This window comes from Candidatus Nitrososphaera evergladensis SR1 (assembly GCF_000730285.1).
GTDB classification, from domain to species: Archaea; Thermoproteota; Nitrososphaeria; order Nitrososphaerales; family Nitrososphaeraceae; genus Nitrososphaera; species Nitrososphaera evergladensis.
In genome coordinates, this window is sequence record NZ_CP007174.1 from 397,905 (window position 1) to 628,590 (window position 230,686).

The window sequence follows — 230,686 nt, forward strand, 5'->3', positions numbered from 1 at the left end:
CTCACTCTTGCAAAAAAATCCCTCCCTTCCTCAAAGGTTGTGTGGCGACTCTTCTATCGCAGGACAGACATGTTGGAGCAAAGAGCGCAATAACAGTGGTCGGAATGCCTGTGCGGCCCTTGTGTGTGTATGTGAGAGTCCATTCTTTGGAAAAATCTTGCCATTGCAATTGAGTGCAGCAGTAATAGCAAATTCCAGCATGGTAATCAAAAACCTCAGCGCGAGCAAGTACATCCATTGTTTCTTCCATTGTTTCTGGCTTTTGCGCCATGTTCTTCTTCTTGTTGCTGCTGCCGCTTGTTTTGGAGTGATGGTGGTCATCGTTGGATCTTTGGCCGTCTATTGCAAACGGCTCTACTCCCGCTATTACTACTACTGCTATTGCCGCAGAAGCGGAGCCGTCTAGATGCCGGTTAAGAGGTTTTTCTCCTGCCGTCGGCTTGATATTGAATATGTGCGTATTTTTTATCACTAAAGCGAAAAAACGTCGACATTGCGGCATCTGGGATAATTGAGCGCCAATTATTTTGTATAGAATGAGATACCCTTGGCATCCAGTCCTGAATTCATTTTACCTCCTCAGATTTGAGGAGGAGGAAAAGGAAGAAGGAAAGCAAGAGAAGAAGAAGGCGGAAGAAAATGAGAGAGGAGATAGCGAGTATCAATGTGCAAAATATACTTGTGACTGCCAATGTTAGTCCTTTCTCGTTCTATCTCTTGTAGTAACGATGCCACGACGAGACTCCTTTTTTTCATGCAAGCAAGAATTTCTTTATCCTTGACGACACAGTATATATCGTACTTTGTAATAATTCCGACAATCTTTTCAAAGGCAATCTTTGGCCGCATCTGCGAGAACTTCTTGCGCTCCTGGTGCACCCTGAATCTTGGCTGCCATGCCGCTAACTCCCGGGTAATTTGCATCAACTACTACATACTGGGCACCTGAAGGCGGAGAAAGAGAAATCCTTTCAGCCGGATTGATGGCCTTGATGGTCTCTCTGTCAATCAGGCGTTCTTTCTCCACGATCTTGTAAAAGAATAGGTCCGGCTCACCATTTCCCCCTCTCTCATCCTCTGGATAAACGAGGCCGATTCCGTCTATCTGGTTCTTATGTTCTTGAATGAAGCTAGAAACCAGCTCGGACCCTCCTTCTTCATCATATCTGATTGCCTTTGTTAAATCTGACCTAAGCGAGTCGGGAACATCATTATCGTCTAACTGAATATGCTGTTCGCATCTTACTGTGCTCATGTATTTGATTTGTACGTCGGCAAGTGGCTTCCTTCCAGAATTTTCCAGTGTTACTTTTGAAGTTATTATTGCACCTTCGTTTACGCCATAGAATCCTTTATCGCTGTCAGAAGTTGACTCCACCTTGATCTCGTAATCCTTCTGAGAATACGATGGTAATGATGATGATGATGGAAGATAGACAACGACAGCAAATGCAATGAAGAATAATACAGCACCAGCCAGAGCCGACAAAAGATGCAATCTTTGCATAACTGAAGTGAATAGGCCAGTGATGATAGGCCTTATTTTAGATTTTGCAAAAGAAAAAAAGTTTCTTTTTTTGTTGCACAAGGAAAAAAGATACGGTTGGAATTTGAAAGCGTTTGAGAAATGGTGGTACAGTGATGATGGTGATGGTGATGACGACGACCGCGTGTCTCAATATTGCGGCCACCCAGTCCCTCTGAGGGATTTCATGCTCTTCGTCAAGGCAAATGCGCTGAAAGTATTTGAAAAGAAGGTTTCGGCCCTTAGCTTGAAACAAGTTAGGGCTTATGACAAAACAACGACGGCAGCAGACATTAAAGAGTGGCTGCTGATTGCCTTCAAACACGACGGGTCCAAGACTGGTAATCAAAAGCCCAGCCTAAACGTTCCTCAAAACTACTTTGCACGGTTTGAGAATCTGGCATGGCATTATGATGGCAAGGAGTCACAAACACAAAACCTGAGGACATTTGAAAAATGGTGGTGCTATACGGCCGCTATCAAAGTTACCAGCACCGGCGAAATTGCACGCGGTCCAGCTGATGCATCGTTCTGTAGAAGCGACTATAGCAACATCAACAACAACAAAAACCATGACCTCGAGGTTCTGATGCGCTTTTACGAGAAAAATCGGGAGAAAATCATTTGGGACTTTGCATACCAGCACTCGTCGCCGATTGGTCACATTGAACATCCTACAGACGCACACCTTTTGAGGGGAGCCTTTTATGGAGCATTCCGCGCTTAGACTGCCTTGTAGGCTGACCCCTCTCGCCCTTGGCTGCAGGAACTCTCCAAAGTATTGATTGACCTTGCCCATCTGCATCCCAAAGTCCAGAAAGATCTTTGTGTCCCTGTCCTCGACCAAGAATTTGTTGCCTCCTATCTCATGGACCCCTCCGTAGAATGTGATGCGGCTTCTAGCACTACTTCTACTGCCGCTACTGGCCGATGACAAGTAGAGAAATGTTATAGAATGTCAGTTATTTATAAGAGCGCGCGGCCGTTCATATTCGCTGTCTGATGTGAATCCTATTTACGGAAATATTGGTATGAATGCCCAATACAGGCAATATAAATACAAGCTTCTGCATTCTATTGGCGAAACTGCTCTTGCCCCAGAGGAGACTTGAATGGCCCAAAGTAATGCCTGTCATTCTACTACTACTAGCGCTGCTAAATCTTGTTGCCTTTCCATTGCTGAATTCGATGACTGGAACAGACCTGCCAATTAGTGCTGATTTGCAGCGTCCCCAGAATGCATACGCGGCAACGGCGGGAACAGGATCATCATCATCGTCGTCAGCATCATCATCAAAATCCGCATCGGCTTCTGCCTCTGCCACCGCTGACGCCAACGGCAGGATTGCTTTTGGTGTGTTCTACGGTGCTGGAAATATCGTTTGCGGTGGCGCCATCTTCATCATGAACCCTGATGGCACCAACCCAAAACGCGTACCGAATGCTGACGGCTGCGGATCCTCACCTTCATTTTCCCCGGATGGCAAAAGGCTTGTTTTTGACAAGTGGAGCACCGGTACATCTGGCTTTTTGGGAGGCTCTGAAATTGATGCTGTAAATCTAGATGGCACCGACCCTGTATGGTTCTCGGTCACAAATAGGACTGTATGGTGGATGTATGACTACTCTCCGTCATTTTCTCCAGACGGCACCAAAATTGTCTTCAGCAGTTGGAAGATTGACGATGACGGTCATAGGCACATCTACGTCATGAATTCTAATGGGACCGTAGAAGGCGCTGTACGCCTGACAAACAATAACACCGCGGACGACGACAGTCCTGTTTATTCTCCTGATGGCAAAAAGATAGTGTTTACCCGCGCTGGCGACATCTATTCCATGAATGCGGATGACGGCGGCGACCTGACCAATCTTACGAATAATGGAGCTGACGCAAATAACATATCTCCGACGTTTTCTCCCAATGGCAAGAAGATTGCTTTTGCAAGTGATAGAGATGATGAACATCGTCATGATCCTTTCGGCAGCGTGACCAATAACTGGAATATCTACGTCATGAACGCTTCCGACGGCAGCAACCAGACAAGGCTCACAAGTAACCCTGCTCGTGACGATGGACCGACATGGTCCCCAGACGGCGCTAAAATTGCCTTTAGCAGTTGGAGAGACCATCATGGTTGGCATTCTGAGATATACGTCATGAATGCCGCCGATGGAAGTGGGCAAAAACGAATAACCAATTTTGATACGCTTCCAGGGGGAGGAGATTCATTTGGTCCTCCGTCGTGGGGACCATCTGCAGGTACGCGCATACTGTCCGATGATCATGATGCTGCTGTTGTGGTCGCTGACAGTTTGTCATGCCTGGCCCTGTCTGCGCAGCAGGAGACGAAAACAACAATGGCGACATCGGCAACAGCAACTAATACTACAGCAGCGCTACCACCACCATCATCAGCAGCGGTAGCTTGGGATCCCGCCACTTCCACTTGCACAATAAATAATGGCGTCACACTGGCAATTTCAAAGTCTGGCTTCCTTGCGATTGCACCAACTGTTACCCTCAAAGTATCTATGCTTGCCGTCTTGCAAAATAATGGCACGATAATCAGCTCTGGCGCAGTCAAGAACGATGGTACAATAGATAACCTTGGTGTAATCAACAGTGCTGGCGCCATAGAGAACTACGGCTTGCTCAAGAATTCTGGTACCCTGAGCAATTCAAACACCATTGACAATTATGGCACAATAGACAACATCAAGGGTAAATCAGGCCGGTTTGTCAACTCTGGCTACATAATCGTACACAGCACGGATGCGGGCGGCAGAATCACAGGCTCAGGTTCAATTGTCAACTCTGGATACATCGCATCGTAATTGTCATAATACCGCTGCGCCCCTTTTTTTGCAGCTGCTGCGAGATTAATGGCTGGAATAGATGAGCATCTTGAAAGTTGCAGTTCTAAAGTATGAAATACAAAAAAGAAGAGTTTGGGCAGCATCGGAGCTCTGCCCGGGCTTCGTGAAGCAAGTCAAATCAGAACCTGCCAAGTATCCGTCGATTGAAATCAAGCACGTATAAGCAAAGATAAAGGACCTGTTCTCGTGCCTAGAAAAATACCAAGATATCTTTCAGTCTGAGAATGAAGAAGACCGCAATCATATCTACATCAATGTCTTTACAGGAAGCAAGGTGCTTGCAATGGCAGGCATGCTATCTTGCATGCTCTGGAAGGGGACCCGTATTATGCCAAGCTCGACTATGAAGACGGAGGGCCTGACAAGGGCGCAGACAAACGCAAGGTGACAGGAACTGACCTTTTGCCGGTATGCCAGATACACATGCCCTCTGCAGAGTCGCTCCTTGTGCTGTCGATAATCAGCAAAGCCGGAGGCAAGATGAGCAAGAAGGACCTCATTGAAAAATTGCAGGAGGTCAAGATGATACCTCACTACCAGCCTTCCCAGCCAAGGAGTGCACCTCACAGCCGCCTTCGAGCCATCCTTGGGCCCATGGAGTCTAACTGGCACTTTGTGGAGGTCAAGTCGAGAGGGCGGAGGAGCGATGTTGTGCTAACCGAGCAGGGCAGAAATGCTCTTAGGATATTTGGTAGCGGCCAAGCTGAACATTGAAGAGAATGGAAGGTTATATCTGCCAAGGGCACGGAGGTCTGAACAGCATGCAAGCTCTCAACTGATCATTCCAGACTTTAGAGCATATTTCATTTTATCCACTACTATGTCGAGATGGTCTCCAGCGTCACCAAGCCAAACACCCGTCAGCATAGGCCTTACCGCAAGTATGGCCAATACTAGTGACGCTATTGCCGCGGCCTTTGATACCGGCTCGCCTTGCTCCGCTCTTACAAGGACGTCATAGCGAAGCAGGCTCTGGTTCTTCTTTATCTTATCTGTTTCTCTTGTGGCTGTATCAGAGAGTCCTTCAATCTTTGTCCCAAACGTCTTGACCTTCTCTTCCATGTCAGTAACTGCCTTCTGTACAGTCTGCGTTGCGCCCGCAGTTGCTGATTCCAAGACCTCCCTGGAAGCCTTGACCGTGCCGGTCATTTCCTCCGTATCCTTCTTGAACGATGCTCGGAACTCTTCACCCGCCTTCTTGAGGGCCTCATTCTCACGCTTCAACAGTTCGTTCCTTTTCTCCAGGGCCAGATTCTCTGTTTGTACTTCCTTGTTGCGTTTTTCGTGCTCCTTGTTGGCGTTTTTGATGGTGCCATACATTGTTATGTCATCTTCAAGCTCGGCTGTTGTCGATGCACCGCTCTTCACTACAATGTTCTTTAGCGCGACGACCTCGTGGTTCTTTACACCCCTTGAATAGAGCACCCGCAATGACTGTATCGCCTGCTTGTCTGCGGCATACTCCATTTTGAGCTGGTCGTGCATTGCCTCGCGCTCTTCGCATAGTTTTTGCAGCCTGTCGGCCTTCACCGCAAATCCCGCCTTCCTGTCATAGTCGGTGCTCTTGAGGTCGTCTATGAATTTCTTTACAGCCGTCGAGCCGTCCATCCCGTTCTTGACGGCAACGTCAGACACTGTCGTAGCAATGACCGTCAGTTCTGGGAGACCGAGCCCTTTGCGCTCCAGCTCATGGAGCTTGCCAAGCACTTCTGCATTTCTGGCCATCTCTGACTTTTGCTGCCCGACCACTTTCGCATTTTCTGCCTTGCGCCTCTCAATCTCTGCATTCTCTGTAGCGAGCGAGGCATTGCCCCTCCTCAGAGACTCGTTCTCTGAAATTCCTGCCACAATCGCTTCCATATCATAATTGGCCTCCTCTGCATTCAAGAGCGCATTCTTTAGCCTCTCGGGGCTGTCAGCCACCAGACCATGAGAGGCGAGGAAATCCCTTGTCTCCTGGCACTTGGCAAGCGACTCGTCTGTCTGCCCGGCCCTCCTCAAGGCTTCTTCTCGGTGCTTCTCGGCCTCTGCAGCAATCCTTTCGCTTTCCTGTATTCTTGCATCCAGCTCTCTTGCCTTGGCGAGCCTGCTCTCTATGTCAACGGGTAGTCCTTCAATACCTATGCCACCTCTTTTGCAAGCCTCGTCAACGCGAGGTAGGCATCCTATAACCTTCTCGTCATCCATTCCCAGACCATTGCAGGCATTTAGGAACCTGATGGCTCTCATGATGTCAACGGGCGTATGCCCTTTCTTGCCAACTTCAATGGCGAGCCGTCTCAAGGTGTCCACGTTGCCCTCCCCCACAAGTCGCTTCTCCTCCGCTACTATGTCGCTGATGTGACCTGCACTTGCATCTGCTTGCCTCTCGATCTCTGGCCTTGGGAGACCCTGGTACCATTGCGATCTGATGAGGTTGTCCTGCTCGGGTGAAAACTTTTTGACCATGCTATATAAAAAAAATCTAGTCGCCTTTTTAATCATTACTGTATATGAAATTGTCCACGAAAGTTATTAGTCATTAATAATTTACTGAGAGTTTTTCATAAGGTTCTGTGGTACAGAATTGTCTATTCCTGTCAGACAGGTCACATGCCTGCCGGCTCTTCGCAAATGGACCTGTAATAATGCTGATAATGCTAGCTGCATTGCATGAGATGAGCTGTGTCTTTTAACATCGATTATCAAAAAATTATTGAATTTATCTGACATGCACGTGACAACCACGCCTGGCCCTGTGGCAGCAAGGTTCCTGATGTGACAAACTTGACATTTTAGGGCTCAATGTGACACAGGCCTTCTGCTTTCCTGCATGTAATGAGGGATCATCACCACTGGACACCCTTCTCGCAGATGCTCCACTCGATTCTAGCCTAGGGGCAGCTATCCGCCCGCACCAAATATCCTCAAGGCATTTCTCCCCTGCTCTGTCAGCGATACCTCGCTTCTCTTGTCCTTTGACCTCGTCTCTACAAAATGCCAGTGAGATTCAAGCGTTCAAGTCCAGCGACAGTTACTTTTCTTGCCGTCTCTTTCAGGTCAGACATTATATCCATTTTGGAGCTGCTACTACCACCATTTCCATCCTGAAGCTCTTACTGCTGCAAAAGGCCTGACTCTACAATTATGACTCCTGCTTTTAGGTGTGAAGCTTGTATCGTCTCTGTCGACTGGTCATTGTCATCCTTATCCTTGTTCTTCTGCACCATTCTAGGGTGTCATTGGTGGCCGCATATGCGAGAGCCGGCGTCTCTGTCAGTGATTTCCTCTCGTGTCTATAGTATTCTAGGGCCGATACAATATAGTCACTTGTCGAAGAGCCTTTGAGGTCAGAAGCAATTCTGGAGCACCACTCTGCCTTTTCGTCCAGCTCTTCCAGCCGGCGTCCTAGGCCAAAGACCTGGTCTATCCCAAGAGCCCTCGGCTGGTTCTCGGATTTGCTTCTCAATGTGCTTCTGGGAAGCAAGTCCTTTCTCTCCATAACCTGAAATTTCCTCTCATATACTTTGGTCTTTTGATGATGGTGTATCCTAGTAGAAGGGCGCGACACGTCATTGTATAGTCCCGCCAGAAGGAAATCACCAGCTGACGCACTTTGTTTTCCTGTTAATCAAAATATACTAATTGAATCTCATGACTTTTTGGCCCACTATTCAGACTGCCGTCTTCATGATGCATTATGGAAAACGTCTGCCTCAAAAAATCAATGTAGTTCTGGTGAAAAGTCGGTTGATGTTGAGGATCTACTTTTCTTCTGAGCTAGGGATCAGTCGTTTTCCACCAGCTCTCGACATTACCATGAAAACGACATACCTGACTAATGCTGAGACAAGTTGAGCACCTAGCCTAGTCGCAGGTTCACTCGCACTAGGCGTTTTTTGGCTGCAGACGCTTGGATGCCCGCAATTAGCTAACGAATAAAGCTCCAACGAACAAATGGGAGAAGCAACATGACCATTAGTCCGAATCAGAGTAGTTTTTTCTCATTTCTTAAATGATCCAAAAGTGCCACTCCATAATACCGCTCCTTCACTATCAAATACCTTAACATACACGCCGGCGAGCTCCTGATAGCCGTATCGTATTCCATTTGGACCTTGAATCAACCTTATGATGTCTTCCTTCTTGACTCCTGGCGTATTTACTTGAACGAAGATCTCGTCAGGTTTTTGTCCTCCTTTCCGCGCTAGACGCCCTCCTAGGTTATCTAATTTTCCTTCAAATGCAGTAACCTCTCGCAACTTTCCATTCACAAGTCTCACATCGGAACTTCTGACTTCAGAAGTGGGTATAGCTTCGGCTGCTCCTTTTGCGGCTTCTGTGGCAGTTCTGGGAGCAAGTTTATGTCCTTGACTCATTAGATCTTGGACAATTTCTTGTTGGAGTTCTGTCAATGAGGGTTCAGGTGCTTTCTTGGTTTCGCTTTTGATGGCTGCTTTGGCAGATGCCTCGGGGTTTCCATATCCTTTTGGCCTTGCAGGTTTCGGTTGAGGGGTAGGTTCTGGGCGTAATGGGTTCTCGACATCCGGCACATACGTACCTTGATTTATGCGAGCCTGAGCAAAGGCGCCGAGCACTCCGGTAGCAGCTGTCCCCAATCCACCTCCCGCAGCGATTTTCTCAGGATCGTCTGTGAACAGATCCGTAATCCCGGCGCCAAGTGCTCCGCCAAGCGAACCTGTCGCATGTGAAATAGTTGTCAGCCACGCTTGAATGACTCTTTGTCTCATTTGCTCCCTCTCCAAAGCTTCTTGGTCTTCCTTGGTGAATTCATTTACAACGGGCGAGCGACCGTACTGAATATAATGCTGGTCAGCAAAGAACCGGTCAAGGGCATCCTCGACTTTGCCCTGGAACTTGGACCTGTTGTACCAGTGCGGCCACTCCAGCCCGTAGCGCCGAAGAACCTGCAAGTCTCGCATCGGTATCCTCTCGCTCATGAACGAAGCGAGTACGTCCCCTGCAAATCCATGTTCATTGAGAACCTTTCGAAACATCTGGAACCGTTCGGGGCGGGTTTCGTCTAGTGCCTCCTCTACTATACGTTTTTTTGTCTTTGCAGCTTTTTCCCTTTCATCAAACTCCTTGAGTGGGGCATAGATCTGCTCGTCAGTCACCATCCGCGCCTGGAATCTGGGATCCGGCTTTATCAGCGAGAGCGTTGTCGGTCGTCGAGGCATCTCTGGCAGTGATTCTTCCTCATCCTCTTTGAGCAGCTGGTCAATCCTAGCCGCACCGGCTTCCGCTTCTGCGATTGCCTTCTTCCTCTCCTCATCCTCGGCGGGCTGCATCGACAAGCCGACGCCGGACGCAGGCAGTTCAGTCCGTACGGATTGCCCGTTTACCACGTTTTGCGCGGCCGTTCGTGCACTCGTCTCGTGAATGCCTTGCGGGTCATTGGATGGCGGCGCATCGGCGCCGCGTTGCTGGATTGTGTGCGCCAGTTCATGCGCAAGCAGTTCTCTTCCTTGACGCGTACCGGGCTGATACTGTCCTTTTCCAAATGTAATGTCGTTTCCTATGGTGTAGGCAAGGGCATTGAGCGATCTAGCTGACCTGGCAGCTTTTTCATCCGTATGTAGTCTAACATTAGAGAAATCATGACCAAACCTTGATTCCATGAATTCTCTGGTGCCTGTGTCAAGTGGAGATCCGCCGCCAGAACGAGCACCGTCAATCTTGCTTTCTGCTTCTTGTTCATGTGCGTCGTGAGGATGATTGACCTTCAATTTTGGTTGAATGGTGATATTTGCAAAATCAAATCCTGCGTCGGAGTACATCAATCGCCGTATTGCTTGGTTCCCAATTGCTTGTCGTAAATGAATAATGGAATTACCGGAATATTCCCCCGAATCATTGCGATAAGAGGGAGCTTTAACGACTCCCAATGATTTGCTGTCAGTCGTGCTGTCCTTTCTTCGGTATGAGGACGCAAATGACATTGGCCTACTACGGTTTATCGTGCTCATGTAGATAACACTGTCGATTTTCTGACAGCTACCTGGCTTTTTCTACTACTTTACGATGAAGTTTGGTACCCTCCTTATTCTTCGTTGATTGCCATTGGATTTCGATTTGCTTGCGCCGCTCCTCTCCGGCAAGAACCTTCCGTTTTCACACTTAATCAGTCTCGGTTGCATGTGAACCGAATATTGTTTTTTGGTACAGGTCATTTTTTCATTCATCGCCAAGGCGAAATAGGCTTGAGAAATCAAGGCACAGGTCGAGCTCTTCAACTCTTCAATGTGATAAAGAGGGCTTGGCATCCGCCAACGTCTTGTCTCCTGCTTTATTTAGATAACCTGGAGCAAAGAATATGACACAATATAGGATGGCAATTAGAAAAACATTCCTTATTCATCTGATCCAAGATCTTAACCCATGTCGATAAACCATAATGTTCCGTCCAACTTCTTTATTGTGTACTTGTCGGACTGATGTTTGCGTACGGCAGATCGATGCTATCGCCAAGCCCCAGTCCAAGTTCGTTCAACTCGAGCTCCATTCGCCATCTCAACACGTTACGAGTGCGTTGAGGCATGTTTGGTATCTGTTCTATTGCATCAAACATCACCTGTCTCATCTCTCCGACAGTGCAGTTCACTCGTCCTGCCCTCCTCTGCCTGATCGCCCAGTTCTTCCAGTGGTCATCAAATGCTCTATGTGTGGCCGGATCCAGAAGCGTCGTAAGAGCTCTCCTCCGGCTGTATGTTGGTACGTCGCGTAGGAACGATGTCGGGCCTACATGAGCTGATTGTTGCTGCTGTCCTGTGACCCCGTAGGCGTTTCGGACCTCTGTAGCGCTCCCATGCGATTGAAAAGCAATATCGACTGTGCCTGGAGCGCCTTGGGCTCCAATGAGTCCTCCGGCTAGGGCATCAGCTGCGGCGGAGCCTGCTCCGCGCTGCGATGCGCCTGGTGGCGTAAGGCCAAGTTCTCTTGAGAGTTCCTCAAAGACCTCTGGACCAGATACTCTGCCCGGAGTCGTCCTAGCTGGCTGACTTGGGCTTGCCGGGCCGACGTCACTGGCAGGCTGGCCTGGAGCGGCCTCTTGAGTTGATGATGGGGTAGTCTCGATGTCGGGAGCCGATGAGTTTCCAGTACGCGCCGCAGGAATTGCCTCGACTGGCTCTGACAAGGCCGGATTTCTCAACGATAATGCTATGTCGTCTCTGCCAATAATCGAAGGTAAAGAGCCAGTAATGCGAGCTGGAGGGAATGCGTCAGCAGTTCCAATCATAGCCGCAGCCAACACGTTACGCGCCCTTCCAACCATGACCCTCGCTTGGCGCCGGACACCTCTTCCAATCTCATACGCTCTTTGCTGACCTGGCGTCATCTCTGCGCTTCCAGCGTGGCTAGACGAAACCCCGGAAACTGTTGCGCCGATTATTGCCGACTGCCACGCTTGGTTTGGGTCATCAGAAAAGATGCTAGCGCCTAGGTAACCAGTGCCCCCGCCGACTGCCATGCCTGCAAGGGTCCGCGCTGTTGGACTAGATATCCTGCTCGTGACAGCGCCAAGAGGGCCTGAAATCAAGCCACTTGCCGCGCCAATACCGCCTGACTTCAGGATGTCCTTCGCGCTCCCGCCCTCGAGAGCAGTCTCTCCCATTCCCACGATAGCATTGCCTCCCATTTCTGCTGCCGTAGAGCGGACAAGGTTGCTGGCGGTACTGAGGCCCGGGGTTCCTGCACCCAATACCGCTCGAAAAGCTTGAGTGGGGCCTGCGCTGACCCCGATAACGGCACCGCGCTTGGCCCACCTTCTTGCTTCACGTCCTCCGCTTGCAAGAACGTCAGATAGCGAACCCCCTGCGGCCGCTTCTTGGGCCATGCCTCCGACCATGCCCAGTCCCGCGCCCTCTAGGCCCACCACGGCGCCCGTGCCAACTGTCGTCACTCCGAACGCGGTGGCTCCGCTAAGGCCAGCGCCGGCTGCTCCTGCGGCAACCACTGGCGCGGCGGCTATTGCGCCGAGGCTCAGGGCAATGGTAAAGGCAACGTCGCGAGTAATCTCTAGTCCTGTTACGATTCTTTCAGCAGATGACTCTGCCCTCTCTATGCCTTGATTAAGCAGCCTGCGCGCACGGTCTGCCTCTTCGATGGCGTACAAGGCGCGCTCTGCCCTGCTTGTGAGCGACACACTGTCGCCCATGCTTCTGTACCCTGTTGCGGCGATATTCGAGTTTTGGATTGGATCCAAAACCCGGTTCCACAGCTCCGCCGGCTCTTCTCCGCTGACCACGCTGACTGCAAAGCCGACATAGGGATGTTCCTCATAGTTTAGCTGAAGGTGTGCCTGGCCTCGGGAGTAGGTGTATTCGTTCATGTCCCGCGCACGGGTTACCGCTCTGTCCAGAGCCTCGACTACACTTGCACGAAGTCTAGTGACCTCTGATTCGTCGAGCACTATCATCTCGCTTCCCTGCATCAGCACAAAACCAGGGCCGTCGGGTCTCCTAGCTATGCCATCGATGCGTCTAACGGACTCCAAAGTCCTGGCGCGTGCGTCTTGCATGTCTGCTGGCGGTGCCAGCGCGCGCTGGATCGTCTCTGCGCGTCGCGCCATTGCGCGTTGAATACGGTCCTGATGCAGCTGCGGGGCTAGGTTGCCAAGCTCTATCTGCAGGATCTGCCTGTCAGACCTGCTCACATCAGAGCGCTGAAGCCACGCCATTATGAGGTCAACTTCGCGCCGCATCTCGTCAGAGTTTTCGTAGGCAAAGCTGCTTCTCTCGGCAAGCACTCTGGGCATCTGCATCGCCTCGTTGGCCGGAGCAGCGGTGCCGGACTTGGCTGCACGTGTCCTGCCGCGCGGCCTGCGCGGCGACCGTCCTCTGGCTGCCGCGTCGCGCCGCGCGACTTCGCCCCTCAGCTGCACCAATACTTCCTCTAGATGGGTCGACTCAAAGGAGGAGGTGGTCTGCCTATCCAGCCACTGCGAGATCTGGTCAATGTCTTCTATTAGCTCGGTGTAGGATCTGGTGCTCACATCTGGCGTACTATTCTGCCAATCCTCCAGCGAAAAGGCCATTCCTGTTCCCGCGGCCACTTTTACAGTAGCGGATTCGGCTTGATCCAATGCTGATATTTCTCGCGCCTCGTCCTCCGCCTGGGGCGTGCTTGCTTGCAAGCCGGTTCCCTTGCCCATATCCTGCTGGACCACATGGGCAAGTTCGTGGGTAAACAACTGGAGTCCCTCGGTTGACTGGTTATTACGTCCCTTATTGAATACGACGTGGTTTCCAAAAGTGTACGCCTTTGCGCCAAATATCGAGGCCGAGTACGAGGCCGCCTCGTCATCGTGCAGCCTGACATTGCGAAAATCGTGGCCAAGGCGGGAGCCAAAGAATTCCAAGGCATGGGGGTCAAGGCTGCGCCCCGGAGAGCGAAGGACTCCCTGCACTATGGGTGGGGCATTTTTAGCTGTGTCAGAATCCAGAATGGAATCTGAAGTCCTTGCAATTGCCTTCTGAGATGAATCTTCCTGAACATTCTCTGGTGACTTGCCGGGTCCATGCAGGTCTGGTTCAAAGATGCCTGTCTTGGCAAAATCAAACCCGTTGACGCTGAATCTCTGAACCATTTTTTTGTGCGTTGATAGAAAAGATTCGCCAGTATCAGCCGAGTTCTTGTGACCTAGCTCATGAGACTTTGATAATACTCCTGAGATACTTGAAATCTCGCTGGCTTTGCTGCTCTTTTCACCCGCACTTTGAAATGCAGAGGACATCCGGCAAGACTGAATTACTTCTCGTGTAGAAAAGGCTTGTCCAACCTATCACTACCGGCAATAATCACCTTCGCATAAATTTTGATCATGCAAGATGAATTCTATACCTGGCGGCGTTTAGATCTAAATCATAATTTCAAATCTATACGGATTCTATATTCTCTAGATCCTATTATTATCTGTGACAGAATATAGAAATAATTCAACTCATGCGATTTGGTTAAATAGTATCACCTATAACGGCAAGAAATTATTATATAGAAGATCAAAAGTGCATTTATAAAAAAATTTCCAATGAATGGCGGAATGGATAATAATTACCAGAAAGTGAATGTGTGCCATGTCCAATTCTTTGGGCCTTCTCTCATCAAGCCGTGGTTTGATTCAGGACATTAACATCTCCCAAGTTAGATATTCCGCGACTCCTATCAGGGTTCAAAAAGAATCAATCGCGGAACTGGCCGATTCGATCCGGGAAAATGGCCTTCTCCAACCTATACTGGTGAGGCCAAAGGATGGCTATTTTGAAATTGTTGCGGGCAACCGAAGGTGCAAGGCCTGCGAGATTCTGAAATGGAGAAAGATAACCTGCCATGTTGTAGAGCTTGACGATAAGGCAGCGTTCGAATGTTCTATAATTGAAAACATACAGAGGGAGACATTATCCGTAATCGAAGAAGCAGAGGCCTTCAAAAGGTACGTGACAGATTTTGGATGGGGAGGAGTCTCTGAGCTTGCCAAAGGAATAGGCAAGAGCCCAAGTTACATCACCAAAAAGATCAAGCTGCTTGACATGCCTTCTGACGTAATCAGCTCCATTATCGACTCGTCCCTTAACTCGAGCGTGGCCGAGGAGCTATGCTCCGTAAAGGACCCTACCAAACAATCCGAGCTAGCGGCTCTGATAAACAAGCGCCATCTTTCTCTGCGCAAGACCCGAGAGCTTGTGAACCAATACAAGGACGAGGAGGGGGGTATAGAGTCAAGAGACGTAGAAAGAAGAAGAAGGGCATTTGACAAGATGATAGTCATACTAAGAGTCGCGCTCAACAACACCGGACAGGTCATAAGCGACAATGATGACGACTGGGTGGTGCGGGAGATGCTCATGCACCACAAGAATGTTCTCCACGAGCAAATCGACATCCTGATAAGGGAAAAAGTCAAACTGGGCCACCACGCGCTTGGAAATTGACTTTTTCGGCGCCGAAAAAATTTGGCCGAGTCGTTGGCAGAATGCCTAAAAACATCCGGGCTGTATGCACAGCGAACCACAGCATGAGGCCTTTCTTTTTTGAAAACGGGAGCAAGGTGTAATGCCTGGATACCTTTTTCACGTCGGCGGAAATGCAATGTGCGCTCACTCGGCTCAAGTCAATCATAGTTCTACCAATACCCGCGTTAAAGTAAGCAGTCAGCAGGTAGCAATTCAGCAAGTACCAATCAAGCCAGGCGAGTATACCGTAACTGGCTGCGGATTTCAAGTTCCGACACCTGCAGGATCAAAGCCCCAGCCGTGCGTTTCAGTCACGTGGACAAATCTGGCAAGCCGAGTCAAAGTGATGGGCCAGCCGGTGGTACTGCAGGACAGTACGGGCCAATGCTGGAGCGGAGAACAAATTCTTCAGGGCGCGCCGACCATAACGACGACGCAGACGAGGGTCAAGGGAATATGACCGTCCCGACCTCCGCCAACCGTGCCTACTATAACCGGTACCCATTTAACGTGGATGGCCGTGGTCGCACTGCGTCTGCGACCAGCACCGACTACATCAAACAGCTGGTGGAACAGGTCCTTTTTACCGCCGTTGGCGAACGAGTGAACAGGCCTACGTTTGGAAGCGGCGTTAACCAGCTAGTATTTTCGCCAAACAGCAATGAGCTAGCGTCGGCAACGCAGCTGTTGGTGCACGGGGCCCTGCAGCAATGGCTTGGAGATCTGATACACGTCGAGTCCGTAGTGGTGAGAAATGAAGACTCCTCCCTCCACGTCGTCGTGCATTATATCATCAAGCGCAGCCAGCAGCGCCAGTCTGCAGAATTTACAAGGGAGTCATGAAAAGATGGCCGAGGCGCTGCAGTTCAAGTGTGGAAGCGACGCAAGGCGCTCCGCAATCCGGGACGACGCCAACCTAAACGGAGTCGACTACCTTGAAGTTCGGACCGTGCATTCTATGGCGGGCACTTTTCCATACCCCCTTGTCATACTGTACTGCTTCAAGGACGTACCACCTGCTGCCCTTGGCGCTGAAAATGTAGTCATCGAAGGGGGAGTCAGGATAAGGGGAGTATCAGCGCAATGGGTGCATACTGCGACAGAGCTTGCCGATAACCCTCCGGGCCCATTTAGACACCTCGTCTCAAATGAGGAGCGAGACAAGGTCATAAACAAGATCGAGGATCCTGCCAGAGCCATTGTCATAAGGCCTTCCAGTTGTGGCGACTTTTCCACGTACGAGCTGACCCTTAAGGATTCGCCAGGCAAGCCGCCGCTAGGATTTGATCCGGTGCTTTCAAGGGTCAGGTTCTCTTTTATGGTAGAATGCAAGGCCGAGTTTGACTGTCTGTGCAAAGAGCCCTCAAATGAGGTTCTTGAGGAGCCGGCCATAGACTACATGGCCAAGGACTATGCCAGTTTTCGTAAGCTGGTGCTTGACAGGCTCACGCTTATCATGCCAAACTGGAAGGACAGAAATCCAGCCGACATTGGCATGATGCTGGCCGAGGTTATCGCCTATGTCGGAGACCACCTCAGCTACTACCAGGACGCCGTGGCGACCGAGGGCTATTTGGGAACGGCAAGAAAAAGGATCTCGGCCGCAAGGCATGCACGCCTTCTCGACTATCCTGTGAACGACGGTCGCAATGCCCGTGCATGGGTCTGCTTTAGCGTCAACTCTCCGATGCAGCTAGAGAAGGGAACAACCCTTCTGACCAAGGTCGAAGGAGAAGCTGCCGCCGGAGCCGGCGTTTTCCGGTCAATAGACGAAGAGGTGGCCAAAGGCGCAGAGGTATTTGAGACAATGTACAAGGCCACACTGTACCCCGGCAAGAACGAGATGAATTTCTACACTTGGGGAGAGACCGACTGCTGGCTACCGGCCGGCGCTATCTCTGCCTCAATCGACGGCGCCGGCCTTGAAAGCGTGGACGTCTTTAACTGGAACGCCGTGCCAGGAGCCGACTCTGAAAAGCTGACCGGCTACCTCGAGAACAACTTTGGCCTTGGGTGGGTCGCCAAGGCCGCGATAACAAAGAATTCTCCTGATACCCTTACTATGCTTAGCGCCGGCGACAAACTCGTGATAAAACTGGACAGCGCTAACGGTAAGGCCGTCCTGTCGGTGAACGAGGAGGGCCTCTATGAATTTGCAGCAGAAAAGGTTGTTGCCGGTAACGACCATGTCATCAAGACCTCGTGCCTTCAAGTGGGAGACGTGCTTGTCTTTGCGCAGCGCGGGTCCCAGTCTGGGATACAAGATGCAGATATCTCGCGCCGTCATGCGGTGCGGCTGACACGCCTCAGCACGGCAGTGGACCCTCTTACAGGAGCCAGCGTGCTTCAGGTGTCCTGGGCCAGAGAAGACGCCCTGCCGTTTTCACTCTGCCTTGCTTCTGGCGGCAAGCCGGCAAGCCTGGTCTATGGCAACACCGTCCTTGCCGACCACGGCCTTACGGTCACAGAAAATCTTGAAAACAGGGTGGCATCGGGCAAGTACTATCCGCGCCTTTCCGAGAGACCGTTGACGATGGCCGGGCCGGGCTTTGACGCATCCTCAAGGGAAGGAGGCTCGGCCGCTTCTGCATTTTCCTATGGCGCCGACCAAGTCCTGCCTGCGATTGAACTGGTTGACAAGAGCAACGACCGGCTGACATGGGAGCCTGACAGAGACCTTCTCTCAAACGACGAGTTTGCCCGGGTGTTTGCCGTCGAGACCGAGGTGGATGGCATCTCATACATCCGGTTCGGGGAAAGTCGCCGAAAGGCGTGGGCTCTTGCCATCCGGCAGGGAAAGCCCGTGCAGTTTGGAGCCACATACAGGATTGGAAACGGGGTAAGGGGCAACGTAGGAGCCGAGTCGATAACCAGAGTCGTCATGCAAAATGGCAAGCTGGCAGAAGAAATTGTCGCATTCAATCCCTTGCCTGCCGCCGGAGGCCAGGACCCGGAGACCCTTGCGAGCATCAGCCTGCACGCCCCTCAGGCCTTCCGCAGGCAAGAGCGCGCCGTAACAGAGGCGGACTATGAAGAGGTGCTCAAGCGCCACCCGCAGGTGCAGCAGGCGGCAGCAGCCAAGAGGTGGACCGGCAGCTGGTACACCATGTTCGTGGCAATAGATAGAAAGGGCGGGCAGCAGGTCGACGGCGCTTTTAGAAACGAGATCCTTGACTTTCTGGAAAAGTACCGGCTGGCTGGCTACGATATCGAGGTGCAGCCGCCGATATACGTGCCCCTTGATATAGCCATCGAGGTGTGCCTGAAGGAAGGACACTTTAAAGGAGAAGTCAAGGAGCGCCTTGTCGACGCATTTAGCAACAGGGTTCTTCCAAACGGCAGCCGAGGCTTCTTTCATCCTGACAACTTTACCTTTGGCCAACCAGTCTACCTCAGCAAGGTATACGAAGCCGCGCTTGCCGTGGACGGCGTCCAGTCTGTGGTCGTCAAGTCTTTCCACCGGTGGGCGAAGAAGCCCAATCACGAGCTTGAGGATGCCGCCATAAGGACAGGGCATATGGAGATAATCCGGCTTGACAACGATCCAAACTTTGCCGAAAACGGCATAATCAGATTCGAATTCTGCGGGAGCGGCGGCGTCTGACATGGAAGGCAATTGTTGCAGCTGCGGCCATTCCACCAACTGCGGGTGCCCTGAAAGGAAAAAGTATACTCCTGCAAGGATATACAATCCTGCCGGCCAGAGCTCCCTTTCTTACAGGGTAGGTACTCACGCCCAGTTCAAGGCCGACATGGTCTCGTCCATCGCCTCACAGACAAGGCTCCAGGCGCTAAAGACGAGGGATGACTCTGACCTTTCGATAGCCATTCTGGACTCGTGGGCCCTTGTCGCCGACGTGCTCTCTTTCTATCAGGAGCGTATAGCAAACGAGGGGTTCTTGCGAACCGCCACGGAGCGCAGGTCGGTTCTGGAGCTTGCCCGTAGCATTGGCTACGAGCTTGGGCCGGGCGTAGCGGCCAGCGCCCATCTAGCTTTTTCGATGGAGACCTCGCCGGGATCGCCCCGGCGTGCCAAGATTCCCTCTGGATCGAAGGTGCAGAGTATTCCTGCGCAGGACGAGCTTCCGCAGACCTTTGAGACGATGGAGGATATCGAGGCAAGGAAGGAGTGGAACGCAATCCTGCCCCGGCAGGTGAAAAAGCAGGATCTCAAAACTGCTCTAAAAGAAGGTAGAGTTGTCCTTGAGGGCACCTCGACTCTTGTCCGTGTAGGGGATGGGCTCTTGTTTGTGATAAGCAAGGCCGGAAAGGCAGAGGCGGCATTTGTCATTGCCCGGGAGGTGTTGGTCGACGCTCCAAAACGCCAGACCGTGGTGTTGTTTGACACCGCAGGCGCCGGCTTTGAGCCCGTCAAGAATCCGCCTCCTGCAAAGGGCGACTCTGCGACAAAACCCGATGACTCTGTGATAGACTCTGAAACCCACTTTACGTACGGCGACCTAAGGTCGTTGATCTCTTTTCAAAGCCTGGAAGAGTCAGAGCTTCAGGCCCTTGCGACTCTCAAGGGCTGGTCAGTGGACAAGGTCGTCGACGCAGTCAATTCCGAGCGAGAGAGCGACACTTCGGCCTCTGGCTCTGTCTACGCTTTCCGGGTAAAGTGCGGCGTTTTTGGCAACAGCGCACCGCTCTGGTCCAGCCTGCCTCCTGAGATGCGCTTTGACTATACTGATCCCACAAAACGGTTCCCAAACAAAATCGAGGCGCCCTATCCACATGACTGGGACACGTACCCAGTCCCGGTGAATCGCAGTTCCAGAAAAAAAATGAAGGCTTCTCGCAGAGATATGTCCGATCTTGCATTCTACAATGAAAACGGCCACCTCATCTACCTGGACAACGTTTATCCAAGCGTCAAAAAGGAAAGTTGGGTTATTCTTGCAAACCCGTCACGCGTGTCAGCCTACTACGTGGCAGAAACGGCCGACGCCAGCCTTGCGGAGTTTGCGCAAAGCGCCAAAGCGACGGGCACCTTGCTGGACGACACCCTGGCAAACCTCAAAGTAACCAAAAAGGATGAAAAGGGCCACAAGACCAAGCACATAGCATCCAAGGATCCTATAGTAGATGACCTGGGTTACTTTTTCTTCCGCGACACCGTGGTATATTGCGCTCCCGAGAAAGTTGAACTTGCCGACGTGGCCGTCACCGGCGACATTCAGGACAGCCAGAACGCAGTAATCCTTGACGGGATGGTTGGAAACCTGGTGGCAGATCGGCCTGTCATAGTGTCGGGCGAGCTTGCGCAGCAGCCAGGAGTCATGGGAAGAGAGGTGGCAACCGTGTCCAAAATAGTCCACTTTGACAGGGTGAGCATGCTGACGACGATGTATCTTTCAAAACTGCAATACTCATACAGGCGTGAGACCGTCACGATAAATGCAAACGTCGCCCTTGCCACACACGGCGAGACCAAGCAGGTGCCGATAGGGAGCGGGGACCCCGCTCAGCGCTTCCAAGCGTTTGAACTCAGCGACAGCCCTCTCACCTTTGTCCCTGCCGCCAATGCTTCAGGCGCAGCAAGCACGTTGAAGGTGGTCATCGACGGCGTCGAATGGGAAGAAAAAGAGTCGTTTGAAAACCTGGACCACCGCGACAAGGCGTTTGTCACTCGCAGGAGCGACGGCGGCAAGACAACGGTAATCTTTGGCGATGGGGTAACGGGGAGGCTGCCGCCTGCCGGCGCGGAAAACATCCAGGCTACCTACCGCGTTGGAATAGGCATGAAAGGCCTACTGAAGGCCGACCAGCTGAGCCAACTTTTGACACGGCCCCTTGGAGTTTCCAAAGTGACGAACCCCCTTGCTACCTCTGGCGCAGGGGATCCAGAGAAACTTGATGACGCCCGCAAGAACGCGCCCAGGACGGTTTTGACCATGGACCGCATCGTCTCGCTTGAGGACTACAAGAATTTCGCCCAGGGCTTTCAGGGGATTGGCAAGGCCGGCTCGTACCCAATAAGAATAGGCAACGACAACGTCGTGCTGGTGGCCGTCGCAACGGCAAGCGGCGCCGAGCTAAAAAAGACCGACAACCTCTATTCCAAGCTCGAACAGGCGATTGAAAACTACAAGGATCCTGCGTCTCGCTTTATCCTTTCCTCGTTCAAGGCACGCTTGTTTGACGTGGACGCAAGGATAAAGGTCTCCTCCGACAGAAAGTTTGAAGACGTGCAGGCCGAGCTCAAGAGCGCGCTCAAAGAAACATTCTCTTTTGAAAAGCGCAATTTCGGCCAAGCAGTTACCCTCTCGGAGGTCGTCTCTGTGATGCAGGGAGTCGAAGGGGTGGTTGCAGTAGAGGTAAAAAGCATTTACGACCACGACATCAAGGAGCCGACCGATGTTGTACGGGCAAGGGATCCCAACGGTGTACAGTCTGACGGCATACCTGTCCCTGTCCTTCTTCTGATAAACGCGGACGGCATTTCCCTAGACAAAATGGAGGCGTCGCCGCAATGAGCGAGTCGGAAGGAAACAAAAAGCCGGTAACCTCGGGCTACACCAAGGAAAAACTGTACGAGCTAATTCCTGCGGTGTACCGCCAGCACGATGCAAAACTGGGCAAGCCCCTTGAGGACCTCGTCGGGATTATCGCCGAGAACGTGGCGATGATGGAAGAGGACATTGGCGGCCTGCACGACAACTGGTTCATTGACACGTGCGACGAATGGGTGACTGCCTATATTGCGGATCTTGTGGGCGCCCGTTCGCTGAGCGCAAGCAAGAGCTCATCCATCTCGACGCTTGAAGAGCTGTCGCAGCGCGCCTATGTCGCAAACACCATCGCCTACCGCAGGCGCAAGGGCACGGCCTTTGTGCTTGAGCAACTTGCCCGCGACGTAACGCAGTGGGGCGCAAGGGCCGTCGAGTTTTTCCAGCTGCTGTGCACTACTCAGAACGTCAACCATGTCAGGCTGGCAAACCACCAAGCTCCAGACCTTAGAAACCAGTCCAGGCTGGAGCTCATCGAAACGCCCTTTGACACCGCTGCTCATACGGTGGAAGTAAGGAGCATTTCCAGCAACAGGGGCAGGTACAACATACCAAACGTCGGACTCTTTCTCTACCGACTCGAGGCTTTTCCGTCGCTTGGCACACCGGCATTCAAAAAAGACGGGAAAAGATTCACGTTTAGCCCTCTTGGGTTTGACGCGCCGATATTCAACTCGCCTGCCGACGAGACGTCGATATCGCACATCGCCGAGGAGATCAACGTGCCAGCACCGATAAGTCCGAGGACGCTGCATGACGCTCCTGAAAAATACTATGGCTATGGAAAAAGCATATTTCTCCAAGTCAAATACGCTGGCAAGGTAGAGCGGCGCAGGATCGAGCTGCGTGATGTCATGGTCTGCAGCCTAAAGGACTGGGATGTAGCTGGTTGGCAATCGCCGGCCGCGGGAGACGTGGTTGCTATAGACCCGGCGCGCGGGCGAATTTCGCTGCCGCAAAATGCCGACGAGGTCGTGGTCTCGTATTACTACGGTTTTTCTGGCAAGGTGGGCGGCGGCCAGTACGGCAGGCAGGACCAGACCGAGTCGATGCCCCAGCCTAGGCGCTTTAGGATAGCCCAGCGCGAAGTGTTTGTCTGGAGTAGCGTCCAAAACCAAGCGACCGCGCACATGATGGACATTTTGCGCAACGACTTTGGGATAGAATGGCTTGACGCCGGGGCAACGTTCGCAAGCACAGGACGCCAGATTACCCTTACAAGTGGCGCCAACAGGCTGACACTGTCGCTTACCGCAGGAAATGTCGGTGCGCTCTTGCAGGTAAACGGAGTCGACAAGTATGAATTTTTTGCAAGGGAAATCAACGGCGCCATCTATGTTTCAAAGCATGAGGATACGTACGGCAGCATTCCGGAGGCCAAGATGTGGTGGGACTTCTCAAATGAAAAACAAGTCGTCTTTGAGGTGGCCGACAGCCTGGAATACCGCGCGGCCGCCGGAGACATAGACCTAGATCTTCCTGCAAACAGCACCGTTGCCATAGTCGCAGCGGCTAACCAGCGGCCCATCCTGCAAAAGATCACTGTGCGGGGAGAAAGAGGTAGCAGGCTGGTCCTTGATGGGCTGTTGATCCGCTCAAACATACGCGTCAAGGCCGGTGACATGTCAGAGCTGGTCGTTAGTCATTGTACTCTGCCTCCTGCCGGACCCTCCGCTTCTCTTACTGTCGAAGAGGAAAAGCCCAAGCTGCTGTGCTCATGGGACGAGGTCGTTTCAGATCAGAACCAGCGCAAAGCTCTGGCAAAATTCCTAAAGACAAACTGCGCCGGATGGATTCCCGACAGCCCACCCTTTTCAAGCGATGATGACGACAGCAACGCCGAAAAGCTATCCGTGACAGCCGGACACAATTCGCTGTACATCATCCTCGCCGATGGCGAAAAAGTGGCTCGCGTTACGCTGTCCGAGGCAGGCGTGCTACAGGAGAATGTTTATGAATTCACCGTCGTCACTGAAAATGGCAAAAAGAACATGTATGTCCAGGAAGGAAATGACGACCTTCATGCTTCATTCATCCGGTCAATAACAGGCAGGATTGACACGCAAAAGACCGATGTGCATCTGTCTGCGACTGACAGCATCATTGACGCAGGCAGCGGAGTTGCAATAAGCGTTCATTCGGCTTCACTACAAAACTCGACCGTGTTTGGCAAGACAGATGTTGACAGGCTGGACCTTGCAAGCAACTCGATATTTACCGGAACCATAACGTCCATGATAACGCAGCAGGGCTGCGTACGTTTTAGCTACATTCCTCTTGAAGGCTCCAAGACCCCTCAGCGCTACATGTGCCTTCCAACGGAGCAAAATCCTAATGTCGTTCCTACGTTTACGTCCGAAAAGTACGGCAATCCGGGATACGCGCAGCTGTACCGCGACGTCTGTGCAGAAATATTTGCCGGGGCAGACAACGGCGCCGAAATGGGCGCATTTAACCATCTGTTCCAGGCCCAGCGCATTGCCGACGTCAAGCAGGTCCTCAACGAGTATCTGAGATTCGGCCTTGAAGCGGGAGTATTTCTGGTGACGTGATGATAGTATGACACAAGATATTACAAGGTCGACGTTTCGAAAGGGAAACCACTATAGCAGCGTCGACATGCAGCAGGGCAGGGTTCAGGTAGACGCCGACTGGAACGAGCAGAACGACATTCGGTCCCATCACGAGCATACTTTCCTGAGTGATTTGATTGGAAAAAGCGGCACCATGCAGCAGGACGATGGGTTCGAGATCTCTACGTTTCTGTTCAAATGGAGCGATATAAAGACAAAGGCCGAAGTAGATGCACTAGACGTCAAAAAACGCATCCAGTACCTGAAGGACACAGAATCGCTAAGGGGCTTTTTGCGAGGAAATTTTGGCCTGCTATGGATCAGCGATTCACTTCCGTTCACGGCAAGCGGCGACACGATAACAATCACAAACGGCGACCACAAGGCAACGCTTGAGCGCGCAAACACCGGCGCCACCAAGGTCTTGCTGAAGGTAGACGGCGGTAGCACTGTACTCTATGAATTTCCAAGCCAGGCCGGCCAGGTATCAGTTCCAAACTACATGATACGCCGGGGCAATTACTACGTCGATGGCATCCTGTGTGAAAACGATTACGACATGGAAGCCTCGAGGCAGCCTGACATCGATGTCTCTGACGCCAAGTTCTACCTCTTTGACTGGCCGGGCGCAAACGGGATACCTGCAGTGAGGGACGCTGTCGCCGGCTTTGTAGCAGGCATGATACCCTCCATGCCGGACACCCGCGCCATGACCGTCGCATTTGACTCCGGCAACGCCAACAAGCTCGTAGTTTCGATGCCAGCTTCCGGCTCGCCCGTCAAGGCAACGCTAGAGAGGGCCGGAGGCAAAGTCACGCTGCAGGGTCCTGCCGGCGCAGTGGCGGCGGAAATCATCGCAGAAAACAACGGAAAGGTGTGGCACGTCCTTGGAAACCCTTCCCTGCCAAAGAAGGACGGCAAGTACCTGGCGTATCTGGACGTCTGGGACCGAAACGTCACATTCCTCGACGATGCCTACATCCGTGAAAAGGCGCTTGGCGGACCAGACACGTCGACTAGGACCCGGACTGCCTGGCAAGTCAAACTTGACCTTCTTACAGAGGGTAATGACGTACCAGACAGGTGCGATGCGCAGAGCCTCGTCAACGGCTTTAGTCCAAGGCCTGGCAAACTGAAGGCAAGGGCTCAGCCCACCGTGCCTCCTGCCAACAGCTGCGACCTGTACGAGACTGCGGGCTACAGGGGCCTTGAAAACCACCTTTATCGCGTGGAAGTACATAATGGCGGCAAGCCCCAAGAAGCCACCTTCAAGTGGTCGAGGGACAACGGCGTCGTGGTATCTACGATCAAGTTCGGCGCGATACAAAACACAATTGAACTTGGAAGCAGGGGAAGAGATGCAAACCTTGACTTTGGACCAAGCGACTGGATAGAGATAATCGACGACGTCCACGAAGAGCTGGGGATTCCCGGCACTCTTGTACAGATAAAGACGGTCAAGGGCCTAATTGTAGAGTACGATTCTGCCACCATCCGAGGCCACGCGATAACCCGCGTCAATTTCCCACAAAACCCAAAGGCAAGGAGATGGGACAGAAGCGGCAACTCGGACATTCTTTTGAGCTCTGCAAGCGACAAGGACGCGGACGGTTATATCCTGCTTGAAGACGGCGTGCAGATCAAAATAATTACAGAGGCCGCAGACGAAGGTCTGCGCACGGGTGACTACTGGCTAATCCCCGCAAGGGCAAACAGCTCCGAGAGCGTAGAGTGGCCAACCATGCCGGGGAACTCTGCGGATCCGCTTGCGCTTCCGCCGGCGGGCGTGGCCCATCACTACGCGCCGCTTGCAATAGTGCAGTATTCCGGGGGCAAGTATTCTACCAAAGATGAATGGGATGTCAGGAGCTTTTTCTCCTCGGTTGCTGACCTTGTTACCCTCCATTATGCCGGAGGCGACGGGCAGGAGGCCCTGCCGGACAACCATCTAGCGGCGCCACTGCGGGTAGTGGCCTTGCTTGGACGGACGCCCCTTGACAAGACTTACCTAGGCTCCAAGGCCACCGTCAAGTTTGCACTAGCCAAATACCCGCAGGTCCCGCCCGGATCCACCGGTGGCCTGTCTCTGACAGAAGACGGGCCTCTGCAGCTTTCGCAGTCCGTACAGGTGGTAAACGGCATTGCCAAGTGCTACTGGACGCTTGGCGAAGGAATGGTTGACCAGCAGGTTGAAGCGACCCTGTCGGACTGCGCTGGCCTTCCAGCCCTGCATTTTAACGCCAAGCAAAGGCTGTCGTTCTACTACATAAGCGGCGACGGAGTGGAGGTGCCGCCTGGTGTCAGCGTCACCTTGGCAGCAGGCGTGGCAATCGGCAATACTTCTGTCAGCTCTACAGACTATGAAGTGCGTTTTGAAAAAGTTCCACCCAACGCAGGCGGGAATCTTTCGTCAGACCGCGACAACCCTGCCAACGGGATTGCAAGTGTTGAACTGAAACTTGACGGCACCTCTGAGATTTGTCAGGTTAAGGCAGAGCTGTGGTACCGGAAAAGCGCCGCGGCCCAGCTGCACAAGGCGTCCATACAGCCCTTGTACTTTAACGTCAGACTGCAGAGCGCCGTGTCCGCGGCCAATACTGGTATACTCGAGCTGACAGTGCCGCAGAAAAGCCTTCCAATGCCTCTTGTGTACGGGCCGTTTGAGCATTACCTGCCCAGGCTGTCTGTTCCTCCTGCGGTGATGTTGGGGCTAGCCATTGAGGAAAAGTACCTTGCTTGGCTCAATGCCGATGAAATCAAGTATCTCATGGACTTTATTATAAAGCACAGCAAACGGCAAACAATCAACAAATGGGAGATAAGGTCCGCGCTTTATGATGTACTGAAAAGACTCACAGAGGAGAAGCAACTGGATAAAAAGGAAGTGGATCTGTTTCTGAGCATCTATGACAGGCTGTTCATGCAAGCGGCGATATCCAAAAAGGAGGCAGACTTCTTTCTCAAGATCGCCCAAAAGGTCGTCACCAACACGTCGCAATTTCTTGAAATCCTAAAGAAGCTCGTCGAGCGAAAGCGTCATCCCTCCAAAGAGTCGCGGGTCGAGTATACTGAGGATTACCCGAGCAAGGACGACCTCCGCTTCAAGCCCGTGATGATAACACCCACATCCTTCAAAGTTCATCTCTGGATTGACCCCAAGGTGGCGCTAAAAAAGGAGATGGTGCTTTTGCGCTGGTGGGCCGTTCCTCCGGAGGAAAAGAGGCCGCAATACGGAGAGCCTATTTCCATCGGCTTTGACAAGGCCGTGTATGATATTCCCCTCACGACCCGCGATCCGGTTGCAGTAGTCGTGTTTGCTATAGATCCTCTTAACACCGAGGATTCGCTGAAAGCAACATTCGCTATTAGCCAGACCGGCACCGTGCCGGTCACCGTTCCACTGGAGCTGAAGAGAAACGACAAACTAGGAAGGTATGGCGCGGTGCTAAAGATTACGACGATGCGCGGAGGAGGCAAGATAACGACAGCGGATGGCAAGACATTCCAGTTCAATGGAAAAACCCAGCAAACGATGACCGCGACCTATGACGAGGAACCGAGCATCTCTGGCAGGGCGTTGTACAAGATCCTATCTGACTAGATTCAGTCTGGGTCAAATCCCCTTCTTTTCAATAATATGCTGCCATTAGAAAAAATTGGCTCTGTTGAGGTACAAATAGCCTTAAATAAATTTGGTCGCATCTCTGGATGACCAATTTTGGGCAAGAGCGTAACGTGGAACATCACGATGTCTATCGAAGGCGCACCAACGGTTGCTTATTCCGAGGGCTCCAACAGTCCGGTAGAAGTTGATGCAGTCGACGTAGTGAGCGTAAAAGCCAAGCCCGCGACGGTTGCCGGGGGCGTGACTACTCCAGTAGTTACTACAGCAAAAATTCAGCCTGGCAACCTAGACCAGATCAAGTTCATGTATATAAGGCTGCAAGAAGCCAACCTGCAGGGCAAGATCACCTACAAATTCAAGGATGGCGCCAGCGAAAGCGCAGAGGTTACACTCGACAAGGACCACTTTCTTACCAGCAACGCGGTCATACAACTATTCGCTCAGGCCCCAAAGGAGATAAGTTTCAAAAATACCGAAGCCGCCGAGGGTAATATCGACGTAGTGGTGGCAAGGATGGCCGCATAAGAAAAAGGAGTGTCATGCAATGCCAACAAATCCAACCTATCCGGGCGTATACATCGAAGAGCTTGAAAATCCCGTCAAGACCATAGTCGGAGTCAGTACATCAGTTACAGCCTTTGTAGGTCGCGCCCTTGCCGGCCCCACCAACAAGCCTGTTCTCATACACAACTTTGGCGAGTTTGAAAGCATCTTTGGAGGGCTGTGGAAGGAAAGCACGATGAGCTACGCCGTCTACCAGTACTTCCTTAACGGGGGAATGGACGCGGTAATTGTCAGGGTCTTCAAGGCCCAGACCGGAAGCGATGAAGACAAGTCCAAGGCAAGGTTTGCCGCAGGCAGCATTACATTTGAGGCGACGAGTCCCGGTGTGTGGGCAAACGACTACAAACTAAAGATAGATGATAAGGTCGACGCCAGCAGGAACGTTCCTAGCCCGCATCTCTTCAATCTACACATCCTGGATGACGCCGGCGTCGAGCAAGAGACATTTCTCAACATCTCTATCAACACCGGTGATCCACGCTTTGTCAAGACGGTGCTCGACGAAGAGTCGGACCTCCTGCGGGTGAGCAAGGATAATCCTCCAATCAACGCTTTGCCGTCGATGAGCGACAACATCGTATCGGACAAGAAGGGAGACGATGGCGTCGCCGTTACCAATGCCGAGCTAAAAGGCGAGAACACCAACGACCACAAGACTGGCATATACGCTCTTGACAAGGCGGACATCTTTAATCTGCTGTGCATACCTCCTCCAAGTCCCGATGGAACTACCGCTCCGGCATTCTATAGCGAGGTTTATGCCACGGCGGCAAAGTACTGCCAAGACAAGCGGGCCGTGCTAATAATGGACCCGCCAAGCAACTGGAATTCAAGAGATGATCCCATCAGCGGCTCCATAGGAATTGACTCTAACACGTCGGGGCTTTTCAGGCACGAAAATGCAGCAATCTATTTCCCGCGGATAAGGGCTCCAGATCCAAATCAGGAGGGCAGGCTGAAAGATTTTGCCCCATGTGGCGCCATCGCTGGCGTGATGGCCCGAACCGATGCCCAGCGGGGCATATGGAAAGCTCCGGCAGGAATAGACGCCGGACTTTTGGGAGTCCCTGACCTGACAGTGAGGCTCACTGACTTGGAGAACGGCTCGATAAACCAGCAAGGCATCAATTGCCTTCGCATTCTGCCTCCGGCTGGGAGGGTGGTGTGGGGCGCAAGAACCACCAAGGGGGCCGACAATCTTGCAAACCAGTGGAAGTACTTGCCTGTCAGAAGGACCGCGCTCTACATAGAAGAGACCTTGTACCGTAACACCAAATGGGCCGTGTTTGAACCAAACGACGAGCCGCTGTGGTCGCAGCTGCGGTTGAGCATCGGGTCGTTCATGCATGACCTTTTCCGCAAGGGGGCGTTTCAGGGAAGCACGCCAAAGGAAGCATATCTTGTCAAATGCGATAGGGAGACGACAACCCAGTACGATATTGACCGGGGCATAGTCAATATCCTTGTAGGCTTTGCGGCTCTCAAGCCAGCGGAATTTGTCATCATCAAGATCCAACAGCTGGCTGGACAGGCGGAGGTGCAGTAGTCAAAATGGCGCAGTTTGAGATAAACGCACAGCGCTTTGACCCGTACAAGAACTTCAAGTTCCGTATCAAGTGGGACGGCAAGTTCGTCGCCGGTCTCAGCATGATGTCTGCCCTCACGCGGACGACAACGTCGATTGAGCATAGGGAAGGTGGAGATCCCAGCATGAGTCGCAAGTCGCCTGGCAGGACATCGTACGGTGCAATAACCCTCTCGCGCGGTGTCACACATGACCTCGAGTTTGAAAAGTGGGCCAACAAAGTGTGGAACTTTGGCGCAGGCCTAGGCTCCGAGGTCTCCCTCAAGGATTTCCGAAAAGATATCATCATTGAGGTGTACAACGAGGCTGGTCAGCTTGCCATTGCATACAAGGTGTATAGGTGCTGGGTTTCAGAATATCAGGCCCTGCCACAACTGGATGCGGGAGGCAACGCGATAGCCATACAGACTCTAAAACTTGAAAATGAGGGATGGGAGAGAGACGAAAGCGTGACAGAGCCAAACGAGCCGAAGCTGTGATGGATGACCAATGTCTCAAGCTATCGCTGCGGCCGTCGTTTCTCTTCCCCGAGGTATACCACGCCCTGACGGTTCGTGGATAGCCGAGGCAACTCTTCGGGAGCCTGTAGGTCACGATGAACAGTTCCTTCTGGACCTGCCTGCAGAGACCCCAATCTATCGCAGAGCCATAGCGCTGCTTGGACGGCTTGCGCACTTTAAGGATGTCCCGCCGGAAAATAGCGAGGAAATCACACGGCAGCTCTGCCTCGGTGATAGGTCCGCACTTCTCCTGAACATTAGACGGTCGATGCTTGGTGATCGGATTTCGCTGGTGCTTCCTTGCACGAACTGCGGCAACAATCTCTCTGCGGACCTCTCTATCACACAGCTACTCGAAGGCGGGGCACGGGAGCGCAGAGAGGTATACGAAGTCCAGGCGGGCAAATACCAACTTGCGATACATCCTGTCACCGGTGCCGATCAGGACGCCCTTTTTGCCAAGGCGCACTCTAGAACAGATTTTCAGGCCACGCTTGTAAGAATGTGTATTAGAAGTTGCGTGCCAAGTCTTCCCGCAACTGACGGGATTCCAGATGAGGTGTACGAGGCCGTCAGTTCTACACTTGAAGAGGTGGATCCGCTCTCGGATACCATCATTAGGGTTTCATGCCCCGAGTGCAATCGGAGCTTCTCGGCTTCGGTACCTATTGAGCGCCTATTCTTTCAGGACACCGGTATTGCAGCCCGCAATCAATTAGAGAAGGATATTCACTGGCTGGCGTTTCACTACCACTGGAGTGAGAAGGACATACTTTCGCTTCCGATAAAGAAGAGAAAGGCGTACATAGACCTTATCAATGCCACCATCTCGGGTGAGATGATTTGACCGCTGGCAGCACTCGCGACGGCTATTTCCGGCGCATCGTGGAAGGAACGATAGGGGCAGGACCGGACAGAGTCCCGGCTGTAAAGCTAGCACTAAAGCCTGAATCTCTTGACTCTATCGGCGCTCCAAGGAATATGGCGTTGCATCCTAAGCCGCTGACAGATGCTTATTCGCGAACACCGCCACTTTCCAATGGAGATTTCCGAGAAGGTAACCGGCAGAGTGCTTCTAAAGACGACCATCAGCCGGCCGATGCCAAATCCGCCAAGGCTGAGCCTCCTCGAAGACAGGTCGTGGCGAGAGATGACAAGTCGACTCTTTCTTCCTTGGATTCCAAATTGCCGGAATCTGACGGCATCCCAGAGAAGGATGTCAATGTCAACTCGGCACATGTAAAACCCCAAGAACGCGGCTTTGCGATTCCCAAGTCCCCGAACAAAACAGGCATCAATTCGCAAAGGGACCAACCCGAAACAAAACACGATCTTGATTCTATCAAAAGCGATTCTCCCAAAGACTCTGCCGGCGTTATGAACGAGGGGGAACGTACTGAATTTGCGCCTCTAGACAAAGGCGATAGGTCAAGAAGGGATGCCTTCGACGGCAGGAAGGATGACAACGATGCCGCTTCTAATTCGCAGGCCGCTGCTCCGGCTTTGGCAGGAGCGCCTCCTTCTGTGCCTAGCAAAGGGGCAGAAGAAACAATCGTACGTGTTGATTCTGACGACAAAATAACAGGCGGCAGGTTGCCGGCTGCACTCCCACCCTCCGCTGTTAGGAACCTCCGCCGGGATGAAGATTCCTTCCTGCAGCAGTCCACGCATGCCCGTCTGGCGCAGCAAGGTGATGGGGAAGCAAAGTCTGCATCAGCTGACTCAATCTCTGCAACATCCGTCCGTCCGACATATGTTGAGTACAAAAAAAGGGATGTCCGCGAAAAGGCCAGCGAAACAATCGTAACGGTGAACATTGGACGAATCGAGATAAGGGCTCCTGCACAGCCAAAGCCGTCTGAACATCCTGTCTCTCCGCCGGCATTTTCGCCTCCACTGTCGCTTGCCGAGTATCTGAGGAGGAGAAACGCCAAGAAATGAGCGTCAACCAGTACGAGATTGTTGCAGTTACCGCGGCTTTCTGGTATATTCTGGAGCTGGACGGGGACCCGAAGCTAAAAGTGACATTAAAGTCTCCAGACGGCAAAGAGGATGGAAACACCAGCCGTAACTGGGTCAACGTGTTTCTCTACCGGGTTTCTGAAAACCCCGGCTATTACGGCTCCGACCTTCCAACGCGCAACGACCGGCGAGAACTTGTGCACCGGCCCGAGCTCTGGCTTGACCTTCACTACCTTGTTACCGCCTACGGGGAGAAAGATGATGATATGCAGGCGCAGATCGCTATGGCAATAGCCGCAAGAAAACTCCACGAAAGGCAGCTTCTACTTCGCCAAGACCTAGAAACCATACTGACAACTTCTGAAGTCAAGGCCAAGTTTCCTGGAATAGACCAGTTCGTGCTTCCTGACCAAGTTAGACACACCACAATAACTCGGGAGAACCTGTCCCTTGAAGACCTAACAAAGCTCTGGTCGTCCTTTTTCAAGACCAGTCCTTACCATCTCTCCGCCGGATACAAGGCCACGACGGTGCTCCTTCAGGGCAGGACTGGCGAGCAGAGGACCCCGTCACCTGTACGCGACCGCAACGTCTACGTCATCGCCGCCAGAAGCCCAGAGATAGCGTACATACAGCCACAGATAGTTGAATATGCGGCAAACGGAATGGAGGTCGACATAATCGGCCAAAACCTGCGGGCGGACGATGTGCGGCTCGACTATGGCCGCGGCGTTACAAAGCAGGAGGAGGAAACTCTGAACCGGGAGAAACTCGAAGACCTGCGGTTTGACCGAATGGAGAAGCTGGATCTTGACCTTGTAAGGGGAGAAAGGATAACACTCCAGATACCGAATCCTTCCCAATCGCCGATCTTTTCCACCGCAGGAGTGAAGAAGTTGAAGGTTGTCCACCCGCTGAACCTGGGAACGCCGAGAAAACCTCACCGGGGGCCAGAGTCCAACACCGCCGTCTTTGCGGTTGCCCCAAAAATAACAGTTGCCAAGCTTGACGCTCCAAATAACCAGAGGCTCGTGGTAGAATTCGAACCCCCTGCAAAGAAGGAGCAAAAGGTCACCGTGATACTGGGCTCGCTGGCTCCAATAGAAGTCAAGCTAAACAATGATGCCAGTAAGGTCGAAGTGGACCTGCCGCCGGCAATAAAGAAGGGGACATATCCTGTGAGGCTGCAAATAGACAGGGCAGAAAGCCAGCCTGGTACGGACCCGCCAAACAACAGCGAATACGGCCGTCCAACGGTGGATATTACATGACCCAAGAGTGGGCAAGCAAGAATCAGAAATACATGGTCAGTTTCATCGACTATGTCAAGGAACTATTGCGCAACAGTACTACCCAGTCTGGAGCCTCGTCGACGCCTCCTCAGGGTCCTGTCTGGGATGCCGAGGCAAATGCCCCCGTTCATACCGCATCGATGCCTGCGATTGAACAACTCTCTGCCGCATTTGGCCTCTCGGAATTTGAAAAGTCTCTCTTGGTGCTCTGCTCGGCCGTGGAACTTGATTCTGAAGTGCCAAAGCTGTGCGCCAAGGTCAATGGAAATCCTGACGCCACTTTTGCTACGTTCTCGCTTGCGCTTTCTGTGCTTCCTGACGCACACTGGAGCGCGCTCGTACCCACCTCGCCTCTGCGCAGGTTCCGGCTCATCGAGCTTTACGGGCAGGGGCCAGTGACAGGCTGTCAGCTGAGAATAGACGAAAGGGTGCTGCACTACCTCGTGGGTATATCGTACCTCGACAAGTCCGTTCACGGGCTTTTCGAGCCGGTAGCTACGGCCGATGCCGCAGGCGAGTCACAAAGAGCCATCGCACTGTCCATAGTCAATGCATGGAAATATGCCGAGATGACCGGCGGACAACCTTTGGGCATCATACAACTCGTGGGGCCAGACGAAGCAAGCAAAAAGCAGGTGGCAGGCCAGGCCTGCGGCCAACTTGGGCTGAACTTGTGGCAAATAGCCGGCGATCTCTTGCCCTCCAAGGCAGACGAACTTGAAGCGCTGACCCAGCTGTGGATACGAGAATCAGTGCTTCTTCGTGCCTCTCTCTACATTTGTGCACATGATGTGGAGCAGTCTGCAGCACAGAAACTGGTGACTAGGTTTGCTGGTCGCTTATCCGGACTGTCGTTTCTTTCGCGCCGTGACGCCTCGCCGGCAGACACCCTGCCAGCACTATCCTTCAATGTCTCCAAGCCCACAAAGGCCGAGCAGCGCGCCATCTGGCAAGGCCTGCTTTTGAAAGATGTGTCTTCAGAGAAAGCAGAGTTGTGCAATCAGGCTATTGTGCGCGCCGTAAATCAGTTCAACCTCAATATCGAGTCGATCCAGTCTGCAGCATACGAAGCCCATCTGTCGATAAGCGGAGGGGAGCAGCCGGCTAGTGCCATCTGGCATGCCTGCCAGAAGGTTGCCCTGCCCAGGCTGCCTGACCTTGCCCAGAGGATAGTGCCGCATGTCACTCTGGAAGACATTGTCCTTCCAGACAGGGAAAAAGACCTCCTTGGCTCTATCGTTGCGACTGTCAGGCAGAGGTACAAGGTGTACGAGGAGTGGGGATTTGGAATGCGAGAGGGGAGGGGACTGGGAATAGCCGCACTCTTTGCCGGCGACAGCGGCACTGGCAAGACCATGTCAGCCGAGGCCATAGCCGGCGAACTTGGCCTTGACCTCTATAGGATCGATCTTTCGATGGTGGTAAGCAAATACATAGGCGAGACCGAAAAGAACCTCCGGCGTGTGTTCGACGCTGCGGAGGACGGGGGCGCAATCCTGTTTTTTGATGAGGCCGACGCGCTGTTTGGAAAGCGAAGCGAGGTCAAGGACAGCCACGATCGCTACGCAAATATCGAAGTGGGATACCTACTGCAGCGAATAGAGACGTACCGCGGCCTTGCCATTCTGACCACGAACATGAAGGGCGCCCTTGACAGCGCCTTTGTGCGGCGCATCAAATTTCTGGTAAACTTTCCTTTTCCTGACGAGCGGAGCAGAAAAGAGATATGGAAAAAAATCATGCCCAAGGCAGCCCTTGGCAATAAGCCACTGGATTACGACCTTCTTGCCCGGCTCGATGTAACCGGCGGCGGCATATACAACATCGCTCTGACTGCGGCGTTTCTGGCCGCAGACGAGGAGACGCAGGTGGAGATGCGACACGTGATGAAGGCGGCAAAGCAAGAGTATGACAAGATGGAAAGGCCGATGCCAGAGATAGGGTGGTCCAAAAGTTGAAGGTGAGGGTGAACGTGAACATTGACCGGCTTGTCATTGAGGGATTGGAGGGAGGCGTCACTGCTGCCGGCTTGGAATCTTCGATTAACGCGGAACTTGCAAGGCTGATTGAGCATGAGTATCATGTTCACCAAGACAGTGGCCAAGAAGAAGCCGGCAATGCCGGTGCCAGCGGATTGTTCAAGAAAAAGATAGCTCGAGGCGGCGACTTTAATGTAACGGATGGTGGCTCGTTTGAGCTTTCATCCAGAACATCCAGATCTCTGGGACCAGACATTGCCCGGTCCATCTACAGTAGCATTCAAAAGGCCGTCTAGCTGCCTGCTCTATGTTACTTCCAGCGCGCCATCGTTGACCGACACGCTGGAGGATGTCATCTTTATTTTTGCCGCATTGTTAGAAAGCTCTATCCATTCAGAGTTCATGACTATCTTGAGGCCCGACGCCGTTTCTATGGTAATGATGTCTTGGCCCTCTCTGTCGTCAATCTTGATGGTGCCAGACTCTGTCTTTATCATCTTTATCTTGTGGGCCTCTTGCGCGCTGGCAAGGCCATTAACAGGAGATTCGTCCGGATTCCAGAAACAGCCCGTCCAAATCGGCTTGTCGGGGTCACCTTCCTCGAATTCTACCCATACGTTGGCGTCTACAGGAGGCACAAAAAAGAAGCCTGCGTCTGGGGCACAGTACGGCAAGCTGGGCTCGGCCCATCCGCTCATCTCGTCTCCGTATATCGACGTGGTTAGCTTGACTCGGATCCTGCCCTTGAGCTTTGGATCGGCATTGTCGGCTACCTTGCCTCTGAACTTGCCATAGACGCGTTTCCTGCCTTCTATCATGTGCTGAGCACCGACGCTGTCGAGCCAAGACCATCGCGCACAAGCTTGAACGACTGCTTGTACTCGCCTTTCTTGATCTCGTGCTTTACCTCCTTGACGTAGTAATAGCCGTCGTGCAAAAAGCCGACGCCTCTTAGGCCGACCAGCTTGCGCGCCTGCAGAACGCCGCCATAAGCAAGCGAGTCAAGTGTACCCGTGGCAATGACAGCGTCTGTGGACTCGTCGGTCTCAGCCTGAGCTTCGCTCATTGCCTGCGCTGCGCTTGCGCTGCTTCTGTTGTATTTCTTCTTTTGTACTCTTGACGCCTGCATAGAAAGAACTGGATAAAGAGAAAGCGGCGGAAGGCTGCTTCCTGTCACCGTAACGGGTACCTCTTTGTTCGTGACGATATCAACTGTCTTGCCTGTAACAATCGTCGGCTCTGTCACATTGTACTGAAAGCTGATTGCCTTGAGATTGCTTTCCGAACCCATGTCTAGAGTCAGGGCCTTTTGCGGCGCGCCAGTGTACTTCCTTGGACCCCAGTACGCTCTGCTCTTGTTAGTAAGAAGGGCCGGCTCTAGGAAGAAAACATAATTGTATTTTCTTGCAAGGTCCTTGATGTGGTCGAGGTCCGTTGACTGCTGGGAAGGGACCTGGTCTGCTTCGGGATGCCGCACTGGCGACTGCACCTCATGGATGTCCGGCTCAATTCCATGCTGCGTGTACTTGGCGATTATTTTTTCCACGATCGATTTATCATCCAGACTCGAGTGAGTCGTTGGGCTCTCGTCTTTGCTCATAAAAAAGCTCAGATCCTCGCCTGTTACGACCATCCTAGTTTGTCCTGGCTGCTGGCTCGGGCTCAGTTGCTTGGTTGTAATTATTCCATTTATGAGGTTCGTCTGGATGCCGCCAAATGTTACAATTATCCTGACTTGGTTGAACGGATTGAGCAACGGATTTGCGATAAGGGCATAGTCTTGAAGATCCTGCCTGCTCCTGCCAACATTAAAGATGATCTCAAAGCCGTCTGGAGCAATGTCTCTATTTGTGACCTCGATTGATTCAACAGCGCTGGCGACAGCCTCTGGAACAGGAGTTGGGATGGTGGGTCCTGCCATCAATATGACGTAAACGTTTGTCAGACCTTCCATGGAGGAACTCGCACCTTTCTTATCTCCACGGCCTTGCTATTCTTAGCATAAAGCCCGGCTCTTCGGTCAAGTCGAGTGGGTGCATTGCATCATTGGCGTCGCAAATCTGCCAGAACTGCTCTGGGTCTCCAAACACCCGCGAAGAAATTCTATCCAGCCTGTCGCCGGCCGAGACCGTCAATGCCTGCAACAAGGGCATTTCTTCGCCCTTTGGAAGAAAGCGCCTCTTCTTGTACGCAACAACGTTTCCGTCCTTTGCAAGGCTTGCATCTTCAATGTTGTAGTATCTGCTGGTGGGCTGGAACAATTCACAGCGCTCCTGATATTGTCCCGGACACGCTTGTGATGGACCCTATTGCGGCCATCGTTTCCTTTAGAATCTGGTGTGACAAGAATACCGAATAGCCCGGATGGGTTACCCTGAAATCGTTGTACGTGAGCACATCGAGTGAAACCGATACTTCGGCCACTATCGGGTTGAGAAGCTGATCATAGTACTGTTCGGTGATGGTAAAGTTCGAGATCTTGACCGGCACTACTCTGCTTGGACCCCAGACAAAAAGCGTAAATGGTCCTTCCGGAGGCGCTATCTCTATGGCACCCGTAGCCGCAAGCGCGTTCTTTTCGATCGCCCAAGAGCTCTTCGGATAGATCATCATCTCTAGGGCAGAAAGCTGAGGGTAGATGCCCATGGCGACCGTAGATGGATTTTGCTCCGGCTTTTCTAGCCGATCCGCCGCGTCAATTTCTATCTTTAGCGTGATTGTTTCCTTTGGCGGTCCCGTGAGTCTCTGAGTCTCCACGGTGCTAATCGTCTGTTGCAGCCTGTTGGACTGAACCTGGCGAGTGAGAGTCTCGGGATTATACTGAAAAATTATGACCTGTGGTACAAAGCCTGCGGGATCGTACGATATGAGAGCACCCTTGATCAGTCTGGGTGAGCGGGGAAAACTCGACAATACCTGATTCGCATTTGTCCTGGAATTATAAAAAGGCTCTTGTACCCTTATAAGGTCAGCCAAATTACTGTAAGAGTCAAAGCTTTGAAATTGTTGTTTGCATTTATCGACCACGTCGTATCATATTAGAAGATTCTCAAAATGGATAACAGGTGTGCTTTATACTGATAGGTATTCTTCTAATCTTATGAATAGAAGATTAGAAGATATTTGATGCAATGTTGGTCTGTCGTCAAATTCGAGTGAATGCCCTTGCAGTAATGTCTGGGCACATTGCGATACAAAGCCGGTTTCTAAATTGCCATTTTGTCCAGCTGGTCACCATGACAAAGTATCTCTGCTGTAACAAATTTCTCCGCTAGTGCAGTTAGCGAAACACGTATATGATGCTACCTAGATTTTTTCTGCGCTCGCAATCGAGAGGGGATAATGTTAAGATACATAGTTCTGTATGAACACGACGTTTTCCTACATGTTTGAGATACTCCTTGCCATCAATGTTTGACCATAGGCCGTCGCTGCTGCTACGACAAAATAATAACATCAAACGCAAAGTACTGTTTGCTTCTGGGTTATTCCTGATTGTCTTGGTGCTCCTATCCACAACTATTCAAGCACCGCCCAATGCGGCAGTGGCAGGTGCATACTACCCATTCAAAATTGATGGGCCAAATTCAGTTGTCGGCTTCAATTACTGGAAAATGATGTGGCACTATGATGATGCCAAGACGGAAAAGCAAAATCTAAAAGCGTTTCAGACCTGGTGGTGCATAGATTCTAAAGGAAGTATGCTAAAGAATTGCAACAACAAAGAAGCAGAGCCTGTCGTCCGCGACATGAAAGGGCTCATGTTATTTGTCAAAGAACACACGCTGCAAATAATCAGCATCAAGGTCACCGAGTTCTAGGCAAGTCATCCCAACGACCCGCATAACTATGAAACCACCCACAAGGACAAGACAACAAAGGAAGACATCAAAAAATGGTTCCTGGCCGCGTACGGTGGTAAAGATGGAAGAACGCAGAGACTCTACGAGAGTTACGAAAAATTGGCATTCCATTCTAACAAGAATCTTTCAGATGAACAGAATCTAGAGGCGTTCAAAGAGTGGTGGTGCAAAGGAGTAGCGGAAGCAGTGGGAGCGAATGGCCGATTGGTAAGAGAAGATCTAATGTGCTCAGGCGGTGAAAATGATCCTTCAAAGTCGATTATAGTATGCAATTCAATGACTATCGCATCGATATGGTCCTCTTTGTCAAAGCAATGCATCCCTTGGATTCAGAACACAGAATAACAAAGAGCGTGATAAAGGACTGGGTGTGGACGGAATACAATCGCTCTCTTTATGTGGGAGGGGCAGGCAAGGCCTTGCAAAGGAATGTGTGTATGTATATGTATGTCTGTTTCCGTATGCATGTGTGTGTGCGCATGCGGGTTGATACAATATCTGAGTGTCTCGAGAATATCCAGATATGACAGCTAATCTTTTCTGCCTTTCGTAAAGCGTTTGCGCCTCCCTCCTTACCCTCTCCTCCCTCAGAAAGTCATAGTTCTTTTGCCATTTCTATAACTGCACTGATCTGCCGGCTTTGTTCCAGTGAAAAAGAAAGAGATCTCGGCACCACTTGCAAAATACAGGATCCGTGCCATTAAATCCACCATTGAAGTCGAGCCTTCCTGTGCTGTCTGGAAAAACCACTCCGGCTAATCTTTCGTTCAAGGCTGTTCCCAGTTTGATGTCTTTAGGATCTTCCATTAGTCGGTACTCAATTCTACCTTTATTGGCTCCTACAGATTTCCGCAAGTTTGCCCAGTCGTCCCTACTGCCATGGGGAACAATTATTTTCCATGTAACAGAGCTACTCTCAAGCTTGCCGCTGTTGATAACGTAGTTCTGGTTACCCAGAAGATGGTCCGCCATTAGCCAGATATATTCCTCCGCATCTTTCACTACCCGTTGTGTATGCGCCAAAACTGCGCCTACTTTATCTACATATCTTGATTGTTGGAGTTCGCCTATTCGCTCTATGAATTCCGCGGGCAGAGACGTTATATCATGCGAAAGAAAGTATTCCCTATTTTGTGTCATGAAGTGGATTGACGGTACAAGCTTCAGAATTGTCTCGCCAAACAAAGTCAGACCAAAAAAGCTATCAGAGTCCTTCTCTATGAGCTTTGCATCTCGAAGGCGCATTAGGTGCTTGGAAGTCTCTTGAGGTGTGGCTGAAATCTTGGCCGTGAGCTGGCTCAATCTAAGTCTTTCATTTCTGATTTCAGAGAGTAAGGTTAACCGGTCTCTGTTGGCAAGAATGAAAAGAAATTCTGCAAGCTCTTCCAAATCCTGTATTTCTTCAACGTGCCGGTTGATATTTAACGCTCTCGTTGAAGAGACCTAATCTAGCCCTGCATCGATATCTGATGCATGGAAACCATTTCCAAAAGTTTACAGGACAAACTGGAATCTAATAAAACTAACATAAGCTCTACTTCCAAGTGGAGGCTTGAAAGAGATGGAGGTGTCGATTTGTGACATATCCCAGCAATGATTCTGCATCCACACAAAAACCCAGTCTGGCATGGTATCTATTGCCAATTTTCCTAAACTGGGTAGGAGGATTGATAATGTACCTTGCAATAAGAAATAGGTCGCAAGAGATGGCAAAAAAAGGTCTTTTTCTGAGCTTGGCACTTACCGCAGCAGCAGTAGCAATTTATCTGGTCATGTCATTCACAGTGCGCGCATTATTTTGAATCCTGCAAGAATCCATAATCAGTAGTAGTCTATCCTAAGACAGTACTGCGTTAATTGGCCGAGAGAAAAAATATGACAGCCAGCCCTAAATAAAGAAGATAGAGTAAATCTGACAGAAGCACTACGGCCACTCCCTATCATCTCTTCTTATCTATGAATATACCATGGCATCTTAATAGATCCTTTGTTCGATAAGATGTAGTCGCCAATAGTAGTGAGGGTCGCGACTGGTCGAATCACAGCATGTTTGACAAGTGGGTTGGAAAACTGATGGAAGGCGGCAGCCGCGTTTACGCTGGCATGTCGTCGAAGCATGAATCAATATCCGAAGAAGAAGAAAAAGAAGAAATAGAAAAGTTCAGGACAGAACTTGCGGAAATGAAGTTAAAAGTGCGAACAAATCCTCAAGAGGTAGAGGAATGGTTTGATAAAGCAAACCGGTTTGTTCACTCGACTCAGGACAAACAACAAGAGTCCTCAACATCTACTACTTCTGATGCGGCGCCGGCAACAGAGGACAATAGTAATTATACCAATAATACCAATACGGCTTATAAGGAAAACAACCACATTTCGGCAAACGTTATCGATGTTATTGTTGATGATAATAATAATGATGATTATTATTCAGAAACAGGAGGACAAGCGCCGCAGAAACAACAGATACAGGAGGAGCAGCAGAATCATCGTCATCAACAAGAACAAGAATTGACGGAATTACTCGAAGAATCCGCAGAAATCGCACTTGACAAAATTTCACAGCTAACGATTACTGCGAAGGACAGGCTCTCACCGATTGCAAGGTCAGGCATCTCTCAACTCAATGTATTCAAGGAGGAGGGAAATGATCTCAAAAAACTACTTTCATCGAAGGAAATCATCATTTACAAGACAGATGCCATCGCTATCATGCTCCGCAAGTATGGAGGAATTATCGAATTTTTAGATGCTTATGACAAGCTAATCCGAGAAGGCTATGTACTAGATCACAGCGAACCAATCGAGAGCTTCTTCTTCGAAATTCCAATTAATGGAATAAAGACAAGGCTGGGCAAGCTGTATTATTTCCATCATCGCAAGTATACTGCCGCAGCTATGCCTCCCTTTGAGCCATCACCATCTTCCTCATCAGCAACGGCAGTGACCGACGGCGGTCGTGATGATAACTCTTGCAAGAAATATGTGGCGGCCGTATTCTTGAAGGGATCTACTGCTACTACTGCTACTAGTAGTACGTCGAATCTGGCTAGAGGGCGCCAAGAACACCAAGAAGGGTAATAGGCAGTACATCGAAGTTATCCCCATCCAGAGGGTCAACGACGCTTATGAGAGAATAATGCTCAAATCCGATGTGAAATACCGGTTCTCCATTGATATAGCCTCTCTTAAATCACAGTAAAACAAGGCATCTCGGGCTTCTATCCCTTCCTGCCGCATCAAGCTAATAATCGTGGTGTGTTTTTACGCAAACGCCAACCTGCCAGCTAAAATCTATAACAGGCGTTAGTGGTAGTGATAGTAGTAGTAGCAGCCATTCATCAACTGCGGCATATATCTGAATGGCGTCAAAGCCACGACTACAATTACCGACCAGAAATATAGTCTGCCACATAGTACCCGCACCTCGCTCTCCTCCCCCTCCCCTTCTCTGTAATTGCTAGGCTTTAGATGCTGTTGATAAAGAAGCTTGCTTAATTATTGCAACAAATGCTATTAATGTGATACTTTTCTCTAGCTATATGCAATATTTGGTCATTATACCCATTATTTTGCATCGGTCTTAAATCAAACTTTGGTTAGACAGCGCTCGATAATAAACAGCAGTCACTTGAAAAGCAAAATGTTGTTGATGAGCATGGTGCTGGGCTTGCTTCGCAATCGCATCATATGCGATATCTTTGCCCGATGCGTTTGCGTCAAGAGGCGGAGGTGATGGTGGCGACGATGGAGACTGAGGCAGCGGAGGCGACCGAGTATTCTGTCCATGCCATGGTAGTGGAGGAAATGGGGGAAACAGTGGATACTACAATGACGATGACGATGACGACCGCAAGCATCCCGGCAAGCCACACAAGCCCCATCCAAAATATCGCTAAGAAAATGTCCGGAGCAAAGAAACACATACACATGCACTTCCTCTTCCTTTATCTTGCAGTGGAGTGAACACAAGAGAACTAGGCAGAAAGTCGAAGGAAGAGAGAGAATGTGTGGTAGAGACTAGGGGCCAAAATATGTGGAGAAAAAGTTGTGAACCTGCAAGAAAAGTGCCGACTCTGTTGCGTGTTATTGCAACAACATACTCTCACACACATATACGCACAATCTCGCTCCTCCGTTTTTATCTCACATCATGTGCATATCGTACGGCACAAGCCCATCAGGGCGCAGCATAAATGCTAGAATCGTAGCTTCGTGTCTATATTCTGCAGAAACGGCTTTTGCTACCCTGAAGAGCTTCACAAAAGATATGGTAGATGAGTTTTCAAGGTAATAACCTTCTGTCTTCTTTAGTGTAGACTATCCTGCTCTTTCTTATTTGAGGGATTATGTCGACTAACTCTTCTTCTATGGGTGCATAAGTAATTTGGCAGACACACCTCATTGGTGCTTTAAAAAAAGCAGTATAGCTGCAACACGTATCTACCTGCGCGCTAGAGACGTGCATATATATACATGTGCAAGCTCCGGGCAGCTTGCAGAGTCTTTGCCGTGTAATACTGGAAATGATGAAAAAGATTTTTGCTGTCGTTTGTATTGGTATACTGGATAGGTTTTTCACTTGAGTGAGGTATAACCCCAGGCTTTGTAACACCTATGAGCCAACAAGTGATATACATTGATCTGCAAATGCTTTGCAGTGGATAGCTAAGAAATGCGAGGAGTTGGCGGCTGCTTTTCAGTTGCTGTTACTGTTACTGTTGCTCTTGCTCTTGCTCTTTTAACAGCACTTGGTGCCACTCATTCTTCGTCAATTCTTGCCAATGCTCAAATTCCTCCGGGTGTCGAGCCTGAACCTGTAAAGGTTCCCAATCCCTTAACGCCGCGTAATCAAACGGGCGAGGTTATAGACATCATTATCGGAAACCTGAACGTAACTTTACCACAACCAAAAGACAATGCAACAACAGTAATACCGCCGCCGGGAGGATGAAATGTGGGATTTCCTAGACTGTCTTTTTAAAACATGATATATAACAATGGCCGACCATCTGTTCAAGTCGTCTCTATGACGAGATACTTGTATGAAAACGCGATCTAGTAGCCCGTTCTCACTTTCTCTCTTTTTACCATCTCTTCAGCGAGAAAAATAAAAAAGAGGTTGTATTTTTTCTCGCAGAGCTGTATCCTGTGAGCTTCAAAAGTCACAGACATCTGTCTCCTCAAATGCCGAGTATTCAAACATAACCCTGAATTTTTTAAATCTAATCTTAAGTATCAGTTTCCTATATATTATATAATATTATTACTTACATAAGCAGCTGTCTTAAGCCTTTAAAGCAACCCTGCCTAGAATTCTATGGCATGGCGAATCATTCAGTTGAGGGAAACAAACTGATATTTTATTCTGCATTTGCTGCTTTAGGCTTGGCACTCGTGCCGTTTGGCTTTACTCTTTCTAACAATTTAGCTTCCTCTCAGGCCGCTGGAATTTCAGACATTTTCACTTGCTATATTAACGACGGCAAGTCCGCGCAGGCAGCTTCTGGCGGACAGCCTGGTCAGCCCGGTGAACCCGGCGCGGGTCCAACCGGTGGTCAAGGTGGCGCAGGCGGAGCTGGAGGTCAGGGTGGAACTGCTGGACTTCACACACTTAATTGCTCGACCTTGACTGGAGAAATCCTCAATTGCTATAATGTTACCTCGATTGCGAATACAAATAGTACACAGAGAGGTCCTAGCGGACAGCCTGGTCAGCCCGGTGAACCCGGCGCGGGTCCAACCGGAGGCGCTGGAGGTGAACCTGGCGAGCCCGGTCAGGGCGGTGAAGGGCCTGGTGGCGGCGCTGGAGGTGATGCCGGCAGCGGAGGTGCAGGCGGAGCTGGCGGCATTCTTGGTAGTGGCGGTGCAGGCGGCCAAGGTGGCGCAGGCGGAGCTGGAGGTCAGGGTGGAACTGCTGGACTTCACACACTTAATTGCTCGACCTTGACTGGAGAAATCCTCAATTGCTATAATGTTACCTCGATTGCGAATACAAATAGTACACAGAGAGGTCCTAGCGGACAGCCTGGTCAGCCCGGTGAACCCGGCGCGGGTCCAACCGGTGGTCAAGGTGGCGCAGGCGGAGCTGGCGGTGCAGGCGGCCAAGGTGGGAGTAGCAGCATTCTTGACACCGCTGGCAATGGAAATCCTCTGATCTGCATCAACAACAGTAGCGGCATTCTTGGTAGTGGCGGTGCAGGCGGCGCTGGCGGACAGCCTGGTCAGCCCGGTGAACCCGGCGCGGGTCCAACCGGTGGTCAAGGTGGCGCAGGCGGCGCTGGCGGTGCAGGCGGCCAAGGTGGCTAAGCTCTAAGAGAAGGTGTTCCCTACTCCTATTCATCCTTACTATTTGATTCTCTAACAGACAGTTATGTTTCACCTGGTATTTGAGCGAAAGTGATCTCTATGAAACAAAATTAGTATATGCTATTTTTACACATCGTCAAGTTGCAGAACTATGTGGGTATATTCGTTGTCTAAATTATTACACCTGCAAGTAAAAACTTCTGGCCAATGAGAATATAGATATATACTATATATTCATGGCCTCCCGTTGTGCTGTTATATCTCCTCTCTCTCTTGTTTTAGACCTGCAATTCGGCATGCCTTTTTCCTAGCTGCTAATTAGGTCATTCTTTTACTCTGTCTCTTCCCAGTATATTTTTTTGTATCCGCTTGTGATCTTGCCAAACTATATATACATTCATGAGATGACAAAAAAGTAATTCTAGTAATGATTAGTCTCCAAACAAACAGACGAAGTTACTTGTACGTAGAATGAAAATCTTTTTGGTTATTACTAATTACAAGAATCTCTTCAATGACAAGTGAAACATGATATGGCCTGAAGTAAGATCTAAGTAACAAACACAGAATTCTATAATTCAAATGTTTTTACCTTCCTATATATTATATAATATTATTACTTACATAAGCAGCTGTCTTAAGCCTTTAAAGCAAGCCTATATGGAATTATAGTCAATGTCAAATCATGCACATGAAAGACGAAATGTGATTTCTTACATCGCCTTTCTCGTACTCGGGTTGGCATTGGCATCATATATGATGCCAATGTCTACTGCGTTTGCAGCAGGGAAAGGCGGAGCAGGCGGTTCCGGCGGCTCTGGCGGCAGCACTGTGGTCGGCGATGCAGGTTCCGGCGGCTCTGGTGGATCCGGAGGCAGCGGCGGCAGCTCTGTAATCGGTGATGCAGGTGAAGGCGGCGAAGGCGGATCCGGTGGATCTGGCGGAAATTCCGTAGTCGGTGATGCAGGTTCCGGCGGCTCTGGTGGATCCGGAGGCAGCGGCGGCAGCACTGTGGTCGGCGAAGGCGGCTCTGGCGGAGGCGGCGGCCAAGGTGGGACTGGCGGCAGCACCGTCATTGGCGAAGGCGGCGAAGGCGGATCCGGTGGATCTGGCGGAGGCGGAGGCGACTCTGTAATTGGAGGCGGCGGTTCCGGCGGCTCTGGCGGCGGAGGCGGCGGCGGAAATTCCGTAGTCGGTGATGCAGGTTCCGGCGGTTCCGGCGGCAGCGGCGGTTCCGGCGGCGACACTGTAGTAGGCTCTGGCGGAGGCGGCGGTTCCGGCGGCAGCGGCGGCTCTGGCGGCGGCACCGTCATTGGTGAAGGCGGTTCCGGCGGCAGCGGCGGCTCTGGCGGCGGAGGCGGAGATACTGTTATCGGAGGCGGCGGAGGTGCAGGCGGCGGAGGCGGCGGCGGAGGCGGCGGCGACACCGTAGTCGGTGAAGGCGGTTCCGGCGGTTCCGGCGGCTCTGGCGGCAAAGGTGGAAATTCCGTAGTTGGTGATGCAGGTTCCGGCGGCTCTGGCGGAGGCGGCGGAGGCGGCGGCAATGCAGTCATCGGTGAAGGCGGCGATGGCGGTTCCGGCGGCAGCGGCGGCTCTGGCGGCAGTACTGTAGTCGGTAAAGGTGGCTCTGGCGGCAGCGGCGGCTCCGGTGGAGAAGGCGGCGACAGTGTAGTCCACAAGCCTCTGGTTAAGCACAAGAAGCCAAAACACAAGTAATGTCGACAAATCTCGGGAGAGGGGACGATAATGTATCGCCTCTCTCCTTCTGTCTCTTTTTATATTTTCCTAACGAGACTTGTTGCTTATGGTTCTCCTTCTTCTACTCTCTAGAGAAGTACTTGTTTGTTCTCAAATATGGGTCGAATTAAGTTCTTTTTGGATTTCCTGCCGATGCTGATGTCATCAACATCATAATATCCACATCACAATACAACTGGGGTCAATCAGTCTGGTGATATGATATGGGATTAGGTATTGGCAGAGGATTCGGAGGGATTATTGGGTTTGCTTTACTACCAATACGCACTTGCGCATTTGCCAGTGGATCCTGAGACAGATTCACGCCACATGCAGTAATCCATACCTGAACAAGAGCAGTTGCTATCATCAGTGTCAAACCTATCAATAAGGTGCTCCCTTTCACATAAGGACGACGATACTCCAAACCTTACATCACATACACACATACATATCCAGTGCGTACTATATTATTCCCTAGGTCACATTTCTAATAACGCTAGATTTGACGCACCAAGAAATATGACTATTTATCCACTCGTGTGAGCAGAGTTCGCCAGAATAGTCGATTCTATATATGGGACAAAACAGCAGAGACGTGATCTTTTTCTTCTGTTCGTGGCGTGTGTCTGTGTGCGTATATATATATATATCCAAGAATGCGCCGACAATGCTTCAAGTTGTCATAATAATAGTAGTAGCCTGTAACTAATGAGACCTGGTTGGCAAACCTACCTGCCTACATATCGTAGCATAAAAAAGATTTGCTATTTGGAGCAAATCATACTATCTGATGTTATAGTTTTGCCTTCGGACCACTTTAAATATTGTATTCAGATGTTGAGCAGTACTGTGAAATTATGATCAAAGCAGAGTTTCGAGGTCGGGTCATAACTGAGACAACTGCAGTGACAGTCTTTTACCTTATGGCCTCCTCCTCTCTTCTCGGTATCGTCATGCTTTCTTCGCTATATCTGGAACATGGGCGGCTGCAGCATGTATATGCCCAGCAAGTGGCATTAAGCGAAAATACTGCGGTGGAACTAGCAAAGCCCGCGGTAGTTAAAATTTATAATTTTGCCTCTATTTCATTATCTGTTCAAGCAGCGGGTGTAAAGGTGCAGAGTCTGCAAGGTGCACTTGACCAGCTTTTAAGCCAAGGTAAGCTTGACATACAAGACAGCCGGGCTGTGCTAGATGCTCTAATTGAGGTGATATATCAAGACCCTGGCAGATATCTTGCTCCATTACCAGATACCTTGAACCTTTCTGCATCGATGAATGCCACCGGCTCTGGTTTTATAGTTACGCCTGACGGCTATATTGTAAGCAATGCACATGTTGTGCGATTTCCTGACTATGACATTGAGCAAACGATTAGAAATGATAGGGATACATTTTTTGCGACATTTTTGCCGCAGGTATTTGCCGACACTAGCGGAACACTGGAAAATATTTTTGTCCCAATGTTTCCGAACGTCGCATCACTTCAGCTTACTCCTGAAGAAGAGAACGGCCTGCTGCTTGCTTTTATCCAGTATTACCATAATGCGCCTTATCATATAACTGGCTTTGAGCCAAATGTATTTGCAGAGATGAGAGTGTCAATACCGGGAGTACTGACAGGGGGAAAATTAGTACCTGCCGAAGTCATTCCGAGTGCTACTGGAAAGGCTGAGGGTAAAGATGTGGCAGTTCTAAAAGTAGAGGGTAACGATAACCTACCCACCGTGGCGCTTGGCGATGAGAATTCTCTAGCATCTTTGGATGACATAATCGCAATAGGATTCCCCGGTTCAGTTTCAATCTTTCCCGACCTTTTGGCGCAAGGCATCCAACCTTCAATAACAAGGGGCCAGTTTAGCGGATTTCAGCCCACCATCTTTGGATTTAGTCTTGTTCAAACATCCACACCAATATCCCACGGCAGTAGCGGTGGTCCTGCCGTGGATTCATCAGGGAGAGTGGTAGGAATTACAACTTCTACCAGCATTAACCCTGTTACCGGGCAAGAAGAAAATTCCGCATTTAATTTCTTGATTCCTGTTAGTATAGTCAAAGATTTCCTGAATAGAATAAACGTTCATGCGCAGGAAAGCCAATTCACAAAAATGTATAGGCAGGCACTACTCGAGTTTGAAGCGCAGAATTACTCGCGGTCTCTGGAAATCTTGGAGCAGCTGAACAGGATTGCGCCTGGTAATCCTGAGGTTCAGAATCTTATTTCATTGGTACAGACTCGGATGCTACTGCTTGAAAATCAAGAACACCAAGCGTAATAACAACAGCCGTAGCAACAAGACAAAACCCTCGCTGTTCTAAAGATGATGGTGCTTCAAAGCTGCCTCCTGCCATATAATTCAACGACCATTGCATCGATATTATCATCTTTGTCAATGGCAGAGACAAGGTCCTTGGCATCATTATTATCCTCGGACGGGATTTCTTTGTCTTCCTCCTCTCTCTTTCGCGATCGCCAGTCCGACGTGCATATGTGACTGTATGAAGCAAATAAGAAGCCACCAAAGCTCCATAGCCTCTATTGCTCAAAAAGCGCACGCATATACTGCATCAATGCCCACAATTGGGAAGAGAAATCAAACAATGGTACCGTTATAACTATTCGTCGGCTGAAAAATTGCCTCAATAACATATGCTAGCCGATGGCAAGTTAGCAGAGCCTGCGGGTGCTTACTACAATATTGAGCATGAATTTCAGTTAGATTACCCGTGAGTCGAACAGCGTACGAATAGTCAACAGCAGTACCTTGTTCAGTATTTTTTAATACGATCTTATGCGAGATAAAAATAAGAAAAGAAGGAGAGGTGCATCATAAAATGGCAAATCATTTCTGGGTTGGTTCGCTTTGCCTACGGGCGCCGCCATCACCCTCCTTCTCCTCCACAACCCTGACCTCGGTGTTCTCGTCAATAGCTGCTCGAATCAAACCACCACCTTCGCCGTCCTACCCATCTAACGTCATTGCAGTTTCTGACACTCTGACTATCTTGGAAGACCTCGGAAACCATATCCCTGACAAGTCCTGGATGCTTTACCTGCTTGAACTATTTGACAAGAATACAGCGGCAGCTGTGGAGCTTGACCTGATATGTCAGTTCAATGATAGGGACAATTTTTGGGCAATCTTTAGGGGGATCAATCGATACAAGTTTACCAAAGTCCTTCCTGCCGTGGGCCACTCTTATCTCCGTGAGATAATAATGAAAAAGGAAAAGAAGTCGATTGAATTTTCATTAACAGACCTCGGTACGAAACAGAATGAAACTTTTTCTTTCGATGTCTCTTCAGAAGATAAGAGATTTTCGTATCAAGGGGGCAATCATTTTACAGGAATAGAATGGTGGAACAAGGCTAGCGGCAGTAATGGCAACACTCCATTCCCAATCAGATACAAAGTGGAAGTCTCGAACCTAAGTTTCGGCCAAGCCACTGATGGGACGCCAACTAGGCCGCCGATCGATTATCGTCCATATAACATGTTGATACCAAATAGGGATGACGTTAGTAGGGTGAAAAATTATCCTGTTTCATTTGAAAACCCGGCTGTCAAGGATGATGGAAAAAGTATTCGATATGCTGTCGCTTCTGGAGAGACGATTGCAGGTATTCGCTTTATCTGTGATCTGCGTGGTATACCTGAAGCCATCTAAAAGGTTCTGTATCATTCGCGTCGGTTGGTTTGACAATGAGAGTGATGAAAAATGCTATCCGATGGTAATGCGACAGGACCGATGAGACGCATGATTTTGGGAGTCAGGCTGTGTTCTTTGGTTAGGCAAGGCTTATCTGCGATGATTACGAGGCTTCATCATGGGTAAAGTCTGATGCAGGAGCAAGAAGCGGCCGAAGTCACTGATTTGCGTTCACTTGGGATTAATCCGAAAAGAAAGAAGGAACTTAATGACAAAAAAGAACTTGAGGAGCTGGCCGATAACATCAAACAATCAATGTTCCAAGATTACAAGACTGCTTGTAGCAGAAAAGGCCGCAAATACGAAAAGGAAGCGAAATCGACTCTAATTGCTAGTGTTCTTTTTTAGAATTTATTTAATGCGCGAAAATATTTTTAGAGCTAGAGAAATCTAGCTGATGCCATGTTCAAGTTCATAGCGACCATTTGACACACTTTTCTAGAAAACGCCTCCCATACGTGCGGCTTGTGAAATCTTTTACTCTGTTCATGATGGGGAACCCCTCAGTCACACTGGCTCCGTATCTAGAATGTTTCTCTGGTTTGTGGCGTTGCCGCTCTCCCTGTACAACACGTATAGAATTGTTGCCGCCAGGCACATCGAGGCTTTGCTGCCCCGGATTCTGATCCACGCAATGGTGCGCACGATAGACACATCGCCTGCCTGCAAACATGATGCGCACCGAGAAAAACAAGGGAAATATTATTACAAAAATGAATCTCCTTTTTGCACATCTTGCTTTCAAAGGCTACTCCTTCACATTCTCTAAATACATATTAGATTACAACAAACTATTCTATTAGATCCAGGGCAAATTTCAGGTCGTCAATCTCCCTCTGGATAATCCGACTTTCTGGCTCATCAGCATATTTCAAAAGACGTTCGCATGCTTGAAGCTCTGCAACTATGATCTCCTTCCTGTCAAGACAGAGCGCATGGTATGTATCGACAAAGGAATATGCCACCCTGCCAGAAGATGTGCAACCGCATGTTTTTGCGATAAGAATATGGTTTACTTCAGAATTCCCTATGTTCATCTGAAGAGCAGTGGTCTCATGGTATATACGACGTTCTGGATTAAAGTTAAGCGGCACTAACTTATTTTACATTAATTGCTCACAAGAAATTTTCATGCCGCATTGTTACTAGGATTGTTTATATAGTCGAATCACGTATGTAAAACACTAATACGTAACATGTTCTGAGAAGTTAATTCTTCTCCTCACCCGTCATTGTAATGGAAACTTCAGCAATCCTATGTTGTATGTGTAACAGTCGACGCATGGTCACAGATCCAGAGTCTGGCGAGATCATATGTAGCAGGTGCGGCCTTGTATCGCAAGATATGTTGACAGATGGCCGTGCGGAATGGCGAGTCTTTGGCTTGGATGACAATAATAATAATAAAAATAACAATCGGCAAAGGGTCGGCTCACCAAATTCCCTTGCGTTTCATGATATGGGACTGTCTACCATCATCGGAACGGATAGCAGAGACTCCACTGGACACAAATTAGATGCATCTATGAATTCTGCGATGCAAAGGTTAAGGACGTGGGATTTCAGAAGCCTGTCCAGTTCCTCCGCCAATAGAAATCGGATGAAGGCCTTCAGCGAACTTGGCAGGTTAAAGGATAAGCTTGGTTTGTCGGATGCAATAGTGGAAAAGACCGCTTACATTTACAGAAAGGCTCAACAGAAGCAGCTGATAAAGGGAAGGGCCATCCCATCCATATTGGCCGCAGCCCTATACATAGCATGCAGAGAGATGGGAGCTCCAAGGTCACTTCACGAGACGGCTGAAATCACCAATGTCAAATCCAAGGCACTTTCACACCACTATAAGTTACTAATTCGTGAACTTGACATCAAGGTTCCATTGATAGATCCTGTGAGGTATATCGCAAAGATAGCAAATAAGACAAGAATTCAAGAAAAGACGCAGAGAACTGCCATTGATATAATGAACAATATCGTCAAGAAAGAGATATCGGCCGGAAAGAACCCTGTAGGACTTGCCGCAACTGTCCTGTACGTATCTTGTTTGGACAACGATGAGAAGATAACCCAGAGAGAGATCGCGGATGCGGCAGGCGTAACCGAGGTAACTGTCAGAAACAGATTCAAAGATCTGAAGGTCCACCTTCTCTGTGTGAATTAGATGGAGTAGAGATGATAAATGCCCATGTTGATGTTAAAGTGCAAGAGTTGTGGAGAGGTGTTTCCAGGGATCTACGTGCCTGAAGGAAGTACTGACAATTTTAAATCAATTGCTACAAGTTCGGATCCGCTGCACATTTGTTCTAGAGGACACAAGAACATGTACCTCACAGAAGATTACATGGATTGGTCCTAAGAAGTTGTCATCCTCCTTCCCCTCATCCGCATCGTCCTTACATCCATCATCATCATCATCATCATCATCCTTCTTGGCGAGCAAGCCAATGAGGCCTGTAGTTCTTGTAAGCTATCCTGATCCCTTCGCAGCAGAAGAAGCAAAAAGCCTTGTAGAATCCGCGGATCGCTCTATCGCCGGCATGTTTACTCAAAAATATCTGAACCATTCGCGATATGGGGTTGGCTCGGGTAAAGCTGAGGAGATAAAAGAATTTGTCAAAGAATCCAAAGCAGAACAGATAGTGGTTGATGAACACCTTACATCGAGACAAATATACAATCTTGAAAAGCTTGCAGGCGTGCAGGTGATTGACAGAGAGCGCCTGATACTTGACATATTTTATTCTCGGGCCACTTCAACAGAGGCAAAGCTGCAGATTGAACTTGCAGAAATCGAGTACGAAATGCCACGCGTCCGGGAAAACGCTAAACTGACTTCTGGCGGCGAGCGCGCCGGCAAGGGGGGCATGGGAGAGTATGTAGTAGATGTACGATTCAGAGATTTGAAGAGACGTATGTCATTTATCAAAGAGAAATTAAAGAATGCTCAGCGAAAGCGCGAACTCTACCATCAACAGAGGGTAAGAATCGGGACGCCTGTCGTTTCGCTAGTGGGATATACCAGTTCAGGCAAGACCACATTGTTCAATCTGCTGACGGGCGAACACAAGCAAACTTCTAGCAATCTGTTTACAACTCTCTCAACGACAACTCGATCATTAAGAATCCATAATGAGCACGAAGTATTGCTCACCGATACTGTTGGCTTTATCAGCAGACTCCCAACATACATGATAGATGCATTCAAATCAACGCTGGAAGAATCGCTCGCGGCAGATTTGATTCTGCTGCTGATAGATGTTTCGGAAGGTCTTCGGGAAATTAGAATAAAGTACACTGCTTGTAGAAGCGTACTTGAAGAGCTAAAAGCAGATAGATCGAAGGTTCTTGTCGTGTTTACAAAGTATGACAGCCTAGCAAATCCAGAAGAGACGACTAGGCAGATTGCGGAGGATTTAGGAATACCGAATCCGGTCGCCATATCTTCGAAAAGTGGCTATGGGATTAGTAAGCTCAGGACAATGATCGGCCAGCATCAGTATGTTATCAGTGCAAGCAAGTGAGACTATTATGTGACATTTATGTCGGTGCTTTGAAGCGACGATACGCTAAATGGCCTGCTTAACTAGAGATGGCTTTTGCACGTTTACGTGTTGTTTGTGCATTTTTCCTCCCCTCCCCCCAGCCAGAGTCAAGAGTACACATTTGGAACCCGGCCAGTTTAACTATAGCAAGTATAAGGCAATTTGCACATGCTAATTCGACCAGCCATACGCCCTGTGTTTCTGGTATTTCTAGAGTTTGCGACTCGATAATGAGAGAAAGGAGAGAAAGAAGCGTATATCACTGTAAATACAGAGAGGAATATTTCCACCCCCGCCAGCCCTCATGATGGGGACTGCCTAGGCGGGCATGTATAGTCATGCACTTAAGCGCGGCGTGCGTAAGTATAACTGGTCCTTAACATAGGAAAGAGAAGAGTCCTCAATGAAGCTCAGTTGAAAGAGATGATGGTGCCCGGCCAAGGTCAGCTTTTTGGACGCGTAATAAAGTTGGTCGGAGGAGATAACATCGTAGTGAAATGCACCGACGGCAAGGTAAGGACTTGCAGGATCAGAGGCAAGATAAAGCGCAGGATGTGGATCCGTGACAACGACTTGGTGCTTGTCGCGCCGTGGGATTTCCAGTCTGAAAGGGCAGACATCATCTGGCGCTACATCTCGGCGCACGCTGAGAAGATCAAGCAAGATGGTCATCTGGCAGGTCTTGATACATAATTATGTCATCATCACTATCTTTGGTGGGAAACACAAGAGACGGCGTTCCAGTAGTTTTGTTGAAGGAAGGGACTTCTGATACAAGGGGCAGAGATGCTCTTAGGAATAACATAGAGGCAGCAAAGATCATTGCGTCGATGCTAAGGTCTGTCCTTGGCCCACGCGGAATGGACAAGATGCTTGTAGACTCTACTGGAAATGTAACAATAACAAACGACGGAGCCACTATTCTAAAAGAAATGGACGTGCAGCATCCTGCGGCCAAGATGATGGTCGAAATAGCCAAAGCAGTGGACAATGAGGTTGGCGATGGGACCACTTCTTCGGTAATAATTGCCGGCGCCTTGCTGGAAAAAGCAGAAGAGCTAATCAAGCAAGGAATTCATCCAACCGTAATTGTTGATGGTTACCGCAAGGCAATGAGGCGGTCTATTGACATCCTGAACGAAATCGCCGAAGATGTAAACGTGGATGATCATGATGAGGTTCTTAGGGAGGTGGCAAGAACCAGTATGGAATCAAAAATCGTTTCTGTTGACAGCAATGTTCTTTCAGACCTTGCGGTAAAAGCCATACTTGCAGTGGCAGAAAAGCCAGGGCATATTGGAATCCAAAAGGAAGATGATGATAATAATAATAACTATTTCATGCCCGTAGATCTTGACAACGTAAAAGTACAAAGGAAACCGGGGGGTGCAATGTCTGATTCAAGCCTCATCGAAGGCATCATCGTTGACAAAGAAATCGCACACCCTGATATGCCGAGGGTGATTAAAGACGCCAAGATTCTTCTTCTAAATTCTCCATTAGAGATCGAAAAGACCGAATTTGAGGCCAAAATTAGCATAGACCGCCCAGAGCAGATGAAGATGTTCCTTGAAGAAGAAACCGCCATGATGAAAACGATGGTGGAGAAAATAGCAAACACAGGTGCGAATATCGTAATCTGCCAGAAAGGAATAGACGATGTGGCTCTAGGTTATCTGGCAAAGGCAAACATTTCAGCATTAAAGAGAGTGAAGGAATCAGACATCAACGCGTTGGCAAAAGCCACTGGTGCAAGGGCTGTTACAAATCTAGATGATCCATCCACAAACGATCTTGGATTTGCGCAGCTAGTCGAGGAAAGGAAGATAGAGACCGATAAATGGGTATTTGTCGAAAAATGCAAGAATCCTAAAGCAGTGTCGATACTTATCAGAGGTGGCTCTGAGAGAGTGGTTGAAGAAGCAGAACGGTCCGTGCACGACGCGCTCATGGTCGTAAAAGATGTCGTGCAGAAACCAGCGGTTGTTGCAGGAGGAGGATCTTCAGAGGCGTACATCGCACAGAAACTGAGGGCGTGGGCAACTGGCGTTTCGGGAAGAGAGCACTACGCTATCTTGGGATTTGCAGACGCCATCGAGTCGATTCCAATTGCATTGGCAGAAAATGCTGGTATGGACGTAATCGATATTCTTGCAGAAATGCACTCAAAGCAATTATCTGAAAACAATCCATGGATGGGGGTGGATGTAAAAGGATTAAAGCTTGCAAACATGAGCAAGAAAAATATCATAGAACCACTGGAGGTAAAAGAGCAGGTGTTAAAATCGGCTACAGAGACAGCCGCGATGCTATTAAGGATAGACGACATACTTTCGGCATCACACACTGATGGAGGGAGAGTGGGGCGATAATGATTTTTCTGCATATGCCGCCAGACAAGAAGAGATTTTATTCGGCTAACTGTAACTGAATTATCTTACGGCATTGGCACATGTGCACATGCACAGGGGCAGAGGCCGTACGGGGAGGAAAGACCTGGATTATCCATAGTGTGACATCGCTGCCTTCCCATCGGGCTTCATCTCTCTTTGTTTTCTGATTTTCTTTACTGCCTCCTCAAAGTGGCGCATAGTTATCTCTGCCTCGGATATGTGCTTCGTCGCCTCTGCGGGCGTAGGGTAATTTGCAAGATACTCCTGGACTACTATCGACACTGCCGTGTTTACTACGGCACTCACGTCCGCACCGCTAAACCCCTCTGTCAGGGTCGCAATCTGTTCCAGATTCATTTCAGGTCCCACATCTTTTCCCTTTGCGTGAATACGTAATATACTCAGTCTTGTCTTGCCATCGGGGTTTGGAACAAAGACTATTTTGTCGAATCTTCCAGGCCTTAACAAAGCCTTGTCGATCATATCAGGCCTGTTGGTGGCAGCTACCACGACTACGCCTTGAAGTTCATTGATGCCATCCAATTCCGTCAATATCTGCGATACTACTCCACCCCCACCGTTGGAACCTTCATGCCCCCTGGATGCGGCTATTGAGTCTATTTCGTCAAAAAAGATTATACATGGAGATGCCTGTCGGGCTCTGCGGAATATTTCGCGGATCCCTCTTTCAGATTCTCCCACCCATTTACTCATCAATTCCGGACCCCTTACGTTGATAAAGTTAGCTTCAGATTCTGTTGCCACCGCCTTGGCAAGCAGCGTCTTTCCAGTACCTGACGGTCCATAAAGGATGATGCCTCTTGGCACGCGGTAGCCAAGTGTCGAATAGAGGTCGGGATACTTTAACGGCCATTCTACTGCCTCTTGCAATTCTTGTTTTACCTCTTCGAGTCCGCCAATATCTTTCCAATTCACATCAGGAGAGTCCAAAAAGACCTCCCTCATTGCTGAGGGCATGACATCTTTTATGGATTGTTCAAAGTCCGCCTTGGTTATTATCAGCCGGCCGAGGTCTTCTGGGGATATCTTTTCATCCTCCAAGTCGAGCTCCGGCAACATTCTGCGCAGACATTTCATGGCCGCTTCTTTGCAGAGATACTCCAGGTCTGCACCAACAAACCCGTGAGTAACTGCCGCCACCTTGGATAGGTCCACGTCTTCATATAGTGGCATATTGTGGGCATGGATCTGGAGGATTTCCAGTCGGCCGCGCTTGTCTGGCACCCTGATCTCTATCTCTCTGTCAAACCTTCCGGGGCGCCTTAAGGCTGGATCCAACGCATTTTGCCTGTTGGTTGCGGCAATTACGATAACCTTTCCTCTTGTCTCAAGTCCGTCCATTAGAGACAGCATCTGAGAGACGACCCTTCTTTCAACTTCTCCCATTACTTCCTCTCTTTTTGGGGCAATCGAATCGATCTCGTCGATAAAGATGATAGAGGGCGCTTTGTCCTTTGCCTCCTTGAATATTTCCCTAACTCGAGCTTCTGATTCTCCGTAGAACTTGCTCATAATCTCAGGACCCGAGATGCTGAGAAAGTGCGCATTGGTCTCATTGGCTACTGCCTTGGCAAGCAATGTCTTGCCTGTTCCTGGTGGACCATAGAGCAGCACGCCCTTTGGAGCTTCGATGCCCAGTTTCTCGAATATCTCGGGGTGCCTGAGCGGGAGCTCTATCATCTCGCGGACCTTCTGGATCTCTTCCTTCAGGCCGCCGATGTCCTCGTACGTAACATGTGCGATTCCGCCCAGGGCCTTCTCGCCTGCTGTAATGTGGAATATTGTCCTTTTGTTAGAGAGAGTTGGAACAGATGCAGGTACGATGCTTATTACTTCAAAGGCAAGCCTTCCTCCAAAATATGGTACCGTAACCTTGTCGCCCTTAACAATTGGGAGATTGTCTAGTGCGTCTGTGAGATACCTTTCGTCAATCTCGGGTATGGATTCCATGGGAGCCAGTGTTACCTTCTCCGCAGGAACCGCCTTTACCTTTGTTATGGTTACCGCATCGCCTATTGCTACTCCGGAATTGTTTCTCGCCAGACCGTCTATTCTAATCACCTTCCTGCCTTCGTCGCTTGGGTAAAGGGGCATGCATTTGGCAACGATCAATCGCTTTCCCCCTGCAATCTCTATGATATCGCCTGCTGATGCATTAAGCGATTCTAGAGCTTCATAATCTATACGCGCAACCCCGCGCCCTACGTCCCTCGTATAAGCTTCAAGGATCTTTAACGATAGAGGATTTTTCTTCATAATAGTGATCATATAGATTGAACATGAACGAGTCCTTAAAGCCTTGTATTTGCAATCTAAGTTCAAGCAACTCCATTAGAACCCAAAGAATGCAAAATGATTCACTTAATTTCCAAGAACGATAGCGGTGTACTGGTTATTTATCCATAGCAGAGGCAACATCAAGGTACCAAAATATTTTGATGCTCTTCAGAATGTCAATCATCCTTTCATTGAGATCTGGGGCAAGTAGATATGAATGTAAGGGTTCATGCTACTATTCACGCAGGCATGATTATTTTTGTTACTAATGATAGTTTAACACATTTTCCTTTAAAGATATGACAAAAGGCAAGAACAACAATAGTTCAATTGAAGTCGCTCCTCGAACTCAGGATATTTACAGAAATGCCATTGTTATTAGCGAAGACTTTCCAACGGGGAAAATCCCTAAGGCAATCCTCACTCCATCTCTCTCTCTTTCCTGTTTAAATTTGTGTGCATAGTCCACGTTAGTATGCGGGCTATTATTTGATTGAGGAAGCATTAAGAGCAATGCGGGTCATCTAATATGCACATATGTCACAAACACAAACAGCAGCAACAAAATACAATGATGCCAATACAGACGCAAGAACAGCTCTACTGCGCACAGCAAACGTCGAAGAAAACCAGATTGCAACACTAGCAAAATCACGATTCGAGACTTTGCCAAAAGATGTGCAAGAAAAACTGAGTAGTAGTCCCGTTTCTTCAGCCTAGCCCAACCAAGAACCGGCAGCAATCAAGCTGCTACCGGTGTTATTTTCTTGATGTTGTGCAAAAAAAAAAACACATTCTTGATGTTCCCTAGCGCATGTTGTGCCGCCTACACGCAAGGCTGCAATTAATCTTGACTCTATCGAGTCCCCTTGATGCTACACTTTGGAAGTCTCGGTACGTCTGCTTATAAGCGAGATATGGTTAATGTATTGTGTACAATGATAACCTTTAGACAGAATATTCTAATTCAAATTTCTGCCGTTAGAGAAGCATCAAACATCGATGCGCGCGTTGCGATGCTGCAGACACTGAACAGTTCGTTACCTGAAGGAATACGACTGCGCTTGCCTTCAATGTTCACAAACGCCTATGTAAAAAGAGCTTTGGAAACTATTGAAGACAAATTCATCGATTCGATTTAGAGTAATAATAGGATACTGTGCAGTTTGGTTTGCCAGTTGCTATACATCTCGCTTTCCCAATGAAAATGACAAAGGAATTTGAGAAAATCCTTGTGGCAGTTGACGGATCTGATCAGTCAATGAGAGCGGTCGACATCGCTATATCGCTTGCAAAAAAATACGAGTCTGCATTGACCGCTCTTTACGTTATTCACATACCTTTTGGCGAAAGCCTCTATCCGCGTTCAGCTTGGCATAAGGACTTTATTGACGATATCAATAAAGATACTGGCGGGTGGTTTGCAGAAATCCAGAGGCGAGGAAAGGAAAATGGAGTTGAAATTAGCTCCGAAATGAAAGAGACTGCAGAATCGGTTCCAGCAGAAATAACAAGATATGCCAAAGAGGATAAGATTGACCTTATTGTGGTTGGTTCGAAAGGTAAGTCAGAGCTTGAGAAAATGTTCCTTGGCAGCGTTGCAGCAGGTGTACTGGCCTATGCGCCGTGTCCAGTACTGGTCGTAAGATGAATTGCATGCATCTCTATCTCGTTCATAGTTATTGCAACTTGATTATCTCGTCCCACGTCCCGGTTAGCGAGAACATGAAATACTTGTCGTGATCGCCCGACTCAAACTGTAGTATATCTCCAGCTGCAATCTGAGTCTTGAACACCCGGTTCAGGTATTGCATGAAGCTTGGCCCTGCAACTATGCTCTTGGCCTCATGCTCAAATGGCGGGTTGTAGTATTTTTTCAAAGTCTCCGCAAGTCCAATACTGCCGATTCGCTCGACTAAATCTGACAAATCAATGAAGGTTGAATTTCTCTTGTACACTCTAATTTTTGCCATTTACAAGATACATTCTCCTATGTCTTATAGAAAGATATCTGCAGAATATGGGCTTATCCAAGCCTTGACAGATTGCCTTTTATGAAAGGGTTCACATCATCAAATGAAAAGAAAATATGATGCGAGTTTGCAAATCATGTGGCAAAGAATTCCAAGACTTTACCGAAGGAATCATATATGCAACGTCGACACAAAGTCCGTTATATTTCTGTTCTGAACTTTGCTGCAAGAATTACTTGAACAAAACCGTAAAAGGGTGAGAGACACTCTTGTTATGGTTTGCTCAATATATCGACGGGAATACATCTACGATGTTTTTTTATTATTATTCCTAGTCCAACACCGCGTGTCCAGTAATCCTAATCAAGAATTCTCCATTCTCTATTGTGGCAAGTAACCGACTAGCCATTATCGTCGTCATCATCTTCCTTTTGCTTTTCTAATTCGTTGATTTTGTCCATCAGTTCAGTCTGATTTTTCTCTAGCGACTCCACCCTTTGCCTCAAGTTCTTGACTATCAGGCTTAATCTGCTGATTTCCATGACGGAGCTTGAAGTAAGTGCGTCTAGCTGGTCATATTCTCGTTCGTCCATATTTTTTACCTCTACTCTCCTAAGAGCATGTATCCTCCTATCCTCTTAAGCTTTGGCTTGCAGTTCTTTTTTGGCCGTTCGGAAGTGTGTGGCATATTCTTGGACATGACCAAGTGAAAAGAATTGGCAACCCTACAAGCGCCGCTCTCGGAGTTACAAATTGGTCCAGGATTGTTACGTTGGGCGAAAGCCCTTCCAGCAATGTGTGTATTGATTGTATGCAAACAAAAACTGCAACATCAGGCCATAGAATATTACAACATTGGTGCTCGGTGCAGCCTATGACTTGTCTTTTATGAACACGTCACCCTTTGCCTCCATTCCTTCTAGAAACAGTGAAACCCCTTACAGTCATTTTCATGGTGTAAGCTATCTGTTAGATGACAAGAAGCGAGAGCTATCCAAGAAGGCTAATCCTTCGCCATCTATTGCTTCATCAAAACATCTGCGACAGAAATCTTGGTCACCGATAAGACGCTGCTCGAAGGATAAAGCGTCGGAATTTATAGGGTTAAAGCATTGAATACAATCTTTCATAATTCCTCCAGCTTCTCCAGAACCTAATTAACAAGAAGCAGGTCACATGTAAGAGTCTTGTGCTTTTTCAGAATCTTATGCTCTAGTTGCCTTTTGTAGACGAGGAGGAGTACGGTCAGCTCCATGACGGTCGGCATTGGCAAAATCACTACCTGCCAAGTCCGCATTTGGGGCCGGAATGCAACATGGTACCTTTCAGCCTCACCGAGAAACAGGTGCAGCTTCACTGGGACTTCCCGCGCATTGCAGCGAAGCTTTTTTCTTCTCCCTTCCTCGTTGGCAGGTGCTCCTTCGAAGGAGCAAAAATTGCCAACCTTTAAAGTGTCAGGATGCGACCTATTCTCTTGTATATATATTGTCTTCAAGGTCTGAGATCAAACCATCGCATGAGCAGCCACTTCCCGAGGAGGGTGATATTGTAATTGCCACCATAAAGGATGTCACAGGTCATGGGGCCTATGTTAGCCTAGACGAATATGACGGGCTTACCGGCTTTCTGGGTATCAGAGAGGTTGCAACGGGGTGGGTACGTAATATTCAGAGATACATTAGGCCGAGGCAAAAGGCTGTTCTAAAAGTAATAAGGGTTAACAAGGCACGGGCAGAAGTTGACACATCTTTAAAGCAGGTTTCTGGGGAGGAAAGAAAAGAGAAACTCATTGAAATAAAGAAAAGCGAAAAGGCGTCTGGCTTTATGGACACTATCAAGGTCGTGGCAGGCCTGAATGATGCCCAACTGCAGCAAATCACAGACCTTGCCCTTCAAAAGTATGATGACCTCTATTCTCTATTTGAGACAGTTGCAATAAAGGGAATAGATTCCATCAAGAATCTCGGCTTTGATGCTAAAGTACTGGAGGCTATAGAAGGAGAGAGCAAAAAGATACAGGTTCCCCTTGTGGAGGTAAGGGGAATACTGGAGATTTCTTCTAAAAAACCTGATGGCATCGAGATAATAAAAAATATTCTGCTGGATGCTGAAAAAAGCAAGAGCGGAAGCAGCGGTGGGAGAGCCGAAATTAACATAGCGTACATCGGCGCGCCAAAATACCGACTTACAATCAAGGCAGAGAATTTCAAGATAGCAGAAAAGGCACTTACTAACGCCACTGAAAAGATAGAGAATGCAATGAGAAAGCATAATGGTACCTTTAGTTTTACACGCGAGGAATCAAAAAAGAAGGCATCGTCGGCAAATACAACAACATGACTATGACGGTGATGATGATGACGATGAGGAGGGAGCAACAAAATAAGGATCAAAAAAGGAGGAGCCGCAGAGATCCACGCGATCTTCTAATAATATCGCCCACGCGCTCGCTCACCGACTCCTGGCGGTGGCGGCAGTAGTAGTAATGATGTCAACGACAGCAGTATTTTCGGAAGCAATGTTGTGTTGGCAACGGCGTGGGTGAAAAGAAAAATAGTAGCATCATATACCGCGTCAATACTCCCTTTCTCTCTCTCTCTCTCTCTCTCTCTCTCTCTAGCTAGAAAAGCGGTTTTCATGCAATTGGCTAGTGCTATGTCTGTATCCATGGTTATGCCCGCGCTTGCAAAAGAATCCCTTTCTCAAGGGCCGTGTCCCGACTCTACCATCGCAGGACAGACATGTTGGCGCATAGGGTGCAATGACAGTAGTCGGAATGCCCGTATGGCCTTTGTGTCTAAGAATCCACCGTTCAGAAAAATCTTGCCATTGCAATTGAGTGCAGCAGTAATAGCAAATTCCATTATAGTAATCGAAAATCTCGGCACGAGCAAAGGTATCCAGTGATGATGATGGTGGTTCCTTTTGTTTCTGGCTTTTGCATTTTGTCGTTGTTGCTTCTTTTAGGCTGGTCATCGTTGGATCTCGCTCTGTTGCAAATGGCTACTACTGCCACTACTGCTGAAGTCGCGGCTCCATGCAGGCAGGTCAAGAAGTTTCTCCCGTTGCCATGTTGATAATGAATATGTGTATTTCATGCTACTAATGCGGAAAAAGATGTCAGCAATACGTCGTTTAGGGTAATTGATTGCCACTAGTTGTCGATAGAATGAGGTGCGCTGCGAAGCATTCACGAGGCTTCGTTATCTGTTCAAAATGGGAAGAAGAAGGGCAAGAGAGAGGCAGAGAGGGGCAAATGAAGGTTGATAAAAATGGACATGGATGCAATATCTGCACGTGCTCGTCTTCTCTCGTTCTATTTTTATTGCGGTACTATGGCTAATGGCGGTCTTGTGCCGGCCGGTGACGAGTATAGTAGTATATCTTCCTGTAAGCGCCTGTATACATATGTGACGAAAGAAGATTTAGCAGTCAGAAATTCAGTACCTTTCTAACACTAGCCCTGATCCTTCAAAGTATTTTGGGGCAAATACTGCCGCGTGATGGTGTTGCATATGATTTAGAAACCATTCTGCACGAACCTGAGAAGGCACCTTGTCAACTGGATAGGGACACATAAACAGACCGCCTTGGTAATCGTCAAAGAAGCGGGAGTGGATGGTACGTTCTACCAGCATGTTCGCCCTTGCATCATCCTCACTTTCTACTTCCTTTATAAATCGAGATACCAGCCTTATTGGGGGCTTTTTTCTCCCAACGATTTTGTTTTTTAGATTCTCTATTCCTCTTTCAAAGCCTGATGGGTCGTCGCGCGGATCGGATATTTTCAGGATGTGCAAAAAGCCTGCAGGCTCAAATTTGCTCACGTCAATCCCGTGTTTTATCATCTCTGTCCGAATCCTTTCAATATCGGCATCGCCTCCGTGGGTTGTATAGATGCAGTGCTGTGATTTTGCCAATCCATTTTTCAAAAAGGCATACTCTATCTCTCTTGCATATTCTTCGTCCTCGTAAAAGAGCGCAATATGCATTGGCTTGCTGTCTAGCGTCACTATGAAGTCTAGAGGATGAGTAATTGTTGTCGTCATTATATTTGATGAAGCCCTCCGTTATGACAAATAGCAAGAGGAGTTCGATGCGGTTCATCAATTGGTTTTTCGTAGGGGCACATGACAGTTATCGGCATAGAAAATTGCTGTATAGTATGATGCCATAGGTTTTCTATTTGCAAACACTCCTCAAATCGACCCTTGCTGAAGAGCCGGCCAGCAAAAGTGCCAACTATATTCAGTCCCGACATTTGCTTTTGGATGGCTCGCTGTTTCACTCGGTTCAAGCTATCTACGACTGGTTGAGATGATAACGATGATGAAGAGAAAGAATCTATGTCGCCATACAACTCGTCATGTGTCACTATGACTATGCTGTCATCGTCAGAGAAGCCCGTTGTACTTTTGCCATAATAATGATGACCCTCTGAAGAGTTCAAAAAAGATTCAAACAGACGTTTCTCATCTTCTGATATGACAAGCACATTTAGGCAATTATTCTGAACTCCTCGCTGAAGGAAGGTAACAAGTAGAGTTGGAAACTCATCCTTGCGAGTGTAACTCATGGTAAAATGGTCCCTATCCCGAGCGTTGTGGAGGATTGCAATAGGGTCGTTTCTCTTGAGTATTTTTTCTACAAGAGTAGACAAGTCCCCCGTTTGAGAATATTGGAAATTATTGTTATTATAGTCGTTTGGAAGTGAGAAGGCTGCCAAGAGTTTATTTCCCGCCTTCTCCATCAAGGGGGCTGCGCTGTCCTTAAAAGTTTGATGAAGAGAATCTTCCAGAACTCTGACATTGCCCACTACCGTTTCAGGATGGGAAAAGTCTATGCCGGTCCTACTCTGGATATGCAATGCAATTACTTCGTATATCGTAGCGCCTAGAGATGCCCTAAGAGTGGACCTGATGGTGTCTGCAATTTTCAGATCAGGTTGCAATCGATGACGTCCAGAAGCGGCTCCGACAGACTAAAATTTCTTTTTGATTTGAGATTCTTGCTCTATCTTCCGGGAATTTCAATTGTATCTTAAAAAGGCTCATCTTTACGCTCCATTGAGCTGGAGACACAACAGGATTTAAAGCAAGCACTATAGTGTGTAATGCGAATGCTGTTTTGTTTTTAACCAAAATTCTGCAACATCTCTGATCACTTATTGTTGCGCTAATTGTGAGGCATCCTTTACGGCAGGAGATGTTCTCTTAGATGGCAATTGAGCGGCAAGCGATTCTTCAACCTCTGCTTTCCCGGTAAAATACATCCGTTCCTTCGCCCAGTACCGCCTTGTTGTCCTTTAGCCTGATGGAGCATCCATATCCCTTCAGCAGTTTCACATTGTAATGGTTCTTCTTGCCTAGAAGTGTCAAGTTATTTTTCGCGGCAGCTGGCCAAAATAATACTCCAGCCACTGAGCTTTAGCTTTTACGAGGCCGCGCGGATTTTCACGCTCAACGTGAGGGATACTATTTTTACTCCTTGTCGATAAAAGGGAACGCCCCATTTTCACGCTAAGTTGTGCCGCTTTTTGCATGGCCCAAAATGGGTTGTACACAGGCCGAAATACCGCTGATGTGGCAGTAGTTAGCTGGCCGTAAAAAGGCCAAAGAATTAATTTCGCCTTCATTTGACTATTCGGCAAGAGAACCAAAATCTTTTAAGAAATATTGGCATTCTCAACGATTATGATACGCACCCCTTTGTGCGATGTCCTGAACATTCAATATCCTATCATACAAGCAGCCATAGCGCCTTACACTACGGCGGAATTAGTGTCAGCGGTGTCAAATGCAGGAGGAATGGGAAGCATCGGGAGCGCCTTGCGTTCTATGGATGATCTGAGAATGCAGGTTGCCAGAACTAAAGAGTTAACTAGTCGTCCGTTTGCAATCAACTTTACAATAACGACATTTAACGAAGATATTTTCAATTACGTCGTAAGTGAAGCAAAGCCACGCATTGTGTCTTCTGCTCTGGGAAATCCAAAAGAATTGGTCAAAAGGGTGCATGACGCTGGTCTCCTATTCATGCATCAAGTACATACGGTAAAACAAGCACGTCAAGCGGCAGAATTAGGAGTAGACGTTATTATTGCGCAAGGCAGCGAGGCAGGCGGTTTTACCGGCAATGTAAGCTCACTTTCATTAGTGCCACAAGTCGTTGATGCCGTGGCCGATAAGAAAATACCGGTCATTGCTGCTGGAGGGATTGCGGACGGAAGAGGTCTAGCTGCAGCTTTGATGTTGGGCGCACAGGGTGTAAATATGGGGACACGATTCCTGGCATCGTCCGAAGCCTCACTCGTTGGCCCAGAATGGCAGAAGCAAATAATTTCAGCAGAATCAGAAGATGCAATTAAAGTAAACTTCCTTGACTCTGTCTTTCCTGTTGCAAACCCCGATGCGTATGGCGAGATCGCTCCACGTGCACTACGTACTCGATTCATAGAAGAATGGAATATAAAATCTGGCGAAGCAAAATCACAGGCTCCACAGTTAAGAAGTACGATATTAACTGGCATAAAGGAAGGAAGGAGCCACGAACTTGTACCCTTCTCAGGACAGTCGGCAGGACTAATTCGGAATGTTCTTCCAGCAAAGGAGATCATTACCAATATAATGAATGAGGCTGAAGAAAGAATCAGGTCATTGAAGGCAAATGCATTATCATAGCTGAAATAAAAGCCCGTCGTCACAGCCATCATACATCTCCAATGTTCTTTCTTTAGGCCAAAAAGCAGGCAGGATCGTGCATAAAAACGGAAACTCTTTTTCTACACAAAGACCACGGCGCAATATCATTCGTCGATTCCTTATATTCTTCGAATACCAATAGTTCGATAAGTTATGACCGCTAATTTACCTGCTACGAAATCCGTCGAGGTCAACGGTACCAGACTGCATTATGTAGAGTTGGGATCTGACAACAAGCAATCAGTAGTTTTCGTGCATGGAGCTGTGGCTGATTATAGGATTTGGCAGGGACAGATTGAGCCTTTCTCTCATCATTACAGAGTCATAGCATACAGCAGGCGGCATAACTATCCAAATGAGTTTCAGGAGGGATTCCAATACACTGCCGATAACGATGGAATCACACAGTTTGCTTCAGACTTGGCTGAGCTTATACGCAACCTCAATCTTGCTCCGGCCCATCTAGTGGGTCACTCTGATGGGGGATTTACAACCTTGCTTTCTGCATGCAAAAATCCAGAATTGGTAGGATCATTAGTGCTTGGCGAACCCCCTGCGATTCCACTAGTCTTCAAGAGTAATGACAAGAAAGATGTACAGCTAGCGCAAGCATTAGTCGATAATGTATTGAAACCGGCTGGAGAAGCGATGGCAAAAGGAGATTTCGAAAAGGGTGTGCGAATATTCATAGACGGAGTAATGTCAAAGGGCTTCTTTGACCAGCTTCCTCCTCCAGTAAGAACATCAATGGTAAGTAACGCTCCGGGGTTTCTAAAACAGCTGCCAAATCCAATGCCCTCAGGTCTTAGTGTCAACGACCTGGATCGTGCGTCCCTTGTGCCGACCTTATTCGTAAGAGGAGAATTAAGTCCAGAGTTTTTCCAAAGGGCTACAGAGATTATCAAATCCCGTATGAAAAGGTCAGAGGAGGTCTTTATCGAGGGTGCAACGCATGAACTTGGAATAATGACGCAGCCGCAGACGTTCAATTCTAAGGTTCTGGAATTTCTACAAAAGAACTGACATCTCCAGAATTACGATTAGTTTCGAGATAAAAGGTGTCGAGCCAAACTGTTCCATCATTATTCCACTATAACAGATAGTGGCACAAAAACGAGCGTGGAAGGAGGAGTTCCCTTTTTGCTCATCAGCTAAGAACTCATTGGGGTTGGAACCCAATATTTGGGATGAAACCCTTTGACCCTTTATTCTTCATCATTATGGTCCGATAACAATAATGCTACGAAGCGACGATGATGCCGCCTCAGGTGGGTGGGGCGGAGTCAATCTTGCCTCTAAACTCCTGCATAACATAAGGTCGTTTGTTTTCATATATGACAAGGGCATTATCTGCAGGATCGCGGAACGTGCAGCATGGACCGGGAGGAATTTCAACCCTGCTTTCTTCCTTCCAGCCTCTTGATTTTAGTTGTCTGGCTGCGTTTTCAAGGTTCTCCACCTGATATATCAACATCACATCATTCTTTTTGATGTGATCCGCAAGTAGAACATATGGCCTCTTTTCGTCCTTTGAAAGTTCAATACATGCAACCCAAACTCCGTAGGCATGTATTTTCCATAGCAGTTTGCCTCCAAGCACTTGTGTGTAGTATTTCACCGAAGACTCGATATCAGGCGCAGGAACATACAAAAAGTCAAGGGACTTGAACATCATCATCTTCCTTACTGCAGAGATTGAAATGAACTTTTAGGGAGGGGAAACGGATCAAATGGAGACTGCCAAAGACCCAAAAAGAGCCAATCGATAGAACCCCTAATTTTCAAAGGTCTAGTCCCTGTATGGAGATAGAACCCTAAATACAAAAAATAAAAAGGCATTGGAGACTGAAGTAATCAGAGTGAACAAGGACACATTAGATTCTGGCCCCAAGTTTATGAGCAAATACCACTTCGATTTCCTCCTTTCGGCAGGCTGTAAAAAAACAAGGCGACAACGGCATACGACGCTTACGGCGAAAGGAATCTTCGACTTTGGCAGCCCAAGAAGAAGATAATGATGTACCTACTTGACAGGATCAGAAAATCGACTGAGAAAGTCAAGTCTGATGTATGCGAGATTGATGTGCTTGAGTTCTCGGAAGGTGTGATGACGAGATGAAATCAGAGAATCTTGTCATAAACCAGATACAATGAGAGATTAGCTTGGCAGTTTAGTTATTATTATTATTTTTTTTATTGCTATTCGAATTCGCGTTGGTGTGCTGCTTTGACATGTACTTTGAGAAAGTCTGACAATGGTCCTTTGATTTCTTTAACATTCTGTTTAAACAATACCATTTCTGCCGCCTCCGCCGCCACAAAAGCCGTCCCAGATACTTCCTTTCCTTCCTTCTTCCTGCAATAGATATTTGCTTTCCATCTTTCATCATCAAGCTTTGGAAAGTCAGATCTATGGTGGGCTCCTCTGCTCTCTTGTCGCATCAAGGCACTTCTGATTATGGCCTCGCAAGCAACCAGAGATGACTTTACCTGCAGGGTCATAACAATATTTTCAGAATTATTGTCATCAACTTTGGATACTTCTACAATGTTGTCTTTGGAATAAAACTTGTCCTTTAATTCCAAAATTCCTTTCAATCCATTTTGGAGTCTTGTCTCTTCTCTTATTATTCCTGCATTCTGTTTCATTATCTCTTGTATTTCGTTATGAAATTTAATTGGTTCTTTAACTACAAAGATTATTCCTTCATCATGATAATTATCGTCGTCATTAGTTTTCTTTGCATCTTCTCTTCCTCCTTCTCCCGCGACGCCTTCTTTTTGTTGCTTTGCTAGTCTTGCCGCTTCCTCACCAGCAATTTTTCCAAAAACCATTGTGTCTAGCAAGCTATTTCCACCTAAACGATTAGCGCCATGAATCTGACTTATTACTTCTCCAACAGCAAATAAACCCCTAATCCTCGTTCTGCACTTTATGTCTGCTACGACTCCACCCATAGAATAGTGTGCAGTGGGCGCAACCTCCATTTTCTCCTTGGATATATCAATTCCATCAAGTTCTAGGAATTGTTGATACATCGTGGGAAGCCTGTCTTGAATTACTTCCTTTCGTAGATGAGTAACATCTAACCAAACTCCACCGTGCTCCGTACCTCTTCCAGAAATTATTTCATTATAATTAGCACGAGCCACCACATCACGTGGTGCTAGCTCCATTCTTTCAGGATCATAATTCTTCATAAACCTCTCACCTTTTGAATTTAACAAAATGCCTCCTTCACCACGTATTGCTTCTGTGGCCAGCACGCCCACTGCTTTTTCGGGCCAAACCATTCCAGTAGGATGGAACTGCACCATCTCCATATCTACTAGATCTACACCTGCTTCATATGCTAAAGCTACGCCTTCTCCGTAGTTTTCAAAAAGCCTGGAACTGCTGACCGGGTAGACCCGTGTGTATCCGCCGGCTGCAATGACTAAAGATTTGCATACAAATCTTACAAGCCCTTTATTTTCGATATCTATGCCAAGTGCTCCATTTACTTCACCATGATAATCATCATCGTCATTTCCATCATCATTATTACTACTATCGTTTGACTTTAATAATTTCGTAATGTAAACATTGTCTATCATTTTGATTTTCCGCTGATTTACTTGCTCCATCAACACCCGAATTATTTCCTGGCCCGTCGAATCTCCGTAAAATACAGTCCTTCTATATGTGTGAGCTCCAAAAAACCGCTGCGTTAGCCTGCCATCTTTTTCTCTGTGAAATCTGGCACCCCAGTTTACTAGTTCCATTATGGCGTCGGGTGCATTTTTGCAAAGTACCTCGACTTTTTCATAGTCAGCAATGAACTCGCCTTCCCTCAGTGTGTCACTTGCATGTACCATCCAGTTATCTTCCGGATCCATGGTGCCAAGCGCCGCATTGATGCCTCCTCTTGCAAGTGTTGTATGAGGATCACCTCTTTTACTTCTACTAACTATGAGGACATTGGTGCCAGCATCATGAGCTGCAATTGCAGCTCGAAGACCCGCAGACCCGCCACCTAGAACTAAAACATCGCATAGAAAGTAGTTCGATTCTTTTTTAGCATGATCCGCCATTTTTTGTGGATCAAGTCATCTTCAGCAAAGTGTTATTTAACTACGAGAGCTCACAGCTTCGAGGAAAAAGTAATGAAACCAAAAAGCTATTATTATCATTGATCTGAGATTGATAACAACACTGGCAGATTGACTAGTGCAAACACGAAAATCAACTATCATAACGGATCAGCTTGGAAAGGATGATTTGATATCTCTGATCCGATATTGAACAAGGGGACAGCTTCTACGAACGAGAAGCGAGCCGCATTTAACCTGCACGGGTGGTTGTTGCCGCCGGCGGTTAAGACACTAGAACAAAAATGCCATTTTTCAATCGTTGAAGAAGAAGAGTTAGCACGCGCGAAATGTTAAAGATCGCCTTAAAAACGATGGTGCCGTTGTTCCAATATATCGAAGGAGGTACAATAGTAGATAGACATGGTAGACAACCTGAAAAAAATATGCAATGAGATACTATCACTCGACAAGTCAATTCGCTTTGCAGGCATCACAAACAAGATGGGAAAGGTAGTCGCTCATCAGTTCAGGGAAGGCGTGACTCCAATGCTTACATTTGAAGAGCTGGAAGGTTCTGCCATAAAATCCGTGCTTCGTATGAAGACAAGAGAGGATTACGAAGCAAAGCTGGGAAGAGCCGTGTACACATTCACTTTGTATGACAAGGTGAAGAGGGCATCTATTCCATTGCAACACGAGGACTATGCTCTTCTAATAGCATCATTTGAAAAAGATGCCTCTCATGAAAGCATAATACTGTCAAAGATATTGCCTGTTTTACAGAACGAAGGGCTTATCAAGAGGCATCATCAGTAAAACAAGCCTTCCAGAAAATACGCATTGAGTTTCTTCTTCATCCACTCGTATAACTGAGTGGCGGGGGCATACGGCCAAATGCAAAGTTCGTCGAACTTCCGCCTGTGTACTTGCTCACTTGGGATATTTTTTGTGAATTCCCAACCGACAGTAGAGGAGACATCGTACTGGCGCACAAGATGCGGGCATCAGGACAAGGCGACCGCCCGCTGCCAACCCTTTATGTCCACCTCTCTGTTCCTTGGACCGTAAATAGTGGTGTTGTGCGTAGGGTATTTCTTCTTGGCGTCAGCAGCCTCTTGGTAGGTGTCAAAGTGCCCAATCAGGGTAAGCGCATCATCCTCATCCTGTATGGACCATGGGTCAATTCGGACAAGGTTGTATCCTCTCCTTGGAGTCAAAGCGTTCATTTGTTCATACATCCTATTGACAAGCGTCTTCTTTTTCCTCCCTCCGTTATTGTTATCAGGCTCCTCCCAATCTCTCATGTCTACCTCGCTCCCACGAGTTCGCCTTGATTCTATAATATTCGGAGATTGAGTATATCGGAATTAATTCCATTTTGTATCGAAAAGATGAATACTAAAGGCAACAGCCCGCCCGCCCTCTGCACCCCTCGTTGGCATATGTATGTGTGTAGGCAGAACGGAAGAAAGGGAAGAGCAATAGTTTCAAAAGTGATTAATGCATAAGTCATGATGATATCATGTCACCAGCAACAAAGAGCTTTGACACAGAAGAGATGAAAGAGAATCTTGAATTCGTGGTGATTCACTTGGCAGAGCATGCAGACTTTAGAGGAGAAATAAAGGAGCTTGACAAGGACTGTGTTATTTGTCAGCACTATTTCTCAGATGAGCTGTCTGAGCACCGAGTTTAAGAAGCTTGTATTTTGAACAGCGTCAGCTGTTAATCCGTCATTCCAGATATACGTATGCATATGAGTCAGAGAGCTCACCTGCTGCCCATGTTGACTTTGCAGATCTGAAGCTCCGCCAGATTATTTTCTGTAATGCCGTCAGGAGCTGTTGTGATGTATTTGCGCCGTCCTTTCTGCACATGTTTAACTGGTGCCTTTATGCCGTTCTCTTCGGTATAGAACGCATACTTGTTTGTAGCAATCCAGTTCCAAATTTGTTCAACCGTAAACTGGTCTACTCCTATAGCTACCTTTGCAAGTCTTCCGGATGCGTCGTTTACCTTGCAACGAATGCGGAATTCTTCCATAACTAGATTAGGAATTAGCTTCTTTATAAGAATATTATATCAGTCGTGCTTCTACGAGAAGAATTGTTGTGACCGGCAAGGTAACCATCCTTAGAAGCCAAGCCACACATCACAGGACCTGCAGGTTAAACTCCCTGCAAAAAAATCTCCGCGATTCTTCTAACAAACGAGCGAGCAAGCAAGTAGGGTTATTTATTATCGTAAAAGATTCGTGCATTATTTTATAGGACATACGCTTTATTAGCATCAGATCTCAAAAAAATAAAGATATGTTCTCCGACGGATCAAGTCTACGTGTCTTTGTTGCAATAGTCTTGGCTTCAGGTCTTGTAACTGCAGGGCTAGTTCACGTATCTTTCGCTGAAATTCAAATAGCCGGCGGTAATAATAACAATAATAGCGACAACAATAACAACAATACATATTCCAATTTACAATTCGGAATAGAAAATATAGAATTTCCTAATGGCTGGGCAAGAACAGTACAAGAACAAAATAGCACGGCTGGAACGCCCGATGAAATAACAATTACTCTAAAACTTGAAAATGCAACAGGAACGACAACGCAATCCTCCTCTCCGCCTGGTGTTGCAAATCCATTTTCTTTATTCTCATCGTTCTCGTCTCCCACTAATGGCAATATTAGTAGCAGTCTTGACAATGACAACAACAATGGTGCTGCTGCCAATGATCCCTTTTCTCCAACTATTACAATAAAATTGCAAAAAGGTGATGCGTTGCAAAGGCAACTCGCTACAGAGCAAAATCAAACAGAAGGACAAGAAATAGACTTGTTTGCTCAAAATCCATATTGCAAACCATTGAATCCTAACGATGACAATGGCACTGGTAATAGTGGCAATAACAATAATAATACTGCAATAATAAACGGCCACAATTTTACAGTAACAGAACAAGAATGTGACATGGCTCCAATACTCAAGTTATTCTTGGGAGCCTTCTTTGCTGGCTTTGCTAATCTTGCTAATAATAATACCAACCTGAACAACAATAATAGCAGCAGTATCCTTGACAACAATAATACTGCTAATGGTTCAAGCGGTACGAATACAACTGGTACCAATCAAGAAACTACTACTGCCAATAGTGCCTCCACTACCAATACCACCACTGCCACTGGTACAGATGCTGATAAGATTGCCAATTTCCTAGACACGCTACACAACATAACAACAACCGAAAAGAGATACACCTACACCTCAGCTTCTTCTAACCTCAGAGTAGAGCTGTCATACTCGGCACTTACCTTTGTATCAATAGAGGACTTTGAGATAAAAGCTAAGCACTATCAAAGATATCTCCCAGTCTTTGAAAATATAGTGCATAGTGTTAAGATACAGCAAGAAGAATGAGATAGTGATAGTAGTAGCAACAGCATATCAGTGATGATGTTGACAATTATTTGATGGCAATAGTATGTTGGCAGCTGCTACTCCTCTGCACCATGATCGCCCCTCCCCACTTCATTATCATCACAGTTACCACTACGGTCCTTTAACAGCAAAAAATGCATGGCATTGATATAGTACTAAAAGAATAGACGAGAAAGAAGCAGAGCGACGTGTCGCCTCCGCCCGGTCCTGCTACTTTACATTATATACAATCGCAGTCAATATTGCAAAGACGCCGGAAATTGTACCCAAGTTCCTGACTATGCTTCGCAGCTCTTCTTGAGAATCTGCCTTTACCTTCAGGATGGCATCATACGGGCCGCTAGTTTCATGCGATTCTAAAACGCCTTTTACCTTTCTTATGCTCTGCAAGGTCTCTTTCACTGATTGGTAATCGCATTTTATCAGACACAAGGCAAGTGTCATCAACTAGATATGGAGACATCCGATGATAAAGACTCTTTCGTTTCTTTATACTTGGATAATTTTCTAGATCATTTCTATAATTAGTATGTTTATCCAGAAACCCGTGAAAAATCCGGACGTGGGTGCTCAAACGAGACACGAATTCACGAGGGGTGGAGGGGAAAAAAGCGGATCTCTTTCAACCGGCGACTATCTGCTTCGGCGATGCTTCCTTTGACTTCAACATCAAGCAGGTCATCCAAGCTGGCGACATCGCATTGATGCGCACCGAGTGGAAGATGTCCTCACCGTCCCGGCAAATGTCCGTGTATGCAATCGAAGTGGCACGAAGCCAGCCGGACGGCAGTACGTGGCGATGGCTCATAGGCAACCCCTTTACCGTTGGCAGGAACGCCGGTTTTTGAAAGGCGCGGAAAAACCATGAGCACTTCGTTATGTGAGAATAAGACATTTCAGGCACGAGATCTTCTGGTTACCCTCAAGCTTGAGGTTCTTCTTAGGCTCAATTATGGTATTCCTAAATAATTCAGAATTTATAAAATTGTAAACACAAAAGCAAAGAAAGATAAGATCTAGGAATTTGAGGAATGGAATCTGGCCTGCGAGAGCCAATAACAGCAATAAGAGCATAGGTTGTACTACAGGTACAATATAGCTCGCATCGGGCAATTCAATAATGAGGCAGAAATGCACTCCGACAATAATGATGCGCAATCCTTCGTGGCATAAGGGATGTTTTAGTGCCAAGAGAATGACCTTCCATACATCCTAAAATATCATCAAGTCCGAAATAGCCGCGTAGATTAGTAGAAGCAAGACAGCGAGGGAGGGAGAGAGTCCTAATGATGAAAGTGACGATAAAAAAAGTAAAAAAAGTATTATGATGCTATTGATGCCGTGCACATCAACAAAAGCTGCAGCAGCCGTTACCTTGCTTGTCATGGCCGTTGTCATCTTCTCTGTAGTGGTGTCCCCAAACCTATTGTCCCCAGTCGCTGCTCAGAATCTCTCGGAGCAGCAACAACAACGACAAGAAGCAGAATCAAGACTGAAAGTAGAGACTGTCGCCTCTAATCTCCATATCCCCTGGTCAATCGCCTTTGCCTCCGACGGAAGAATCTTTTTTACAGAAAGGGCGGGGAATGTGCAAGTGATAGAAGCAAACGGCACGCTTGCAAAACAGCCCGTTGCAAAGATCGGCGCCGTTGCTGCAATTGGAGAGGGTGGCCTCTTGGGTCTGGCCCTGGACCCGGATTTTGAAAAGAACCACTTTGTCTATCTCTACTACACATACTCTACTATTCCATTTTTTGGCTCTGCCAATCGAGTCTCAAAATTTACCGAAAAGGATAACGCGCTGGTTAATGAACAGATCCTTCTGGACAAAATTCCAGCCGCGTCAAATCATGATGGTGGCAGGATCAAGTTTGGCCCCGATGGAAAGCTCTACGTGGCCACTGGAGACGCTGCGAATGGAAGCTCGTCGCAGGACCTTGGCTCTCTGGCAGGCAAGATCTTGCGGATCAATTCGGACGGAACCATTCCTGCGGATAATCCCTTTTCCAACTCGCCCGTTTACTCGTACGGTCATAGAAATCCACAGGGATTTGACTGGGATCCATCGACGGGCAAGCTTGTAGAGGCCGAGCATGGGCCATCAGGTGAGAAGGGTCTCTTCGCACACGATGAAGTTAATGTAATCGAACCTGGAAAAAACTATGGATGGCCCAATGTTATTGGAAAGGCCAATGATACTAGATACGTAGATCCAGTCCTGGAAACCGGTAATGTCACGTGGGCCCCTTCTGGCGCAAGCTTTTATCATGGAGATAAAATCCCTGAGTGGAAAAACAAGTTCCTTGTGGCGACCCTGAGGGGGCAGCATCTTGAAGTAATGCAGCTGGACACCAGCGCAGAAAACAATAAAGAAGCAGCATCATCATCGTCAGTAGTCATATCGAGCGAAGCAATCTTTCAGAATATGTACGGGAGGCTGCGCGATGTTCAAGAGGGACCCGATGGCTATGTCTATGTCTTGACAAGCAACACAGATGGAAGAGGCTCGCCTGCAGTTGATGACGACAAGATTCTTCGAATATCGCCACAATAACTTTTCTTTGTTTTTTCGGGTTCTCCAGCAACACTGACGCTAGCTAGCTTAACTCGTCCTTTACGTCCTTCCCATATTGCTTGAGCAGTTTATGGATCTTCGGTTCGATGACAAACCTGCAATACTGAGCATCCTGATGATATTCGTAGTATTTCTTGTGGTAATCTTCTGCGACGTAAAATTTCTTAAAAGGTACTATCTCTGTCACAATGGGGTCTTTGTAAACGCCGCTAGCCTCAAGCTCTCTCTTTGAATTCTCTGCAATCTCCCTTTGTTTATCATCGTGGTAAAATATTGCTGACCTGTACTGCGTGCCCACATCATTGCCTTGTCTATTAAGGGTAGTTGGATCGTGGGTATGCCAGAAAACATCAAGCAGTTTTTCAAAAGAAATAACTGTTGGATCAAATTCTATTTGAGCGGCTTCTGCATGACCCGTCCTTCCCGTGCATACAGCTTCGTACGATGGATTTTCTACCTTTCCTCCTGAATAGCCTGGCAGGACCGATTTTACGCCTTTTAGCCGTCTGAATATTGCCTCAGAACACCAGAAGCAGCCATTGGCAAGCGTAGCGATTTCAGTTGTCATCATCATCATCACTTGTCGTCTTCTTCTTTATCACGTCCTCGTGCAGGGATAAAACGTATTGACAGTGAATTGACGCACTCTCTAGTGTTCTTGGCTGTCAGCCCTTCTCCGATAAATTCATGCCCCAAGTGAGCGCCGCATTTTGCGCACTCTATCTCCATTCTTACTCCATCTGGATCTGGCAGGCGTTTTATGGCATTGGGAAAACTGTCATCAAAAGCGGGCCATCCGCAGCCTGCATCAAACTTGCTCTTGGACGAAAAAAGAGGTTGGTTGCATCGCCGGCATACGTATGTGCCCTCTTTGTAAAAATTGTCATATTCACCAGAGAAAGGGCGCTCCGTTCCCTTGCGTACTATTATTCTTTCTTCTTCTGGAGTTAGATTGTTGTAACTCATAGTGTATGTGTACTACTTTTTCCACTCTTCGCGCCTTTATGTCTTTTATTTGCCTTACAAAAAACCTGCGCAGGGAGAGTGCGAGAAGCCTCGGAATAAGCCAAGCTTTTGACTTGCTTGTCCAATTCAAGTCACTGATAGTTATGTATGTATGTATGCATGTGTGTGTTTCTGGACATAAGCACCTACTCGTGCGTAGAGCCGACCGACTCGCGAATCGTCGCCCCATTATTATTACTATTATTCTTTGAATCAATTGTTATTACTTTCTCATCGTACCTGTTCTTTTTGATTAGACGCGACATTTCTACCGCGCCGCTAACTGTTCGCATGATGTCTTGCTTGAAAGCCAGAGATTTTGCATTATCCGAGACATTGTTCTCAGTATCCTCTGCGTACCAGCCCCGGCTCCATCCAGAGAACGGGAATTTGCCAAATACGAATCCCAGCTGCGACCAAAATGACAAGAGTTCGCCGGCGACATGCTGCACGTTATCCTGTCCGCCCGTTATGATAAAGGCGCTCACCTTGTCGCGTATCAAGTAGTTGTTGTGCGTAATTATCTGGTTCTGCACGCAGTTCATGCGCTGGACCATTTGGTAGTACAGAGAGCTGGCGCTTCCCCAGCGGATTGGTGTCGCGACAATGACCACGTCTGCCCACACTATCATTCTCTGATAGATTTCTATCATCTGGTCTTTCTCATCCATCTCTGATATCGAGCACGGAAAGATGCAAGCCTTGGCGTTTTTGGAGTAATAGCCTTCGCAGTGACGAAAGTTGAGCTGCCTGAGCTTGAGCATGACGGTTTCTGCGCCGTATTTCCTCTTCGCATAATCTAACGCAAACTGTAGAGATGATTCAGAAGTACTTTTTCGAGGCGTTACCTCGTCGTTCATGTTAGTTGTAGAGAGACCTAGGACGCGAACTTTTGTCGCGTTGTCATCATCAACTGGCAGAACCTGCGAACTTTCAACATTTCTAATATGTTGCTTGACTGCACTTTCGAGTTCCTGATATGCCTTGTGGGGTTTGGATATTCTCTTTCCGACGGCTTTGGGAATAGGGCTTACATAGATTCTTCCCTCCAAGACCCGTACCGGATACGAGCTTATGCTGTCACCACCTTTGTGCGCAGACTTGCCATTCCTGACAGAATATTTCCAGCCGTGCCAGGGGCACGTAATAATGTCGCCTTTGAGGGCGCCTTCATTTAGAGGTCCACCCTTGTGCACGCAGACGTTTGATATCGCAAAGAAGGCACCATCCACGTTGAAAACGGCGATTTCGATTTTGCTATTGCGGTCGCTGCTACCGCCGCCTCCGCCACGGTCGCCATTTGTTGTTATTGTAAACGCTCTTGACTGCCCCTGTGATATTTGGTCAGCGCGACAGATGTATTGAAAATTATTATTGTTACTATTTTCATCGTCGAGCATATCTGCTCATCTCTGTATATACATCTCTCCAGCCTCGCTTTTCTTTTTTCCTGTTATGGCAAGGAAGCAAAAAATTAGACAAGACTTCCAGCTGTATATGTTTGGCCGCCTTCTCACACTCGCAACAGAGATGGATGCTAAGATAAGTTCCGGTTCATTGTAATATTATAATTAAAGAGACTGCCAATCAAGTATCTCTTTACATAATAACTTTAAGTCATTACACTCTTGAAAAAGCCACCACCATGCGAGCCTCATCAAACGTACACGTGATTGTAACCGTCACGTTTATGGTATTGATTTTGGCTGGGTCCTTAGCACACTCGCTCTTGCCTTCTTTGGGAGTGGGCGCAGCTGAAGGTGCTCAATCCAAGGTCCTTATCGTAAACGCACTCTCGCTGCCGTCAAACGGCAGCAACAAGCCGATAAGCATACCTGTGGAGATTTGGTCGGGCGACCATCCTCCATCTGTCCCTCCTCCTCCTCCCAATCATGGTCAGGAGAATCAGCAACAGGCACTAAAGAAAGGAAATACTCCTATGGCTTTTGTAGGCAAAGAGGGAGCGACATATGTCGTCAAGGTAAATGACAACCAGCAATTTACCTTTGACCATTGGAAGGATGGCGATACAAATAGTGTTAAACAGGTAAAGCTTTCAAAATCTCTGCCCGTAATTGAATTGACTGCTTTTTTCAAGAAAAAGACTGAACCACCATCGCCGTCATCCACGCTGGTTGTAAACGCTTTGACAGCTAACGGCGAGCCGTTGCATATGTCGGCAACAATCCGGTCCGGAAAAGCGGTTGTGAAAACAGGACTGCTGACTCCATTTACGTTTCATGGAACCCCCGGCAAAACCTACACGCTGACTCTCGATGAAAAAAATAATGGCAAAAGTGCTGTGGCGGCATCATCATTATCCTCATTTCCCATTCTAGGTAACGATGACAGCGGCGGCAACAAGAAGCAGCCTGATCAGTCAAAGAAGGGTGCCCTTCCTCCTCTCAGCGTTATATTCAATCACTGGAACGATACAGGAAACACGAACAGAGTCCGCAGCATCACGATGCCAGCAAACGACGGTGGAGTCTTGAAACTAGTGGGAATCTACAACAAAGGCGACAGGGTAACACTAGAGGACCTTGGGGTGCTGCAGCTTGTGTCCCATGACCTATATAATACGATCCGCGATGGCCCCAATCCAGGCAGCATAGAGGATGAAAGGCTTAATCTTAGTACCCTGCTTGATCATGGAGATGACCAGATAATTCTAGGAGGGGAGCCAAGGAACAGCGAGAACATAGCAATTCACACGGTGGCAGTAAACCTTGGCAAGATGTACCTTGGTCTAGTTGGTAGCGGGATTGATCCGGCCGATGCAAGAAACCAGACCATTCAAGTGTACCTTGCCAAGCTTGAAAAGGCATACAACCATGCCTTCCACGAGCCGCTGCCTGCCCCTGCTCCTAACCCGCATGAGGAAAAGCCGGACAGCGCAGAGAACCTTACCGGTGACTTGTCTTTGAGGGCGGTGCACTCGTACGTCCCGGGCCACATCATGGTAAATGGAGTCGACACACCCATACTTGATCCGTCGCTCAGGGGCAAGACTCTTTCCGCCAAGGACATGCAGCAGCTGTCAAAGCCGCTTGATGGGACGTTTGACCCCGTGTTCAGAAACGTCACCATATTCCTGCCCCCGCCCAACCCGCCGCCAAACCTCTTCACCATAGACCTCTTTGAAAGGGACAGCAGCTTTGCAAAGCAGTTTGGGACAGACGTCTCGTTTGAGGAGTTTATGGGCGAGCTCAAGGACGGCCGGTTCGACAAAGACGAACAAGTAATGAACTATCTGAGAGAAGACGTTGCGGCAGGACTACTGTTGTCTTCCTCCGAGGAAGATAATGAGGAGGAGGTGGATGACTGAAAGAGGAAGAGAAAGTGATAGAAAGCTCTCATTCTTCCTCCTCTTATCTTTATCTCCATACGATAGAACATGCGTGTGTGTATGCGTATGTCTGTGCTCTTTTTTACACAGAAGATGGCCACTTAGTTTCCATACAGAGTGAAATTGCCAAACCCATTATAATAACAAAATCGTACTTTTTGTTGTATATATGAATAATATGGACTTCGCGCGTTTCTTTGGAATCGTACGGATCCGGATGGTATTAGCCCGCGGTGAGGCCAGACGAAACAACCATCAAAGAAAGCTATGCGATGTTTGCAGCCGTCAATTTTCGGCATTTGAAGAGATGGAAGACCATCGCAGAAAGATGCATCCTGATGTCATGGTGTAAGTCTGCGTTATCATAAGACATAGAGATCAACCTCACCAACGAATCTCGTAAATACGAGTCTTTGGTATTTTCAGAGTGTCAAATGACAACAACTGCTTCTTCCGGCAATTCTAGGAGTAATAATGATACTGCTGCCAGTAGCATCAACGTAATGCCTATTTCGAGCATAATGGTTCAGGACGTGAAAACTGTTAGTGAAGAGCAAACCATCTTGGATGTCTGCAGGGTCATGCATAATAACAATATTGGCAGCGTGGTGGTAGTAGCCAGTAAAGGGCAAAACAAGAATCCTGCTTCCTACTCATCATCCTCGTCATCATCATCAACAACAGATGGAAAACAACCTTCCTTTGACGAACCGACAGGCATCATTACCGAACGCGACATTGTAAGACACATTGCCCTAAAATTAATCGCGATACAAGCGCCTGTCCACGACGTGATGAGCAAGCCCATAGTTACTGTTAGACCTGAAACTTCGTTGACTGAGGCAATCCAGATAATGCAGACAAGAGATTTTCGGAGGTTGATTGTGGTAAATAATGAAGGAGGAATCATCGGGATAATCACTGACAAGGATATTTTTCGTGCCATTGCACGGAGTCGAGCATTGATTTCAGGACTCCTGAGCGAGCAGCAGCCATTGCCGTCATCACCAACAGATAGAGGTGGTCTTCTGGACCAACTGGAGATGGAGGCACTTACTGAGCTATTCAGGCCTAAACTTGGCTGAGCGTGTATTGTCCTCTGGTATTATATGTCGACAAGGAAGATAGGACTGAACTTCAGCATCGGCATAACAATCTTTGGTAACCCTCTGCTTTGAGAGACAATCAACTCCGTTAAGGTAGGGCCTCTGGCAGAAGAATGCAGTGGTAATGATGTGATCGATACTCTGAGAAATGATTGGCACGTGTATACTCTAGTAATATGTCAACACCTACAAACGAAGAGTTTCAGGCAGCCAAGATAGGAATTGAAGTCATAATAAGGCACGTATCCCATCATGCCGACTTTAGAGGACAGATAATGCGTCTTGATAAGAATGCACAATTTGCCAGAATTACTTTTCAGACGAGCTTGCCAAGCTCTGACCTTATTTTTGGTGCACTATATTTTGCTTCCATCGATCGGTTCTACACTGAGATAAAGTGATCTTACTACAAGATAAGAGTGCGCTGCAGAACCTACAAACGCGCACCATGGATTAAATGTCGTTTTGAATAAGAACAAGAGGGGAGGGGCATCACTAAACAATGAAACCAAATGTTTTTGCCATGAAGGACTGGCACCTTGAGCATATTGAAAAAGTGGCAGTCAAATTTGCAAGAGGTCTAGCCTCTACAGCAACATATTCTGAAAAACGCAATCACAAGAAATTTGGCACGGCTACGTTCTGTATAAAGCAGATAGAATATGATATGAAGCACGGCGTTGAAAAGAGCGAAGTAATGGAAGTATTTCGCAAAATTAGGCTGGATGAAAAATACGCCAAGTTATGGTCCAATGTTGAAGCACTCAACAGATTGCAGGAGCTAGAAGACCGTCTTCTGCTAACTGGCGGCCAAGAAATAGTAGGAGCGGCGGCAAAAGATGACCGTTTTCTCTGGCACAAAAACGCCTACAAGGGTTAAAAGAGAACACAAGAGAGAATGAGATAGCTTTTCTCACTGCTTCTTCTGTCCCTCTCTGCCTGACCTTAAGAACAAATGCATTTCTTTCTACTACTGTTGTTATCATCATCTTTTTGGACACGCAAAAAATACGCATCAAGAAAAAGGATTGTCATTATTTTTGGACGATGACGATAGGGTTCTGTCAAGTAGTCGGGTATCGATTACATTCGGCAAAATGTGAGCACAATTTGCAAGACCGTAAATAGTTCGCTGTTTTGCTGGCGCGCTTTTTTATAATAGGTGTTATGAAGTAGAATACACACGAAAATGTCCGCAGACGGTGCTACTACAACTAACAACACCAATCCTTCCTCTTCTTCCCCGCCATCAAAGCCGAAAAGCAACAAGATCGCATTTGCAGTGATACGGATGCCTGATGGCATAGAGCACGAGATTCCTTTGCCTCCAAAAACATTTAGTTCTGGCAGAGAAGGGTGCTACGCACAAATCCCAGGATTCTTCTATAATGATGAGGTATATGGTGGGCAGATACAGGTATGGAAAAAGGGGGAAAAGGGACAACAGAAGGCCTGAGATGATTTTTTCCAGCTATTGTCTCTCCCCTATGCCCCGTATGTATTGGCACTACTGCTGCCTTGCTAACGGAGGTGATACGCCTCCTATCTTTTCTATACTGAAGGTAAGTATGTAGTCACCGGTGCTCGAACGCACACTGATGTTGCCCGAAGGATAGTTTGGTGCCGTATATGCCACATTTACAACTCCTAGCTTCTCATTTGAATTTAGGTGAGCACCAAGCCACGACGCCACCTTTGATATTTGAGGCCAGTAGTCGCAGACGTAATGGGCGCCAGGTATGGGTTTGCAGGTAGTCTCTGCCCAAGTAGGCAACTTTGGTGGCGTCCAGCCTTCCCAATCTTCTTCTATTCCGTATGCCCCAACGTTAATCGCCCCGCCGGGTGCTACATTGATGTCAACATACTTTGATGCAGGAAGCTTTACGACTTCGCCAGGAGACACGTCGTTCATTCCTCCATCGCAGTCACTTTTGCCGGCCGCAGGGGTGCAAGTATCTATGAAGATTTGCTTGCCATTGGCTCCTCCAAACATTTTGAATTCGCCATCGCCACTCAGCGCACCCTCATGGTCATTGAGGACCTTCACTTGGATGAATTTTACCCGGTAAGTATCTTGAAGGATTGGTTTCACAATGACGCGCTGTGCATCGGCCTGTGCGGTCATGCCAAATGACAAGAGGGCTGTTGCGGTTGCTGCTGTCAGTATCACGACGACTACTGCTCGCATCGCTAGATGATGACGTTTGTCTTGTTTGTGTGGTTTACTATCCGACGTCATTTCTCATAATTCACCCTGTTTTGCATGTATAACGTAACTAAGCTGGCAATTATTTAAGGAAAATGTACATATCTTCAGAACAATTGATGCGTTTGTGATTATATAACAAATTCATGCAAATTTTTGAGTACAAGTTATTTATTGGTACTGTATCGTTCGCGTTGGACAATGCGATAATAATAACAACAATAGAACAAAAAACGCCTTATCTGCATGATACGTGGTGTGTAGTAAAAACTCCTTACTCGAGATGGAATTCATTTGCATCTGCCAGAAATGGCACATATACATCATCTACACACTTGTTCCACCTGATCATTTCATTTTCTGCCAATCAGTCTGGGTCAGCTGCCGCCACTTGGCATTAGCCTGTATCTGCGTATGATCTTTTTTTCCTGTCCCTTTTGCTGAGCAATTCTTTGGGCAAGCGTCCCTTCCTTGCGTGCTAATCTTGAAGGCCTATCCTCCGGTTTTGTCAGCTCGATCTTTATTCGAAAAGGCGTCTTGGACGTAAATACTAATCCCTGCGACGGGTCGATTCTTATCCTATTTGGATTAATTTGATTCTGCGCGGTACACTCGATCTTGATGGGTTGAGGATTCCTCTGCGTCTTGCCAATTTCCGGGTAGTTCACCATAAGTTCTGCCTTGGCATTGTTTAGCGTATTTGTAACAGAGTAAGTTCCAGGCCGAATGATGGTGGTGGAAAAGATGTCATCCTCCTTTAATTCAGAGCTATCAAATACCTTGACCTGGGAGCCTTTTTCATACTTGCGAATCTCTACTACATAACCGCCAGGCCCTGTGGAGACATAAAATACTCCGTATCCTCCCCTTCTCAATGTGAAACGATCACTGGCTGTATCCTTTAGATCAACTTTGATCTGTTCGGCGGCTGCAGCATTTGTGTTAGTGGCGGCGGCCGCCTGAGAACTACTACTAATAATATTATTATCCTCTACAACTGTAACGGTGAATCTTTGCGTCTTGATGGGTCCCTTCATCACAATGCCTTCGTACTCGCCAGGCTGTGCAAATCTGTGTATGACGGCGGACAGTATCGAAAGTGATCCGCTGTCTACATTTACTTGGGTGAACAGGTGGCGGTTGATATTATTTATTAGATTCATGTCTCTAATTTCCCACGTCTCCTTCTACTATCATTTCATTACCGCCGCTATTAACTCTGATACCTAAAAACTCGATTGGAATCTTTACCGGGATTAGTGGTGCAACAGGATTTGCAGGCGTGGGGACGGGGTTTGCTGGAAGGACCTCCAAGGGGTCCTCGAGCTCAAAGAGCGTTATGGCGATATACTGACTTATGGCATCGATGAGCGCTTGAAATATTCCTAGGTTGCCAATCAAGTCCAGCAGGAATTCTCCAACGTCGTCGGGGATGTCCAGGACAGTTCTGATTATCCCTTCAATACCTCCAAGAACAAAGTCGATAAAGTCTATTGCCCAGTCTGGAAGCCCGAGAGAGCCAAGGAGGTTATCGATTGCGTCGACTATGAGGTTGTGAAATAGATCTCCTGCGGTGTCGGCTATGTCAATTATGTCAAGATCGATTGGAAGTGTTGGTACCAGAGTAATCTGCCATCTGTTTGACAACCCTCCAGAACCAACGCCGTAGAACACCTTGGGGATTGCGCTAAAAGTTATTTCAGACGTTATGATTCCGCTTAGGTCAAGCGGTATGGAGATATCCGGGCTACCGCTGAAAAGGTCTATGGAAGGCGCCCTAACTAGGCATCCGCCAAAGGGGTTGGGAATAATGCAAAATCCCCCTATGGTGACCGTGGGGATGTCAATGCCAATATTGACATGCAGCGTGTCCCACTTGACATCCAGTTCGCTTACCACTATTGAGCCACTGCTGCGCAGGTCAATCGTGCCACCTTCAAGATGTGCTGCTACCGAGTAAGATGCAGTGAATATGCCGGAGCTGCCTGTGCCTGATTTGACAAACTTGAAGCCCTTGATGACGGCACCGTAAATCTCCTTGAAGGCTTGTTCGGATATTGCAGCCGTCAGGTCAAAGGTTCCAGTCCGAGTGCGAGGCCGGACAGTTCTGGTTATTGTTCCTCCTCCTCCGCCACCACCGCCCCCACTACCTCCGCCTCCGCTGCCCGATGGAGAAATCACTATGTCAAGATCCACCTTGTCTAAATTGATAAATGTCTTGAGTTGGTCGTCCTCTATTGCAGGGTTGTTAGGGACTGCCGTGGATGCCGAAACTTGGATATCTCCTGAAACTTGGACATCGTCGCCTGGATTAGGGCTTGGCAGTTCAAATAAGCCAAATGCCAGTTTTGAAATGAATTCTGCAACAGGGGGAAATATTCCGTGATTCAGGACTAGCCTGGCGTAACATTCGATTGCGTTTTCCATACCTTCCGGCTTTAGGTCTACTATCTCTATGCCGTCCACTCTGGGCTCTATTCTTTGATTTCCGACCAGCCCTGTTATCTTGCATCCTGCCGTTGCGAACAGGTCAAGGCAAAAACATTCCAGCCGCGTTGCTGGCAAAGTTATGTTACTGTTATCGCCATCTCGACCCGGCAGGGAAGCGCCGGCATGAGGTCCCAGAATATCCTGCAGAGCTGCATTGGAATTTGATATGATACGACGTTCTCTGGCAAAGCTACTGGCAAAAGTTGATAGTGATGATGATGTTGTTGCCAATTTTCCGGGCAGCACTATTTCTTTTGATGGGCAGCCAATTCCTGCACACACTCTAAAGTGCACGGCCAGGCGCTGACTTGCAAGAGGACTGAGTTCAGGAGGGAGGCTGAATACGTTCCCTCTGAAAAAGTCCATTTCCCCTTTAGAAAGTTGAACTCCAAAATTCAGCCCCAAGTTGGTCGGACCTAAAGAAGTATCCTGCGGAAGGCCACTCAATCCAATGACTGGCAGTGGGTCAAGAACCGTGACCAGAGGGTTCCGATTTCGAATCACTTCTGGGGCTGCATCGATGCGCTCACAAAGTAATTGAGGGTTGGATGCTACTAACGACGTCCCATAGTTAAAGAGGGATGGACGCTGGCGCATGATATGCCGAATTACTCTATTAATGCCCTCATCATGGATCGCAGCAAAAATGTCACAGTTATTAGTTAAGGACATTATTGTGTGTCCAGATTTGGGACTTTTAACCATTGTGTAGGGAAGTTCGCTTTTATCTTGCCTTTGAAAGTATGTGCCATATACTTTGTAATATAACATGCAGCCGCAGTGTCTTTCAATATATCATACAAATGAAATTTTCTTTGTAATTAGTTGAAATATTTCTGCAGTGACCGCCGTAACATGTCATTGACCTGTCCAAAGTGCTGCACTGTTCTGAATATGAAGTACTTTGACGGCGGCTACTGGGTAGCAAGCAAAGATCCCGTATGGACCTGCAGTTCTTGCAACACATTTTACCGCGCAAAGGAGCTAAAGAAAAGCCTTTGCAGCGTGTAACGAGACAACAACAATAACAATTGCAACTAACTTGAAGGGAAGGGCCGATCGCAGTCTTTTATTACTTCTTTGTGCCATATCACTATGAGAAAGAGGAACGGAAAAAAGAGAGATAGGTGGTGATGGCCGCGCTCCATTGGTAGTGGATTATCAGTTTCTCAACTCGCTTTGTGAGCAAATTCTAGCGAGGGCTAATTCTATTCGATGGACAGCCATTGCAAGCGACAATGGTGTAATCCTAAGTTCTAAGCAAAGGCCCGGCTTGTTGCCCCTTTTGACACAGGAGGAAAATGAGGAATATGTCCTCTCCGCGATATCCCGGCATAAGACTAGGACAAAATTTGAAACAAAAATAGGAAAACTAAGGTATGCCTTTGGAAAGTATGAAGGATTGAATCGTGCTACCATACCAATTACAAAGCATCATTATCTGCTCTTGACTATTGACAAGGAAGAAAAGAATTTTGACTCGATAATAACGGAAAAGATCCTTCCGCTCATTGACAATAATATCAATCGGTTCACAGACTCCCCGATGGAAAAGGATCCTGCCAGCGAATATGAATTAGGTACTTTTAGATGTATCACCTGTGCAAAAGAGTTCTTGACCAAAGAGGATGCCGATGAACACCACTATGAAACTCATAAACAAGAATCAATTCATGCTAACGAATAGTCTTGGAGGTACGCGCAAACTACTGGTGGTGGATTTAAACTACCACACACACGCACATAACAAGCAGAAAACTTTCGGAGTACAAAATACCAAACAACAACCCTGCATGTATCAGTGTGAATATTCTGCGTTCGATGCTGTAACTTGGTTGCAGGATGATGCTAATCTATTTTCACAGGCGACCGGAGGCTTGATAAAACCCTATTGCTGCCTGGTCTGGTTCTGCGGCTGTACAGGTAGCTCAAAAAATGGAAATGCATTGGTACCTAGAGCCAATGGCATCTGTCCGTTCCACTTGTTTATGGATTGCCACTTAAGATAATCCGGACTCTGTTTCAATTGCTCGTTAATGATCTTGATTGCCTGTGATTCACCATTTGCTTTAGCCACATTTGCTCTCGCTTGTGCTTCAGCTTGAACCACAGTCTGGTTTGCAACCACTTGTACTGCCTTGAGGTTGTTCTGTTCAGTTAGATATTTTTGGTAAGCTACTACTTTTGCTTCAATTTGATTGGCGAATGCTTCCGAAAATTTAAAGTCAGTTATGAATACTGTCTCAACACTGATGTCTCTCTGAGACAGTGTTTTACGTATAGTATCAGCAATTACGCCTTTTGCCGTCTCCCTCTTTGTAATCAGCTCTTCTGCATTAAATTTTGCGACGCTTGCCTTGACAGATTCTTGTATGGTAGGCGAGATTATTCTGTCCGCATAGTCCGCACCTAGCTGTTGGAAGATGGTGTTTACGCCATTCGGATCAATATGGTAGTTTAATGCTATGACCGTCTGCACTTCTTGCAAGTCATTTGAGGCCGCAGAGGCATCAGCTTGGAATTTCAACGTTCTCACCTCCATCTGTATTACCTGCTCTGCAAATGGTGTTATGAAATGTATCCCTTCGCTGAGTACGCGGGGTTCAACAGCACCCAGATAAAGGACGACCCCTCTGTGTCCTGCCTGCACAATAACTACCGATTCAGCGAGGATAATTATGACGACTATGACAGTTACAACCGCTGCCACGATTTTTAGCTTGTTTTCTACTCTTGGAAGAGTCGGCATTTTTAATGATGGTATTCCTAGTCCAGACGGCTGCTGCTGTTGTTGTGACGGTGGTGGATGTTCGTATCTGACTTCCCGTTGTCTGTTGCGTCGCCGCCGCATATAACGCCTAATCCCTATTGAAGAAAGGACAGCAGCTATAATGAGCAAAATTATGCTGAAAACGAGTGCAGACGGAAACACATCATCCGCCATTGCTTATTATATGCACTCTTAGGCATTTAAGCTACATGCGCATAATCGACTTGAGAAGCAAGACGCTTTCTCTCCTTTTACTGCAATGGATTTAAAGAATGACCTATGATGGTGTCTCCTTTCATTATGAGGCAACATGCACATTTTTGCTGAATGCACAGCCCTGCCTCTTCATGTTTGCATATTGGACATAGGCATGCTTGACGGGTAATCGAGGAAATTTTCTTTTGTTGATTCGCCCTTCTGTCGGCATATAACCATAATGTGACAACAGATAATCCAAGTACGAAAAAGATGAGAATTGTGCGTATTGGTATTCGTAGAACGAGTAAAGAAATGGCAAAGAGTACTGTTCCTATCCCGAGGATTGAAAGCCAGCGTGTTGTAAAGTCCATGTGCGTATGGTCCTCGCTCAACCACTGATCCTGTCTGTTAAGCGCATGTTATCGCTTCTGCCTCTTCTTCCTCCTCACGTTGCCTATCCTCTGAAATAATAACTTCTGAATTGGATACGTTTTTCTTTTTTTTGCGAAGCGCCCTGACTTTCTCAAGAATTTCCTTTAATTCGGCTTCTGAAACCTTTGCAATACTCGCATCGCATTTGAGGCCCCTCTCATGAAGTACTTCCTCGGTTAACGTGATAATCTCATCCTTGTGTTCTTTTTCTTCCTTTGTTAGCATACCTTGGCTCATAAATCTAAAGAAAGCAAAATCACTCATAGTATCTAATTCTGCAATCTTGCTATTTACCTTATAGTTTAGGAAAATGCGCACTGCCGCTATTGTGGCATCGTCGAATTAACGGGCCGGCCATATTTCTTTGAAACCAAGATGCTGCTGGCGGTGGCTTTAGAGGTCGTTTTTGTTTCAAGCTCAAGTGCAGCCAGACCAACGATCTCCCTTGCGGCAGATAATGATGATATGCTGCTGTCAACAGAGGTCGCTGACAATGGCAATAATAATAGCAGCATCGGTCATGATTGTTGGAAATGGGTACGCTATCCTCTGGCTACGGAGAATGGCAGCAGTTTAAAACCTCCTTATCATGCGAGGGCTACGAATGCCATTTGCCAAAATACTACAATGATGAAGTATGCCGCAACGTGCTAGGATAAATTTGCGCTCGACAAACGGCGTGCGCGTCTGCTCCTTTTCGCGCACGCAAAAGGAACAAATAGAGAGTCTCCAAAAAAGGAGCACGGACTGAAAAAAATGTATACGGAACTGATGGTAGCAGGAGGAGTCTTTTGGTCCATTACATATGTCCTGATAATCCGTCAAGGATTCAAAGACAAGACTTTTGGAATGCCGCTAGCGGCCCTTTGTGCAAACATTTCTTGGGAGGCGATATTCTCGATGCTTCATCCCGTTTCACCGCCTCAACTGTACATAAACTATGCATGGTTTGCACTTGATGCGATCATTGTATTTCAGTTCTTAAAATATGGCAAAAAAGAATTTTTTCCAAAATTCTCTACGGCTCAATTCTATCTTGCATTTTCATTTGGGCTGGTGATGGCCTTCTTTGCCGTACTTTTTGTAACATACGAATTTGAGGACTGGCATGGGGCGTACGCGGCTTTTGCACAGAACCTGATGATGTCTGTCTTGTTCATATGGATGTTTTTCAGCCGCAGCAGTGACGACAATAGTAGTAATAGCCTTAGAGGACAGTCCTTCTACATTGCCCTCTTCAAGATGCTTGGAACCGGCGTTAGCAGCCTTGCATTCTACCTGTACCAGCCGATCTCGCACGGGTCATTTCTGATGACATATCTCTACGTTTCCATATTCGTATGCGACGTAATATACACAGGGTTGGTGTACCAACGCTCCAGGCAGCAAAAGATATCACTACTCTTCTTTGGGCAGTTGTTAAAGAAGTAGGAAAGGATGGGAAGGAAAAAGGTGCGAAAGGCAGGATTTTGAACCTCCCATACTGACGGGTCGCTTGACAGGCACATCATTTAATATCAAAGAAGCAGGTCTGTGTGGTTTCGAGCCTCTCTGATAAAATCTCTTAATTGGACTGATTATTTCAGAAATAGAGCTCCTGCGCAATCTCGTGATTTAGAACTTCAGGGTTCTGCATAATCTCGTTGGCAGGCGATTATTTGGTCTTAGCTTTTTTATCAAAGCATGTACTTTTCGTCGACAATTGATTTAAGCCGTCTTTAGAACAGATCTATATCGAGGCATTGTAACCTTGTGCGATAATATCAATACCTGGTTATCACACATTGTGCGGAGGGCTAGCAGAAATCAAAAGCGAGCCTTCGACCCCAAAGCTGAAGCCGCGCTAATGCATGTGTCTATTTCTACGATGCTTATCATCAGGATGAATTGATACAACCATTTTGGCATTTGTCCTCCCTCTCTTTCTACGACCTTCTCTTTATCTGGTGTCTGGAGCCGTTCTGATGCCTGGCTATGCACAGTCGCTCTATGTGTGCAGGCAAGGAAGAGGGCGCTAGGCTCCGTCCATGCCGTCTCTGCCATCCCTCCCATCTTTGCCATCCATACCGTTTATCGCGTCCTGCCCGTCTTGACCGTTCTGACCATTATTATTACTTGATTCCGACTGAGTGGCGTTTTCTTCGGTTACTATCGTCGGCACCGTAACAAAGGACTGGTCGCCTGCAACGCTGTTAATACTGTCGCACTTGAAAAAGGCCGTCTCATTGAACTTATAGTATATTGAGCCGTTGAAAACCTCGTCACATACAAACTCGTTTCCTTCCGAGTCAAAGTACGACTCGCTCGTCTCATTATATCTGTGCATCGGGTTGTGCCTCTCGTAGAGCATTATCTTCTTCGTCTCATTGGTTCGTGCTGTCGCCGCCGTCGTTTCGTCGTCGTCGCTGCTGCCGGCTGTGCCACCCTTGCCACCCTCGCCTCCGAGGCCACCATTTTGGCCTTTGCCGTTGAGGCCCGGATGCCCATCACGGCCATCGTTCGCCGTTTTATTGCTATTCTTTGGGTCATTGTCCCCTCTATTAGGAATTGCAATCACATATTGTAGTGATGTTGCATATGACAGAAGACCTAATCCAACAGCTGCAATAGCCACGAAAAGCATGATGTTTTTGCTAGATATGGCATTCCACATCATTTAATAGACTATGAGATGCCCCCTTAAAGCATTGAGAAGCGATAATTCATAATACAATTATCGCAAAAACTCTTTTAAGATTATTATTACCTTAAATTAGGTAGAAAGACCAATAGTGTCTTACTCTATGAAAGTATAATAATTTCATAATCTATGAAAAAAATACTAGGATAATGATGTTTGACTCTAGCTATCTGTAATATTTGGTCATTATACCCATTATTTTGCATCAGTCTTAAATCAAACTTTTGTTAGACAGCGTCTGATGATAAGCAGTCATGTAAAAAGCAAAATGTTGTTGATGAGCCTAGTGCTGGGGCTCGCAATCGCATCATATGCAATCTCTTTACCTGATGCGTTTGCATCCAATGGCGGCAACGGTGGCAATGGCGGCGATGGAGGAGATAGTTATGGTTCCGGCGACGGCGGAAACGGAGGTAACGGCGGCAATGGTGGAGACGGCGGCGACTGCGTCTTCTGTCCCGGACATGGCAGCGGCGGCAACGGAGGTAACGGAGGTAACGGTGGAAATGGAGGAGATAGTCACGGTTCCGGTAACGGAGGTAACGGTGGGAATGGCGGCAACGGAGGTAACGGCGGCAATAGCGGATATGATGAAGACGACGATGATGACGACAAACACTACAAGCACCCCAAATACCACAAGCACCACAAGCACAAACATCACTGATACCTAAAGAACAGCAGGCCCCTTCGACAGTAAAATGGAATAGAAAGGGAGAGGGTAAAAGCAATAGATAGCAGCATTGCAGGCTCTACAGTAAATGTGGTAACTACTGGCGTTACCACTACTTTTTCATTTTTATGTCATTATTATGACCGTGCCGAATAGACTTGCTTTAACAAAATCAAAGACGTACATTTTTTGCAGGCACAGCCGCAGCGAGAAACGGTATCAAGAACAATCGGCACACACAACAAAACCCGCCACCGAAAACCAAATAATTCTTGTACGGGGTGCAGAATACAATCTTCTTCCTATATATGATTTCATTATTTTGTTATCTGCTAGAATACCTGTTGTGGTTAAAAACAAACCTCGAAATTTAGGACGATGAATAATACCATCATCAACAACAAAAAAAGATACAAAACGCCGGCAATCGTCATTTCAATGATGCTTGTCTCCGGCATGTTCTCGATAGCGGCGACCCAAGAGCCAAACCTGGCAGCCGCCCAGACACCGTCACCGGACTTGTTTGCTTTTAAAAAGAGCGGTACCAAATCCAACAGCACCGAGGTCTATGCAATCCCTGGTACTAACCCTCAGCAGCTGCTACTCCAGACAGGTACTGCTCTTCCAGAGACGGACGAGACATACGAGTTTGCAGTAGACGATTGGAACCATGATGGCACAGCGGATATAGTCGCCATCAAGATGAGTGACACCAAATCCAACAGCACAGAAGTCGAGGTCCTAGATGGCGCTTCCAACTTTACCACATTCCTCCTTGACACAGGTACTGCCCTGCCAGACACTGACGAAACGTACGATTTTGGATTCGACGACTGGAACAACGACGGCTCTTCAGACTTGGTTGCCATCAAGATGACAAACACTGCAACAAACAGCACAGAGGTGCAGGTACTTGACGGCGCTTCCAACTTTACTGCGTTCTTGGTTCAGACCAGCACTGCCCTGCCAGAAACAGGTGACGGGTTTGATTTTGCAGTAGACGACTGGAACAACGACGGAACTGCTGACGTAATAGCCATAAAGATGGCAAACACCCAATCCAACAGCACCGAGATACAGGTTGTATCAGGAGCCGATCCACAAAAGTTCCTTGTCCAGACGAGCACAGCCCTGCCGCAAGCCGGCGAGGAATTTGATTTTGCTGCAGATGACTGGAACAACGATGGCACTTCCGACCTTGTCGCCATTAAAATGATTGACACAGAAACAAACGGCACTGAATTGCACGTAATTTCTGGTGCCAACCCGCAGCAGTTCCTTGTTCAAACAGGCACGGCCTTGCCGGAGACAGGAGAAACATATGATTTTGACACATGGAAAGCTCGGTCGTAGAACGGCAGTAGCGGCGGTGTCATCCCTGTCTGCGGATGAACTGGATTTCACCCGCTGATCCTGATGTGCTCGCCACGTGGCTAAAAAGAAGAAGGAGGAGCGGGCAAGAAATCTCAAAGAAGGCAGAAAAAGAGGATGAGGAGGCAAGGAGCAAAAATATCCTTATTCGCGTGCTTCTGTCCCTCTCCTTCTCCCTTTCTGTTCCTTAAAGATCCTGTGTCACTAGAGACCTTTTTCAATCAAAGGCATAGTCTCCGCTAGACAAACACTTGTTACAGATCCTTCGCATTACGATAATACTGCTATCTTGTGTCTCAAAGAGTACCGTTGCCGTTGCAATGTCTCCACATGCATTGCAATAGAAAGGACTTGATCTGTTCTTTCTTGGCTCTAGGGGTTTTGTATCAAGGTGTTTTAGCATGACCATCGAATAGAAATCCAAGATAATTAAGCCCTGCTTACCGGCTGATCATTGATCATTTGAGCAGGGCAAATACATTCTATCTAAAAAATCTGCAACAATGGCAAGTCAGAGCGATTATCTGGAATTTAACCGACCAATTGGTACTGTAGAGGCTGCCATCAGGCTTTATTCCATGCGTGTGGAACTAATTACTCCCATATGTCGTTTCTTGACAAAAAAAAGCGTTATGTTTGTGGTAACAGCAACGATCCAACAAAAGCAGCAGCTCTGGCCATCTTGACAGTTGCCTTGTTGCTCATGGCAACAATGATGTCGCCTGCCCTTGGCAGACTGGTACAATCTGCCGCAGCAGTTGAATTGACTGCTGCCACCGACGCCGACGATGATGATGACGGTGATAATAGAAGTGGTACTAGTGGCGATAATGAAGATAATAATAACAATAGCGAACTGAAACAATATGCACTTCAAAGGATAAACGAAGACAGGGCCAAATTTGGCATCGCTCCTGTCAGCATGGGCGACAATATGGCTGCGCAGGTACATGCCAAAGATGTTTTAAAAACACGGATGATATCGCATTGGACGACAGACGGAGAAAAGCCGTACATGACATATTCTAGGCTCGGCGGAGAAGGCGCAGTAGCGCAGAATGTCGCTACTTCTGGTTATCCGCAGGATTATGACGGATGCGTCTCTGGCACCTTGCTATGTGAAAAGACCGATCCGCGCAAAGCGATAGACCAGGTGGAATACAACATGATGGATAAAGACAAAGAATGCTGCGACGACGGCCACAGAAACAATATTCTCGACAAGCACCATACTCACGTGAGCATTGGAATCGCGTACGACGACTACTTTTTTGTCATGGTGCAGAACTTTGAGGATAAATACACAGTATGGACGCACAGGATAAGCGAAGAACAAGAGGAGACCGACGCCAACAACAACGACGACGATGATAGTGATGACAATTCGGGTCAACAACAGCAAATGGAGATGATAACTATGAGCGGATCATTGGTGGACAATAGAGGCGACAGCAGCACTGACAACAACAACGACGATGGTGATGGCGGTTTGTCTCTCGTAAATGTGCAAGTCTATTACGACAGCCTGCCGACCCCAGAGATTTACGAGCAACATAGATACGACAAGTCATACGGTTTGGGCAAACTCATCGCTCTTGTAGCAGAGCCTGCGCCAGAAGGCACTGCCTATAAACAACCTGACAAATTCTCTATCATAGAAGCTCAAAACTGGCAAGCACAAGGTTCGGAATTTGACATCGCCTTCTCTTTGCAGGAACTATCCGATACATATGGAAAGGGAGTTTACACGATAGTGATGCTTGCCCAGAATTCAGAAGATGAAGTGCTTCCCACATCTGAAACATCTGTTTTCGTGAACTAGCAGAGAAATCTCGCGACATTGCTGCTCCGCTGTATCTTCTGCGAACAAGTGGTGAATACCGTTCTCTCTTTTTCTCTCCTCTCCTCTTTCGAATCCAAGATTGCATGTGTTGCAGGCTCTGTTGCTGGCTTGCAATCTGTGATAGCGTATGTTGAGGCAATGTCTGAGCTAGCGAAGGGCTGCCTGCTGCCTCCATCTCCTTCCCCTCCTTCCTTGATAGATATTTTCATAAAATAGAGGCAGCTTGTCTTCAGTATCATGGCACACGTATTAGCAAAACTTAGAGACGTAAAGTTTGAAGATGTCAAAAACATGCTCAAGGCAGACATGCTAAAGCATGGCGAGCAGGGATTGTATCTAAAGCACGTTTGGCGCAATGCCGATGACTCTGGTGAAGTACTGTTTATTTTTCAAACTAACGACCTGAGTCGCGCACGCAAATACATAGAATCAATTCATGCGCAGGTGCTCAAGGAAAACCCGCAGGCCAATTTGCCTAAAATGACATACCTGGACGACAGATAAAGGCGTATCAAAAAAAGAGAATAAGTAAAGGCATACTTGACTCTCCTTCTTCTCTTCTCAATCTAGAGGAGACTGTCGTGTTGCTTAACTATCGACTGGAGGATTATGTGTGCTAGGGACTCTGGCATATATGCTCCAAGATCGGTATCCCGCAACATCAAAGAAAGTTAAAGCAGCAGTTATCTTGGCCGGAGCTACACTGGTTCTGGGAGCCTTTCTTGTTCTTTCTACGGCAGTCGCCAACATGATGGCTCCAAAGACAACGGTAGCAAAAGAATCGAATACCGGCGGGGACGACGCTGATAACGACAATAATCCTGCTCGCCTGACAGGACCTCTGGTCGTTGGCGAAACTCCATCGTCATATCCTGCATCTTGATGCCCCTTCAAATGACAGGGAAAGAACCCTAGATCATCTCTCTCTCTCTCTCTCTCTCTCTCTCTCTCTACTATATGACACAAAAGACCCATTATCAGTAAAACACTTTTTCCCCTCTCATCGTTCCAATTTTTTGAAATAGATCTCGGAATTCACATTGTCGACGGCGCTGCCATTATTATTACTGCCGTTGTTGCTAATGACGTGCTCTTCCCATGCGATGTAGACGTTGTCGCCTTCTGCAATTATCTGCGGGAATACGGAATTACCGGCGGTGGTATTGCTGATGTTTATGGTGTCTGAAAATGTTACTTCAAAATCATTGTTGCTTGTTGCCGATGTAAAGTTGGCCTCTCTAAAGTATATGTCGTATGCCCCCGAAGCATCGTCCATCCAGACCACATAGACATTGCCGCTGCCAGAGACGGCAATCTCCGGCAGAATCGACTCTCCCGTATTATTGCTCAAGGTCCAGTAATAGTAGGGAAAGGGGTTATTGTTATCTGTCGCATTGCTTTTTGAGAAATATATGTTGCGGTTTCCAATTGTTCCATCCGACCAGACGATGTAGGCGCTATTGTTACTAGAGCTGGCGTTGCCTCTGCCGTCCGTATTATTATTGCTGTTGCCCTGTTGGTCAAGGTTCCTGCCCGCTGTGGTGGCAGTAGTAGTAATGGCAAGGTGATGAAGCGGGCCTATTGCGGGATCAATCCGTGTAGTCATGACCGATGTTGGTTTGCTAAATGTAGTGCCATTGTCTTGGCTTGATGCAAACCCTATGGCTCCTGTCGTCGCGCCAGTTTCATTCCTTCCCGAGTGCTGCCATATCACATACACGCTGCTGTTATTTCCATCAACCCCTGTTGCTATCTGCGGCTTGTCATCCTGAAGATAGTTGTTGCTTATGTTGACTACTGGCCCAAGCGTAAGCCCATTGTCTGAGATATGTCTAAAAAATATCTCGCCGTCTCCGCGAGTATCGTCTGCCCACGCCACGTAGACATTGGAACCTGACAATCCTATGCGAGGGGAGTGTGACTCTCCCGTATTGTTGCTCAGATTTACGGGTTCGGCTAACAATGATCCATCCGGCCCGATTCTTGTAAAGAAAATATCTCCCTCTCCAACCCGTCCTTGCTGCTGTTGCTGCTGTGCTCCTGCCGTAGGTACTATTAACGGATGAACGGTCCAAACAACATATGCCGCAGCAGCGCCACCGCCTTCCTCGCCGTTACTTCCAGACGCTGCGATAATCTGTGGATTGCTGGAGTACAGCGGGTAAGCGAGCGATAACGACTCTGGTTCTGGAATTCCAGACGTGCCACCGCTTATATCAAATGGGCCTTGAAAGGTTCTTCCGCCATCATCACTTTTTGAAAACAATATGTGCGAGTCTTGCCTGTCTTGCGAAGCGGCGTAAACATTTTCAATCCATGTGACATAGACGCTGCTCCCAGAGGCAGCGATCTGCGGCGAGTAAGAATTCCCGTATATACTGCCGTTGTTCCGGATAGGCGCGCTGAGATCCACTGCCCTGTCAAAAGAGTCTCCGCCGTTTGTGCTCCTTGCAAAGAAAATGTCAAAACTGCCCAGTGACCCTGTGCTGTTGTCCACCCAGATTGCATAGACATTGTTGCCAGAGGCCGCCATCATGGCGTTGCTGCTGACATCTTCGGCTGTCAGGAAAAAGGACGAGAACCCATCGTCGTTGCTTAGGTTGAGAATTGAATCGTCATCATTGCTATTGTTTTTATTGCTGCTGACGATTGTTGCAGGCATCAAGCCTTTTTCTTCTTCTCTTTGTTGCTGTAGCGAGCGTTGTACCGTTGTCGTCGTCCCGTTGCCGCCATCTGACTGGAAATAGCTCAATGCTGACCGCACGTCATGAACCTCTATTACCTTCATGCCGTACTGCTTTTCCATCACATACGAAAGCGACTTTTCTTCTAATCTGCACGTGTTGGACTTTGCTGGCGTGTCGAAAGATGATGATGAAGACGATTCTGGATGTTGTTGTTGACAAGATACCTCCGGATAATAACTCTGGCCAGCTGGAACCAGCATTACCTTTGCCCCGTACCTTCCTGCAGCGACTGCCTTTTCGATAATCCCTCCAACAGGGCCTATAGTGCCATCCGGGTTTATCGTTCCCGTCATGGCCGTATAGTTGTTGACTGCCTTTCCTTCAAGTTCTGAAACCAACAGGACAGTCATGGCTCCTCCGGCGCTTGGGCCGTCGACGCCTCCGCCAAATTTTCTTAACATTTCTTCGCTTTCCGTAGAATTTGTGCTTTTTATCGTGAGTACCACATCTTTTGAAGATAGGTCTTCCTGCGTCAGTGATTGGGCTACCGACGCCGCGGTCCTAGCAGAATTCTGCCACATCCCTCCTGAAAAAATATTTGTGTTCACCAAGATGTCTCCTCTGCCTTCTCTAACATCTATCATTAGTTTTAGCACCTGGCCGGAACCCGGAAAAACCGTGCCGGTGGCTTGATCCGAAATAACGGCCAGAAAAGGAATGGACTGACTTTGTGCCTGAGAAGAAGGCGATGATAATAATAATGATGATGATGCATTGCCTGACGACGTACCAGTGTTGTTGCCATCAGAAATGCCCGGCGGCTGCTGTTTTTGTGCAATTGTTTGATGATGACTAGTGCTTGGCTGATCGGCTGATACAAACATGCCTTCTCTTTCCTGCGCTAACAACGCCGGCGAGGCAGCCGTGAGATTGGATTGAGTGCTTGCTGCAACAGGCGTCATGAACGCGTATTGGAATATGGCCAGAAACGAGGTAATAATTATCAGGAATGCCAAAAGACATCTGCAAGAGACGCGCACAAGAATACAAAAGCACTATGTGATATTAAAGAGGAATGCACAAGGGACGCTAATCGCCTTTTCGACTCGTCTTATGGTCAAAACCTCTTTGTAATTCGTAGGTAATGATGATGCGCGTGGTTTGTACGATTTCTCTTTACCGCCTTAGAGGCTGGGCAAAAGACAATTGGTAACCGTTAGGTTCTCTAATGTGAAAGAATCTTTCGCCCCAAGGCGCGTCGACAGGCTCCGTCTCAAATATCGCGTGATTTGATAAAAATTCGTCCTTCCTCATATGCTCGTAGAGGTCATCAACGTTCTCTGTATGGAGTATTATTCTTCCAAAATCGCTTCTGCTTCCTTGCTTCCCTCCTCTTTCTTTTTCTCGTTCTGTGCCTGTTGTTGTTTTCATCGCCTTTTCCAAATTTTCATCATGATCAAGGCTTTGCTGCTGGTCAACGACCGTGTAGTGATGATGATGTTTGTTGTTATCCAGCTTGACGGTCTTTCTACCTGCCCTCTCTGCCAACTCTAAATTGAGGTACGCCTTCCTCTCTCCTTCGCCTACCTCAAATGTTGAAAAGGCGTCGCTAGGGGCACCTCCATAGACAATTCTAAAGCCTGGTATTTTCGAATAAAACTGGCACGAACTTTCCATCTTGTCTACTTTGAGCGTAATGGCAGAAATACGGTAAACTCTCATACTATCGTCATCATCGCCTTCTTCTGTCTCTTGTCTCTCGAGAGAATTTCTCTTTGCACCAAGTCTTTTATTGCATGAATTGCTATTTCTCTTTGTCTGGGCCAGATAGGCTAAAACGCCAGCCAATGGCAGATGCCACTCCTCAACCAACACCGAGCTTTGATCCGATTAATCCGGAAGCAGGAGAATTCTCTCTCTTTTTTTTCTATATGAGCATATAATATGATGAGTAAGACCCACCGGATCCTAGTTTCGACCGTGTCCCACTTGTGTGCCTGCTACAGCGGTGGAACAGTTTGCTCGCAGCGATGATTAATAGGCATAAGCTCCATCAGCGGGCCTGCATTGATTGCACAATGTTACCTCTTTATTGTCTTCTGTTTTTATCGTCCTGACCTCGACATTTGACATGCCGCATTTTTCGCATTTTCCTATCATTATGTCCTGTCTACAAATATCTGTTGCACAAGTAATAAGGCTTGGCTATCATCATTATCATCATTATCAAAAACGTTAACGGAAACCCTCTCTGCTCTGCTGACTTTTCTGTATAAGATAAGAATAGAAATGAATTAGTAGACCAATTCTATGAAAATCACTTCCTTAATGTATTTCTGGCAAGCCGTAGCCCGTTTGAAAGAAATGAAGGATACGACCGTTTACACACTCGCAACTATTGGGGTAATAGCGGCGCTTTCTTATGCCATTGCTGTCGTTCCCGTACAAGCACAGATGCCGGGACCTCATTACCGTCCATATGCACCGTACGTTCCGCCAGCAAACAACACGGTGGCCGTACCGCCGGTTAACAACACTATTCTAGAGCCACCCATATGCGCTAATCTGCTTTGAAATCTTTTTTTAATCTGGCAAATTCAGTCATGCTTGACATCTGGATATCCTTGCTTCTGGTAATCAATCTAGAGAATGTTGGCCTGGAATCTTTTCCAAGCCGGATAACCTCTTTGCCCCTTCTCAAGATTGACAGCGTTACACCGTCGTCAGAAAGTTTGGAGGCAAACTCCGAGGCAGTCCTTAGCTTGTCAAACAGTCCTGTTTCGTCTTCTGGAACCTTGAAAATAGTTGGCTGTAAAAGGTCGACTGCAATTCTGCCATTGTTAGCAGTTACTTTCACTGCGGGTTCATCCGCAAAATCGATTGTAATTGCACCGGATTTTGCGGTCTTGAGCATTTTGCTTACTGAAGTGGCTATCATGTCTCCATCGTCGATGTGCAAATGCTTTTTGCTACCTGGCATGGCTTTCTCTCTATTTGATTGCTAGGCGGTCGAAGAGGCTGCTAGCGACCTTTGTCTGCTGTCTCCTCCCTCCATTACAGCGTCATGGGCCTCTGCAGTAATTACCACTTTGCCGTTAATCGTCCACTGGGCATTCCCCAGATCCTGACCATTTGGCCCCTGTGCCCGAGGCATGTCGACAGTGAGGTTGTCAAACGTATATGTTATTGAAGTTTCTTTACCTGTGAGCCTGTCAACAAGTTGTCCGATTACTTCAGCCCATTGGGATGACATTTCCTGCATTTTGATGGCATTCCTTTCATCTCTTTCTCTTATTTCTTGGCCGCTGCTATTGTTGCTGCTGCTACTACTCATAGGAATGAGTACATAAGCGAATTTGAATTAAAACAGTTTATTTCCGTGTCTCTTCTGTCTGCCTTTCTTTTTTATGCTGGACCCGAAAACTACAATCACTTGGACCTCTTCTGGCTCATCTGTGCGTCCGGTCATATGATAAAAACTTCTCAGGTTCTTGATTACCTGTAAAAGACACCTAATGATCTTGCAACCTCAAGTATCAGAAAAAGAGGCAAGAGCAAAGAAGAAGAGAACAAGAAGAAGAGCATATCACAGGCCAAAGAGCATATGTTGTATTTCAAAGAGATCTTTTTCGCAATCCACAAGAAAAAATGCAGAGGATGCCGCTTTAATATTTTCCATGTGTACTTTTTACTTCTGGCATGTCAATATCGACTTCTTCCCGGCCAATGGGCGTGACTATACTTGCTATCCTGAATGTCATTGGTGGCATTGTTATGCTTCTTGTTGGGTTGGGCGTAGCGGTACTTGGCGTAGCGCTCATCTTCTTGGCTCCAGTTGGAATATTCTTCGGAGGCATTTTTGCAATACTTGGAATTGTTTCCTTTGTCGTTGCAGGAGGGCTGCTCCAAGGGAGCGGATGGGCATGGACAGCGACCCTTATCCTATCAATTATCAGCATAGTGATAGGAGTCGCGTCTCTGGCCGCGGGAAATGCTAGCAGCATAATCAGCGTGATAATATCTGCAGCAATCATCTACTATCTCTATAGGCCATACGTCATGGCATACTTTGGCAAGTCCACCAAACGCATAGCCTAGTGCAGTGTGTTGTCACGTAGGGCCTTCTGCTGCCTCTGCCGCAATGCTGACACGATGCGTCATCCACTTCTGGTTGCCCGACGTGTCAGTTATCCTCACAGTGATGTTCTCATAATCCGTGTTTGGTATTGTCAGGCTAAATGTCCAGCTGGCATATCCATCGGTTGAAGTCGCCGGGGCATATCTGGTTCCAAGTATATCTTCCGCATTAACTGCCCTTACCTCGACCTTTGATACCTTTACATTATCAGATGCAGTCCCATTTACCGTGATGGGGGTGTTTAGCTTGACAACATCTCCAGATGCCGGCGACGTAATGGTTCCAGTCGGCTTTGTGGTATCTTTTGCTGCTTCCTGAGCAGCTGCAGAAGGAATTCCTTCCGCAACTGCAAACGACCCAAACGAAAGGAAATCTTCTATTCCCATCACCGTCACTGCTGCTACTATCACCGCGGCAAGGCCGGCCAAGAGATGATAATAATAATGGTGGTTCCTTTTCTTCTTTTCAAGAATTGTTTTTCTGTACATTTGGCATGATGTTTTGTGACGATTATTAAAACACAGAAGGAAAAGTATTATCTATAAACATAAACAGAGGTGGCCTCTACTTGAAAGCGCCATTACAGTATTATAATGACTAGCCAGTCAGTTTTATAAGTCGTTTCTGCAATGACCATTCTGAAAACGGAAGAAGGAAAGAAGAGAAGGATAAGATGACTAGCAGCCATGAACGTAAAGGAGACGATCCTGGCTATACGAGGCGCCGATATCAGCAGCGCCTGGACCACAAGTGTGGACATAACCAGGATAACACATGTCCTATTTGCAATAATTATTGTCATTGTTAAGTAGGACGGTTTTTTCTTCTTTTTTTAGATGTTTTCATGACTAAAAAATAAAAAAGAAAGAAAGGATTAGCTAGCTGGCGTCACTGCTATTATTATTACCTGTCTCTACCATTCCTTCTTCCATTTGCGCCTCTCTTTGATGAGCCAGTTTTTCTAGTTCGAGCTCATCATAACCCTCAGCAAGGTTTTCATTGACGTGTATGACTGCCTTGTTGGTATTTTCATAGGGACTTCCAATGCGGGACGGAAGACTGTCTGCTTGCTCTTGCGTGGTTATCACGCTCCCCGGTGGAACGAACTTGCCGTCAGGTATGACAACGCCGCCAGTTATCGTGCTTGAAACGCCTACGGCGACATTATTTCCTATCTTGGCGTTAAAGATCATCGCTTCCATGCCAACAAACGTGTCGTTTCCAATCCATGCAGGGCCATGAATCATGGCGCCATGAGCCAGGCTTGTACGGTCGCCAACCCACACTGCGTATCCTTTTGAAAAGGTGTCATTGTTTGCTGCCTGCAGTCTCTCTCCCTCTTGGGAAAAGCGCCTGCCGTCAATGTTTGTTCCGTTCTCTGTTGTCTCCAGGGCGTGGATGACGACACCGTCCTGCATGTTGGAGTAGTCGCCAACATGGATTGGCGTTCCTTCGTCTCCTCGGCATACTGCAGTGGGGGCCACCATCACCATCTTGCCTATGTGGCAATCGCCTATGACTATTGCATATGGGTGAATGAAAGCACTATCGCTTATCTGTGGGGTGCTTGCCTGCGGATTAAAGTCTGTCCTGACGTTGGTGTGGACGTTGGGCGGCCACGGCCTGGTTCTTAGCAGGCCTGTCGCAGCGGTTTGTTGCTGTTGTTGTTGCTGCGATGGCTGTACCAGGACCAGGGCCAAGGCAAGGATGGCCCCTATGGCCGCTATTGTAGATGCGATGTTTGCATATTTCATGACACAGGGTCGGCATCAGGTTATCAATTTAGAGATTTCCCTGAAAACGTAACGGGATTATATAGCATGGGCATACCAATCGGGACATGATCACTCGTCTGACGAACCTTGCCTCAAAGAGAAAGCGAGAGCGACTTTTTGTGCAAAGAAGAAGAACAATAGCAACTCGACATCTCTTTTTACACATGCCGTACAAAAAAGCGCGTGTATATGCTTTCTCTAATAGTACTTGGCGTCAGGCAGGTTCTCTATTTCAGACATTAGTTCCCATACTGACTGGGGTCTTTCTTCCGGGTGCAGGCTGAGCATCTTTAGTATCAGCCTGTCCATCTGGGGCGATATGCTTGGATGGAACTTTGACGGCGGTTCGATGGCAGGTCTCCTCATCTGGTTGTCATAGTGCGCCGGCCTCCTGCCCGTCATCAATTCATACAGCATCACCCCCATCGAGAAAATGTCAGCCCTGCCGTCAGGATTCTCTGTTGCAAACCACTGCTCCGGCGCGCAGTAGCCTGGGTCGCCTCCAACGTGGCCTATCTCTGCGGTGAGCATAAGAGACTTTTTGTTGATATCCCTGCCAAGGCCCCAGTCCGTTATCTTGATAGCGGTCCTGTAGTCATCTATGTACATGATGTTGTCTGGCTTTAAATCGCGGTGATATATGCTCAGGCTGTGGGCTTGCGCAAGCGCGTTGCATACCGGCAGGATTATCGAGTTTATGGACCTGTTGCGCTGAAACACATACCTATTGCGGAACTTTTCGTCCATGTGCTCCCTGAGGGAGCCCCCGCGCAAATACTCCATGACATACCACGGGCTAAAATCTGGCGGGTCGCCTCCAAGGTTCCACTGGTATATCCTGACTACGTTTGGGTGGTCCAGCGTAGCCAGTATCTTGATCTCGCGCTCAAAGCGCTTCTTGTTGACCACGTCGACGCTTTTTAAGAGCTTCATGGCGTACGTGTTGCCGTCGCTCCCCTCGACTTGGTAAACGTTTCCAAAGCCTCCTGACCCTAGGCGTTTGATTATTCTGTACTGCAAAGGCCTGTTATTGTAATATATCGCGCTTTTTTGCTATAACCATTACAGTACACGACACTTTGCACAAAAGCAAAGCACTGCATTGGCTGCGGGGCGTGACAACACCCCGTTGATCCACTACAGAATGATATCCTGCGCCTGCAACAAAACCTCTATACAGCTATGATTTTGCACTCTTTGCCCGATAAATCCACAATATTCTGAGATCAGTGCTCAGTTGTGATTTCATGCAATGATAAAAAGTTCCGGTATTATGTGCAATATTGACATGTTTAGTGATATATTCTCCCCGACCCTGACAATCAGGGTCACGGAGCGCAAGTAAATTGCAAAAAAAAGAGAAGAGGGGAAAGAGTTGTGGCTGCAATAAGAGATGACAATGAAGCCGAGACAAACAATATTGGTGATCGGATAAAGCGGCTTTTGCTATCCTCATCATCGCCACAGCCGACGAACATTCGCAAGCGTCTCGTTCTTGTCCTTGTGGCGGCAGTGCTGGTAGTATCAATTCCTGTACTTCTAATGGGAGTCTCTCAAAAGCCAAACCCCGCCCCGCCGATGTCCTCTTCCACCACCGCTACTACCACCACTACAACAACAAGAAACCCTTCTTCATCAAAAGACCGATTTGGAATTACCGAATTATATCCAACTTCTCCTGACGGAATGGAATGGTCTTCAAGCTGGGACAACGGGCACGCCAGAACGATTGGAAACGCGATAGACCCTGACGACAAGTGGTTCGATGCAGCACACGGTGAAGGCATGTATGCAATAGACGGCAAGGGCACGCTGACAGCATCTGGAGACTTTGTACGGATGTACGTGCATGACCCTGCCAAGGAAAGGGAATGGTCAGAGAATCTGGAGATAACTCTGTACGTCAAGAGGATAAGCGAGACGCAGATAGTGGACTATTCCGGCCTCCAGGTGTTTGCCCGTACAAACCACGGCACAAACGGCAACGAAGAAGTGAATCTCTGCGATGACCGTGGCTACGGCGGCCTCATAAACATCAACGGCGAATGGACTCTTGAAAAAGAGACTGCACACCACCTGGACAACGGCTATGTAGATGTCGCAGGACAAAGGCCTTCTGGCGACCTTCCAAAGAACACCTGGGTGGGCTTCAAGTACGTCCTTCGCAACATGGACGACAACACCAAGGTGAAGCTGGAGCTGTACCGCGACACAACGGGAGGAGCAAACGGAGGCAACTGGCAAAAGGTGACAGAGTTTGTTGACAATGGCGACAGTTTCGGCGCGGGTTATGGAGCGTGCAGGTCAGGCGTGAACCCTGCGCTGCCCCTCATACACTCTTTCATAAACGACAGCAGCGAGACAGGCAAGCCAATGCTTTCTGTGTACGCAAGGCACGAATATGGAACTATGGCGTACTCTGACTTTACAATAAGAGAGATAAGTTCCCTTTCATGATTGCGCGGTCTTTAAGGAGGCAGAAGCAACAGGCCCATATGTGCGCATGAGAGAAAAATACCCTAAATTCCTTCTGCACTATCACTCAAGAGGCTGGAATCATGGCTCTTTATTATTTGTCGGTGGATCATTGTAAGCGACAGAAATAGCAATGATTGAGGATGAGAGTAAAAATAATAATAGCAATAGCGTTGCCATAGACAAAACAAGACGCACCGGGATAATGTCTGCGGTTGTGGTATCTCTGGCGGCCCTTTTGATTTTTGCTACCGTTCAATCATCGCCACACGGGGCATCTGCTGCAGTGGCAGGGGAACAAGCAGCCAAGATAATTAATAATGACAATGCTGCTTTCGACAAAAGTGACAGCAGCGTTGCTGCTGCAAAGCAACAGCGGCAACACCAACAACAATACTGGCAGGAATTTTTGAAACTGGAAAAGGAATCCTGGCATTACAACTATAGCAAAGTGGAAAAGCAAAATGTCAAGGCATACCAAAAGTGGTACTGTGCAGACTTGCGCTTGCATGGCTACAAGGACTTTACCCATGCCTGCGACCGGTCAGCTTATCCCAAGGACGCGATGTGGCAGCACGAGCAGCTCAGGGACGAGATGCTCTGGAACAAGGCCAATCACCAGCCGCATCACGAGATAAAGAAGACAGACGAACAGCTAAAGTATTTGCAGAAACGAACAGAGATGAGAGACAGCATGACTCAGCACGGCAAGCCCGGCGATATGACTTGGCGCCATTACCTGTCGCTTGAAAAACAAGCTTGGCATTACGATTATGCCAAGACGGAACAGCAAAACCTCAAGACATTTCACAAGTGGTGGAGCAGAGGAGGGGAAAAAGAATCTGACAAGGCACACAAGATGTGGTTTTCCGAGCAGTATGGACGCGAAATACTCTGGGATAAGGCTACTACTGCCGCCACCACCACCAACAAGGGTGTTTCTGACAATGGAAGCAACAAGGGCTACATGCAGTCATGGTTTGAAGAAGCGTACCGCCAGCATAAAGCAGAGATAGCAAAAAACAAGTGCGTAAACCCGTGGGAAAGGACGCCCAGTAATGCGGCGCCGCTGTGGTCTGCGTGCTTGGATGCAAAAGGCTCTTCTGTACGCTAAGCGTGTGCAGGGTGCAAAGCCGGAAAAAAGTTTGGCGGCAGATAACGACATATGCTGTTCTTCAAAAAAATGTATTCTGCACCTGTCTGTCACATACTCTGTACCCTGCCTGTAGTTTTATCGGCTGCATAAAAGAAGTGGCCTGGCCCTGACAACGCCCCGTCAAGATGGATGAGTCTTTGCTCTATGGTCGAAGAAGAGTATGATAAAAAGTTCCGGTATTGTGCCTGCAATTGACACGTTTGTAGATATATTATTCTGCCTGTACCTTGATGATCGGGCTGTTACACACACATTCGTATGTAATACAGCATGAACCGTAAAAACTGAAGGAGAAAAAAGTTGACTATAGGAGACGCCAATGCAAGCGACAGCACGGGCAACCGCATAAAGCGATCCTTACTATTGTTGCTGCAGTCGCCAAGCACCCGCAAGCGACTCATTTTTGTCATCATCGCCGCAATAGTGCTGACATTGGCTCTGGTACTGCTGGCCGGCATTTTTCAAAATTTGCTCCCGACCGTGCCTCCAACAGCTGATCTTTTGTCGCCAAAAGACAGGTTTGGAATCACCAGATTGTACCCAACTTCTCCTGGAGGGATCGAATGGTCGTCAAAATGGGACAATGGAAACGCACGTACAATCGGCAACGAAGTCGACCCTGCAGACAACTGGTTTGAAACAACGCACGGTGATGGGACGTACGTGATAGACGGCAAGGGAACATTGACAGCATCTGGTGACGTTATCAGGATGTACATCCACGATCCTGCCGACGAGCGCGAATGGTCAGAGAATCTGGAGATAACTCTGTACGTCAAGAGGATAAGCGAGACGCAGATAGTGGACTATTCCGGCCTCCAGGTGTTTGCCCGTACAAACCACGGCACAAACGGCAACGAAAACGTCAATTACTGCGATGATAGGGGCTACGGCGGCTTGGTGGGCATCAACGGCCGGTGGGCCTTTGAAAAAGAATCGGCGCACCACTTGGACGATGGCTATACCCGCGCTGCAGGACAAAGGCCTTCTGGCGACCTTCCAAAGAACACCTGGGTGGGCTTCAAGTACGTCCTTCGCAACATGGACGACAACACCAAGGTGAAGCTGGAGCTGTACCGCGACACAACGGGAGGAGCAAACGGAGGCAACTGGCAAAAGGTGACAGAGTTTGTTGACAATGGCGACAATTTCGGCGTCGGCCGAGGTGCATGTAGGCCTGAAGTAGACCCCTCGCTGCCCCTCATACACTCTTTCATAAACGACAGCAGCGAGACAGGCAAGCCAATGCTTTCTGTGTACGCAAGGCACGAATATGGAACTATGGCGTACTCTGACTTTACAATAAGAGAAATCAATCCCCTTCCGTAATTGCCAACTGCGGCAAAGCCGGCAAGTTATCCGGACTATATCTCTCTATGTCGCCGGCTTGAGCTCTACAATCAAGCCGTCATCCCATCGATACTTGGCATTCATCAATTTTGCAACTTCTTTTGCTAGTCTGGGCTCATCCCTTTGCTTGACAATCCTTGCAGTCCCTTCAAACCTCTTGTCGCTGACTCTAAAGGAAACGTTGGGATCATGCGCAATGTTCTGGACCCAGTGAGAGCGTTCTCCGTGCTCTGACATTACATAATATTTGTCATCGTACTTGACAAACCAGATCTCTATCTGGTGTCTTTTGCCTGTCTTCCATCCCATAGTGTCCAAGTACAAGAATAATTGTTGTTGATTATTATTATCTGCAGCAGCCATTTGATTTTGGTGCTATTTCATATACATATACGCACACGTGCATATCTTGTTTTTGCAACACCGCGTCGACGCGGTGTTTTGGTGTCTTTTGCTAATGCGTTTCGCAGTCAGACGCTGAATCAGGGTCATGCTGCTGGGCCTGTTCGCAGTCAGAACGGCTGTCAAAGCACACATCTACGGTGCGTGTCTTGCCATTAAGCGGGTTGGTGATTGATACGCTGTAGCAATATTGCCCGCCGCCTTCATTATCTTGTCCGCCCCCGCCACTATCTCCTTCATTATTATTACTACCACCACCGTCGCTTCCTCCGCCCTGTATTCCCTTGCCGTCTCCACCGCCACTATCTCCTTCATTATTATTACTACCACCACCGTCGCTTCCTGCACCTCCTCCTTTTCCTCCCTCTGGTGCATTCTGTCCTTCCCCACCGTCGCTTCCTGTACCCTGATTGCCCTGCTCTCCCTTGTTATCGCCTCCCACCACAACCTGCGCTGACAGTGCCTGCGCTGTCTGAATATTCACCATGTATCCAATGGCCAACGTTGCTCCGAGTAATATTGCAGATATTGATGCAATAGCTGCCAGCCGTGACGATGAAGCGTCGTACTTGTTCCCCACGTCGTCAAATATCTGATTTTACTATTAAAGTAGAGTGCAAATTCCCGCTATATCTATACTATATTGAAGGATATGAGAATGTCTTTAGATGAGTGTGACCCGGATGGAGAGGCTACTAATGCCCTGCTGTTATAAATCATACTTGCCGTGGGACCCTCCTTATTCTTTTTATATGTATGCGTAATTGCGCCTGTCCTGCATATGTCTCTCTCTCTCTCTCTCTCTCTCTAATCATCCTTTTTTACTGCTGTACAAGCAGTTCCTTGCCGTCTTTATCTTTTACCGAAGAGACTCCGCCATAGATGGCGGGGGCATAATGCCCTTCAGTAAAGTGTTTGTTTGTTGCATTTTCATCCATGACTATGTTGATTGTGTGCCATTGCCTTATCATGACGTTTACTGAAACATCTGGCCAAGTCTCGTTGCCATCGGTCGTGATATCAATATGTCCTGGAATGGAAAGTTCGGATTGGGCACCTGCTACAGTCAGAGGGGCGGCGGCTATTTCTGTACGATTATTACTACTAGTATTATTGTTGTTCTCGGTCTGGTTAAAGAGCAGCGTGTTTGCCAAAGATGCGCTGGCGGCTCTGAAATTGAGCAGTCTGTGGGTATGAAAATCGGTACCGTCTGCCTTGACCATGGTGATGTTTGCATCAAATGATTTTGCAGTGCCGTTAACAACCTTGAGGTTCCATGCCCCTGAAATGACATAGGGCAGAAGAGTTACATTACTGTCGGCGGTGGCACTAGGGCCGCTTGCCCATGATGCAATCGGTCCGCTGGCTGTAAACGTTGTGACAGAATTGTTGTTGTTATTTGTTGTTTGCCGTTGCTGTTGTTGTTGCTGTTGCGGCTGGGTTTCAGTCGCTCCGCCACCTGCTTCTTCATTTGCGGCTATCTTGATGGTTCCTGTTAGAAACGGATGAATCTTGCAGAAATACTGGATGGTTGCTCCCGGTTTGTCATTTATTGAAATGGTAACATTTTTCCCCGGCTCTATAACGTCGGTATCAAACTGTCCTGTTGGCCCATTCTTGGCGGTTCCTGCGACTGCACTATGCTCTACAACATCCCGGTTCAAAAACGTCAACAGCGAGCCATCCCTGACTGTTATGGTTGCAGGATTGAAGGTACTCTTGACGCCTCTCTGGGCAGTGCCGTTGGCAATACTCACTGTATGATCTGCTTCAGTTTGCGGTTCTCCTTTTGGTGGTGCCTGCTGGGCCAATGCAAACTTGGCTCCTCCGCCTGTTGCTATTGTTCCTGTATTAGCAAGAGCGGCTATCAGAGCAAAGGCAGTGATAATAAACATCCCAGAATGATTTTTTGCATCAAGAAAACCCATCGACGGATCTTTCGATGTCATGATATTAAACAGGTATGAATGATCATATGCTTTGCAATGCGAGATGGATGTGTATTTTTTTATATCCTCGTGTCTTTGTGCCAGACTCGGCAAAGAAAGAGTTCCGGGTCTGAAATAAAAAAAGCGCCAATACATGAATATGCAAACGGTAACATGTACCTTCTATGCGCATATAGAATTTTTATATTAAAGTTAGATATAGCATACGATAGTGTATGATGTTATAAGCAATAGTTGTTGCTGCTTGTAATGCAGGACACCTATGGCAATGTTCAAGAAAAGTTCGCACGAGTTTAATACCGCGGCCGTCATTACCCCTCACGCGACCACCATCACCGCCACTGTTACTACCGCGACAACAGTATTTCTTCTCAGTCCCAGTGACAGTAACATAAGCCGCAGAAGGCTCTCTGTGAAAGGAAGCTTGATTCGTCTTGCGCCATTTTACCTCGTTGGAGGTTGTCTTTGCTAGCATGGTCTTGGCCCCAAAGGGCATCGTGCAATGTTCCACGGCATCTGTCCTTGCAGTCATGCTTGTTTTGTCGTCTGTGTTTGTTGGCATTGGTAGCAGTTATTATTATAGTGCAAAACCAGCTTTTGCGGCCTCCTGTGATTGTGTCATTTTCCGGCTTGATGACGTCCAAGATTACTGGATAAATAACGTCCAAGTTGCCGTCATGGACAAATTCATCAGCAAAAATACAAGACTCACTTTGGGAGAGATAATGAACTTTTTTGGGAGCGACTCTTTAGTGGTTGACAAGACAAAGCAGGAAGGCAATGCTGGACTATTTGAGTATGCACTGCATGGCTGGAACCACGACGACTATACGACCTTTTCGCAGAGCAAGCAGCAGTCCGAGCTCCAAAAGGCAAACGACAAGAGGCAATCCTTGTACGGCAAGAAATCAAACATTTTCATTACTCCCTACAACGTTTTCAACGCCAACACCCTGACTGCAATGCAAAACCTTGGCCTAAAGGTAATCAGCGCAGACATGTTTGCCAGCTACTATGAGGATAATCCTTCGACTCCACTTGCGCCTTCCGCCGACAACCGCGGAATCTACCATGCTCCCGAGGTGACGGCATTTAGCGAATGGACCAACAACCAGCATTTCCAGCTGACATCCAGCCAGATTCTGTCTGGCATAGATTCGAGCATAGAGGAGCGGGGCTGGGCAGTCGTGACACTGCACCCGCAGGACTTTAGCAACTATGCACCTGACGGGGTAACCGCCCTGAATTCCGTAAACGCAAACTCTATAGCGCGCATAGACTCGGTTATAAATGGCATCAGCTCACGGGGTTACTCTATAAAATCCTTCAACGAGCTTGTAGGGATAGCCTCTCCGCCTTCAGACACCACCCCGCCCGTGGTGACTGCAATGCCTGCCGGCGGCTCCTACCCGTCCGCACAGTCTGTCACCTTGACTGCAAACGAGCAGGCTACCATATACTACACCACCAATGGCAGTGCGCCAACAACGTCAAGCCCCATCTATTCATCGCCGATCTCAATCACTGCCACGACCACTCTCAAATTCTTTGCCAGAGACACTGCGGGCAATTCTAGCCCCGTCCGCACAGAGATCTACACCATCAGCCCGGGTACTTTTCCTGTAACCCGCATGTCGGACACGACCCAGACATACGGCCTCAGCCTGTATTCTGCCACCCAGTCGCACGTTGAATTCGTGTCTTCATCTGCATCGCAGCTGGCAGGCAAGAGCATAAATGAAATAACGCTAAAGCTGAGAAAGACCGGCGCTCCAACAGGAACAGTACAGGTGGGAATCTTTAATCCTGACCTGACTGTGAAAAAGCTGTTTGGTACAAAGGACGCCACTACCATCACGACGACGTACACAGACTATGTCTTTACGCTGTCTAGCAACGAGCTGTACACCATCCAGTCCGGCGACAGGATAGGCATCAAGTATGCTGGCGGCAATTCAAACAATTTCATCGCAGTGATGCTTGACCGTGATGCGGCAGACCCGTTTGACGGCACAAACACGTACCGCCAGCAATACGGCACTTCGTGGCTTGGCTACACAGGCGATGACATGTACATGATACTGAAACAGACGCATGGGTAAAAAAAGGAAAATAAAGAAAATCTCCAAATCTGATTCGAGTTAACAATGATGATATTGTTGCATTACATTCTTTGCTAGGCTGCAAGTATTGAAAATAGGGAGGGATATACCTCAATGTTTTTCTACATTCTGGCACTAGAGGGCAAAATATTACACAAAACAAACACAAACGAACACAGTCCTTTCCTACTTGCAATGGAATATTCTAGTCAACAATACCTATGCCTTGGAACGGTGATGGCAAAAAAAGTGTCATTGGAAAGGACGAGGAGAAGAAAAAAAGAAGAGCTGCTGCTATTATCGTTGCAGTCTTGTTTTTGGCGGTGCCGTTGGTTTTTCCTGCAACAACCCTGCCAATATTATTGCCGTCTTACGCAGCTACGCCGGATTCCAAAGAAAACCTGTCGAACGAGCTGTTTGTAAAATATGAACAACTGGCCTGGCATTACTCTTACCAAGAATCAGAAACGCAGAACCTAGAGTCGTTCAAGGAATGGTGGTGTCAAGACCCTGCTGACGATTCTTGCGCTCTTGCCAAGAATCCTGACTTTATCTTTATGATGCGTTATTTTGAGCAGAATCGAGATGCCGTAATCTGGAACCTCACCCAGCAGGCGCCGCAGGTAAACGTGCTTCCAAGGCATATCAAGTATCTTGTATCGAGAGATTATGCTGATGCAACAAACGTGGAGGGAACCTTCGCTGCGCCTTGGAAATCATTTGTGACCTGGAACCAGCTTGCGTTCCACTTTGACTTTGCCAAGAACGAGACGCAAAACCTCCAGGCGTTTGAGAAATGGTGGTGCGAAGGACCTGCTACTGGCTCTTCCGGAAATGTCGCCTGCAACTCCAATGCTGCAGCGTCTGGCCAACTCGTACCTATGATGTGGTTTAATGAGCAACACCGAGACAACATACTTGCAGCCAAGGTAATCAAGCAATTGGACGCTCTGGCAAACAAGTCAAAGATAGCAGGGTGGATCTCGATGGATTATCAGTGTGCCATTGAGAAGAACGCAAATGCCTGCGACATGATGACTGCAGCGGATGATAAAGTACAGTAAACAATCTACCTACCTACCTACCTACTGCTTTATTCCAAGTCGATGAAAATGTTTCCCGGCCTGCCGTTTGCGCGCAACCCTATCCTCAGCTTGCCTTCGCCGTACTCGATGTCTCCTATGCTGTCCTTGAACCCGCGGGAGGCAAGGTGTATGCGGCTTGATTTCAAGTTAATCGCGTACGTCCCGTTGTCGCTTTCCGTGGCAGAAACGAATCTGACCATCTTTTCATTGACAAGCTCAAACAGCTCCCTGCATACCGGATTTACTATCTCCCACGCTTGCGCTTCTGAAAGCTCTTTTGGCATTTCTTACTGGATTGTTTGTCCTTGCAGCCCGGATAAATAATAATATGTTGTGATTGTAAGCACGCATACTAGCTATTATTATTCTGCCGCTTGCAAGTCTCTTTACCGTCTCTGCTGATTTTAATACGCCGGCGCGTACATAACGTACGGTAAAAATGGCTACCACTGCCGGTGGGCGCTTTGTGGCCCACCCGTCCTCCAAAATAGGCTACGTCAGCTTAAACGTATCAGACATCTCGCAGTCGCTTGAATTCTACGAGTCTGTCCTTGGGTTCAAGGTACTGGGCAGGCAATCGTCCGCCGGCGACAGGGCGCTTCTCTCCGTTGACAACAACACTGCGCACCTCCTGGAATTGCGCAAGGCCGCAAAAAAAGAAGGAGCAGAGCAGCAAAAAAGGGCAGGACTTTACCACTTTGCCATACTCTTGCCAGAAAGGAAATTCCTTGCTGACGCGCTTGCATTCCTTGGCAGAGAAACGCGCGGCCAGGTTCACTTTGACGGCATGGCCGACCACAGCGTTTCAGAGTCCGTGTACATCCGCGACCCGGATTTTAACGGCATCGAGATCTACCGGGACAGGTCACGCTCGGAATGGCAGGTGACATCCAGCAGGCAAATCAAGATGGTGACAGAAAGGCTTGACACAGAAGGCTTGCTGGCGCAGGCTACTGCGGCAGGCTGGAAGGGTATGCCTGCGGGGACCACGATAGGCCACGTACACCTGCATGTGCGCGACCTTGGCAGGGCGATGCAGTTTTACTCGCAGATTCTTGGCCTTGGCCTTACGTTTACCTTTCCCGGCGCATACTTTTTTGCCGCGGGAGGCTACCACCATCACGTCGCAACCAACACGTGGCTTGGCCAAAACATTTCTGCTGCTGCCTTGCCTGAGGAAGCAGTGGTAGGATTGAACCACTTTGCGATAAAGGTTCCAGATGAAAAAGAGGAGCTAGGAAGGGCGGCGAGCAACCTGTTGCGGCACGGTGTGCTGGTGTCGCAAGAACAGAATTCTGCTACAGGGCGCGATCCTGACGGCATAACTGTCAAGCTGTATAGATAGATAATAATATGCCACAGAGCAGATCTCAGTGCGCAGGGATTATGTTACTGCTGTGCTGTTTTGTCCTCTTTTTTACGCGCAATGGCAGTTTGCAGCAGGGGCACCGGCAGCTGTCCCACTTTATGTAGACGTCGCAGGATGAGCACCTCTTGTAGCCCAGGCTGTACGCCGAGTTCTTGCCTCCGCCAATAGTCTCCAGCCGGGCGCAGAGCCCCCTGCAACCAAGGACCAACTGGTTGTGTCTAGGCTGGAATCGGTACTTATGCATCAGGTACGCATTGCAATCGCCTGCAAGCGTTTCAGCATCGTTATTATAGTTCAACCGCGAAAAACCTTCCACACTCCATGACAGATGATTCTAAAAAGACAGTCACGATGACATTCCGCATCGAAGAAGGCGTCATGGGCAAGCTCAGGTCCGAGTCTGAAAAGAGAGAAGTCAGCCTCAACACGCTTGTCAACCAGATACTGAAGCGCTTTGTTGAATGGGACGTGTACGAGCCCAAGATCGGCATGATACCAATAGCAAGGCCCATAGTGCACACGCTCTTTGAAAACATGGAGAGGGAGGAGATAATCGAGATGGCGCAAAAGGTGGGCAAGGGCGTGGTCCACGACATCGCGCTTTTCATGAAGACGAGGATGGACCTCTCGTCGTTTCTGTCGTGGCTTGAAACCCGGATGAAGAGCTCGTCTATCGAGTTTTCTCACAGCGAAAACGAAGGCCGGCACGTCTTTGTGATGAAGCACGACCTGGGATACAACTGGTCGCTCTACCACAAGACGCTCTTGGAGCAGATATTCAACGAGATCCTGAACAGGCGCGTCGATATCGTGACTTCAAACACCATGCTCACGCTCACCGTCGACGAATAGAGAGTACAAAAAGTCAGGACACGGAATCGTACGCGGATATCTTTGGCGGCCTTGTCATAAACGCAAGCGCCTCCATGTGGAGCTTGGCGTGCTCGGGAGTCGTGTGCATCCTTGCAAACGCCTCCTTGCTCTCCATGATGACCAGTATCCGGTGGCTGCCTCTGGGCGACTTTAGCAGCTTTCTTGCAATAAAGCCGTCCTGCCCTGCAAGGATGTGGTTTGACTGTACAAACCATTTTTTGAACTCGTCTTCCTTTCCTTTTTTCAGCTCAATGTCCGCTATTGCCACGAACATCTGGCCCTCCAAAAGGGCGCGCTTTTCCACCAGCTGGTCGGCCAACGGAATCACGTTTTATGCCGCCCCTATTAAAACAAAAGTCTACATTGCAAGCACTGGCAAGCAGGCGCACACCTGCGGCCGGTTGCAAAAGGTTGCAGGCGATTATGGTACAGAGGCGGGCTTGCTGTGTATACGGCCTGCCTATATGCAAAACTGGAAACAGTTTTCCCATGCCAAGTGAAAACAACAATAACAATGACGGCGGCAAAAAGCTCCTTGCCATTGCAATCGTGGCCGCGATTGCCTCAAGTATCGTAGCCGGCTCGCTCTTTTTCCTTGCGCCGGAAGGCCAGGCATTGGGAGAGATGGACAACAACATTAACAATAATGATAATGACGACAATAATAGTAATAATAATAAAAAAGAAGTAACGCTTGTGGCCGAAGAAGCCCAAATCGAGATAGCGCCCGGCGAGCGCGTCAAAGCGTGGACGTACAACGGCACCGTGCCCGGGCCGACTCTGCGGTTCACCGAGGGCGACAACGTCACCATACATTTCATAAACAAGACGCCACTTGCGCACACCCTTCACCTGCACGGAAACCACGACGACGAAAGCGACGGGGTCCACCCGCAGGTGCTCCCGGGGCAATCCTACAACTATACTTTTGTGGCCGATCCTGCCGGCGCGCTGATGTACCACTGCCACGCGTACCCTACGTCGCTCCACATCAGGATGGGCATGTATGGCGCGCTGATAATAGACCCCAAGGACGACGACAAGCCCGAGCCTGCAAGGGAGTTTGTAATAGTGATGGGCGAGTTTGACCCGAAGGATCAGGAGAGCTTTGTGCCAAAGTACTATCTTGTAAACGGCTATGCGGACCAGTACATGGGCGACAATATGCTGCACGCCAAGCAGGGCGAGCTTGTCAGGATGTACGTCATCAACATGGGCACCACGATTCCGTATTCGTTCCACCTGCACAGCACCATCTTCAAGGCGTACCCGTCGGGGCTCTGGTCCAACGACCCGATAGACGCCCAGACGGTCGAAATAGGGCCGGGAAACGCCGCCATGGTCGAGGCGAGGTGGAAGTGGCCCGGGACGTACCTTTTCCACAGCCATGGCCTGCAGGAGGAGCGGGGCAACATGGGCGAGATAATGGTCGAGCCGTCGCAGGGGCCGTACGAAGCAGAGTCGATGATTGGCTGGCAGCACGAGCAGATTGAAAAACTGCAAAAGCCGGAGGTAGTGGAGCACACTGCCGTTACAAACGCCACGGTACAGGCAAGCTCCCATCATGGCACCGGCCCGCAGGTGGCAATCGCAAAAGGGTCATGGGACAACAAGCAAAAGCAAAACTACTCTCCCCGTGAAATGTCTGTCAACGCTGGCTTGGAGGTGACGTGGGTAAACCAGGATGCCACCGTACACACGGTCACAGACAGGCAGGGGGCCTTTGACTCGTCGCTGATAGGAGCAGGCGGCTCGTGGACGCACAAATTCGATAGCGCAGGCAAGTACGACTATTACTGCGCGCTGCATCCGTGGATGGAGGGCACTTTGACTGTGGAGTAGGTCATTTTTTCCTCCCCATCCACTCCCTTTCTTCCAGGTATTCCACAAGTCTTGACAATTCCTGCACCCTTGCGCTTCCGCCCACGTCGTTTCTGCACTCTTTGTAGTGGAGCAGAATCTGCCTGTCTTCCTCGCTTGATATGCTCTTTGCCTCCTCGACCATCTCAAAGAATCTCTCCTCCTTGCCGGTATGGTCGGTGACAAACGCGGCGTACGTCCTTAAAAACCGCGCAACGGGCTCCCTCCGGTCGCCAACCCCATTCTTCCACTCTTTTAGGCTGCGAAGCATCATCCTTGCGACCCTCCTTCCAAACTCGTGCTCTATCTTGAACTTGCGCACCTCTTCTGCGTATTCGTTATTTTTGCGCTCGTTTGCCGGAAAGTACGCCTTTTCCTCCTTGCCGTGATGGAATGCGTCTACAAACTCTTCAATGACTACAGAGATGATCTCGATCTCCTCAAGCGGGATGTGGTCGCCGGCGTACAGCCTGTCAGAGCATTTCTGCGCAATGTCGCGTATGCGCCTGATAGTGACATGGTCCTGCACAAGCTCCCGGGTGCTCATCGCCACGACAGAAAAAGAATGCGCAGGCGCCTCATTATAACAATATCTTGTGTGTATGCACGCTTAAACGCTCAAATACCATTGCATCCCGCTATAACCCAGAGATGGCAACGACTGAACTGGACAACAACGGCAGCAGCAGTCAGGAGGTCATTTATCTTGACTGGAACAATGCCTTGGACGTGCTTGAAAAAGCCTACAAGGCCGGGCTTTTTGTGCTCATCATCGGCCCCAAGGGGACCGGCAAGACCACGCTTGTGCGCAAGTTTGCCTCGGCGATGGAAAAAGAGCTTTATTCCGTAAACTTTTCGCTCAGGACAAGGGAGTCGCACCTTGTCGGCACGAGGACCATTGACAAGGGGCAGATAAATTTTGTCGAAGGCGTGCTGGTAAAATCGATGAAGGAAGGAACGATGCTGTACCTTGACGAGCTAAACGCCGCCGAAGCTGATGTCCTTTTGCGCCTTGACGAGGCCCTTGACGACAGGCGCCAGCTGGTGCTCAAGGAGGCCGAGGGCCAGCTTGTCAAGGCATCGCCGGACTGGTTCGTGATTGCAACGATAAACCCGCTTTCGCACGTGGGGACAAAGGAACTGCCGCCTCAGCTCTTGAGCAGGTTCCCGGTGAGGATGAGGCTTGACTATCCGCCAGAAGACCTGGAGCTGGAGATAGTAAAGAGGCACGTCAAGATGGACAACGATGACGGCAAGATGCGCGACGTCAAGCACGCAATCCAGCTTGCAAGGAGCCTGCGCGATGCGGCAGCCGTTGAAGAGCTGTATTACAGCCCGTCGCTCCGGGAGACCATAGCATTTGCCAAGATGCTAAACGCAGGGCTTTCAGGCAGGCAGGCTGCCGAGGTTGTGTACGCAAACGCGTACGACCAGTGGGGCCAGGTGGAATACCAGAAGGTGCTGGACATGATAACCTCTATCTTTGGCGACAAGTGACACGATGTCCAAGCTTGAAAAAAGCGTGATGCGAAACGACATCCTCCTGGACATCGCCACGTTTCTTGCCCGCAGGTGGTCCGGCAATGACAAGACAGTCGTCGCGCTTGCGCCAGACAAGCCGCCTGCCACAAAGCCGGACAAGAGCCAGGTGACGCTTCCGACGCTTGCATACTATGTCGGCACGGATTTCCAGAAATACAGGCAGTGGCGCGTCGCCCTCTGGTACGAGTCTATGCGCATGCGCCATTCAAGCAAGGTTCTCTCAAACGAGCACGCGTTTGGCTTCCTCTTGAACACGCTTGAAACAAAGCGCGTCGAGATTCTTGGACTTGCCGACTGGGAAGGCATGGAAAACGAGCTGATATTTTACGAGGGGATATCGTGGCAGTCCCGGCAACTTTTGAACACCATCTACGGCAGATACAAGATTGCAGAGGCGTTTTCGCAGTATTTCCTGACAGGCTATGTAAAGGGCGAGCTTTTCGGGGGCGAGCTTGAAAAGGTGCAAAAGGCCGTTGAGTTTGCCAACGAAGTGGTAAAGGAGGCCCTTGACAACAACTATGGCACAGAGTGGGTCGAGCAGCAAATTCCAAAGTTGATAAGGATGCTGGAGCTTGACCCGCTAGTCTCCATACCCATCCTTGCGCCCCGCACAAGGATGGGCGCATCGCTGACGCAGCAAGACGTACTAAAGCAGATAGAAAAAGTCGTCAGGACGAAAAAGAAAGAGAAAGACTCTGAGGAAAAGTCCAAAGAGATCTACGAAGGAAATGACGTCCTGCACGAGTTTGAGACCCTGGTCAAGGAGAGCAAGAAAACCGAGAACAAGGGCTACGACAGCCTGGAGAACTTTGGCCTGAGCGTGCCGGACAGGATGGACGTAGACGAGACGCAGATCTACGACCTAGACCTCATACAAAAGGTCAAGGCCGCTTTCAGAGAGTGGAAGACAGGCTGGGTGGAGCGCCACGACGAGATGGGCGAGGAGCTTGACATCGAGACTATTGTAGAGTCGCTGCCAAAGCCCTTCCTCACCGACGTGAAACTATCAATAAGGTCCAAGGTCGTCCTGCTTTTGGACCATTCAAGCAGCATAGCCGACGTGGAAACGGAATACAAGCAGGCAACCGTCGCGCTCTGCGAGGCGCTCAGCTACCTTGGCGTGAAATTTGCCGTGTACGCGTTTTCCACAGAGAACCGGCAGGTAAAGTGCTGGGTGGTCAAGCCGCCCACGGTAAAGTGGTCGCTTGTGTGCGCCCGCAGGCTCGTGCAGATAAAGGCGGTGGGCGGGACCCCGCTTGCAGAAGTCTATGGGCTCTTGCAGCCGGTGCTAAAGTCGTTCAAGCCCGACATATTTGTGACCCTGACCGACGGCGAGCCGTCCGACTTTGACGCCGTGAGGGCGATGGTGCTTTCCTACCGCAAGGTCGGGATAAAGATGGTGGCAATAGGCGTTGGGCGCAACCTCAGCGACGCAGTGGGCATCGGGCAGAACCTGAAATACCTGAACTATGAAAAGACCCTGTCTGTTAGCAGGCTCCAGGACATGCCAAAAAAAGTGATAAAGCTCTTGCGCACCTAGAACGACAGGTTCGGGTTTTCCTTCTTTACCTTTTCCCAGTCTGCAAGAAATGATGCGAGGCCCTTGTCGGTTAGCGGGTGTGCCATCATCTTGCCAAGGATGTCAGGGGGCAGCGTAACTACGTGGGCGCCGATCTTGCCGGCCTCTATCACGTGCATAGGGTGGCGCACGCTTGCAACAAGCACGTTTGTCGTGAACTTGTAATTGCTAAAGATCTGCACTATCTCCCGTACCAGTGTCATGCCGTCCTGCCCCGCGTCGTCCAGCCTGCCTATGAACGGGCTGACGTACGATGCGCCCGCCTTTGCAGCAATCACCGCCTGGTTTGCAGAGAATACCAGCGTGACGTTTGTCTCTATGCCCTCCTCCTTGAGCTTTTTGACCGCCCTCATGCCATCGGGGAGCATCGGTATCTTGACGACGACGTTTTTGCCGTATTTTTTCAGCCTGTGCGCTTCTTCCATCATGCTGTCGTAGGTGGTGCCCACGACCTCCAGGCTCACAGGGCCCTTGACGATGCGCACGATTTCGCGCATGATCTGTGCCGGGTTTTCCTTCTCCCTTGACAAAAGAGTAGGGTTGGTGGTGATGCCGTCAACGAGGCCCATGTCGTTGTACTTTTTTATAGATTCAAGGTTGGCCGTGTCAAGAAAGATCTTCATTTTATTTTCTAATCCTGCTCCTTGCTTCAATTACTGCCTTTGCTATTTCTGTTGCGGTCAGGCCGTACTTGTCCAAGAGCGTGTCAACTTCCTCGTCCCTTGCCGACTCGCCAAACGTGTCGCGCACGCCGACGCGCTTTATTGGAACCGGATATGTCTCGCCTGCCGCCTCTGACACCGCCCCGCCTAGGCCTCCGATGATGTTGTGCTCTTCGGCGGTGGCAATCGCGCCTGTTTCCTTGGCGCATTTTGCCACGAGGTCAAAGTCGATTGGTTTTATAGTGAACATGTCGACAACCCTTGCAGAGATGCCCTCCTCGCGCTTTAGCGCGCTTGCCGCTTCCAGCGCTTTTCCAACCATCAAGCCGCACGCTATTATAGTCGCGTCAGAGCCGTCCACAAGCACGTTGCCCCTGCCGACCCTGAACTGGTCCGCCGGAGTAGATTCTGCATAGACAAGCTCTGTAGTCGGCCTTGCAAGGCGCATGTAAAAGGGGCCCGGCGTGTCTACCATGGCCTTTATCAGGTGCCTGACTGCAACTGCGTCTGCAGGGACGGTGACGCGCATGTTTGGCATGGCGCGAGTAGCGCTAAGGTCTTCAATCTGCTGGTGCGACGCGCCGTCCGGGCCGACCGTGAGCCCGCCGTGCGACACTACCAGCTTGACGTTGAGCGCAGGATAGCATATGGCGTTTCGGATCTGGTCGACTGCCCTTCCAGGTATAAAAGCCGCATAAGTGCTTGCAAACGCCACCTTGCCTGCAATTGCCAGGCCGGCGGCTATTGAGACGAGGTTTGCCTCTGCGATTCCCACGTTGAACATGCGCTCGGGGTACTTGTCGCCAAATTTCTTGGTCTTGAGCGAGTCGGTGGTGTCTCCCCCGACGCAGACTATGCGCGAGTCGGTCTTGCCAAGTTCTACCAAGGCGTCGCCGTACGCGCCCCTCATGTCTGCCGTCTTTTTCTCGCTACTTAATAGCATGGAGCTCCGCCTCTATCCCAAGTTCGGAAGCGTACGGAATCAATATATGTTTACGCGCTTTCATCCAGTCGCTCCTTATGCCAAGGCGCGTTGCGTGGTCAAGAAGCTTCCTCTCAAGCGCCACTGCTGCCTTGTGGCGCAGCTGTATCACCGCGGTGTGCACGTCGGTGTTGCCATAGACGGCGTTGCCAGCCACAAATATGCGCGCGCCGGCGTCGTACACCTGCGGCAATGTTGTTGAATCAATGCCGCCGTCGGCCTCTATGTATCCTTTAAAGCCGTGCTCGCGAAGTTTCTTGTTCACGGCCACCATCTTTGGGAGCACTTCGGGCATGAATTTTTGGCCTGCAAAGCCGGGGTTGACCGACATGACAATCACGACGTCGACGTTTGAGATGTGCGGGTACAGCCACTCCGGTACGTCCGTCTTGGGGTTTATGGCGATCCCGGGGCTGATGCCTGCTGCCAGGCACCTGTCCTGTATCTGCACGAACTCATCCTCATTGCACGCCTCCGCGTGGACCGTGATGACGTCGCAGCGCGCGTCGATGTACTCGTCAATGTGCGCAAGAGGCTTTTCTATCATCAGGTGCGCGTCAAACGGAAGCGCAGTCACGCGCCGCAGGCGCTTTATCGTGTCTGCAAGGAACGTGGTGTTTGGCACGAACTTGCCATCCATGACGTCGAGGTGTATCATCTCCACCCCCTCGCGCTCGACCTTGCGTATCTTGTCCTCGTAGTTCTCCTTCTCGCCGGCGATTATAGAGGGCGCTATGAAGTATTCGCTTTCCAGCTCTTCAAGGAGCACCGGGGTCTGCTTTTTCGACGGCGCCTTTCCGTGCCACTGCGGGTTGTTGGCCATGTGGCGTATGCCGTTTCCCTTGACCGTGTTTGCGACTATCATCACCGGCTTGTCCTTTACCTGGGCCGCCCTGTTTAGCGCGTCCACCAATTGTTCGACGCGGTGGCCGTCGACTTCAAACACCTGCCAGTTGAACGCCTCCCACTTGTTCTTTGCCGGGTCAAGGGGCATGATGTCCTCGGTAAAGCCGTCCTGCTGGATGCGGTTCCTGTCAAGCACCGCGACCAGGTTGTCAAGCTTGAACTTTGCAGCCGCCATCGAGGCCTCCCATATCTGGCCCTCGTTTGACTCGCCGTCGCCTATCATGACATAGACGCGGTTTTTCTTGCCGTCCAGCTTGCTTGCAAGCGCGATGCCGACACCTACAGACAGCCCGATGCCTTCTGACCCTCCAGAATACTCGATTCCGGGCACGCTGTGGTCCTTCTGGCGCTCCGAATAGCGCACGGGGTGGCCCTGAAGGCGCGACCCCAGCTTGCGCAGAGTTTTCAACTCCTCCGGCGGGAAATAGCCTGCCACCGCAAGCGTGGAATAGTAGCCGGGCGCAGAATGCGCCTTTGAATTGATGAAGTAGTCGCGCTCTTGCCAAGACGGGTCTTTTGGGTCGTGTCTCATCCTGCGGAAGTAGAGCGTGCTCATTATCTCTGCGGCTGAAAATGACGCGCCGGGGTGGCCAGAGCCGGCCTCCGCGATTCCCTGAATGGCCCACATGCGGACCTCGCGTACCTTTCTCTTTAGTTCCAGATAGCGCATGTCAAATCCCATTTTATTGTCATTGTCACCCTGCTGCTGCCGTCAACAGCACAAGCAGCAGCTGACACCTATCTTTGAGGAAATAAAAACATAGCTCTGTGCGCCTCTACTAGAAAAGGCTATAACGCCTGCAGTGCAACGTGTACATTGACGCTTGTCACTGTCGTCGACGTTTGCAAGGCCGCTTCTCATATACGACGACAAGTGCTATTCGTGCACCAAGTTCGCCAGGACCGCCAGCGCCCTCTCAAGGGGCTGGATACGCACCGCCGGCCACTACCGCTCTGAGGAGGCAAAGAGGGCAAAGGAGATGATATTCCCAAAAGGCTATGATGCGACTCGCATGTTCTGGCTCGTCAACAGGTCTGGCGCGCACGGAGCTCGCTCGGGTCTGCCGCCACTTGCAAAAGAGATAGTGGCAGGGTGGTTCCGGGGAGGAAGGAGAAACATGGACATGTTCGCACCCGTATGCGAATACGACGGCATCGCCCCGTCAATGTCGTGCTACACGCCCACCAACATTTTCAAGCGCCTGGCAAAGATGCTGTCGCACGGCGCTACCTTTCCTTTCTCCTAGAAAGTCCCCATCATCAAATTATTAAAATAACGACGAGCGCAACATACAATCCTATGGTCCAGATCAGGGTAGAAAAGGCCAAGATCGATCAAAAGCAGACGTCGCTTCTGGTTATCGGCGTGTTTGAAGGCGAGCAGGATTTCTCGCAGTCCAAGGAGCTTGACCCGTCCGTTCTGACGTACATAAAGGAGGCGCTTGAGAACAAGGATTTCCGGGGGACCTTTGGCTCCAGCATGGTCGCGTACACGCTGGGCAAGGGCCCGATGAAAAAGATAATGCTCCTTGGCCTTGGCAAGCGTGAAAAATTCACCGACGAGATGGCAAGGATATGCGCCGGCAAGGCGGCGCACCGCGCAAGGGACCTTGGCACAAAGGAGTTTTCAATATTGCAGTTCTCAAACCTCGACGAGGGGCTCGTGGAATCCATGACGGAAGGCATCGCGCTTGCGCTATACACCTTTGACAAGTACAAGGCGCAAGACAAAGACGCCGCCCGCGTCGAAGAGGTCACGATCCTGATAAACTCTGACTCGCCGCGCTTTTCAATGATAGCCGAGCGCGCAAGCCACGTAGCTGATGCCGTCAACTTTGCTCGCGACCTTGGCAATCTGCCTCCAAACGACTGCCCGCCGGCGCACCTTGCGTCGGTGGCGCTCTCCCTTGCGGCCGATTACGGCATGAAGGCCCGCGTGATTGACCGGTACGAGCTTGAGAACATGAACATGGGAGGCATCGTCGCGGTGGGCAAGGGGAGCAACAACCCTCCAAAACTGATAATCCTCGAATACAACGGCGCTACCGCAAGCGACGCCAGGCCCTACCTGCTTGTGGGAAAAGCTGTCACGTTTGACACTGGCGGCATATCGCTCAAGCCGGGCGACAAGATGGACGAGATGAAGTTTGACAAGTGTGGCGGATGCAACGTGCTTGCCATACTTCGCGCAGTGGCCTCGCTAAAGCTTGCGGTAAACGTGGTCGGCATCGTGCCGTCGGTTGAGAACATGCCGTCAAGCACGGCGTACAGGCCCGGCGACATTGTCAGGATGTACAGCGGCAAGACCGTTGAAGTATTGAACACGGACGCCGAAGGGCGCATGATCCTTGCAGACGCACTTGCGTACGGCATTGCCACCTACAACCCAAAGGCAGTCATCGACATGGCGACTCTGACCGGCGCCGCCATAATCGCGCTTGGCGCCAACGTCGCGGCGCTTGTCGGCAACAACAAGCAGCTGACAGACAGGGTGCGCAGGATGGCAGAGAAGGCCGGCGAGCGCGTGTGGGATTTGCCGCTGTACGACGAGTTCCACGAGCAGATAAAAAGCCCGTACGCGGACATTAAAAACATCGGGGGCAGGTCGGGAGGCGCAATAACTGCAGCCGCGTTCCTCTCCAACTTTGTCTCTGGCACGCCGTGGGTCCACATGGACATCGCCGGCACGGCGTGGACGCAGGACGGCACCTACGAGAGAAGCTACAACCCAAAAGGCGCCACAGGCTTTGGCATAAGGACGCTGTTAAAGCTGCTTGGAGAGGAAGAAAAGCCTTCCGCGTCGTCGTCATCCGCACAGGGACAGCAACAGCAATAACAATAAGAAATGCCGATCTTTGCAGTCGACGCTCTGGTGGAGGCCCTTGCGGCGCTTGGATACGCATGCAAGGAAGGTGCCCGGTCAGACGTCATGCCGGACAGGTGGCCGTATTTTGAGCGGTGGCTGCAAAACCGTGACGGCTTTGTGACGATGGAAAGCGGCCATGTCGACTTTATCGGGATAGAGGAGGTGGTGCGCATGGGGCCGTTTTTCAACGTCTACTGCCTCGTTGGAAACGACTCGCTGTCGGGAAATGACGACAACGCCCACAACCTGCTGGACGCAAGCCCCTATTTTCAGCTGCATAACGGCCGGCCAAAGAACCTCGGCTGGAGCGGAGGCGTGCTTTCAAACCTGCTTGCACAGGACGCCGAGCTTTCTGCCGAGCTTGCAAAAAACATCATGAAGGAGGAGTGCAGGCGCATCAACGTCCGGGCGCACAACTATTGCTGCGTCGTTGAAACGTCGGTGTGGGACCCCGCCGGCCTTGCCTCCGTGTTTGGGATCATTGACAGGATGGCGATGCACGCCCGCAAGCTAATGAAGCAGGTGCACTTTGGGGAAAGCGAGTATGTGTGATATGATATGATAGTAATGCCAGCACTGCTGCTTCCCGACCGCTCACGCAGATCAGTAACACAGCAGCGACGACAGGTTTGACTTCCGGGTTCGGAATGGGACCGGGTCGCACCCTGCCGCTATGACCGGCTTACCTTCTTTTTCCAGAAGGGGTTAATTTAACCTTGCTCCTTGTTGTGGCAGGCATCAGGGCCTCTTTGGGCTTGATGATTAATAGGTTTATAGAGTATTCTTGTTAAGGTGGAATCTCTAACCTGCGAGATGAGAGGCGGCTAAAGTTCGCTAAGCAAATACGACAGAGACGACCTGCTCTCTTGGCAATAGCTATATAACACATTTGTGCCGCAGTCTATCTAGTACATGGGAAGCGACGACCCGTCCTCGACCCACCGCGTAGCGGTAATGGACTATGAGCTGTGCCAGCCAAGGAAGTGCGGCCTAGAGTGCATAGTGTACTGTCCTGTTAACAAGACGGGTGGCCAGTGCATAATCCAGCGCGAAGAGGATGGCAAGGCGCTGATATCTGAAGAATTGTGCACGGGCTGCGGCATCTGCATAAAAAAATGCCCCTTTGACGCTATTGTTATAGTCAACCTTGCAAAAGAGCTGTCAGAGGACAAAATTCATCAATACGGCGTCAACTCGTTCCGCTTTTACCGCCTGCCGACCCCTAAAAAAGGCGCGGTAGTGGGCCTCGTGGGTCGAAACGGCATGGGCAAGTCTACAATAGTAAACATCCTTTCCGGGAACATGAAGCCAAACCTCGGCAAGTTCGAGGGCGGCGAGCCTGCGTGGAACGAGGTTCTGAAATATTTCCAGGGCACGGAATTAAAGGCGCACTTTGAAAAGATAGCAAATGGCCAGCTGCGCGCTTCGATAAAGCCGCAGCTCGTATACCTCATTCCAAAGGCGTTCAAGGGCACGCCAAAAGAACTGCTAAAGAAATACGACGAGCGCAACGTCTCTGACAGCCTGGTTGAAGAGCTGGGCCTGAAAAACGTGCTTGACCGCGACATTGCGGCTCTTTCAGGAGGCGAGCTACAGCGCCTCGCAGTCGCAGTGGCGGCGGCAAAGGACGCCGACTATTACTTTTTCGACGAGCCGTCATCGTACAACGACGTGTACCAGCGCCTCGCAGTCGCAAGGGTGATGAAAAACCTTGCAGAGCAGGGCAAGAGCGTGATGGTAGTCGAGCACGACATGACGCTCCTTGACTATTTGTCTGATTATGTGCACATCATATACGGCGAGCCGGGCGCATACGGCATCGTCTCTGCTCTGCAGAGCACCAAGGTCGGGATCAACAACTTCCTCGAAGGCTACTTGCCAGCAGAAAACGTGCGATTCCGTGAAAAGGCGTTCCGCTTTGACGTCGCCACGGCCATGGACGACGTCGTGGAGGAAGTGACAGTTGCAAGCTACACAGACGTTTCAAAGGCGTTCCCGTCGTTCAAGCTGAACGTCGCTGCGGGCAAGATCCGCAGGGGCGAGATAGTGGGCATGGTGGGAGCAAACGCGCTCGGCAAGACGACGTTCATGCGCATGCTTGCCGGCGTCGACAAGCCAGACTCGGGCAAGATAGAGGTGGGGGCCAAGATATCCTACAAGCCGCAGTACCTCAATCAGGACTATGAAGGCGACGTGCGCTCGCTGTTGTACACCGCTTACCAGAGCCCGATTGAAAACTCGCCGGCAGAAGAGCAGATAATTATCCCGCTGGGCATAAAGAAATTGCTTGAAAAGAGCGTCAAGAACCTGAGCGGCGGCGAACTTCAAAAGGTCGCAGTTGCCGCGTCGCTGTTGCGCCAGGCAGACATTTACGCCCTTGACGAGCCGTCCGCGTTTTTGGACGCAGAGGACAGGATAGCCGTCGCAAAATTCCTGCAGCGCTTTGTCAGGGCGCAGGGGCGCTCGGCCATAATAATCGACCACGACCTCCAGCTGATAGACCTGGTATCCGACACGCTGGTGATATTTGAGGGCAAGCCGGGCATCGAAGGCCATGCTACTGCGCCGATGCGCAAGGAAGACGGCATGAACCGCTTTTTGCAGGCACTTGCAATAACCTACAGGCGCGACGAGACCACCGGCAGGCCCCGCGTGAACAAGGAAGGCGGCAGGCTGGACAGGGAGCAAAAGGACTCGGGCAACTATTACTACACAAGGCAGCCACAGTAGCAAAAATGCCGCACATGCTCAAAAACGTGCTGGCCGGCGTGCTTACTGCAGAGGAGGCGTCGCAGGTCTATTCCGCCTTTGACCAGGTGGGCGACATTGTCATCATAAAAATCCCTGACAGCCTCGCTGCAAAAAAGCAGGTGATTGCAGAGGCAATACTTGCAAACGTCAAGACTGCAAAGACAGTGTTTGCGCAGGCGTCAGCTGTAAAGGGCGACTATCGCATCCGCGAATTGGAATTTGTCGCAGGCGAGAACCGCACTATCACGGAATACCGGGAACACGGCTGCCGGTTCAGAGTCGACGTTGCGCGCGCCTACTTTTCGCCACGCCTGTCGACAGAGCGCCAGCGCATCGCAAGCCTCGTGCAGGACCGTGAAACAATAGTCAACATGTTCGCCGGCATCGGCACGTACTCGATAATAATCGCCAAGGCGGTCAAGACGTGCAGGGTGTACAGCATTGACTCCAACTCTGTGGCACACGACTTGTGCATTGAAAATGCCAAGATAAACAAGGTCGCCGACCGCGTCGTGCCAATATGCGCCGACGCTTCTGAAGCAATAAAGTCGCAACTGGCCGGCGTCGCAGACAGGGTGATAATGCCGCTGCCGGAAAGGGCAAAAGAATTTGTCGAGCCGGCCGTGCTTGCCCTGAAAAAGCACGGAGGGGTCGTGCACTATTTTGCCCACGTCAAGGCAGATGGCAAGCAAAAGGCAAAAGAAGAGGCAGGCGCAAAGGACGCGAAAGAGGTGTTTGCACCCTACAGCTATGAAATCTTGGGGACAACCGTCGTGCGGGAAGTCGGCCCGCGCATCTACCAGATTGTTGCAGACGTGAAAATCACGAAGAAGTAGCTGTCTTGTCTTCCTTCGGCGCAGTCAGCATCGTGTAGCCTATCCAGCCAAGCACCGCAAGGAGTACGCCCACAGCGCCCACCATCGTGGCCTTCATTATTATCATGCTGTACTGCGTTCCAAACATGGCGTAGGCGTAGGCGAAAAACACGATTATTGCAGCAGCTAAAAGGGCCGCACCTGCGCCCTTGTTGCCTTTCACCGCGCCCATATCTCTATGCTGTTGATGATGGCAAACTGCGCATCTTATCAATCTTTAGCCAGCAGTCAGTCAGCCTTCCTTCCGGCGGACCCTGAACGCGACGCGCACCACCGCCTGATACTCTACTATCTTGTCGCTGTTGACAATGGCGTTCATCTTCATCACCTCGGCTGTGCGGATGTCTTTGACGGTCTTGGCGGTCTCTGTTATTGCATTCTGTACTGCGTCTTCAAAGCTCTTGGTCGACTCACCTAGGATGTCGATGTACTTGAAAACCATATACGTGCATCATCTCTGCCGTGCGCTTTTAAACTCACCGAAATAGGCCGCAATTAAAGCAAAAATTCCCTCAATTGTCCAAAAAAAGGTCCCAACAAAACTTACATAGAACCTATTTCTATCGATCCATACTTTGGATTTTAAGAACAGGCTCATCCTGTTTTTCATCCTAATAGCGGTTATACCAATTATCGCGCTTTCAGCCGTCTCGACGGTCACGATAATCAAGTTCAAGGACCAGATAGCCAACATCTATTCTGGCTACGTCACAAACGTGGAACTGCTCTCAAAGAACAAGGGCGACCTGCTGGGAATGAGGTCTGACCTGATCCAGTTCGCAAGCTCGCCAGATCCTGCGCAGAAAAAGGCCGGCATAACACACATGATGCTGCTCAAAAACGGAATCGCCTCGACTGCGGGAAACTACAAGACAATTGAGGACCTGCCGGGCGACTTTTTGCCTGCGGAAGGAGTCGACCTGAGCAAGATATCGGCCGACGAGACCGTGCTTGTAGGGACCATAGCCCAGCAATGGAAGGATTATGGCACAAAGGTGGAGGACCTTGCGATACTGTCCACCGACCCGTCGTTTTCGCCCCAGGCACAGGCAGAGGCGCTGCAGCTTGTGGCGCAGACCGACAAGCTTGTGTCGTCATACAATGACCTGCTCGCAGTTGATGCACAGATAGGCGAGGCGTCTCGCGCCCAGTCGCAACAGGTGATGCAGCTGGCCTTCTTTTACGGCGGCCTTGCGTCTGCAATCTCGGCCGCGTGCGCTACTGCAGCGGCAATACTCATCTCAAAGAGGGTGGTGCTTGGCGACCTCGTGCGCATGACAAAGCTAGAGCTCGTCGAGACCACGCTCCGAGACCTCATTGGCGGGGGCTCTGACGCCCTGCTCCAGATGGTAAAGAGCCAGATGTCGCAGGAGGGTGAAGGCCAGGTGCCTCGCACCGTTACTGTTGCAGACGTGCCGTCGGCCGTGGTGCCGTCTGCAAGCGAGGACGACGTGATCATTGGCAAGAAAAAGGCCAAGGCGTTTATCGAAGACGACGACCCGTCGGCGGCTGCAGGAAGGCCAACCTGGGCCTTTGCCGAGGACACTGACAATAATAATAGTAATAGTCTAAAGCCGACTGCTTCTGCCGCTAGCAAGACAAAGGCTTTTGCTGCAAGAGATTTGCCCGCTCCTCCAAGGGTCATCGACAGTTACAAGGGCAAACTCGTTCTCCTCAACGCAAGCAGGAGGTTTGGCCATGCTGCAAAGGCGCTTGAAGACCTGCTTGCAAGCCCAAACACTATTGTCCTTACAAGGAAGGGGAGCAACATCTACTATCGCATCACAGCGCAGGACAACAAGTCCAGGTTATACATACTCCAGTCATCATCAGCAGGAGCCGGCGGCTTTGAGGAGGGCAGTAGCAGCAGAAAAAACAACTCTGATCATGTGATTCCATCGGACAACGAGGAAAAGATAGCCCATGAGATAGAGTCGATGATCAGGAAAAACCCGGGTTCGACCATCCTCATCGACAGCGCGACAGAGCTGATATACACGCTTGGGTTTGAAAAGGCGTTTTCTCTTTTGCGCCGCGTGTCAGAGGTTGTCTCTTCCTATGAAGGCGCGGGCGCAGTCGTGCTTGTAAACGCCAAAGCCCACGAGCCAAGGATAATGGAAGCAATAAGCAACATCGCAAACGACTTTGTAGACTAACTAGGCAAGCTCTAACGCCATGAGGTACGCGTCTTCTCCGTCGCGGTAGTACGAGCGCAGCCTCGATTTTGTCTCAAAGCGCAGCCTCTCGTACATCTTGATCGCGCTGGTGTTGCTGACCCTGACCTCAAGGTAAATCTCGTCTGCCTTTCTGTGGAGCACGCCGTTGATGCCCTCAAGCATCAGCGCCTTGCCTACGCCCTTGCCCCTGTGCTCGTCAAGCACTGCTACAGAGACGACGTGGCCCTTTTTCACAAAGCCCAGCTTCCGAAAGTTGGAAAAGCCAAACTCGATCTTGCACATGATGTAGCCAATTACCTTGCCCCCCATCTCGGCCACGATGAACGCCTCAGGGAGCTCCCTCAATATCGATTCAAAGAAATAGTCTGAATAATGCTCTGGCAGGGCGGCCATGTTGATGTCTATTACTGCCTGAAGGTCGCTTTCTTCGCAGCGGCGTATGACATAGTCGTCGCCTACTTTTCGCAGGGCAGTCTGCAAATCTGGATTAAGCTCCAAATCGACACTATTTAACCTTAAGTCTGCCAGTTCTGGCCGGCTTTGGCCGGACCTCCTTCTACACCATGCATGGAGCCATCCAGAACAATGTTTTAATCCCAAAATTGCCAATAGGTCACTGCAGTGGCAAGCTTTGTCGGAGGCGACTTTTCGCAGGCAGTCCCGGTCGTCTCCTCATTCTACAGCATAGTGGACATGCAAAAGCACCAGACCGAAGACGCTGTCCGGTTCCTCATAGCCGAGTCTGACATCTACTCTTCGTTTCCAAAACTCATAAGGGAGCTTGCCAAGGTGGACATGATAGCCACTGCCAAGCGCACGAGGTACGCGTCGAGGCTGATGCCCTCGCTTTCATCCACAAACCTGACAGTCGAAGACGGCGTGGTAATTACCGTGTCCAAGCTTCAAAAGCAGCAGCGCAAGCAGGGCAAAAACAGGTACCTGCTTTCGCTTCCGGCGGTTCTGTTCATAGCGACCCTCACCGTCGTCTTTATCGACGGCCTGTACCGCTCCCAGTCCGACTTTGCCAGGATGTTCATCCACAACCCGCTGCTACTTGCGGCAGTCTATACGATGTCGCTTGTAGGGATACTGGGCGTGCACGAGATGGGCCACATGATAGCTGCCAAGCACCACGGCATCCGGGCTTCATGGCCGTATTTCATACCGGGGATACCCGGGCTCTTTGTGCCGACCTTTGGCGCAATGATCGCGATACGCAGCAACATGACCAACCGAAACGTCCTGTTTGACGTGGGAATAGCCGGGCCCATAGCCGGCCTCCTTGTGACTATGATAGTGTCGGTTTACGGCTCGTCGATATCGGTGCTCGTGCCAGCCGACAGGATGCAGGACTTTGGCAATTCTGGACTGATGCCCATAAACAGCAGCATTCTGATGCAGGCAACTCTGAATTTGACCGGCCACGGCGCGGCGGCCGGCGACGCGGTCTTGATAATGTCGCCCGTGCTCTTTGCCGCATGGGTGGGCTTTCTCGTCACGTTTCTCAACCTGCTGCCTGCGTGGCAGCTGGACGGCGGGCACCTCGCAAGGTCTGCTCTTGGCGTCCGGTGGCACCGCATCCTGACCTACTCTAGCGTCGGCATATTGGTGGGCCTTAACTATTACATCATGGCCGCATTCATACTCCTCTTTAGCTCTCGCGCGCCTGAAAGCACGCCCCTTGATGACGTGTCTCCGCTGTCGAAAAAGCGCAAGATGCTCTTTTGGATGGCAATAGCGCTTGCCGTCCTGTGCGCGCCGCTGCCTGCCCAAGTGTTCAGTCCCTTGGCTTGAGAAGCGTGATGTCGGCGTCGGACACTACAAGCGCCTTGTGGCCCTTGCCGTTTCGCACAAGGAGCTTTTCTAGGGCATCCCTTGCACCCGCGTACGTTGCCAAACCTAGCTTGGTGTCGGCGTAATAGTGCGGCAGGCTCGACACGAGCCCCAGCTCGCATTTCTGCTTCAGCTCTTGCATGTACAGCAGGTGCTCAAGACCGTCGATGTATTGAGCCGCTGCAAGCTGCTCCGGCTTGAGCCTGCCCTCTACGAACGCCTGCAACGCGCCGCCTCCTATGCCTTCGCGGCACTCTGCAAGGAGCACGGCAGACCCGCCGTCCCTTACAATGTGGACTGCGTTCCAGAGGGAATAGAGCGCGCCGGCAAGCGTCGCGTGCGTGCCAGCCTCACTTCCTGCGCTGATCACCGCGGACCTGACGGGGTCGGCCTCGACGGTCGCAACCGCCTTTAACTGCTCTGCTGCCTTTGAAAACGCCTCGTGTACCGTGCCAGTGTGCACGCCGGCGATGCCCGCGCCATTTGCAACAAGCTCGACTGACGTTATCGCTGAAATGTTCTGTACCGATGACACTGCTATTTTTAGGGGCTCGCCCTGCTCGCCGGGCGCCGGCACGTTGCCTTTGCGCGCCAAAAACGCCTCTGCCATTTTTTCAGGCAACAGGGCGCGCACGAGCGCGGTAGGAGCCCCGGAAAACCCAAAGAGCGGGTCAAAGCCGGCCTGCGACACTACGACGGCGCTCTGGAATTTTTTAATGCGATCTTCAAGAGACTGGTAGTCGATGCGGTTTATCGAAGGGATTGCAGCTGCTGCAGTCTGCTGAGGGTCGCCGACGGCAGGTGTTGCATTAGCAATGGATGCAAGGTTTGCCCGCAGCGCGCCGGCGGCCTTTGCCGGCACGTCGACCGTGATGGGTGCAAAGCCCTTGGTCTTTGCAGCATCTGAAATGGATGCAATAGTCCTTGCGGCCGCCTTTGAGGAGGCAAGTGCCAGCACGAGCATGTTGTCCGTTACTGGGATGGAGTCAAGCGCCGCCTTGGCCTGCTCGTCGGGCATGGCCAAAAACGTAGAGGAAACCTGGCTTGACAGGTTTTCAAACTTGATGTCAAGCACCACGTCGGTGCCGCCGTACCTGAGCCAAATCTCTGGCGTATGTTATCCCTCCCCGTGCAAGCCACGATGACAAAAGATAAAAACGAATCCCTTGCAGATCAACATATCGTGTCTTCCTCGTCTTCTGATTTTACGCTCGAGTTTGCGTCGTTTCTCCTAAAGAGCAACGCGCTCAAGTTCGGCGCATTCACGCTTGCAAGCGGCAAGCCAAGCCCCTACTACATCGACCTGCGCATGCTGCCAAGCTTTCCGGCGCACTTTCGCCTGACTATTGGCGCCCTCAAAGACGTCGTGGCAAAAAAGATGCCAAGCTTTGATACATTTGCCTCGGTGCCGACCTCCGGCTTGGTCTTTGGCTCAGCCCTTGCCTACGAAATGGAAAAGCCATTTGTCTACGTGCGAAAAGAATCCAAGGGCTATGGCATGAGCAAGCTGGTGGAAGGCCATCTTGCATCCGGCGCCAAGGTGGTAATAGTCGACGACGTCGCAACCACCGGCCTTTCCGTGAGCAAGGCGATAGACGCGCTGAGGGCAAACGGCGGCGTAGTTGAAGACGTCGTCGCCGTCGTGAACAGGATGGAAGGCGCTGAGGAAAAGCTAAAGCAGATGGGAGTCCGGCTCGTCTCGGTTGCCACCATACAGGACATCGCAAGCTCCCTGCACAGGGCCGGGCTTGTCGACGACAGTACGATGGATGCCGTGGTCAAGCAGATAGCCGCAAGCGGCGGTCTGGAAACCGATTGACCAGCCAGCTACGGCACCTGTATATTTACCTGCGGGACCGTAGTCTGCGCAGCGGCTGTCGCCTGGTAGGATGCATATTGCTGGAGGCCCCACGGCTTGGTGCCCAGGAACCCGCTCTCATTGAACACGTTGTTTGGGAACGTGCGCAGGTTGACGTTAAAGTCTCGTACGCCATCGTTGTAGTTGCCCCGAGCAACGGCTATGCGGTTTTCCGTGCCTGCAAGCTCGTCCATGACCCTTGTAAGCTGCTGGTCGGACTTGAGCTGCGGGTAGTTTTCGTATGTTATCAGGATCTTGCTGAGCGCCTGCTCTATCTGGTTGCTCGTCTGTACGCGCTCGTTCACCGTCGAGGCCCTCTGCCAGTCGGTCCTGAGCTTTGTGACATTCTCAAGGACGCTCTTTTCAAACTGGAGGTACGCCTGCGCCGTCCTGACGATGTTGGGTATGAGGTCGTACCGGCGCTGCAGCTGCACATCGATGTCAGATGCGAGTCTTTTCACGTTCTCGTCCTTGGCCTGCGCCGCATTAAACCCCGAGAAGTACATGGAGTACAGCGAGCCAAAAATTATTGCGATAATGCCAACGGCAGCGCCAACGACTATGATGCTTTTCTTGACCAATGTGGTAGCCTGTCATTATTTGCGCCTATTTATTACCTTTAGCGCCCTGCGCCACCGCCGCCGGACCTGCCGCCTCCTCCGCCAAAGCCGCCACCGCCCCCACCGCCCCCACCGCCTCCTCCCCAGCCGCCACCATATCCTCCACCGTACCCTCCGCCGACAAAATAGCCGCCCCTCCTCCTTCTCCTTCCGTACTTGGCGTTGAGCGCCACGATTGCGACAAAGATTGCGATAAACACTCCAAACATGATCGCATCCGTGTTGTCATTGTCTGCCGCCGGCCGGGAATTGTCTGTAGTAGGCACGCTGGTGCCGTCTGCCTGTGCGCCAAGCGCAATCACTGTATTGTAAAACGCCCTGCCAAACGCCGCAGTGCTTCCCGTGTCCTCGTACTCCTGCCTTGCCGGCACCAAGTACCTGTCAAGGATCTCGCCTGCCGTCCCGTCGGTGATGTCGCCCTCAAGCCCCCTGCCAACCTCGATTCTCATAGAACCGCCGCCGGCGTCGCGCTCTAGCGACATCAATACAAGCACGCCGTTATCCTTTCCGCTCTTGCCGATGCCCTTTATGCCGTCCAGCGGCAATTCATTGTAGATGTAATTGGCAAGCATGTTCCGGTCATGAATTTCTATCCCGTCCTTTTTTATCCCGTGGCCCACGAAGCTTGGGATGGTGTAAATCACGATCTCGTTCGTGGTCGCGTCGTCAAGGCCGCGCAAGTATGTATCAATCAGCTGGCGGTACTCAGGCGTGATAACCTCTGCATTGTCGTAAATGTACTTTGGGCGAGAGCCTTTTGCAGCAGCCTGGGAAAAGGCCGGTGTTACGGTAAAAGCAACAATAACGATTGCTGCAACCACAAAAACAAATGCAAACGCAAGCGCCCGGGCCACTACAGCTGACACATTCTAGTACGAGCGCTATAACCCTTTACCCTTTCATCCTTCGTAGATCATCAGGTTCTTTTCTTCAAGGAGCGTGTGGAGGTTGCCGACTGCCCTGTAGACCTCGCTCTCCTTCTTGGCGCCGGTGCACACCAGCTTGCCGGAGGCAAAGAGCAGTATGACTGTCTTTGGGTCTAGCATCCTGTGGATGAGGCCGGGAAACTGCTCCGGCTCGTACATGCTCCTTGGCAATACGCGCGCCGCAAGTTCAAGGTGGATCTTGCCTCCAAGGCTTGCAGACGCAACGATGTTCTGGATCTCTATCTGCGGCTCGTTTTCAAGCGGGATGCCGCCCTTTTTCAGTTTCTGGACCACGTTTTTGACCGCCTGGATTGCCATCTTTTCTGACTTTGCTCCCGTGCAGACCATCTTGCCGGAGCTGAAAATCAGGGTTGCCGTCTTGGGCGACCTCAGCCTGAACACGAGGCCCGGGAACTGGTCCGGGTGGTACTCGACGTCAGGGAATATCTGGGTGATAAGGTTTAGGTTAACCGTCTGGTTGACGGTTGCAGAAGCTACAACGTTTTCGATACTGACTATGGGCTTGGTCTGCGGCACACTCCCCTTTATAAAGGGGCGGTATATATACCTGCTTGCCATATTTTGAATGATTTCTTGAAAATTTGCAGTAAATTTCAGCCAGCCGATTTAAGCAACGCCAAATACTCTACTATGCCTATTCGCCAATGACCTTTACTAGAACGCGCTTTGGCCTCTGGCCGTCAAACTCGCCGTAGAAAATCTGCTCCCACGGGCCAAAGTCAAGCTTGCCTGCCGTAATGGCGACGACGACCTCGCGGCCCATAACCTGCCTCTTTAGGTGGGCGTCGGCGTTGTCTTCACCTGTACGGTTGTGGAGATAGCTCTCCGGCGAGTACGGCGCAAGCTTTTCAAGCCACTTTTCAAAATCCTGGTGCAGGCCGCTTTCGTCGTCGTTTATGAAAACGCTTGCCGATATGTGCATCGCGTTTATCAGGACCATGCCTTCCTTTACGCCGCTTTCCTCTACCACCTTTCTCACCTGCGGCGTGATGTTTACAAAAGCGTGTCTTTTGGGCGTGTTAAACGTCAGGTATGCCGTCTTGGATTTCATGTCGACGGTGGTGGCGGCGGTGATGTTGCGCCAGACGAAGGCGACGACGATGAAGATGACGGCGGCTGCGAGGCGCCACTACTACTGCTGCCCTTTCTGCCCCACTTGCTAAAGAACAGTATCACTAGGATTATGGCGATTATGATATAGTTTACAGGCGGGCTGATGATCTTTGTTATCACGCCGGCGCCCGGCAGGACGTACACGACCTTGCCGATATAGTTGTCCTTGTGGATAGGGAAGTCTGTACCGGGTATGGAGGCCGGGTTTGCGTCGCCTTTTGTCCTGATGACGCGCTCGCCGGCAGAATTCTCGCCAATCTCGGCCACACGATGCACAATCACCCGGTCTTCGCCGTCCGGCCTGTCAAACACGATGATGTCGCCGACCTTGAGGGTATCCCACGAGCCCCCGTCCCTGACCACGAGGACGTCGTTTACCTGCAGAACCGGGACCATGCTCCTGCTAGAAACTACGTAGAACGGGTTGTTGGTGTCAAACGCAAGCCTCAGCCCGAGCCACACTATGGCCACGCCAGCAACGACGATGATAATGTCGCGCATTGCGACGGGCAGCTTGGATTTTTGCTCCAACGGAGGCTTTGTGACGTAAACATTAGATAAACGTTTTCGAACTATGTTCTTGTATGCATCTTTTCTTCTTCTCTAGCGCATTTCTAGATGCTTCATTATGGCCTTTCTCAGCGTCGGCATCCTCGACATCACGATTGACAGGATATCCGCAGTCTCGTCCCTGTCCGGCTGCCTGCTGTTTCTGGCCTCAAAAGAGGCCATAAAGCTGCCGATGACCATGCCTGCCAAGAGGCCGTATGCAAATTCCTTTGCGTCGCCCTGCCCCGGGACCATCCTGCCTGCAATGGTCGTTGCCACCTTGGGGTCCTTGGCAGCCGCTTTTAGCAGCGTTTCAAGCTCTTTTCTGTCGGCAAGTACAAGGCCCATGTACGCTTCTCCAGTTGGCGGGGTGGGTATAAATTCTAGTAGAAAAAGGGCTCTATTAAAAACGAGAGATTTTGCTTAATGGAGGCTGGTTTGTTTGGAGTATCTCTATAGAAACGTCAAACCATCAGCTTTCTGAATTCATCGTAATTCCACAAGTTGTCAAAATTCTTACTCTTTCTGATAATTTCCTTGTAACGGCTATTGATATTAATTATATTCTGAATCATATTCAAGGCTTCACTATGTCTGCCTTGAAGTGTCTTAATACAAGAAACCCTGTATACTGTTAGAGCTTCATTGGGATTCATTTCTAAAACTCGATCAAAATAGGATAAGGCATCGTCATTTCTACCGAGCATCATGAGAGCAGTACCTTTGCCTCGAAGAGCATCAATATTATTTACATCTGTAAGCAATGCTTTGTCAAAAGAAGAAATAACATCTTCATTCCTTTCCAAATCTAATAGGCATTCGCCTCGGGCAATCAAAACGGTTGTTTCTTTTGGGCTCAGTAACAATATCTTATCGAAGTAATCCAAAGCTTCAGCAAATCGCCCTAATCTAATTAGTATATTCCCCTTTGCCCATAACGCCTGACTTTCTTCTGGTGCAATATCTAGAGCTCTATCAATATGGGTTAAAGCTTGATCATCTTTGCCTAGATTTATCAGAGAATGCCCTGTAAAAATAAGGGCGGTCAAGTTATTTGGTTCAGACTGTAATGCTTTGCCAAAATTATCTAATGCTCCTAGATAGTCCTTTTGATTAAAAAGTATGCCACCTGTTGTAACATAAGGTTCAGGTCTTGAGGGGTCTTTCTTTATAGCCTTCTGTAACAATTTCATTGCTTTATCGTATTGATTAGCGCTTGCTAATTCTGATGCCTCATTAATCATTGAACCGATCCCTGTAGAGTCGTCATGTTTTAGCTGTTTCTTCTCGAGCTTTTCTTCTTTGTCCCATTTTTTGTAAAGCTCAATCAATTGTTTTTCATACTTCTTATCCAATATCCATTCAGTCAGGCATCCATGACAAATCGCAGTTACTTCTCTGTCTATGCCAGCGGGGATTACAGAATACGCTTTGGTTTTCTTTTCATAAAGTCTAAGAGTATGCTTTCGCACACCTTTGCATTTTTGACATTCAAACTCACCTGTTTGCATATTTCTGTAGGAACTACTTTTGCTCGACCAGAATACAAATATATGATTACCACAGAATATTATTCTGTGATAAAAGGTGTTTGTTTATCAGTTAGTACTTCTGCATTTACTTATCCTACACCCTCTCCCCAAGGTGCGTCACTAGTTAAGTACTGAAACCAGTAATCCAGTAGATTATACTCAACTACAAGTTCCGTCTACCTCCTACAAGAGAGCAGGAGCTTGTACTAGAGCAAACACTGGACGGCTGCAGGTGGATATACAACTATTTTTTGTCAATCCCGCCGATGTCAGAATATGACATGAACTATGCTCTGACTGAACTAAAGGAGCAGCACCCGTGGCTCCGAAACTATTACGCCAAGATGCTCCAAATGGTGGCAAAGCAGGTTGCAGCAGCCAGAAAAGCAACGTCCTCTCTGAAAAGAAATGGCTGCAAGACCGGCAGATTATCGTACAGATACAACGATGATTTCCACGCCTTTGCCTACAACCAAAAAGGATTCAAGATAGAAGAGAATAGGCTCGTACTCGCCAAGATAGGCCGCATAAAGATCATCTTACACAGAAAACCAATCAACATCAAGCAGGTAACGATATGCAGAAAGAATGGGAAATGGTATGCAGTAGTAGGCTGCGAGATACTTCGCAGGTCATGTTCTACCATTGTATACAAGAAGCCAGTAGGAATAGACGTTGGTATCACAAAGTTTGCCCACGACTCAGACAATCATGTTGTAGAAAACCCGCAGTTCTCGACTAGAATGTCAAGGCCATTGAAGAGGGCTCATCGCAGACTGTCGAGGAAAAAGCTCGGAAGCAACAATAGAAAAAAGGCGCGTCGTATGCTTGCCCGGTTATATGAGCGCATAAACAACAAGCGCAGTGATTTTCTGCATAAAACATCTGCATACTATTGCAGAAACTACGACTTGATATTCCTAGAACGACTAAGAATGGCTAACCTGACCAAGAACCACAAGCTTGCGCACAAGATACTGGATGCAAGCTGGTATACGTTCAAGATTATGTGCCAGTACAAGGCCAACAGAGTGGTAGAAGTGGATCCGGCGTATAGTTCGCTTGACTGTTCTAGGTGTGGCCACCGCGTACCCAAGTCACTTGCAGTACGTATCCACTCTTGTCCAAAGTGTGGCGCGCTTTTAGATAGAGACTACAACTCTGCCATCAATCATTTGCAGAACGGTTTGACGCTTCTGCAACTACCGGTGGAGCGCCGGGAAGTCACGCCTGTGGAGCCTCAGAGTAAGGTCATTGAAACAGGAACGTTGTATGGTGACATGCAGCTAACCAGGGGGACGGGCGCAAGCCTGTCTGGGAAGCCAGTGCCCTCCCCTAGGGCTTGGTAGTTCACTTGATCCTAGCTGATTTTTTCTGGGGCACGCGGCGCTTGTGCACACTTGCTATTCAAAATTACGGGGTACAAGCGTGCCATACCCTATGTTTTTTAATGGCATTATTGTAGCACACAGCAAATGTCTTCAAGTAACAGTTCTTGCTCCGTGGTCCTGTTGGAGCTTGGCATAGCCGCCTTTGACGGCGCAGGCAACGTCGTGGCGTCAAGGAAATTCGACAGTGCGCTGCGCTCGTACCGCATGCTAAAGAGCGGGGGCACGCCAGAAGAGATCAAGCCCTTTGTGGACCAGTTGCGCTCGTACAATACCATATCCGTAAATGACGCAAGCGTGGCGATAGTGCTGCGCCAGGCCGGCCTTGCCAACGCCCAGATGATGCAGGAGGCCCAACAGCAAGAGATCCAGGGAAGCAAGCCTGATTATATCGTAAAAGCTGGGTTTGCGGCAAGTCCGCAGGACGCCATGCAGGCGCTGCGCGACTTTGCAATAGATCTATCTTCATCGAGAGTAAAGGAAGCGTCTGAAAAACTCGACTTGCACATAGTCCAGTCGATAAACGCGCTGGACGAGCTGGACAAGATAATCAATACAATCGGAACTAGGATGCGCGAATGGTACGGCCTGCATTACCCGGAGCTTGACAACCTTGTGCAGAGCCAGGTCGCGCACGCGGAGATAATCAGCAGGGCCGGCTCGCGTGACAAGATAACAAAAGAGATTCTGGAGAGCGCTGGCATACAGGACAAAAAGGCAGAGATAATCCTTGACGGCGCAAGGCGCAGCAGGGGTGGCGACATGACGCCGGAGAACCTCGCAATCGTCAAAAAGCTGGCAGACCAGGTCATTTTGCAGTCGGACCTGAGGCGCATACTCTCAGACCACATCGAAGCCGCGATGGAAGTCGTGGCTCCAAACGTCAAGGAATTGCTGACGGCCGCAGTCGGCGCAAGGCTCATCGCCAAGGCTGGAAGCCTCGCAAGGCTTGCCGTGCTCCCTGCAAGCACCATCCAGGTGCTTGGGGCAGAAAAGGCGCTCTTCCGCGCGCTAAAGACAGGCGCAAGGCCGCCCAAGCACGGCATACTGTTCCAGCATCCGCTCATACACTCGGCTCCAAAGTGGCAGCGGGGAAAAATCGCCCGCGCGGTGGCGTCCAAGGTCGCAATCGCGGCAAGGATAGACTATTACCGCCACGCCGGCAAGGACACCCAGATCACGGAAAAGCTGAACACGCGCCTTGAAGAGATCCGCGAAAAGTACAAGGAGCCAGTGCCGGAAAAAGAGCGCGACAAGAAATACCGCGAGCACGAGAGGCGCCAAGACAGGGGACCGAGGCGCTTTGGCGGAGGCGGAGGAAGAGACCGGCGCCAAGAGGGCGGCCGCGACAGGTTTGGCGGCGGCAAGAAGAAGGGAAAGGACCGAAAGCGCTTTGGAAAGCGACGGTATTAAGTGGATCTTTGCCGGCGGCGAAAAACACGCGGCCACGGTAAACCTTGTCCCCGGCGACAGCGTCTATGGCGAAAAGCTGGTGAAGCAAGGGGGCGAAGAGTACCGCTTGTGGGACCCGTTTCGGAGCAAGCTTGCCGGCGCGCTGAAAAAAGGCCTCAGAAACCTGCCGATAAAAAACGGCACCAAGGTGCTTTACCTCGGCGCTTCAACCGGGACGACCGTGAGCCACGTCTCTGACATTGTCGGCAATTCCGGCATAGTGTTTGCAGTCGAGCCGGCCACCCGAGTTGCCCGGGAGCTGATAGAAAACGTGGCGTCAAAGCGCAAGAACGTCGTGCCAGTCCTCGAAGACGCACGCAGGCCAAACTCGTATTTTTCAGTGTTTGGCAAGGTTGATGTCGTTTACTGCGACATTGCCCAGCCGGACCAGACAGAGATTGCGATAGCAAACTGCAACGCGTACCTAAAGCCAGGCGGAGTCATGCTCCTTGTGGTAAAGACGCGCAGCATCGACGTTCTGATGGACCCAAAGGCAGTTGTAGTGCAGGAGGCAAAAAAACTGGAAAAGGCCGGCTTTGCAATAGACCAGGTGCTGAACCTGGAGCCGTTTGACAAGGACCACGGAATGATCTACTGCTTTTTCAGGTCCTAAAAAAGCGTCCTCTGCTCCATTCCTTCAAGCATCGTGCGCAGGGGCTTCCACGACTTTCTCGCAAACGCCGGCGGCGTCTTTTTCATCTCCACCCAGTTGCGGATAAAGAGCATCGTCTTTTCGTCGGAAGGGTAGCCAGAGCCGATGTCGCGGTAGCGCTTCCTTATCTTTTGTATTTCAAAGTCGCGCGTTATCTTGGCCAGTATCGACGCCGCAGATACGACGACGTTTATCCTGTCTGCGTGGTGCATAGAATGTATAACCTGCGTCGCGCTCTTTAGGTGGCACGCGATGTGCTCCCTGTAGCGCTCAGGGTTTGTGTCGCAGCAGTCGACGTACACCTCGTCGACCTTCATCTTGCCGATGACGTGAGCCATCGCCCTTGCCTCCAGCTTGTTCAGGCCGCGCTGCAGCACATGGCTGTCCACCTCTGTCGACTTTATCGTGTGTATGTGGTAGTGGTCGGCGATGCTGATTATTTCGTCATAGAGCTTTTCGCGAGCCTGCCGCGTCAGCTGCTTGGAATCTCTGACACCCATCTCTTTTAATTTTGTAATTTTTGACTCGCGGACAGAGACGCCGGCAACAACAAGCGGCCCTATTATCGAGCCGCGCCCCGCCTCGTCCACGCCGCCAATTAACAGCATAAGCTGTCTATGTGATTTTGGAGGTAGCTATTATCCCTTTTGCGCTTGGGCTCTGTTCGATCTTGGGGGCATTCGAGATGTGTTGCGCAGGCTAACATTTTTTATTCGGTAGCCATTCGCACCAATTCGGGCAACTGCTTGCCTTTCCCTTCAGAAAGGGCTGATATCCCGCCATTCAAACTTTCAGCCACGATGCCCTTCTGCGCAAGCACTTCAGCTACCCTGAGAGAAGTGTTTCCCATCATGCAGACAAGCAATGGCTTTGCATTGGCGCCTCCCAATGATTTTTCCATCTCCTTGGGCACTTGCTGGGTCATCAATAACTGCTCCACCTCTCTGGCCGTTGGAACAAAGATCTTGCTTTCATCAACGCCCAGCGACTTTGCGATGAGCTCTATCCCTTCTTTGCGCGGGGTATACATCGTGTGAATCCAGACAACCCGGTCATAATTTCCGATGTTGGAGACAGCTTCTTGCAGGGGAACCTGCAAACTCCTTTGTTGTTTTTCTTCCTTCATCGCTTCAAGGCTTTTTCTGTACTTTTGGATCCCGTCTGCGATCATCACGATAAAGCTATCACTCATGCCAAAGTTCGCCATCTGTACCACGGCGTAAAGCGCTAGGGCGCTGCTTTCCCCCATGTCGTACCCTTTGTCCACGAAAAACTTTAGCAGGCGTTTTGCCTGCCTGAAATCCGCTTCATGCTGTCCTGCATACCTGTCAGGCTCGTAAAACTTTAGACCCGATGCCTTGCCTTTTGTCCTTATCCCTGCGACATCCTGATCGCCAAGTGGAAAGACTACGTGCACGGACTTTTTGCCGTATTTCTCCATCATGTACCTGCTCAGGCCGCCGGAGGTGCCGCCCGTGCCAAACGTGCAGACGATTCTGGACTCTGACAGCGCAACTCCTTGTTCACGCAATTGCTGGTCTAGTTCTGCAGCTGTTATGGTTCTGTGCACTTCAATGTTCAGCTCGTTGTCGTACTGTTCAGGGCAAAAGCCGCCATAGATCTTTGCAAGCAGCTTTGCCAGGTTTATTATGTCCTGGCTCGCCAGGATCGCTTCCACCTCGGAGCGCGACTTGTCGAAAATTGCAGGGTCAAACCCCAATTCGGTGAGCTGTGCGCGAACGTTTGAGGCTGTCGCCTTGGCGGCCATGAGGCTTGCATTTCCCTTCATTCCCGGAGCAGGGCAGATGTCCATGTCGAGATTGATGATGCGCGTATTTTCGTTTCTCAGCTCGTCGAACACCCCTTCCTGAAGCTTTCTGGAGACAAGGGCAACAACATCTATGCCCAGCTTGGAGATTTGCCCCAGGGCAATCCCAAAGTTGCCCGAAGTCGCTTCAAATATCGTCTGCCCGCGCTTGAGCTTCCCGGTAGCGATGGCATCATGGATTATCTGGACTGCCGGCCTTACTTTGATGGAGCCTGCCAGCAGGTCCGAATCGAACTTGCCGAAAACCCTCAGTGATTTGTCAGCAAGGTCCAGACCGAACACATTTTTTGCGCATTCCTTCAGGTCTTTGGTGATGTCGACAAGCGGAGTTGCGTTGATTATTGTAGCCGCTGTCTTTGCATCGCCAGGTTTCTCTCCTAGGTGAGGAACCTTGCTCCGGATCTCTTGCTCAAAATGCAAAAGTAGCGAGTCATCGACGTTGTTTACTTCGTCCTGTCCTTGCAATTTGCTTTACTCTCTCTGCAATCTAATTCCGCAACCGGGTATAAAATGTGTGTTAGCCAGTGCTGGCAACCTGCTTGTCACAGGTTACATCGATATTGAGATGATTTGGCATTTGACGAATAGTTAACAGTACCTGCGCTTGACAATAATAAATAAAAATATCGCATAAAACAGCCTTCTCTTGCATACATGGACGGCTTTGTCGAGACAGTGGAGGGCAGGACGAGACTGCTAGTGCCAGCGCTGTCTCTGACAGAAAGGGTGCCGCCCAAGGTCCCCGCCTTTTTCAACCCTGCGGCAAAGCAGAGCCGCGACCTCTCAATACTTGCGTACCGCGCCTTTGCGCCCCGGCTAAAGGAAAAGACGCTTGCAGACGGCTTTACGGGGATTGGCGCCCGCGCCCTCCGCGTGGCGGTGGAGGTGCCAGAGATAGAGCAGGTGTTTGCCAATGACGCAAATCCGACAGCGATTGAAGCTGCCAAAAGATCTGCAGAACTTAACGGCGTCTCTGAAAAATGCCGCTTCTCCATCAACGAAGTCTGCAAGTTCTTGATGAAGGGAAACGACAGCGAGGAGCGCTTTGGAATCGTCGACCTCGACCCGTTTGGAACGCCTGCGCGCCACGTCGACTGCGTCCTTCGCGCTGCTCTTGACGACGGCCTGGTCTCGATAACCGCGACTGATACTGCCGTCCTCTGCGGCGTCTATCCCAAAGTGTGCCTGCGCCGCTACTACGGCCGGCCGCTGAACAACAGCTATGGCAACGAGACTGCGCTGCGCCTGCTCACGTCGCTGATAGCGCTCACCGCTTCAAGGCTAGAGCTTGCAATAAAGCCGGTGTTTTCGCACGCCACGATGCACTACCTGCGGGTGTACGCGCAGGTATCGGTCAGCTCTAGCGAGGCAAACGACGTTTATGCAAACATCGGCTACGTGATGCACTGCTTTAACTGCGGCAACAGGCTTGCAACCCGCGAGTATGACGGAACCGTCAAGTGCGAGCTGTGCCAGAAAAAGCTCCGCATTGGAGGCCAGCTGTGGACTGGACAACTGCACGAAAAAGAGTTTGTCGCAAAAATGAAAGAGCAGGCAGGCAACGACGAGAAAAGCAAAAAAGTCCTTGACGCGGCCCTCGATGAGATCGACCATGTGCCGTACTACTTCAAGGCAGACGAGATTTCTTCAAAACTGAGGACAAACCCTCATTCAATCCCAAAGATAATTGAAAAGCTGCAAGCCGCCGGCTACAGGGCGTCAAAGACGCCTCTCAACTTTGGAGCTTTTAAAACAGACGCAAGGCTAGACCGGATAATCGACGTGCTCAGGTAGCAGGAGCAGCGGTAGTGGGAAACGCCTTTATCGAGCGGTCAACCAAGTCGTTCATCTCTGTCTTGATAGAGTCAAGCGTTGCGTGGTCGGCTGCGTTTTTGTCGTTGCTGTCGACGAGCCTCTTCATCTCATCAAGGTAGCTGCCAAACTTGCCAAGGGCCTGAGAGTACAGGCCATAGCTTTCCTGCCACTGCTGCGGGACGCCAGGCGTGTCGACGCGCTTTTTCAGCGCATCAAGGTTCGACCTTGCAGTGCTTATGGCGGCGTTCATGTCATTGGCAGCGACCTCGCCCTTGGACCACTTGTCAAACGAGTTTTCAACCTCGGTCGTGGCAAAATTGTGCTGCGTGTAGACAAACGACAGGTTGTCGGCAGGCAGGTTGGCGGCGTCGGCCTCGGCGCCTTTTTCATCGGTGATGTTGACGCCGGTGGGCGTGCCCTGCTGCGGCAAGAGCCAGATGAGTACGCTCGTGCCGATTATGCCGGCGGCGATTATGGCCGTTATCACTATGCCCTTTTTGCTTGCCAAAGCAGTTACACCGTGCAACAGCTCCAAATAAAAACATACCAAAAAAAGCATATCAAAATATACCGCAAAATCCGGAGTACAAGTGCACATGAGCGTACAGCCCAGCCTTGGCAAACTTGTCTACCGGCACGACCTTACTCCTGACCTTGCGATAATCCGCATCCAGCCGTCTGACGGAAGCCCTGTGCCTGACTTTAGGCCAGGCCAGTTCGTCACCCTTGGATTAAAGCTGGACGGCGAAGACAAGATAACAAACCGCGCCTACTCGCTTTCCTCGCCTCCAGAGGAAAAGCGGTACTTTGAACTATACATAAAGTGGGCGCAAGAGCCGGTGCCCGGCAAGTTCACCACCGCCCTTTTTGACATGAAAGAAGGCGACGAGCTTTACTGGCGCAAGCCTGCCGGCGCCTTTACAATGGAGGACAAAAAAGCAGACGGCACGTCTGACGAAAGGACGCTTGTACTGGTCGCATCGGGGACCGGCCTTGCACCGTTTGTCGCCTATGTCCTGCACCTAAGGGCAATCGGGTCAAAGCGCAGGATAGCACTGTTGCACGGCGCGCGCAACGCAAAGGAGCTTGGCTACCGCGACCTGTTTGAACGGCTTGCAAAAGAAAACAGTGATTTTATCTACCTGCCGACAATAAGCAGGCCACACGAGCCCGGCTCGGAGGGCTGGACCGGCCACACCGGCAGGGTGGAGTCGCTTTTGGTGCCAAAAAGCGATGGCGTGTCAGAGCTTGAAAGGGCGCTTGGAAACAGGGTCGCGCCGGAAAACTCGTTTTTCCACATCTGCGGCTACTCGGGCACCATCGACAACGTGATCTCGATACTGCAGCCGCTCGGGTTTGTCAGCAACAGGAACAAGCGCAAGGACGGCTCGTTTGACATCAAGGTAGAGACGTACGGCTAGATAAGAAATACGCACACAGCAAAATACTCATTACACTGTTTGTAGAAGCAAAAACCAGTTGTACGCCGCCCGGACCACCCAGTACCAGGGGTCTCTCATGATAGACATTTGCGACCTTGAGCTGATAGGAAGCAAGCTAGAGCAGGATAGCCTTGCAATCGACCTGACAGAAGCATATTTCAAGCAAGAAGTGATAACGCAAGAGCAGGCTGGCGAGCTATTAAAGAAATGCGCAATAGCAAATTTGGTAGGCGACAAGATAGTGGGCCAGGCGCTTTCCATGAAGATGGCAAAAGAAGTAAGCGTCAAGCGCATATCCGGAGTCCCATTTTTGATGATATTCAAGTTCCAGCAAAAGTGATGCTCTGATGGGCAAAGAAGAAGGAGAAGAGGATCAGCGGCCGGAAGAAGAAGAGGAGCACTATCATCATCAGCAGCAACAGCAGCGACAAGAAGAAGAGCCAAAGGCAGTGGCGCGGGCTGACAGGCGCTACCGCCGCCACGAGCGGGAAAACCGGTTTCTGGACAAGAGGTCAGAAGACTACCAGGTGGTAGAAGAGGTGTTTGACATGCCCACCATGATGGTCATCACGAAAATGGTAAACGACGGCATACTGAAATCTGTGCAGAGCCACTTTGCGTCCGGCAAGGAGGCCAAGGTGTTCATCGCAGAGGCGCCTGACGGCTCTCCCCTTGCGGTCAAGATATACCTGACGGTGAGCGCCGAGTTCAAAAAGAGGATGCAGTATATCGCCGGCGACCCGCGCTTTTCAGAGATCAAGGGAGGCACCCGCAACTTTATCGCGGCATGGGCAAGAAAAGAGTTCAAGAACCTGCAGCAGGCGCACAAGGCAGGCGTCCGCGCGCCGGCGCCAATAGCGGTTGAAAAGAACGTGCTTGTCATGGAGTTTATCGGCGACAGCGAGGGAAACGTCGCGACCCCGCTGGCAAGCCTTGAAGACATGACCCCCGCTGACTACTCTGAAGTGGTAAAACAACTGCAGATCCTGTACCAAAAGGCCGGGCTTGTGCACGCCGACCTGTCAGAGTACAACATATTCAAGAACCCGCAGGGCGAGATAATCCTGCTTGACTTTGGCTCGGCAGTGGACGTCAAGCACCCCTATTCAAAACAGTTTTTAGTCCGCGACGTGCAGAACGTAAACAGGTTCTTCATCAAGCGGGGCATAGACGTCATTGACACCACGCACCTCATGGAAAAAATAATGACAGGATAAGAAAAACAAGATATGAGCTTCCAGCACAACATCAAGCTTCCAAGGGAGAGGATAGCCGTCCTGATAGGCAAGGGCGGCAGGATAAAGCAGGAGATTGAAAAGAGGTGCGGAGTCGCCATTGAAGTTGACAGCGAGTCCGGCGACGCCGTGATAACAACAGGAGAAAACAAGCCTGTCGAGCAGATAGAGATGTTCAAGGCTGTAGAGATAATTTCCGCGATATCGCGGGGCTTTTCGCCCCAGCGCGCCATGCGCCTTTTGGAAGAGGAAGAGATGCTGTTCCAGCAAATAGACCTGCGCGATTATACCGGCAGATCGCCAAACGCGCTAGAGCGCGTCAAGGGCAGGATAATTGGCGAGGGCGGCAAGTCAAGGCGCACGATAGAAGAGCTGAGCGGCGCATCCGTGTCTGTGTACGGACACACCGTGAGCCTGATAGGCACGTACCACGAGGTCCGGCTTGCGACGGACGCAATAGACATGCTGTGCCGGGGAAGCATGCACAAGAGCGTCTACAACATGCTGCAGGAGGCAAGAAGGCGCGACAAGATGGACAGGATGCGCCTGTGGGAAGACGACAAACACGATGTTGAAGGAAGAGAAGAAGGTAAAGAGGACGAAGAAGAAGGAATAACGGAAGAAGAAAAAACTTTCTAAAGCTTTTGCATCCTTATCGTGAGCACGCCGTTTCTGTACTTGTAGTCAGATATGCCCATTTCAGCAGCGGCGGCAGGGGTAGTGGCAGTCGGGTCAAGCTGCACGTCCTTGGAAAAATTCTGGCCGCCTTTTATCTTTAGCACGCCTTCTGAAAGCCGGACGTTTATCTGGTCCTCCGGGCCGGGAACCTCTGCCACGAACACCATCGCCCCGTCGTTATTCTTTATGAGGTCGTAGACCCAGTCCTTCTTTTGCTGTTCCGCGTCGCGGGGCATTATGACCTTTTGTTCCGGCGGGCCGGACATCTTGCGGATCTCGCGCACCCAGTAGATGACAAAACCTGCCGCAATCGTGATGAGGATAAAGCTGGCGCCGTTGTTCTGGCCGTTTCTTGCCGCCATGACGTACATGGCACCGACAAGCATCAGTGCCAGCAGGGGAACTATAAAGCCTATCGAGCGCCCGGTGGAATATTTCTTGGTGTACTTTGCCAATTCTGCTTATCCCCCTCCTCTCTCCGGCATTCTCTACAAAAAACAATACCATCCAGAGATTATAAAACTTATAGATCTTCTCTCGTCATCATGCCATCTTGCCGCCGGTATGCTCGCCCCAGCGCCTAAAGAGCCCGTGGTCGATGCCAAACTGGTCAAGCACCTTTCCAACCACGTGGTCTATCAGGTCGTCCATCGTCTGCGGCTTGTGGTAAAAGCCGGGCATCGCCGGCATGATGACGACGTTGTGGATCCCGGCAAGCTTGCTCATGTTCTCAAGGTGGATTTTTGACAGCGGCGCCTCCCTTGGCACAATCACCACCTTTCTGCCCTCCTTTATGCAGACGCTTGCCGCCCTTGACACCAGCGTGTCGTCAAGCCCGTTTGCAATGCTTGCAAGCGTGCGCATGCTGCACGGGATGACTGCCATGCCGTCTATCCTGAAAGAGCCGGAAGAAACTGGCGCGGCCATGTTGGTGTCCTCGTACACCTTGGTCGCAAGCGAGCGGACAGAGTCGCCCGTCCTGTCGGTTTCTATCTTGATGGTCTTTTCGCCCCACTCGCTCAGGATGAGGTGCGTCTCTACCTTTAGCTTTTTGAGCGCCTCAAGGGCGCGTATTCCGTATATCACGCCGGAGGCCCCCGTTATGGCGATTACCAGCCGCACAGTTGCAAGCTTGTACACTTGTTATATAACGATGCCGCCTGTAGCGCAAGGGTTTATTTACTGACAGTCGCGCATTTCCTTTCGTGCTGACCGTCTTTGGCACGATGGCCCTTGACACCACGCGAACGCCATTTCGCATAGAAGAGAGGATACTTGGCGGAGCCGCTACCTTTGCCTCGCTTTCTGCAGGCATGTTTGCCCGGACGGGCATGGTCGCAGCTATTGGAGAGGACATGCCTCTTTCTCATATCGAGGCGGTCAGGTCAAAGGGCGTCGACACAAAGGGCATCGTGACAGTCAGCGGCGGCAAGTGCTTCCACTATGATTCCGAGTTTGACTACAACCTTTCAAACAGAAAGACGCTCAAGACCGAGCTGAACGTAATTTCCGATTTTGACCCTGTCATTCCGGAAGAGTATGCAACGTCTGAATACGTCTACCTTGCAAACAACGACCCGCGGCAGAACATGGCGATACTGCGGCACTTTGAAAAGCCAAAGCTGGTAGTCTGCGACACGATAGAGTACTGGATCCACACGGCAAGGGACGACGTCGTCAAGATGATCGGAAAAACTGACGGCGTCGTGATAAACGACAGCGAGGCGCGCCTTCTCTGCAACGAGGTCAACATCGCAAAATGCGCAAGGCAGATAATGTCTTTTGGGCCGAAATTTGCGATAATAAAAAAGGGGGAGCACGGCGCCGTGCTCTTTACCAAAGACGGCGAGGTGTTCCCTGCGACCGCGTTCTTTCTCGACGAAATTTCCGACCCGACCGGCGCCGGCGACTCGTTTGCCGGCGGTTTTCTGGGCCACATCGCAAGGAAAGACAAGGTTGATTTCCGCACGATGAAGGAGGCTGTGATATACGGAAACGTCATGGGCTCTTTTGCCGTGGAGGACTTTGGCGTCAGAAGGCTTCTTGCTATAACCAAAGACGACGTTGAGGGGCGCTACCAGAAATACCGCAACTTGGTGCAATTCTGATAGCTTTACTTTTCACCCCTTACCCGGGTTGGCTCGTAGTGCTGCATCTCCTGAATATCGTTAAAAAACGGCTTGACCAGATCAAAGAACCTGCCAAATTCCCGGCTTCCCCTGAACCCTTTCATGTGGCCGTCAAGCGAGTCCCACTCTATCCTGAGTATGTACAGGTCAGGGTTTTCAACGCAGTGTGACAGTTCGTATTTCTGGCAATGGACAGATGACATCAGCGACTTGGCTGCGTCGTTGTACGCTGCCTCAAACTCCTGCTGCCTTTCGCCTGGGATCTCGTAGTGTATGTATTCAACTATCATATGCCTGTCAAGTTATGGTTTTTGATATCTAATAACATGGATGCCAGTTGGACCGGGATTTCTGGCAAAAATAAATACCCCGAAACACATGCCGTGACATAGATATGGGACGCACAGAGAAAAAGCTCCTAGGCAAGAACGCGCAGGTAATAGTCGACATCCTCCAGAAGGCGTACTCGGACGAGATGCGCATCTTTCACTACTTTTGGTACGTGGGCATCAACATGGAAGGAATAGGGCTTGTCACCTACGCGCAGGCGCTAAAGACGCAGGCAACCGGCGAACTGATGCACGCAGAACTTTTGGCAAACAGGATATCTGAGCTTGGGGGCAAGGCGCCAAGCAATCCTGCAGAATGGGAAAAACTGAGCACCATCGGCCCTCTTGACCCAGTAAAGCACCTGACGCTGCGGTCCGCGCTGGAGCGAGCCATGCAATTTGAAGGCAAGGCAGTTGAAAACTATAACGCCCTTGCCAAAAAGGCGCTTGAGCTGGGCGACTTTGTGACGTACAACCTTGCCACCACCATCCTTGCCGACGAGGTCAAGGACGAGCAGCATACCGAGGACGTCCTCAATTCGCTTGAAGTAAAGTAAGTGAGAAATGGCAGTCAACCTTTCAAACGTCGAGCAGGCCATAATAGAGGAGCTAAAGATAAGCCCGGAGGAAGCCCGGGCGTACGTCGCCATCGTAAAGAGCGGCAAGATGGACGCCGCCAGGATATCAAAGGCAACGGGCATTGGCGATGAAAAGCAGGCGCAGGCAGTCGCAAAATCCCTTGTAGGCCGTGGGATGGTGATCGAGATAACTGCAATGGAATTTGAGTCGCTGCATCCCCGCTTTGCAGTCACCAACCGCTACAGGCGCCGCTGCGCCGAGGATAACATCCCATTCAAAAAGAACCTGCGGGTAGACAACATAGGAATAGTGCTTGAAAAGCCGTTTGAAGATGCAAGAACTAAATAGGTGTCCGCCGGCTCTCTGTATGGCAAGAGATGGCGACTTCTGACCCGACGGGCGGCGACAAGGTAGTCTATTTTGGGGTGATAAACATCAACGAGAACGGAAGGACGCTTGGGTCCGTGGACATCTGGCGCAGCCTCTTGACAAAAGAGATGTTTTGCGAGGAAAAGCGCCTTGGCATCCTTGACATCGTCGACTACATTGGTATGCCCAAGAAAAAGGAGGAAGAAGAGTGGGCAGTCGCAGTGAGCCGAAAGCGGAAAGGGCACCTGCGATGGCGCCTTGTCAAGCTTGTAAAAGAAGGCCGGTTCAGGTTTGAAGACGCCGACGAAAAATTGGTCGAGATCGAGGTCAAGGACTATGCCATCGCCGACCCGGAGTGGTGGAGCTTTTTGGTCAAGAACAACGTAAACCGCAACGTAGAGGTAGAGGGCAAGTAGGCAAGATGGAGCGCGCCGGCGACAATAATATTCCACCAGTGACCGTGTTTGTCAAAAACGCCGACGGGAGCGAAATTGCCGCAAAACTGTCCGGCTATTTTGTAGTCAGGGGAAAAGAGTTCCGGTTCACCGCCATTGCCTTTGGTAGGATAGGCGGCCATAACGCAAGCGTGAAAATCGCCAAGACGACGCTTGAAAAAATAGCCAAGATGGGAATCGACCCGGACGCGCTGGTTGACACCATCCAGCGCAAAATAGTGGAAGGCGACGTCACCCTCCCGGAAGGAATAAAGCCGCCTTCAGAGTAGCGAGCCTTCAAGCGCGTTTCCGCAGGCGCATTTTGTGCGTTCCAGCGGCACTGCCGGTATCAACTCTGCAACCAGCTTTTTCGTCTTTTCCACGTTCTTGTGCAGGGTTTCAATGATTTCTTTTGAAGTGACCGGGATTTCTGCCCATACGTCATAGTCGGTGACTGTTGCCACGGACAGATAGCAGATTTCAGCTTCGCGTGCAAGCGTGACTTCTGGCACGAGCGTCATGCCGATGATGTCGGCCTTCATGACGTCGCGGAAAAATTTTGATTCTGCCCTAGTTGAAAAGCGCGGGCCTTCGATGCAGACGTACGTCGCCTTTGGCTGGAACGGGAACTTTAGCCTCTCGATAACTTGCGCAGCGACGTCGCGGATTTCCGGGCAGAACGGGTCTGCCATGGAGACGTGCGCCACCTGCCCGCCGTCGTAAAACGTGTACTCTCTTTTCTTGGTAAAGTCGATGAACTGGTCGGGAAGGGCAATGTGGCCGGGCTTGTAGTCAAAGCCGAGGCTTCCAACCGCCGACGGCGCGATTATGCGCTTGACGCCAAGCTGCTTTAGCGCCCATATGTTGGCGCGAAAGTTGATCATGTGTGGCGGTATCCTGTGGCCCCTGCCGTGCCTTGGCAAAAATGCCACCTTTCTGCCAGCGTACTCACCGATTGTAATAAGATCGGAAGGCTCGCCGTACGGCGTGTGCACCTTGATCTCTTTTTTGTCGCTGAAAAGGCCAGAGTCATAAACGCCCGTGCCGCCGATGATGCCAATGTCTGCCTTTTCCGTCATTGCCATTTTTTAATCGTACACCACCAGCGACTCGACCTTGTAGCCCATCTCGCGCAGCCTGTCGGCTCCCTTTAGCCCTGCCAGTTCAATGACAAAAGCAAACCCTGCGACCTTGCCTCCAAGCTCCTCTACCAGCTGCGCCGCTGCAACGGCAGTCCCGCCGGTCGCAATCAGGTCGTCAGCTATCAGGACTTTTTGTCCCTTTTTCACCGCGCCTATCTGCAGCTCCATGGTGGCATTTCCGTACTCGATGTCGTACGATTTCTTTATCGTGGGGCCAGGAAGCTTGCCTACTTTTCTTATCATTATCACGCCCTTGCCCGCCTTCATGCCAAGTACCGTTGCGACAACAAAGCCCCTTGACTCGATGCCCGCCGTCATGTCGTACCTCGTCTTTGAAAACCTGCGGGAAAACTCGGTTGCAATGAACTTGAGGGCGTCAGGGTTCCGGAAAACAGGATTGATGTCGCGGAAAAGTATGCCTGGTTTTGGAAAGTCCTGATGCTTGCCGATTATCCTGTTGAGGTTTAGCTTGGCCACCACGGACACTACGCATTGGGTGGCGGTAAAAAAGATTGCGAAGTAAGCCCCGGCTTACTGCCTGCTTTATACGGTCGATTGCCTAATAATAGACAGAAAGAATGCAGTCATCGCAGGCAGAGTTTCAGGCCAAAGTCGCCGGGCTCAAGGACTTTAATGAAGCGTTTGAGCTGGTCAAGAGCGCCGTCTATGAAAAATTCAAGATGCACCGTGCCGGCCTGAGCCTGATACTGCAGGTCATGCCGACAAACCTTGGCGCCTACCATATTCTGGGGTCAAACGTGATCGTGATGAACAGCCACGTGCTTGCCGCAATCCGCAGGCTGTCCGGCTCGGAGGCAGAGTACAACGCGTACGTGTTCATGGTCTTGGCGCACGAATACCTGCACAGCCTTGGCATCATCGACGAAAATTCGGTGCGCCAGATGACGTACGACCTCTGCAAGACAATGCTTGGAGAGGACCACAGCTCGACCAAGATGGCCAAGGAAGACCCATCGTCGCTGTTCCCACAGCTGCGCAACATGATGCAGACGCAGTTTGGCCGCGAGTTTCAGGTGATCAAGAATTTCGACAGGGCAAGCCAGTCCTACATACAATAAGAAGAATGGCATGGAATCTGATATCACAAAAAGCACACTGTTCGCTCATCTGTGCTAAATTTCCTACAACAACGCAGCAACAATAGCCAACTTTTTCTCTTATAGAACTAAATCTGGAAGATATAAATAAGAACATGACAAAGTACCTCATTATATGCCGATAAAGAACGGGGCCGAGTACGTAGAGAGCCTCAGGGGGAGAAAACTCAAAGTATACCTTTTTGGACAGCTTGTAAAAGAGCCGGTGGATCACCCGATGATCCGCCCCTCAATTAACGCGGTGGCCGCTACATATGACCTTGCAAACGCCGAGCCAGAGATGGCCGGAGCCAAGTCGTCGATATCTGGCCTGCAGGTAAATAGGTTCCTCCACATCGCAGAAAGCGCCGAGGACCTTGTGAACCAGAACAAGATGCAAAGGAGGCTGGGCCAGTTGACAGGCACGTGCTTTCAGCGCTGCGTCGGCATGGACGCCCTGAATTCACTGTATTCCACTACCTACGAAATTGACCAGAAGCACAACACGAAATACCACTCGCGCCTGAAGGAGTTCATCAAGATGATCCAGCGCGAAAACTATGTCATCGGGGGCGCCATGACGGACGTCAAGGGCGACAGGAGTCTCTCGCCGTCGCAGCAGCCAGACCCGGACATGTTTGTGCACATTGTCAAGAGGGACAAAAAGGGAGTCTACATCACCGGTGCCAAGGCGCACCAGACCGGCTGCATCAACTCCCACTGGATACTCGTCATGCCTACCATGCGCTTGAAAGGAGAAGACAAGGACTATGCCATAGTAGGCGCAGTCCCGGTCGACGCCCCTGGCATCACCTACATCTATGGCAGGCAGTCGTGCGACACGAGGTCGATGGAGGAAGGCGACATTGACGCCGGCAACAGCAAGTTCGGGGGCCAGGAGGCCATGATAATATTTGACAACGTGTTCATTCCAAACGAGCTCATCTTCATGGACGGCGAGTACGATTATGCGGCCATGCTCGTCGAGCGCTTTACCTGCTACCACAGGCGCTCGTACGTCTGCAAGACGGGCCTTGGCGACGTGCTGATAGGCGCCGCGGCGGCAATAGCAGACTATAACGGGGTCGCAAGCGCCTCGCACATCAAGGACAAGCTTGTAGAAATGACTCACCTCAACGAGACGATATTCGGCGCGGGAATTGCGTCTTCGTACATGGCTCACCAGACGGCGTCTGGAAACTGGCAGTGCGACGACATGCTGGCCAACGTTTGCAAGCACAATGTGACGAAATTCCCCTATGAAATCAGCAGGCTGGCGCAGGACATTGCCGGCGGCCTCATGGTCACGCTTCCCTCGGAAAAGGACTTTCGCGGGCCCGAGACTGGCCCTCTGCTTGAGAAATACCTCAAAGGTCGCAAGGGCGTCTCGACTGAGAGCAGGGTGAGAATGCTCCGCCTCATCGAGAACATGACGCTTGGCAGGAACGCGGTAGGCTACCTGACAGAGTCTATGCACGGCGCCGGCTCTCCGCAGGCGCAGCGCATCCAGATAGCAAGGCAGATGCAGCTGGAATACAAGAAAAAGCTTGCCAAGAACCTTGCAAGCGTCAAGGAAGGCGAAACGGCCGAGATATCGCAGGAAAACTCGGAATATTTCAACAAGATATTCGGGGTCAGGAAGAAGGGCAAGCAGCAGTAGTAACTTTCTTTACTCTGCTTACTTTTGGTAAGCATCCTTAAATATTTCGACGATCTACGCAATGCCATGCCAAGACCATGTCATTTCGACCTGACGGCAGACAACCCTGAAAGGGCGATAAAGTTCTACAGTAACGTGTTTGGATGGCAATTCGAAAAGTGGGACGGGCCGATGGAATACTGGATGTGCACCACTGGCGACAAGGATGCGCCGGGCATAAACGGCGGCCTCTCAAAGAGAGGTCAGCAGAGCATGCCCAACATGAATACCATAGATGTCCCGGACGTTGACGAATTCTCCAAAAAGATAACCTCAAGTGGCGGCAAGGTGGTAATGCCCAAGATGGCCATACCGGGTGTCGGCTGGTTTGCCACCTGCCAGGACACCGAGGGCAACCTTTTTGGGATAATCAGGGAAGACAGGAACGCCAAGTAGTAGCTTTTTTGGCCGTGTACGAGAGTGCCCGGCCGAAAAGGATTATTTATCAGTTATGCGTCAGAAGAAGTATCTTCGGGGTAGCTGTGTTTGAAACTGAATGAAGCCCAGATCGAGGATCTGACCGGCAAAGTCTTTCGTACAATCGTCTCAAATGGCAAGGGCGGCATACTGCAGTCGGAGCTCTGGAAGGAACTTGACCTGACAAGCCGCGACGGCTCGAGAGTAGCCATCCGTCTGGAGCGCCGTGCCCTGATAAGAAGGGAAAAGATGCTGGAAAACGGCAGGTGGACTTACAAGCTTTTTGCCACCAAACTGCCAATTGACACAAGCAGCGTTGAAAACGCGCCCTGCCTTACCTGTCCTGTTGAGCACATGTGCTCTATTGACGGCTCGTACAGCCCAATTACCTGCAACCTTATAGAGGACTGGCTCGTGCTGTCCCTCAACATGGCCAACCAGCAGCAGAGAAGGCCGTCGCAGCAAGATCAACAATCCTCGACATCAAAAACAGAAGAAGTAGATCCGTCCAGATGAGGCTTGCAGACGCCCGCAGGGATCACTACAGGCGCCTTGCCAAGGATCAAGGATACAGGAGTAGAGCCGCGTACAAGCTAAAGCAGATCAACGATTCTTACCGCATTCTCAGGCGCGGAAACAGAATAGTCGACATTGGCTGCGCGCCCGGAGGCTGGGTGCAGGTCGCCACGGAAGAGGTCGGCCCGGGTAACAACAAAGTGGTGGGAATCGACCTCAAGGAGGTAGAGCCGGTGGCCGGCGCGACGATACTGCAAGGGAGCATAGACGATCCCGTCGCTGTCAGAAAAATAATCGAGGCCCTGGGAGAGGAAAAAGCTGACGTCGTGCTGTCAGACCTTGCGCCAAACGTCAGCGGCATGTGGGAGGTGGACCACGCGCGGCAAATAGACCTTACGAGGAGCGCCCTTGCCCTTGCAAAACAGGTGCTAAAGGGTGGAGGCAGCGCGGTATTCAAGGTGTTTGAGGGCGAGTTTTTAAATGAGCTGAAGAACGAGATGAAGGCAAGCTTTGCCAAGGTGCTCATAAGCAAGCCAACCGCAAGCCGGCAGGAAAGTTCGGAACTGTACCTGGTGTGCATCGGCTTTCGCCACCAGTGAATGATTGCTATTTTCTCTCATGCTCACCGGACTTTGCCCAATTAAACCAAATAACCTCAGCTAAAGTTGATTAAATTAATTAAGCTGTTTCTGCAACCTGTAAAATATCCCCGGATGCCAAGCCAGCCCGATTATTACGCCCGCAACCACAAGCTGGAAGTCCCAAAGAGCCAGGACTCCTCACAGAGCAGGCTGCTCGTCCTCTGCATTGACAGGGATGACGACATTGGCACAAAGGGAGGCATCGAGACGCCCATTGTCGGGCGCGACCAGTGCATAAACGCCGGCACTCGCCTTGCAATTGAAGACCCCGAGGACGCCGACGGAAACGCCATTTTCGGGGCGGTCAAGACGTACGAAGAGCTTGTGAGCAAGGGCTACAACGTCGAAGTTGCGGTGGTTGCAGGCAAGTTCAACAGGGGAGTTGAGGCCGACGAAAAGATAAGCCGGGAGGTGCAGGCAATTCTTGAAAAATACAACGCTACCGGCGCAGTGATAGTTTCTGACGGCGAGGACGACGAGACGGTGCTCCCTGTCATACAGTCGAGGGTGCCCGTGGTGTCGGTCCAGCGCATCATCATCCGCCACAGCAGAAGCGTGGAATACTCGTACGCTGTGTTTGGACGCTATCTGAAGGCGATGATGTACGACCCGCAGTACAGCAAGTTCTTCCTCGGAGTTCCTGGAACCTTGCTCCTTGCCGGCGGCCTTGCGGTGGCGTTTGACGCAACCAAGTGGCTGACCGTCATGATACTTGCAATCCTGGGAGGCGCGTTCATGGTGCGCGCCTTTGACGTCGACAGGGCAATAAGCTCGCTTGGCAAGATGGGGCCAACCGACTTTATCAAAATCTTCTCTATAATCGGGGGAGTGCTGATGATGCTTGCGGCCATCGCAAACGGCATCTCTAGCATACCTCATGACATTCCCGTGTCGCAGATGGACGCGCTTCAGATAATCACCAACAAGACTATCGTGGGAAGCTTTACCAAGGGCATGATAACGATGATGTGGATAGGGATAGCCACCGTGATGGCCGGCGTGCTTTTGAGCAACTGGCTAAAGGGAAGCTCGCACGCAATGGCCGACATACTGCGCCTGGTCGTGCTTGGCCTGCTCTACATACCGGTGCTCCAGTTTACCGACGTGCTCACGCTGTCCACGAGCCCGTTCACTCTGGTGTCGTCGCTCTTGATAGGGCTTGCAGTTTCGCTTGTAGCGGCCGCGTTTCTGTACCAGCACTTCCGGCACAGGCGCGGAGGCGAGCAGGTAAAAGCAAACGGTGGCAGCAGTGGTAGTAATAATGGCAGCAACTGAAACATAAATAACGTGTATCTTTTATTTTCAACCCTAGGGAGAGACATAACAATAATGGCGCCCGAACATGGCGAGTTTGATTCGCAGTCGCAAAAGAAATGGTTCTGCGGCTACTGGATGATGCAGGAAGAGTGGGAGGACATACACGACTATGCGCCTCCAAACACAGGAGCCGCGGCAGCGACGGCAGAAGAGGATGAGGAAGAAGAGCAAGAGGGAGAAGAAGGGTAAAGAGGTAAAAGTCTCTTCCTCTACAGTGTCAATAAGCCTGTTTCAAGCTGCTAGGAGCGATTTTCGATTGCCTTCTTTAGCTCTGCTTGACTGCCATACTTTCCCTAGTATATATCGCCAGAAATATTGCAAAACCTGCTATAGCGATAGCAATCATGGTAAATACCGCGTACGTTTGCCCTAAATCTGAACTGTATAATGTCTTTGCTTCCGCATTTTTAAAGTGTAATTGGCTGAAAAGTAACACGCCTAGGATAACGGTTAACGCCGCCACCGCCAGGGACTTCAATGTCTGGAATTGACTGTACGAATAGATAAGATTGACTATGTGTGTGTATATGCAGGTGAAAAGGTAAAACATACAAAGAACCTTGCTGACCTCATTGTGTGGTTGACGAGCGGTCCGCCGGCGCAGTGGTCTTTATCATGTCCAGTAACGGCAGCGGCAAGCCAGAATACCTCCTCTTGCATTATACCGCCGGCCACTGGGATTTCCCAAAGGGCAACATAGAGGCAGGCGAGACCGAAAAAGAGGCCGCGGCGCGGGAGATCCGGGAAGAGACCGGCATCGCCGACGTCGAGTTTGTGGAGGGCTTCCGCCAGATAATATCGTACAGGTACAGAAAGGCCAGAAGGCTTGTGAACAAGGAAGTCGTGCTCTTTTTGGCCCGGACAAAGACCCGAGACGTGACAATATCGCACGAGCACATCGGCTTTGCATGGAAAGATTACGACGAGGCCATGAAGCAGCTGACCTACAAAAACGCCAAGAGCCTGCTTGAAGCAGCGGCGCAGTTCATGATGAAGAAGGAGAAGCAGCAAGCAGCCTGAACCAGCGCGCCGCCACCGCCTGGTCCTTTGCCTGCACTATGGACCTTCCGATTATCAGGTAGTCCGAGCCGCTTTCAACTGCCTGCCTTGCGTCGCCTCCCTGCGCGCCGACGCCAGGCGAGTACACGGGAAGCGAAATCTGGAGCTCTTTCTTTTTTTCAGATACTTCCTCCAGTATGTCTGTCTGCGTTGCCCCGACCACGATGCCGTCGACTTTGGCCTTGATGGCCCTGTCAAGAAATATCCTGTACATCATGTCGCCGTACGCCTGCAGGCCATACCCGTCCGCCGCATCGGGGTGGCTCATGTACACAAGCGCTATTACGCCCATGCCAAGTGCGCGCGCCTTATTTGCAAGCAATGCAAGCGTGTTTGCGCCCATGAATGGGTTTGCTATCACGGCGTCAAAGCCCATCCTGGCAAGGTGCTCAAGCGCCACTTCGTTGGTGTCGCCGATGTCGTTCAGCTTGATGTCTGCAATGCACAGGAGGCGCCGGCTGTGCGCCCTTTTTGTTATTTCTGAAATTTCCCTTGACGACAGCGGGAGCAGCAGGTGAAAGTTCATCTTGACTGCGCAGGCGTCGCCTGCCACCGCGTCTATGGTCCTTATCGCAAACTGCTTTAGGCTGCGCTTGTTTGCGGCAGGGTCAAGGGCCACCACTATTCTGCTCTTTTTTTTCCTTGCCAGCTGCGCCATACGCTGCGAAAAAGAGCTAGTCATAGGTCTTTACCAGCGGGTGGTCCGCCGCAAGCCTTATCACTTTTAGGTAGATGTATCCGTGCTCGTCAAGGCTTGAGCAAAACGCCGGCTGCTCTGGCCTCTGGCTGGCATAGCGCAAAAAGGGCTCCGCCGGCTCTGACTCTAGGAGGACATAGTAAAAGTACGACAGCGACTCGTTTTCGTTGACGCTCATCATCGTTCCAATTATTGTCTTGCCGCGCTGCTTTGCAAGGAACAGCGGAAGCGGCGCCTCCTCGTAGATGGTCTTGTACGCGGCGACCTTTGCTAAACTTGCCATGTCCTTAAGCTTTATCACGGTGTAGCCTGTCCCCTTTTCCACCTTGCCAAATTTCGCAAGCGCAGGCGGGAACTTTTCCACGTTCAGGATGGGCGAGTAGACAAACGTCGGGTTGCCGACAGAGTCGGCGAGCATGACTTCTTCGACGCCGTTTGACGCCCTGTACGCCAGGTACTGCGAGTTTCCTACCTCTGCCTCTGTAAAGTAGATGACTGGCCTGCCGTTCATGATGTCAAGTTGCGCGGCAAGCACCTGCTTTCCCCCGACTGTGAGTGCAAAGGACGGCATGGGGGCGCGCTCTAGCGCGCATACGAGCCTGCCAAAATCCTTCAGGCCGGCAAGCGGTATGTACACCGGGGCTTTGAGGCGCAAATCGAATCGCATTATGGTTAAAGCATACAGTATTAAAGTCATCCGCCCTTTTCACAGAGATAGAGATGGCTGCTGCTTCTGCTGCCGATAGCAGGACGCGCGACCTTGTAGGGCAGGCGCAGGGCGTGCTTGCAAAAGCTGACGACCCTGCATCGCTCTGGCGCGCCTACGTTGCAGTCGAGTACGCAATACTTGACATCAAGCTGCGGCATGGCCTGGAGCATGAGCAATCGCCTCCTACTGCGCCAAAGAGGACTGCCAAGAGAGACGACCTGCTTGCTTTTGCAAAGGAAAAGCTAGGCCGCCTTGACCTGGAAAAAGGCGACAGGAAAAAACTGCTTTACGAGCTGCGCGAGTGCCGTGACGCGCTCAAGGCGCTTCTGGCAAAGCCTTCTTAGCGCCTTCTTCTGTCAACCACGTCGTCAAGGTCCGGACCGGTCCCGATGAGCGTCACCTTTACGCCCAGCTCGCCCTCAATTTCTTCGATGAACTTTTTTGCATCGGCCGGCATCTTTTCGTACTGGCGCACGCCCGCGCACGAGGGGAACATCACGTCAAGCTTTGTGACTGCTATCTGCGTCGCGCTGTTGATCCTTATCGACTTTTTCGCAAGTTCAAAGTCAAACGGCGCTGCCCTCCTCTGCCTGCCAGTCACACTGCCAAACTCCATCCAGCCGCGCTTTTTCGCCTCGTCCTCCGACAACTCGTTTGCAAGCGGCCCCCCGCCGACCCTTGTCACGTACGCCTTGAATACCACAAGAACGTCGTCCACCTTTTTTGGCCCAATCCCGACGTCAGAGCAGATTCCTGAAGCCGTGACGTCCTTTGAGGTGACAAAGGGGTAGCCGCCGTGCAACAGTGAAAGGTACGTGCCCTGCGTACCTTCCACCAGCACATTTTCGTTATTCTCAAGCGCATAGTTGACCGAGTTGCTGACGTCTTCAATGAACAATGAAAGCTCTGGCACGTCACGGGCAAGCTTTAGCGTGCGAAGCGCCCTGTCTGCGTTTGCCGGGCCAGTCCCAGTTCCTGTCGTGCCGATCTTGCCCTTTAGGTGGTCCTCGCTCTTGTCCCGGTCAATGTGCGACTGCTCGATGATTCCACACTGCGCGTCGACGTAGGTCCTGTCGTCTGCCTTGAACATTTCAATCTCTTTGAGCAAAACCTGCGGGTTTACAAGCACGCCGGCGCCTATCAAGAGCCTGGTAGCTGGATTGAGCGCTGCGCTTGGGAGCATGCGCACCTTGTACTCCTTGCCTTCAAACGCAAAAGTGTGGCCGGCGTTTGGGCCAACACCACCGCGAACTGCGATGACCGGGTTGTCCTTCTTTGCCAGGTATGCTATTATCTTGCCCTTTCCTTCGTCGCCAAAGAATCCGCCTACTGTCACAAGGCACGGCATATGTATGCGGGAGTTTTTGGCATGTCGTCGTTATTTAATCTCAGCTGCTGTATTTTCTATCACAGCATACGGATTAAATTGAGCCATACCATAAAACACAGGCTGTTGGGCGCAAAGGAGCAGCAGGACCTTGGCGGAGCGGCTGGAAACATCATCCAGATCCTTGCAAACCTGCCGGAATTTCTGCGCAAGCCAATGCTGCAAAAGAGGCTTTCTGAATTCTTTGACATGGCCGAAAAGGAAAGGCAAGAGACAATCGCGCTTGCGCTTGCGGCGGCGCCGACCATAGACCAGCAAAAGCTGTCCGTGCTTGTAAAAACATGGCTTGAGGTACTTGCAGGGTTTGACGCAGAAAAGCGCACTTCGATTTTTGAAGTCTACTGCAGCCAGATAGCAAAACAGCCGGAGTCGCTCCAGCGCCTTAACTTTCGGTCGCTTACAGACACGTTTCTGTCGCTTGGCGAAAAGGAGCGCGAGATCCTTGCAGACTCGTTCAAAGAAGTGCTCTTTGCATTTCCAAAGCGCGAAAAGGTACTTGCAGCCGTCCCAGATTATTCAAGAAAAGCACTTGGCCTCTAGTGCGACGGCGGCTGCTCTGGCTTTTTCTCTATCTCGCCAATGCCTTTCTCAAGGCCAAAGAACGCCCTTTCATACTTGCGCAGCGCCTTTCTGTGCTCCGGAAGAGACATGTCGAGCCTGAGCTCGTTCATCACCATGATAGCGTACGTGGTCCACTCTTTCCAGCACGCGTTGCACGCTGGGTACTTGTCGGCGGCCGGGTCTTCTGACGGCGCGTCTATTGGCTTGCCGCATTTCAGGCAGGTCTTGCCGCTCATATATTGAGAGAACCTTTTACGCTAGCCATTATTATACGTTTTAAAAGAGCGGCTTTTTCATATTCGAACCGCAGCTGGAGCACCTCGTGCCCTTGACCTCTGCGCCACAGGCCAGACAGACGTACTTTAGCTTCACTCCTTCGCTCATGTGGCCCCTTCCGGCAGTTTCGCTCCCAAAACCAAACGATCCAAGCGCCTTTGTCTGGCGATAGCGTATGTAAAAGATGGCTCCGACAAATATCGCAATGTTTGCAGCCATGCCTACGAGAAACCCGAAAAAGTAGGTCAAAACCAGCCCTACCCCTAGGCTTGCTGCCAGGAACATTATCTGGCGCTTTAACACGGGCTTTAGGCTGCCGTCCATCTTTCTCTTCTTCTCTCTTGGGTATAACTTGCCGCCCATTGCTTAAGAAGGTTTTTCCAGATCCGGCATGATTTTTCCCAAAGTTATTATAGTTTCGCAACGAAAGTACAATCGTGAAAGTGCGCTGCCCCGACTGCAAGGCAATAGCCGAGCTGGCAGACGATTTTTCGTACGTCAAGTGCACCGAATGCGAGTTTGACATGACCTACGGCGAGTACGTGAAATACATCGCGTACAAGGATGCGCGCTACCGCGACATCCTAAGCGACTACAAAAAGTAAATAACTCTGCACGCAAGCCATCATATTGTCGACCGGCCGTTTGGTGGAGATTGAACTTGCTGCAATAAACCTTGTCGGCCTAGCCATTTCTGCGATGATAGGCCGGTTTGCGTACAGCGGCTATGCGACCATCGGCAGCCCAAACCTCCTGCGCCTCACCTTGGCGTTTGTCTCCATAGCCGCCGGCTTTGCTTTGATAATAGGCTCCCTCTTTGCCTCGCCTGACTCCGCCCACGCAATCGACACTGCCGGCCTTGCCGCGCAGGCGGTGGGCTACTTTTTCATAGCCATGTCTCATGGGCTCAAGTCGTCGTTTGACTTTGCTCCTCAGAGGAGCGCCGCCCTTGCCCTGATACCGTTAGCAGCTTCTCCATTTGTAATACCTGGAAATTCAATAGAACATATTATCAGGTCAATTTCTTTTATTCTACTAGTATATGTGTCAATTGAAACACTAGCATCATATATGCAGAGCATGAGGACCAATACCCTCATGATTGGTTCTGGACTTGGCACCCTAGCCGTAGCGGAGCTTTTGGCGTGGTACGATTTCATATTCCCAGGCACATTCATCTATCCTGCCATGGCGGCCAAGGTAGCCGGCTTTGGCCTCATGTTCATACCGTTCTCAAAATTCGGCCTGACAAGCGGCCTTGGGAGGCTAAAAGAAAATGCCTAACAACAACAGGACCCACATCAGCATCATAGCCGACATACTGGACACTGCAAGGCAGTACAGCTACGAGGGTTATGACAATGGCAGTGGAGCGCCCGTCACCCACCTCATTCGCAAGGCAAACGTGCCCCACCGGCGCCTCTCGTCCATAGTTTCAGACCTAAAGGCGTACGGCCTTCTCGATGAGGCGCCGGACTCGAAATACCGCATCAGCGAGAAGGGCATGGAGTTTCTAAAGTCGTACAACCAGTTCAAGGGCTTTGCCGAGAACTTTGGGCTGAAGATATAGAGAGAAACGTACCACAGGCCTCTTGAGGCTTAAACCTGCCTGCAATCAAATCGATGCCAAGTAAATGAGCTATAGTTCTTGGGACTTGGCTGTGCAAGCTTCTTCTTTTTTGCAAGATGCATGTATGTGAAAAACATCTCAGGTCTTGGTCTCTGCGCTTGCCCTAAAAGAAGGAGGATGTTTTTCTCTATTGCTGCGGCTATCATTGCCGTCGCTACTGCTGCCGTCCTTGCGGATCGTTACAATAATTGTATTGTGGTGCTTTGCAATATGCTCGATTGCAAGTACAGCTAAATAGTATACCGCTGGCGTAAGCTGGATGGTAAACCTGTAGTCAAAATTGCTCGTGTTGGCGCTCCAAAATGCAAGAGATGCCAGAAACCACGCAATGAAAAGATAGTTAAACTTGTCCGTGTAGGTCTTCCTAAAAATAAATGCAACAGGGACAAGCAGGAAAACCAGGCCCCAGATGTTGATCGAATTTGCTATGTAGAACGGCGAGAGAAGGAGGCTGAGATTTGTATCCTTTGCTAGTGCCGTCTCAAACGTGCCTGTCCGAAGGTACACTGCCAACACTATCAAAGCGAAGGTTGGTACGGCGCCGATGATGGTTCTGGCTGCAAGCCTTATGTCCTTTCGAAGGATTGACGCTACGATAAAGATGGCAACTGCGGGAACGATTATCGGGTATCTTGATGCAAAAGTAAGGGCTATGGCTATGCCTGCAAAAAACCACCGCCATCCTTCTCCAAAAGCAATAATCTTTTGTCCACTCTCTTTTTCTTCTGATGCGCCTCTTTTGCCTGCCAGCAGGTACAGCGTTGTGACTAGAAAGAAGAGGGATAATCCTTCTGTGAGGATCTGGCTGCTGTTAAAAAACAGGGTCGCATTTAGCATAGTGAGGGCGACTACGCCAAACGCAAAGAGCTTGCCCTTGTGCCTCCCAAGCAGCGCGTACAGGACAAACCCTGCGCCGACTGTAAAAAGGGGCTGGATATACTTGATAATCTCAAAATTTTCTGTTCCGGCTATTGTCCAGATCCCTGCGATAATCCATGAGAGCAGCGGCGGCCTGAAACCCTCGTAGAGCGGCACGTTGTCGCCGGACAGCCAGCCTCTTGCGTTTAAAAGATATACTGCACCATCCCATATTGGCGTAGCTATTACTGTAGACGCATAAAAGAAATAGTAAGCCACAAGCAACCCCATGAGAGCTATGCATGCAATATCGATTTTGCTCATAGCCGGCAATTTTCCAAAATGTCTGCCGCCTGCGCCCTTCCCTGAGATGGAGGTAAAGCTATTGTCGTTTCTGCTGCCGTCATCATTATTTACGGCCATACAAAGATACCCTCCTCATCCTTTCTGTGATGCTCGTTAGACTTCCTCTACCTCGGCAGTTCCTGTTATTATTACTATTTGCCTGTCCCATCATTGTCCGTGAATACCACCTTTACCGATTGTCCAACCCAGCGTTGGTTTCCCGCACTGTCTGTCGAGCGCACCACAATCTGATGTGTGCCCTCAGACGTGATCAGGATTTGATACGACCATGACGACCAGTCATCCGGTTCGGTCGAACCAGGCTTGGCTAGCTGATATGGATACAGATTGTCTACAACTACCTCGACCTTTGTAATCTTGGCAAAAGACTCGTCGCCATCTTTAGCAAATGAAGGAGACAACAATCGCCCCTTTACGCTGACAAGAACTCCTGTCGAGGGTCCTGATATTGTATCTCCTGCCAACGGCGAAACAATTTCAATCGATTGGGAGTTTGCCAATCGATAGAGGTGAAACGTAAATTGGTCCGATTTGTAGCTGGACATCTTTTGAAAGTCCCCGTTCAGCAGCTTTAGTCCCTGCGAGCTAAAGAGCGGCCTTAGTTTCGGTTCGTCGGCCTTGTTTTCAATTACGATAAGATACTCCGACTTTTTTGACTTCATAAAATCTACCAGTGAAGGCTCTGACGAGACTCCGTAAGGTGATACTGCCCGAAGGCCGGTAAAGTATGTGATGTGCGGTCCATTGGAAGAAACCGTGACGACTGTGCCCTTGTCGTGCGGGATCGTGGCGGAAATCTCTTTTACAGTAGGGATAAATTTTGCATCATTGAGAATAGATTCCCTAGTTTCCTCGCGTATTATGTTAAACTGAAAATTCACTACGCTAATAACTGCCAGTGCTACGGCGAATATGGCCAACAGCGAGCCTACCTTCTTGCTCGTGGACCCTTTTCTGAACATTGCCAGGCCCGCTGCAATAGTCCCCTTTGTTGCTCCTATTGGAGCCTGATTAATCCTACCTGCCCCAAAGATGGGATTTTTCTTATTATTATCTAAAGTCAAGCCCGTAGCCGCAGCGAGGTTCATCGTGCGTATGTATTTTAATAATTATGCAGTCTGCGTCCATAATTCTTAATTATCTGGTGAGCGATTTTTTCGCCAGAAAATGCGAGAAACCATTTTGATATCAATTATTGGCGTTTTGCATTATACTACACCCTATTCAGGAATATCTGTTATGAATAGCGCTGTTACGCATTCTCCAGGCGCTAAATCCATGGCATCAAAGGAAAAAGCAGCAGTAATGGCAAGACGCACTCGCAGCAACAACGACTGCTGGTGTTAATAATAAATGACACTTCAAAAGCCACTGTTAAAGCTCTCATTAATCCTTCCCACATATAACGAAGCTGAGAACATTATCAAAATTCTAGAATCTATAGAGGATGCTCTTCCTGAGACCATGACCTCCGAGGTTATAATAGTTGATGACAACTCTCCTGACGACACTGGTAAGATAGCCGAGCAATATGCAAGTCAGAAAAGAGGCAACAACAGGGCACTCTCCCTTAAGGTCATACATAGGGCCACCAAGGGCGGGCTGAGTTCTGCGATAGTAAGGGGGATACATTCTGCCCAAGGTGAAATTGTTGTCGTTATGGATAGCGACTTTTCACATCCTCCACAGATTATTCCGGAAATGATAAAGAAGCTGGAGGGCAGTCCCCCGGTCGATATCGTGGTCGCTTCCCGGTATGTGCGCGGAGGTTCTATAATTGGGTGGCCTTTTAAGCGCCGGTTGCTAAGCAGGGGCGCGACCAAAATCGCCCAGTATGGGCTTGGCGTAAAAAAGGTCAAAGACCCGATGTCTGGTTATTTTGCCTTTAGGCGGCAAATCGTCGAAGGCATAGAATTTGACGCAATAGGGTACAAAATACTGCTAGAGATCCTTGTCAAAGCAAAAAACCCCCACGTCAAAGAAGTTCCTTACACTTTTACCAACCGCACATCTGGCGCAAGCAAGCTCAACCTCCCCGTCATCTTTGACTACGTCAAATCAGTGTGGAGGCTTTACAGATACGGGAGATCCATCTCGGCAAAGGAAAAACGGGCTTCTGTCAAGTTTCTTTCAAAAGCTGCAAGGTTCTACAGCGTTGGCGCCACCGGCCTGCTCGTAAATTATGCGTCATCATTTATCCTGAGCAGCCTGTTTCCAAACCTGTGGTATCTGCATGCAAGTGCAGTCGGCATTCTGCTCTCCATCACTTCCAACTTTTTCCTGAACAAGGTGTGGACCTTTGAGGATCGGGGGTTTGAAATTCGCAAAACAGCCAAGCAGTATGGTTTATTCCTGGGCTTTAGCACGTTTGGAGCGTTAATCCAGATCGGCGCATTGTATTTGTTGGTAGAAACCTACCACATCAGTTACCCATTGTCACTGGTTCTGGCGGTCCTTGCAGCATCAAGCAGCAACTTTCTGCTGAACAAGAAATGGACGTTTAATGAGCGGCTTTTGGATTGAACACTTGCAGGAGTGCAAAAAAAGAATCAAGAATTGTAAATCAGTTTTTTAATGGCTTTTTGGGAGAGGGCGACCCGAGCTAGATGATGCGATGCTACTACTACTGCTTGCCAAGCAGTCATTTGTACCATGCTTAAATCTCTATGCCGCCATAGTACACCATGATGGCAAACGCACTAGAGAGGGTGAAAAGCGAGCTTCTCTCGTGGCCTGGAGTGGAAACCAAGACCCACAGGTTTGGCGGGACCGAGTTTGACTTGAACGGCCGCGAAATGGGCCACATGCATGGCTCTAGCTGGGCCGACCTGCCGTTTCCGATGGATGTAAGAAAAGAGCTGGTTGAAAAGGGAAAGGTATCTCCGCACCACATCCTGCCAGAGTCCGGCTGGGTGACGTTTTACGTCAAAAGCGACGAGGACGTGCAGGAACTCATCAAACTATTCAGGATGCAGTACGAGAGGCTAAACAGCAATAACAAAAAATTACAACAACCGCAATAAAAGCCGCGGGGACACCCGTCTATTCGTCCCCGTCGTCATCGTCGGAAGTATCTTCGTCTTCTTCGTCTTCAAAGTCATCCTCAAAGTCATCGTCTTCTGACATAGCCACCAAAATAACCGAATAGAGGATTATTATAAGGATTACTTTACTTGACACAAGTTGCCGGTTGTTGCCTGCTGCTGTCGAATTTCTTGAACGACAAGACGACATCGCGCTGACTTCTTCACTATCACATTATCAACACTGTTTTAAGAAATGTTGAAGAAATCATACAGGATACAGGAATGAGGGCAGTAGTTTATCATGGACCAAAGGATGTGCAGATTGACGATGACAGGCCCAAGCCACGGATAGAGCATTCAGAAGACATTATCTTGAAAATAACCAAGACCGCGATATGTGGTTCAGACCTGCACCTTTACCACGGCAACATAAAAGGCATGGAGCCGGGCCAAGTGCTCGGCCACGAGTTTGCTGGGATTGTCGAGCAAGTCGGCGACAGGGTGGAGGAAGTCAAGCAAGGCGACAGAGTAGTTGTCCCGTTTAACATCAATTGTGGCCGCTGCTGGTACTGCCGCCATGGACTGTGGTCCCAGTGCGACCGGTCAAACCCCCAAGGGGAGCTTGGGGCTGTATTTGGGTACGGCCAGAACATGGGAGGCTATGACGGCGGGCAGGCAGAGTATGTCAGGGTACCTTACGCCAACACCGTCCCTCTGAAAATCCCGGAGAACCTGAGCGAAGAGCAGGCACTTTTTCTAAGCGACGTGTTTTGCACGGGATATTTTGGAGCCGACATGGCAAACGTGCAGCCAGGGGACGACGTTGCGGTGTTTGGCGCCGGCCCTGTCGGCTATTTTGCAGTAGTGAGCGCGTTTTTGCGCGGTGCAGCAAGAGTTTTTGCCATCGACCACTGGCCTGCAAGGCTTGACAAGGCAAAAAAAGCAGGAGCCGAGCCGATAAACTTTGACCAAGAAGACCCAATCAGCAAAATCAAGCAAGAGACCAAGTGCAGGGGCGCAATATGCATAGACGCCGTCGGTTACGAGGCTGTGGGACACCACCTGCACGACAACAGCGCCAACCCTGCGTACATACCGCAAGACTCGCTGCAGGTGATAAACTGGATAGTGCAGGCCGCAAAAAAGTTCACCACGGTTGGCATACCCGGGGTATACCTGACAGAATATGCCGACTTTCCTTTAGGTCAGTTCTTCCAGAGGGAGCTTCAGATCAAGATGGGCCAGTGCCCGGTGAAAAAGTACAACGAGCAGTTGCTTCACCTCATTGAAGTCGGAAGAGTGGACCCGACACAGCTAATAAGCCACAGGATGAAGCTTGACGAGGCGCCAAAAGCCTATGACATGTTTGACAAAAAAGAAGACGTGACAAAGGTCGTCATGACGCCATAGACACGCTGCTGTCTTGGGATTTTTGTTGTTGCTGCTTGTATGAAGGAAAAGAAGCGCCAGCAGCGTCATACATTCCAAGCTCTTGCCATAGTTTGGTCAATACAAGCGGAGCATTTGCCGAGATGAAATTTACCATCGCTACCTCTTCTTGCAGGCTCTCCTGAAGGGCAGGAACGATCTCTTTCAATCCTGCCTTTTCTGCCATCTGCATGAGCATCTTGTACGACGTGACCTCTGCATTCTCTATTATTGCGTCTTCTTTAGTCCTGACAAGTTCCTGCTCTGCAACAGACATTGGCGCGTTCATTGGCTGAAACGCTGGCAGGGTGGCCTTTGAGCTGGTAGGCTGACCGCCCATTTTGGAAATGGCACCCTTGAGCCTGTTTTGCTGCTGGATGGTCTGCTCCAGATGGTATTGCAATTGCTGCTTGGCTTGTTCTATTGGCGTTTCATCCGCTCTTGAGCGGATCCTCTCTGCGGCTGCGTTTTCCATGGCTAGCGCCTCGTTGAGGTACTGGACAAACTTTTCATTGTTATTGTTGTTAATAGCCGGTGGACTTGACATATTTCTCTCTCTGGTTATTTTAACCAAGGCAAATCGTTAAAGAGTTGTGCACACTCATTGAATAATATAACCTGAAATAAAATTTGCTTTTTTCCAAAAAATATCACGGCTCTGGTACTAAGTTCAAGAAGCTTGACACTATATTAAATAAAAGAACGCTATGCCGTCAGAAATTTAGGTGAAATGTAACATCGCCAACTCGATTTACCTCCATAATACATTTTGCAGTACATGCGCCGAACGGCGGCCGCTAGGAACGGTTTACTGTCCTGTCTGTGGTAGAAAGGTGCGAACCAGAAGCTTCCATAGCAAAAAATAGCGAATTAAAAAAGAAGCTACCGCGTTTGTTTATTTTTTTGTTTGATTGTATTCCCAAAATGCTGGTTGTATCATTTTTCCAGCATCGCGACATATCGTAAGCTTTTGTGCATGTGTACCTGTCTGTTAAAACAAAAGGAAAGGCCAGCAGAGTGGCCTTGGTTAAACTGGCACTTTAGACGTTACATTATGCTGCCGCAGAGTACGATGTCGATGATGGTCCTTCTCCTCCTCTTTCCATTACTCTTTCCTGCGTCTCTGGTGTCGGGCCTGACTCTACGATTATCTCTTCATCCACAAGGTTCTTTGTCGGGATCACCACTGTTCTTCCCTCTTCATCCTTTATTATTACGCTAAAGGCACCGACTTCCTGTACAACGCCTCTGTGCTGGTTAACGGATATCCTCTGTCCCTGCTTTATGGCCGGCTGTATGAGCGTGTTGCCCTTTATGAGCGAGGGGATTGCTTCTCTTAGTCCGTATGCAAGGCCCACTCCAAATCCGATGGCAATTGCAGCTGCCAGACTCCAGATGAGCGCGCTAATCACTGAATTCAATATTTGCTGTCCAATGCCCAGCTGCGTGACTGCCACTGTCAGGACTATGGCATAGAGTATTCCGGTTATGGCAAGGCCAATTGTCTTTCCTGCCATGATTCCTCTCCTTGGTAGCTCCCTCTGGACCCAGCTTCCGACGAAATCTGCGAGAAGCGAGCCTATCACCAGCACAAGCAGGAATGCCACCACGTTTGGAACCCATAACCATACACTGTTGATCGCCTGTGATATCTGCGGGAACTGCAGTGCATTTACCGCCGCGGCTATGAAGAAGAGGTAAATGAACCACTTGGTGGCCGTTCCAAAGATCCTCGACATGCTCCAGCCAGAGCTTACCGTCGCCTGTCCTATGCCGCTTTTGCTCCAGTGCTTATCTAGGTTGAGTGCCTTTATGACCCTGCTAACCACCCATCCTGCAATCTTGCCTACCAAGTATCCAATTCCAAGGAGAATTAGAGCTGCTATGATCCTTGGCAGGGCAGCTCCTAGTGTAGTCCCGAATTGGTTTAGCGAATTTACGATGGGAGTCGTCAGATCATTTGCTCCTGCTGCCTGAAAAGTAGTCAGGAGCGTGAGGATGCCCGAGATTTCGAAACTCATTGTTAATGTTTTATGGTTCCAAAGATATTAAGGAGTTTTTGGAAAATCAAAAATTTATATTTATATCACAGTAACACTTGGCAATTTCTAGGTAATTTTAAGTAATACTTCATATATCTTATATATTTATTATGATCAGCAAATGATGTCAGAGTTTGGCCGGATAGGAGAAGAAACGGGTTTTCATCGCCGGCCAGTCCGGACTAAGAAAAAAGAGAGAATCAAGACGTTTCTGACGTTGTTGTCTTTTTAAATTCTCCTCTCCCTCTGACGTTCTTCGTGTCTACCTTTTCGCTTCTGACCGTGTCACTTACTGTCTCTGTTTCAGTGACAGGCTCTTTTGTTACTACCACTTCTTCCTTGACATACGGTCGCTTGGTTACTTCCACTTCCTCGCTGGTTACAGGGACATTAACCTCTGTCCTTGATTCAACAGGCCTATCTGTAGTTTCAGCCATTGCTGTCTCGGCACCTGTTGTTGGCCTTCTCTCTACTCTGACCTCCTCATGCGTCACTGGAACCTCTAGTGTCTTGGTCTCTGTGACCGGTTCTTTTGCTATGGTCACTTCGCCTGTCTTGAGCCTCTTTGTAACGTCCAGTCTTTCTTCTATGAGTGGTATCCTTGTTTCAATGTCTGCAGGCATGCCCTCTCTCTTGTATCGACCATATTCTTCGTACTGCGGCGGAGAGTCTCGTTTAAATTCTGTCATGTCTACATTACCTGCATCAAACCACAGAGTGTGGCCGTCGTAGCCGTTGACAAGGTACTTTGGAATGTAGAATCTTTCTTTCTCAAGCGTGCCTCTTTGTGTCAGAACATAATTTTGTCCTACTTCTTGTACCTCTCCAAAATCACTATCATCTGTTCCTCTTGCTTCTTTCTTTATGACGTCGCTCCAGTCTATTGAGGATATTCTGTGTTCCATTATGTAGTTTCTTCCTTATTCTATTAATGACTATCGTCGATTCTATTGACTTTGACTATTGTTATTGCTTTATGCGCTATATGCAATGTACATCAATAGCTCAAAATTCATAAATGGCGCTCCAAGTGACATAAAAACTCATCAAGCATGTCCTAGTTTATTCTCGCTGTAAGAAACACCGACAGCGTGCGTATGATGCCTGCCCTCTATTACAATAGCATCATATTCAATAATCATGCCTGCCAATCATTACTCTGTAGGCATATGAGCGCAGAAAAGGAGCGGGAGAGGGATAACATTGCCGTTAGTGAAGCCTCAAAGCATCACTATTCATTAAAATCAATTCCAGACAATAGTGGCGATAGTAGGTAGTTGGTTAGTTTCCCTTTCATACATCAGATCAAAAATGAAGCGAAAAGATCCTAGTGATGCTGAAAAGGTAATCCCGCTCTCAAAACGCATCGTGGCCGAGTTCATTGGAACTTTTACGCTGGTGTTTGCCGCGGCAGGGGCTAGCGTGGCAGACACGCTCAGCGGGCATGAACTGGGCGCGCTGGCCGTAGTCGCCGCCCCCGGCCTTGCCATTGCCGCAATGATTTATGCCGTTGACAAGATATCCGGCGCGTACTTTAACCCCGCAATATCTATTGGCTTTGCCCTTACAGGGCATCTCCGAAAACGCGATCTGCCGTTTTACATTGCAGTGCAGGTAGCCGCCGCGATAGTTGCAAGCCTTGTAGTCGCATTTGCAATTGCTCCCTACGGCCATTCGGATGCAACGGGGCTCACAGTACCTCACACAGGCTGGCTAGCATCGTTTGTCATAGAGATCGTGTTTACGTTCATTCTGATGTTTGTCGCAATCTCGCTCAAGGAGGATGTAGGGTACAAGGCGTTTGGCGGCATAGCCATAGGCGCAGCGATAACTGCGCTTGGAATAATGGGGATGCCTGTTTCCGGGGCGTCCATGAACCCTGCAAGGTCGTTTGGCCCCGCCCTGGTGGCAGGAAATTTTTCAGACCAGTGGGTTTACTGGGTAGCGCCAATCATCGGAGCAGTGGTAGCAGTGCTTGCCTTTGAAATGGCAAAGGACAACAAAAAGAAGGCAGGCTGATGCGCAAGATGTAATGCGATATGATGTACAATATTGGCAAGTGTGCGAAAAAAAGAAGAAGCGTACCTCATTAAAATAATGACTGTGAAGCTACTGCATGACAGACGACGTAACCAGCTACGTAGATTGGAGCGAACTGAAAGGAAAGGAAGCAAGAGGAACGCAGGGTGATGTCGATCTGGGAGAAGTTCGGGAACTAGGCAGGAACTATATCGTGACGCAAAAGGGCAGGGTGAGCAGGGAAAAGTTCTACATCCCCAAGTACCTGGCAGTAGGATACGACGGGCACACCGTCTACTTTAACGTCACAGAGGCCCAAACGCAAAGATTCAGCCGGGAAGCCCCGCCCTCGTATGAAGAGTATGCCCAGTACAGGGTTGCCCATGTTCCTCCAGACATTGAAACCAGGGTTCACGTGATAAAGTCAAGGAGGACGGTTGATCCGACTAGGGAATCTCCTGTGCTTGACTGGGACAGCATCGTGCACAAGAACGTCCGCGCTGCTGACGGGGAGCCTGTAGGCAGCGTCGTGGCAGTCCTTGGAGACGCAATACACGTCGAAACGCAAGGGTCCAGATCCCAGTTCCTGATTCCAAAGGAAAGGGTGCAGGGGTTTGACGGTGCAGAAGTGCGTCTGGACGCTCCAGTAAGCGATCTCGGACAGTACGCGCGTCCTGGTCCTTAATTAGCGGCAAAGGAACTCGCCGTTTTTTATCATCATATTTGTTTTCTCTTTTTTTGAGATTGCGCTAAAAATTCAGATAAAAAAGTCAGGGCTATACCCGATTTCATCCCTGAACAAAGCTAAACAAACTTGAAATATTTGACTTCCAAAAGGCGAATATACAAATGAACCGGAAAATAGTAATAATAGCAGCAATCGAGTCGTGGCAGCTGCTGTTGCCGCTTCGCTTGTTCTACCATTGTCTGCTTTCACTTATGCAGACAATGGGATGATGAAGGATAAGGCTGGCCTTCAAAATAATAATACATCGTCGTTTCCCGCCATAGAACGTACATATGTGAAGGTAAACCCTTGGACAGTCCATGAGGTAAAAGACGGGAAAGCGCCGGCCCGGGTACGATGGCCGAACCTCCCGGTTCACTTGTCATCAACGAAAGCTACTCCGGGCTTGATTCTGAGCAAGGGATGGCTGTGCTGGATAACAATCAAAGCTTTTACATGACCACTCTGGATGGCAACCTTAAATCGGCATTTTTCAGCGAGCCGGACGGCACTGCAGTAAAATTTGCCGGCGTGACATTCACGTTTGCCCGACCTCTAAACATTCCGCTTCCCTCCAATCCCATGATGCCAGTAGTAGTCCAGTTCCAAGACGGTACTAGCGAAACTTTGTTCGTTCAGGTTCAGCGCGACCATCCAATGACCGTCTTGGCCTCGCACGGCGGGACAATAGCTGGGATAACGATAACGCAAGGAAACCCGCTAATGGCAGGCTTGGCAGGCGATCAGGGAAAAGTAAAGTTGTTGGTGAGTGCCAGTTAAATGCTGCAAAACAAAATGAGGTGCGCATTCTGCATCCTCCTCCTCAAAGGTGGGTCAAATTCTTCAGGCCAGCAAACTCTGACTTCAAGACCTCTGCACTCTTGTCTTGATAGAACCAAGACATTATTTTTACTGTCCGCAACGATCCTGATGACCTCGGTTATTGCAGTAGCGCCACTTCACTTGCAACAACAATTAGCATTTGCAAGTAGCAGCGATGCCGCCGCCACCGATAGCGACAATAATAGTACGTTCGTTGGTTCCAATTCTCAAATTATTGCCGCAACTACGAGCGTGCGCCCGGAATCGATAGCAGTGAATCCAAATACTGGCATCGTGTATGTTGCCAATTGGATAGATTACCTGGCCAATACTACCGGAGCATTTGGCGCAAGTGGATCAATTTCTGTGATAAACGGTTCTAGCACCGAGCTTATGTCTTACATAGCACTGGATGGTGCCCCGCTCAAGATGGCTGTTAACCCAAATACTGGCATGGTGTATGTAACCGAATCTCGCAACAATCTGGTGGCAGTGATAGATGGAACTGCCAACAAGGTAATTGACACAATAAGGGTTGGCAACAGGCCGGCCGGCGTGGCAGTCAACCCCAATACAAACATGGTATACGTCGCAAATTGGAACTACCCTGACGGGTTTGTATCTGTGATAAATGGCTCGACAAACAGCATAGTGGCTAATGTCACGTTGGGAACGGGCGCTTCGTACGGAATAGCCGTTAACCCGAACACCAACAAGGTGTACGTGGACAGTTTTGCCTATAGCAGGAACGGCTCAAATATTGTCTCTGTGATTGATGGAAGTACGAACAAGGTAGTGGCCAACGTCACGGTTGGCGCACTCAACTATGTTGTGAGGACAGGGGTATCCACATTTCCAGATGCTTTTAGATACGGTGTCGATATAGCTGTTAATCCCAAGACCAACATGATATACACGGACAACAATTACGTTTCAGTAATAGATGGCGCGGTAAACAAGGTAGTGGCCAATGTTACTCTTGATAGCCTTCCTCTTAGGGCAATATCCGTAAATCCAGAAACAAACCTAGTTTATGTGCCAAATTCTGAAGGGAATATTCAGGTGATTGATGGTTCTACAAATGAAGTGATGGGTATGATGAAACTAGGCGGGGTGATATCCGACGTTGTCTTTAATCCAAATACGGACAAGCTTTTTGTTGCCAGCGAAACATCTGTAAATAAAGCTTCAGTCATCATAACTGACGACAGCAATATTCAAAGGGTGCCTGAATTTCCAGCGTATTTCTTGACAATAATTTCATTGGCGATTCCGTTGGCGATATCGGTTGGATATGCGCGCTACAGAAAACTTTGTTGAACCTGCAGTATACGCGTTGTCATTATGGTAATATTATGGCTGCAGCATACGCTTGCAATTTTGGCTGGCTTGCAGCATCTGGATGAAATGCATGAAGGGCCTATCCGTGCTACAGCCAGGATAGGAACCCCTCGTGCTTGTACATGCGACGACGATGACAACGGCAGACTATGCCGTTCTCTGACAACATGTGGGTCTGCATCGAATAAAAGAATCGCTTAACTTTGTTCTTGGAGAAGTTTTCAAGCCAGTCCTACTCTAAATTTCTAGAGTGAAATTATCGCGTCCAAATGTTTCCCAAATAATTAAAACCAGTATTGCGACGATTGTGTGATGACCAAAACAACCATAACAGCAAACAAGAAAGTGTTGACGTTCGTGCTGTTGGCGTTGGGCGTCGCAATGATAGGATCAGTAATGGCAGCGCCGACTGCTGCATTTGCTGTTGGCGGCGACCACTACGACCATCACGACCACCATGACGATGGGCATCATCACCATCATCATCACCACGACGGCGACCACGACCATCGCCATCACCACAAGCACCACGACCACGACGATGATTATGACTGGTAAGACAGCAACAAAAGCGTGATGCGGAAAAACCCAGAGAGTGATAATTGTAAGAAGAATTATCACTCTGCATCTTTTTCAAGTTGTAAGGACGGCAGCAACCTCTCACAAAATAATCTGATTCTTAAAAATCGGCTGGGCAGGGGACAACAGAAAAATTTGTGGCTGTCTTTTTTTTGCCTAAAATCGACTTTATCGCTTCAAAAGAATGCGGATAATAATTATAATTACATCCGCAACCGAAGAGTCACAATAGCTACTCTTTACTTTGTCATTATGACGCAGGTGCACACCCCTATCTCGCAGCGCCTTACTTCTTTTCCATCCAGCTTGGTGAGCACATAGCCGTGGCGCTCAAGAGGGTGGAGGCACTTTTCGCACAGGGGACCGTACATCATATCGGTCTAGCTTCACATCGCCCGTCCATAAGTATTCCAGTCAGCTTTTTATATACACGTGGTGGTTTCTGGATAACAGTAGAATTAGTTATGGGCCGAGTCGAAAAGGGAGTCTCTTGCAGCGTCAGCGGCTGCGAAAACAAAGCGGAACGTTCGATAAGCGGAAGCAAGGCCGCAATGGCCCCGGACATGGGCCTCAACAGTTCAAAGCACGTCTACCTTTGCCACGAGCACTACAAGGAATGGAAAAAGGCCAGCAAGGAAGAGAGGGAAAACGAGAGGGCCAGATGGGGCTAATACACTATAAATTAGCATAAATCCGTGATCAAAAGCGATATGCGTCTGCTGCAACTTCATTCTGATTTTATCGAGTACGAGCCCATCGAGAAGGAGATCAAAAGCGCCGAAGAGATACAGTCAAAGGCCAAGGTGAGGCTGGAAGACCTCGTAGTCGCGTTTGTTGCAGTGGAGACCGGCGACGACGAAAGCGTAGCCAAGGCGGCGGCCGGGGAGATAAAAAAATACATGGACACTGTCAAGGCGTCAAGGCTTCTTGTCTACCCGTACGCGCACCTGAGCTCCGACCTTGCGGCACCTGATGTAGCGGCAGGCGTTGTCAGGGCGGTTGAAAGCTACGCCAGAGAATCAGCAAGTGAAGTGCACAGGTCGCCCTTTGGATGGACCAAGTCGTTTAACATAAAGGTCAAGGGCCACCCGCTGGCTGAAAACGCCAAGGCAATTTCAAAGCAGGCAGGCGCTGCAGAGGAAGTCCACCTGCACGAGCACGACGAGGGAAAAGAGTCGACGGCGCTAAAGAACGAGGAGAAGCTGAAATCATTCTGGTACATACTGCAGCCAGGCGGCACGCTGACCCCTGTAGGCGAATACAAGTTCAAAAAGCAGGATGCAAGCCTCCAGACGCTTGCAAACTATGAAATTTCAAAGAACCGCGCGGTGAACCAGCAGCCCGAGCACGTGCGCCTGATGAAAAAGATGGCCATTGCCGACTACGAGCCGGCGTCCGACGTTGGCAACATGCGCTTTTACCCAAAGGGCCGGCTGATGAAGTCGCTCATCGAGCAGTACGTGACGCGCAGGGTGATGGAGTACGGCGGCATCGAGGTTGAAACGCCAATCATGTACGATTCAAAGCATCCGTCGATGGAGAGCTACTTTAACCGCTTTCCTGCAAGGCAGTACAACATCCAGTCTGACAACAAGCAGCTGTTCCTGCGCTTTGCGGCGTGCTTTGGGCAATTCCTGATAGCAAAGGACATGAACGTATCGTACAAGCACATGCCCTTCAAGCTCTATGAACTGACGCGCTACTCCTTCAGGCGGGAAAAGTCCGGCGAGCTAGTCGGCCTGCGCCGGCTGCGCGCCTTTACGATGCCGGACTGCCACGCGTTCTGCAAGGACCTTGCGCAGGCAAAGGAAGAGTTCCGCAAGCGGTTTGAGCTTTCGATAAGCGTGCTCAACGCGCTCGGCCTCCAGAACGAGGATGTCGAGATGGCAATCAGGTTCACGGAGGATTTCTGGAACGAGAACAAGGACTTCATCACAGAGCTGATAAACAGGTTTGGCAGGCCGGTGCTTGCAGAGGTGTGGAAGGAGCGCTTTTTCTATTTCACGCTAAAGTGGGAGTTCAACTACGTCGACGGCCTCGGCAAGGCGTCCGCGCTTTCAACCGACCAGATAGACGTCGAAAACGGCAAGCGCTACGGAATAGAGTACGTCGACGAGGACGGCACGAAAAAGAACCCGATAATACTGCACAACTCGCCTTCGGGCGCGGTCGAGCGCGTGATGTACGCGCTTATGGAAAAGGCGGCCAAGGTTTCAAAGACGGGCGGCATACCGTCATTTCCGCTGTGGCTTGCGCACACACAGGTGCGCATCATTTCAGTGGCAAAGGAGCACCTGCAATTCTGCGACAACCTTCTTGCGCAGCTGTCTGCAAACCAGATTCGCGCCGACGTTGACGACAGGGACGAGTCTGTGGGGAAAAAGATCCGCGAGTCTGAAACAGAGTGGATACGCTACACCATTGTCATCGGCGACAAGGAAGTAGCCTCTGGCAAGCTGGTTGTGCGCGACAGAAATGAGGGCAAGCAGCGTGAAATGACCGTGCAGGAACTGATAGACGAGGTAAAGGCGCAGACAAAGGACAAGCCCTATCTGCCGCTGAACCTGCCCAGGTACGTTTCGGTCAGGCCGCAGATAATGGCCTAGATAACGGCCAAACCAGTATGTCACTCTGCCGCATCATAAAAGAAGTAAGTGTTGTTTGACGTGTTCCACTGGAAGTACGCCCCTCACCCCCTGCTAGCGTGCATACTTGCGCGCTAGTATCCGCAAAAGCGTTTGGGTGGCAAGCGCGCCTTCCCGGTAGTCATCATTCTTCAGGCCGACTTCGACCATGTCCATACCTATCAGCCTGGCCGATGGATGTACTGCCTTAATCAAGCGCAACACTTGGAACGGGTCGAGGCCGTACGGCTCGGGTGTTCCTGTACAGGGCACGTACGGAAGATCATAGGCGTCAATGTCAAACGAGATGTAGATGTTCCTGCCTGCCGTCTTTTTGGCAAGGAAATCCGCGACTTTGTCAAGGTCGTCATGCACCTGCCATGCATCAAACGTTGTCACGCCATTCTTGATAGCAGTATCGTTTTCCTCTCTATCTGTCTGGCGGATGCCTATCTGCACGAGATCCTTGCCCGGTATGTATTCTAGCAAATGGTAAAAGGGCGTCGTATGGCACATTTTCATACCTTCGTACTCGGCCTTCATGTCGCGGTGTGCGTCAAAGTGTATGACAAACGGCTCTTCGCCTGCAAGCACCTTTAATTGATAGTATGAGAGCGTGTGCTCGCCTCCAAGCATAACTGGGATCTTGCCATTTTCCCGCAGAGTCGATACAACCTGCGGAATCGTCCTATCAAGGTACGCAAACATAGTTTTTGCGCCCTTGTTCTTTGGTGGCATTTTCAGATCGCCAAGGTCAAATATAGAGCTCAACTCGTAAACGTCGGCCTTTTCGTCCAACACAAACGTTTCTATCTGCCGGGCAGACGTGAGCCTGATTGCTTCCGGGCCCCTTGCTGTGCCCCTGCCAAACGACGTAGTCGCGTCAAGAGGAACGCCGTAAACTGCAACTTTTGCTTCCTGAAATGAGATCCTGACCGGCGTATCGGCAAAACTATAGCCTGCCTTCGTCTTTTCCGGCACAACGAACAGGTCGAAAAAGCCTTTATCCAAATCCTCTTTTTCTCAAAAAGCGCGGATAATAAACCTACTACTACTATACTGAAGGCTTGCTCCAAAAGAGCTCGTCAAGGCTCTGCTGGCGGGGCTTGCCCAACACCGACTTGAAGTCAAAGCTGAGCGCTCCAAGCACCTGATCGAACGTTGACTCCATAGCCTCCAGGTATTTCTCTGTGTCAATCTCTTCGGGCTTGGCAAGCTCTACCGGCTTGACCCCGTCGCCGTTCTTTGTCTTGACGTACGAGATGATGTCGCCGGCCTTGATCTCCTTGCCCCTGTCTGCAAGCAGTTTTGCCGCCTTGATGTGCTGCGGCAGGCCCTTGTAGGTCTCTATCTGAGAGGCTTTGCCGTCCATCGTCTTGACAGAGTTTACTTTTTTGCCATAGCTTGCAAGCGACTTGTTTATCATGACGTTGAAGCTAAGGTCCGGCGTCGGGATCTTGTGCGCCTCCAGGTTCTTGGCGTCGCGCTGGATGATGTTCTTGATGCTCTCCTTTGCGCTTTCAAAGTCCTTCTGGGAGCCGACCCTGCCAAGTATGTTGAGGATCTCGTAGAATGCGTTGCGTATGAAGGGAGGCGTGTGCGACTTTTTGCCTGTCAATCCTTTGACGTCTACCGTGCCGTCCGGCAAGACGCCGAGGTAGTTCTTTTTCAGGTCGCTGAAAACGACGTAGCGATACTGCTTGTCTATTTCCAGGTCGACTCCAAGCTGGTCCTTAGCCCACCCGACTACCTTATTTATTGACTCTTGCGAAGGCTCTTTGAGAAAGAGCGAGTCGGTGTCGCCGTACACTACTTCGATGCCAAGCTCCTTGCACTTGTCTATAGTAGCATTGATGGTGTTCCTGCCGATTGCGGCAGTCGCGTCGGCGACAGGCAGGCAATACAATGGAAATATCTCGGCGCCCATGACTCCATAGCTTGCGTTCAAAATGACCTTGATAGCCTGGCTTACCACGTTGTAGAGCTGGCGCTCTTGTGCAGGGAGCGTCTTGTCCTTTGAGAGGAACTTGTAATAGTTGACCCGCAGGTCACGGAGCGAGCCGATAAGAAGCGACGAAAGCCCTTTTCTCTGCTGGCAGACCCAGTGGGTTGTGCCCTCTATCTTGCCTGTTTCTCTGCACCGCGGGTGCACGCAGTTTATCGTCTCGTACGAGAGGTTGTGCACCTTGATGATGCTTGGGTATAGCGACGCAAAGTCAAGGACGACGACATTAAAGTGGATGCCCGGAGTCGGCTCGACTACCTCCCCGCCGCGATACTTTTTCTCCTTGATGACGGCAGCGGTGGACGCAGTGCCTTTCTCATGCAGCTCGTCTGTCCGGGGTATCAACTCGTTTCTCTGCCTGTGCTCGTAGTACAGTATGCCCCTGATCCACTGGTTGACTCCAAAGCGGGCAATGTCGTCGACTGACAGGCGCCCTATTCTCGCAATGACGACCAACAGCTTCATGAGCAGGTTGTCGCCAAAGCTGGTTAGGCGGAACGTCAGCTCGGCGTCTTTCATGCAGTATTCCGCAAGCGTCTGCATCGGAAGGTCGCTTATGTCGCCTTCAAATTCCAGCTTGCTGTCTTCTAAAAGCGCCTCGCAGATGGCATTGAGCGTGAATTCCGTGTATTTCCGGCTAAACGCGTAGATCTGTATAGAGCGGTTCTGGAACGTGCGGAAAAGGTCGATGTGGATGCCGTGGCGTATCCCCACCGGCTCGGCCTGCATTCCGTGCTTGATGAACGACTCTTTCTTGATTATTATCGGAACGGCGTCCCTTGGGATTGCCTTGCCGTCGCTACTGATGCGCGCGTCCTGCGAGCGCGCATAAAGGTACGGAAGGTCAAAGTCGTCGCCGTTGAACGTCAGGATTATGGGATAAGAGTTGATTATCGCAAAGGCTTTTTCCAAGAGCTCTTTTTCATTCTTGCACACCTCGGCTTCCTTGACGAGGGGCTTGCCGTTGTCGACCATGTTCTCGCCAAGCACCAAGACCTTGCGCAGACCGTCGCTTCCCGCAAAGCCCACTGCGGTGACGCGCCTGTCGTGGTCGCGGGGCGTAGGCATCCTGCCTTCTTCTGACTCAACTTCAATGTCTACTGCAACCCTCTTGAGCTCAGGTATGGGCTGGTTGAGCAGGTTGGCCCACGTAGTCACGTACTGCCTGTATTCCTTGCCGCCCTCTCCTTCCTCCTTTATCTTGTCCCACAACAGGTTTTTGAGCTCAAACTCGACCTTGTCAGAGATCTTGTACATGTGCTGTTCTATCTTGTCGCCGTGCCTGACGTAATAGGTGCCCGGTATCAGGCCCCTGTCGTAAAGGTAGTTTTCATGATACTTGATGTCGGCCTCCCAGCAGCGCACCTTTTCGCGCAGGCTGTTGTCGGTGCCGCCTATTGAAAGCGGGTCCGGCGCAGTTATTTTTAGCACGTCAATTTCTTGGTCGGCGATTACGTCCTTTTTCTTCATGCGCTCGACCTTGTACTTTGTCTCCTTTGCTACTATCTGGTCAACCGTGTCGGCGTACTGGATCTTGCTATAGGCATACGGCACATGGCCTGTCCTGTCGCGCCAGTGGTAGATGACGTTGTCACGTGGGTCATAGAACTTTAGGTATACCTTTCTTTCCTCGCCAGAGTAAACTGCAGAAAGCAAAAGGGCCGGCCTGTCCTCCGGCATCTCGGGGAGATCGTCAAAGCGCTTTCTCCTTTCCTGTGTAAAAACTTCTTGCTGCGCCAATCCTCAATGACTCTCGCAACATATATCATATTAAACGTTTTACAGCCATCGTCATCATCATCATCATCGTTGTTCCAAGAACAAATATAGTCACGAGTGCGATCTTGTCTTGCGCTTGCACTACTCTGTCGCCGTGATAGGAGGCGGAATCCTCGGCACCTCGATTGCGTATTTCCTCTCCGGGCAGGCAAGGGACCCGGGCTCTGTAGCTCTGGTAGAACAAGAGCTTGACATAGCCCGGCATACTAGCAGCCGAAACACCGGCAAGGTGCACGCGCCCTTTCTCTACGACCCTGCAAAGAAAAAGCTGTTTGCCAAGGCCGCGTCGCTTGGCTTTGAAATGTGGGAAAAGTTCGCGCAGGCCCGGGGCCTTCCGTTCAAGCGCGACGGCGTACTTGAAGTGGCGACCGACGAGCGAGGCATGGACCGCCTGCACAAGTACATGTCATGGGGCGAGGCAAACGGCCTTGCCAAGGACGACTTGATGCTTCTGGACAAGGCCGCTGTCAAAAAGATGGAGCCAAGTGTGCAGTGCGAGGCGGCCATATACTGCGGCAAGGACGGCTCTGTTGACTATGGCTCGTTCTCACGCGCCCTCTTGCAGGACCTCCGGTCGTTTGGATGCGCAGTGCTCCTTGGCCACTGCGTCACGCGGATAGAAAATAACAGCAAGGCCGGCGCATACGTCATATCGACCCGGCAGGGCCGCAAGATTGAAGCAGAGTTTATCGTAAACGCCGCAGGTGGGAACGCGGTGGATATTGCGCACTCGATGAGCATCGCCCGGGAATACACCGACCTGCACTTCCGGGGCGAGTACTGGCAGGCGCCAGAACAGTACCGTGATTTGACTAGGCTGTCCGTGTATTCTGTTCCGCGGCATTCAGAGTATCCGTTCCTTGACCCGCACTGGATAGTGAGGGCGGATGGCAGGCGCGAGGTGGGGCCAAACGCCGTGCCCGTCTTTGGGCCGTACGCCTATTCTCTTGGCAGAAACATTGCAGACATGCTCCCCAAGATAATCGAGTCGTCGGCGACAGGCGCCCGCAAGGTGTTCTTTGACAGGCAGTTCCTGTCGCTTGCAAGCACAGAGCTGAAAAGCTCACTTTCAAAAACTGCGATGATAAACAGGGTCAGGGAATTTCTGCCCGCACTAAAGCCTTCTGCCTTTACCGAGCGGGGAACGGCAGGCATACGCTCGTCTGTCATTGACAGCGAAGGCAAGTTCGTCCCTGACACGCTCATCCTAAAACGCGATTCGTCTGTGCACGTGCTGAACTACAATTCGCCGGGCGCAACTGGCGCGCTCCCGATGGCCGCAAAGGTGGCTATGCAGGTGATAGAGGCAGGCGTGCTTGCAACAACCTCAACAGGCAAAGCCCTGACAATGTGGGACCCTGCGGAAATAGCACTTAGGATGTCCTGATGCGCATATGCGAACAAACTATGGTCTTGGTAGGCGAGGGACTGTAGATATGTCATGCAAGAACAATAATGAAAAAGATAAGCAACTCGTGTATTAGCTAGATGTTGTTGTCCATCTATCTGCATCCATTGCATCAATGGAATTCCTGATAGCAGCGGCTGCCAGCTGCTTATCTTCTGTTACAAAAGAAAGGTTATGAATCAGACAGTAGTGAAGGTAGCTTGCGTCATAGAAGGTTAGGTTTTCTTTCTTTGCGAGTTCAAATATGTCTAGTAGTAACGCTGGATTGCACTGATAAGTTAGAATGGTTATTTGCTCTGCAATCTTTTCATATGCGTGTAATAAGAGCTTTGTACCCTCTTCTGCTGATGGTCGAGGAGAAGAATCCTTTACATTTCTCTTTCCAAGAATATTCAAAACTGCATTACCGTATTCGTAGAATGTAAGGTCCAATATGTGGCATTTTTTGCTTAGTCTCTGGTATTGCTTGGCCTTTAAAATGTACAATAACGAACTAGTATCGAACAGAAAGCTATCTTTCTTTGTCATATGCCTGTTATCCCGTCGTTATTATCTTGCTTCTCTGCTTTTTCGAACTGCCGTTACAATATCTTGTTTGGTTACATCTTCTAGGACATCTGCAGCCTTCTCAAGCATCTTCTTGCGCTCTTCTTTTTGTAACTTTTCCAGTTCTTCTTCGACCTTTTCCTTTGCAATCTTTGAAACGTTCAATCCGTACTTTTTTGCTAAATCTTTTAGCTCCTTGCTTAGCCTAAAGCTTACCGTCTCTGTGGCCAACAATTCACTTTGTGTTGTTTACAATATAATGTTTACGCATGCAGTATACAAGTGTATGTTTTCAACAAACATCCCAACTATCCCAAGTATTTGTGTACCTGTGCTTTGGAGTTTTGATATATTGTTGAACATATGCCTGTGTATATGCTTGATCATTTTTAATTAGGGGTGTTAACGCTAGCAGTTGCGGTTGTGTTCAACGAGCTAATACTTGACGCCATTAAGAATAGGGAAGCCAAACTGGCACGTTTGAAAGACGCAAATCATAATCACATAATTGCAGAAGCAAAATCTCGCTGGGTAGCTCATGATGCCAAGCCACAAGTTTGCATGTCCGCAGGAGTAGATTCTAGCTGGAATAAGCGGGCACTACAGGGCTTTGACCTGTATGCGATAGCGGCAGTGGCAGTCACGAGCACAAACGAGATCATCGCAAAAGAGTGGGACAACGACATAGGTGGTTCCATCCGCGCCGAGCAGCTAGAATCAAGGGCGATGGAAATGGAGTCTTTAGTGGCACAAAAGGCTCACGCAAGCGGAATGGTGAAAATCGTGTGCGTAGATGGCTCGCTGATTTCGAGATTGCTAAAGAGCACGCCTAGTGTGGCAGTAGAGACTGTCAGAAAATATGGTGACGCCATATTCATCTCCAAGACATCTGAAAGCAGGTCGCAATTTGGCGCTCTGGGCTCAAGGGCAGGCGACATCTACTACTACCGGCAAGCGACCATGCAAGCAGGGTTTAGTGTGCCTGCGCAGGTTCAATCCAGAGGTGGATCTGTGTACGAAATCTACATGCGCCTTCGAGCTGGTATGCCTGTCCTTCGCGTAGAGCTAATAAAGGGATCCTCGTCTTCGTTTGCCAGTGCATCGGAGCAGGAAATAAGGAACATGATGGATCTGTTACGGTACCATTCTGTCTCTGGATATCCATACTGCTTGAAACTAGCGCACAAAAACTGCAAGATAAGCAATGATGATATAGACAGACTCGCAAGCATATACGGCTTGCAAAATGAACCCGGGGCGAGGGATGCGTTAAATGAATGATAATGATGATAATAAAAATAATTATGAACGGGCCGTAATCGAAGAGCTTGGGATACTCGTTGGAGTGGCGAAGCCCGACCAAGTTACAGTCGAGGCCAAGCGTCCGATAAGTATTGGTGAGTATGTTATTTTAAAATATGGAAGGGGAAAGGTCCTTGGTCTTGTTGAGCGCTCTTCTATAGCAAGCGACGCGCTTGGCTCCCACATCCGCAACTATGAAGAAGCATCAGAGAGCAGGTTGGTCGCACAGGCAAACCGTCATGACAAAAGCTACAAGGCCAATGTGCGCGTCCTTGGGTATCTCGATGAGTTGAAAAAATGCAAGGCCATAATTCCTGCGCTGCCGCCTGAACCTGGCACGCAGGTCTTTGAAGCCTCACCGGACGATCTACGTACTATATTTGCACCAGAAGGTCCTCAATGGTTGAGAATAGGGACTCTTTTACGTAACACCGAGGTCGAGGCTCGGATAAACATAGACAAGGTTGTCTCTAGGCATTTGGCAGTGCTTGCCATGACTGGGATGGGCAAGAGCAACCTTGTGTCGATGCTTGCAAAGGAGGTGGCCAAGGTCAACGGAACGATGGTGATTTTCGACTATCACGACGACTATTCTACGCTTGAAATGGGCAGGTGCATCAACTTGATGCCTGCCAAGATAAATCCAAGGATGCTTCCGGCAGACAAGCTGGCAGAGGTAATTGAGATTCAGGAAAATGCCACAAACCAGATTCATGTTGTAAGGCAGGCTCTGACAGAGGGCGTGCGCCAGAGAAAGGGAGATGATTTCTGGGATTCGCTTTCAGCAGGAGTTCGTGATGTCGGAGCGGAGGACAAGATCTACCGTGAGGCGGCCGCAAAAGTGGAGGACAAGATAGATTATGTGCGCAAGAAATTTGGCGGCATTTTAGATCCGGGCATGGCCGACCCACTTGCCCTGATAAAAAACGGCAAGATAAACATCATCAATCTCGTAGAACTGACAGAGAAGCAGGCCAACGTTTCTGTTTCGTATTACTTAGAAGAGCTGTTAGACGACCGCAAACGCGCCACTAGGCAGGCCAAAAACAAGTCGCCTTCGCAACAGGACATAAAGTCTCCGCCAAGGTTCACGGCGCCAGTGCTTGTAGTCATCGAAGAAGCGCACATATTCATCCCAAAGGACGAAAAGACGGAAACAAAGCACTTTGCATCCAAGGTTGCAAGAGAGGGGCGCAAGTTCGGATTGGGCCTTGTCATCGTATCGCAGAGGCCAAGGAGCATTGACGCCAACATCCTAAGCCAGATGGGGTCGCTTGCGGTAATGCGCATGATCCAGCAAGATGACCAGATGCAGGTGTCAGCAGCAAGTGAGGCCCTCAGCAGGGACCTGATAGACCAGCTTCCATCCTTGAATCCTGGCGAGGCGGTATTTGCAGGACAGTGGGTCAACCTGCCGGCCTTTGTCAAGGCAGACGAAGTAAGGGAGCGTAAGATAGGTGGAGACCAAAAGGCGGTCGAGCAGTGGGGTATGCTTGCGGAGGCAAAGGAGATGGCAAAAGAGTCGTCTGATTCGTACGTGCCCTCTGGCTACATACAGGAATAGGACAACGTGCATTGGAATGAAGTGGTGACTATGACAGTATCCCTTATTGTGATCTGTAAATAGCTGTAAGTGTATGTAACAAGTGCGCATATTTGGACACTACAACAATACAACTCGACAAAAGCGTCAGCGACAAATTAAAGGAACTCAAGCTATATCCTGGTGAATCTGCAACAAGGTTGTGGAGCGAATATAATGTCCACAAAGCCCGACGAGGGTAAATTGAGCGAAGGGACGATAATGGATATAGAGCAAAGTCTTGAGGATGCCAAGGCCGACAGAACACTGTCAATGAAGGAAGTCAAGGAAAGATTCAAGCTAAATGACGACTTCTTTTGACATAAGGTAGAAACGGAAACCATATTCAAACAGCTGCAAAAGCTTACTCTGAGGCAAAATATTTGTTGTAGTCATCAGATGCTGCTGCACGTTGAGGATGATCTGCTATTGTACGAGTGTTGACAGAGCTGAGTATGGCTTTGTTTAAAAGTTACTCGGCCATGTTCGATTAGACAACAAGTTCAGAATTCTGGCGCTAAACCTCTGGTTTTTTATACAACGCCTTAATCTTGGAAATGGTTAAAAATAGTTTAAAAGTTTACATTCGTAACGAAGAAGAAAATTCACTTCACTGCACACGCAAGAGACCAAGCAATAGCTCGCGGCATAGATCAATCAGAAGTAAGACGAATACTTGAAAAACCGGATGGAATTATATCTGATGCCCACGAGGGAACACGCCATTGTTATGGTAGAGCTATTGATCCGTACACGAAGCAGGAAAGGTATCTCATAGTCATCTACACAAATCTTAATAACTTTATTAAGGTCATTACTGTCATGTGGACTGATAAGGGAGGATTGCGGGCTCATGGCTTTGGTAACATTTGATCCTGACGCAAAGACGATGTATGTTTCACTTGAAAAGAAAAAAGTACGCATTGCCAAAACAATTCCTATGGGAGAGGGAAAATATCTCGACGTCACAGAGAATAACGAACCAGTAGGACTGGAAATTATTCTCCCAAGGAACGTCTCAGAAGAAGTGGTTGATGCAATTGTCAACCGTGGAAAATCCAAGATAGAAGTCAAACATTAAACTTGACTTCCAACATCTTTTTCAAGTCATAGAACCCAGATTTTTCGATGTTGCAATTACGACTGCGCACGAAGAAACTGAACCGCATAAAATATCATTACAGGATTAAAGGGCTGGTAACTACAGTACATTCAGTTTGTGCTGGAAGCAAAAATACAACATGCTTTTGTCTATGATGTTTCGCATGGGCAATATGTCTATATGACTAATGGGTGTCGGTGACTTTGCACCGGATGCTCTGCTGATGAACGTCGTGTATGGTTTGCCATCAGCCGAATAGTAGGTGAAGCTGAAAAGCACAGCAAGAATTCAAAACCTTTAGTTTAGAGAATATTGGATACAGAGCCGATCCTGAATGCTGGTCGCTCATGTTTCCGACCTTCACCTTGGATATTCGCAGTTTGGGCTTGAGGAGCGAGAGGAAGACGTTTACGCCACGTTTAATGAAGCTGTCGACATCTCGATAAGGGAAGGGGTGGAACTAGTTATCCTTGGTGGTGACATTTTTCATACTCCTCGGCCTAATGGCAAGGCCATAATCACGCTGGCAAACGCGCTTAAAAAACTCAAAGAAAAGCAAATCCCTGTGGCATACGTGCTTGGCGAGCACGACATCAGCAGGATGCGTGATGTACCACTGGCGCATGTATTTAGCAATCTCGGGCTTGCTAAAAAATTACGGCTAGACGAGCCTTTTGTTGTGGGCGACTGCGCGGTTTATGGTGCCGACAAGGAAAGACGCAGCAACATCGATGCGCTGCTCGAACGCCTGCATAATATCGAGAAGATGACAGGTAATCGAGAAAAGCGGAAGAGGATCCTTGTACTCCATCAAGGGCTTACCGACATGAACAAGTTTGCTGGCGAAATAAACTCCACAGACTTGCCTGCAGGATTTGATTATTATGCAATGGGTCACTACCACGACCATATCGAAAAGAGGTATCAGAACCTCGGCGGGGCGCTCTTGGTGTATCCCGGCTCTATAGAACTGACGCCTAGTGAGGGCATTAAAGAGGTGGACAAGGGTTTTGTACTGGTCGATATGTCCGGCCAGGAAGCCACCACCAACTGGGTTACACTCTCCTCCCGTCGACCGCAATTCTCCATGAATATTGATTATGATAGGCTTACCGAAGGTATTGATGACATCATTTCCAAGGCATCTTCGTTTGCAAAGAAGCCTGTGGTAAAGGTGCTTGTAGACGGCAAGAATCTTGATCCCAAGGTCATCGCAGCAAATTTGAGGCGACTGAACGAATCATGCCTCCACTATGTGTGGCAGCCTGCCGATGAGCAGCTATCGTCATCCTCCCTTGCATTTGATGAGCGGCCTGCAGACCTTGACGCAGAACTTCTAAGACTGGCTAAAGACGCGCTGGGATCAGAAGAAGCTGCCAACTTGGCAGTCAGAGACCTTTTGCCACCTGCAGCAGGCGGAAATGCCGGAGCCGTGCTTGACATTGTCTGGGATATTTTCAAGAAGAAAAGGTTGAGTGGAGATAATGATAATTCTGATGCTGCTTTAGCAGCGGCTGATGATAATAACAATAACAGTACCCCGCAGAATAATGAAGGAAAAGAAGAAGGAGGCGTCGTAAAAGGCCCATGATAAAAGATCTAGAGATGAAGGATTTCATCTCCCACAAAGACACCCGCTTGGAATTTGGCAAGGGGATCACGATATTTGTCGGCCACAATGGTGCAGGCAAATCTTCTGTAATTGATGCCATAACGTTTGCGCTCTTTGCAGAGCATATGAGAAGGACGAACAAGAACCTTGTAAGAAGAGGCTCTGGCACCGGCTCTGCAATGGTGAGGATGCGCTTTTCTCTCAACTCAAAGGAGTTTCAGGCTACACGGTCAGTATCTGCGGCAGGGTCGGCTTCTTTTTCCCAGCTAGAGCTTGTGTCAGAGGGCGGCAAGTCGGTCAGCAAAAAGCTGGCCGGGGGCGAACGCCGGCAGTTTGGCGAGTCAATGAGCGTCGAAGTTGCCAAAGTGCTGGGGCTAGACTACAAGAAGCTACAGGTGGCAGCAGTCGTCCAGCAGGGTGAGCTGGCAAGGATAGTGGAGGCGCAGCCCAAAGAGTTCAAGGAGCTTTTGAATGGGCTCATTGGCATCGACAGGCTTGACCTTGCCTTTGCCACGATGAAGGACGTCATCTCAGGATTTCGACTGCGCCTTAAAAGCGAGATTGCCCCGGACAGGGGCGGTTATACAGATGAGGACCTTCCCCGCGTGAAATCGCAAATATCAGAGGCAGAAAAAAAACTCGCTGAATCAGAGAGGCTTGCCGGAGAATACTTGGATGAAAAAGTACGCCAGGACAAGATGCTTCAGGAGATAGACAGAGAAATCGAGGCGATGGAGCCCCTTAGGGAGAAGGCAGCCGAGGTGCAGGCAAAAGAAAAGCGTCTTGTGCGATACATAGCTGAAAAGCGAGACCAGGTGGGCGCAGAACTTGCAAGGATGGAAAGGGTTGTCCGGGAGGCCAGAGGTGCTCTTGCCCTTCTGGAGAGAAAGGAAGAAGCCTGCATGAGGCTTCAGATGGTAAAGTACGAGCTCGAAGAGGTGCAAAAGCAGATCGAGGTAAAGGAAAGGCAGGCAGGCAAGCTCCGGGGATTTGTGGAATGTGCAAGCAAGATAAAGATAGTCGACGGGAGGTGCCCTGTCTGCAACTCTGTAGTTGTCTCCAAGATAAACGAGATGTTTGACGGCGAGCACATTCAAAGCGACATTCGCAAGATAGAAAATGACAAGTCAGCTCTGCAGGCAGAGCGAATAAGCCTAAAGAAGGAGGAGCAAAAGCTCACCGAAGAGGCCAAGGCCATCGCGGGGGCAGAGTCATTTCTCTCTGCCAATTCGATAAAGACCGTCGATGACGTTGTCAGAATAGAGTCGGAGCTTGGCCCAAAAAAGAAGGCGATTTTGCGTCTGCCAAAAAGTGTGGCAAGCGTTGGAAGCGACCCGTTGCAACTTGCAATCGATGAGGTATCCCGGTCGTTTGCCGACGAGATAGTGTCGCTTAGAGCGCTGACTAGGAGCTTTAGCATGGCCAGATATACAGCGGCAAAGGATGATAGATGGAACACCGTCCAAAAGCTGCAAAGCATAAGCTCCAAGCTTGGTGCATACCAAAACGCTGTGCAGGAACTAAAGCAGGCCATTGATTCTGACAGAAAATCGCTTCAAGAGCTAGAGCACGCATCAGAGATTGTGAGAATGCTAGAGCGCATTCGCTCTACGGTGTACAATCGCGACGGGTCGGTGGGAATGAGCCTTCGGTCGTGGGCGCTTGCAGTCATTTCAAGAAAGGCGTCAGAATACGCTGCACTGTTTAACATTGGAATCTCTAGGATAGAGCTAACAGAAAAAGCCCGTGAAATAGCAATTACATGCTACGGCAAGAACGGGGAGGTGGACATGGACTCGCTCTCTGGCGGAGAAAAGGTGGCAGTGGCCCTTGCGCTCAGGCTTGGAATAGCACAGATGATGGGCTCAAACAAACTAGATTTTGTAATACTTGACGAGCCAACGACCCATCTGGACGACGAGCGCAGAAAAGCCCTTGTCAAAATAATTTCAGAGGCCTTCAGAGAAGGCTCAGGTCCGCTGTCACAGATGATAATAATCACACACGACGCAGAGATATTTGAGGATTCGGAAGTTGATGCAGTGTTTAGATTCACTATGACTACAGAAGGATCTAGGGTAGTACAGGAATAATTTGGCTTGTACGTGCGGAGAGGTGTGTGTGCTTCTAGCGGAATGTTCATCTCTTGTTTCCTTAAAAGAATTGATGATTTTATTAGAAAATAACTAATCGTGTTGTTTTGATGATCTTTATTGGATATCGTCATTATCTGTCAGAATTTTAGAACATTGGATTCCAGCAATAATTCCAAATTTGTGCTCGCCATGTGAAACATTCAATATAGTTTCATAACGTGTTACAAGATAATATTTTTCTAAATTATCTGTTCGGTCTGGACTCCGTTTTGGTGGTGGCTCGGGTATATTGACTACTTTTTGCAATCTCTAGCCAAGCAACTCCTATAACATTTAGTGGAAGTATATATTGTGACGCGGATTTTTTCAAAGTTACAATCCAGACAAGCCCGCCTCCTCATGGACTCTGAACCTAAGAAAAATATGTACTATCGGATAAGAACATCATCTTTAACGGTCTAGCATTGGAGCGAGAGAGAGGCGCCCGCCCAACTCCTGCTTCCTGCAGTTGACCCTTGTGTCTTCTCTAAACAGTTAGAGTCGCCGGTAATGCTAGTTGTATGAAGTAAGGAAAGTGTCGGCTGGATCGGATTGTTGAATCTATGATTATGCCGATTCTACTATAGCCTGATCTAACTCCTTCTTCCTTCCCAGTATTTCAAGTGATTCAAACCAGCATACTTTTTGAATACCCTGGATGGCCTTTATCTTCTCAGACGTCTCCATAAATTCCTGATTACTTTCTAGTATAGCTTCAATTTTCAGGTCTGCACCATCTCCAAATGTACGTGCAACGGCAATCACTTTTTCAAGACCAAGAATCTCATTTGCAATCGCATTCTTATCTACAGCTCCAAGCGAAACAATGAACGTAACCTGTCTCTTGCCAAACTTTTCATATTGAAGGGAGTAGAATTCATTTACAAACTCGTCTTCTAACCTCTTGCGTCTACGCTGGACAGTGGTAATTGGTATATCGAGTTCTCTTGACAATTGCAATGACGATGGGCTGCCATTTGACTCCAATAATGCCTTCAATATCTTTTTGTCGATTGAAGATAGACCAGAACTGACTTTTTTTGCAATTTTATTGGCTGCTGCCGAGCCAGCATTTGCATTCATTGCTCTATTAAGCCCAAAGAGCAAATCAGCGAGTTGGTCTACTGTGAGCGTTTTGAAAAATTCTGGATTGATCTCTAACTTTGACAATTCCTCTTCTAATGCCTGTCGCGAACTGTTGTAAGTTTGAGCTTTGTATTCGACAACTGCAGCGGATTCCGCGTCTGACATTCGTTAGGCTATAATAATAGAGACATTTAAATCTTTCTTTAAATCTACCTTTAAACGATAGACAATGCCAACAGTTCTTTCGCTTTTGGTGCTAGTCTTTTCAAGTCTGCCTGCTTTAGACTGATGTACAAGAACAAAGGAAATCCAATCCAAATAGTTGGTGGCAAAATTATGAGGGTTCAAGGACGAGCGTAAACCTAGACTTGGGTTAACTGGCATCATTTACCTGCATTCCACCCAAATTTTTCTATCGGCAGGCCAAAATAACTCTGCCATTTTCCTGTTAGCTTATGGAAAAAGAAAAGTGTCAAAATTGTAATGGTCCTGAACATATCTTGCTTCGTACGACTGCCGCAAGATGCAAAAAATGTGAAGGCAATGGAAAGATTAACATCAGTACATTGAGCAACTACTCTTGGATGATTATAAAGCGCGCGCACAGCTTTATTTGCGCTTGGTGACCCATTTATCACCGAAGCTAGTTAGCCAGCTATAACTACCGTACAAACCAAAGAACAAGTTTGGTTGCACACAGCGTGCGACGCTTCTTTTGACTCTTACGATTCCTTGGCCGCGGCACAGACGACATGCATAGTGCTTACGCGGGCTCAAAGGGAACAGAGGGCGAGAAAACCCCGAAAGACATGGCGCAGAACTAGCTACCGTTCTACAAAGACCGCCCTGCCGGTAAAATGGCTCTGCAATTGGCAGCTCCTCTATGTATGTATGAGCGACAGCAGAGACAGAATGAACATAGTACAATTGTCAGCCTGCTTGTGGCCGCTGCCACTGACTTTGCCGTTCTCCGCAAAAATGGCTTAAACGAGTATCGAAATTATGCGCTCCGACTGGAGACGGTGTCGGGGAGGGAAAAGTTAGACATAATGGATTGTATGTATATGATGATGTATGCAGGTCGCAGAAGATGTGATATATCCAGTGCAAATTCTCCAAACTTGGAAGTATCATTTTACCTCCACGTCGCAGGATCATTCATATCCGTTCCTGGCGGATGGTCCTTGTGAGTAGTCAAGTGTGCTAATTCATGTGCTGCAACTTCGCCGCTAAAGGCAGAAACGGCCCATCCTTCAGAGATAAAGGCCTTGCCAAGTGAATTCTTGTGGTTGAATGAATCCACGGTTCCTAAAAACAGCTTGAAGTCCCTATCCTTTGCAGGGTTGCGCAAATCATATGTAAATACCATTTTGTCATCCGGGTATAATGTGCGAATCAGTTCTACGTTGTCTCTTACGTTCATAACGTCGCCGGCAGATGGAAAACAGACGATGTCATGCCTGCCAATGTAGGCTAGGTATGCAGTAGCACTAGAGATATAATCTGACAGAACCTGCGTATTTTCATCGCAATATTTCGCAGGTCCGGTGACAAAGATCCAAGTGTGCGTTTGCTGCGGCTCTTCTTGACCAAAGGCCAATGACGTAATAGCCGAGTTTGAAACCAATCCAAGAACTACGGCAAGCGTAATGTACGAAATAGTTCTCTTCATACCTAGCACCATTCTCTTCTGAAATTAGCCTCATGAGCCTCACAACATTCCTGGCAGGTGCACCAGTGTTTTCTGCCAACGGTAACAAGTGGTGCTTTTTCGCCACGCTTTTCATCGGAATATGCTGTTATCATTTTTGATTTGATCACCAGGAAAAAAGAGAGAAGAGAAGAGAGGGAGGAGAGTTAGCTGCCCCTCAACAGCTCGTCAAAGTGCTCAAGCAGCCATACCATCTGTCCGTCTGTCAGGTCGCCGCTATGAATGCCTTTGAGGTCAAACGACATCAAGAGGTCAACAAAGTTCACTCCAAGCGGACCTCGTACTGCGTTGTAGAGTGTTACACCTGTTGTGCTCTCTGGAACTTGCGTAAAGTCCATATCTGCTGTCTTGTCTGCAAACTGGATTGCTACGCTCCAACTGTGCGAGTTGCCTACATGAGACTCCTGCTGATTATCGTCATTACCGCCGCTATTGTTGGTGTTATCGTTATCATTATCATCTTGTACACCTTGGTTGTCGTTATCATTTCCGCCGTCACTGCCATTATCTCCGGTTCCTTGATCGTCATCGCCTGAACCACTTCCGTTATCTCCGATACTGTTGTTATTGTCGTCATCGTCTTCATCGTCGGATGGTGGAGTAACTACTACAACAACTTCGTTGACTGTGATGCTTACAGTTGCATCTGGCGAGTCATTTCCGCCCTTGTGTGTGTGGAAGGTAAACGAGTCTGTACCAAAGTAGTCTGTATCGGGCGTATACATCATGTTGGGAGCCGTTCCTGTCAGTGTTCCGTGTGTTGGATTCGTTCCGATTTCATAGGTGAAGCCACTTGGCCCAGAGCCTGTCAGAGTAATTTCCACAGATGTATTCTCATCGATTACTACGCTCTGACTATCGGCAGAAAGGTTGCCATTGTTTCCATTGCCATTGTTTCCATTGCCATTGTTTCCATTGCCATTGTTTCCATTGCCATTGTTTCCATTGCCATTGTTTCCATTGCCATTATTTGCTGCAAGTGCAGGCTGGCTTATAACAAAACCAAATGCCAACACCGCTACGAGTGCGAATATGGCTATTCTCGACTTGTCCTCGGACTTACGGTATGTAGTCATTTTAAGTCATGTACTACTAGTAGAAGCTTCTAGAACAGCAACAGACCCGTTTGAACTAACTTCGTTGAATAAAAATAACCAGAAAACTGCTTTCCTGTGAAAAGGATCCTTAGAAAAATGTCAATGCTACTTTATATATGAGTATGATTTTTTACCCCGAACTAGCCGTTGGAGAACACCTCACAATCTGGCATGGCGGGGTAGAACACACGCACACAGAGAGATTTTTCTTGTTTACTTTTGTTTGCAGACCTGCTCGGCTAATCCTGTCATTTGAGATGTTAGAATGGCACTAGTATAACAGAAAATAGGGTAAAACATTAAATAAAATCGCTATTTTATCAAGTAAGGCCGTTGACAAAGATAAAAAATCTCATTGATTATGAATTGAGCTCAATAACTTGTTTTGTGAATTAAGCTGTGAAGCATGCGCAACTTGTACGCCCTCTATAGACGGTCCGGCGATCAGGTCGGAAAGGCCAAATGTAACTATATGATGCATAGCGCAACACTTGTGTCACTCTAGCGAGATTTTTTTCGCACATTGTTGAATATCTTCAATATTTCTGCTCTTGTACTCTCTTCGAGAATCTCTGCGCTATATCAGTTAAATCTTGATGATGAAGTGCTTTTCTTGGGAAAGAGGGAGGGAGAAAGAAGTAGTATGGGCAATCCAATCTACTCTAAATACACGTACTGTTCTTCATGTGCAAAAAGACGGCCACTAGGAATACTTTACTGTCCAGAATGTGGCAGGCGGGTAAGAACGCACAGCTCTCACCGCAAGAACCGTCGTACCAAAGTAAGCGAAAACATTCAGTTTCACATTCGCTAATTTGCTGGTGGCTAATGCTTTGTGAGGTAGACACAAAGGGGTAAGAGATGAAAGTCTCTTTGCATTTGACAATGACAAGAGCATCAGTGTTCCAAAGCACATACGTGCGTATTTTATAGAACTTTGTGACATGTTGGATATCCACTAATTATATTAGTGATCGGTAGAAACAATGATTGACGTAAGGACCAACAACTGCCCGCGACCTTTCAAAGGTTTGCTCAAAACGTGTGTTGATTACATGAAAGGGCGCGGGCTCCTCTTTGAAAATAAAACATGCTGTGCTGTGGTCGCCGTTCTCCCCTCCCCTCTACCTCATCTTTTCTGCGCCAAAAAGGCATGAATGTGAGAGTGCCTAAACAAGGATCAAAACATGCACCTTGTCTTGGAAACTTATAGAATTATTTGCGGTATCACGCTTGCAGTAATGATATTAGTAGTTTTGAATGCTTTGATGCTACAGAAACCATGAGCATAAGGTAGATGCTCTGCGTCTCGCCTAACCAAAGTAAGTCTGGAACTGGCATCGTTACTACGGGGCGCAGACATCTACTATCCATTTTTCACATGCTGATGGTGGTGGTGGTGCTGAAGCACATACGCGCGCTATATCAGATAAAAGAAACATAGTCGTCGAGCAAGCAAAAGGCACGAAAACGCGTTTTCGCACTCACAAAAAGAAACATGTGCGCATAGAGATGCAGAGAACTAGACCCAGCTGAACTTCTTTCGTTCCTTCACCCCCCTCCGTAGATCTGCAGGAGAAAGAGGCAGAAAGAAGCAGAAAGAGCGAAGTTATTTCCTAATTACCTTGGGGCAATCGACAGTATTGCTCTTGTAATAACGTTATTAATCTTTTAAGAAAGTTACAACCGACCTAGGTCAGGTTAATCCATGACTGCGTTCGCGCCTCTCTGCCTTGTGGCAGCTGGATTCGCATGGCCTTGCCCCTAAACAGAAGGTATGAGAGGCGACGCGGGCGTTAGCTGTTATTGTTATTGTTATTGCTGTTGCTTACTATTGCCGCTCTTGATATTATCGAATTGGCCATGATTCCAAGGTAGGCGGCGCCACTCTCCTCGTCTTCTGCAGTAGATGCAGAGTTTCTGATTCATCAACTGTTCAAGAGTCTGCCCTCTTGCTGGCCTTACAAAATCCTTTTTTCCACACCTGCACTTTACGTAACTGTACGACATCAGGAGACAAAGCGCGCTTTGTACTATATGCATAGTAATATCGAAGGCGCTATGTAAGCTGACATGCAATTAATAAATTATATAAAAAAATGATATAATTTAAGCACACTAATCTTATTAGCATAAAAATAGAATTGCTTCTACCCACGTTAGGCCGAATGCAACCAGCGTCTGCCCCGCGCCCCTCTGTTCTCAGTCTTGCTAGGGATAGACTTGTCTGAGCTAGTGTGATTCGAACCCAAAAAAGGTTGTGGGGTTAGAGGTCTTGAAGTATAAAGGAACTATGAAAAATAATAAAAAATTCACATTAGGATAACTTGGCTTGACCAGTAGACTCCACAGTGTCTACAATTCTTACTCAAGCTCGGAAGTTTACGTGCAGAAACAGAGAGACCCTCTGATGTCGACAATTATGAAATATCAAATTCTGTAGAAATACCCAGAAGAGGCAGAACGATAGGGAACCAAGAATTCTTTTTGTCTGTATCGTCCCTCCGACGGCATCACGCTTGTAATCGATAATCTTTCATTGCTTGGTTGTCTATCAACGCCTATAGTTCTGACTCGCCGATATTCTCGAGTACCTTGTTAGTCAGTGACAAGCTTTTTTGAAATTAAGGGAGGAGGTATAAAATAGCTCCTCCAAAGCAATCTCTCGTATTTGCCGTTCTTAATCGATTGAGAGCCTATCCAGAAGCTACAATTGTAGGCTTCTCATATTATCGCATTTTGTCTATGGCTCATTTCCATAATCTCCTCCGCATAAATCATGGTCAGAGTCATAAACCCTAATCCAGTTTCCATCAGCATTTGTATAGCTAGCTGCATATCTGTCTCCTGTCCAGCCGTTGCTTCTCTGCCCCCTGCATAGCTGTATCGGAAGAGCTGTTCGATGGACTTTGGGGTCTCTATGACATAGTTAGGTGCGGGCAATTCTTCAAGATCTTACATCTGCATTGCGCTCATTCCAATGTTTTATCAATTCATAATATAACGAATGAATCTCGCTTGCATCAAGGAATCCAAGCTATCTCCAAGAGTTGAATGATTCATGGCATTCTATACTTGGTTTGGTATTTTTGTCCTATCATCGTAATTGTCTAGTCACAAAGTATATTCTAAATTGCAGCTAGGAGCAGCTTTTTCTCATTGAGACATCTTGTGCAGTTTCTGATCAACACAAGAAAAAATCCAAAGACGTTTCTCACGCTCGACGCTTATTTTCTATAGGCCGAGGTATAACTAAGACTCAGCTACAGTAAAAGACTATAGAAAACTGTAGCCAATATCACAGAACTTTAATAGTAGAACATTCGTTTTAGGGAACAATGATGCCTTATTGGCTGAAAAACGCCACAGAAAGGATTCAGGACCAAGCGACAAATGGGAGCATGGGCAAAATAAGATGGACCTCTTTCTTTATGGCTAGCATACTTGTGTTCTCCATAGCGCTGGTAACACTACACAAAGTGCAAGCCGACTCCATCATTGATTTCAATGGAGATGGCTACGCCGACATGGCCATCGGAGTTCCTAACGAATCTATCAGTGGGATCAGAGGAGGAGAAGTCAACGTGATTTATGGCTCTTCTTCAGGTCTTGATGCCGCTGCAGCACAGGCAGACCAAGTTTGGAATCAGGATCTAGGAACAATAGCAGATAGCGTAGAAGCAGGAGATAACTATGGATGGTCGCTTGCAGTAGGCGACTTCAATGGTGATGGCTACAGCGATTTGGCCATCGGAATTCCCGATGAAGACGTTGGAAACGCCACTGACGCAGGGGCTGTAAATGTCATCTATGGCTCTGCCTCCGGCTTGAGTGATACATCACCAATAGCTAACCAATTCTGGACTCAGGACTCTACGAGTATAGCAGATACCGCAGAATCGGGCGATGCATTTGGCTTCAGTTTGGCTGGAGGCGACTTTAACGGTGATGGCTACAGCGATTTGGCGATAGGCGTTCGTACTGAGGATGTTGGTGCCGTCAACAATGCTGGTGCAGTCAATGTTATCTACGGCTCTGCCTCCGGCTTGAGCACTTCGGCTCGAGTTGCCAACCAATTCTGGAGTCAAGGCTCTGGTAGCATAGCAGATAGTGCAGAAGACGGCGACGTATTTGGAGAAGCAGTAACTACAGGAGACTTTAACGGTGATGGCTACAGCGATTTGGCAATTGGAGTTCCAAGCGAAGATATTGGCGCAGTCTCTAATGGAGGTGCAGTCAACGTCATCTATGGGTCTGAGGACGGCTTGAGCGCTACCTCTCCCGTATCCAACCAATTCTGGAACCAAGATTCTACTAGCATCGCTGACACGGCTGAAACACAAGATAGTTTTGGGACATCAGTCACTGCTGGTGACTTTAACGGTGATGGGTACAACGATTTGGCAGTCTCGGCGTCGGGTGAAGGCGCAGTCAATGTTATCTATGGTTCCTCCTCCGGCTTGAGTGCCACAACTCCCATCGCTAACCAATTCTGGCATCATGACTCGGGCGGAATTCTGGGAATAGGAAGTGAAGGAAGCTTGGGTGCGCCTTCAACAACAGGTGACTTCAATGGTGATGGCTACAGCGATTTGGCGCTTGCCGCCCAAGGCGAATTCATAAACTTCCTCACGTCCTCTGGCGCAGTTAACATACTCTATGGGTCTCCAACTGGTTTGGGCGTGCTTCATAACCAATTCTGGAGTCAGAACTCGCCAGGAATAGAAGAGACAAGTGAATCAGGCGATGTTTTCGGTAGCGGCATAGCCGCAGGCGACTTTAACGGTGATGGGTACAACGATTTGGCGATAGGAATACAGTTTGAAGACTTTGGAACTGTCACCAACGCGGGTGCGGTAGAGGTCATTTACGGATCACCGTTGGGACTTTCTGCAACTATCAAGGCAGACCAATTCTGGACTCAGGATTCAACAAACGTGGAGGATGTGTCCGAAACTGACGACCACTTTGGTTTCAGCCTGGCCTCAGGTTCAACGGGACCAGGATTGTGACACAAGACAGAGAGAACAAGATTAGTGCCAGCCATTAATGCAGAACTATCTGCATCCCCCTCTCTCCTTTTTTCTTATCCTGATCTTATCATAGACTTTTAGACGCGATGAAGGCAGGACAGCCCCATCTTGTAAGCCTAAAGTGTCTGATGTCAAAGTGCCATCCCTTGCAGGCATGGACCTCGCCGGAGGGCTTTTCGTGTCTCCTAAAGCTGTCTTTGCAATGGCTGCAGCGAAGCTCGACAAAGAGAGAGTTTGCTGTAAAGCTAACCACTGTGCCGACGCCCCAGGGAAGCAAAGCCCAAAACGCATTGATTACTAGCGGCAGGAGAACAATAGGATCATCATATGCAATCAGCAGCGGCAGGTCGTTTGTAATCCATCCTACGCAAAGGAATGCTGAAAGTATCTTTAGTCTCATGACCGCGTATGCGAAATATCTCATGCGCTTGACATACTTCTAATACATTTGTTTTGCAAAGGCGTCCATTTCAGGAATAGAGAGCCTTGCTCCTCCGCCTTAGACCTTTACCTCCTTTCACTAGTTGACCTTGTGATCTACTACGATCGTCGCAGATCAAAAGGCGATCAAAAACGCGATCTGCCGGAGATCTGTGGTGTTTTGAAATGGGAACTAAATTCTAGGATCCTTTTGAGATGGCTTTGTTATTCCGACCTGCATATGCTGGCTAAGAAGGCCAGCCTAAGACGGCCGAAATTCTTTCTCTTTATAAGAGAGTTCCTTACAAGACGGACCTTTACCTTTGGAATGGATGGTATGGCACGAAATTCCTCATATCCTATCATGCTATCCGCCATATATCCGGCTTTGACATTGTACACGGTAATACATGGTATGCTCAAATGTCTACGCTTCATGTTACCTTTACCTTTTAATCGCCACGGCCGCGGTTACAACAACTATCCTCTCATAACGGCATTAAAGGCGTTCTTTATTTGGTATTTTTGCAGGAGCGCTTTATGGCCGTCTTCTGTGTATGTATGAACTTGGATAATAGTAGAGAATTCTGGCGCGCTATTTTTCAGAATAAGGATGCACTACTATCTAGGAAGTGTCAAGCATCGGCTAGTAGGCGCCGGAAATGAAATTCCTGGCCTAGCAGAGCGATACCGTCATACAAATGATCTGTAATGGTCGATCTCGCTTCCTTTCTACCTCTTGCTGCTGATGCAAAAGTCATAGTATCGACAATTGCAAAAGAATTCGCCGTCTTCGTTTCATATGGTTGCCAATACATATTCAGGTACACGTCGAGATCAAAAGAAAATGCGTGCAATTCTGTCATCTTGTGACTGGTCTACTGTTATTTTGTGCATGATGACATGGCCGTATAAGTTGAATTTCTCGTATGATTGCAATATATGAATATTATATTTTTATTTGAATAATTGACGTTCATAACTAAAATACCTGAATTGCACTAGCAAAGTCTTTATTAGTAAATGAATATCTTATATTGTTATTTCCAATTTCTGAACATATATGCGCGCTCACTGCCGAATTAGTGAGGCAGAATGAACAAATTGTTCATTAGCCTTATATAGTCTGGTTAGTTTAACCGGCTTACAATCGGTGCGTATAGCATGGATTATTCATACGGAAAGAAGAAGTACGCGGGAACTGCATTAGCAGCGCTCATTATTTTTGGCGCAGTAACTGCTGCTCTTGTAGTAGTACCGCACGCTGCTTATGCGGCGACTTCAATAACCACAAGCGCAGACAAATTCTATGGACCTAACCTGTTAAGGGTGGTCATCACAGACACAGCAAAGAACACTGCAACAGACACAGCTCTAGTACACGTAGATTTTAACCACCTTGGAAGCCCTCTTGGTTCCGCTGACTACACTATAAAGAACATTGGTACCTCTGGTACATTCGAGTTCTTTATCACAACCTCAAACACTTTGAACCCAACAGCTCCTACATTTACCGGTACAGGTGGTGCATTCGTTCTCAGAGCTAACACAGTCCCGACTACAGTGAATACCAATGATCAGGGAGTGACTCTTGCGTCCCAACTACAAGATCAAGATTCTATAGTCATTACCTACGGTGATTTGCCTCAAAAGACCGTCAGCTTTGCCAAGAGCAATGCTGTTGCAAACGTTGACAGGAATACTGCAGGCAGTGGTGACAATGTGGTTCTTACCCTTGTAGACAGTGACGCGAACATAGACCCAACAAAAGCTGACATCTTCAATGCAACAAATCTGGTCTCTGCATCAACAGGCACGCTTACTCTGTCAGGTGCCAAGTTCAGGGAAACCGGACAAAACACCGGTCAGTTTGAGCTAACTGTTGCCGTCGCTGGACCAGCTCCTCTAAATGGTGCATCACTAACAGCAACTTTCCCATCATCTACCACACTGACAATTAATGACAAAGATGTCTACGTAGCAGGAAACGGCCCCGCTCCGTTCGATGTCGTGGGTCCAAACCCAAGCACCATCACCTCGTCAAAATCAGTGACCCTTCAGAACGTTGATGGTGTTCTTACAACATTGAAGCCGATTACTCTCGGAAACGGTATCATGCTTCAAGTCACCGACTCTGACAGAAACGTCGACACTAAGTCAAAAGACACCATCGGAGTAGGAAATGTTACTGTTCAAGTTGACGGTGTTACGATGCCCTCTCCAATGGTAAATGCAATACCTCTGCAGGAAACAGCTTCTGGTTCCGGCATATTCGTACCAAACACAACAGATAACAAGATTTCAATCAAAGTGGGACCAACCGATAATGTTACCACAACGAGCATACAGTTGACACCTGCTACCATTGCATCGGACCCGGACATCACTATCACCTACAATGATCCCGCGGCTGATCCATCAGGTGCAAAAGCCTTCAAGCTGATCACAAAACTAACTCATAGTGCCGGTACACTCGCAGGCCCAACACAGGCAGGAGTGACTGACAAGTTCGGCCTCACCATAACCGACCCAGATCTGAACACCAACAGCAAGTCTGTCGATTCATTCATCGTCACCTTCCCAGTAAGTCCTGCAAACACTGCTAACGGCGTGAGCTTTGCAAACGGCATGGGTACGATGACTCTGAAGGCAAAGGGCAGCGGTCTTACACTTGGCAGCGCATTGACCATGACTTTCATAGAGACAGACATCGATAGCGGTATATTCACTGCAAGCAACATCGACATGTCTATCATCAACGCTGCTGTATCAGGCGGCCTGTCAGACGGCGACCAGATTGAGTTCAAATACACAGACAACACAGAATCCCCAACACAATCAAGCACCATAACATTCAACATTGGCAAGCCAACCGCTTCGATATCCATCAATAGAGGCACAATCCCGATTCCAACAGCAGGAACTGGATCCAAGTTCACAGTGACAATCGTTGACTCGACTAAGAACGTCAATTCCAACAGCGTCGACACATTCTCAACTGGTGTTACCATTGCAGGGACAAAGAAGGATGGCTCATCAAACCTCGACACAACTATAATGACCGGGCTTGGTGCCGGCAAGACTTTCACTGAAACGGGTGCAAACACAGGTGTATTCACAGCAGACTATACTGTGGGTTCAGGAACACAAATCGCAGCCAACATGGATAGCGCCAAGATCAAATTTACATACACAACAGGCGGAACAACGACATCTGCATCTGTCACACTGAGATCCTACGACGGCACAGTATTGTCAAATGTCTCTTCAGTCCAGAACGGAGGTAACATAACCATAACCGTAAACGACCCCGACATGAACAAGGATTCTGGCACTGCCGAGCAAGTCAGCGTGACAATTCAAGGCAAAAGCGATGATATAGGCTCAGCAATCACTCTGAGCGATCTCAAGGAAACAGGATCAGACACAGGTGTATTCACAAAGACAATCACGGTAGGAAAGGATTTCAAGATCTCTGACCTTACCAACAACAAGTTCTCTACCGCATTCGAAATCCACTATGTCGACCTCCTTGCAAGCGACCTTAGCACGAGTGTTGACAGAGAATTTGACGGAACAGTGAAGACGAGTTCCGGCACAATTGGAATCACTCCAACGATCGTTGGTCCGGGAACAAAGATCTTCATCGAGGTGAAGGATCCAGACCTTAACGCCAACCCTGCAGGCATCGACACAACTGCAAGCGGAGTCGAATACATCAGAATAACTTCTGATAGAAGCGGCGCCAATACTCTCACCACTGCACTCGGCGAGGAAACAGGTTCCAACACTGGAATATTCAGAACCAAGTTGACGCTGAACCCAATCACTGGAGCCACACCATCACCACTCTTCCCGCCAAATACTACAAAGGAAGTAACTGGATTTGTACTGCCTGGAGATATCCTCTCCATCAGATACACTGACCAGAAAGATGCATCAGGCAGCAAGGCAACTGTGTCCCAAGTGATCAAGGTGATCAGCCAAGACCCAGTCATGAACTCCAGCAAGGTGACCATTGACGCAAACGGCTCGGTTCAGGTAACTGTCACCGATGCAGATGCAAATACCGATGGAGATGCAGTCGATTCGATTACGTTGAAGGTCACTTCAACCACTGATCCAGTCGGAATCTCTGTAACTGCGCTCGAGACAGGTGCCAACACCGGAGTGTTCCGTGGAACCGTTACGACAACAACTGGTGTGACCACAGGTTCGGTCTCTGCTAAGGTTGGAGATAACGTCAACGTGAAGTACACGGACAAGTACCCGGCTGACTATGCTGACAGGGTAAAGCAGGTGGTAGACCCAAGCAAGGACTTCACCTTTGTTATTCCGGTCGGCACTTCAAGTGGAAGCGGAAACGTGGATGCGACATCCGCAGCAAAGCCGGTACTAAAGGACTTTAGCGGCAACGAGTTGACTGAGGTCACGGCAGGCCAGCAGATAGTCTTGTCGTCAACTGTCACCAACAACCAGAACACGGTGCAGCCATTCGCTGCAATCGTTGAGGTGAGAGACGCTAATGGATTCACCGTCTACCTACAGTGGCAGACAGGCTCTCTGAACCCGAATGGCTCGACCAACGTTGGGCTGTCATGGACTCCTGATGTATCTGGCACATACACGGCCAGAACATTCGTAGTAACCGACATCGCCCATCCATCGGCACTGTCCCAGATATCCGAGTCGACCATAACCGTGAGTTAAGTAGGCTGGAGTAGCCTACTTACTCCCTCCTTTTTGTTTTTGAAATGAAAAATTACGTTTTAACGTCAAGTCTTATGATGATGACTCTAATAATTGCCGCGAACTTTACCGCGCCAGCGCAAGCCCAGACCGTAGTCCAAGCTCCACGCATTATATTTCTGGTAAATCAGGATAACTTTTTACCTGGCGACATTCTGATCGCGTATGGCAAGAGCTTTGCAAATGATACCATTGTTATCAGGATATTTGATCCCGCCGGCAAGGCTGTTAGAATAGAATCAATAAAGGCAGATGCTAATGGCTCGTTTACTGAGCAGATCTTTTTGTGGCCGCAGCCGTCAAAGAACTTTGTATTTGGCCGCTACATGATCGAGGCGGCCTCGACCATTGTTCCCACCTACAAGGAAAGCCGCACGGTATCCTTCTCTGACATACCGTCTGCCGGCTCGCCGCAATTTCAATCCAACATACTATCCATAAAGCTCGACTCGCCTACAGAGATCTCTGTGGGCAAAACATTTAGGATATTCGTGCAGGTGACCTTTGACGGGGCACTTGTAAACGTAGATGATCCAAACCAGCTACTGTCATCTTCGCATATCCATTCTGGCAACGACACGATAAACCTCTTCGGCAAGTTTGTCAAACTCCATGAGGGCATCTATTACGCTGACGTCAAGTTGGACAAAGAAGGCTCATATATCATACACGCAATAGCCTTCCACAGAGGTTTTCTCGCCCATGACTCCAAGGTGGTGTCAAGTGGAAGCAGCATTGGCGAGATACAGGAATCCGTCAACTCGCTCAAGGCCGAGCTCGACAGGACGAGCCATGAGCTGAATGCTACACGTAATGACTTAACTCAATCGGTGAATGATGCAAGAGCGGCTATTAAGGGCGATATTGAACAGGCAGGATCGGCTGTGAACCAGCTGAGCCAGGCCTCTGGCCAGATAAACTCTATCATCTTGCCCATCCTGGCGCTCATTTCAGTGATAATCGCGCTCCAGATCTCGCTTTTCGCCCGTATCAGGGCATCCTTCAAATAAACTCCTAAGAAGCCTTGCTCCTAGTAAATCGTCATTTAAAACTGGCGTACTGAAGAAAAAGAGAAAGTGGAGAAGGGAGGGGATGTTTTTTATTCTCCTTCACTTGCTTTCGTCATCAGGCCTGCAATCAGCTTGTCTACATCTGCTGTGCTGTAGATGTGATCAAATGTCTGGATCAGCCATACCTTCTGACCGTCTGTGAGATCATGCCAGTGCATTATGGGCCCGTCGTCAATCTTGACAACTTTGTACTGATTGTTCCATTGCAAAATATTCTCATCATGTGTCTTGTATGTTGCCTCGATAGTGAAGAGGTAATCGATCGGGTATGCTCTCATTAGAAAGTTGTTGTTGTAGTTGGCTTCATTATCGTGTGCTGGAAGATTGGCTGTGCCGTTTCCTGCGACATATGTTGTGATAAAGTACGCCAAATAGTCATTATACACTGGCCTGCGACCTATTCCGTTCTGCGAAGAGTTGCTGCCATTACTATTGCTGTCATTGTCTCCACTCCAGCCATCTGAGCCTGGCGTAACTGCTTGTGAGAATGTCTTCGTTGTGTATCCTCTGTCCGTTATGTCGCTAAACAGCTGGTCAAGGTCACCAAGCTCGCTGGTAGAAACCTCTTCAGTGGCATTGCCATCATTATCTTTGACAGCAAAATCCTGTGGATGCAGAGTCACTACTGCGTATCCGTATGATGAAATTGCTTCGTCAATGCTCGCCATTATGTTTTCTATTTCGACTTTTTCGTGTGGGAATGTTCCGTGGTCATAGTAGCCTATAGTTTGTGGCAGGTGGTAGATGCCAAAGTCATCTTTAATGTCCGAGCCCTCAAATGCCCTGTAGATTTTGTTGTCGGGGCTGTCTGGGTTGCCTGGGTTGTAAATTTCTGGTAGCTCCAAGTTAAACTGCGCACTGATGACTTTCATGTCGAGATCTTGGAGTGCGGCAAGTGTGTCTTCGTTGTATTCATGGAAGGGTGGGATAAATGCACCGACGGGGCTGATTCCAAAAAGCGAAGTGATGTTTCCGTTTGCATTTGATAGGTCGTTGTACTGCTCTTCTGCGGACATGTCTGCGTATGATTCATGGTTCTGGCTGTGATTGACTACCTCAAAGTTGCCGGAATCAAGTCCGTGCTTTACTGCATTGACTACGTTATCGTCTTCTCCGATGTAGTTCGTTATTATTCCGAGGGTGAGTTTTTCATGCTCGCTGATGAACTTCTCCATCACCGCAACCTGTACGTCACTTAGCCAGTAATCCTGCACGTCGTCTAGCCTAAAAATGACGCAATTGCAGGCCTCTGGATTATTGTTGCTGTTGTTGCTGCTTTCGTCGTCTGCATACGCCGACCGAGGGACAGAAACTAGGATGCCTAGAACAAGCACCAATGCTGCAGATACCGCCAAGAGCGTTCTGGCAGTTATCTTTACCTTGGCGCCGACTCTTTTCCTCCTATCCTTACTATCGTCGATCGGTCGGTAAGATGTATACATGTAACAATTAGCTGAAGAATTTATATATAGGAAGCCAGCTCGTACATTTAGTATTTTCTAGTGCTTTTTCCTCATACTTCTAGAACAATCCATGACGATATTTCTCAGATAATAATAATTAGTTAACATCATCTATGTTCTATTTAAGGTAACTAATTTAGTTTAAGGCTAAAGCTCCTTAGAACGAAATGGATGCCGGTGTGTGGTTGTATACAAAAGGATCGAGGTCAAGTTGAAGAGAAGATAACTAAAAGTTTCATGTATAAGCTTATTATATAATCAAGTTAGAAAAGGCTAAATCTTACCTAGTTCTAGAACGAACTAAGCGAATAATGATTGAGCCAAACTAGTCGCTGTCTACTATGCAAACGAAATAATTTACCAGCACATACCGTCCAAATGGGAAAAAATCTGCAAATAGCTCTGCCGGTTGAAGTGGTTCCTGAATCGTGATAAGAATGCCATGTGAGTTCTCTTTAACCCATTATGAGGAAATATTGGAGAAAGTAAAGGATAGAGCAGGAACGGCGACAGAACGTAAAGACATCATCTTGGCGCATGACATTGACATATTTCCTAACTATGCCTTGCAGATGGCGAGTCTAGAGCACAAGTACGGCATAAAGGCTACTTATTACATCTTGCTCCATTCTGAATGGTATAATGCGCTATCTCCAGAGAACATGGCCGTATGGAAGCAGATTGGTGAACTAGGACACGAGCTGGCATTGCACTATGATGGCAACTATGATTCTGAACTTCAAACAATTCATGCTGCATTTTGTGCAATGATCAAGACCGAAAGCATAAACATTTCACAGCATCTTGTAGGTATAACGCCTGACATCCACATACCCCCGACGTTACAGGACCGCGCGGCTCTCGTCAAGCAATATAGCTACAAATACATCGCTGATAGTGGAGGGTGGTGGAGAAATGGTTGCATCTGCACACATGCTGATGAGCGCCTCCTCTTTGTTTGTCACCCCGTGTGGTGGGTCAAGTCCGAAAACCCATTTGATAAGGTCAAGGTTGACGCTTATGCAGTAATTGACAGAGCGAGAAACTTTTGGGTGGAAATGGTAAATGAGCATAGAAAACAACAATATCAGCAAAAAGTTCCAGTCGCAACAAGAAGCGCATAGCTACCTCCGGACACTGCCAATGCCCAGGCCCTACATTCATCCTACCGCTATTGTTGAGAATGCCATCCTTGGCAAAGACGTGACAATAGCTGCCTATGCTGTGATAGGCAAGGAAGGCTTTGGCTTTGATCCGCAAAGCAACTATACAAAGCGATGGCCTCACATAGGAAACGTCATTATCGGTGACAATGCAGAGATCGGCGCAAACACCTGCATTGACCGCGGGACATTGGGAAGCACAATAATTGGCGAGAACACAAAAATCGACAACCTTGTGCACATAGGTCATAATGCCACTATAGGAAAGAAATGCGTTATCGTGGCTGGTTCTGTAATAGGCGGCTCTTCTGTAATAGGCGACGGTGTCTTTATTGGCATGGGTGTAAAAATCCGAGACCATGTGACCATAGGGGACAAGGCTTTTCTCTGCATGGGAGCTGTGGTGACAAAAGATGTATCAACAGGAGCAAAGATCAGATAGCGGAAGCCAATCTCAATCGTATTATGCGATTGTTTTTGGGAGAGACGGCAACAAGTCGATAAGAAAAGTCCTGGATAGCTTGTTGGCGCAGACGGTTATGCCTGCCAGGATAATGATAATAGACGACGGCTCGACTGACGGGATGTATCAAACGGTTCTTGAATACGAACAGAAATTCCCTCACATAGTTCATGTCCGGCAAACAAGCAACAAGACGCGTGACTATACTCGCTTGCCACTGCTTTGGAACATGGGCATCTTGCCAGACTATGATTATCATGTTATAGTTCCAAGCGATGCATCTTTCGTTCCAAATTATGCAGAACGAATATTACTCGAGTTTACAAGGAACCCTGACCTTGTGGTATGCTCTGGAGACTGGGGGCCAATGAATGCAAAGGCTCCACATGGCGGCGGCCGGTTTGTAAAGCAATCCTTCTTTTTCAAGCACTATCCTCAAGGCTATCCTCACATTTTGGGCTATGAAAGCGAGATCTTGGAAAGAGCGTTAATGGGAAAGCCGGGTAGCATCAAGGTACTGAACGATCTCGAGATATTCCATCATGATGCATTGGGACATAGTCACAATTTCAAAGAGTTTGGTTATGGCATGAAATGCCTTGGGTATTATCCGCCTTATGCAATATTTCGAATAGGATGGGATTTTCTTACAAACAAGACTGTTGGTAAGCGTGGAGCACTAAAGATCTTGCGCTATTATGTCCTTTTTAGGCCGGCAGACACGGGCTACTATTCGAAATTTCCTGAAGATATCCGCAGGCAGGTCCGCGCGCGCCAAAAAAAGATGCTGAAAAAAATGCTACGACAAGCGGTACAGAAAATCTGGCGACAGATCAACAAGGATCGGACGGGAGTGGAGACTGAAAAATGATGATGATGATTATGTCTGCATCTTATGCAAGAAGGGTCAACGTGAATCCGTCGATGAATAAGCATAAATTCACCAATCTGTGTTCGCTAAAGGAGGAGAAAATGATAAACTAATGTTCCTTTTTGGACCAAAGGCATTCTACAAAAAATATGTGGCAGACGGGAACGTTTACCCACTAAATCATGAGTTAGTAAATACGATCATGTCGTTTGAACCCTCAAGTGTATTTGAGTTTGGTTGTGGAGTGGGCAAGAACTTGGTCCTTTTGCGTGATAAAGGAGTAAAGTCAATTTTTGGAATTGACATAAGTGAAGCAGCAATAAAAAAAGCAAAAGAAAAGGGGATCAATGCCTTGAGGGCTGATGAGAGGCACTTGTCAAAGGTTCAGCCTTGCGATGTTGCTTTCACATGTTCCGTTTTAGATCATGTTGAAAATATTGACAAGATTATGGAGCAACTAAAGCGCATCGCTCAAAAAGCCGTAGTCCTCATGGAAACCAACGATACTCCCGCCAAATTCTATTACCCTCATGATTATGAGAGTTATGGATTTGTAAAGACTGGATACGCTTACCAGTCAAGGCTTCCAGAAGGTGATGGTGCACTTTATAACTTGTACGTCTTCAAGGCCGGATAACTTACAGATCCTTATCACGACAACAATCGGCTTTGCGGCATTTAAGTTCTATGAGGTAAGAATGGCTAATGTATATGAAGTAAGGGCGATACCTGAGCAATTGATAACCCTAAAGATTAAAAGTGGCTTGTAATGCTCTGAGCGTGTACGTAAACATGGTGAGCGACAGCCAAATCAAGGAGCTGGTCAAGAGGGCGCGAGAAGGAGCAGGCAAGCGCAACTTTAGCCAGTCTGCCGAATTAACACTAGTATTGAAGGATATCGACGTAAAGAAGGGTTTTAACCTTAACGAGACAGTAGCCCTACCGCACAAGCCGAGCAGACAGCCAACAATATGCGTAATTGCCGCCGGCGAGATGGGCATGAGGGCCAAAAAAGCCGGCGTAGAGCATGTGATGGAGCCTGAAGAGCTCAGCAGGCTTGGCACAAACAAGCGCGAGGCAAGAAAACTTGTCCGGGCACACGACTTTTTCCTGTCTGACACCACACAAATGGCGGCGGTAGGTCGTTCTCTGGGTCAGTTCTTGGGTCCAAAAGGCAAGATGCCAACTCCGCTTCCATACGGTGCGCCCGTGGAGGCAATTGCAAATCGCTTCCGCGGCTCTGTTCGCGTAAAGGCCAAAAATCAGCTTAATGCATCAACTAAGATAGGCGATGAGACTCTATCTGATGATCAGCTCGTCGAAAACGCAAACGCAGTCATTGCAGCAGTGGAAAAGAAGCTTCCGCAGGGTGACAAGAACATAAAGAACGTGATGGTCAAGTTCACAATGGGCAAGGGTGCCCGGTTATCAGCGCTCAAAGCCGCAGATAAGAAGAAAGAAGCAACAGCAGGGGAGAAGGAGGAGCAGTAGGAAAAATGTCCACAACACAAGTAGTCCAACGCAAGAGTTATCCAAAGAAAAAGCGTGTCATGTACCAGGAGCTTCAAGAGCTGCCCAAGTCTTACAACGTGATAGCGTTGTCAAAGATGAACAAGGTACGTGCGTCGCAGCTGATGCTCATCCGCAAAAAGTTCCGAAACGACATCAAGATAAGGATAATCAAGAACAAGGTTGCCCAACGAGCCTTTGAAAAAGTTCAAGGCGTAGCGGGCCTTGAGAACCTGAGCAAAGAGCTTGAAGGCCAGTGCGCGCTCATGTTTACAAACATCAGCCCGTTCAAGCTCAACCTAGCATTTTCGCAGAACAAGATCTTCCTTCCTGCCAAGGGAGGCGACATTGCCACAAAAGAGATAGTGGTCCCAGCCGGCAACACTGGGATCGCGCCAGGTCCCGTTCTGTCAGAGTTCAAGGTTGCAAACGTCCAGACAAAGATAGACCAAGGCACCATCTGGGTGAACAAGGACACCGTAGTTGCCAAGCCTGGTGATGTCATTTCACAGCAGCTCGCCTCGCTTTTGAGCAAGCTCAACATCAAGCCTATAGAGGCAGGAATAACTGTCAACTTTGCAATAGCTGAGGGACTGCTGTTCAAGGAAGCTGATCTGCGCATCAACCTCGCTGAATACAAGGATGAGCTCGTCAGGTCATTCCAGCAGGCGCTGGCGCTTGCGACAGAGGCCGGCTACATGACGCCAGAGACGGTCAAGCCGCTCCTGGTCAAGGCACAGCAGCACGCAAGGTCACTTGCAGCCGAGTCGGGCTACCTCACCAAGGACACTGCAGACATTGTGCTCCCAAGGGCACAGTCCAAGGCACAGGCAGTGGCAAGCGAGGCCAAGAAAAAGGGCTATACTGCGCAATAACAGTACTTCCGGGCCGGTTTTTGCGCCCGCCAATTTCTTTATCTTTTTGCTATCGTTATTTGATAATTTCTACATCGTAATTGTTGCAATAGATATTTTGTGCAAAAAGCTCGCTAAAAATGTATTATCATTAATACCAAGCGGGTTATAGGGGTAGTAATGCCCTGCTACAGGGCATAGGTGCATTAGATCTGGACAAAACGGCTTTTACCAATGGATTTGAGCCGCGCAGGCGCACTACATGGTAAATGTCGTTACACAGACTTGGTGGTGATGGAAATATGTCAAGATCGTTTCGATATGACTTGGAACCGGCGTACGAGCCAATGCTGACTCCAATGGAAAGGCTCCTTGAGCAAAAGGTGAGCATCCTCTGCGTTGCAGAAGGTATCAGCCGCGTAGAAATGTCGCCGATACAGAGGCTGTTTCTTACACACTATCGCTGTTCAACGTGCAAGCTATTGCCGCTGTATCGGCTGGACCTGTCGCACATAAAGAGGGCGCGCTGCGGCAGATGCGGGCACCTGGTCTCCTTTACGAGCGCAGGCAAGTACGGCAAGATGCGCAAAAAGCTTGCCTTGATGCTGTGGCAGGCAAGGTGCGAGGGGGGCATATAGACAAAGATGTTTGCCAGCAGTGTTGACGCGCTGCTGTATGCTATTAGGAATGGACGCGGCATAACAGACGTGCAGGCAAATCTTGGATACTTGAGGAACGGGATCAAGCGCTGCTGCGTTCAGGTAGTGTGCAAGGACGGCGCCGAGTTTCACATAGAGGCATACGGTGAAGAGGCAGACGCCTTGTTCCATGAAGCAAAAAAGCACAGAAAAAGAGAGTACCTTGCATTGGCATAGCGAGAGCTTTTTGCCTTGATGCGCAGAAGGGGGAGAGGGTAAGTAAATAGAAATTGGGAATAGTTAGTAAAGAGCGAGAAAGTAAAAAGAGAGAGAGGAAAAGAAAGTATATCTTTTAACCAAAGAGGGAAGACAGGCCTTCTAGGGCTTCTTCCTCTTTCTTTTCGTCCTTCTTTTCTTCCTTGGCCGGGGCCGCTCCGCCTGCTGGCGCAGCTGCTGCGCCGCCTGCCGGTGCCGCCGCTGCCACTGCGACTGGCGCAGCCTTTAGCGCCTCTTCGATGTTTACCTCGGAGAGAGCCGCGACGAGGGCCTTGACCCTTACGTCATCTGGCGTTACGCCTGCAGCCTTGACAACGCTCTTGACATTATCTTCAGTGATATTCTGCTTTAGCTTGTGGAGGAGCAGAGCAGCATATACGTATTCCATTGCAAAAAATGTCCGTCCTGCACCATATTTGAACTTAACGCAAGCAACAGCTCGCTATCATACTGAATGGAGTCGACGCATCCGATCTGTCGCGACAGGACCTTCTCATCGCCTCATTGAGTATGTGCATTCGCGGGCGCGTGCATGCACCTACTTCCCGTTCATATGGAGCTACTACGCAAAAACTATCTCTCGCTCCTAGCTTTTGCTATCAAGCAAGGATCCTTAGACATCTGTATTTTGTAGAAACAAGAAGGTACTCTGGGACATACGCGGAAGCGTGTGTGTGTGGGTATTCATTAATTTTTGCTATCCTGCGACTGTAAATGAGTTCAGGTTATCTCGACCTGATGGCTATTATGAAAGCAGTCTATCGAAATAGTGAACTATGCCCTGCATCCTACCCTACTAATGAATGCAGTTCTGCTTGTGAATTTGATAATTAGTTTATGGGTTCTATCTCTACACCTTACCCGGAAAATTTCAGGACCGCCTTTCACAAGATGGAAAGCGGATCGCTTGTGGATAGATCTATCCAGCGAGTACCTTAACTCACATGCTTTTGAGAATATCAGACGACTGATATATGTCTGAAACCAGAATGTATGCTGCTCAGGCCGTAGTTGTCGGCCTAGCAATCATAGCTGCGATGGCGGTAATGCCGGGTTTTGTAGCAACAAACAATGCCGTAGCGCAGTCAGGAAACGAAACGAGTACGACAACAGGTAACGAGACGTCTACCACAACGAATCCCTCCACGACGCCATCAACGCCGGGAAACAACGAGACTTCGACGACCGGAGCATCAATTACTTTGACACCCGCCTCTGGTGCCCCAGGTAGCAACGTAACAATCGCCGGAACCGGATTTTTACCCGGACAGACGTTCAAATTTACATTTGATGACGGGTACCTGCTGTCCGGCAATATGATACAGGACACCTTTGGCAACTTCAACACCACAGTGCTCGTGCCTGCTAATACAACAAGCGGAGATCATCAGGTAGCGGTGGCTGGCAGTGCGGGAGAAAATGCAACTGCAACGTTTAGCGTTGGCGAAGGAGCAAGAGAAGGGTCAGCAGGCAATGCAACTTCTACAGGTAACTCGACAACAACAATGACGACACCCTCTGGAGGCAACGAAACTGCTGTTCCTAGCGAGACAGGTAATTCGACAACAATTGCGCCGCCTTCGTCCGGCAACACAACGACGCCTCTAATGCCAGAATCGCCCTAAAAGGCGCAACAAGATTTCCTGCCAGAGGTAGGATAACTTTCTCCTTTTCTTTTTTTCATTTGGACTTTCTTCTAGGGACTATGTGTCCAAGGTCCTCTGATGAGTTTCTGTTGTTTTTGATAATGGTGAGGATGAAAGTAAAGCAGAAAAAGAAAATCTACTCAAATAAATATGGCGGCACCGATCGGTTATACTATCGTTGTTGATGTTGCAGTATGAGGGCAATTGAGCGAGAAAGCCTCAAGCAAGCTATCATGGTTGCTATGGCTGACAAGGAAATGGTGAGGATACTGGATTCATGTACGCTACGCTCAAAGTCCGTTAGTGACGTAATCCGCGAGACTGGTATTTCTCATAGTACCGCCTATCGGAAAATCAAGTGGATGTTAGAGGAAGGCCTGCTTTTCACAGAGAAGATAGAGATAACGCCCGACGGGAAAAAGTTCAGCCTCTTTCGGAGCACGATAAAGTCGATAAATGCCAAATACGAGCATGGAAAACTGGATGTGGAGATAGAATACAACATTAACAGGCTAGAACGGACCGCGGAGAGGCTTTTTTCGCTTGAGGCCAGCTAGCTGATCTCCGTTTGTCTCTTGTTATTATTCTTCCCCGTCATGCAGGCTGTCATCTTCTATCATTTTGCCACTTCGCCTTGAAAGGTAGAATCTTGTCCACAACATGGCGCTAAGCAACGCCATTGCCAGCACATGAATGTACATCCCAATTTCATGGTAATGGGAAAATAGTGGAATCCATCCACTCATCTGCTCTTGCATGAGATCTGCTATCTCGCCAACTATCCATATGACAATGAAGAGAAATATCTGGAACTGAAAACCCTTGATGTCCTTTGCTCTCGCAGTTAGCCATCCGAATATTCCCAGCGCAACGACCAGAAGTATCAATGTGATATTGCCTGTAAAGATTGACACAAAAGCAGCAGTCTCTGTCGTCATATTCCAGTCGATGTCCCTTTCTTGCGGGAAGTAGCAGAGGAGGAAGATGATAATGATGTTATGCCAATGTAAGTTATTCCAAACGCAATAAGCACAACAATTGAAGCCGGCTCGAAAAAGCCATCTGCCATCGATTCCAATCCCTGCATCCTGACGACATGGTATATCCCATGAGAAAACAGGAAAGCCGTCAATGCAACTGTCATCTTTTGAATGTTCCCATTTAACTTCAAGCTAAGGTAGGCCGGTATAATGGCCGCAAAGAAGATCAGGATCGCACTAACAAGATCAAGCCAGCTTTCAACCATTGTCACTTTTTACCCAGTCTCCCTTCATCTCTCCCTTTTTATCTCTCCCTCTTTTTCCTTCTTTCCTGTTCCCTTTTTTGCCTGTTGCTGTTATAATATTTGTAGCCTTGATACCAAAGTTGGTATTCAGCAGTGGGAATTGTATTCAGTCTATAAAAGTAGCATTTCTTGATAATTTGGCTTGCATATGGACGCAAGAAAGACCAAAATTATTGTTCCAATTGTTATAGCAATAGCAATTGCGGGCACTGCGGTGGCTGTCTTGTCTTCTACTGGAGGCGCACAGCGCAACAATGTGTCAACACTAGCAACAAGCGGCTTGACATCAAACAACTACAATACTGATTCTAGTGCAGCAGCAAGTACTAGCACTACTACTACTGCTACCGATGCCAAGCCAACCGCTGCTTCCACTGCTACTAGCTCTTCCATCAAAATGAGCGCAAAGGAAGAAGATGAAACATACCGATGGGTCACAAGCGACGGCGGCAGCAATCCTTCTCTAAAAATGTCTGCCAACACAGACAATGTTGTACAGATTGACAACCCTACTGACGCCAAGCATGAGCTGGTCATAAACGACTCAAGTGGTAAGGAAGTTGGATCAAGCGGAGACATTGCACCAAACGGCTCAGGTCAGCTTTCGTTCAAGCCCACCGCGGCTGGGACATTTGAGTACCATTGTGAGTACCATCCAGACACTATGAAGGGAACAATCGAAGTTAGTGGAAGTCCCTCCTAATTTTTTCTCTTTTTCTATTTCTTTAAAGCAGGCGGGCACCCATAGTAAGAAAAGGGTACTAGCGCAGATGCCCTTCTCCGTCTCTGTTTTTCTTTCTTACCTGTGAAGGAGTATCTTGAGTACTGTGTTATTGCGTGGTTTTATGATAGTTTCGCCTAAATGGTTCGGGCGTAAAGATAGAGTTGCAGATTTTGATAACTGCTTGGCTCGCCAAAATAAATGATGTAGTGGACTGGGTGGGATTCGAACCCACGACCACCTACGTGTCCTCTGCCTGCATGAGTATTAGAATATGCATGGCATGCAAGGCAGGTATTCTACCGGACTAAACTACCAGCCCACAAAGATATAATGCCTGAAAACTGATAATTTAAGTGTATTTTATTTTATTAATTCTCTGGCATCACTACATACGCATGAAGTTGTGTATAATGTTCTTAATCAAGACCCTGCAGATGGCCTTCTGCCTTCATCTTTTCTGCATGAGCAGAGATGTAGCGCCAGATGATGTCTGCCCTTTCAGACTGGAAGTCCCATGGCGCAACAAGAACAAGGTCGTTGTCACGGATCCACATCCTGCGCTTTATCTTGCCCCTAATACGGCATGTCCTCACCTTGCCGTCGGTGCACTTTACTATGATGTTGTCGCCGCCGACCAGCTTGATTACTCTGCCTAATAGCTCTCCCTGCTGAGGCATAACCATCTCTTTTAGCTCTGATTCAGAAAGTACCTTTTTCTTGCCTATTTAAGATCCCAAGATATCTTCAAGATATGGGGTTAAAAGTGTACCGGTGGCCCGCTTTAGCATAGAATCCTGCTTTGAATATTGTCTTGGTTCTTTTCCAACCGCGCCTTCGCTTGCCTTCCTTTCTTTATTTTGATAAACTTTGCCGCCACTCTAAACGTATGCAACATGGGAGCAATATATCCTGCTTCTCTTCTGTCACTTTGTGCGCTATCATGATGTAGCCACGATTAAATAACGCTCCCAGTTTTGAAAGAAACGGGCCGTTAGCTCAGCTTGGTGGAGCGTTCGACTGATAATCGAAAGGTCGAGGGTTCAAATCCCTTACGGCCCATTCTGATATAGAAGCTGGGTTAAACATATCCTGGACTCTTGCCAGTAAGAAAAGACAAAAGTGCAACAGAATTTTAGATCATGTTGAATAATGCTTGTAGGCGGAGATGTGTGTGTATATATCTCGTCATACAGTTAATCGAGAAAATACAATCGCAATTAATGTTAGAAATCATGCCAACAAAGAAAAATGAACCCGGATATCAAAGCATGGTCCGTGCATGTTGTTGCAGGGGTTTGCAAAGTTTTGCACTGATATGCATTTTTTTGCAAAGAATGTTAATCATAAAGGTAAATCAGTTATGATTAATTAATCAATAATATAATATTTATAATGAATGTACCGGAGGGAGCTGAATTTGTAGCATATTCTCGTAGCAAAAGATGTAAAATATGATATATATATCTATAGTATTTACAACAGCATCTATTCAACCATTAATTTTCTTTAAATGTCGAGGTAACAAAATGGCACAAATGCCCGCACTGATACCAAGAGAAGTCGAAATCCAGAGACTGAAGAAGATCTACATCATGGTGATATGCCTCGGGTCTATCGCCGCTTCGGTAGAAGTAGACAACTTCGTCGATGGCTCGCTGCACCAGACTGCAATCAGAGACTCTGCATTCACGCCAGCACACTGGTGGCTGTACAGCCACTTCGTGGCTCTGCCAATAGGGTGGGGTATGGTGGCTATGTATGACAGAAGAGTCCCGATACTCAGAGGGCCCAATAACTCGATGAACACGGGCCTAAAGATAACCATCATCGGCTATCTGGCGACCATGTTCACGATCGGCGTAAACGAGATGTGGCACTTCTGGTTCGTGGAGGAAATCTTCTCCGTTCCAAACCACTGGATGTTCAACATGGGTGTCGTAGTGGCATTCATGGGAGCCCTGGCCTATGTCGTCAGGGTGTACGCCAGACTGGTGGAACTGGGTGCAGAAACACCGGCAAGGAACCCGTATGTAGCAGAGATGTACAAGCTAGCGCTTGAAGGCAAGCTGTACAGCAGGTCGATACCGTAAGAAGCGAGAGAAGGAAAGGACAAAAGAACTATACCGCGTGTATATACGTGTGAACGAACCGAGGCACTATATGTGTGCATCTGCGCAGAGGTGAGGAGGAAGAACGGCAGAGGGATCATGCTGATTTCTCCTCCTCTTCCACTCTCCTTCCATTTTTTTCTAACAACAAAAAGCACGCGTTAGATTTTATATTCAAGCGAGACAAGCGAGTCGCTAATGAAAGAGTTAGACACTTTTCCAAGGACCTCTTCCAGTGCTGATTCAATCATCGTTTTCATGTAAAGAGACCAGTTCTTTCCAAGGTCGTGCTTTATCACTATTGTCTTTCGCGCACCGTCGTCGCCCCCTGTGTGATACACAACTTCGCAGCCAGAGTTCTTCATCCTCGTTTCGATCCATGAAATGAACGTCTCGACATTGAATCTTCCTTGTACAAAAATAGACATCTCGATGGCCGTGTTCTTTCCTATCCCGGTCGCCAGCATTTTGATCTCCTCCGTGCTCAAGCTTGCAAATATGTTAGCCAGCACCGGCTTTGGAAACGGCATCATCCCGATCCTGGATTCAAACAGGTCCCACTCTACGTGCTGAAGCAATACTTGGTTGATGTATGCATTAAGGCTTGTCTGCCTCTTTTCTGATTCTGCGCGCAGCTTTTTCATTACGCTGGCGTTGACCCGAAAAGTCGCATTGATAGAATCTTCCGAGTGCACGCCATGTTTGGGATCGGTTTCGTACATATGTATCTGCACATGTATGCACGGAATTGCAATTATAGATACGGTAACTATGTTAACCAATACGTATGGCGCTAATGCAGGGCAATCGGCCTGTTTTTCATGTGTGATAACTCTAGGGTATGGCTCAGGCATCAACGCTGAGGGCTAGAAAGAAAGAGAGAGGAAGATCTGATGGAACTTGAGGTGATAAATGAGCTCTGAACATATATTCAGCAGCTCTGGCATTGGTAGCCATGAGCATCTTTTTTCTGCTCCATAATGGCTAGTGACTCGTTCACCAAGATTTTATGCTATAAAAGCCAAAGGAAACTATGCAGAA

General features: G+C 49.1%; 231 protein-coding genes, 2 tRNA genes, 1 rRNA gene and 1 pseudogene. 135 read left to right on the forward strand and 100 right to left on the reverse strand.

The genetic code is table 11. The features are described 5' to 3' along the window. Window position 1 precedes the first annotated feature (1 nt). Window positions 2-502, reverse strand: coding sequence for a hypothetical protein (locus tag NTE_RS01985; RefSeq protein WP_148699507.1), 501 nt, complete (start codon window positions 500-502; stop codon window positions 2-4). 34 nt (window positions 503-536) lie between these two features. Between NTE_RS01985 and NTE_RS16235 the strand changes: the two genes are divergently transcribed. Next, window positions 537-698, forward strand: a complete 162-nt coding sequence (locus tag NTE_RS16235; protein ID WP_158384992.1) for a hypothetical protein — start codon at window positions 537-539, stop codon at window positions 696-698. A 128-nt stretch (window positions 699-826) separates the two neighbouring features. Here NTE_RS16235 and NTE_RS01990 read toward each other — a convergent pair whose 3' ends face one another. Then, a complete protein-coding gene (locus tag NTE_RS01990; protein WP_148699508.1) occupies window positions 827-1,588 on the reverse strand; it encodes a hypothetical protein in 762 nt (253 codons plus the stop codon). On the opposite strand from NTE_RS01990, the gene NTE_RS16240 reads away from it, so the two are divergent. The 4 genes from NTE_RS16240 to NTE_RS02005 all read left to right on the forward strand — a co-directional run bounded on the left by NTE_RS16240 (window position 1,581) and on the right by NTE_RS02005 (window position 5,119). Beyond that, a complete protein-coding gene (locus tag NTE_RS16240) occupies window positions 1,581-2,252 on the forward strand; it encodes a hypothetical protein (RefSeq protein WP_226987118.1) in 672 nt (223 codons plus the stop codon). The two genes, NTE_RS01990 and NTE_RS16240, sit on opposite strands and share 8 nt — an antisense overlap. A 461-nt stretch (window positions 2,253-2,713) precedes the next feature. Continuing rightward, complete coding sequence (locus NTE_RS02000; RefSeq protein WP_158384996.1) at window positions 2,714-4,363, forward strand: PD40 domain-containing protein; 1,650 nt, start codon at window positions 2,714-2,716, stop codon at window positions 4,361-4,363. A gap of 220 nt (window positions 4,364-4,583) precedes the next feature. After that, complete coding sequence (locus NTE_RS17520) at window positions 4,584-4,793, forward strand: hypothetical protein (protein ID WP_226987297.1); 210 nt, start codon at window positions 4,584-4,586, stop codon at window positions 4,791-4,793. Further along, entirely contained in the window at window positions 4,706-5,119 is a 414-nt protein-coding gene (locus NTE_RS02005; protein WP_148699510.1) for a DUF6293 family protein, read from the forward strand. Before NTE_RS17520 ends, NTE_RS02005 begins: the two co-directional genes overlap by 88 nt. Before the next feature lie 57 nt (window positions 5,120-5,176). Here the strand turns inward: NTE_RS02005 and NTE_RS02010 are convergent, their stop codons facing one another. The 4 genes from NTE_RS02010 to NTE_RS17045 all read right to left on the reverse strand — a co-directional run bounded on the left by NTE_RS02010 (window position 5,177) and on the right by NTE_RS17045 (window position 13,994). Continuing rightward, the gene (locus tag NTE_RS02010; protein ID WP_148699511.1) at window positions 5,177-6,853 is read right to left on the reverse strand and encodes a hypothetical protein; all 1,677 of its coding nucleotides are present in this window, start codon (window positions 6,851-6,853) and stop codon (window positions 5,177-5,179) included. A gap of 691 nt (window positions 6,854-7,544) precedes the next feature. After that, complete coding sequence (locus NTE_RS02015; protein WP_148699512.1) at window positions 7,545-7,886, reverse strand: hypothetical protein; 342 nt, start codon at window positions 7,884-7,886, stop codon at window positions 7,545-7,547. A 502-nt stretch (window positions 7,887-8,388) separates the two neighbouring features. Next, window positions 8,389-10,185: an eCIS core domain-containing protein gene (locus NTE_RS02020; RefSeq protein WP_148699513.1), complete on the reverse strand. Its 1,797-nt coding sequence runs from the start codon at window positions 10,183-10,185 to the stop codon at window positions 8,389-8,391. 635 nt (window positions 10,186-10,820) lie between these two features. Next, window positions 10,821-13,994, reverse strand: a complete 3,174-nt coding sequence (locus tag NTE_RS17045) for an eCIS core domain-containing protein (RefSeq protein ID WP_148699514.1) — start codon at window positions 13,992-13,994, stop codon at window positions 10,821-10,823. Window positions 13,995-14,481: 487 nt separating this feature from the next. Between NTE_RS17045 and NTE_RS02030 the strand changes: the two genes are divergently transcribed. From NTE_RS02030 to NTE_RS02100, 15 genes are all read left to right on the forward strand, one after another. After that, entirely contained in the window at window positions 14,482-15,336 is an 855-nt protein-coding gene (locus NTE_RS02030) for a ParB/RepB/Spo0J family partition protein (RefSeq protein WP_158384998.1), read from the forward strand. A gap of 121 nt (window positions 15,337-15,457) precedes the next feature. Beyond that, a complete protein-coding gene (locus tag NTE_RS02035; RefSeq protein ID WP_148699516.1) occupies window positions 15,458-15,817 on the forward strand; it encodes a hypothetical protein in 360 nt (119 codons plus the stop codon). Next, window positions 15,814-16,200 carry a GPW/gp25 family protein gene (locus tag NTE_RS02040; protein ID WP_148699517.1) on the forward strand — a complete coding sequence of 129 codons (387 nt, stop codon included), beginning with the start codon at window positions 15,814-15,816 and terminating at the stop codon, window positions 16,198-16,200. The genes NTE_RS02035 and NTE_RS02040 overlap by 4 nt, the downstream gene beginning before the upstream one ends. 4 nt (window positions 16,201-16,204) lie before the next feature. Next, entirely contained in the window at window positions 16,205-18,961 is a 2,757-nt protein-coding gene (locus NTE_RS02045) for a baseplate J/gp47 family protein (protein ID WP_158385000.1), read from the forward strand. Window position 18,962: 1 nt separating this feature from the next. Beyond that, the gene (locus NTE_RS02050; protein WP_148699519.1) at window positions 18,963-21,833 is read left to right on the forward strand and encodes a putative baseplate assembly protein; all 2,871 of its coding nucleotides are present in this window, start codon (window positions 18,963-18,965) and stop codon (window positions 21,831-21,833) included. After that, window positions 21,830-24,418: a hypothetical protein gene (locus tag NTE_RS02055; RefSeq protein ID WP_148699520.1), complete on the forward strand. Its 2,589-nt coding sequence runs from the start codon at window positions 21,830-21,832 to the stop codon at window positions 24,416-24,418. The genes NTE_RS02050 and NTE_RS02055 overlap by 4 nt, the downstream gene beginning before the upstream one ends. Before the next feature lie 7 nt (window positions 24,419-24,425). Beyond that, window positions 24,426-28,040 carry a DUF6519 domain-containing protein gene (locus tag NTE_RS02060; RefSeq protein ID WP_148699521.1) on the forward strand — a complete coding sequence of 1,205 codons (3,615 nt, stop codon included), beginning with the start codon at window positions 24,426-24,428 and terminating at the stop codon, window positions 28,038-28,040. A gap of 117 nt (window positions 28,041-28,157) precedes the next feature. Then, window positions 28,158-28,589, forward strand: a complete 432-nt coding sequence (locus tag NTE_RS02065) for a hypothetical protein (protein WP_148699522.1) — start codon at window positions 28,158-28,160, stop codon at window positions 28,587-28,589. A gap of 19 nt (window positions 28,590-28,608) precedes the next feature. After that, on the forward strand, window positions 28,609-30,174 hold the full coding sequence (locus tag NTE_RS02070) for a phage tail sheath family protein (RefSeq protein WP_148699523.1): 1,566 nt from the start codon (window positions 28,609-28,611) through the stop codon (window positions 30,172-30,174). Window positions 30,175-30,179: 5 nt separating this feature from the next. Beyond that, window positions 30,180-30,692, forward strand: a complete 513-nt coding sequence (locus tag NTE_RS02075) for a phage tail protein (protein WP_148699524.1) — start codon at window positions 30,180-30,182, stop codon at window positions 30,690-30,692. A gap of 10 nt (window positions 30,693-30,702) precedes the next feature. Next, the gene (locus tag NTE_RS02080) at window positions 30,703-31,560 is read left to right on the forward strand and encodes a hypothetical protein (RefSeq protein WP_148699525.1); all 858 of its coding nucleotides are present in this window, start codon (window positions 30,703-30,705) and stop codon (window positions 31,558-31,560) included. Beyond that, window positions 31,557-32,654 (forward strand): hypothetical protein, encoded by a 1,098-nt coding sequence (locus NTE_RS02085; RefSeq protein ID WP_148699526.1) that lies wholly within the window; start codon window positions 31,557-31,559, stop codon window positions 32,652-32,654. The genes NTE_RS02080 and NTE_RS02085 overlap by 4 nt, the downstream gene beginning before the upstream one ends. Then, complete coding sequence (locus NTE_RS02090) at window positions 32,651-33,946, forward strand: Pvc16 family protein (RefSeq protein WP_148699527.1); 1,296 nt, start codon at window positions 32,651-32,653, stop codon at window positions 33,944-33,946. The genes NTE_RS02085 and NTE_RS02090 overlap by 4 nt, the downstream gene beginning before the upstream one ends. Further along, window positions 33,943-35,925, forward strand: a complete 1,983-nt coding sequence (locus NTE_RS02095; RefSeq protein ID WP_148699528.1) for an ATP-binding protein — start codon at window positions 33,943-33,945, stop codon at window positions 35,923-35,925. Before NTE_RS02090 ends, NTE_RS02095 begins: the two co-directional genes overlap by 4 nt. Further along, window positions 35,922-36,242 (forward strand): hypothetical protein, encoded by a 321-nt coding sequence (locus NTE_RS02100; protein WP_148699529.1) that lies wholly within the window; start codon window positions 35,922-35,924, stop codon window positions 36,240-36,242. Before NTE_RS02095 ends, NTE_RS02100 begins: the two co-directional genes overlap by 4 nt. 9 nt (window positions 36,243-36,251) lie before the next feature. Here NTE_RS02100 and NTE_RS02105 read toward each other — a convergent pair whose 3' ends face one another. The 4 genes from NTE_RS02105 to NTE_RS02120 are packed head-to-tail and all read right to left on the reverse strand — an operon-like array spanning window position 36,252 to window position 38,703. Continuing rightward, window positions 36,252-36,764, reverse strand: a complete 513-nt coding sequence (locus tag NTE_RS02105) for a phage baseplate assembly protein V (protein ID WP_148699530.1) — start codon at window positions 36,762-36,764, stop codon at window positions 36,252-36,254. Continuing rightward, on the reverse strand, window positions 36,761-37,900 hold the full coding sequence (locus NTE_RS02110; RefSeq protein WP_148699531.1) for a hypothetical protein: 1,140 nt from the start codon (window positions 37,898-37,900) through the stop codon (window positions 36,761-36,763). Before NTE_RS02110 ends, NTE_RS02105 begins: the two co-directional genes overlap by 4 nt. A gap of 19 nt (window positions 37,901-37,919) precedes the next feature. Further along, the gene (locus NTE_RS02115; RefSeq protein ID WP_148699532.1) at window positions 37,920-38,207 is read right to left on the reverse strand and encodes a LysM peptidoglycan-binding domain-containing protein; all 288 of its coding nucleotides are present in this window, start codon (window positions 38,205-38,207) and stop codon (window positions 37,920-37,922) included. A 1-nt stretch (window position 38,208) separates the two neighbouring features. Then, window positions 38,209-38,703 (reverse strand): hypothetical protein, encoded by a 495-nt coding sequence (locus NTE_RS02120; RefSeq protein WP_226987119.1) that lies wholly within the window; start codon window positions 38,701-38,703, stop codon window positions 38,209-38,211. Between the two features lie 644 nt (window positions 38,704-39,347). Between NTE_RS02120 and NTE_RS02125 the strand changes: the two genes are divergently transcribed. Next, window positions 39,348-39,767 carry a hypothetical protein gene (locus NTE_RS02125; protein WP_158385002.1) on the forward strand — a complete coding sequence of 140 codons (420 nt, stop codon included), beginning with the start codon at window positions 39,348-39,350 and terminating at the stop codon, window positions 39,765-39,767. A gap of 657 nt (window positions 39,768-40,424) precedes the next feature. On the opposite strand, the gene NTE_RS02130 is transcribed toward NTE_RS02125, so the two are convergent. Then, the gene (locus NTE_RS02130) at window positions 40,425-41,198 is read right to left on the reverse strand and encodes a hypothetical protein (protein ID WP_148699535.1); all 774 of its coding nucleotides are present in this window, start codon (window positions 41,196-41,198) and stop codon (window positions 40,425-40,427) included. 188 nt (window positions 41,199-41,386) lie between these two features. Between NTE_RS02130 and NTE_RS02135 the strand changes: the two genes are divergently transcribed. The 10 genes and pseudogenes from NTE_RS02135 (at window position 41,387) to NTE_RS02195 (ending at window position 51,917) form a co-directional block, all read left to right on the forward strand. Beyond that, complete coding sequence (locus NTE_RS02135) at window positions 41,387-41,611, forward strand: hypothetical protein (protein WP_148699536.1); 225 nt, start codon at window positions 41,387-41,389, stop codon at window positions 41,609-41,611. 271 nt (window positions 41,612-41,882) lie between these two features. Further along, window positions 41,883-42,890 (forward strand): hypothetical protein, encoded by a 1,008-nt coding sequence (locus NTE_RS02140; RefSeq protein WP_148699537.1) that lies wholly within the window; start codon window positions 41,883-41,885, stop codon window positions 42,888-42,890. Window positions 42,891-42,900: 10 nt separating this feature from the next. Beyond that, window positions 42,901-43,011: pseudogene (locus NTE_RS17525) on the forward strand (NAD(P)-dependent alcohol dehydrogenase); the annotation flags it as partial. A gap of 545 nt (window positions 43,012-43,556) precedes the next feature. Then, window positions 43,557-43,775 carry a hypothetical protein gene (locus NTE_RS02150; protein ID WP_148699538.1) on the forward strand — a complete coding sequence of 73 codons (219 nt, stop codon included), beginning with the start codon at window positions 43,557-43,559 and terminating at the stop codon, window positions 43,773-43,775. 709 nt (window positions 43,776-44,484) lie between these two features. Then, window positions 44,485-44,763: a hypothetical protein gene (locus NTE_RS02155; RefSeq protein ID WP_148699539.1), complete on the forward strand. Its 279-nt coding sequence runs from the start codon at window positions 44,485-44,487 to the stop codon at window positions 44,761-44,763. A 371-nt stretch (window positions 44,764-45,134) separates the two neighbouring features. Then, window positions 45,135-46,118: a hypothetical protein gene (locus tag NTE_RS16250; RefSeq protein WP_158385004.1), complete on the forward strand. Its 984-nt coding sequence runs from the start codon at window positions 45,135-45,137 to the stop codon at window positions 46,116-46,118. A gap of 756 nt (window positions 46,119-46,874) precedes the next feature. Next, a complete protein-coding gene (locus NTE_RS16255) occupies window positions 46,875-47,834 on the forward strand; it encodes a hypothetical protein (RefSeq protein ID WP_158385006.1) in 960 nt (319 codons plus the stop codon). 881 nt (window positions 47,835-48,715) lie between these two features. Continuing rightward, window positions 48,716-50,134 carry a S1C family serine protease gene (locus NTE_RS02185; protein WP_148699540.1) on the forward strand — a complete coding sequence of 473 codons (1,419 nt, stop codon included), beginning with the start codon at window positions 48,716-48,718 and terminating at the stop codon, window positions 50,132-50,134. Window positions 50,135-50,864: 730 nt separating this feature from the next. Next, window positions 50,865-51,527 (forward strand): hypothetical protein, encoded by a 663-nt coding sequence (locus NTE_RS02190; protein WP_158385008.1) that lies wholly within the window; start codon window positions 50,865-50,867, stop codon window positions 51,525-51,527. A 174-nt stretch (window positions 51,528-51,701) separates the two neighbouring features. Continuing rightward, complete coding sequence (locus NTE_RS02195) at window positions 51,702-51,917, forward strand: hypothetical protein (RefSeq protein ID WP_148699542.1); 216 nt, start codon at window positions 51,702-51,704, stop codon at window positions 51,915-51,917. A 159-nt stretch (window positions 51,918-52,076) separates the two neighbouring features. Here NTE_RS02195 and NTE_RS17050 read toward each other — a convergent pair whose 3' ends face one another. Together NTE_RS17050 and NTE_RS02200 are read right to left on the reverse strand one after the other, a co-directional pair. Next, window positions 52,077-52,238 (reverse strand): hypothetical protein, encoded by a 162-nt coding sequence (locus NTE_RS17050; RefSeq protein WP_226987120.1) that lies wholly within the window; start codon window positions 52,236-52,238, stop codon window positions 52,077-52,079. A gap of 122 nt (window positions 52,239-52,360) precedes the next feature. Then, window positions 52,361-52,663, reverse strand: a complete 303-nt coding sequence (locus tag NTE_RS02200) for a hypothetical protein (RefSeq protein WP_226987121.1) — start codon at window positions 52,661-52,663, stop codon at window positions 52,361-52,363. A gap of 170 nt (window positions 52,664-52,833) precedes the next feature. On the opposite strand from NTE_RS02200, the gene NTE_RS02205 reads away from it, so the two are divergent. From NTE_RS02205 to thsB, 4 genes are all read left to right on the forward strand, one after another. After that, window positions 52,834-53,730: a transcription initiation factor IIB gene (locus NTE_RS02205; RefSeq protein ID WP_148701986.1), complete on the forward strand. Its 897-nt coding sequence runs from the start codon at window positions 52,834-52,836 to the stop codon at window positions 53,728-53,730. Between the two features lie 268 nt (window positions 53,731-53,998). Continuing rightward, window positions 53,999-55,090: a GTPase HflX gene (hflX, locus tag NTE_RS02210; protein ID WP_148699543.1), complete on the forward strand. Its 1,092-nt coding sequence runs from the start codon at window positions 53,999-54,001 to the stop codon at window positions 55,088-55,090. Window positions 55,091-55,492: 402 nt separating this feature from the next. Continuing rightward, window positions 55,493-55,804: a translation initiation factor eIF-1A gene (locus NTE_RS02215; protein WP_148699544.1), complete on the forward strand. Its 312-nt coding sequence runs from the start codon at window positions 55,493-55,495 to the stop codon at window positions 55,802-55,804. 2 nt (window positions 55,805-55,806) lie between these two features. Beyond that, window positions 55,807-57,483 (forward strand): thermosome subunit beta, encoded by a 1,677-nt coding sequence (thsB, locus tag NTE_RS02220; RefSeq protein ID WP_148699545.1) that lies wholly within the window; start codon window positions 55,807-55,809, stop codon window positions 57,481-57,483. 129 nt (window positions 57,484-57,612) lie between these two features. On the opposite strand, the gene NTE_RS02225 is transcribed toward thsB, so the two are convergent. Then, window positions 57,613-59,781, reverse strand: coding sequence for a CDC48 family AAA ATPase (locus tag NTE_RS02225; RefSeq protein ID WP_148699546.1), 2,169 nt, complete (start codon window positions 59,779-59,781; stop codon window positions 57,613-57,615). A gap of 1,228 nt (window positions 59,782-61,009) precedes the next feature. On the opposite strand from NTE_RS02225, the gene NTE_RS02230 reads away from it, so the two are divergent. Then, complete coding sequence (locus tag NTE_RS02230) at window positions 61,010-61,453, forward strand: universal stress protein (protein ID WP_158385010.1); 444 nt, start codon at window positions 61,010-61,012, stop codon at window positions 61,451-61,453. 28 nt (window positions 61,454-61,481) lie between these two features. Here NTE_RS02230 and NTE_RS02235 read toward each other — a convergent pair whose 3' ends face one another. Both NTE_RS02235 and NTE_RS02240 read right to left on the reverse strand, forming a co-directional pair. Continuing rightward, complete coding sequence (locus NTE_RS02235; protein ID WP_148699548.1) at window positions 61,482-61,775, reverse strand: hypothetical protein; 294 nt, start codon at window positions 61,773-61,775, stop codon at window positions 61,482-61,484. A 401-nt stretch (window positions 61,776-62,176) separates the two neighbouring features. Further along, window positions 62,177-62,368: a hypothetical protein gene (locus NTE_RS02240; protein WP_148699549.1), complete on the reverse strand. Its 192-nt coding sequence runs from the start codon at window positions 62,366-62,368 to the stop codon at window positions 62,177-62,179. Window positions 62,369-63,260: 892 nt separating this feature from the next. Between NTE_RS02240 and NTE_RS02245 the strand changes: the two genes are divergently transcribed. Further along, window positions 63,261-64,115 (forward strand): translation initiation factor IF-2 subunit alpha, encoded by an 855-nt coding sequence (locus NTE_RS02245; protein WP_226987123.1) that lies wholly within the window; start codon window positions 63,261-63,263, stop codon window positions 64,113-64,115. A gap of 1,100 nt (window positions 64,116-65,215) precedes the next feature. Here the strand turns inward: NTE_RS02245 and NTE_RS02250 are convergent. The 3 genes from NTE_RS02250 to NTE_RS17250 form a co-directional block, all read right to left on the reverse strand. Continuing rightward, entirely contained in the window at window positions 65,216-65,824 is a 609-nt protein-coding gene (locus NTE_RS02250) for an MEDS domain-containing protein (RefSeq protein ID WP_148699550.1), read from the reverse strand. Beyond that, on the reverse strand, window positions 65,824-66,726 hold the full coding sequence (locus NTE_RS02255; RefSeq protein ID WP_148699551.1) for an MEDS domain-containing protein: 903 nt from the start codon (window positions 66,724-66,726) through the stop codon (window positions 65,824-65,826). Before NTE_RS02255 ends, NTE_RS02250 begins: the two co-directional genes overlap by 1 nt. Before the next feature lie 292 nt (window positions 66,727-67,018). Then, window positions 67,019-67,153, reverse strand: coding sequence for a hypothetical protein (locus tag NTE_RS17250; protein WP_264357935.1), 135 nt, complete (start codon window positions 67,151-67,153; stop codon window positions 67,019-67,021). A 315-nt stretch (window positions 67,154-67,468) separates the two neighbouring features. Between NTE_RS17250 and NTE_RS02260 the strand changes: the two genes are divergently transcribed. Together NTE_RS02260 and NTE_RS02265 are read left to right on the forward strand one after the other, a co-directional pair. Continuing rightward, entirely contained in the window at window positions 67,469-68,455 is a 987-nt protein-coding gene (locus NTE_RS02260; RefSeq protein ID WP_148699552.1) for an NAD(P)H-dependent flavin oxidoreductase, read from the forward strand. Window positions 68,456-68,695: 240 nt separating this feature from the next. Then, window positions 68,696-69,499 carry an alpha/beta fold hydrolase gene (locus NTE_RS02265; RefSeq protein WP_158385014.1) on the forward strand — a complete coding sequence of 268 codons (804 nt, stop codon included), beginning with the start codon at window positions 68,696-68,698 and terminating at the stop codon, window positions 69,497-69,499. 241 nt (window positions 69,500-69,740) lie between these two features. Here NTE_RS02265 and NTE_RS02270 read toward each other — a convergent pair whose 3' ends face one another. Further along, window positions 69,741-70,154, reverse strand: coding sequence for a VOC family protein (locus NTE_RS02270; RefSeq protein WP_148699554.1), 414 nt, complete (start codon window positions 70,152-70,154; stop codon window positions 69,741-69,743). A 521-nt stretch (window positions 70,155-70,675) separates the two neighbouring features. Continuing rightward, entirely contained in the window at window positions 70,676-72,550 is a 1,875-nt protein-coding gene (locus NTE_RS02275) for an FAD-binding protein (protein WP_148699555.1), read from the reverse strand. Window positions 72,551-72,970: 420 nt separating this feature from the next. Between NTE_RS02275 and NTE_RS02280 the strand changes: the two genes are divergently transcribed. Next, the gene (locus NTE_RS02280; RefSeq protein WP_226987124.1) at window positions 72,971-73,366 is read left to right on the forward strand and encodes a hypothetical protein; all 396 of its coding nucleotides are present in this window, start codon (window positions 72,971-72,973) and stop codon (window positions 73,364-73,366) included. A gap of 188 nt (window positions 73,367-73,554) precedes the next feature. Here NTE_RS02280 and NTE_RS02285 read toward each other — a convergent pair whose 3' ends face one another. Then, the gene (locus NTE_RS02285; RefSeq protein ID WP_148699556.1) at window positions 73,555-73,854 is read right to left on the reverse strand and encodes a hypothetical protein; all 300 of its coding nucleotides are present in this window, start codon (window positions 73,852-73,854) and stop codon (window positions 73,555-73,557) included. A 218-nt stretch (window positions 73,855-74,072) separates the two neighbouring features. Here NTE_RS02285 and NTE_RS16265 point away from each other — a divergent pair, with 218 nt between their 5' ends. Then, window positions 74,073-74,246, forward strand: coding sequence for a hypothetical protein (locus NTE_RS16265; protein ID WP_158385016.1), 174 nt, complete (start codon window positions 74,073-74,075; stop codon window positions 74,244-74,246). Window positions 74,247-74,320: 74 nt separating this feature from the next. Here the strand turns inward: NTE_RS16265 and NTE_RS02290 are convergent, their stop codons facing one another. Next, window positions 74,321-74,593, reverse strand: coding sequence for a DUF3892 domain-containing protein (locus tag NTE_RS02290; RefSeq protein ID WP_148699557.1), 273 nt, complete (start codon window positions 74,591-74,593; stop codon window positions 74,321-74,323). Window positions 74,594-74,862: 269 nt separating this feature from the next. On the opposite strand from NTE_RS02290, the gene NTE_RS02295 reads away from it, so the two are divergent. After that, window positions 74,863-75,966 carry a hypothetical protein gene (locus NTE_RS02295; protein WP_148699558.1) on the forward strand — a complete coding sequence of 368 codons (1,104 nt, stop codon included), beginning with the start codon at window positions 74,863-74,865 and terminating at the stop codon, window positions 75,964-75,966. Between the two features lie 231 nt (window positions 75,967-76,197). Here NTE_RS02295 and NTE_RS02300 read toward each other — a convergent pair whose 3' ends face one another. Both NTE_RS02300 and NTE_RS16270 read right to left on the reverse strand, forming a co-directional pair. After that, the gene (locus NTE_RS02300; RefSeq protein WP_148699559.1) at window positions 76,198-76,431 is read right to left on the reverse strand and encodes an Lrp/AsnC family transcriptional regulator; all 234 of its coding nucleotides are present in this window, start codon (window positions 76,429-76,431) and stop codon (window positions 76,198-76,200) included. Between the two features lie 178 nt (window positions 76,432-76,609). Further along, the gene (locus tag NTE_RS16270; RefSeq protein WP_158385020.1) at window positions 76,610-76,795 is read right to left on the reverse strand and encodes a hypothetical protein; all 186 of its coding nucleotides are present in this window, start codon (window positions 76,793-76,795) and stop codon (window positions 76,610-76,612) included. Window positions 76,796-77,323: 528 nt separating this feature from the next. Between NTE_RS16270 and NTE_RS02305 the strand changes: the two genes are divergently transcribed. Further along, window positions 77,324-78,541 (forward strand): PQQ-dependent sugar dehydrogenase, encoded by a 1,218-nt coding sequence (locus NTE_RS02305; protein WP_226987125.1) that lies wholly within the window; start codon window positions 77,324-77,326, stop codon window positions 78,539-78,541. 43 nt (window positions 78,542-78,584) lie between these two features. On the opposite strand, the gene msrA is transcribed toward NTE_RS02305, so the two are convergent. From msrA to NTE_RS02320, 3 genes are all read right to left on the reverse strand, one after another. Beyond that, on the reverse strand, window positions 78,585-79,139 hold the full coding sequence (gene msrA, locus NTE_RS02310) for a peptide-methionine (S)-S-oxide reductase MsrA (protein WP_226987126.1): 555 nt from the start codon (window positions 79,137-79,139) through the stop codon (window positions 78,585-78,587). Beyond that, the gene (locus tag NTE_RS02315) at window positions 79,139-79,528 is read right to left on the reverse strand and encodes a methionine-R-sulfoxide reductase (RefSeq protein WP_148699560.1); all 390 of its coding nucleotides are present in this window, start codon (window positions 79,526-79,528) and stop codon (window positions 79,139-79,141) included. Before NTE_RS02315 ends, msrA begins: the two co-directional genes overlap by 1 nt. A 185-nt stretch (window positions 79,529-79,713) precedes the next feature. Next, window positions 79,714-80,967, reverse strand: a complete 1,254-nt coding sequence (locus NTE_RS02320; RefSeq protein WP_148699561.1) for a Rieske 2Fe-2S domain-containing protein — start codon at window positions 80,965-80,967, stop codon at window positions 79,714-79,716. A gap of 302 nt (window positions 80,968-81,269) precedes the next feature. On the opposite strand from NTE_RS02320, the gene NTE_RS02325 reads away from it, so the two are divergent. From NTE_RS02325 to NTE_RS02345, 5 genes are all read left to right on the forward strand, one after another. Next, complete coding sequence (locus NTE_RS02325; protein ID WP_226987127.1) at window positions 81,270-82,895, forward strand: hypothetical protein; 1,626 nt, start codon at window positions 81,270-81,272, stop codon at window positions 82,893-82,895. A gap of 455 nt (window positions 82,896-83,350) precedes the next feature. Next, complete coding sequence (locus tag NTE_RS02330; RefSeq protein WP_148699563.1) at window positions 83,351-84,001, forward strand: CBS domain-containing protein; 651 nt, start codon at window positions 83,351-83,353, stop codon at window positions 83,999-84,001. 197 nt (window positions 84,002-84,198) lie between these two features. Next, window positions 84,199-84,423 carry a hypothetical protein gene (locus NTE_RS02335; RefSeq protein WP_148699564.1) on the forward strand — a complete coding sequence of 75 codons (225 nt, stop codon included), beginning with the start codon at window positions 84,199-84,201 and terminating at the stop codon, window positions 84,421-84,423. A gap of 122 nt (window positions 84,424-84,545) precedes the next feature. Then, window positions 84,546-84,902 (forward strand): hypothetical protein, encoded by a 357-nt coding sequence (locus NTE_RS02340; protein WP_148699565.1) that lies wholly within the window; start codon window positions 84,546-84,548, stop codon window positions 84,900-84,902. A gap of 309 nt (window positions 84,903-85,211) precedes the next feature. Then, window positions 85,212-85,478, forward strand: a complete 267-nt coding sequence (locus tag NTE_RS02345; RefSeq protein WP_148699566.1) for a hypothetical protein — start codon at window positions 85,212-85,214, stop codon at window positions 85,476-85,478. 51 nt (window positions 85,479-85,529) lie between these two features. Here NTE_RS02345 and NTE_RS02350 read toward each other — a convergent pair whose 3' ends face one another. From NTE_RS02350 to NTE_RS02360, 3 genes are all read right to left on the reverse strand, one after another. Beyond that, window positions 85,530-86,261: a hypothetical protein gene (locus NTE_RS02350; RefSeq protein ID WP_148699567.1), complete on the reverse strand. Its 732-nt coding sequence runs from the start codon at window positions 86,259-86,261 to the stop codon at window positions 85,530-85,532. 344 nt (window positions 86,262-86,605) lie between these two features. Further along, window positions 86,606-87,391 (reverse strand): hypothetical protein, encoded by a 786-nt coding sequence (locus tag NTE_RS02355; RefSeq protein WP_148699568.1) that lies wholly within the window; start codon window positions 87,389-87,391, stop codon window positions 86,606-86,608. A gap of 4 nt (window positions 87,392-87,395) precedes the next feature. Then, window positions 87,396-89,222 (reverse strand): hypothetical protein, encoded by a 1,827-nt coding sequence (locus NTE_RS02360; protein WP_148699569.1) that lies wholly within the window; start codon window positions 89,220-89,222, stop codon window positions 87,396-87,398. Between the two features lie 781 nt (window positions 89,223-90,003). Here NTE_RS02360 and NTE_RS02365 point away from each other — a divergent pair. Continuing rightward, window positions 90,004-90,405, forward strand: a complete 402-nt coding sequence (locus tag NTE_RS02365) for a hypothetical protein (RefSeq protein ID WP_148699570.1) — start codon at window positions 90,004-90,006, stop codon at window positions 90,403-90,405. A 201-nt stretch (window positions 90,406-90,606) separates the two neighbouring features. On the opposite strand, the gene NTE_RS02370 is transcribed toward NTE_RS02365, so the two are convergent. The 3 genes from NTE_RS02370 to NTE_RS16275 form a co-directional block, all read right to left on the reverse strand. Next, entirely contained in the window at window positions 90,607-91,662 is a 1,056-nt protein-coding gene (locus NTE_RS02370) for a prohibitin family protein (RefSeq protein ID WP_148699571.1), read from the reverse strand. A gap of 432 nt (window positions 91,663-92,094) precedes the next feature. After that, window positions 92,095-92,382 carry a hypothetical protein gene (locus NTE_RS02375; protein WP_148699572.1) on the reverse strand — a complete coding sequence of 96 codons (288 nt, stop codon included), beginning with the start codon at window positions 92,380-92,382 and terminating at the stop codon, window positions 92,095-92,097. A 59-nt stretch (window positions 92,383-92,441) separates the two neighbouring features. Continuing rightward, window positions 92,442-92,612 (reverse strand): hypothetical protein, encoded by a 171-nt coding sequence (locus tag NTE_RS16275; RefSeq protein ID WP_158385021.1) that lies wholly within the window; start codon window positions 92,610-92,612, stop codon window positions 92,442-92,444. Window positions 92,613-92,805: 193 nt separating this feature from the next. On the opposite strand from NTE_RS16275, the gene NTE_RS02380 reads away from it, so the two are divergent. Continuing rightward, window positions 92,806-93,549, forward strand: a complete 744-nt coding sequence (locus NTE_RS02380) for a transmembrane-type terpene cyclase (protein WP_476727298.1) — start codon at window positions 92,806-92,808, stop codon at window positions 93,547-93,549. A gap of 583 nt (window positions 93,550-94,132) precedes the next feature. Here NTE_RS02380 and NTE_RS02385 read toward each other — a convergent pair. Then, window positions 94,133-94,774: a hypothetical protein gene (locus tag NTE_RS02385; RefSeq protein ID WP_148699574.1), complete on the reverse strand. Its 642-nt coding sequence runs from the start codon at window positions 94,772-94,774 to the stop codon at window positions 94,133-94,135. 368 nt (window positions 94,775-95,142) lie between these two features. Between NTE_RS02385 and NTE_RS02390 the strand changes: the two genes are divergently transcribed. The 6 genes from NTE_RS02390 to NTE_RS02415 all read left to right on the forward strand — a co-directional run bounded on the left by NTE_RS02390 (window position 95,143) and on the right by NTE_RS02415 (window position 99,568). Continuing rightward, window positions 95,143-95,472, forward strand: coding sequence for a hypothetical protein (locus tag NTE_RS02390; RefSeq protein ID WP_158385023.1), 330 nt, complete (start codon window positions 95,143-95,145; stop codon window positions 95,470-95,472). Between the two features lie 377 nt (window positions 95,473-95,849). After that, the gene (locus NTE_RS02395; protein ID WP_148699575.1) at window positions 95,850-96,824 is read left to right on the forward strand and encodes an FG-GAP repeat domain-containing protein; all 975 of its coding nucleotides are present in this window, start codon (window positions 95,850-95,852) and stop codon (window positions 96,822-96,824) included. 35 nt (window positions 96,825-96,859) lie between these two features. Beyond that, window positions 96,860-97,033: a hypothetical protein gene (locus NTE_RS16280; RefSeq protein ID WP_158385025.1), complete on the forward strand. Its 174-nt coding sequence runs from the start codon at window positions 96,860-96,862 to the stop codon at window positions 97,031-97,033. A gap of 413 nt (window positions 97,034-97,446) precedes the next feature. Next, window positions 97,447-98,664 carry a CAP domain-containing protein gene (locus NTE_RS02400; RefSeq protein WP_148699576.1) on the forward strand — a complete coding sequence of 406 codons (1,218 nt, stop codon included), beginning with the start codon at window positions 97,447-97,449 and terminating at the stop codon, window positions 98,662-98,664. A gap of 258 nt (window positions 98,665-98,922) precedes the next feature. After that, window positions 98,923-99,189, forward strand: coding sequence for a hypothetical protein (locus NTE_RS02410; RefSeq protein ID WP_148699578.1), 267 nt, complete (start codon window positions 98,923-98,925; stop codon window positions 99,187-99,189). 184 nt (window positions 99,190-99,373) lie between these two features. After that, complete coding sequence (locus NTE_RS02415; RefSeq protein ID WP_148699579.1) at window positions 99,374-99,568, forward strand: hypothetical protein; 195 nt, start codon at window positions 99,374-99,376, stop codon at window positions 99,566-99,568. A 117-nt stretch (window positions 99,569-99,685) separates the two neighbouring features. Here NTE_RS02415 and NTE_RS02420 read toward each other — a convergent pair whose 3' ends face one another. From NTE_RS02420 to NTE_RS02435, 4 genes are all read right to left on the reverse strand, one after another. Next, window positions 99,686-102,388, reverse strand: a complete 2,703-nt coding sequence (locus tag NTE_RS02420) for a sialidase family protein (protein WP_148699580.1) — start codon at window positions 102,386-102,388, stop codon at window positions 99,686-99,688. A gap of 160 nt (window positions 102,389-102,548) precedes the next feature. Next, window positions 102,549-103,244 (reverse strand): VOC family protein, encoded by a 696-nt coding sequence (locus NTE_RS02425; protein ID WP_148699581.1) that lies wholly within the window; start codon window positions 103,242-103,244, stop codon window positions 102,549-102,551. 688 nt (window positions 103,245-103,932) lie between these two features. Further along, window positions 103,933-104,310 carry a hypothetical protein gene (locus NTE_RS02430; RefSeq protein WP_148699582.1) on the reverse strand — a complete coding sequence of 126 codons (378 nt, stop codon included), beginning with the start codon at window positions 104,308-104,310 and terminating at the stop codon, window positions 103,933-103,935. 63 nt (window positions 104,311-104,373) lie between these two features. Then, window positions 104,374-104,706, reverse strand: coding sequence for a hypothetical protein (locus tag NTE_RS02435; protein WP_148699583.1), 333 nt, complete (start codon window positions 104,704-104,706; stop codon window positions 104,374-104,376). 365 nt (window positions 104,707-105,071) lie between these two features. Between NTE_RS02435 and NTE_RS02440 the strand changes: the two genes are divergently transcribed. Next, window positions 105,072-105,470, forward strand: a complete 399-nt coding sequence (locus tag NTE_RS02440; protein WP_148699584.1) for a hypothetical protein — start codon at window positions 105,072-105,074, stop codon at window positions 105,468-105,470. A 12-nt stretch (window positions 105,471-105,482) separates the two neighbouring features. Here the strand turns inward: NTE_RS02440 and NTE_RS02445 are convergent, their stop codons facing one another. The 3 genes from NTE_RS02445 to NTE_RS02455 form a co-directional block, all read right to left on the reverse strand. Continuing rightward, complete coding sequence (locus NTE_RS02445; RefSeq protein WP_148699585.1) at window positions 105,483-105,998, reverse strand: Ig-like domain-containing protein; 516 nt, start codon at window positions 105,996-105,998, stop codon at window positions 105,483-105,485. 390 nt (window positions 105,999-106,388) lie between these two features. Further along, a complete protein-coding gene (locus NTE_RS02450) occupies window positions 106,389-107,264 on the reverse strand; it encodes an LbetaH domain-containing protein (RefSeq protein WP_148699586.1) in 876 nt (291 codons plus the stop codon). 219 nt (window positions 107,265-107,483) lie between these two features. Beyond that, window positions 107,484-108,305 carry a serine/threonine protein kinase gene (locus NTE_RS02455; RefSeq protein ID WP_158385029.1) on the reverse strand — a complete coding sequence of 274 codons (822 nt, stop codon included), beginning with the start codon at window positions 108,303-108,305 and terminating at the stop codon, window positions 107,484-107,486. 357 nt (window positions 108,306-108,662) lie between these two features. Between NTE_RS02455 and NTE_RS02460 the strand changes: the two genes are divergently transcribed. From NTE_RS02460 to NTE_RS02470, 3 genes are all read left to right on the forward strand, one after another. Next, window positions 108,663-109,742 (forward strand): hypothetical protein, encoded by a 1,080-nt coding sequence (locus NTE_RS02460; protein WP_148699588.1) that lies wholly within the window; start codon window positions 108,663-108,665, stop codon window positions 109,740-109,742. A gap of 151 nt (window positions 109,743-109,893) precedes the next feature. Then, a complete protein-coding gene (locus tag NTE_RS02465; protein ID WP_148699589.1) occupies window positions 109,894-110,874 on the forward strand; it encodes a hypothetical protein in 981 nt (326 codons plus the stop codon). A gap of 342 nt (window positions 110,875-111,216) precedes the next feature. Further along, a complete protein-coding gene (locus NTE_RS02470) occupies window positions 111,217-112,245 on the forward strand; it encodes a hypothetical protein (protein ID WP_148699590.1) in 1,029 nt (342 codons plus the stop codon). 45 nt (window positions 112,246-112,290) lie between these two features. Here NTE_RS02470 and NTE_RS02475 read toward each other — a convergent pair whose 3' ends face one another. The 3 genes from NTE_RS02475 to NTE_RS02485 form a co-directional block, all read right to left on the reverse strand. Continuing rightward, window positions 112,291-112,629, reverse strand: a complete 339-nt coding sequence (locus tag NTE_RS02475) for a nitroreductase/quinone reductase family protein (protein ID WP_148699591.1) — start codon at window positions 112,627-112,629, stop codon at window positions 112,291-112,293. 91 nt (window positions 112,630-112,720) lie between these two features. After that, on the reverse strand, window positions 112,721-113,248 hold the full coding sequence (locus NTE_RS16285) for a hypothetical protein (RefSeq protein WP_158385031.1): 528 nt from the start codon (window positions 113,246-113,248) through the stop codon (window positions 112,721-112,723). 241 nt (window positions 113,249-113,489) lie between these two features. Continuing rightward, on the reverse strand, window positions 113,490-114,596 hold the full coding sequence (locus NTE_RS02485) for a cupredoxin domain-containing protein (protein WP_226987128.1): 1,107 nt from the start codon (window positions 114,594-114,596) through the stop codon (window positions 113,490-113,492). A gap of 494 nt (window positions 114,597-115,090) precedes the next feature. Here NTE_RS02485 and NTE_RS02490 point away from each other — a divergent pair, with 494 nt between their 5' ends. Together NTE_RS02490 and NTE_RS02495 are read left to right on the forward strand one after the other, a co-directional pair. Then, complete coding sequence (locus NTE_RS02490; RefSeq protein ID WP_148699593.1) at window positions 115,091-116,719, forward strand: chitobiase/beta-hexosaminidase C-terminal domain-containing protein; 1,629 nt, start codon at window positions 115,091-115,093, stop codon at window positions 116,717-116,719. Between the two features lie 221 nt (window positions 116,720-116,940). Then, entirely contained in the window at window positions 116,941-117,783 is an 843-nt protein-coding gene (locus tag NTE_RS02495) for a hypothetical protein (RefSeq protein ID WP_148699594.1), read from the forward strand. Window positions 117,784-117,812: 29 nt separating this feature from the next. Here the strand turns inward: NTE_RS02495 and NTE_RS02500 are convergent, their stop codons facing one another. Next, the gene (locus NTE_RS02500) at window positions 117,813-118,088 is read right to left on the reverse strand and encodes a hypothetical protein (RefSeq protein ID WP_148699595.1); all 276 of its coding nucleotides are present in this window, start codon (window positions 118,086-118,088) and stop codon (window positions 117,813-117,815) included. A 155-nt stretch (window positions 118,089-118,243) separates the two neighbouring features. Between NTE_RS02500 and NTE_RS02505 the strand changes: the two genes are divergently transcribed. After that, window positions 118,244-119,149: a VOC family protein gene (locus NTE_RS02505; protein ID WP_148699596.1), complete on the forward strand. Its 906-nt coding sequence runs from the start codon at window positions 118,244-118,246 to the stop codon at window positions 119,147-119,149. 25 nt (window positions 119,150-119,174) lie between these two features. Here NTE_RS02505 and NTE_RS02510 read toward each other — a convergent pair whose 3' ends face one another. Beyond that, window positions 119,175-119,471 (reverse strand): hypothetical protein, encoded by a 297-nt coding sequence (locus NTE_RS02510; protein ID WP_148699597.1) that lies wholly within the window; start codon window positions 119,469-119,471, stop codon window positions 119,175-119,177. A gap of 23 nt (window positions 119,472-119,494) precedes the next feature. Between NTE_RS02510 and NTE_RS02515 the strand changes: the two genes are divergently transcribed. Then, window positions 119,495-120,025 (forward strand): hypothetical protein, encoded by a 531-nt coding sequence (locus NTE_RS02515; protein WP_148699598.1) that lies wholly within the window; start codon window positions 119,495-119,497, stop codon window positions 120,023-120,025. 13 nt (window positions 120,026-120,038) lie between these two features. Here the strand turns inward: NTE_RS02515 and NTE_RS02520 are convergent, their stop codons facing one another. Then, window positions 120,039-120,365 carry an antibiotic biosynthesis monooxygenase family protein gene (locus NTE_RS02520; protein ID WP_226987129.1) on the reverse strand — a complete coding sequence of 109 codons (327 nt, stop codon included), beginning with the start codon at window positions 120,363-120,365 and terminating at the stop codon, window positions 120,039-120,041. Window positions 120,366-120,535: 170 nt separating this feature from the next. Between NTE_RS02520 and NTE_RS02525 the strand changes: the two genes are divergently transcribed. Continuing rightward, window positions 120,536-121,888 (forward strand): multicopper oxidase domain-containing protein, encoded by a 1,353-nt coding sequence (locus tag NTE_RS02525; RefSeq protein WP_226987130.1) that lies wholly within the window; start codon window positions 120,536-120,538, stop codon window positions 121,886-121,888. Window position 121,889: 1 nt separating this feature from the next. On the opposite strand, the gene NTE_RS02530 is transcribed toward NTE_RS02525, so the two are convergent. Then, entirely contained in the window at window positions 121,890-122,453 is a 564-nt protein-coding gene (locus NTE_RS02530) for a hemerythrin domain-containing protein (RefSeq protein WP_226987298.1), read from the reverse strand. 104 nt (window positions 122,454-122,557) lie between these two features. On the opposite strand from NTE_RS02530, the gene NTE_RS02535 reads away from it, so the two are divergent. Next, the gene (locus NTE_RS02535) at window positions 122,558-123,403 is read left to right on the forward strand and encodes an AAA family ATPase (protein ID WP_148699600.1); all 846 of its coding nucleotides are present in this window, start codon (window positions 122,558-122,560) and stop codon (window positions 123,401-123,403) included. A 4-nt stretch (window positions 123,404-123,407) separates the two neighbouring features. After that, on the forward strand, window positions 123,408-124,988 hold the full coding sequence (locus tag NTE_RS02540; protein ID WP_148699601.1) for a vWA domain-containing protein: 1,581 nt from the start codon (window positions 123,408-123,410) through the stop codon (window positions 124,986-124,988). Here NTE_RS02540 and fsa read toward each other — a convergent pair. The 3 genes from fsa to NTE_RS02555 are packed head-to-tail and all read right to left on the reverse strand — an operon-like array spanning window position 124,985 to window position 128,259. Continuing rightward, window positions 124,985-125,650, reverse strand: coding sequence for a fructose-6-phosphate aldolase (fsa, locus tag NTE_RS02545; RefSeq protein WP_148699602.1), 666 nt, complete (start codon window positions 125,648-125,650; stop codon window positions 124,985-124,987). The genes NTE_RS02540 and fsa overlap by 4 nt on opposite strands. 1 nt (window position 125,651) lies before the next feature. Next, on the reverse strand, window positions 125,652-126,632 hold the full coding sequence (locus NTE_RS02550) for a transketolase family protein (RefSeq protein ID WP_148699603.1): 981 nt from the start codon (window positions 126,630-126,632) through the stop codon (window positions 125,652-125,654). Then, a complete protein-coding gene (locus NTE_RS02555) occupies window positions 126,619-128,259 on the reverse strand; it encodes a ribulose-phosphate 3-epimerase (protein ID WP_148699604.1) in 1,641 nt (546 codons plus the stop codon). The genes NTE_RS02550 and NTE_RS02555 overlap by 14 nt, the downstream gene beginning before the upstream one ends. Window positions 128,260-128,401: 142 nt before the next feature. Here NTE_RS02555 and NTE_RS02560 point away from each other — a divergent pair, with 142 nt between their 5' ends. Genes NTE_RS02560 through NTE_RS02570 form a run of 3 tightly spaced genes read left to right on the forward strand, consistent with a single transcriptional unit; the run spans window position 128,402 to window position 130,995 of the window. After that, window positions 128,402-128,824, forward strand: coding sequence for a hypothetical protein (locus NTE_RS02560; RefSeq protein WP_148699605.1), 423 nt, complete (start codon window positions 128,402-128,404; stop codon window positions 128,822-128,824). Window positions 128,825-128,877: 53 nt separating this feature from the next. Then, complete coding sequence (locus NTE_RS02565) at window positions 128,878-130,413, forward strand: leucyl aminopeptidase (RefSeq protein ID WP_148699606.1); 1,536 nt, start codon at window positions 128,878-128,880, stop codon at window positions 130,411-130,413. A gap of 9 nt (window positions 130,414-130,422) precedes the next feature. Then, window positions 130,423-130,995 carry a hypothetical protein gene (locus NTE_RS02570; RefSeq protein ID WP_148699607.1) on the forward strand — a complete coding sequence of 191 codons (573 nt, stop codon included), beginning with the start codon at window positions 130,423-130,425 and terminating at the stop codon, window positions 130,993-130,995. Between the two features lie 13 nt (window positions 130,996-131,008). Here NTE_RS02570 and rrf read toward each other — a convergent pair. Then, window positions 131,009-131,128 (reverse strand): 5S ribosomal RNA (gene rrf / locus NTE_RS02575). A gap of 227 nt (window positions 131,129-131,355) precedes the next feature. On the opposite strand from rrf, the gene NTE_RS02580 reads away from it, so the two are divergent. Next, the gene (locus NTE_RS02580) at window positions 131,356-133,173 is read left to right on the forward strand and encodes a ribosome biogenesis/translation initiation ATPase RLI (RefSeq protein ID WP_148699608.1); all 1,818 of its coding nucleotides are present in this window, start codon (window positions 131,356-131,358) and stop codon (window positions 133,171-133,173) included. 5 nt (window positions 133,174-133,178) lie between these two features. After that, window positions 133,179-134,030 carry a class I SAM-dependent methyltransferase gene (locus NTE_RS02585; protein ID WP_193354084.1) on the forward strand — a complete coding sequence of 284 codons (852 nt, stop codon included), beginning with the start codon at window positions 133,179-133,181 and terminating at the stop codon, window positions 134,028-134,030. Here the strand turns inward: NTE_RS02585 and NTE_RS02590 are convergent. Further along, the gene (locus NTE_RS02590) at window positions 134,017-134,232 is read right to left on the reverse strand and encodes a transcriptional regulator (protein ID WP_148699609.1); all 216 of its coding nucleotides are present in this window, start codon (window positions 134,230-134,232) and stop codon (window positions 134,017-134,019) included. The two genes, NTE_RS02585 and NTE_RS02590, sit on opposite strands and share 14 nt — an antisense overlap. A 69-nt stretch (window positions 134,233-134,301) precedes the next feature. After that, window positions 134,302-134,511, reverse strand: a complete 210-nt coding sequence (locus NTE_RS02595) for a dodecin family protein (protein WP_148699610.1) — start codon at window positions 134,509-134,511, stop codon at window positions 134,302-134,304. A 133-nt stretch (window positions 134,512-134,644) separates the two neighbouring features. Here NTE_RS02595 and NTE_RS02600 point away from each other — a divergent pair, with 133 nt between their 5' ends. Next, a complete protein-coding gene (locus tag NTE_RS02600) occupies window positions 134,645-136,225 on the forward strand; it encodes an MCP four helix bundle domain-containing protein (RefSeq protein WP_158385033.1) in 1,581 nt (526 codons plus the stop codon). Here the strand turns inward: NTE_RS02600 and rimI are convergent, their stop codons facing one another. Further along, window positions 136,226-136,726: a ribosomal protein S18-alanine N-acetyltransferase gene (rimI, locus tag NTE_RS02605; RefSeq protein WP_148699612.1), complete on the reverse strand. Its 501-nt coding sequence runs from the start codon at window positions 136,724-136,726 to the stop codon at window positions 136,226-136,228. A 141-nt stretch (window positions 136,727-136,867) separates the two neighbouring features. On the opposite strand from rimI, the gene NTE_RS02610 reads away from it, so the two are divergent. After that, window positions 136,868-138,040: a site-2 protease family protein gene (locus NTE_RS02610; RefSeq protein ID WP_148699613.1), complete on the forward strand. Its 1,173-nt coding sequence runs from the start codon at window positions 136,868-136,870 to the stop codon at window positions 138,038-138,040. On the opposite strand, the gene NTE_RS02615 is transcribed toward NTE_RS02610, so the two are convergent. Beyond that, window positions 138,024-139,157: a nickel-dependent lactate racemase family protein gene (locus NTE_RS02615; RefSeq protein WP_148699614.1), complete on the reverse strand. Its 1,134-nt coding sequence runs from the start codon at window positions 139,155-139,157 to the stop codon at window positions 138,024-138,026. The two genes, NTE_RS02610 and NTE_RS02615, sit on opposite strands and share 17 nt — an antisense overlap. A gap of 105 nt (window positions 139,158-139,262) precedes the next feature. On the opposite strand from NTE_RS02615, the gene pyrE reads away from it, so the two are divergent. Continuing rightward, complete coding sequence (gene pyrE / locus NTE_RS02620; RefSeq protein WP_226987131.1) at window positions 139,263-139,898, forward strand: orotate phosphoribosyltransferase; 636 nt, start codon at window positions 139,263-139,265, stop codon at window positions 139,896-139,898. A gap of 8 nt (window positions 139,899-139,906) precedes the next feature. On the opposite strand, the gene NTE_RS02625 is transcribed toward pyrE, so the two are convergent. From NTE_RS02625 to NTE_RS02655, 7 genes are all read right to left on the reverse strand, one after another. Then, on the reverse strand, window positions 139,907-140,518 hold the full coding sequence (locus NTE_RS02625; protein WP_148699616.1) for a LemA family protein: 612 nt from the start codon (window positions 140,516-140,518) through the stop codon (window positions 139,907-139,909). 38 nt (window positions 140,519-140,556) lie between these two features. Further along, the gene (locus NTE_RS16905; RefSeq protein ID WP_148699617.1) at window positions 140,557-141,423 is read right to left on the reverse strand and encodes a TPM domain-containing protein; all 867 of its coding nucleotides are present in this window, start codon (window positions 141,421-141,423) and stop codon (window positions 140,557-140,559) included. 33 nt (window positions 141,424-141,456) lie between these two features. Next, window positions 141,457-142,020 carry a TATA-box-binding protein gene (locus NTE_RS02635; RefSeq protein WP_075054885.1) on the reverse strand — a complete coding sequence of 188 codons (564 nt, stop codon included), beginning with the start codon at window positions 142,018-142,020 and terminating at the stop codon, window positions 141,457-141,459. Window positions 142,021-142,138: 118 nt separating this feature from the next. Next, window positions 142,139-142,555: a secondary thiamine-phosphate synthase enzyme YjbQ gene (locus NTE_RS02640; protein ID WP_148699618.1), complete on the reverse strand. Its 417-nt coding sequence runs from the start codon at window positions 142,553-142,555 to the stop codon at window positions 142,139-142,141. Next, a complete protein-coding gene (locus NTE_RS02645) occupies window positions 142,552-143,148 on the reverse strand; it encodes a signal peptidase I (protein WP_148699619.1) in 597 nt (198 codons plus the stop codon). Before NTE_RS02645 ends, NTE_RS02640 begins: the two co-directional genes overlap by 4 nt. Window positions 143,149-143,220: 72 nt before the next feature. Then, window positions 143,221-143,514 (reverse strand): hypothetical protein, encoded by a 294-nt coding sequence (locus tag NTE_RS02650; RefSeq protein ID WP_148699620.1) that lies wholly within the window; start codon window positions 143,512-143,514, stop codon window positions 143,221-143,223. A gap of 116 nt (window positions 143,515-143,630) precedes the next feature. Further along, the gene (locus NTE_RS02655) at window positions 143,631-144,677 is read right to left on the reverse strand and encodes a tetratricopeptide repeat protein (RefSeq protein WP_148699621.1); all 1,047 of its coding nucleotides are present in this window, start codon (window positions 144,675-144,677) and stop codon (window positions 143,631-143,633) included. Between the two features lie 176 nt (window positions 144,678-144,853). On the opposite strand from NTE_RS02655, the gene NTE_RS02660 reads away from it, so the two are divergent. From NTE_RS02660 to NTE_RS02670, 3 genes are all read left to right on the forward strand, one after another. Next, on the forward strand, window positions 144,854-146,047 hold the full coding sequence (locus tag NTE_RS02660) for an RNA-guided endonuclease InsQ/TnpB family protein (RefSeq protein ID WP_226987246.1): 1,194 nt from the start codon (window positions 144,854-144,856) through the stop codon (window positions 146,045-146,047). A gap of 126 nt (window positions 146,048-146,173) precedes the next feature. Continuing rightward, on the forward strand, window positions 146,174-147,499 hold the full coding sequence (locus NTE_RS02665; protein ID WP_148699622.1) for an NOP5/NOP56 family protein: 1,326 nt from the start codon (window positions 146,174-146,176) through the stop codon (window positions 147,497-147,499). Further along, complete coding sequence (locus NTE_RS02670) at window positions 147,480-148,151, forward strand: fibrillarin-like rRNA/tRNA 2'-O-methyltransferase (RefSeq protein WP_148701994.1); 672 nt, start codon at window positions 147,480-147,482, stop codon at window positions 148,149-148,151. Before NTE_RS02665 ends, NTE_RS02670 begins: the two co-directional genes overlap by 20 nt. Here the strand turns inward: NTE_RS02670 and rnhB are convergent. Further along, window positions 148,148-148,798 (reverse strand): ribonuclease HII, encoded by a 651-nt coding sequence (gene rnhB, locus NTE_RS02675; RefSeq protein ID WP_226987133.1) that lies wholly within the window; start codon window positions 148,796-148,798, stop codon window positions 148,148-148,150. The genes NTE_RS02670 and rnhB overlap by 4 nt on opposite strands. A 101-nt stretch (window positions 148,799-148,899) precedes the next feature. Further along, window positions 148,900-150,483 carry a pyridoxal-phosphate dependent enzyme gene (locus NTE_RS02680; protein WP_148699623.1) on the reverse strand — a complete coding sequence of 528 codons (1,584 nt, stop codon included), beginning with the start codon at window positions 150,481-150,483 and terminating at the stop codon, window positions 148,900-148,902. A 189-nt stretch (window positions 150,484-150,672) separates the two neighbouring features. On the opposite strand from NTE_RS02680, the gene NTE_RS02685 reads away from it, so the two are divergent. Continuing rightward, window positions 150,673-151,812, forward strand: a complete 1,140-nt coding sequence (locus NTE_RS02685; protein ID WP_148699624.1) for a tRNA (guanine(10)-N(2))-dimethyltransferase — start codon at window positions 150,673-150,675, stop codon at window positions 151,810-151,812. Here NTE_RS02685 and NTE_RS02690 read toward each other — a convergent pair. Next, complete coding sequence (locus tag NTE_RS02690) at window positions 151,805-152,341, reverse strand: hypothetical protein (RefSeq protein ID WP_148699625.1); 537 nt, start codon at window positions 152,339-152,341, stop codon at window positions 151,805-151,807. The two genes, NTE_RS02685 and NTE_RS02690, sit on opposite strands and share 8 nt — an antisense overlap. 88 nt (window positions 152,342-152,429) lie before the next feature. Here NTE_RS02690 and NTE_RS02695 point away from each other — a divergent pair, with 88 nt between their 5' ends. Genes NTE_RS02695 through NTE_RS02710 form a run of 4 tightly spaced genes read left to right on the forward strand, consistent with a single transcriptional unit; the run spans window position 152,430 to window position 155,149 of the window. Next, window positions 152,430-153,254, forward strand: a complete 825-nt coding sequence (locus tag NTE_RS02695) for a ferredoxin--NADP reductase (RefSeq protein ID WP_148699626.1) — start codon at window positions 152,430-152,432, stop codon at window positions 153,252-153,254. Between the two features lie 58 nt (window positions 153,255-153,312). Then, the gene (locus NTE_RS02700; RefSeq protein ID WP_148699627.1) at window positions 153,313-153,615 is read left to right on the forward strand and encodes a DUF424 domain-containing protein; all 303 of its coding nucleotides are present in this window, start codon (window positions 153,313-153,315) and stop codon (window positions 153,613-153,615) included. 7 nt (window positions 153,616-153,622) lie between these two features. After that, complete coding sequence (locus NTE_RS02705) at window positions 153,623-154,492, forward strand: serine protein kinase RIO (RefSeq protein WP_148699628.1); 870 nt, start codon at window positions 153,623-153,625, stop codon at window positions 154,490-154,492. 12 nt (window positions 154,493-154,504) lie between these two features. Beyond that, a complete protein-coding gene (locus tag NTE_RS02710; RefSeq protein WP_148699629.1) occupies window positions 154,505-155,149 on the forward strand; it encodes a KH domain-containing protein in 645 nt (214 codons plus the stop codon). On the opposite strand, the gene NTE_RS02715 is transcribed toward NTE_RS02710, so the two are convergent. Together NTE_RS02715 and NTE_RS02720 are read right to left on the reverse strand one after the other, a co-directional pair. Then, window positions 155,146-155,643, reverse strand: coding sequence for an Hsp20/alpha crystallin family protein (locus NTE_RS02715; RefSeq protein WP_148699630.1), 498 nt, complete (start codon window positions 155,641-155,643; stop codon window positions 155,146-155,148). The genes NTE_RS02710 and NTE_RS02715 overlap by 4 nt on opposite strands. Window positions 155,644-155,731: 88 nt before the next feature. Next, the gene (locus NTE_RS02720; RefSeq protein ID WP_148701996.1) at window positions 155,732-156,310 is read right to left on the reverse strand and encodes a UbiX family flavin prenyltransferase; all 579 of its coding nucleotides are present in this window, start codon (window positions 156,308-156,310) and stop codon (window positions 155,732-155,734) included. An 83-nt stretch (window positions 156,311-156,393) separates the two neighbouring features. On the opposite strand from NTE_RS02720, the gene NTE_RS02725 reads away from it, so the two are divergent. Further along, a complete protein-coding gene (locus tag NTE_RS02725) occupies window positions 156,394-157,296 on the forward strand; it encodes a PfkB family carbohydrate kinase (protein ID WP_148699631.1) in 903 nt (300 codons plus the stop codon). A 5-nt stretch (window positions 157,297-157,301) separates the two neighbouring features. On the opposite strand, the gene NTE_RS02730 is transcribed toward NTE_RS02725, so the two are convergent. Then, window positions 157,302-157,607 carry an antibiotic biosynthesis monooxygenase family protein gene (locus NTE_RS02730; protein WP_148699632.1) on the reverse strand — a complete coding sequence of 102 codons (306 nt, stop codon included), beginning with the start codon at window positions 157,605-157,607 and terminating at the stop codon, window positions 157,302-157,304. 104 nt (window positions 157,608-157,711) lie between these two features. Here NTE_RS02730 and NTE_RS02735 point away from each other — a divergent pair, with 104 nt between their 5' ends. Genes NTE_RS02735 through NTE_RS02750 form a run of 4 tightly spaced genes read left to right on the forward strand, consistent with a single transcriptional unit; the run spans window position 157,712 to window position 159,318 of the window. Continuing rightward, on the forward strand, window positions 157,712-158,203 hold the full coding sequence (locus NTE_RS02735; protein ID WP_148699633.1) for a ferritin-like domain-containing protein: 492 nt from the start codon (window positions 157,712-157,714) through the stop codon (window positions 158,201-158,203). A gap of 7 nt (window positions 158,204-158,210) precedes the next feature. Continuing rightward, window positions 158,211-158,573: a helix-turn-helix domain-containing protein gene (locus NTE_RS02740; protein ID WP_148699634.1), complete on the forward strand. Its 363-nt coding sequence runs from the start codon at window positions 158,211-158,213 to the stop codon at window positions 158,571-158,573. Window positions 158,574-158,602: 29 nt separating this feature from the next. Beyond that, window positions 158,603-159,010, forward strand: a complete 408-nt coding sequence (locus NTE_RS02745; RefSeq protein ID WP_148699635.1) for a hypothetical protein — start codon at window positions 158,603-158,605, stop codon at window positions 159,008-159,010. A 5-nt stretch (window positions 159,011-159,015) separates the two neighbouring features. Then, window positions 159,016-159,318, forward strand: a complete 303-nt coding sequence (locus NTE_RS02750; protein WP_148699636.1) for a hypothetical protein — start codon at window positions 159,016-159,018, stop codon at window positions 159,316-159,318. On the opposite strand, the gene NTE_RS02755 is transcribed toward NTE_RS02750, so the two are convergent. Continuing rightward, window positions 159,310-160,107, reverse strand: coding sequence for an S-methyl-5'-thioadenosine phosphorylase (locus tag NTE_RS02755; RefSeq protein ID WP_148701997.1), 798 nt, complete (start codon window positions 160,105-160,107; stop codon window positions 159,310-159,312). The genes NTE_RS02750 and NTE_RS02755 overlap by 9 nt on opposite strands. A gap of 9 nt (window positions 160,108-160,116) precedes the next feature. After that, window positions 160,117-160,647, reverse strand: a complete 531-nt coding sequence (locus NTE_RS02760) for an adenine phosphoribosyltransferase (protein ID WP_193354085.1) — start codon at window positions 160,645-160,647, stop codon at window positions 160,117-160,119. 101 nt (window positions 160,648-160,748) lie between these two features. Between NTE_RS02760 and NTE_RS02765 the strand changes: the two genes are divergently transcribed. From NTE_RS02765 to NTE_RS02795, 8 genes are all read left to right on the forward strand, one after another. After that, complete coding sequence (locus NTE_RS02765) at window positions 160,749-161,249, forward strand: hypothetical protein (RefSeq protein WP_148699637.1); 501 nt, start codon at window positions 160,749-160,751, stop codon at window positions 161,247-161,249. Between the two features lie 154 nt (window positions 161,250-161,403). Then, window positions 161,404-162,927: a 4-hydroxyphenylacetate 3-hydroxylase family protein gene (locus tag NTE_RS02770; protein ID WP_148699638.1), complete on the forward strand. Its 1,524-nt coding sequence runs from the start codon at window positions 161,404-161,406 to the stop codon at window positions 162,925-162,927. Window positions 162,928-162,993: 66 nt separating this feature from the next. Continuing rightward, complete coding sequence (locus NTE_RS02775) at window positions 162,994-163,362, forward strand: VOC family protein (RefSeq protein WP_148699639.1); 369 nt, start codon at window positions 162,994-162,996, stop codon at window positions 163,360-163,362. Between the two features lie 90 nt (window positions 163,363-163,452). Further along, entirely contained in the window at window positions 163,453-163,899 is a 447-nt protein-coding gene (locus NTE_RS02780; RefSeq protein WP_148699640.1) for a helix-turn-helix transcriptional regulator, read from the forward strand. After that, a complete protein-coding gene (locus tag NTE_RS02785; RefSeq protein ID WP_148699641.1) occupies window positions 163,896-164,498 on the forward strand; it encodes an RlmE family RNA methyltransferase in 603 nt (200 codons plus the stop codon). The genes NTE_RS02780 and NTE_RS02785 overlap by 4 nt, the downstream gene beginning before the upstream one ends. A gap of 114 nt (window positions 164,499-164,612) precedes the next feature. Beyond that, window positions 164,613-165,815: a DUF373 family protein gene (locus tag NTE_RS02790; protein WP_148699642.1), complete on the forward strand. Its 1,203-nt coding sequence runs from the start codon at window positions 164,613-164,615 to the stop codon at window positions 165,813-165,815. A 54-nt stretch (window positions 165,816-165,869) separates the two neighbouring features. Continuing rightward, window positions 165,870-166,046 carry a hypothetical protein gene (locus tag NTE_RS16295; RefSeq protein WP_158385035.1) on the forward strand — a complete coding sequence of 59 codons (177 nt, stop codon included), beginning with the start codon at window positions 165,870-165,872 and terminating at the stop codon, window positions 166,044-166,046. Between the two features lie 387 nt (window positions 166,047-166,433). Continuing rightward, the gene (locus NTE_RS02795) at window positions 166,434-166,877 is read left to right on the forward strand and encodes a bis(5'-nucleosyl)-tetraphosphatase (protein WP_148699643.1); all 444 of its coding nucleotides are present in this window, start codon (window positions 166,434-166,436) and stop codon (window positions 166,875-166,877) included. Here NTE_RS02795 and NTE_RS02800 read toward each other — a convergent pair. Then, window positions 166,843-167,598, reverse strand: coding sequence for an orotidine 5'-phosphate decarboxylase (locus tag NTE_RS02800; RefSeq protein WP_148699644.1), 756 nt, complete (start codon window positions 167,596-167,598; stop codon window positions 166,843-166,845). The genes NTE_RS02795 and NTE_RS02800 overlap by 35 nt on opposite strands. Beyond that, window positions 167,591-168,268, reverse strand: coding sequence for a hypothetical protein (locus NTE_RS02805; protein WP_148699645.1), 678 nt, complete (start codon window positions 168,266-168,268; stop codon window positions 167,591-167,593). The genes NTE_RS02800 and NTE_RS02805 overlap by 8 nt, the downstream gene beginning before the upstream one ends. Window positions 168,269-168,333: 65 nt before the next feature. Here NTE_RS02805 and NTE_RS02810 point away from each other — a divergent pair, with 65 nt between their 5' ends. After that, a complete protein-coding gene (locus NTE_RS02810) occupies window positions 168,334-168,666 on the forward strand; it encodes a hypothetical protein (RefSeq protein WP_148699646.1) in 333 nt (110 codons plus the stop codon). Here the strand turns inward: NTE_RS02810 and NTE_RS02815 are convergent. Then, complete coding sequence (locus tag NTE_RS02815; RefSeq protein WP_148699647.1) at window positions 168,663-169,670, reverse strand: adenylosuccinate synthetase; 1,008 nt, start codon at window positions 169,668-169,670, stop codon at window positions 168,663-168,665. The two genes, NTE_RS02810 and NTE_RS02815, sit on opposite strands and share 4 nt — an antisense overlap. Before the next feature lie 105 nt (window positions 169,671-169,775). Here NTE_RS02815 and NTE_RS02820 point away from each other — a divergent pair, with 105 nt between their 5' ends. Next, a complete protein-coding gene (locus NTE_RS02820; RefSeq protein ID WP_148699648.1) occupies window positions 169,776-170,249 on the forward strand; it encodes a hypothetical protein in 474 nt (157 codons plus the stop codon). Here NTE_RS02820 and NTE_RS02825 read toward each other — a convergent pair. Further along, window positions 170,246-170,506, reverse strand: coding sequence for a Fe(2+)-trafficking protein (locus NTE_RS02825; RefSeq protein ID WP_075054845.1), 261 nt, complete (start codon window positions 170,504-170,506; stop codon window positions 170,246-170,248). The two genes, NTE_RS02820 and NTE_RS02825, sit on opposite strands and share 4 nt — an antisense overlap. Window positions 170,507-170,546: 40 nt before the next feature. Further along, window positions 170,547-170,909, reverse strand: coding sequence for a zinc ribbon domain-containing protein (locus NTE_RS02830; RefSeq protein WP_148699649.1), 363 nt, complete (start codon window positions 170,907-170,909; stop codon window positions 170,547-170,549). A 74-nt stretch (window positions 170,910-170,983) separates the two neighbouring features. Here NTE_RS02830 and NTE_RS16930 point away from each other — a divergent pair, with 74 nt between their 5' ends. The 3 genes from NTE_RS16930 to NTE_RS02840 are packed head-to-tail and all read left to right on the forward strand — an operon-like array spanning window position 170,984 to window position 172,116. Then, window positions 170,984-171,151, forward strand: a complete 168-nt coding sequence (locus NTE_RS16930) for a hypothetical protein (protein WP_193354086.1) — start codon at window positions 170,984-170,986, stop codon at window positions 171,149-171,151. A 25-nt stretch (window positions 171,152-171,176) separates the two neighbouring features. After that, on the forward strand, window positions 171,177-171,830 hold the full coding sequence (locus NTE_RS02835) for a hypothetical protein (RefSeq protein WP_148699650.1): 654 nt from the start codon (window positions 171,177-171,179) through the stop codon (window positions 171,828-171,830). After that, complete coding sequence (locus tag NTE_RS02840; RefSeq protein ID WP_148699651.1) at window positions 171,823-172,116, forward strand: winged helix-turn-helix domain-containing protein; 294 nt, start codon at window positions 171,823-171,825, stop codon at window positions 172,114-172,116. The genes NTE_RS02835 and NTE_RS02840 overlap by 8 nt, the downstream gene beginning before the upstream one ends. 138 nt (window positions 172,117-172,254) lie before the next feature. Here NTE_RS02840 and NTE_RS02845 read toward each other — a convergent pair whose 3' ends face one another. Next, window positions 172,255-173,457 (reverse strand): ArnT family glycosyltransferase, encoded by a 1,203-nt coding sequence (locus tag NTE_RS02845; RefSeq protein WP_148699652.1) that lies wholly within the window; start codon window positions 173,455-173,457, stop codon window positions 172,255-172,257. A gap of 74 nt (window positions 173,458-173,531) precedes the next feature. Next, window positions 173,532-174,464 carry a hypothetical protein gene (locus NTE_RS02850; RefSeq protein ID WP_148699653.1) on the reverse strand — a complete coding sequence of 311 codons (933 nt, stop codon included), beginning with the start codon at window positions 174,462-174,464 and terminating at the stop codon, window positions 173,532-173,534. 289 nt (window positions 174,465-174,753) lie between these two features. Between NTE_RS02850 and NTE_RS02855 the strand changes: the two genes are divergently transcribed. From NTE_RS02855 to NTE_RS02865, 3 genes are all read left to right on the forward strand, one after another. Next, a complete protein-coding gene (locus NTE_RS02855; RefSeq protein ID WP_148699654.1) occupies window positions 174,754-175,923 on the forward strand; it encodes a glycosyltransferase in 1,170 nt (389 codons plus the stop codon). 161 nt (window positions 175,924-176,084) lie between these two features. Then, window positions 176,085-176,423 (forward strand): luciferase domain-containing protein, encoded by a 339-nt coding sequence (locus NTE_RS02860; RefSeq protein WP_148699655.1) that lies wholly within the window; start codon window positions 176,085-176,087, stop codon window positions 176,421-176,423. 285 nt (window positions 176,424-176,708) lie between these two features. Then, window positions 176,709-177,836, forward strand: a complete 1,128-nt coding sequence (locus NTE_RS02865) for a zinc-dependent alcohol dehydrogenase (RefSeq protein WP_148699656.1) — start codon at window positions 176,709-176,711, stop codon at window positions 177,834-177,836. On the opposite strand, the gene NTE_RS02870 is transcribed toward NTE_RS02865, so the two are convergent. The 3 genes from NTE_RS02870 to NTE_RS02880 all read right to left on the reverse strand — a co-directional run bounded on the left by NTE_RS02870 (window position 177,823) and on the right by NTE_RS02880 (window position 180,801). Then, entirely contained in the window at window positions 177,823-178,401 is a 579-nt protein-coding gene (locus NTE_RS02870) for a YciE/YciF ferroxidase family protein (protein WP_148699657.1), read from the reverse strand. The genes NTE_RS02865 and NTE_RS02870 overlap by 14 nt on opposite strands. 505 nt (window positions 178,402-178,906) lie before the next feature. Beyond that, window positions 178,907-179,875: a mechanosensitive ion channel family protein gene (locus NTE_RS02875; RefSeq protein ID WP_148699658.1), complete on the reverse strand. Its 969-nt coding sequence runs from the start codon at window positions 179,873-179,875 to the stop codon at window positions 178,907-178,909. 221 nt (window positions 179,876-180,096) lie between these two features. Continuing rightward, the gene (locus tag NTE_RS02880; RefSeq protein ID WP_148699659.1) at window positions 180,097-180,801 is read right to left on the reverse strand and encodes a YsnF/AvaK domain-containing protein; all 705 of its coding nucleotides are present in this window, start codon (window positions 180,799-180,801) and stop codon (window positions 180,097-180,099) included. Between the two features lie 406 nt (window positions 180,802-181,207). On the opposite strand from NTE_RS02880, the gene NTE_RS02885 reads away from it, so the two are divergent. The 5 genes from NTE_RS02885 (at window position 181,208) to NTE_RS02905 (ending at window position 185,363) form a co-directional block, all read left to right on the forward strand. Beyond that, the gene (locus tag NTE_RS02885; RefSeq protein ID WP_148699660.1) at window positions 181,208-181,915 is read left to right on the forward strand and encodes an MIP/aquaporin family protein; all 708 of its coding nucleotides are present in this window, start codon (window positions 181,208-181,210) and stop codon (window positions 181,913-181,915) included. A gap of 97 nt (window positions 181,916-182,012) precedes the next feature. After that, window positions 182,013-182,600, forward strand: coding sequence for a DUF2171 domain-containing protein (locus NTE_RS02890; RefSeq protein WP_148699661.1), 588 nt, complete (start codon window positions 182,013-182,015; stop codon window positions 182,598-182,600). A 399-nt stretch (window positions 182,601-182,999) separates the two neighbouring features. Beyond that, on the forward strand, window positions 183,000-183,422 hold the full coding sequence (locus NTE_RS02895; protein ID WP_148699662.1) for a hypothetical protein: 423 nt from the start codon (window positions 183,000-183,002) through the stop codon (window positions 183,420-183,422). A gap of 150 nt (window positions 183,423-183,572) precedes the next feature. After that, complete coding sequence (locus NTE_RS02900) at window positions 183,573-184,784, forward strand: YncE family protein (RefSeq protein ID WP_158385037.1); 1,212 nt, start codon at window positions 183,573-183,575, stop codon at window positions 184,782-184,784. 333 nt (window positions 184,785-185,117) lie between these two features. Then, on the forward strand, window positions 185,118-185,363 hold the full coding sequence (locus NTE_RS02905) for a hypothetical protein (RefSeq protein ID WP_148699664.1): 246 nt from the start codon (window positions 185,118-185,120) through the stop codon (window positions 185,361-185,363). Between the two features lie 260 nt (window positions 185,364-185,623). Here the strand turns inward: NTE_RS02905 and NTE_RS17255 are convergent, their stop codons facing one another. Further along, window positions 185,624-185,758: a hypothetical protein gene (locus NTE_RS17255; protein WP_264357936.1), complete on the reverse strand. Its 135-nt coding sequence runs from the start codon at window positions 185,756-185,758 to the stop codon at window positions 185,624-185,626. Between the two features lie 90 nt (window positions 185,759-185,848). Between NTE_RS17255 and NTE_RS02910 the strand changes: the two genes are divergently transcribed. Both NTE_RS02910 and NTE_RS02915 read left to right on the forward strand, forming a co-directional pair. Continuing rightward, a complete protein-coding gene (locus tag NTE_RS02910) occupies window positions 185,849-186,055 on the forward strand; it encodes a hypothetical protein (RefSeq protein WP_148699665.1) in 207 nt (68 codons plus the stop codon). Between the two features lie 39 nt (window positions 186,056-186,094). Next, window positions 186,095-187,990 carry a threonine--tRNA ligase gene (locus tag NTE_RS02915; protein ID WP_148699666.1) on the forward strand — a complete coding sequence of 632 codons (1,896 nt, stop codon included), beginning with the start codon at window positions 186,095-186,097 and terminating at the stop codon, window positions 187,988-187,990. Between the two features lie 93 nt (window positions 187,991-188,083). Here the strand turns inward: NTE_RS02915 and NTE_RS02920 are convergent, their stop codons facing one another. Then, entirely contained in the window at window positions 188,084-189,019 is a 936-nt protein-coding gene (locus NTE_RS02920) for an arginase family protein (protein ID WP_148699667.1), read from the reverse strand. Between the two features lie 43 nt (window positions 189,020-189,062). Then, complete coding sequence (locus NTE_RS02925) at window positions 189,063-191,753, reverse strand: DNA-directed DNA polymerase I (RefSeq protein ID WP_226987135.1); 2,691 nt, start codon at window positions 191,751-191,753, stop codon at window positions 189,063-189,065. A gap of 115 nt (window positions 191,754-191,868) precedes the next feature. Here NTE_RS02925 and NTE_RS02930 point away from each other — a divergent pair, with 115 nt between their 5' ends. Continuing rightward, complete coding sequence (locus NTE_RS02930) at window positions 191,869-193,179, forward strand: NAD(P)/FAD-dependent oxidoreductase (protein WP_148699668.1); 1,311 nt, start codon at window positions 191,869-191,871, stop codon at window positions 193,177-193,179. Between the two features lie 93 nt (window positions 193,180-193,272). Here NTE_RS02930 and NTE_RS02935 read toward each other — a convergent pair whose 3' ends face one another. Continuing rightward, window positions 193,273-193,728, reverse strand: coding sequence for a type II toxin-antitoxin system VapC family toxin (locus NTE_RS02935; RefSeq protein WP_148699669.1), 456 nt, complete (start codon window positions 193,726-193,728; stop codon window positions 193,273-193,275). 21 nt (window positions 193,729-193,749) lie between these two features. Then, window positions 193,750-193,977, reverse strand: a complete 228-nt coding sequence (locus tag NTE_RS02940) for a type II toxin-antitoxin system CcdA family antitoxin (protein WP_158385039.1) — start codon at window positions 193,975-193,977, stop codon at window positions 193,750-193,752. A gap of 330 nt (window positions 193,978-194,307) precedes the next feature. Between NTE_RS02940 and NTE_RS02945 the strand changes: the two genes are divergently transcribed. From NTE_RS02945 to NTE_RS02970, 7 genes are all read left to right on the forward strand, one after another. Beyond that, window positions 194,308-195,027 carry a DNA double-strand break repair nuclease NurA gene (locus NTE_RS02945; RefSeq protein ID WP_148699671.1) on the forward strand — a complete coding sequence of 240 codons (720 nt, stop codon included), beginning with the start codon at window positions 194,308-194,310 and terminating at the stop codon, window positions 195,025-195,027. After that, entirely contained in the window at window positions 195,020-196,612 is a 1,593-nt protein-coding gene (locus NTE_RS02950; RefSeq protein WP_148699672.1) for a helicase HerA domain-containing protein, read from the forward strand. The genes NTE_RS02945 and NTE_RS02950 overlap by 8 nt, the downstream gene beginning before the upstream one ends. Window positions 196,613-196,807: 195 nt before the next feature. After that, window positions 196,808-196,951: a hypothetical protein gene (locus NTE_RS16300; protein ID WP_158385041.1), complete on the forward strand. Its 144-nt coding sequence runs from the start codon at window positions 196,808-196,810 to the stop codon at window positions 196,949-196,951. 282 nt (window positions 196,952-197,233) lie between these two features. After that, on the forward strand, window positions 197,234-197,503 hold the full coding sequence (locus NTE_RS17530; protein ID WP_148702000.1) for a DUF4258 domain-containing protein: 270 nt from the start codon (window positions 197,234-197,236) through the stop codon (window positions 197,501-197,503). Beyond that, on the forward strand, window positions 197,484-197,711 hold the full coding sequence (locus tag NTE_RS02960; RefSeq protein ID WP_148699673.1) for a DUF2283 domain-containing protein: 228 nt from the start codon (window positions 197,484-197,486) through the stop codon (window positions 197,709-197,711). The genes NTE_RS17530 and NTE_RS02960 overlap by 20 nt, the downstream gene beginning before the upstream one ends. A gap of 355 nt (window positions 197,712-198,066) precedes the next feature. Beyond that, window positions 198,067-199,323: a metallophosphoesterase family protein gene (locus NTE_RS02965; protein ID WP_148699674.1), complete on the forward strand. Its 1,257-nt coding sequence runs from the start codon at window positions 198,067-198,069 to the stop codon at window positions 199,321-199,323. Next, entirely contained in the window at window positions 199,320-201,437 is a 2,118-nt protein-coding gene (locus NTE_RS02970) for an AAA family ATPase (protein WP_148699675.1), read from the forward strand. Before NTE_RS02965 ends, NTE_RS02970 begins: the two co-directional genes overlap by 4 nt. 609 nt (window positions 201,438-202,046) lie before the next feature. Here the strand turns inward: NTE_RS02970 and NTE_RS02975 are convergent. From NTE_RS02975 to NTE_RS16305, 5 genes are all read right to left on the reverse strand, one after another. Then, window positions 202,047-202,730 carry an Lrp/AsnC family transcriptional regulator gene (locus tag NTE_RS02975; protein WP_148699676.1) on the reverse strand — a complete coding sequence of 228 codons (684 nt, stop codon included), beginning with the start codon at window positions 202,728-202,730 and terminating at the stop codon, window positions 202,047-202,049. Between the two features lie 3 nt (window positions 202,731-202,733). Further along, entirely contained in the window at window positions 202,734-202,952 is a 219-nt protein-coding gene (locus NTE_RS02980; protein WP_148699677.1) for a hypothetical protein, read from the reverse strand. Continuing rightward, a complete protein-coding gene (locus NTE_RS02985) occupies window positions 202,949-203,203 on the reverse strand; it encodes a hypothetical protein (protein ID WP_148699678.1) in 255 nt (84 codons plus the stop codon). Before NTE_RS02985 ends, NTE_RS02980 begins: the two co-directional genes overlap by 4 nt. Before the next feature lie 497 nt (window positions 203,204-203,700). Beyond that, window positions 203,701-204,237, reverse strand: a complete 537-nt coding sequence (locus NTE_RS02990; protein ID WP_148699679.1) for a hypothetical protein — start codon at window positions 204,235-204,237, stop codon at window positions 203,701-203,703. A 185-nt stretch (window positions 204,238-204,422) separates the two neighbouring features. Next, window positions 204,423-205,352 carry an Ig-like domain-containing protein gene (locus NTE_RS16305; protein ID WP_158385043.1) on the reverse strand — a complete coding sequence of 310 codons (930 nt, stop codon included), beginning with the start codon at window positions 205,350-205,352 and terminating at the stop codon, window positions 204,423-204,425. Between the two features lie 3,359 nt (window positions 205,353-208,711). Between NTE_RS16305 and NTE_RS03005 the strand changes: the two genes are divergently transcribed. Next, complete coding sequence (locus tag NTE_RS03005) at window positions 208,712-210,385, forward strand: FG-GAP-like repeat-containing protein (protein WP_148699682.1); 1,674 nt, start codon at window positions 208,712-208,714, stop codon at window positions 210,383-210,385. Window positions 210,386-210,473: 88 nt separating this feature from the next. Here the strand turns inward: NTE_RS03005 and NTE_RS03010 are convergent, their stop codons facing one another. Further along, entirely contained in the window at window positions 210,474-210,830 is a 357-nt protein-coding gene (locus tag NTE_RS03010; protein WP_148699683.1) for a hypothetical protein, read from the reverse strand. 1,160 nt (window positions 210,831-211,990) lie between these two features. Between NTE_RS03010 and NTE_RS03015 the strand changes: the two genes are divergently transcribed. Together NTE_RS03015 and NTE_RS03020 are read left to right on the forward strand one after the other, a co-directional pair. Then, window positions 211,991-215,536: a beta strand repeat-containing protein gene (locus tag NTE_RS03015; RefSeq protein ID WP_148699684.1), complete on the forward strand. Its 3,546-nt coding sequence runs from the start codon at window positions 211,991-211,993 to the stop codon at window positions 215,534-215,536. Between the two features lie 74 nt (window positions 215,537-215,610). Continuing rightward, complete coding sequence (locus NTE_RS03020; protein ID WP_148699685.1) at window positions 215,611-216,585, forward strand: hypothetical protein; 975 nt, start codon at window positions 215,611-215,613, stop codon at window positions 216,583-216,585. An 89-nt stretch (window positions 216,586-216,674) separates the two neighbouring features. Here the strand turns inward: NTE_RS03020 and NTE_RS03025 are convergent, their stop codons facing one another. Then, window positions 216,675-218,087: a polysaccharide deacetylase family protein gene (locus tag NTE_RS03025; protein ID WP_148699686.1), complete on the reverse strand. Its 1,413-nt coding sequence runs from the start codon at window positions 218,085-218,087 to the stop codon at window positions 216,675-216,677. A 449-nt stretch (window positions 218,088-218,536) separates the two neighbouring features. Here NTE_RS03025 and NTE_RS03030 point away from each other — a divergent pair, with 449 nt between their 5' ends. From NTE_RS03030 to NTE_RS03065, 8 genes are all read left to right on the forward strand, one after another. After that, a complete protein-coding gene (locus tag NTE_RS03030) occupies window positions 218,537-219,232 on the forward strand; it encodes a polysaccharide deacetylase family protein (RefSeq protein WP_148699687.1) in 696 nt (231 codons plus the stop codon). Next, window positions 219,174-219,713, forward strand: a complete 540-nt coding sequence (locus NTE_RS03035) for a DapH/DapD/GlmU-related protein (protein WP_148699688.1) — start codon at window positions 219,174-219,176, stop codon at window positions 219,711-219,713. The genes NTE_RS03030 and NTE_RS03035 overlap by 59 nt, the downstream gene beginning before the upstream one ends. After that, the gene (locus NTE_RS03040; protein ID WP_148699689.1) at window positions 219,685-220,605 is read left to right on the forward strand and encodes a glycosyltransferase family A protein; all 921 of its coding nucleotides are present in this window, start codon (window positions 219,685-219,687) and stop codon (window positions 220,603-220,605) included. The genes NTE_RS03035 and NTE_RS03040 overlap by 29 nt, the downstream gene beginning before the upstream one ends. Window positions 220,606-220,717: 112 nt before the next feature. After that, window positions 220,718-221,242 carry a methyltransferase domain-containing protein gene (locus NTE_RS03045; protein ID WP_148699690.1) on the forward strand — a complete coding sequence of 175 codons (525 nt, stop codon included), beginning with the start codon at window positions 220,718-220,720 and terminating at the stop codon, window positions 221,240-221,242. 155 nt (window positions 221,243-221,397) lie between these two features. Further along, window positions 221,398-222,096, forward strand: coding sequence for a 50S ribosomal protein L1 (locus NTE_RS03050; protein ID WP_148699691.1), 699 nt, complete (start codon window positions 221,398-221,400; stop codon window positions 222,094-222,096). 5 nt (window positions 222,097-222,101) lie between these two features. Next, on the forward strand, window positions 222,102-222,989 hold the full coding sequence (locus tag NTE_RS03055; protein ID WP_148699692.1) for a 50S ribosomal protein L10: 888 nt from the start codon (window positions 222,102-222,104) through the stop codon (window positions 222,987-222,989). A gap of 281 nt (window positions 222,990-223,270) precedes the next feature. Next, on the forward strand, window positions 223,271-223,606 hold the full coding sequence (locus NTE_RS03060) for a hypothetical protein (protein ID WP_148699693.1): 336 nt from the start codon (window positions 223,271-223,273) through the stop codon (window positions 223,604-223,606). Window positions 223,607-223,612: 6 nt separating this feature from the next. Continuing rightward, on the forward strand, window positions 223,613-223,843 hold the full coding sequence (locus tag NTE_RS03065) for a hypothetical protein (protein ID WP_148699694.1): 231 nt from the start codon (window positions 223,613-223,615) through the stop codon (window positions 223,841-223,843). Between the two features lie 115 nt (window positions 223,844-223,958). On the opposite strand, the gene rpl12p is transcribed toward NTE_RS03065, so the two are convergent. Beyond that, window positions 223,959-224,270, reverse strand: a complete 312-nt coding sequence (gene rpl12p / locus NTE_RS03070; RefSeq protein ID WP_148699695.1) for a 50S ribosomal protein P1 — start codon at window positions 224,268-224,270, stop codon at window positions 223,959-223,961. Window positions 224,271-224,856: 586 nt separating this feature from the next. Between rpl12p and NTE_RS03075 the strand changes: the two genes are divergently transcribed. Together NTE_RS03075 and NTE_RS03080 are read left to right on the forward strand one after the other, a co-directional pair. Continuing rightward, window positions 224,857-225,507, forward strand: coding sequence for a hypothetical protein (locus NTE_RS03075; protein WP_148699696.1), 651 nt, complete (start codon window positions 224,857-224,859; stop codon window positions 225,505-225,507). 215 nt (window positions 225,508-225,722) lie between these two features. After that, a complete protein-coding gene (locus NTE_RS03080; protein ID WP_158385047.1) occupies window positions 225,723-226,085 on the forward strand; it encodes a winged helix-turn-helix domain-containing protein in 363 nt (120 codons plus the stop codon). Window positions 226,086-226,109: 24 nt separating this feature from the next. Here NTE_RS03080 and NTE_RS03085 read toward each other — a convergent pair whose 3' ends face one another. Further along, window positions 226,110-226,466, reverse strand: a complete 357-nt coding sequence (locus NTE_RS03085; protein ID WP_148699698.1) for a hypothetical protein — start codon at window positions 226,464-226,466, stop codon at window positions 226,110-226,112. Continuing rightward, on the reverse strand, window positions 226,463-226,780 hold the full coding sequence (locus NTE_RS03090) for a hypothetical protein (protein WP_148699699.1): 318 nt from the start codon (window positions 226,778-226,780) through the stop codon (window positions 226,463-226,465). Before NTE_RS03090 ends, NTE_RS03085 begins: the two co-directional genes overlap by 4 nt. Window positions 226,781-226,961: 181 nt before the next feature. Between NTE_RS03090 and NTE_RS03095 the strand changes: the two genes are divergently transcribed. Continuing rightward, entirely contained in the window at window positions 226,962-227,516 is a 555-nt protein-coding gene (locus NTE_RS03095) for a cupredoxin domain-containing protein (protein ID WP_148699700.1), read from the forward strand. Window positions 227,517-227,744: 228 nt separating this feature from the next. Here NTE_RS03095 and NTE_RS03100 read toward each other — a convergent pair. Next, window positions 227,745-227,856: transfer RNA gene (locus NTE_RS03100), tRNA-Ala, on the reverse strand. A gap of 97 nt (window positions 227,857-227,953) precedes the next feature. After that, on the reverse strand, window positions 227,954-228,262 hold the full coding sequence (locus NTE_RS03105; protein WP_148699701.1) for a translation initiation factor eIF-1A: 309 nt from the start codon (window positions 228,260-228,262) through the stop codon (window positions 227,954-227,956). Window positions 228,263-228,522: 260 nt separating this feature from the next. On the opposite strand from NTE_RS03105, the gene NTE_RS03110 reads away from it, so the two are divergent. Both NTE_RS03110 and NTE_RS03115 read left to right on the forward strand, forming a co-directional pair. Beyond that, window positions 228,523-228,596 (forward strand) — tRNA-Ile (locus NTE_RS03110). A gap of 392 nt (window positions 228,597-228,988) precedes the next feature. Further along, on the forward strand, window positions 228,989-229,627 hold the full coding sequence (locus NTE_RS03115; RefSeq protein WP_226987136.1) for a methane monooxygenase/ammonia monooxygenase subunit C: 639 nt from the start codon (window positions 228,989-228,991) through the stop codon (window positions 229,625-229,627). 179 nt (window positions 229,628-229,806) lie between these two features. Here the strand turns inward: NTE_RS03115 and NTE_RS03120 are convergent, their stop codons facing one another. Continuing rightward, a complete protein-coding gene (locus NTE_RS03120) occupies window positions 229,807-230,367 on the reverse strand; it encodes a hypothetical protein (RefSeq protein ID WP_148699703.1) in 561 nt (186 codons plus the stop codon). Window positions 230,368-230,686 lie beyond the last annotated feature (319 nt).

Excerpts from the sequence above, each read along its gene's own strand:
- NTE_RS01985 (WP_148699507.1), bottom strand. The coding sequence starts at position 502 with ATGCCGCAATGTCGACGTTTTTTCGCTTTAGTGATAAAAAATACGCAC.
- NTE_RS16235 (WP_158384992.1), top strand. The coding sequence starts at position 537 with ATGAGATACCCTTGGCATCCAGTCCTGAATTCATTTTACCTCCTCAGA.
- NTE_RS02000 (WP_158384996.1), top strand. The coding sequence starts at position 2,714 with ATGACTGGAACAGACCTGCCAATTAGTGCTGATTTGCAGCGTCCCCAG.
- NTE_RS02010 (WP_148699511.1), bottom strand. The coding sequence starts at position 6,853 with ATGGTCAAAAAGTTTTCACCCGAGCAGGACAACCTCATCAGATCGCAA.
- NTE_RS02015 (WP_148699512.1), bottom strand. The coding sequence starts at position 7,886 with ATGGAGAGAAAGGACTTGCTTCCCAGAAGCACATTGAGAAGCAAATCC.
- NTE_RS02020 (WP_148699513.1), bottom strand. The coding sequence starts at position 10,185 with ATGTACTCCGACGCAGGATTTGATTTTGCAAATATCACCATTCAACCA.
- NTE_RS17045 (WP_148699514.1), bottom strand. The coding sequence starts at position 13,994 with ATGGTTCAGAGATTCAGCGTCAACGGGTTTGATTTTGCCAAGACAGGC.
- NTE_RS02030 (WP_158384998.1), top strand. The coding sequence starts at position 14,482 with ATGTCCAATTCTTTGGGCCTTCTCTCATCAAGCCGTGGTTTGATTCAG.
- NTE_RS02035 (WP_148699516.1), top strand. The coding sequence starts at position 15,458 with ATGCCTGGATACCTTTTTCACGTCGGCGGAAATGCAATGTGCGCTCAC.
- NTE_RS02040 (WP_148699517.1), top strand. The coding sequence starts at position 15,814 with ATGACCGTCCCGACCTCCGCCAACCGTGCCTACTATAACCGGTACCCA.
- NTE_RS02045 (WP_158385000.1), top strand. The coding sequence starts at position 16,205 with ATGGCCGAGGCGCTGCAGTTCAAGTGTGGAAGCGACGCAAGGCGCTCC.
- NTE_RS02050 (WP_148699519.1), top strand. The coding sequence starts at position 18,963 with ATGGAAGGCAATTGTTGCAGCTGCGGCCATTCCACCAACTGCGGGTGC.
- NTE_RS02055 (WP_148699520.1), top strand. The coding sequence starts at position 21,830 with ATGAGCGAGTCGGAAGGAAACAAAAAGCCGGTAACCTCGGGCTACACC.
- NTE_RS02060 (WP_148699521.1), top strand. The coding sequence starts at position 24,426 with ATGACACAAGATATTACAAGGTCGACGTTTCGAAAGGGAAACCACTAT.
- NTE_RS02070 (WP_148699523.1), top strand. The coding sequence starts at position 28,609 with ATGCCAACAAATCCAACCTATCCGGGCGTATACATCGAAGAGCTTGAA.
- NTE_RS02075 (WP_148699524.1), top strand. The coding sequence starts at position 30,180 with ATGGCGCAGTTTGAGATAAACGCACAGCGCTTTGACCCGTACAAGAAC.
- NTE_RS02080 (WP_148699525.1), top strand. The coding sequence starts at position 30,703 with ATGTCTCAAGCTATCGCTGCGGCCGTCGTTTCTCTTCCCCGAGGTATA.
- NTE_RS02090 (WP_148699527.1), top strand. The coding sequence starts at position 32,651 with ATGAGCGTCAACCAGTACGAGATTGTTGCAGTTACCGCGGCTTTCTGG.
- NTE_RS02095 (WP_148699528.1), top strand. The coding sequence starts at position 33,943 with ATGACCCAAGAGTGGGCAAGCAAGAATCAGAAATACATGGTCAGTTTC.
- NTE_RS02105 (WP_148699530.1), bottom strand. The coding sequence starts at position 36,764 with ATGATAGAAGGCAGGAAACGCGTCTATGGCAAGTTCAGAGGCAAGGTA.
- NTE_RS02110 (WP_148699531.1), bottom strand. The coding sequence starts at position 37,900 with ATGGAAGGTCTGACAAACGTTTACGTCATATTGATGGCAGGACCCACC.
- NTE_RS02140 (WP_148699537.1), top strand. The coding sequence starts at position 41,883 with ATGGAAGGCGGCAGCCGCGTTTACGCTGGCATGTCGTCGAAGCATGAA.
- NTE_RS02150 (WP_148699538.1), top strand. The coding sequence starts at position 43,557 with ATGGAGACTGAGGCAGCGGAGGCGACCGAGTATTCTGTCCATGCCATG.
- NTE_RS02155 (WP_148699539.1), top strand. The coding sequence starts at position 44,485 with ATGCGAGGAGTTGGCGGCTGCTTTTCAGTTGCTGTTACTGTTACTGTT.
- NTE_RS16250 (WP_158385004.1), top strand. The coding sequence starts at position 45,135 with ATGGCGAATCATTCAGTTGAGGGAAACAAACTGATATTTTATTCTGCA.
- NTE_RS16255 (WP_158385006.1), top strand. The coding sequence starts at position 46,875 with ATGATGCCAATGTCTACTGCGTTTGCAGCAGGGAAAGGCGGAGCAGGC.
- NTE_RS02185 (WP_148699540.1), top strand. The coding sequence starts at position 48,716 with ATGATCAAAGCAGAGTTTCGAGGTCGGGTCATAACTGAGACAACTGCA.
- NTE_RS02195 (WP_148699542.1), top strand. The coding sequence starts at position 51,702 with ATGCAGGAGCAAGAAGCGGCCGAAGTCACTGATTTGCGTTCACTTGGG.
- NTE_RS02205 (WP_148701986.1), top strand. The coding sequence starts at position 52,834 with ATGTGTAACAGTCGACGCATGGTCACAGATCCAGAGTCTGGCGAGATC.
- thsB (WP_148699545.1), top strand. The coding sequence starts at position 55,807 with ATGTCATCATCACTATCTTTGGTGGGAAACACAAGAGACGGCGTTCCA.
- NTE_RS02225 (WP_148699546.1), bottom strand. The coding sequence starts at position 59,781 with ATGAAGAAAAATCCTCTATCGTTAAAGATCCTTGAAGCTTATACGAGG.
- NTE_RS02230 (WP_158385010.1), top strand. The coding sequence starts at position 61,010 with ATGACAAAGGAATTTGAGAAAATCCTTGTGGCAGTTGACGGATCTGAT.
- NTE_RS02235 (WP_148699548.1), bottom strand. The coding sequence starts at position 61,775 with ATGGCAAAAATTAGAGTGTACAAGAGAAATTCAACCTTCATTGATTTG.
- NTE_RS02240 (WP_148699549.1), bottom strand. The coding sequence starts at position 62,368 with ATGGACGAACGAGAATATGACCAGCTAGACGCACTTACTTCAAGCTCC.
- NTE_RS02250 (WP_148699550.1), bottom strand. The coding sequence starts at position 65,824 with ATGACGACAACAATTACTCATCCTCTAGACTTCATAGTGACGCTAGAC.
- NTE_RS02260 (WP_148699552.1), top strand. The coding sequence starts at position 67,469 with ATGATACGCACCCCTTTGTGCGATGTCCTGAACATTCAATATCCTATC.
- NTE_RS02270 (WP_148699554.1), bottom strand. The coding sequence starts at position 70,154 with ATGATGATGTTCAAGTCCCTTGACTTTTTGTATGTTCCTGCGCCTGAT.
- NTE_RS02275 (WP_148699555.1), bottom strand. The coding sequence starts at position 72,550 with ATGGCGGATCATGCTAAAAAAGAATCGAACTACTTTCTATGCGATGTT.
- NTE_RS02280 (WP_226987124.1), top strand. The coding sequence starts at position 72,971 with ATGGTAGACAACCTGAAAAAAATATGCAATGAGATACTATCACTCGAC.
- NTE_RS02285 (WP_148699556.1), bottom strand. The coding sequence starts at position 73,854 with ATGAGAGATTGGGAGGAGCCTGATAACAATAACGGAGGGAGGAAAAAG.
- NTE_RS16265 (WP_158385016.1), top strand. The coding sequence starts at position 74,073 with ATGTCACCAGCAACAAAGAGCTTTGACACAGAAGAGATGAAAGAGAAT.
- NTE_RS02290 (WP_148699557.1), bottom strand. The coding sequence starts at position 74,593 with ATGGAAGAATTCCGCATTCGTTGCAAGGTAAACGACGCATCCGGAAGA.
- NTE_RS02295 (WP_148699558.1), top strand. The coding sequence starts at position 74,863 with ATGTTCTCCGACGGATCAAGTCTACGTGTCTTTGTTGCAATAGTCTTG.
- NTE_RS02300 (WP_148699559.1), bottom strand. The coding sequence starts at position 76,431 with ATGACACTTGCCTTGTGTCTGATAAAATGCGATTACCAATCAGTGAAA.
- NTE_RS16270 (WP_158385020.1), bottom strand. The coding sequence starts at position 76,795 with ATGAGCCATCGCCACGTACTGCCGTCCGGCTGGCTTCGTGCCACTTCG.
- NTE_RS02305 (WP_226987125.1), top strand. The coding sequence starts at position 77,324 with ATGCCGTGCACATCAACAAAAGCTGCAGCAGCCGTTACCTTGCTTGTC.
- msrA (WP_226987126.1), bottom strand. The coding sequence starts at position 79,139 with ATGATGATGATGACAACTGAAATCGCTACGCTTGCCAATGGCTGCTTC.
- NTE_RS02315 (WP_148699560.1), bottom strand. The coding sequence starts at position 79,528 with ATGAGTTACAACAATCTAACTCCAGAAGAAGAAAGAATAATAGTACGC.
- NTE_RS02320 (WP_148699561.1), bottom strand. The coding sequence starts at position 80,967 with ATGCTCGACGATGAAAATAGTAACAATAATAATTTTCAATACATCTGT.
- NTE_RS02330 (WP_148699563.1), top strand. The coding sequence starts at position 83,351 with ATGACAACAACTGCTTCTTCCGGCAATTCTAGGAGTAATAATGATACT.
- NTE_RS02335 (WP_148699564.1), top strand. The coding sequence starts at position 84,199 with ATGTCAACACCTACAAACGAAGAGTTTCAGGCAGCCAAGATAGGAATT.
- NTE_RS02340 (WP_148699565.1), top strand. The coding sequence starts at position 84,546 with ATGAAGGACTGGCACCTTGAGCATATTGAAAAAGTGGCAGTCAAATTT.
- NTE_RS02345 (WP_148699566.1), top strand. The coding sequence starts at position 85,212 with ATGTCCGCAGACGGTGCTACTACAACTAACAACACCAATCCTTCCTCT.
- NTE_RS02350 (WP_148699567.1), bottom strand. The coding sequence starts at position 86,261 with ATGACGTCGGATAGTAAACCACACAAACAAGACAAACGTCATCATCTA.
- NTE_RS02355 (WP_148699568.1), bottom strand. The coding sequence starts at position 87,391 with ATGAATCTAATAAATAATATCAACCGCCACCTGTTCACCCAAGTAAAT.
- NTE_RS02370 (WP_148699571.1), bottom strand. The coding sequence starts at position 91,662 with ATGGCGGATGATGTGTTTCCGTCTGCACTCGTTTTCAGCATAATTTTG.
- NTE_RS02375 (WP_148699572.1), bottom strand. The coding sequence starts at position 92,382 with ATGAGTGATTTTGCTTTCTTTAGATTTATGAGCCAAGGTATGCTAACA.
- NTE_RS02385 (WP_148699574.1), bottom strand. The coding sequence starts at position 94,774 with ATGATGTGGAATGCCATATCTAGCAAAAACATCATGCTTTTCGTGGCT.
- NTE_RS02390 (WP_158385023.1), top strand. The coding sequence starts at position 95,143 with ATGGCGGCAACGGTGGCAATGGCGGCGATGGAGGAGATAGTTATGGTT.
- NTE_RS02395 (WP_148699575.1), top strand. The coding sequence starts at position 95,850 with ATGAATAATACCATCATCAACAACAAAAAAAGATACAAAACGCCGGCA.
- NTE_RS16280 (WP_158385025.1), top strand. The coding sequence starts at position 96,860 with ATGAACTGGATTTCACCCGCTGATCCTGATGTGCTCGCCACGTGGCTA.
- NTE_RS02400 (WP_148699576.1), top strand. The coding sequence starts at position 97,447 with ATGTCGTTTCTTGACAAAAAAAAGCGTTATGTTTGTGGTAACAGCAAC.
- NTE_RS02410 (WP_148699578.1), top strand. The coding sequence starts at position 98,923 with ATGGCACACGTATTAGCAAAACTTAGAGACGTAAAGTTTGAAGATGTC.
- NTE_RS02430 (WP_148699582.1), bottom strand. The coding sequence starts at position 104,310 with ATGATAGCCACTTCAGTAAGCAAAATGCTCAAGACCGCAAAATCCGGT.
- NTE_RS02435 (WP_148699583.1), bottom strand. The coding sequence starts at position 104,706 with ATGAGTAGTAGCAGCAGCAACAATAGCAGCGGCCAAGAAATAAGAGAA.
- NTE_RS02440 (WP_148699584.1), top strand. The coding sequence starts at position 105,072 with ATGTCAATATCGACTTCTTCCCGGCCAATGGGCGTGACTATACTTGCT.
- NTE_RS02445 (WP_148699585.1), bottom strand. The coding sequence starts at position 105,998 with ATGTACAGAAAAACAATTCTTGAAAAGAAGAAAAGGAACCACCATTAT.
- NTE_RS02450 (WP_148699586.1), bottom strand. The coding sequence starts at position 107,264 with ATGAAATATGCAAACATCGCATCTACAATAGCGGCCATAGGGGCCATC.
- NTE_RS02465 (WP_148699589.1), top strand. The coding sequence starts at position 109,894 with ATGATTGAGGATGAGAGTAAAAATAATAATAGCAATAGCGTTGCCATA.
- NTE_RS02475 (WP_148699591.1), bottom strand. The coding sequence starts at position 112,629 with ATGGCTGCTGCAGATAATAATAATCAACAACAATTATTCTTGTACTTG.
- NTE_RS02485 (WP_226987128.1), bottom strand. The coding sequence starts at position 114,596 with ATGGGTTTTCTTGATGCAAAAAATCATTCTGGGATGTTTATTATCACT.
- NTE_RS02490 (WP_148699593.1), top strand. The coding sequence starts at position 115,091 with ATGGTCTTGGCCCCAAAGGGCATCGTGCAATGTTCCACGGCATCTGTC.
- NTE_RS02495 (WP_148699594.1), top strand. The coding sequence starts at position 116,941 with ATGCCTTGGAACGGTGATGGCAAAAAAAGTGTCATTGGAAAGGACGAG.
- NTE_RS02500 (WP_148699595.1), bottom strand. The coding sequence starts at position 118,088 with ATGCCAAAAGAGCTTTCAGAAGCGCAAGCGTGGGAGATAGTAAATCCG.
- NTE_RS02505 (WP_148699596.1), top strand. The coding sequence starts at position 118,244 with ATGGCTACCACTGCCGGTGGGCGCTTTGTGGCCCACCCGTCCTCCAAA.
- NTE_RS02515 (WP_148699598.1), top strand. The coding sequence starts at position 119,495 with ATGACAGATGATTCTAAAAAGACAGTCACGATGACATTCCGCATCGAA.
- NTE_RS02525 (WP_226987130.1), top strand. The coding sequence starts at position 120,536 with ATGCCAAGTGAAAACAACAATAACAATGACGGCGGCAAAAAGCTCCTT.
- NTE_RS02530 (WP_226987298.1), bottom strand. The coding sequence starts at position 122,453 with ATGAGCACCCGGGAGCTTGTGCAGGACCATGTCACTATCAGGCGCATA.
- NTE_RS02535 (WP_148699600.1), top strand. The coding sequence starts at position 122,558 with ATGGCAACGACTGAACTGGACAACAACGGCAGCAGCAGTCAGGAGGTC.
- NTE_RS02540 (WP_148699601.1), top strand. The coding sequence starts at position 123,408 with ATGTCCAAGCTTGAAAAAAGCGTGATGCGAAACGACATCCTCCTGGAC.
- fsa (WP_148699602.1), bottom strand. The coding sequence starts at position 125,650 with ATGAAGATCTTTCTTGACACGGCCAACCTTGAATCTATAAAAAAGTAC.
- NTE_RS02550 (WP_148699603.1), bottom strand. The coding sequence starts at position 126,632 with ATGCTATTAAGTAGCGAGAAAAAGACGGCAGACATGAGGGGCGCGTAC.
- NTE_RS02555 (WP_148699604.1), bottom strand. The coding sequence starts at position 128,259 with ATGGGATTTGACATGCGCTATCTGGAACTAAAGAGAAAGGTACGCGAG.
- NTE_RS02565 (WP_148699606.1), top strand. The coding sequence starts at position 128,878 with ATGGTCCAGATCAGGGTAGAAAAGGCCAAGATCGATCAAAAGCAGACG.
- NTE_RS02570 (WP_148699607.1), top strand. The coding sequence starts at position 130,423 with ATGCCGATCTTTGCAGTCGACGCTCTGGTGGAGGCCCTTGCGGCGCTT.
- NTE_RS02580 (WP_148699608.1), top strand. The coding sequence starts at position 131,356 with ATGGGAAGCGACGACCCGTCCTCGACCCACCGCGTAGCGGTAATGGAC.
- NTE_RS02585 (WP_193354084.1), top strand. The coding sequence starts at position 133,179 with ATGCCGCACATGCTCAAAAACGTGCTGGCCGGCGTGCTTACTGCAGAG.
- NTE_RS02595 (WP_148699610.1), bottom strand. The coding sequence starts at position 134,511 with ATGGTTTTCAAGTACATCGACATCCTAGGTGAGTCGACCAAGAGCTTT.
- NTE_RS02640 (WP_148699618.1), bottom strand. The coding sequence starts at position 142,555 with ATGAAATCCAAGACGGCATACCTGACGTTTAACACGCCCAAAAGACAC.
- NTE_RS02650 (WP_148699620.1), bottom strand. The coding sequence starts at position 143,514 with ATGGGCCTTGTACTTGCCGACAGAAAAGAGCTTGAAACGCTGCTAAAA.
- NTE_RS02655 (WP_148699621.1), bottom strand. The coding sequence starts at position 144,677 with ATGCAAACAGGTGAGTTTGAATGTCAAAAATGCAAAGGTGTGCGAAAG.
- NTE_RS02665 (WP_148699622.1), top strand. The coding sequence starts at position 146,174 with ATGTCTTCAAGTAACAGTTCTTGCTCCGTGGTCCTGTTGGAGCTTGGC.
- rnhB (WP_226987133.1), bottom strand. The coding sequence starts at position 148,798 with ATGCTGTTAATTGGCGGCGTGGACGAGGCGGGGCGCGGCTCGATAATA.
- NTE_RS02685 (WP_148699624.1), top strand. The coding sequence starts at position 150,673 with ATGGACGGCTTTGTCGAGACAGTGGAGGGCAGGACGAGACTGCTAGTG.
- NTE_RS02695 (WP_148699626.1), top strand. The coding sequence starts at position 152,430 with ATGAGCGTACAGCCCAGCCTTGGCAAACTTGTCTACCGGCACGACCTT.
- NTE_RS02705 (WP_148699628.1), top strand. The coding sequence starts at position 153,623 with ATGGGCAAAGAAGAAGGAGAAGAGGATCAGCGGCCGGAAGAAGAAGAG.
- NTE_RS02710 (WP_148699629.1), top strand. The coding sequence starts at position 154,505 with ATGAGCTTCCAGCACAACATCAAGCTTCCAAGGGAGAGGATAGCCGTC.
- NTE_RS02730 (WP_148699632.1), bottom strand. The coding sequence starts at position 157,607 with ATGATAGTTGAATACATACACTACGAGATCCCAGGCGAAAGGCAGCAG.
- NTE_RS02735 (WP_148699633.1), top strand. The coding sequence starts at position 157,712 with ATGGGACGCACAGAGAAAAAGCTCCTAGGCAAGAACGCGCAGGTAATA.
- NTE_RS02740 (WP_148699634.1), top strand. The coding sequence starts at position 158,211 with ATGGCAGTCAACCTTTCAAACGTCGAGCAGGCCATAATAGAGGAGCTA.
- NTE_RS02745 (WP_148699635.1), top strand. The coding sequence starts at position 158,603 with ATGGCGACTTCTGACCCGACGGGCGGCGACAAGGTAGTCTATTTTGGG.
- NTE_RS02750 (WP_148699636.1), top strand. The coding sequence starts at position 159,016 with ATGGAGCGCGCCGGCGACAATAATATTCCACCAGTGACCGTGTTTGTC.
- NTE_RS02755 (WP_148701997.1), bottom strand. The coding sequence starts at position 160,107 with ATGACGGAAAAGGCAGACATTGGCATCATCGGCGGCACGGGCGTTTAT.
- NTE_RS02765 (WP_148699637.1), top strand. The coding sequence starts at position 160,749 with ATGCAGTCATCGCAGGCAGAGTTTCAGGCCAAAGTCGCCGGGCTCAAG.
- NTE_RS02770 (WP_148699638.1), top strand. The coding sequence starts at position 161,404 with ATGCCGATAAAGAACGGGGCCGAGTACGTAGAGAGCCTCAGGGGGAGA.
- NTE_RS02775 (WP_148699639.1), top strand. The coding sequence starts at position 162,994 with ATGCCAAGACCATGTCATTTCGACCTGACGGCAGACAACCCTGAAAGG.
- NTE_RS02785 (WP_148699641.1), top strand. The coding sequence starts at position 163,896 with ATGAGGCTTGCAGACGCCCGCAGGGATCACTACAGGCGCCTTGCCAAG.
- NTE_RS02790 (WP_148699642.1), top strand. The coding sequence starts at position 164,613 with ATGCCAAGCCAGCCCGATTATTACGCCCGCAACCACAAGCTGGAAGTC.
- NTE_RS16295 (WP_158385035.1), top strand. The coding sequence starts at position 165,870 with ATGGCGCCCGAACATGGCGAGTTTGATTCGCAGTCGCAAAAGAAATGG.
- NTE_RS02800 (WP_148699644.1), bottom strand. The coding sequence starts at position 167,598 with ATGACTAGCTCTTTTTCGCAGCGTATGGCGCAGCTGGCAAGGAAAAAA.
- NTE_RS02810 (WP_148699646.1), top strand. The coding sequence starts at position 168,334 with ATGGCTGCTGCTTCTGCTGCCGATAGCAGGACGCGCGACCTTGTAGGG.
- NTE_RS02815 (WP_148699647.1), bottom strand. The coding sequence starts at position 169,670 with ATGCCGTGCCTTGTGACAGTAGGCGGATTCTTTGGCGACGAAGGAAAG.
- NTE_RS02825 (WP_075054845.1), bottom strand. The coding sequence starts at position 170,506 with ATGAGCGGCAAGACCTGCCTGAAATGCGGCAAGCCAATAGACGCGCCG.
- NTE_RS02830 (WP_148699649.1), bottom strand. The coding sequence starts at position 170,909 with ATGGGCGGCAAGTTATACCCAAGAGAGAAGAAGAGAAAGATGGACGGC.
- NTE_RS02840 (WP_148699651.1), top strand. The coding sequence starts at position 171,823 with ATGCCTAACAACAACAGGACCCACATCAGCATCATAGCCGACATACTG.
- NTE_RS02845 (WP_148699652.1), bottom strand. The coding sequence starts at position 173,457 with ATGGCCGTAAATAATGATGACGGCAGCAGAAACGACAATAGCTTTACC.
- NTE_RS02855 (WP_148699654.1), top strand. The coding sequence starts at position 174,754 with ATGACACTTCAAAAGCCACTGTTAAAGCTCTCATTAATCCTTCCCACA.
- NTE_RS02860 (WP_148699655.1), top strand. The coding sequence starts at position 176,085 with ATGATGGCAAACGCACTAGAGAGGGTGAAAAGCGAGCTTCTCTCGTGG.
- NTE_RS02865 (WP_148699656.1), top strand. The coding sequence starts at position 176,709 with ATGAGGGCAGTAGTTTATCATGGACCAAAGGATGTGCAGATTGACGAT.
- NTE_RS02870 (WP_148699657.1), bottom strand. The coding sequence starts at position 178,401 with ATGTCAAGTCCACCGGCTATTAACAACAATAACAATGAAAAGTTTGTC.
- NTE_RS02875 (WP_148699658.1), bottom strand. The coding sequence starts at position 179,875 with ATGAGTTTCGAAATCTCGGGCATCCTCACGCTCCTGACTACTTTTCAG.
- NTE_RS02880 (WP_148699659.1), bottom strand. The coding sequence starts at position 180,801 with ATGGAACACAGAATATCCTCAATAGACTGGAGCGACGTCATAAAGAAA.
- NTE_RS02885 (WP_148699660.1), top strand. The coding sequence starts at position 181,208 with ATGAAGCGAAAAGATCCTAGTGATGCTGAAAAGGTAATCCCGCTCTCA.
- NTE_RS02890 (WP_148699661.1), top strand. The coding sequence starts at position 182,013 with ATGACAGACGACGTAACCAGCTACGTAGATTGGAGCGAACTGAAAGGA.
- NTE_RS02895 (WP_148699662.1), top strand. The coding sequence starts at position 183,000 with ATGGCCGAACCTCCCGGTTCACTTGTCATCAACGAAAGCTACTCCGGG.
- NTE_RS02900 (WP_158385037.1), top strand. The coding sequence starts at position 183,573 with ATGACCTCGGTTATTGCAGTAGCGCCACTTCACTTGCAACAACAATTA.
- NTE_RS02905 (WP_148699664.1), top strand. The coding sequence starts at position 185,118 with ATGACCAAAACAACCATAACAGCAAACAAGAAAGTGTTGACGTTCGTG.
- NTE_RS17255 (WP_264357936.1), bottom strand. The coding sequence starts at position 185,758 with ATGATGTACGGTCCCCTGTGCGAAAAGTGCCTCCACCCTCTTGAGCGC.
- NTE_RS02910 (WP_148699665.1), top strand. The coding sequence starts at position 185,849 with ATGGGCCGAGTCGAAAAGGGAGTCTCTTGCAGCGTCAGCGGCTGCGAA.
- NTE_RS02915 (WP_148699666.1), top strand. The coding sequence starts at position 186,095 with ATGCGTCTGCTGCAACTTCATTCTGATTTTATCGAGTACGAGCCCATC.
- NTE_RS02935 (WP_148699669.1), bottom strand. The coding sequence starts at position 193,728 with ATGACAAAGAAAGATAGCTTTCTGTTCGATACTAGTTCGTTATTGTAC.
- NTE_RS02945 (WP_148699671.1), top strand. The coding sequence starts at position 194,308 with ATGTCCGCAGGAGTAGATTCTAGCTGGAATAAGCGGGCACTACAGGGC.
- NTE_RS02950 (WP_148699672.1), top strand. The coding sequence starts at position 195,020 with ATGAATGATAATGATGATAATAAAAATAATTATGAACGGGCCGTAATC.
- NTE_RS16300 (WP_158385041.1), top strand. The coding sequence starts at position 196,808 with ATGTCCACAAAGCCCGACGAGGGTAAATTGAGCGAAGGGACGATAATG.
- NTE_RS02960 (WP_148699673.1), top strand. The coding sequence starts at position 197,484 with ATGGCTTTGGTAACATTTGATCCTGACGCAAAGACGATGTATGTTTCA.
- NTE_RS02965 (WP_148699674.1), top strand. The coding sequence starts at position 198,067 with ATGCTGGTCGCTCATGTTTCCGACCTTCACCTTGGATATTCGCAGTTT.
- NTE_RS02970 (WP_148699675.1), top strand. The coding sequence starts at position 199,320 with ATGATAAAAGATCTAGAGATGAAGGATTTCATCTCCCACAAAGACACC.
- NTE_RS02975 (WP_148699676.1), bottom strand. The coding sequence starts at position 202,730 with ATGTCAGACGCGGAATCCGCTGCAGTTGTCGAATACAAAGCTCAAACT.
- NTE_RS02980 (WP_148699677.1), bottom strand. The coding sequence starts at position 202,952 with ATGATGCCAGTTAACCCAAGTCTAGGTTTACGCTCGTCCTTGAACCCT.
- NTE_RS02990 (WP_148699679.1), bottom strand. The coding sequence starts at position 204,237 with ATGAAGAGAACTATTTCGTACATTACGCTTGCCGTAGTTCTTGGATTG.
- NTE_RS16305 (WP_158385043.1), bottom strand. The coding sequence starts at position 205,352 with ATGACTACATACCGTAAGTCCGAGGACAAGTCGAGAATAGCCATATTC.
- NTE_RS03005 (WP_148699682.1), top strand. The coding sequence starts at position 208,712 with ATGATGCCTTATTGGCTGAAAAACGCCACAGAAAGGATTCAGGACCAA.
- NTE_RS03010 (WP_148699683.1), bottom strand. The coding sequence starts at position 210,830 with ATGAGATATTTCGCATACGCGGTCATGAGACTAAAGATACTTTCAGCA.
- NTE_RS03015 (WP_148699684.1), top strand. The coding sequence starts at position 211,991 with ATGGATTATTCATACGGAAAGAAGAAGTACGCGGGAACTGCATTAGCA.
- NTE_RS03020 (WP_148699685.1), top strand. The coding sequence starts at position 215,611 with ATGATGATGACTCTAATAATTGCCGCGAACTTTACCGCGCCAGCGCAA.
- NTE_RS03025 (WP_148699686.1), bottom strand. The coding sequence starts at position 218,087 with ATGTATACATCTTACCGACCGATCGACGATAGTAAGGATAGGAGGAAA.
- NTE_RS03035 (WP_148699688.1), top strand. The coding sequence starts at position 219,174 with ATGAGCATAGAAAACAACAATATCAGCAAAAAGTTCCAGTCGCAACAA.
- NTE_RS03040 (WP_148699689.1), top strand. The coding sequence starts at position 219,685 with ATGTATCAACAGGAGCAAAGATCAGATAGCGGAAGCCAATCTCAATCG.
- NTE_RS03045 (WP_148699690.1), top strand. The coding sequence starts at position 220,718 with ATGTTCCTTTTTGGACCAAAGGCATTCTACAAAAAATATGTGGCAGAC.
- NTE_RS03050 (WP_148699691.1), top strand. The coding sequence starts at position 221,398 with ATGGTGAGCGACAGCCAAATCAAGGAGCTGGTCAAGAGGGCGCGAGAA.
- NTE_RS03055 (WP_148699692.1), top strand. The coding sequence starts at position 222,102 with ATGTCCACAACACAAGTAGTCCAACGCAAGAGTTATCCAAAGAAAAAG.
- NTE_RS03060 (WP_148699693.1), top strand. The coding sequence starts at position 223,271 with ATGTCAAGATCGTTTCGATATGACTTGGAACCGGCGTACGAGCCAATG.
- NTE_RS03065 (WP_148699694.1), top strand. The coding sequence starts at position 223,613 with ATGTTTGCCAGCAGTGTTGACGCGCTGCTGTATGCTATTAGGAATGGA.
- rpl12p (WP_148699695.1), bottom strand. The coding sequence starts at position 224,270 with ATGGAATACGTATATGCTGCTCTGCTCCTCCACAAGCTAAAGCAGAAT.
- NTE_RS03075 (WP_148699696.1), top strand. The coding sequence starts at position 224,857 with ATGTCTGAAACCAGAATGTATGCTGCTCAGGCCGTAGTTGTCGGCCTA.
- NTE_RS03080 (WP_158385047.1), top strand. The coding sequence starts at position 225,723 with ATGAGGGCAATTGAGCGAGAAAGCCTCAAGCAAGCTATCATGGTTGCT.
- NTE_RS03085 (WP_148699698.1), bottom strand. The coding sequence starts at position 226,466 with ATGACGACAGAGACTGCTGCTTTTGTGTCAATCTTTACAGGCAATATC.
- NTE_RS03095 (WP_148699700.1), top strand. The coding sequence starts at position 226,962 with ATGGACGCAAGAAAGACCAAAATTATTGTTCCAATTGTTATAGCAATA.
- NTE_RS03115 (WP_226987136.1), top strand. The coding sequence starts at position 228,989 with ATGATATATATATCTATAGTATTTACAACAGCATCTATTCAACCATTA.
- NTE_RS03120 (WP_148699703.1), bottom strand. The coding sequence starts at position 230,367 with ATGTACGAAACCGATCCCAAACATGGCGTGCACTCGGAAGATTCTATC.